212 protein-coding genes and 4 tRNA genes (1 of these 216 only partly in view) are annotated in these 223,173 nt (G+C 71.5%); 145 read left to right on the top strand and 71 right to left on the bottom strand.

Annotated features, from left to right (window positions below):
- The 7 genes from ACH4OW_RS20175 to ACH4OW_RS20145 form a co-directional block, all read right to left on the bottom strand.
- Positions 1–626, bottom strand: partial view of a M28 family peptidase gene (locus ACH4OW_RS20175; RefSeq protein ID WP_398029320.1) — the beginning only. It extends 700 nt beyond the left edge of the window; only the first 626 of its 1,326 coding nucleotides appear in the window; its start codon is at positions 624–626; its stop codon lies beyond the left edge, outside the window.
- Between the two features lie 203 nt (positions 627–829).
- Entirely contained in the window at positions 830–1,852 is a 1,023-nt protein-coding gene (gene rarD / locus ACH4OW_RS20170; RefSeq protein WP_398029318.1) for an EamA family transporter RarD, read from the bottom strand.
- 230 nt (positions 1,853–2,082) lie between these two features.
- Complete coding sequence (locus ACH4OW_RS20165) at positions 2,083–3,177, bottom strand: 2-oxoacid:ferredoxin oxidoreductase subunit beta (protein WP_360124651.1); 1,095 nt, start codon at positions 3,175–3,177, stop codon at positions 2,083–2,085.
- A complete protein-coding gene (locus ACH4OW_RS20160) occupies positions 3,170–5,125 on the bottom strand; it encodes a 2-oxoacid:acceptor oxidoreductase subunit alpha (RefSeq protein WP_360124648.1) in 1,956 nt (651 codons plus the stop codon). The genes ACH4OW_RS20165 and ACH4OW_RS20160 overlap by 8 nt, the downstream gene beginning before the upstream one ends.
- 275 nt (positions 5,126–5,400) lie before the next feature.
- Entirely contained in the window at positions 5,401–6,060 is a 660-nt protein-coding gene (locus tag ACH4OW_RS20155; protein ID WP_360125010.1) for a response regulator transcription factor, read from the bottom strand.
- 251 nt (positions 6,061–6,311) lie between these two features.
- Complete coding sequence (locus ACH4OW_RS20150; RefSeq protein ID WP_398029499.1) at positions 6,312–7,625, bottom strand: sensor histidine kinase; 1,314 nt, start codon at positions 7,623–7,625, stop codon at positions 6,312–6,314.
- Between the two features lie 170 nt (positions 7,626–7,795).
- Positions 7,796–9,103 (bottom strand): sensor histidine kinase, encoded by a 1,308-nt coding sequence (locus tag ACH4OW_RS20145; RefSeq protein WP_398029315.1) that lies wholly within the window; start codon positions 9,101–9,103, stop codon positions 7,796–7,798.
- A gap of 166 nt (positions 9,104–9,269) precedes the next feature.
- Here ACH4OW_RS20145 and ACH4OW_RS20140 point away from each other — a divergent pair, with 166 nt between their 5' ends.
- The 14 genes from ACH4OW_RS20140 (at position 9,270) to ACH4OW_RS20075 (ending at position 23,884) form a co-directional block, all read left to right on the top strand.
- Complete coding sequence (locus tag ACH4OW_RS20140; protein ID WP_398029313.1) at positions 9,270–10,334, top strand: secretion protein snm4; 1,065 nt, start codon at positions 9,270–9,272, stop codon at positions 10,332–10,334.
- A gap of 99 nt (positions 10,335–10,433) precedes the next feature.
- Complete coding sequence (locus ACH4OW_RS20135) at positions 10,434–11,636, top strand: hypothetical protein (protein WP_398029311.1); 1,203 nt, start codon at positions 10,434–10,436, stop codon at positions 11,634–11,636.
- Positions 11,637–11,805: 169 nt separating this feature from the next.
- Positions 11,806–12,207: an NADH-quinone oxidoreductase subunit A gene (locus ACH4OW_RS20130; protein ID WP_360124610.1), complete on the top strand. Its 402-nt coding sequence runs from the start codon at positions 11,806–11,808 to the stop codon at positions 12,205–12,207.
- The gene (locus ACH4OW_RS20125; protein ID WP_398029309.1) at positions 12,198–12,929 is read left to right on the top strand and encodes an NADH-quinone oxidoreductase subunit B; all 732 of its coding nucleotides are present in this window, start codon (positions 12,198–12,200) and stop codon (positions 12,927–12,929) included. The genes ACH4OW_RS20130 and ACH4OW_RS20125 overlap by 10 nt, the downstream gene beginning before the upstream one ends.
- Positions 12,926–14,245: an NADH-quinone oxidoreductase subunit C gene (locus ACH4OW_RS20120; protein ID WP_398029307.1), complete on the top strand. Its 1,320-nt coding sequence runs from the start codon at positions 12,926–12,928 to the stop codon at positions 14,243–14,245. The genes ACH4OW_RS20125 and ACH4OW_RS20120 overlap by 4 nt, the downstream gene beginning before the upstream one ends.
- Positions 14,242–15,207 (top strand): complex I subunit 1 family protein, encoded by a 966-nt coding sequence (locus tag ACH4OW_RS20115; RefSeq protein ID WP_360124605.1) that lies wholly within the window; start codon positions 14,242–14,244, stop codon positions 15,205–15,207. Before ACH4OW_RS20120 ends, ACH4OW_RS20115 begins: the two co-directional genes overlap by 4 nt.
- The gene (locus ACH4OW_RS20110; protein WP_360124602.1) at positions 15,207–15,836 is read left to right on the top strand and encodes an NADH-quinone oxidoreductase subunit I; all 630 of its coding nucleotides are present in this window, start codon (positions 15,207–15,209) and stop codon (positions 15,834–15,836) included. The genes ACH4OW_RS20115 and ACH4OW_RS20110 overlap by 1 nt, the downstream gene beginning before the upstream one ends.
- A complete protein-coding gene (locus ACH4OW_RS20105; RefSeq protein ID WP_398029302.1) occupies positions 15,833–16,525 on the top strand; it encodes an NADH-quinone oxidoreductase subunit J in 693 nt (230 codons plus the stop codon). The genes ACH4OW_RS20110 and ACH4OW_RS20105 overlap by 4 nt, the downstream gene beginning before the upstream one ends.
- Positions 16,525–16,926 carry an NADH-quinone oxidoreductase subunit NuoK gene (gene nuoK, locus ACH4OW_RS20100; protein WP_360124596.1) on the top strand — a complete coding sequence of 134 codons (402 nt, stop codon included), beginning with the start codon at positions 16,525–16,527 and terminating at the stop codon, positions 16,924–16,926. The genes ACH4OW_RS20105 and nuoK overlap by 1 nt, the downstream gene beginning before the upstream one ends.
- On the top strand, positions 16,923–18,956 hold the full coding sequence (locus ACH4OW_RS20095; protein ID WP_398029300.1) for an NADH-quinone oxidoreductase subunit L: 2,034 nt from the start codon (positions 16,923–16,925) through the stop codon (positions 18,954–18,956). Before nuoK ends, ACH4OW_RS20095 begins: the two co-directional genes overlap by 4 nt.
- 17 nt (positions 18,957–18,973) lie before the next feature.
- Positions 18,974–20,647 carry a NuoM family protein gene (locus ACH4OW_RS20090; protein ID WP_398029497.1) on the top strand — a complete coding sequence of 558 codons (1,674 nt, stop codon included), beginning with the start codon at positions 18,974–18,976 and terminating at the stop codon, positions 20,645–20,647.
- Entirely contained in the window at positions 20,647–22,203 is a 1,557-nt protein-coding gene (locus ACH4OW_RS20085) for an NADH-quinone oxidoreductase subunit N (protein ID WP_398029298.1), read from the top strand. The genes ACH4OW_RS20090 and ACH4OW_RS20085 overlap by 1 nt, the downstream gene beginning before the upstream one ends.
- A 317-nt stretch (positions 22,204–22,520) precedes the next feature.
- The gene (htpX, locus tag ACH4OW_RS20080) at positions 22,521–23,384 is read left to right on the top strand and encodes a zinc metalloprotease HtpX (protein ID WP_360124587.1); all 864 of its coding nucleotides are present in this window, start codon (positions 22,521–22,523) and stop codon (positions 23,382–23,384) included.
- Between the two features lie 107 nt (positions 23,385–23,491).
- Positions 23,492–23,884: a YccF domain-containing protein gene (locus ACH4OW_RS20075; RefSeq protein ID WP_360124584.1), complete on the top strand. Its 393-nt coding sequence runs from the start codon at positions 23,492–23,494 to the stop codon at positions 23,882–23,884.
- Positions 23,885–23,914: 30 nt separating this feature from the next.
- On the opposite strand, the gene ACH4OW_RS20070 is transcribed toward ACH4OW_RS20075, so the two are convergent.
- Positions 23,915–24,604, bottom strand: coding sequence for a hypothetical protein (locus tag ACH4OW_RS20070; RefSeq protein ID WP_398029296.1), 690 nt, complete (start codon positions 24,602–24,604; stop codon positions 23,915–23,917).
- Between the two features lie 147 nt (positions 24,605–24,751).
- Positions 24,752–25,240, bottom strand: coding sequence for a YajQ family cyclic di-GMP-binding protein (locus ACH4OW_RS20065; protein ID WP_398029294.1), 489 nt, complete (start codon positions 25,238–25,240; stop codon positions 24,752–24,754).
- A gap of 191 nt (positions 25,241–25,431) precedes the next feature.
- On the opposite strand from ACH4OW_RS20065, the gene ACH4OW_RS20060 reads away from it, so the two are divergent.
- Positions 25,432–25,513: transfer RNA gene (locus ACH4OW_RS20060), tRNA-Tyr, on the top strand.
- Positions 25,514–25,647: 134 nt separating this feature from the next.
- Here ACH4OW_RS20060 and ACH4OW_RS20055 read toward each other — a convergent pair.
- On the bottom strand, positions 25,648–26,307 hold the full coding sequence (locus ACH4OW_RS20055) for an NAD(P)H-binding protein (RefSeq protein ID WP_398029292.1): 660 nt from the start codon (positions 26,305–26,307) through the stop codon (positions 25,648–25,650).
- Between the two features lie 89 nt (positions 26,308–26,396).
- Positions 26,397–27,686, bottom strand: a complete 1,290-nt coding sequence (locus tag ACH4OW_RS20050) for an amidohydrolase family protein (RefSeq protein ID WP_398029290.1) — start codon at positions 27,684–27,686, stop codon at positions 26,397–26,399.
- A 182-nt stretch (positions 27,687–27,868) separates the two neighbouring features.
- Between ACH4OW_RS20050 and ACH4OW_RS20045 the strand changes: the two genes are divergently transcribed.
- From ACH4OW_RS20045 to ACH4OW_RS20020, 6 genes are all read left to right on the top strand, one after another.
- Positions 27,869–27,941 (top strand) — tRNA-Thr (locus tag ACH4OW_RS20045).
- A 47-nt stretch (positions 27,942–27,988) separates the two neighbouring features.
- Positions 27,989–28,061: transfer RNA gene (locus ACH4OW_RS20040), tRNA-Met, on the top strand.
- Between the two features lie 88 nt (positions 28,062–28,149).
- Positions 28,150–28,314, top strand: a complete 165-nt coding sequence (gene rpmG / locus ACH4OW_RS20035; protein ID WP_006604855.1) for a 50S ribosomal protein L33 — start codon at positions 28,150–28,152, stop codon at positions 28,312–28,314.
- A 163-nt stretch (positions 28,315–28,477) separates the two neighbouring features.
- Positions 28,478–28,933 carry a MaoC family dehydratase N-terminal domain-containing protein gene (locus ACH4OW_RS20030; protein WP_360124568.1) on the top strand — a complete coding sequence of 152 codons (456 nt, stop codon included), beginning with the start codon at positions 28,478–28,480 and terminating at the stop codon, positions 28,931–28,933.
- A gap of 4 nt (positions 28,934–28,937) precedes the next feature.
- Positions 28,938–29,372, top strand: a complete 435-nt coding sequence (locus tag ACH4OW_RS20025) for a MaoC family dehydratase (RefSeq protein ID WP_398029287.1) — start codon at positions 28,938–28,940, stop codon at positions 29,370–29,372.
- Positions 29,373–29,441: 69 nt separating this feature from the next.
- Positions 29,442–30,497 (top strand): UDP-N-acetylmuramate dehydrogenase, encoded by a 1,056-nt coding sequence (locus ACH4OW_RS20020; protein WP_360124562.1) that lies wholly within the window; start codon positions 29,442–29,444, stop codon positions 30,495–30,497.
- A 21-nt stretch (positions 30,498–30,518) separates the two neighbouring features.
- Here the strand turns inward: ACH4OW_RS20020 and ACH4OW_RS20015 are convergent, their stop codons facing one another.
- Together ACH4OW_RS20015 and ACH4OW_RS20010 are read right to left on the bottom strand one after the other, a co-directional pair.
- Complete coding sequence (locus ACH4OW_RS20015) at positions 30,519–31,541, bottom strand: adenosine deaminase (protein WP_360124559.1); 1,023 nt, start codon at positions 31,539–31,541, stop codon at positions 30,519–30,521.
- 120 nt (positions 31,542–31,661) lie between these two features.
- Positions 31,662–32,897, bottom strand: coding sequence for a pyridoxal phosphate-dependent aminotransferase (locus ACH4OW_RS20010; protein ID WP_360124556.1), 1,236 nt, complete (start codon positions 32,895–32,897; stop codon positions 31,662–31,664).
- A gap of 184 nt (positions 32,898–33,081) precedes the next feature.
- Between ACH4OW_RS20010 and ACH4OW_RS20005 the strand changes: the two genes are divergently transcribed.
- The 47 genes from ACH4OW_RS20005 to truA all read left to right on the top strand — a co-directional run bounded on the left by ACH4OW_RS20005 (position 33,082) and on the right by truA (position 70,342).
- Positions 33,082–33,154: transfer RNA gene (locus ACH4OW_RS20005), tRNA-Trp, on the top strand.
- 109 nt (positions 33,155–33,263) lie between these two features.
- Positions 33,264–33,557: a preprotein translocase subunit SecE gene (secE, locus tag ACH4OW_RS20000; RefSeq protein WP_360124553.1), complete on the top strand. Its 294-nt coding sequence runs from the start codon at positions 33,264–33,266 to the stop codon at positions 33,555–33,557.
- A 72-nt stretch (positions 33,558–33,629) separates the two neighbouring features.
- Positions 33,630–34,550 (top strand): transcription termination/antitermination protein NusG, encoded by a 921-nt coding sequence (gene nusG / locus ACH4OW_RS19995; RefSeq protein WP_398029284.1) that lies wholly within the window; start codon positions 33,630–33,632, stop codon positions 34,548–34,550.
- A 167-nt stretch (positions 34,551–34,717) separates the two neighbouring features.
- Complete coding sequence (rplK, locus tag ACH4OW_RS19990) at positions 34,718–35,152, top strand: 50S ribosomal protein L11 (protein WP_030262765.1); 435 nt, start codon at positions 34,718–34,720, stop codon at positions 35,150–35,152.
- 110 nt (positions 35,153–35,262) lie between these two features.
- On the top strand, positions 35,263–35,985 hold the full coding sequence (gene rplA / locus ACH4OW_RS19985; RefSeq protein WP_360124546.1) for a 50S ribosomal protein L1: 723 nt from the start codon (positions 35,263–35,265) through the stop codon (positions 35,983–35,985).
- A 182-nt stretch (positions 35,986–36,167) separates the two neighbouring features.
- Positions 36,168–37,046, top strand: a complete 879-nt coding sequence (locus ACH4OW_RS19980; protein WP_398029282.1) for a hypothetical protein — start codon at positions 36,168–36,170, stop codon at positions 37,044–37,046.
- Positions 37,047–37,330: 284 nt separating this feature from the next.
- Positions 37,331–37,882, top strand: a complete 552-nt coding sequence (gene rplJ / locus ACH4OW_RS19975; RefSeq protein WP_031003013.1) for a 50S ribosomal protein L10 — start codon at positions 37,331–37,333, stop codon at positions 37,880–37,882.
- 89 nt (positions 37,883–37,971) lie between these two features.
- Positions 37,972–38,361 (top strand): 50S ribosomal protein L7/L12, encoded by a 390-nt coding sequence (gene rplL / locus ACH4OW_RS19970; protein ID WP_360124540.1) that lies wholly within the window; start codon positions 37,972–37,974, stop codon positions 38,359–38,361.
- Positions 38,362–38,967: 606 nt separating this feature from the next.
- The gene (rpoB, locus tag ACH4OW_RS19965) at positions 38,968–42,450 is read left to right on the top strand and encodes a DNA-directed RNA polymerase subunit beta (RefSeq protein ID WP_360124537.1); all 3,483 of its coding nucleotides are present in this window, start codon (positions 38,968–38,970) and stop codon (positions 42,448–42,450) included.
- A gap of 123 nt (positions 42,451–42,573) precedes the next feature.
- Positions 42,574–46,473 carry a DNA-directed RNA polymerase subunit beta' gene (locus ACH4OW_RS19960; protein ID WP_360125002.1) on the top strand — a complete coding sequence of 1,300 codons (3,900 nt, stop codon included), beginning with the start codon at positions 42,574–42,576 and terminating at the stop codon, positions 46,471–46,473.
- Positions 46,474–46,757: 284 nt separating this feature from the next.
- The gene (locus ACH4OW_RS19955) at positions 46,758–47,237 is read left to right on the top strand and encodes a DUF1707 and DUF4190 domain-containing protein (protein ID WP_360124534.1); all 480 of its coding nucleotides are present in this window, start codon (positions 46,758–46,760) and stop codon (positions 47,235–47,237) included.
- A 393-nt stretch (positions 47,238–47,630) separates the two neighbouring features.
- Positions 47,631–48,002 carry a 30S ribosomal protein S12 gene (gene rpsL, locus ACH4OW_RS19950; RefSeq protein ID WP_003948652.1) on the top strand — a complete coding sequence of 124 codons (372 nt, stop codon included), beginning with the start codon at positions 47,631–47,633 and terminating at the stop codon, positions 48,000–48,002.
- A gap of 2 nt (positions 48,003–48,004) precedes the next feature.
- Positions 48,005–48,475: a 30S ribosomal protein S7 gene (gene rpsG / locus ACH4OW_RS19945; RefSeq protein WP_030017001.1), complete on the top strand. Its 471-nt coding sequence runs from the start codon at positions 48,005–48,007 to the stop codon at positions 48,473–48,475.
- A 39-nt stretch (positions 48,476–48,514) separates the two neighbouring features.
- The gene (gene fusA / locus ACH4OW_RS19940) at positions 48,515–50,635 is read left to right on the top strand and encodes an elongation factor G (protein WP_360124531.1); all 2,121 of its coding nucleotides are present in this window, start codon (positions 48,515–48,517) and stop codon (positions 50,633–50,635) included.
- Positions 50,636–50,795: 160 nt separating this feature from the next.
- Positions 50,796–51,989, top strand: a complete 1,194-nt coding sequence (tuf, locus tag ACH4OW_RS19935) for an elongation factor Tu (protein ID WP_360124528.1) — start codon at positions 50,796–50,798, stop codon at positions 51,987–51,989.
- Between the two features lie 225 nt (positions 51,990–52,214).
- Positions 52,215–52,637: an aspartate 1-decarboxylase gene (gene panD, locus ACH4OW_RS19930; RefSeq protein WP_360124526.1), complete on the top strand. Its 423-nt coding sequence runs from the start codon at positions 52,215–52,217 to the stop codon at positions 52,635–52,637.
- A gap of 461 nt (positions 52,638–53,098) precedes the next feature.
- The gene (rpsJ, locus tag ACH4OW_RS19925) at positions 53,099–53,407 is read left to right on the top strand and encodes a 30S ribosomal protein S10 (protein WP_004571821.1); all 309 of its coding nucleotides are present in this window, start codon (positions 53,099–53,101) and stop codon (positions 53,405–53,407) included.
- A 14-nt stretch (positions 53,408–53,421) separates the two neighbouring features.
- On the top strand, positions 53,422–54,066 hold the full coding sequence (gene rplC, locus ACH4OW_RS19920) for a 50S ribosomal protein L3 (protein ID WP_030016992.1): 645 nt from the start codon (positions 53,422–53,424) through the stop codon (positions 54,064–54,066).
- A gap of 8 nt (positions 54,067–54,074) precedes the next feature.
- Positions 54,075–54,725, top strand: coding sequence for a 50S ribosomal protein L4 (gene rplD, locus ACH4OW_RS19915; protein ID WP_360124521.1), 651 nt, complete (start codon positions 54,075–54,077; stop codon positions 54,723–54,725).
- A complete protein-coding gene (gene rplW / locus ACH4OW_RS19910) occupies positions 54,725–55,048 on the top strand; it encodes a 50S ribosomal protein L23 (RefSeq protein ID WP_030016990.1) in 324 nt (107 codons plus the stop codon). Before rplD ends, rplW begins: the two co-directional genes overlap by 1 nt.
- Positions 55,049–55,087: 39 nt before the next feature.
- The gene (gene rplB, locus ACH4OW_RS19905) at positions 55,088–55,924 is read left to right on the top strand and encodes a 50S ribosomal protein L2 (RefSeq protein WP_360124517.1); all 837 of its coding nucleotides are present in this window, start codon (positions 55,088–55,090) and stop codon (positions 55,922–55,924) included.
- A gap of 12 nt (positions 55,925–55,936) precedes the next feature.
- A complete protein-coding gene (gene rpsS, locus ACH4OW_RS19900) occupies positions 55,937–56,218 on the top strand; it encodes a 30S ribosomal protein S19 (protein WP_014054167.1) in 282 nt (93 codons plus the stop codon).
- A 44-nt stretch (positions 56,219–56,262) separates the two neighbouring features.
- Entirely contained in the window at positions 56,263–56,610 is a 348-nt protein-coding gene (gene rplV, locus ACH4OW_RS19895) for a 50S ribosomal protein L22 (RefSeq protein ID WP_032926743.1), read from the top strand.
- Positions 56,610–57,437 carry a 30S ribosomal protein S3 gene (gene rpsC / locus ACH4OW_RS19890; protein WP_004571828.1) on the top strand — a complete coding sequence of 276 codons (828 nt, stop codon included), beginning with the start codon at positions 56,610–56,612 and terminating at the stop codon, positions 57,435–57,437. The genes rplV and rpsC overlap by 1 nt, the downstream gene beginning before the upstream one ends.
- Positions 57,438–57,442: 5 nt before the next feature.
- Positions 57,443–57,862 carry a 50S ribosomal protein L16 gene (gene rplP, locus ACH4OW_RS19885; protein ID WP_004571829.1) on the top strand — a complete coding sequence of 140 codons (420 nt, stop codon included), beginning with the start codon at positions 57,443–57,445 and terminating at the stop codon, positions 57,860–57,862.
- A complete protein-coding gene (gene rpmC / locus ACH4OW_RS19880; protein ID WP_004950453.1) occupies positions 57,862–58,086 on the top strand; it encodes a 50S ribosomal protein L29 in 225 nt (74 codons plus the stop codon). The genes rplP and rpmC overlap by 1 nt, the downstream gene beginning before the upstream one ends.
- Positions 58,086–58,370: a 30S ribosomal protein S17 gene (gene rpsQ, locus ACH4OW_RS19875; protein WP_004571831.1), complete on the top strand. Its 285-nt coding sequence runs from the start codon at positions 58,086–58,088 to the stop codon at positions 58,368–58,370. The genes rpmC and rpsQ overlap by 1 nt, the downstream gene beginning before the upstream one ends.
- Before the next feature lie 131 nt (positions 58,371–58,501).
- The gene (gene rplN, locus ACH4OW_RS19870) at positions 58,502–58,870 is read left to right on the top strand and encodes a 50S ribosomal protein L14 (RefSeq protein ID WP_003974257.1); all 369 of its coding nucleotides are present in this window, start codon (positions 58,502–58,504) and stop codon (positions 58,868–58,870) included.
- A gap of 3 nt (positions 58,871–58,873) precedes the next feature.
- Entirely contained in the window at positions 58,874–59,197 is a 324-nt protein-coding gene (gene rplX, locus ACH4OW_RS19865) for a 50S ribosomal protein L24 (protein WP_360124509.1), read from the top strand.
- Positions 59,197–59,757 carry a 50S ribosomal protein L5 gene (gene rplE, locus ACH4OW_RS19860; RefSeq protein WP_030016984.1) on the top strand — a complete coding sequence of 187 codons (561 nt, stop codon included), beginning with the start codon at positions 59,197–59,199 and terminating at the stop codon, positions 59,755–59,757. The genes rplX and rplE overlap by 1 nt, the downstream gene beginning before the upstream one ends.
- A 2-nt stretch (positions 59,758–59,759) precedes the next feature.
- Positions 59,760–59,945, top strand: coding sequence for a type Z 30S ribosomal protein S14 (locus tag ACH4OW_RS19855; RefSeq protein WP_004571834.1), 186 nt, complete (start codon positions 59,760–59,762; stop codon positions 59,943–59,945).
- Between the two features lie 211 nt (positions 59,946–60,156).
- Positions 60,157–60,555 (top strand): 30S ribosomal protein S8, encoded by a 399-nt coding sequence (rpsH, locus tag ACH4OW_RS19850; protein WP_260639342.1) that lies wholly within the window; start codon positions 60,157–60,159, stop codon positions 60,553–60,555.
- A 22-nt stretch (positions 60,556–60,577) separates the two neighbouring features.
- Positions 60,578–61,117 carry a 50S ribosomal protein L6 gene (gene rplF / locus ACH4OW_RS19845; protein WP_360124504.1) on the top strand — a complete coding sequence of 180 codons (540 nt, stop codon included), beginning with the start codon at positions 60,578–60,580 and terminating at the stop codon, positions 61,115–61,117.
- A gap of 3 nt (positions 61,118–61,120) precedes the next feature.
- Entirely contained in the window at positions 61,121–61,504 is a 384-nt protein-coding gene (gene rplR / locus ACH4OW_RS19840; RefSeq protein ID WP_030375637.1) for a 50S ribosomal protein L18, read from the top strand.
- Between the two features lie 46 nt (positions 61,505–61,550).
- A complete protein-coding gene (rpsE, locus tag ACH4OW_RS19835) occupies positions 61,551–62,156 on the top strand; it encodes a 30S ribosomal protein S5 (RefSeq protein WP_004571838.1) in 606 nt (201 codons plus the stop codon).
- Positions 62,156–62,338 carry a 50S ribosomal protein L30 gene (rpmD, locus tag ACH4OW_RS19830; protein ID WP_360124500.1) on the top strand — a complete coding sequence of 61 codons (183 nt, stop codon included), beginning with the start codon at positions 62,156–62,158 and terminating at the stop codon, positions 62,336–62,338. The genes rpsE and rpmD overlap by 1 nt, the downstream gene beginning before the upstream one ends.
- A 1-nt stretch (position 62,339) precedes the next feature.
- Complete coding sequence (gene rplO, locus ACH4OW_RS19825; RefSeq protein WP_360124497.1) at positions 62,340–62,795, top strand: 50S ribosomal protein L15; 456 nt, start codon at positions 62,340–62,342, stop codon at positions 62,793–62,795.
- A 235-nt stretch (positions 62,796–63,030) separates the two neighbouring features.
- A complete protein-coding gene (gene secY / locus ACH4OW_RS19820; protein WP_360124494.1) occupies positions 63,031–64,344 on the top strand; it encodes a preprotein translocase subunit SecY in 1,314 nt (437 codons plus the stop codon).
- Complete coding sequence (locus ACH4OW_RS19815; RefSeq protein WP_360124491.1) at positions 64,344–64,997, top strand: adenylate kinase; 654 nt, start codon at positions 64,344–64,346, stop codon at positions 64,995–64,997. Before secY ends, ACH4OW_RS19815 begins: the two co-directional genes overlap by 1 nt.
- A gap of 126 nt (positions 64,998–65,123) precedes the next feature.
- Positions 65,124–65,960 carry a type I methionyl aminopeptidase gene (gene map, locus ACH4OW_RS19810; RefSeq protein WP_360124488.1) on the top strand — a complete coding sequence of 279 codons (837 nt, stop codon included), beginning with the start codon at positions 65,124–65,126 and terminating at the stop codon, positions 65,958–65,960.
- Positions 65,961–66,154: 194 nt separating this feature from the next.
- Entirely contained in the window at positions 66,155–66,376 is a 222-nt protein-coding gene (gene infA / locus ACH4OW_RS19805; protein WP_003956442.1) for a translation initiation factor IF-1, read from the top strand.
- 59 nt (positions 66,377–66,435) lie between these two features.
- Positions 66,436–66,549: a 50S ribosomal protein L36 gene (gene rpmJ, locus ACH4OW_RS19800; protein ID WP_003956441.1), complete on the top strand. Its 114-nt coding sequence runs from the start codon at positions 66,436–66,438 to the stop codon at positions 66,547–66,549.
- Positions 66,550–66,755: 206 nt separating this feature from the next.
- Positions 66,756–67,136: a 30S ribosomal protein S13 gene (rpsM, locus tag ACH4OW_RS19795; RefSeq protein WP_006604894.1), complete on the top strand. Its 381-nt coding sequence runs from the start codon at positions 66,756–66,758 to the stop codon at positions 67,134–67,136.
- A gap of 64 nt (positions 67,137–67,200) precedes the next feature.
- Positions 67,201–67,605: a 30S ribosomal protein S11 gene (rpsK, locus tag ACH4OW_RS19790; protein ID WP_004571845.1), complete on the top strand. Its 405-nt coding sequence runs from the start codon at positions 67,201–67,203 to the stop codon at positions 67,603–67,605.
- 198 nt (positions 67,606–67,803) lie between these two features.
- Positions 67,804–68,826, top strand: coding sequence for a DNA-directed RNA polymerase subunit alpha (locus ACH4OW_RS19785; RefSeq protein WP_003956430.1), 1,023 nt, complete (start codon positions 67,804–67,806; stop codon positions 68,824–68,826).
- 96 nt (positions 68,827–68,922) lie between these two features.
- Entirely contained in the window at positions 68,923–69,417 is a 495-nt protein-coding gene (gene rplQ / locus ACH4OW_RS19780) for a 50S ribosomal protein L17 (RefSeq protein WP_360124482.1), read from the top strand.
- 73 nt (positions 69,418–69,490) lie between these two features.
- Positions 69,491–70,342 (top strand): tRNA pseudouridine(38-40) synthase TruA, encoded by an 852-nt coding sequence (truA, locus tag ACH4OW_RS19775; protein ID WP_398029268.1) that lies wholly within the window; start codon positions 69,491–69,493, stop codon positions 70,340–70,342.
- Positions 70,343–70,369: 27 nt separating this feature from the next.
- Here truA and ACH4OW_RS19770 read toward each other — a convergent pair whose 3' ends face one another.
- The gene (locus ACH4OW_RS19770; protein WP_360124476.1) at positions 70,370–71,191 is read right to left on the bottom strand and encodes a hypothetical protein; all 822 of its coding nucleotides are present in this window, start codon (positions 71,189–71,191) and stop codon (positions 70,370–70,372) included.
- Between the two features lie 57 nt (positions 71,192–71,248).
- On the opposite strand from ACH4OW_RS19770, the gene ACH4OW_RS19765 reads away from it, so the two are divergent.
- From ACH4OW_RS19765 to glmM, 5 genes are all read left to right on the top strand, one after another.
- A complete protein-coding gene (locus ACH4OW_RS19765) occupies positions 71,249–72,868 on the top strand; it encodes an ATP-binding cassette domain-containing protein (RefSeq protein ID WP_360124473.1) in 1,620 nt (539 codons plus the stop codon).
- A gap of 65 nt (positions 72,869–72,933) precedes the next feature.
- Complete coding sequence (locus ACH4OW_RS19760) at positions 72,934–74,202, top strand: glycosyltransferase family 87 protein (RefSeq protein WP_398029266.1); 1,269 nt, start codon at positions 72,934–72,936, stop codon at positions 74,200–74,202.
- 205 nt (positions 74,203–74,407) lie between these two features.
- Entirely contained in the window at positions 74,408–74,851 is a 444-nt protein-coding gene (rplM, locus tag ACH4OW_RS19755) for a 50S ribosomal protein L13 (RefSeq protein WP_360124467.1), read from the top strand.
- Positions 74,852–74,892: 41 nt separating this feature from the next.
- Positions 74,893–75,399 carry a 30S ribosomal protein S9 gene (rpsI, locus tag ACH4OW_RS19750; RefSeq protein ID WP_030016969.1) on the top strand — a complete coding sequence of 169 codons (507 nt, stop codon included), beginning with the start codon at positions 74,893–74,895 and terminating at the stop codon, positions 75,397–75,399.
- A 142-nt stretch (positions 75,400–75,541) separates the two neighbouring features.
- Positions 75,542–76,900, top strand: coding sequence for a phosphoglucosamine mutase (glmM, locus tag ACH4OW_RS19745; RefSeq protein ID WP_360124463.1), 1,359 nt, complete (start codon positions 75,542–75,544; stop codon positions 76,898–76,900).
- 102 nt (positions 76,901–77,002) lie between these two features.
- Here the strand turns inward: glmM and coaA are convergent, their stop codons facing one another.
- Positions 77,003–78,001, bottom strand: a complete 999-nt coding sequence (gene coaA / locus ACH4OW_RS19740; protein ID WP_360124460.1) for a type I pantothenate kinase — start codon at positions 77,999–78,001, stop codon at positions 77,003–77,005.
- A 155-nt stretch (positions 78,002–78,156) separates the two neighbouring features.
- On the opposite strand from coaA, the gene glmS reads away from it, so the two are divergent.
- The 7 genes from glmS (at position 78,157) to ACH4OW_RS19705 (ending at position 85,336) form a co-directional block, all read left to right on the top strand.
- A complete protein-coding gene (gene glmS / locus ACH4OW_RS19735; protein ID WP_398029263.1) occupies positions 78,157–80,004 on the top strand; it encodes a glutamine--fructose-6-phosphate transaminase (isomerizing) in 1,848 nt (615 codons plus the stop codon).
- Positions 80,001–80,369: a holo-ACP synthase gene (locus ACH4OW_RS19730; RefSeq protein WP_398029261.1), complete on the top strand. Its 369-nt coding sequence runs from the start codon at positions 80,001–80,003 to the stop codon at positions 80,367–80,369. The genes glmS and ACH4OW_RS19730 overlap by 4 nt, the downstream gene beginning before the upstream one ends.
- Positions 80,370–80,436: 67 nt before the next feature.
- Positions 80,437–81,864, top strand: a complete 1,428-nt coding sequence (locus ACH4OW_RS19725; RefSeq protein ID WP_398029259.1) for an NAD(P)H-hydrate dehydratase — start codon at positions 80,437–80,439, stop codon at positions 81,862–81,864.
- Between the two features lie 105 nt (positions 81,865–81,969).
- Positions 81,970–83,130 (top strand): alanine racemase, encoded by a 1,161-nt coding sequence (gene alr / locus ACH4OW_RS19720; RefSeq protein WP_398029257.1) that lies wholly within the window; start codon positions 81,970–81,972, stop codon positions 83,128–83,130.
- A complete protein-coding gene (locus ACH4OW_RS19715) occupies positions 83,127–84,371 on the top strand; it encodes an alpha/beta fold hydrolase (protein ID WP_398029255.1) in 1,245 nt (414 codons plus the stop codon). The genes alr and ACH4OW_RS19715 overlap by 4 nt, the downstream gene beginning before the upstream one ends.
- Positions 84,372–84,436: 65 nt before the next feature.
- Positions 84,437–84,973, top strand: coding sequence for a tRNA (adenosine(37)-N6)-threonylcarbamoyltransferase complex ATPase subunit type 1 TsaE (gene tsaE / locus ACH4OW_RS19710; RefSeq protein WP_398029253.1), 537 nt, complete (start codon positions 84,437–84,439; stop codon positions 84,971–84,973).
- 150 nt (positions 84,974–85,123) lie between these two features.
- Positions 85,124–85,336: a hypothetical protein gene (locus ACH4OW_RS19705; RefSeq protein WP_360124438.1), complete on the top strand. Its 213-nt coding sequence runs from the start codon at positions 85,124–85,126 to the stop codon at positions 85,334–85,336.
- 36 nt (positions 85,337–85,372) lie between these two features.
- Here ACH4OW_RS19705 and ACH4OW_RS19700 read toward each other — a convergent pair whose 3' ends face one another.
- The gene (locus tag ACH4OW_RS19700; RefSeq protein WP_360124435.1) at positions 85,373–85,939 is read right to left on the bottom strand and encodes a hypothetical protein; all 567 of its coding nucleotides are present in this window, start codon (positions 85,937–85,939) and stop codon (positions 85,373–85,375) included.
- An 86-nt stretch (positions 85,940–86,025) separates the two neighbouring features.
- On the opposite strand from ACH4OW_RS19700, the gene tsaB reads away from it, so the two are divergent.
- The 6 genes from tsaB (at position 86,026) to ACH4OW_RS19670 (ending at position 89,592) form a co-directional block, all read left to right on the top strand.
- The gene (gene tsaB / locus ACH4OW_RS19695; RefSeq protein ID WP_360124432.1) at positions 86,026–86,685 is read left to right on the top strand and encodes a tRNA (adenosine(37)-N6)-threonylcarbamoyltransferase complex dimerization subunit type 1 TsaB; all 660 of its coding nucleotides are present in this window, start codon (positions 86,026–86,028) and stop codon (positions 86,683–86,685) included.
- Positions 86,686–86,738: 53 nt separating this feature from the next.
- Positions 86,739–87,260, top strand: a complete 522-nt coding sequence (gene rimI / locus ACH4OW_RS19690; RefSeq protein ID WP_398029494.1) for a ribosomal protein S18-alanine N-acetyltransferase — start codon at positions 86,739–86,741, stop codon at positions 87,258–87,260.
- Positions 87,253–88,395: a tRNA (adenosine(37)-N6)-threonylcarbamoyltransferase complex transferase subunit TsaD gene (gene tsaD / locus ACH4OW_RS19685; RefSeq protein WP_360124429.1), complete on the top strand. Its 1,143-nt coding sequence runs from the start codon at positions 87,253–87,255 to the stop codon at positions 88,393–88,395. The genes rimI and tsaD overlap by 8 nt, the downstream gene beginning before the upstream one ends.
- A 120-nt stretch (positions 88,396–88,515) precedes the next feature.
- Entirely contained in the window at positions 88,516–88,872 is a 357-nt protein-coding gene (locus ACH4OW_RS19680) for a hypothetical protein (protein WP_398029492.1), read from the top strand.
- Positions 88,869–89,141, top strand: coding sequence for a hypothetical protein (locus ACH4OW_RS19675; RefSeq protein ID WP_398029249.1), 273 nt, complete (start codon positions 88,869–88,871; stop codon positions 89,139–89,141). The genes ACH4OW_RS19680 and ACH4OW_RS19675 overlap by 4 nt, the downstream gene beginning before the upstream one ends.
- Positions 89,142–89,226: 85 nt before the next feature.
- Positions 89,227–89,592, top strand: a complete 366-nt coding sequence (locus tag ACH4OW_RS19670) for a hypothetical protein (protein ID WP_398029247.1) — start codon at positions 89,227–89,229, stop codon at positions 89,590–89,592.
- Positions 89,593–89,597: 5 nt separating this feature from the next.
- Here the strand turns inward: ACH4OW_RS19670 and ACH4OW_RS19665 are convergent, their stop codons facing one another.
- From ACH4OW_RS19665 to ACH4OW_RS19645, 5 genes are read right to left on the bottom strand one after another with little or no spacing between them, the layout of a single operon-like run.
- A complete protein-coding gene (locus tag ACH4OW_RS19665; protein ID WP_398029245.1) occupies positions 89,598–90,803 on the bottom strand; it encodes a methyltransferase domain-containing protein in 1,206 nt (401 codons plus the stop codon).
- 52 nt (positions 90,804–90,855) lie between these two features.
- On the bottom strand, positions 90,856–92,373 hold the full coding sequence (locus ACH4OW_RS19660; protein ID WP_398029490.1) for an FtsW/RodA/SpoVE family cell cycle protein: 1,518 nt from the start codon (positions 92,371–92,373) through the stop codon (positions 90,856–90,858).
- Between the two features lie 50 nt (positions 92,374–92,423).
- On the bottom strand, positions 92,424–93,707 hold the full coding sequence (locus ACH4OW_RS19655) for an LCP family protein (protein WP_360124420.1): 1,284 nt from the start codon (positions 93,705–93,707) through the stop codon (positions 92,424–92,426).
- Between the two features lie 55 nt (positions 93,708–93,762).
- Positions 93,763–95,148 (bottom strand): sensor histidine kinase, encoded by a 1,386-nt coding sequence (locus ACH4OW_RS19650; RefSeq protein ID WP_398029243.1) that lies wholly within the window; start codon positions 95,146–95,148, stop codon positions 93,763–93,765.
- A complete protein-coding gene (locus ACH4OW_RS19645; RefSeq protein ID WP_398029241.1) occupies positions 95,138–95,818 on the bottom strand; it encodes a response regulator transcription factor in 681 nt (226 codons plus the stop codon). The genes ACH4OW_RS19650 and ACH4OW_RS19645 overlap by 11 nt, the downstream gene beginning before the upstream one ends.
- Positions 95,819–96,388: 570 nt before the next feature.
- On the opposite strand from ACH4OW_RS19645, the gene groES reads away from it, so the two are divergent.
- Together groES and groL are read left to right on the top strand one after the other, a co-directional pair.
- Positions 96,389–96,697 carry a co-chaperone GroES gene (gene groES, locus ACH4OW_RS19640; RefSeq protein WP_019329594.1) on the top strand — a complete coding sequence of 103 codons (309 nt, stop codon included), beginning with the start codon at positions 96,389–96,391 and terminating at the stop codon, positions 96,695–96,697.
- Positions 96,698–96,800: 103 nt separating this feature from the next.
- Positions 96,801–98,423 carry a chaperonin GroEL gene (gene groL / locus ACH4OW_RS19635; protein WP_360124412.1) on the top strand — a complete coding sequence of 541 codons (1,623 nt, stop codon included), beginning with the start codon at positions 96,801–96,803 and terminating at the stop codon, positions 98,421–98,423.
- A gap of 71 nt (positions 98,424–98,494) precedes the next feature.
- Here the strand turns inward: groL and ACH4OW_RS19630 are convergent, their stop codons facing one another.
- The 5 genes from ACH4OW_RS19630 to ACH4OW_RS19610 all read right to left on the bottom strand — a co-directional run bounded on the left by ACH4OW_RS19630 (position 98,495) and on the right by ACH4OW_RS19610 (position 104,040).
- Positions 98,495–99,544 (bottom strand): hydroxyacid dehydrogenase, encoded by a 1,050-nt coding sequence (locus tag ACH4OW_RS19630; RefSeq protein WP_398029238.1) that lies wholly within the window; start codon positions 99,542–99,544, stop codon positions 98,495–98,497.
- Positions 99,545–99,573: 29 nt separating this feature from the next.
- Positions 99,574–100,509 (bottom strand): carbohydrate ABC transporter permease, encoded by a 936-nt coding sequence (locus tag ACH4OW_RS19625; protein ID WP_398029236.1) that lies wholly within the window; start codon positions 100,507–100,509, stop codon positions 99,574–99,576.
- Entirely contained in the window at positions 100,509–101,450 is a 942-nt protein-coding gene (locus ACH4OW_RS19620; protein ID WP_398029234.1) for a carbohydrate ABC transporter permease, read from the bottom strand. The genes ACH4OW_RS19625 and ACH4OW_RS19620 overlap by 1 nt, the downstream gene beginning before the upstream one ends.
- On the bottom strand, positions 101,447–102,763 hold the full coding sequence (locus ACH4OW_RS19615; RefSeq protein ID WP_398029232.1) for an ABC transporter substrate-binding protein: 1,317 nt from the start codon (positions 102,761–102,763) through the stop codon (positions 101,447–101,449). The genes ACH4OW_RS19620 and ACH4OW_RS19615 overlap by 4 nt, the downstream gene beginning before the upstream one ends.
- Before the next feature lie 152 nt (positions 102,764–102,915).
- The gene (locus ACH4OW_RS19610; protein ID WP_398029230.1) at positions 102,916–104,040 is read right to left on the bottom strand and encodes a substrate-binding domain-containing protein; all 1,125 of its coding nucleotides are present in this window, start codon (positions 104,038–104,040) and stop codon (positions 102,916–102,918) included.
- 197 nt (positions 104,041–104,237) lie between these two features.
- On the opposite strand from ACH4OW_RS19610, the gene ACH4OW_RS19605 reads away from it, so the two are divergent.
- Complete coding sequence (locus tag ACH4OW_RS19605) at positions 104,238–106,196, top strand: DUF2264 domain-containing protein (RefSeq protein WP_360124394.1); 1,959 nt, start codon at positions 104,238–104,240, stop codon at positions 106,194–106,196.
- A 103-nt stretch (positions 106,197–106,299) separates the two neighbouring features.
- Here the strand turns inward: ACH4OW_RS19605 and ACH4OW_RS19600 are convergent, their stop codons facing one another.
- Both ACH4OW_RS19600 and ACH4OW_RS19595 read right to left on the bottom strand, forming a co-directional pair.
- On the bottom strand, positions 106,300–107,073 hold the full coding sequence (locus ACH4OW_RS19600) for an SDR family oxidoreductase (RefSeq protein WP_360124391.1): 774 nt from the start codon (positions 107,071–107,073) through the stop codon (positions 106,300–106,302).
- An 85-nt stretch (positions 107,074–107,158) separates the two neighbouring features.
- A complete protein-coding gene (locus ACH4OW_RS19595) occupies positions 107,159–107,824 on the bottom strand; it encodes an MOSC domain-containing protein (protein ID WP_398029227.1) in 666 nt (221 codons plus the stop codon).
- 79 nt (positions 107,825–107,903) lie between these two features.
- On the opposite strand from ACH4OW_RS19595, the gene ACH4OW_RS19590 reads away from it, so the two are divergent.
- Positions 107,904–108,815, top strand: coding sequence for a LysR family transcriptional regulator (locus ACH4OW_RS19590; RefSeq protein WP_360124385.1), 912 nt, complete (start codon positions 107,904–107,906; stop codon positions 108,813–108,815).
- Between the two features lie 112 nt (positions 108,816–108,927).
- Here the strand turns inward: ACH4OW_RS19590 and ACH4OW_RS19585 are convergent, their stop codons facing one another.
- The gene (locus tag ACH4OW_RS19585; protein ID WP_360124383.1) at positions 108,928–109,260 is read right to left on the bottom strand and encodes a WhiB family transcriptional regulator; all 333 of its coding nucleotides are present in this window, start codon (positions 109,258–109,260) and stop codon (positions 108,928–108,930) included.
- Between the two features lie 379 nt (positions 109,261–109,639).
- Here ACH4OW_RS19585 and ACH4OW_RS19580 point away from each other — a divergent pair, with 379 nt between their 5' ends.
- The 4 genes from ACH4OW_RS19580 (at position 109,640) to ACH4OW_RS19565 (ending at position 114,049) form a co-directional block, all read left to right on the top strand.
- Positions 109,640–110,251, top strand: a complete 612-nt coding sequence (locus ACH4OW_RS19580) for a response regulator transcription factor (RefSeq protein ID WP_003948568.1) — start codon at positions 109,640–109,642, stop codon at positions 110,249–110,251.
- 280 nt (positions 110,252–110,531) lie between these two features.
- Entirely contained in the window at positions 110,532–111,107 is a 576-nt protein-coding gene (locus ACH4OW_RS19575; RefSeq protein ID WP_277994245.1) for a sigma-70 family RNA polymerase sigma factor, read from the top strand.
- A 209-nt stretch (positions 111,108–111,316) separates the two neighbouring features.
- Positions 111,317–112,819 (top strand): IMP dehydrogenase, encoded by a 1,503-nt coding sequence (gene guaB / locus ACH4OW_RS19570; protein ID WP_360124378.1) that lies wholly within the window; start codon positions 111,317–111,319, stop codon positions 112,817–112,819.
- Positions 112,820–112,921: 102 nt separating this feature from the next.
- Positions 112,922–114,049, top strand: a complete 1,128-nt coding sequence (locus ACH4OW_RS19565) for a GuaB3 family IMP dehydrogenase-related protein (RefSeq protein WP_360124376.1) — start codon at positions 112,922–112,924, stop codon at positions 114,047–114,049.
- Between the two features lie 76 nt (positions 114,050–114,125).
- Here the strand turns inward: ACH4OW_RS19565 and ACH4OW_RS19560 are convergent, their stop codons facing one another.
- Both ACH4OW_RS19560 and ACH4OW_RS19555 read right to left on the bottom strand, forming a co-directional pair.
- Positions 114,126–114,653 (bottom strand): hypothetical protein, encoded by a 528-nt coding sequence (locus ACH4OW_RS19560; protein ID WP_360124373.1) that lies wholly within the window; start codon positions 114,651–114,653, stop codon positions 114,126–114,128.
- A gap of 163 nt (positions 114,654–114,816) precedes the next feature.
- Positions 114,817–116,085 (bottom strand): nucleotide sugar dehydrogenase, encoded by a 1,269-nt coding sequence (locus tag ACH4OW_RS19555; RefSeq protein ID WP_360124370.1) that lies wholly within the window; start codon positions 116,083–116,085, stop codon positions 114,817–114,819.
- Between the two features lie 209 nt (positions 116,086–116,294).
- On the opposite strand from ACH4OW_RS19555, the gene ACH4OW_RS19550 reads away from it, so the two are divergent.
- Positions 116,295–118,001 carry a glycerol-3-phosphate dehydrogenase/oxidase gene (locus ACH4OW_RS19550; protein WP_360124367.1) on the top strand — a complete coding sequence of 569 codons (1,707 nt, stop codon included), beginning with the start codon at positions 116,295–116,297 and terminating at the stop codon, positions 117,999–118,001.
- A gap of 38 nt (positions 118,002–118,039) precedes the next feature.
- On the opposite strand, the gene ACH4OW_RS19545 is transcribed toward ACH4OW_RS19550, so the two are convergent.
- Positions 118,040–119,269: a serine hydrolase domain-containing protein gene (locus ACH4OW_RS19545; protein ID WP_398029222.1), complete on the bottom strand. Its 1,230-nt coding sequence runs from the start codon at positions 119,267–119,269 to the stop codon at positions 118,040–118,042.
- Between the two features lie 285 nt (positions 119,270–119,554).
- Between ACH4OW_RS19545 and ACH4OW_RS19540 the strand changes: the two genes are divergently transcribed.
- The 6 genes from ACH4OW_RS19540 to ACH4OW_RS19515 all read left to right on the top strand — a co-directional run bounded on the left by ACH4OW_RS19540 (position 119,555) and on the right by ACH4OW_RS19515 (position 129,022).
- The gene (locus ACH4OW_RS19540) at positions 119,555–121,714 is read left to right on the top strand and encodes a protein kinase (RefSeq protein ID WP_398029488.1); all 2,160 of its coding nucleotides are present in this window, start codon (positions 119,555–119,557) and stop codon (positions 121,712–121,714) included.
- A 268-nt stretch (positions 121,715–121,982) separates the two neighbouring features.
- Positions 121,983–124,592: a hypothetical protein gene (locus tag ACH4OW_RS19535; protein ID WP_398029220.1), complete on the top strand. Its 2,610-nt coding sequence runs from the start codon at positions 121,983–121,985 to the stop codon at positions 124,590–124,592.
- Positions 124,593–124,764: 172 nt separating this feature from the next.
- Positions 124,765–125,952, top strand: a complete 1,188-nt coding sequence (locus ACH4OW_RS19530; RefSeq protein ID WP_398029218.1) for an amidohydrolase family protein — start codon at positions 124,765–124,767, stop codon at positions 125,950–125,952.
- A 13-nt stretch (positions 125,953–125,965) separates the two neighbouring features.
- Positions 125,966–127,102 carry an acyl-CoA dehydrogenase family protein gene (locus tag ACH4OW_RS19525; protein ID WP_398029216.1) on the top strand — a complete coding sequence of 379 codons (1,137 nt, stop codon included), beginning with the start codon at positions 125,966–125,968 and terminating at the stop codon, positions 127,100–127,102.
- A gap of 9 nt (positions 127,103–127,111) precedes the next feature.
- Positions 127,112–128,134 (top strand): acyl-CoA dehydrogenase family protein, encoded by a 1,023-nt coding sequence (locus ACH4OW_RS19520; protein WP_398029214.1) that lies wholly within the window; start codon positions 127,112–127,114, stop codon positions 128,132–128,134.
- 414 nt (positions 128,135–128,548) lie between these two features.
- On the top strand, positions 128,549–129,022 hold the full coding sequence (locus tag ACH4OW_RS19515; RefSeq protein ID WP_360124346.1) for an ATP-binding protein: 474 nt from the start codon (positions 128,549–128,551) through the stop codon (positions 129,020–129,022).
- Between the two features lie 264 nt (positions 129,023–129,286).
- Here the strand turns inward: ACH4OW_RS19515 and ACH4OW_RS19510 are convergent, their stop codons facing one another.
- Positions 129,287–130,228 (bottom strand): cyclase family protein, encoded by a 942-nt coding sequence (locus ACH4OW_RS19510; protein ID WP_360124343.1) that lies wholly within the window; start codon positions 130,226–130,228, stop codon positions 129,287–129,289.
- A 114-nt stretch (positions 130,229–130,342) separates the two neighbouring features.
- Here ACH4OW_RS19510 and ACH4OW_RS19505 point away from each other — a divergent pair, with 114 nt between their 5' ends.
- The 3 genes from ACH4OW_RS19505 to ACH4OW_RS19495 all read left to right on the top strand — a co-directional run bounded on the left by ACH4OW_RS19505 (position 130,343) and on the right by ACH4OW_RS19495 (position 133,596).
- Entirely contained in the window at positions 130,343–131,254 is a 912-nt protein-coding gene (locus tag ACH4OW_RS19505) for an SDR family oxidoreductase (protein ID WP_360124340.1), read from the top strand.
- A gap of 99 nt (positions 131,255–131,353) precedes the next feature.
- Complete coding sequence (locus tag ACH4OW_RS19500; protein WP_398029211.1) at positions 131,354–132,529, top strand: acyl-CoA dehydrogenase family protein; 1,176 nt, start codon at positions 131,354–131,356, stop codon at positions 132,527–132,529.
- Positions 132,529–133,596 carry an alcohol dehydrogenase catalytic domain-containing protein gene (locus tag ACH4OW_RS19495; RefSeq protein WP_398029209.1) on the top strand — a complete coding sequence of 356 codons (1,068 nt, stop codon included), beginning with the start codon at positions 132,529–132,531 and terminating at the stop codon, positions 133,594–133,596. The genes ACH4OW_RS19500 and ACH4OW_RS19495 overlap by 1 nt, the downstream gene beginning before the upstream one ends.
- A gap of 57 nt (positions 133,597–133,653) precedes the next feature.
- On the opposite strand, the gene ACH4OW_RS19490 is transcribed toward ACH4OW_RS19495, so the two are convergent.
- The 5 genes from ACH4OW_RS19490 to ACH4OW_RS19470 form a co-directional block, all read right to left on the bottom strand.
- A complete protein-coding gene (locus ACH4OW_RS19490; protein WP_398029207.1) occupies positions 133,654–134,316 on the bottom strand; it encodes an HD domain-containing protein in 663 nt (220 codons plus the stop codon).
- Between the two features lie 157 nt (positions 134,317–134,473).
- Positions 134,474–135,127, bottom strand: coding sequence for a flavin reductase family protein (locus ACH4OW_RS19485; protein WP_398029205.1), 654 nt, complete (start codon positions 135,125–135,127; stop codon positions 134,474–134,476).
- A gap of 121 nt (positions 135,128–135,248) precedes the next feature.
- Positions 135,249–136,091, bottom strand: a complete 843-nt coding sequence (locus ACH4OW_RS19480) for an enoyl-CoA hydratase-related protein (RefSeq protein WP_360124325.1) — start codon at positions 136,089–136,091, stop codon at positions 135,249–135,251.
- 85 nt (positions 136,092–136,176) lie between these two features.
- Positions 136,177–138,393 carry an acetate--CoA ligase family protein gene (locus ACH4OW_RS19475; RefSeq protein ID WP_398029203.1) on the bottom strand — a complete coding sequence of 739 codons (2,217 nt, stop codon included), beginning with the start codon at positions 138,391–138,393 and terminating at the stop codon, positions 136,177–136,179.
- Positions 138,394–138,826: 433 nt separating this feature from the next.
- Complete coding sequence (locus tag ACH4OW_RS19470; protein WP_398029202.1) at positions 138,827–140,035, bottom strand: flavin-containing monooxygenase; 1,209 nt, start codon at positions 140,033–140,035, stop codon at positions 138,827–138,829.
- Between the two features lie 142 nt (positions 140,036–140,177).
- On the opposite strand from ACH4OW_RS19470, the gene ACH4OW_RS19465 reads away from it, so the two are divergent.
- On the top strand, positions 140,178–140,654 hold the full coding sequence (locus tag ACH4OW_RS19465) for a Zn-ribbon domain-containing OB-fold protein (RefSeq protein ID WP_398029200.1): 477 nt from the start codon (positions 140,178–140,180) through the stop codon (positions 140,652–140,654).
- Between the two features lie 30 nt (positions 140,655–140,684).
- On the opposite strand, the gene ACH4OW_RS19460 is transcribed toward ACH4OW_RS19465, so the two are convergent.
- Entirely contained in the window at positions 140,685–141,065 is a 381-nt protein-coding gene (locus ACH4OW_RS19460; protein ID WP_360124313.1) for a helix-turn-helix domain-containing protein, read from the bottom strand.
- A 118-nt stretch (positions 141,066–141,183) separates the two neighbouring features.
- Between ACH4OW_RS19460 and ACH4OW_RS19455 the strand changes: the two genes are divergently transcribed.
- On the top strand, positions 141,184–141,591 hold the full coding sequence (locus ACH4OW_RS19455; protein WP_360124310.1) for a RidA family protein: 408 nt from the start codon (positions 141,184–141,186) through the stop codon (positions 141,589–141,591).
- Positions 141,592–141,684: 93 nt separating this feature from the next.
- Complete coding sequence (locus ACH4OW_RS19450; protein WP_360124307.1) at positions 141,685–142,035, top strand: hypothetical protein; 351 nt, start codon at positions 141,685–141,687, stop codon at positions 142,033–142,035.
- A 72-nt stretch (positions 142,036–142,107) separates the two neighbouring features.
- Here ACH4OW_RS19450 and ACH4OW_RS19445 read toward each other — a convergent pair whose 3' ends face one another.
- The 3 genes from ACH4OW_RS19445 to ACH4OW_RS19435 form a co-directional block, all read right to left on the bottom strand.
- Positions 142,108–142,809, bottom strand: coding sequence for a pyridoxal 5'-phosphate synthase (locus ACH4OW_RS19445; RefSeq protein ID WP_398029197.1), 702 nt, complete (start codon positions 142,807–142,809; stop codon positions 142,108–142,110).
- A 41-nt stretch (positions 142,810–142,850) separates the two neighbouring features.
- Positions 142,851–144,107, bottom strand: coding sequence for an FAD-dependent monooxygenase (locus tag ACH4OW_RS19440; RefSeq protein ID WP_398029195.1), 1,257 nt, complete (start codon positions 144,105–144,107; stop codon positions 142,851–142,853).
- A 70-nt stretch (positions 144,108–144,177) separates the two neighbouring features.
- Positions 144,178–144,486, bottom strand: a complete 309-nt coding sequence (locus ACH4OW_RS19435) for a hypothetical protein (protein ID WP_398029193.1) — start codon at positions 144,484–144,486, stop codon at positions 144,178–144,180.
- 94 nt (positions 144,487–144,580) lie between these two features.
- Between ACH4OW_RS19435 and ACH4OW_RS19430 the strand changes: the two genes are divergently transcribed.
- A complete protein-coding gene (locus tag ACH4OW_RS19430) occupies positions 144,581–145,381 on the top strand; it encodes a helix-turn-helix transcriptional regulator (protein ID WP_360124994.1) in 801 nt (266 codons plus the stop codon).
- Positions 145,378–145,563, top strand: a complete 186-nt coding sequence (locus ACH4OW_RS19425; RefSeq protein WP_360124295.1) for a DUF397 domain-containing protein — start codon at positions 145,378–145,380, stop codon at positions 145,561–145,563. The genes ACH4OW_RS19430 and ACH4OW_RS19425 overlap by 4 nt, the downstream gene beginning before the upstream one ends.
- Here the strand turns inward: ACH4OW_RS19425 and ACH4OW_RS19420 are convergent.
- Positions 145,553–146,203 (bottom strand): hypothetical protein, encoded by a 651-nt coding sequence (locus ACH4OW_RS19420; RefSeq protein WP_398029191.1) that lies wholly within the window; start codon positions 146,201–146,203, stop codon positions 145,553–145,555. The genes ACH4OW_RS19425 and ACH4OW_RS19420 overlap by 11 nt on opposite strands.
- 223 nt (positions 146,204–146,426) lie before the next feature.
- On the opposite strand from ACH4OW_RS19420, the gene ACH4OW_RS19415 reads away from it, so the two are divergent.
- A complete protein-coding gene (locus ACH4OW_RS19415) occupies positions 146,427–147,203 on the top strand; it encodes a VOC family protein (protein ID WP_398029189.1) in 777 nt (258 codons plus the stop codon).
- 104 nt (positions 147,204–147,307) lie between these two features.
- Here ACH4OW_RS19415 and ACH4OW_RS19410 read toward each other — a convergent pair whose 3' ends face one another.
- The gene (locus ACH4OW_RS19410; RefSeq protein ID WP_360124286.1) at positions 147,308–147,994 is read right to left on the bottom strand and encodes an ALF repeat-containing protein; all 687 of its coding nucleotides are present in this window, start codon (positions 147,992–147,994) and stop codon (positions 147,308–147,310) included.
- Between the two features lie 140 nt (positions 147,995–148,134).
- Here ACH4OW_RS19410 and ACH4OW_RS19405 point away from each other — a divergent pair, with 140 nt between their 5' ends.
- From ACH4OW_RS19405 to ACH4OW_RS19395, 3 genes are all read left to right on the top strand, one after another.
- Positions 148,135–148,650 (top strand): alpha/beta fold hydrolase, encoded by a 516-nt coding sequence (locus ACH4OW_RS19405; RefSeq protein ID WP_398029187.1) that lies wholly within the window; start codon positions 148,135–148,137, stop codon positions 148,648–148,650.
- Positions 148,651–148,812: 162 nt separating this feature from the next.
- Positions 148,813–148,932: an alpha/beta fold hydrolase gene (locus ACH4OW_RS19400; protein ID WP_398029185.1), complete on the top strand. Its 120-nt coding sequence runs from the start codon at positions 148,813–148,815 to the stop codon at positions 148,930–148,932.
- 125 nt (positions 148,933–149,057) lie between these two features.
- Positions 149,058–149,627: a hypothetical protein gene (locus tag ACH4OW_RS19395; protein WP_398029183.1), complete on the top strand. Its 570-nt coding sequence runs from the start codon at positions 149,058–149,060 to the stop codon at positions 149,625–149,627.
- Positions 149,628–149,669: 42 nt separating this feature from the next.
- Here the strand turns inward: ACH4OW_RS19395 and ACH4OW_RS19390 are convergent, their stop codons facing one another.
- Entirely contained in the window at positions 149,670–150,851 is a 1,182-nt protein-coding gene (locus ACH4OW_RS19390) for a thiolase C-terminal domain-containing protein (RefSeq protein WP_398029181.1), read from the bottom strand.
- Between the two features lie 158 nt (positions 150,852–151,009).
- Here ACH4OW_RS19390 and ACH4OW_RS19385 point away from each other — a divergent pair, with 158 nt between their 5' ends.
- On the top strand, positions 151,010–152,248 hold the full coding sequence (locus ACH4OW_RS19385) for an acyl-CoA dehydrogenase family protein (RefSeq protein WP_398029179.1): 1,239 nt from the start codon (positions 151,010–151,012) through the stop codon (positions 152,246–152,248).
- Positions 152,248–152,718, top strand: coding sequence for a nitroreductase family deazaflavin-dependent oxidoreductase (locus tag ACH4OW_RS19380; protein ID WP_398029177.1), 471 nt, complete (start codon positions 152,248–152,250; stop codon positions 152,716–152,718). The genes ACH4OW_RS19385 and ACH4OW_RS19380 overlap by 1 nt, the downstream gene beginning before the upstream one ends.
- 102 nt (positions 152,719–152,820) lie before the next feature.
- On the opposite strand, the gene ACH4OW_RS19375 is transcribed toward ACH4OW_RS19380, so the two are convergent.
- Positions 152,821–153,468, bottom strand: coding sequence for a TetR family transcriptional regulator (locus ACH4OW_RS19375; protein WP_360124269.1), 648 nt, complete (start codon positions 153,466–153,468; stop codon positions 152,821–152,823).
- Positions 153,469–153,783: 315 nt separating this feature from the next.
- On the opposite strand from ACH4OW_RS19375, the gene ACH4OW_RS19370 reads away from it, so the two are divergent.
- The gene (locus ACH4OW_RS19370; RefSeq protein ID WP_398029175.1) at positions 153,784–154,548 is read left to right on the top strand and encodes a VOC family protein; all 765 of its coding nucleotides are present in this window, start codon (positions 153,784–153,786) and stop codon (positions 154,546–154,548) included.
- Between the two features lie 661 nt (positions 154,549–155,209).
- On the top strand, positions 155,210–157,858 hold the full coding sequence (locus ACH4OW_RS19365; protein ID WP_398029173.1) for a PQQ-binding-like beta-propeller repeat protein: 2,649 nt from the start codon (positions 155,210–155,212) through the stop codon (positions 157,856–157,858).
- A 10-nt stretch (positions 157,859–157,868) separates the two neighbouring features.
- On the opposite strand, the gene ACH4OW_RS19360 is transcribed toward ACH4OW_RS19365, so the two are convergent.
- Positions 157,869–158,723, bottom strand: a complete 855-nt coding sequence (locus tag ACH4OW_RS19360) for a hypothetical protein (RefSeq protein WP_398029171.1) — start codon at positions 158,721–158,723, stop codon at positions 157,869–157,871.
- Positions 158,724–158,950: 227 nt separating this feature from the next.
- On the opposite strand from ACH4OW_RS19360, the gene ACH4OW_RS19355 reads away from it, so the two are divergent.
- Together ACH4OW_RS19355 and ACH4OW_RS19350 are read left to right on the top strand one after the other, a co-directional pair.
- The gene (locus ACH4OW_RS19355) at positions 158,951–159,553 is read left to right on the top strand and encodes a hypothetical protein (protein WP_360124260.1); all 603 of its coding nucleotides are present in this window, start codon (positions 158,951–158,953) and stop codon (positions 159,551–159,553) included.
- Positions 159,553–160,083: a hypothetical protein gene (locus ACH4OW_RS19350; protein ID WP_398029169.1), complete on the top strand. Its 531-nt coding sequence runs from the start codon at positions 159,553–159,555 to the stop codon at positions 160,081–160,083. The genes ACH4OW_RS19355 and ACH4OW_RS19350 overlap by 1 nt, the downstream gene beginning before the upstream one ends.
- 37 nt (positions 160,084–160,120) lie before the next feature.
- On the opposite strand, the gene ACH4OW_RS19345 is transcribed toward ACH4OW_RS19350, so the two are convergent.
- The 3 genes from ACH4OW_RS19345 to ACH4OW_RS19335 are packed head-to-tail and all read right to left on the bottom strand — an operon-like array spanning position 160,121 to position 162,528.
- Entirely contained in the window at positions 160,121–160,897 is a 777-nt protein-coding gene (locus ACH4OW_RS19345; protein WP_398029167.1) for an enoyl-CoA hydratase/isomerase family protein, read from the bottom strand.
- On the bottom strand, positions 160,894–161,370 hold the full coding sequence (locus ACH4OW_RS19340; protein WP_360124251.1) for an OB-fold domain-containing protein: 477 nt from the start codon (positions 161,368–161,370) through the stop codon (positions 160,894–160,896). Before ACH4OW_RS19340 ends, ACH4OW_RS19345 begins: the two co-directional genes overlap by 4 nt.
- Before the next feature lie 6 nt (positions 161,371–161,376).
- Positions 161,377–162,528 carry a lipid-transfer protein gene (locus ACH4OW_RS19335; RefSeq protein ID WP_398029165.1) on the bottom strand — a complete coding sequence of 384 codons (1,152 nt, stop codon included), beginning with the start codon at positions 162,526–162,528 and terminating at the stop codon, positions 161,377–161,379.
- 103 nt (positions 162,529–162,631) lie between these two features.
- Here ACH4OW_RS19335 and ACH4OW_RS19330 point away from each other — a divergent pair, with 103 nt between their 5' ends.
- Positions 162,632–164,263, top strand: coding sequence for a FadD3 family acyl-CoA ligase (locus tag ACH4OW_RS19330; protein ID WP_398029163.1), 1,632 nt, complete (start codon positions 162,632–162,634; stop codon positions 164,261–164,263).
- Positions 164,264–164,813: 550 nt separating this feature from the next.
- Here ACH4OW_RS19330 and ACH4OW_RS19325 read toward each other — a convergent pair.
- On the bottom strand, positions 164,814–166,376 hold the full coding sequence (locus ACH4OW_RS19325; protein ID WP_398029161.1) for a class I adenylate-forming enzyme family protein: 1,563 nt from the start codon (positions 166,374–166,376) through the stop codon (positions 164,814–164,816).
- Between the two features lie 146 nt (positions 166,377–166,522).
- On the opposite strand from ACH4OW_RS19325, the gene ACH4OW_RS19320 reads away from it, so the two are divergent.
- The gene (locus ACH4OW_RS19320; RefSeq protein ID WP_398029159.1) at positions 166,523–166,954 is read left to right on the top strand and encodes a pyridoxamine 5'-phosphate oxidase family protein; all 432 of its coding nucleotides are present in this window, start codon (positions 166,523–166,525) and stop codon (positions 166,952–166,954) included.
- A gap of 82 nt (positions 166,955–167,036) precedes the next feature.
- On the opposite strand, the gene ACH4OW_RS19315 is transcribed toward ACH4OW_RS19320, so the two are convergent.
- The 3 genes from ACH4OW_RS19315 to ACH4OW_RS19305 form a co-directional block, all read right to left on the bottom strand.
- Positions 167,037–167,300: a hypothetical protein gene (locus tag ACH4OW_RS19315; RefSeq protein WP_360129718.1), complete on the bottom strand. Its 264-nt coding sequence runs from the start codon at positions 167,298–167,300 to the stop codon at positions 167,037–167,039.
- A gap of 348 nt (positions 167,301–167,648) precedes the next feature.
- On the bottom strand, positions 167,649–167,987 hold the full coding sequence (locus tag ACH4OW_RS19310) for a laminin G (RefSeq protein ID WP_398029157.1): 339 nt from the start codon (positions 167,985–167,987) through the stop codon (positions 167,649–167,651).
- 211 nt (positions 167,988–168,198) lie between these two features.
- A complete protein-coding gene (locus ACH4OW_RS19305; RefSeq protein WP_398029155.1) occupies positions 168,199–171,141 on the bottom strand; it encodes an AfsR/SARP family transcriptional regulator in 2,943 nt (980 codons plus the stop codon).
- Positions 171,142–171,495: 354 nt separating this feature from the next.
- Between ACH4OW_RS19305 and ACH4OW_RS19300 the strand changes: the two genes are divergently transcribed.
- The 8 genes from ACH4OW_RS19300 to ACH4OW_RS19265 all read left to right on the top strand — a co-directional run bounded on the left by ACH4OW_RS19300 (position 171,496) and on the right by ACH4OW_RS19265 (position 181,485).
- Positions 171,496–172,716, top strand: coding sequence for an amidohydrolase family protein (locus ACH4OW_RS19300; RefSeq protein ID WP_398029153.1), 1,221 nt, complete (start codon positions 171,496–171,498; stop codon positions 172,714–172,716).
- Between the two features lie 165 nt (positions 172,717–172,881).
- Positions 172,882–173,697 carry an alpha/beta fold hydrolase gene (locus ACH4OW_RS19295; protein WP_398029151.1) on the top strand — a complete coding sequence of 272 codons (816 nt, stop codon included), beginning with the start codon at positions 172,882–172,884 and terminating at the stop codon, positions 173,695–173,697.
- Positions 173,698–173,704: 7 nt separating this feature from the next.
- Entirely contained in the window at positions 173,705–174,088 is a 384-nt protein-coding gene (locus ACH4OW_RS19290; protein WP_398029149.1) for a thiol-disulfide oxidoreductase DCC family protein, read from the top strand.
- 91 nt (positions 174,089–174,179) lie between these two features.
- Positions 174,180–175,184 (top strand): LLM class F420-dependent oxidoreductase, encoded by a 1,005-nt coding sequence (locus ACH4OW_RS19285; protein WP_398029485.1) that lies wholly within the window; start codon positions 174,180–174,182, stop codon positions 175,182–175,184.
- Positions 175,185–175,290: 106 nt separating this feature from the next.
- Entirely contained in the window at positions 175,291–176,415 is a 1,125-nt protein-coding gene (locus ACH4OW_RS19280; RefSeq protein WP_398029147.1) for an LLM class flavin-dependent oxidoreductase, read from the top strand.
- A gap of 32 nt (positions 176,416–176,447) precedes the next feature.
- A complete protein-coding gene (locus ACH4OW_RS19275) occupies positions 176,448–178,178 on the top strand; it encodes an amidohydrolase family protein (RefSeq protein WP_398029145.1) in 1,731 nt (576 codons plus the stop codon).
- Complete coding sequence (locus tag ACH4OW_RS19270) at positions 178,175–179,659, top strand: aldehyde dehydrogenase family protein (RefSeq protein ID WP_398029143.1); 1,485 nt, start codon at positions 178,175–178,177, stop codon at positions 179,657–179,659. The genes ACH4OW_RS19275 and ACH4OW_RS19270 overlap by 4 nt, the downstream gene beginning before the upstream one ends.
- Before the next feature lie 248 nt (positions 179,660–179,907).
- Positions 179,908–181,485: an APC family permease gene (locus ACH4OW_RS19265; protein ID WP_398029141.1), complete on the top strand. Its 1,578-nt coding sequence runs from the start codon at positions 179,908–179,910 to the stop codon at positions 181,483–181,485.
- Positions 181,486–181,569: 84 nt separating this feature from the next.
- Here ACH4OW_RS19265 and ACH4OW_RS19260 read toward each other — a convergent pair whose 3' ends face one another.
- The 4 genes from ACH4OW_RS19260 to ACH4OW_RS19245 all read right to left on the bottom strand — a co-directional run bounded on the left by ACH4OW_RS19260 (position 181,570) and on the right by ACH4OW_RS19245 (position 186,175).
- Positions 181,570–182,727 (bottom strand): serine hydrolase domain-containing protein, encoded by a 1,158-nt coding sequence (locus ACH4OW_RS19260; RefSeq protein WP_398029139.1) that lies wholly within the window; start codon positions 182,725–182,727, stop codon positions 181,570–181,572.
- Between the two features lie 83 nt (positions 182,728–182,810).
- A complete protein-coding gene (locus tag ACH4OW_RS19255; protein ID WP_398029138.1) occupies positions 182,811–183,830 on the bottom strand; it encodes an NAD(P)/FAD-dependent oxidoreductase in 1,020 nt (339 codons plus the stop codon).
- Between the two features lie 111 nt (positions 183,831–183,941).
- Positions 183,942–184,766 carry a GntR family transcriptional regulator gene (locus ACH4OW_RS19250; RefSeq protein ID WP_398029136.1) on the bottom strand — a complete coding sequence of 275 codons (825 nt, stop codon included), beginning with the start codon at positions 184,764–184,766 and terminating at the stop codon, positions 183,942–183,944.
- A 62-nt stretch (positions 184,767–184,828) separates the two neighbouring features.
- On the bottom strand, positions 184,829–186,175 hold the full coding sequence (locus ACH4OW_RS19245; protein WP_398029134.1) for a hypothetical protein: 1,347 nt from the start codon (positions 186,173–186,175) through the stop codon (positions 184,829–184,831).
- A gap of 152 nt (positions 186,176–186,327) precedes the next feature.
- Between ACH4OW_RS19245 and ACH4OW_RS19240 the strand changes: the two genes are divergently transcribed.
- Positions 186,328–186,699 (top strand): hypothetical protein, encoded by a 372-nt coding sequence (locus ACH4OW_RS19240; RefSeq protein WP_398029132.1) that lies wholly within the window; start codon positions 186,328–186,330, stop codon positions 186,697–186,699.
- A gap of 50 nt (positions 186,700–186,749) precedes the next feature.
- Here the strand turns inward: ACH4OW_RS19240 and ACH4OW_RS19235 are convergent, their stop codons facing one another.
- A complete protein-coding gene (locus tag ACH4OW_RS19235) occupies positions 186,750–187,502 on the bottom strand; it encodes a type 1 glutamine amidotransferase (RefSeq protein ID WP_398029130.1) in 753 nt (250 codons plus the stop codon).
- An 87-nt stretch (positions 187,503–187,589) separates the two neighbouring features.
- The gene (locus tag ACH4OW_RS19230; protein ID WP_398029128.1) at positions 187,590–189,143 is read right to left on the bottom strand and encodes a CehA/McbA family metallohydrolase; all 1,554 of its coding nucleotides are present in this window, start codon (positions 189,141–189,143) and stop codon (positions 187,590–187,592) included.
- A gap of 201 nt (positions 189,144–189,344) precedes the next feature.
- On the opposite strand from ACH4OW_RS19230, the gene ACH4OW_RS19225 reads away from it, so the two are divergent.
- The 3 genes from ACH4OW_RS19225 to ACH4OW_RS19215 all read left to right on the top strand — a co-directional run bounded on the left by ACH4OW_RS19225 (position 189,345) and on the right by ACH4OW_RS19215 (position 195,886).
- The gene (locus ACH4OW_RS19225) at positions 189,345–190,169 is read left to right on the top strand and encodes an LLM class F420-dependent oxidoreductase (RefSeq protein ID WP_398029126.1); all 825 of its coding nucleotides are present in this window, start codon (positions 189,345–189,347) and stop codon (positions 190,167–190,169) included.
- A gap of 144 nt (positions 190,170–190,313) precedes the next feature.
- Positions 190,314–192,956, top strand: coding sequence for a bifunctional FO biosynthesis protein CofGH (locus ACH4OW_RS19220; RefSeq protein WP_398029124.1), 2,643 nt, complete (start codon positions 190,314–190,316; stop codon positions 192,954–192,956).
- 92 nt (positions 192,957–193,048) lie between these two features.
- Positions 193,049–195,886, top strand: a complete 2,838-nt coding sequence (locus ACH4OW_RS19215) for a tetratricopeptide repeat protein (protein WP_398029122.1) — start codon at positions 193,049–193,051, stop codon at positions 195,884–195,886.
- A gap of 12 nt (positions 195,887–195,898) precedes the next feature.
- Here the strand turns inward: ACH4OW_RS19215 and ACH4OW_RS19210 are convergent, their stop codons facing one another.
- Entirely contained in the window at positions 195,899–196,159 is a 261-nt protein-coding gene (locus tag ACH4OW_RS19210) for a hypothetical protein (RefSeq protein WP_360129658.1), read from the bottom strand.
- A gap of 218 nt (positions 196,160–196,377) precedes the next feature.
- Between ACH4OW_RS19210 and ACH4OW_RS19205 the strand changes: the two genes are divergently transcribed.
- The 5 genes from ACH4OW_RS19205 (at position 196,378) to ACH4OW_RS19185 (ending at position 203,512) form a co-directional block, all read left to right on the top strand.
- Positions 196,378–197,499 carry an ADP-ribosylglycohydrolase family protein gene (locus ACH4OW_RS19205; protein WP_398029120.1) on the top strand — a complete coding sequence of 374 codons (1,122 nt, stop codon included), beginning with the start codon at positions 196,378–196,380 and terminating at the stop codon, positions 197,497–197,499.
- A gap of 154 nt (positions 197,500–197,653) precedes the next feature.
- Positions 197,654–198,634, top strand: coding sequence for an ABC transporter permease (locus tag ACH4OW_RS19200; protein ID WP_360129652.1), 981 nt, complete (start codon positions 197,654–197,656; stop codon positions 198,632–198,634).
- On the top strand, positions 198,631–199,566 hold the full coding sequence (locus ACH4OW_RS19195) for an ABC transporter permease (RefSeq protein WP_398029119.1): 936 nt from the start codon (positions 198,631–198,633) through the stop codon (positions 199,564–199,566). Before ACH4OW_RS19200 ends, ACH4OW_RS19195 begins: the two co-directional genes overlap by 4 nt.
- A complete protein-coding gene (locus tag ACH4OW_RS19190) occupies positions 199,563–201,746 on the top strand; it encodes a dipeptide ABC transporter ATP-binding protein (RefSeq protein ID WP_398029117.1) in 2,184 nt (727 codons plus the stop codon). Before ACH4OW_RS19195 ends, ACH4OW_RS19190 begins: the two co-directional genes overlap by 4 nt.
- A 68-nt stretch (positions 201,747–201,814) precedes the next feature.
- Positions 201,815–203,512 (top strand): ABC transporter family substrate-binding protein, encoded by a 1,698-nt coding sequence (locus ACH4OW_RS19185; protein ID WP_360129643.1) that lies wholly within the window; start codon positions 201,815–201,817, stop codon positions 203,510–203,512.
- 1 nt (position 203,513) lies between these two features.
- Here ACH4OW_RS19185 and ACH4OW_RS19180 read toward each other — a convergent pair whose 3' ends face one another.
- The 3 genes from ACH4OW_RS19180 to ACH4OW_RS19170 all read right to left on the bottom strand — a co-directional run bounded on the left by ACH4OW_RS19180 (position 203,514) and on the right by ACH4OW_RS19170 (position 207,404).
- A complete protein-coding gene (locus ACH4OW_RS19180; protein ID WP_360129640.1) occupies positions 203,514–205,094 on the bottom strand; it encodes a sodium:solute symporter family protein in 1,581 nt (526 codons plus the stop codon).
- Positions 205,095–205,295: 201 nt separating this feature from the next.
- A complete protein-coding gene (locus ACH4OW_RS19175) occupies positions 205,296–206,081 on the bottom strand; it encodes an SDR family oxidoreductase (RefSeq protein WP_398029114.1) in 786 nt (261 codons plus the stop codon).
- Between the two features lie 120 nt (positions 206,082–206,201).
- Positions 206,202–207,404 (bottom strand): PLP-dependent aminotransferase family protein, encoded by a 1,203-nt coding sequence (locus tag ACH4OW_RS19170; protein WP_398029112.1) that lies wholly within the window; start codon positions 207,402–207,404, stop codon positions 206,202–206,204.
- 183 nt (positions 207,405–207,587) lie between these two features.
- On the opposite strand from ACH4OW_RS19170, the gene ACH4OW_RS19165 reads away from it, so the two are divergent.
- Complete coding sequence (locus tag ACH4OW_RS19165; protein ID WP_398029110.1) at positions 207,588–208,487, top strand: hypothetical protein; 900 nt, start codon at positions 207,588–207,590, stop codon at positions 208,485–208,487.
- Between the two features lie 155 nt (positions 208,488–208,642).
- Here the strand turns inward: ACH4OW_RS19165 and ACH4OW_RS19160 are convergent, their stop codons facing one another.
- From ACH4OW_RS19160 to ACH4OW_RS19150, 3 genes are all read right to left on the bottom strand, one after another.
- Positions 208,643–208,852 carry a DUF397 domain-containing protein gene (locus ACH4OW_RS19160; protein ID WP_360129629.1) on the bottom strand — a complete coding sequence of 70 codons (210 nt, stop codon included), beginning with the start codon at positions 208,850–208,852 and terminating at the stop codon, positions 208,643–208,645.
- 202 nt (positions 208,853–209,054) lie between these two features.
- A complete protein-coding gene (locus ACH4OW_RS19155; protein ID WP_360129626.1) occupies positions 209,055–209,921 on the bottom strand; it encodes a helix-turn-helix transcriptional regulator in 867 nt (288 codons plus the stop codon).
- A gap of 283 nt (positions 209,922–210,204) precedes the next feature.
- Positions 210,205–210,972, bottom strand: a complete 768-nt coding sequence (locus ACH4OW_RS19150) for a GPP34 family phosphoprotein (protein WP_360129623.1) — start codon at positions 210,970–210,972, stop codon at positions 210,205–210,207.
- A 247-nt stretch (positions 210,973–211,219) separates the two neighbouring features.
- Between ACH4OW_RS19150 and ACH4OW_RS19145 the strand changes: the two genes are divergently transcribed.
- Both ACH4OW_RS19145 and ACH4OW_RS19140 read left to right on the top strand, forming a co-directional pair.
- Positions 211,220–213,931: a serine hydrolase gene (locus ACH4OW_RS19145; protein ID WP_398029107.1), complete on the top strand. Its 2,712-nt coding sequence runs from the start codon at positions 211,220–211,222 to the stop codon at positions 213,929–213,931.
- Positions 213,932–214,037: 106 nt separating this feature from the next.
- The gene (locus tag ACH4OW_RS19140; RefSeq protein ID WP_398029483.1) at positions 214,038–215,429 is read left to right on the top strand and encodes a glycosyltransferase family 39 protein; all 1,392 of its coding nucleotides are present in this window, start codon (positions 214,038–214,040) and stop codon (positions 215,427–215,429) included.
- An 8-nt stretch (positions 215,430–215,437) separates the two neighbouring features.
- On the opposite strand, the gene ACH4OW_RS19135 is transcribed toward ACH4OW_RS19140, so the two are convergent.
- Positions 215,438–216,175 carry a winged helix-turn-helix domain-containing protein gene (locus ACH4OW_RS19135; protein WP_360129617.1) on the bottom strand — a complete coding sequence of 246 codons (738 nt, stop codon included), beginning with the start codon at positions 216,173–216,175 and terminating at the stop codon, positions 215,438–215,440.
- Between the two features lie 63 nt (positions 216,176–216,238).
- Between ACH4OW_RS19135 and ACH4OW_RS19130 the strand changes: the two genes are divergently transcribed.
- Both ACH4OW_RS19130 and ACH4OW_RS19125 read left to right on the top strand, forming a co-directional pair.
- On the top strand, positions 216,239–217,198 hold the full coding sequence (locus ACH4OW_RS19130; RefSeq protein ID WP_398029105.1) for a hypothetical protein: 960 nt from the start codon (positions 216,239–216,241) through the stop codon (positions 217,196–217,198).
- Positions 217,195–218,025 (top strand): isocitrate lyase/phosphoenolpyruvate mutase family protein, encoded by an 831-nt coding sequence (locus ACH4OW_RS19125; protein WP_398029103.1) that lies wholly within the window; start codon positions 217,195–217,197, stop codon positions 218,023–218,025. The genes ACH4OW_RS19130 and ACH4OW_RS19125 overlap by 4 nt, the downstream gene beginning before the upstream one ends.
- Before the next feature lie 14 nt (positions 218,026–218,039).
- On the opposite strand, the gene ACH4OW_RS19120 is transcribed toward ACH4OW_RS19125, so the two are convergent.
- Complete coding sequence (locus ACH4OW_RS19120; RefSeq protein ID WP_398029101.1) at positions 218,040–218,324, bottom strand: hypothetical protein; 285 nt, start codon at positions 218,322–218,324, stop codon at positions 218,040–218,042.
- 250 nt (positions 218,325–218,574) lie between these two features.
- Between ACH4OW_RS19120 and ACH4OW_RS19115 the strand changes: the two genes are divergently transcribed.
- Both ACH4OW_RS19115 and ACH4OW_RS19110 read left to right on the top strand, forming a co-directional pair.
- Positions 218,575–219,210, top strand: coding sequence for a hypothetical protein (locus tag ACH4OW_RS19115; protein ID WP_360129605.1), 636 nt, complete (start codon positions 218,575–218,577; stop codon positions 219,208–219,210).
- On the top strand, positions 219,207–220,571 hold the full coding sequence (locus ACH4OW_RS19110) for a sensor histidine kinase (RefSeq protein WP_398029099.1): 1,365 nt from the start codon (positions 219,207–219,209) through the stop codon (positions 220,569–220,571). Before ACH4OW_RS19115 ends, ACH4OW_RS19110 begins: the two co-directional genes overlap by 4 nt.
- On the opposite strand, the gene ACH4OW_RS19105 is transcribed toward ACH4OW_RS19110, so the two are convergent.
- Together ACH4OW_RS19105 and ACH4OW_RS19100 are read right to left on the bottom strand one after the other, a co-directional pair.
- A complete protein-coding gene (locus tag ACH4OW_RS19105; protein ID WP_398029097.1) occupies positions 220,522–222,621 on the bottom strand; it encodes an esterase-like activity of phytase family protein in 2,100 nt (699 codons plus the stop codon). The genes ACH4OW_RS19110 and ACH4OW_RS19105 overlap by 50 nt on opposite strands.
- Before the next feature lie 5 nt (positions 222,622–222,626).
- On the bottom strand, positions 222,627–223,019 hold the full coding sequence (locus tag ACH4OW_RS19100; protein WP_398029095.1) for a hypothetical protein: 393 nt from the start codon (positions 223,017–223,019) through the stop codon (positions 222,627–222,629).
- Between the last annotated feature and the right edge of the window lie 154 nt (positions 223,020–223,173).

Here is a 223,173-nt window from a genome sequence, read left to right as displayed (position 1 = left end):
GGGTTCGGCGAGCCCACCATGTCGAAGTTCAGGTAGCCGCTGAACTTCGCGCGGTCGGCGGCGGACAGCCGGCTCACGTAGTACTGGGAGCCGCGCATGCCCAGTTCCTCGGCGCCCCACCAGCCGAAGCGCAGGTGCTTGGTGGGTTTGGCGGCCTCGCGGGCCACCGCCAGCGCGGTTTCCAGCACCGCGGCGGAGCCGGAGCCGTTGTCGTTGATGCCGGGGCCCGCGCTGACGGAGTCGAGGTGGGCGCCGGTCATCAGGACCTGGTTCGGGTCGCCGCCGGGCCAGTCGGCGATCAGGTTGTAGCCGGTGGCGCCGCTCGCGGTGAACTGCTGCACGCTGGTGGTGAAGCCCGCCGCGTCCAGCTTGCCCTTGATGTAGTCGAGCGACGCCCGGTAACCGGCCCGGCCGTGGGCCCGGTTGCCGCCGTTGGCGGTGGCGATCGACTGGAGCTGGCCCAGGTGGGCCTTGACGTTGGCCACCGGGATGTCGGGGGCGGCGAGCGCGGTGGCGGCCGTGGGGGTGGGGGAGTGGCCGGCGGCGGGCGCGGCGGTGGCCGCACCGGCCGCCCCGGGTATCGCGACGATCAGGCCGATCGCGGCACCGGTGGCGGTGAGCCGCAAGCCGTCCGTGCCGGATCTTCGAAAACGAAGGGCCGCAGAGCGTATACCAGTGTTCCATGCCATGAGAGGGGTCTCCGGATTCCGAACGTGAGGTGAACGGACCGTGCGTGGCGCGAAGTTGATGCTGGGCGCGGCACGCCCCGCTGGCAAGGCGGAAACCGGACACCCCGCCCCGCATATCGCGCACGGCGGTGCGCGGCGGCCTACCGGGCCTGGGAAGCGCGCTGCGAGGCGGCCGTGGCGGCCTCAGGGGCCGCGGGAGCCGCCGGAGCCGTCGCGGGGACGGCTTCCGCGACGGACCGGCCGGCGGCCGCGGTACGCGCCGCGGCGAGGGCCGTGCGCGCCTTGCGGCCGGTACGGACCGCGTCGTACGTCAGGAGCACCAGCGCCAGCCAGACGAGGGCGAAGCCCGCCCAGCGCTCCGGCGGCATCTCCTCGTGGAAGACCAGCAGACCGAGGGCGAACTGGAAGGTCGGCGCCAGGTACTGGAGCATGCCGAGCACGGTCAGCGGCAGGCGCATCGCCGCCGCGCCGAAGGCGATCAGCGGCAGCGCGGTGGCCACGCCGCAGCCCATGAGCAGCAGCATCCGGCCCGCCCCGCCCGTCACGAACCCGGCGTCACCGCGCACGCCGAGATACACCAGGACGCCGAGCGCGGGCAGGAACTGCATCGCCGTCTCGGCGCTGAACCCCTCGATCCCGTCCATCTTCACGCCCTTCTTGACCAGGCCGTACGTGGCGAACGAGAACGCCAGCCCGAGCGAGATCCAGGGCACCTTGCCGTACGCCACGGCCATCACGACCACCGCCGCGCTGCCGACGCCCACGGCCGTCCACTGCAAAGGGCGCAGCCGCTCGCGCAGCACCAGCACGCCGAAAGCGATGCTGACCAGCGGGTTGATGAAGTAACCCAAGCTCGCTTCGAGTACGTGCCCGGTGTTGACCGCCCAGATGTACAGGAACCAGTTGACGGAGATGACGGTGGCGCAGACCAGGACCAGGCCGAGCCGCCTGGGCTGCCGCACCAGCTGCCGCATCCAGGACCAGCGGCGCAGCACGGCCAGGATGACGAGGGCGACCGGCAGCGACCACAGCATCCGGTGGGCCAGGATCTCGGCGGGGGCCAGGTCACCCAGCAGGTGCCAGTAGAGGGGGAGCACGCCCCACACCACGTAGGCGGCCGTGCCGTAGACGAGTCCTGTGCGCTGGTCCGACTGGGGTTGCAAGGGGCCCTCCGCTGAATGCCGCTCCATCCGCGCCGCCGTGGCTGCGGGTCGCGCTCTGAAAGTAACGCCAGATGGGCCGCCTGTCATGTCCGTACCGCAATACGGTCATGACTCCTGCTCGGGGCGGCGGAACCCGCGGAGGAGACGGGTACCGGCCGAAAACAGCGCGGTGCCCGTACGAGGCGCCGGATGACGTCTCGTACGGGCACCGGGCGGTGCTGTGGGTGGGGCTAGCCGACGACGGTCCAGGTGTCGTTGCCGGCGAGGAGGGTGGCGAGGTCGCCCTTGCCCTTTTGTTCGATGGCGGTGTCGAGCTGGTCGCCCATGAGGGTGTCGTAGACGGGGCGGTCGACGTTGCGCAGCACGCCGATGGGGGTGTGGTGCAGGGTGTCGGGGTCGGCCAGGCGGGAGAGGGCGAAGGCGGTGGTGGGTGAGGGGTGGTGCGCGTCATGGACGAGGACCGCGTCCGTGCCGTGCGTCGTGACGTCGATGACCTTGAGGTCGCCGGTGGCCGGGTCGCGGATGACGCCCTTGGCGCCGAGGCCGTCGGCGGCGGGCGCGCCGAAGCGGATCGGCTGCCCGTGCTCCAGGCGGATCACGGCCTCCTCGGCCTGCTGCTTGTCCTTGAGGACCTCGAAGGCGCCGTCGTTGAAGATGTTGCAGTTCTGGTAGATCTCCACCAGCGCCGTGCCCGGGTGGGCGGCGGCCGCGCGCAGCACGCTGGTCAGGTGCTTGCGGTCGGAGTCGACGGTGCGGGCCACGAAGGACGCCTCGGCGCCGATGGCCAGCGAGACCGGGTTGAAGGGCGCGTCCAGCGAGCCCATCGGCGTCGACTTGGTGATCTTTCCGACCTCGGAGGTGGGGCTGTACTGGCCCTTGGTCAGGCCGTAGATCCGGTTGTTGAACAGCAGGATCTTGAGGTTGACGTTGCGGCGCAGGGCGTGGATGAGGTGGTTGCCGCCGATGGACAGGGCGTCGCCGTCGCCGGTGACCACCCACACCGACAGGTCGCGGCGCGAGGAGGCCAGGCCGGTGGCGATGGCCGGGGCGCGGCCGTGGATGGAGTGCATCCCGTAGGTGTTCATGTAGTACGGGAAGCGGGAGGAGCAGCCGATGCCGGAGACGAAGACGATGTTCTCCTTGGCCAGGCCGAGTTCGGGCATGAAGCCCTGCACGGCGGCGAGCACGGCGTAGTCCCCGCAGCCGGGGCACCAGCGCACCTCCTGGTCGGACTTGAAGTCCTTCATGGACTGCCGGGCCTCGGCCTTGGGCACCAGGGAAAGCGCCTCGATCGCCTGCGTCCCCTCCGCGATCGTCTCAGTCATTGATGGCCTCCTTAAAGACCTCCGCGAGCTGTTCGGCCTTGAACGGCATGCCGCTGACCTGGGTGTGGGAGCGGGCGTCGACGAGGTACTTCGCCCGCAGCAAGGTGGCGAGCTGGCCGAGGTTCATCTCCGGCACCACGACCTTGCCGTAGCGGGCGAGGAGGGCGCCGAGGTTGTGCGGGAAGGGGTTGAGGTGGCGCAGGTGGGCCTGGGCGATGCGCCCGCCGTCGCGCCGGACGCGGCGTACCGCCGCGGTGATCGGGCCGTAGGTCGAGCCCCAGCCCAGGACCAGGGTGTCCGCGCCGCCGTCCGGGTCGTCGACGACCAGGTCGGGCACCGCGATGCCGTCGATCTTGGCTTGGCGGGTGCGGACCATGAAGTCGTGGTTGGCCGGATCGTAGGAGATGTTGCCGGTGCCGTCCTGCTTCTCGATCCCGCCGATGCGGTGCTCCAGGCCCGGCGTGCCGGGCACCGCCCACGGCCGCGCCAGGGTCTGCGGGTCCCGCTTGTAGGGCCAGAACGTTTCGGTGCCGTCGTCGAGGGTGTGGTTGGGCCCGGAGGCGAACTGCACCCGCAAGTCGGGCAGCTGGTCGACCTCGGGGATGCGCCACGGCTCGGAGCCGTTGGCCAGATAGCCGTCGGACAGCAAGAAGACCGGGGTGCGGTAGGCCAGCGCGATGCGGGCGGCCTCCAGCGCCGCGTCGAAGCAGTCGGCGGGCGTCTGCGGCGCCACGATCGGCACCGGCGCCTCCCCGTTGCGCCCGTACATCGCCTGCAGCAGGTCCGCCTGCTCGGTCTTGGTGGGCAGGCCGGTCGACGGGCCGCCGCGCTGGATGTCCACGATCACCAGCGGCAGCTCCAGGGAGACCGCCAGCCCGATCGTCTCCGACTTCAGCGCCACCCCGGGCCCGGAGGTGGTGGTCACCGCCAGCGCCCCGCCGAAGGCGGCGCCCAGCGCCGCGCCGATCCCGGCGATCTCGTCCTCGGCCTGGAAGGTGCGCACGCCGAAGTTCTTGTGCCGGCTCAGCTCGTGCAGGATGTCGGAGGCCGGGGTGATGGGGTAGGAGCCCAGGTACAGCGACAGGTCCGCCTGCCGGCTCGCGGCGATCAGCCCGTAGGACAGGGCCAGGTTGCCGGAGATGTTGCGGTAGGTGCCGGTCGGGAAGGCGGCGGTGGCCGGGGCGACCTGGTAGGAGACCGCGAAGTCCTCGGTGGTCTCCCCGAAGTTCCAGCCCGCCCGGAAAGCGGCCACATTCGCCGCCGCGATCGCCGGCTTCTTGGCGAACTTCCGGCGCAAAAACGCCTCGGTGCCCTCGGTCGGCCGGTGGTACATCCACGACAGCAGCCCCAGCGCGAACATGTTCTTGGACCGCTCGGCCTCCTTGCGGGAGAGCCCGAAGTCCTTGAGCGCCTCGATGGTCAGCGTCGTCAACGGCACCGGATGGACGTTGTAGGCATCCAGCGAGCCGTCCTCCAGCGGACTGACCGCATAGCCCACCTTCGCCATCGGACGCTTGGTGAACTCGTCGGTGTTGACGATGATGTCCGCACCCCGCGGCACATCCCCCAGATTCGCCTTCAACGCCGCCGGATTCATCGCCACCAGCACGTCGGGCGCATCGCCCGGCGTCAGGATGTCATGGTCGGCGAAGTGCAGCTGGAAACTGGAAACACCCGGCAACGTACCGGCCGGAGCCCGGATCTCGGCGGGAAAGTTCGGCAGCGTCGACAAGTCATTGCCGAAGGACGCCGTCTCCGAGGTGAACCGGTCCCCCGTAAGCTGCATACCGTCACCCGAATCGCCCGCAAACCGGATGATCACCCGGTCCAGGCGACGTACCTCTTTACCGCCGTCGTTCCCGCCGCCGGCGCCGGCCCCGGGAGCGTGCGGCTCCCCGGTGAGCGCTCCGTCGGCCTGCTCGGCTTGGCTGCTGACCTGGCTGGTCACTGCTTCGGACCTCCCTTGGGGCGGTGGCTCGGGACTCGTCGTGCCGACCGGTCGTCCCACGAACATCGTACGTGGGTAAGGGTCGCCTTCCCTGGGCCGATCACATGATGGACCTGGGCGTGAGACGCCGTTCTGTCAGAAATTGTCATGGAACAACCGCCCCCCGGCCCCCTTCTCCAAGACGCTTGCGTCTCGGCCATTGGTTCTACTCCTTTGGTCCCGGTACCGCCCCCCGGCCGTACCCGGACCTGCGCTGCTGACGGCGTGTCGGTGCCTCAGGAGTCGAGATAGGTGAGGACGGCCAGCACCCGCCGGTGATCCCCGTCACTCTGCGACAGGCCCAGCTTGAGGAAGATGTTGCTGACGTGCTTCTCCACCGCACCGTCGCTCACCACCAGCTGCCGTGCGATCGCCGAGTTCGTCCGCCCCTCGGCCATCAGCCCCAGGACCTCACGCTCCCGCGGCGTGAGATGCGCCAGCACGTCCTGCTTGCGGCTGCGGCCCAGAAGCTGCGCGACCACTTCGGGGTCCAGCGCGGTGCCCCCCTCGGCGACCCGGACCACCGCGTCGACGAACTCCCGCACTTCGGCTACCCGGTCCTTGAGGAGATAGCCGACCCCGTGACTGGATCCCGCCAGCAATTCCGTCGCGTACTGCTCCTCCACGTACTGCGACAGCACCAGCACCCCCAGCCCCGGGTGATCACGCCGCAGCCGCACCGCGGCCCGCACCCCCTCGTCCGTGTGCGTCGGCGGCATCCGTACGTCCGCCACGACCACGTCCGGCAGCGCGCCCTCAGCGGCCAGCTCCCCGATGACCTTGATCAGCGCCTCTGCGTCGCCCACCCCGGCCACGACATCGTGCCCCCGGTCGGTCAGCAACCGGGTCAGGCCCTCCCGGAGCAGCACCGAATCCTCGGCGATGACCACCCGCACCCTGTCCTCCACGACTTTCAAGCCCCCACGTTCCGGTGTTTTCCCGCCCCTGCGCCCCCAAGCATCCCAGCATCCGATCCCGCCCGCCCCCAGCCGCCCGGAATAAGAGGCGACACTCCAGAAGGGGGAACCGGTTACGGCAAACGGGGCCCCGGAACACGCCGAAGGGGCGAAGCCGGCCGGCCCTGGTGGGAAACCAGGCCGTACGGCTCGCCCCTCCGACGCCCCCCGGGCGGCGCGGCCGGCGGGTGTCAGTTCCGCCAGGGCAGCTCCGCCGTGATCGCCGTCGGCCCGCCCACCGGGGAGTCGACGACGAGCAGGCCGTCGACCGAGCCGAGCCGTTCCGCCAGGCCCGCCAGCCCGCTGCCCGATTCCGTGCTCGCGCCGCCCTGGCCGTCGTCCGTGACGAGGACCATGATCCGGTCACCCGCATGCCACACGTCCACGATGGCCGCGGACGCACCACTGTGCTTGGAGACGTTCTGTAGCAGCTCGGAGACGGTGAAGTACGCGATGCCCTCGATGGCGGCGGCGGGGCGGCGGTCCAGGTCGACGGAGACCTTGACCGGCACCGTGCAGCGGCCGGCCAGCGAGGTCAGGGCCGGGCCCAGCCCCCGGTCCGTGAGGATCGCCGGGTGGATGCCGCGGGCGAGGTCCCGCAGCTCCTGGAGGGCCACCTTCACCTCGCCGTGCGCCTCCTCCACCATCTTGGCCGCGGCCTGCGGGTCCTCCGCCAGCTTCTCCTTCGCGAGCCCCAGGTCCATGGCGAGCGCCACCAGCCGCGCCTGCGCGCCGTCGTGCAGGTCCCGCTCGATGCGCCGCAGGTCGGCGGCGGCGGTGTCCACGACCACCCCGCGGTCCGTCTCCAGTTCCGAGACGCGCGTGGCGAGCCGGGACGGGCCCAGCAGCCCGTACACCAGGACCCGGTCCACCTGCGTCAGCCCGTGGATCACCCACGGCCCGGCCAGCACCAGCACCAGCCCGAGCCCACTGGCCAGCGCCACCCCGCCGGGGGAGTCCAGGTAGAGGCCGTCACCCCGCCCGTTGCCCCACAGCTGGATGCCCGGCTGGTCGAGATAGGCGGGGAACGTCCACTGCCACAGCGGGTAGAGGAACAGCGACCAGGCCACCGTCCAGAACGTCACCGCCACGGAGAACGCGAACACGGCCCAGGGCATCTGGAGCACGCCGTACAGGAAGTGACGCCAGGAAGTGCCGCTCTTGAGGACCGCGGCGACCCAGCCCATCATCCCCGGCTTGCCGACCCGCAGCGGCTCCGGCGCGTCCACGTCCATGTGCAGCAGGGCGCGCGCACGGACGCGCTCCAGATGCCCCATCCCCCGGCAGCCGATCAGCCCGCCGGCGAGGACGGGTATGCCCAGGAAGGTGACCAGCAGGCCCGCGCCGGTCGCGATCATGGTGATGGCGTAGGTGAACATCACGACCGACACCGGGAGGCTGAGGACGAGGTAGAGGAACTCCCGCCAGGTGCGCCCCGAGAACGGGGCGCGCAGCGCGGCGGGCACGCGCGAGCGTGCGGAACGAGGTTCGTACGCGGTATCCATCATCTCGTCGTCCGTTCTGCCAAGTCCGGGCCGGCCCACTGCCGGCGCCTTCCCGCCCCTTCGGCCACATCCGGCCGAAGCCACTGCCGGCGTCGCCGCTTCCAGTACCTCAAGGCTCGGGGATCGGCGCGGCCCGCACCATGAGGGGCAGCGCAGTCTTCAACCTGGGGTTATCCCCACCCCTTGCCGCCGCCGGCACCCTTACGGCCTCCCCGCGCCCGCTCCCGGCCCGCGCCCTTCCCCTCCCCCTCCCCCTGCTCCCGGCTCCGCCACGGCAGTTCGGCCGTCACCCGCGTCGGCCCGCCGGCCGGCGAATCGAGGACGAACAGCCCGTCCACCGCCCCCAGCCGCTCCGCCAGCCCGGCCATCCCGCTGCCGCCGTCCAGCCGCGCACCGCCCCGCCCGTCATCTTGCACCTGGAGCAGCAGCCGGTCCTGCGCGCGCCAGACCTCCACCCGCGCGGACCGTGCGCCACTGTGCTTGGAGACGTTTTGCAGCAGCTCGGAGACGGTGAAGTACGCGATGCCCTCGATCGCCGGAGCGGGCCGCTCCGCCATGTCCACCTCGACCTCGACCGGCACCGTGCAGCGGCCGGCCAACGAGGACAGGGCCGGGCCCAGCCCCCGGTCCGTGAGGATCGCCGGATGGATGCCGCGGGCGAGGTCCCGCAGCTCCTGGAGGGCGAGTTTCACCTCGCCGTGCGCCTCGTCCACCATCTGCGCCGCCGCGTCCGGGTCCTCCAGCAGCTTCTCCTTCGCCAGCCCGAGCCCCATCGCCAGCGCGACGAGCCGCGCCTGCGCGCCGTCGTGCAGGTCGCGTTCGATCCGGCGCAGGTCGGCTGCGGCCGTGTCGGAAACCGTCGCCCGGTCCGTTTTCAGCTCGGCGATCCGCCGCTCCAACTCGTCCGAGGGCGACAGCAGGCCGCGGACCATCAACCGGTCGGCGTTGGCCAGCCCGCGCGCGATCCACGGCAGGACGGGCCAGGCCACGAAGAGCGAGAGGAGCACCACCGGAAAGGTCAGCAGCGACCAGGGCAGCCGGACGATCGTGTACAGCGCGTGCCGCCACCCGACCGGGTCCTTCAACCGCAGCCACACCCAGGAGAAGAACCCCTGGTCCAACGCCCGCAACGGACTGGGCTCCGCCACCCGTACACCCAGCAGGCGCCGCGCGCGGAACCGTTCCAGCTTCCCGTACTGCCGGCACACCAGCAGCCCCGACGCGAGCAGCGGCAGCCCGACCACGGTGACGGACAGCCCGATACCGGCCACCAGCCAGACCACCATGACGACGAAGGCGGTCACACCCAACGGGAAGTTGGTCAGCAAGTGCGCGATCTCCCGCCACGTCGCGGGGGCGAGCGCGGCACGCGGCGGCGGCAGGGGCTCGTCGGCGTGCCCGTTGACGGACGCCGCGGAACCCCCGCCCGAAGCCGGAGGGCGCCCCTGGCGCCAGTCATGAACGGAACGTGCGGTCATAACCCCCAGCTTGCCGGTCCCCACCCGACCTGACCATGGGGGATGCGGGGGAGGGGGGGTGGGGTTTGCCCTACCCACGAGCTTCGCGACGAGACGGACGCGGGCCGTTATCGTGTCGCGGTGCCACGAGGCGCGGTTCGGGAACTAGTACGGGGGCTTTGGCGGCATGGTGAGCGCTGAGGCTGGGCGGCGCGCGCTCGACGCGCGCGCCTGGCCGTGGGACGAGCGGAGCCGGGTGTGGTCGGCGGTCGGCGCGAGTGTGCTGCTGGCGGTCGTCGCCGGGGTGTTCGCCGGCGACCGGTATGGGACCGGGCAGGCCGGGCTGTGGTCCGGGGCGGCCGCGGTGGTCGCCGCAGCGGCCGGTGCGGCGGCCGGGCCGCTGGCCGGCAAAAAGACGCTGGGGACGGCGCTGTTGCTGGTCGGAGCGGCCCTGGGCACGCTTGCCTCCTGGGAGGCGACCTCGGGAAGTGCCGCACGGCTGGCCGCTGTCGGGCTGACGGTGGCGGCCGCGCTCGCGCTGCTCGGTCTCTGCACGGGGCTAGGGCGGGGCGGGCTCGTCGGCGCGGGAGCCGTCGCGGCCTCGGTCGGCGTGTGGGAGGCGGGGCTGGCGGTCGCGGGGCCGGCGCGTACCGGTGTCGTCGTGGGCCTGCTCTCGGTGCTGGTCCTGGGATACCTGCCGCGGCTCGCACTGATGTCGGCCGGGCTGACACGGCTGGACGACCGGCGCTCCGGCGGCACACCGGTCAGCAGCAACCGGGTTGCGGCGGCGCTGGGCGCCACGCACCGCGGACTCGCGCTCGCGACGGTGGTGGTGGCGGTGTCCGCAGGCGCGGCCGGACTGGTGGCCGCCGGCGGTGTCGCGGACGGACGCGGTACGGCCGACGGCTGGACGGTGGTGGCCGCGGTGCTGCTGTGCGTGGTGCTGTTCTCGCGGGCACGGGCCTACCCGCTGGTCCTGGAGGTCGTAGCGCTGCTGGTGGCCGGCGCGGCGGTGTGCGTACGGCTCGTACTGCTGTGGGCGTCCGGCGGCGGGAACCCGGCTGGTGCACTGACCGTCCTGTGTGCGCTGGTGGTGCTGCCGCTCGTGGCACTCGCGGTACGGCTGCCGGAGCACGTACGGGCGCGCGTGCGAGACCTGGCGAACCTGGTCGAGGCGGTCGGCGTGATGGCACTGATTCCGGTCGCTGTCGGTGCGTTCGGGGTGTACGGCCGCCTGTGGGAGATGTTCTGACCCGTCGGACGGCTGGAAGTGGTCGGTCAGAATGAGTGCCTGACTGGCCTGAGCGGTCGAGTGCCGGTCGGTCTGACGAGGACGGGTGGTGGAGGGGTCATGCCGGGAGAGCCGGGAGAGGCGCGGCGGCAGGTGCTGCCGGGACAGCCGGGTACGGACCGGACGGGCCCCGGGCAGCCCGGGCACGCCGTGCCGCCGATGCCCGGGTACCCGCCGGGAGCGGCGGCGGGTACGGCGATGCCCGCGCCGCAGCCGCCACCCATGGTGATGCCCGCGCCACCCGCGGCGGGCCCTGCGCCGGTGCCGGCGCCCCGGCCCGCCTCCGGCCTCGCCCCCACCCCCGTCTCGGTGCCCCTCCTCCCGCCCGGCCTGGACGGCGTGCAGGCCAAGCCGCGCCACGGCGAATCCGCCGCCCGGCGCGCGGGGCGGGCGTTGCGGCGCGTGTTCGCGTCGTCCGCAGCGGCCGAGACCGAGGCCGTCATGCGGGCCGCGCACGCCATCCAGCAGCCCGTGACCAGCGGGCGGCAGCTCGCCGTCTCCAGCATCCGCGGCGGCGCAGGCAAGTCGACCGTCGCCGCTCTGCTGGCCCTCACCTACGCGCACTACCGTTCGGACCCGGTGCTGGCGATGGAGGCCGACCCGGCACTCGGCACGCTGCCGTACCGCCTCGGTGTGCGCGAGGTGCGCTGGTCGAGCGCCGACCTGGCGCAGATCGTCGACCCGTCGATGCTGATCACCGACCTGACGGGCTATCTCCTGCCTTTCACGGGCGGCGGTTGGCTGCTGCCCGGCAGCCAGGGCGCCGTCGGTACGCGGCTGGACATCGAGACGTACCGGATCGTGATGACCTCACTGCGCCGCCACTTCGCGACCACGGTCGTGGACTGCGAGACGCTGCCGGCCGAGGTGGCGCGCACGGCGCTGGTCACCACGCAGGCGCGGGTCCTGGTGACGCCGGCGACGGTCGAAGGCGTACTGGCCACCGCATCCGTGCTGGAGTGGATGGCCGGGGTGCACCGCGGCCTCTTGCCGACCTGCGTCGTCGTGCTGAACCACACGTCACCCGACGGTGGCATCGACGTGCGGAAGGCCGCCGAGCACCTGGGAGGAGGCGGCGCGGCGGTGCTTCCGCTGCCGTACGACCGTCACCTTGCCGGCGGTGGAGCCGTACGCACCGAACTGCTGGGCGAGCGGACGCGGGAGGCGGCGGCGCGGCTCGCCGCGGAGGTGATGGAGCGCGCGGTGTCGCGCGGGCGGGCGAAGGGGCGCGCCGACGGGCGGCCCGCGCCCGGCGGTAGCTGACACGACCGCGCGGCGGGTTCCGGTCAAGGGGCCATGCGGGGGCGAAGTGGGGGCGTTGTGGTCCGTCATGTGACGCGGCTGGTCACGGGGGGCGGGCCAGGGCCTAGACTCCCGTCCGTACAGATCGTCGAAGTCGTTGAACAAGAGCAGTCAGGGAGCGAGGGCGGACGTGCCGGACGCGACCGTACGCACCAGCCTTGCCGCGGACTATTTCCAGGGGTACTCGGTCGTCGGCCTCATCGCCGTGATCGGTGTGCTCTTCGTGGCCGTGGCCTTCGGGGCCGGGCGGCTGCTGCGGCCCGTGGTGCCCACCCCGGAGAAACTGCTCACCTACGAATGCGGCGTGGACCCGGTGGGCGAGGGCTGGGCACACACCCAGGTCCGCTACTACGTCTACGCCTTCCTGTACGTGATCTTCGCCGTCGACTCGATCTTCCTGTTCCCCTGGGCGACGGTCTTCGCCGCTCCCGGCTTCGGCGGGATCACGCTGGTGGAGATGTTCATCTTCCTCGGCTTCCTCGCCGTCGGCCTGCTCTACGCATGGAAGAAGGGCGTCCTGGAATGGACGTGACGCATTCGAAGCCGGCCGCGGCGACGGGTACCCAGCTGCCTGTCGTGTCCGCCGGCGGTGCCGTCGAACAACGCCGGCTGGGCCCGCTCGCCCGCCTGGCCCCCGAACCGATGAAGGTGGTCCTGAACTGGGGCCGCCGCTACAGCCTGTGGGTCTTCAACTTCGGGCTGGCCTGTTGCGCGATCGAGTTCATCGCCGCGTCGATGGCCCGGCACGACTTCATCCGGCTGGGCGTGATCCCGTTCGCGCCGGGGCCGCGGCAGGCCGACCTCATGATCGTCTCGGGCACGGTCACGGACAAGATGGCCCCCGCGGTCAAGCGTCTGTACGAGCAGATGCCGGAGCCGAAGTACGTCATCTCCTTCGGCGCCTGTTCGAACTGCGGGGGCCCCTACTGGGACTCGTACGCGGTCACCAAGGGCGTCGACCAGATCATTCCCGTCGATGTGTACGTACCGGGCTGCCCGCCGCGGCCCGAGGCGTTGCTGCAGGGCATCCTCAAGCTCCAGGAGAAGATCGCCGCCGAGTCGCTGAGGGAGCGGTACGGGAGCGCGAACGGAGCCGGTGCCGGTCACGGTGCCGGCGCGTCCGGACCGTCGACCGGCGCTCTGCGCAGCGAGCTGGTCGCGCCGCCGGCGGCGTCGGATGCGGCGGGCTCGGCGGATGCCGCGGATGCCGCGGAGACCGATGACGGGGAGCCGAAGGGGGCGGGCGGCCGGTGAGCGACGAACAGCCTCTGGAACCGCAGGCCGCGGAGCCGTCGGACGCGGAGCCGTCGACCGGTGCGGCTGAGGGTGTCGCGGCGCCGCCCGTCGGGTGGCTGCCCGGTCCGGCCGAGGAGATCTTCGGGCCCGGCGCGGCGGCGGACGAGGCGTACGGGCTCCTCACCGTGGACGTGCCCGCGGAAGCCTGGCTCCCGGCCCTGACCGCCGCCCGCGACGACCTCGGGTGCAGCTACTTCGACTGGCTGAGCGCGGTCGACGAGCCCGGCACCGGCTTCCGCGTCTGCGCCCACCTCGCCGACGTGGCCAGGCCCGGCACCGTACGGCGGCTGGTCCTGCGCACCACCGTCCCGCACGAGAGTCCCGCCCTGCCCACCGCCATCGGCGTGTACGCGGGCGCGGGCTGGCACGAACGCGAGACGCACGAGATGTTCGGCGTGGACTTCACCGGCCACCCGCACCTCGTACCCCTGCTGCTTCCCGAGAACTTCGAGGGCCACCCGCTGCGCAAGGACTTCGTGCTCGCGGCGCGGGTTGCCAAGGCGTGGCCGGGGGCGAAGGAGCCGGGCGAGTCCGAGCACGGCGGGCCCAAGCGCCGCCAGATGCTGCCGCCCGGCGTGCCCGACCCGAACGAGTGGGGCCCGTTGAAGGGCCAGCTGCCGCCTGCCCCGGCCCGGCCGGCCCGCGGTGCGCGCGCGGCCGGTGGGACCCGTGCGGCCGGTGGGGCGGCAGGGGCCGCAGGAGCCGCGGGGGAGCGGCCGGTCCGGCGTACGCGTACGGCGAGCGCCGGGTCGGCGAGCCAGCAGCCGAGCGCTGCGGATGCGGCGCAGACACCGCCCGCGGACGTGCCGGCTGCCGCCGAGCCGTCGGCTCCGGCCGCCCGGCCGGAGCGCCCCGCCCGCCGGACGCGCAGCGCCAGTCAGGGGTCGGCCAGCCAACAGGCGGCCGGCACGGCGGATGCGGTCGGGCAGGAGCCCGGCCGGCCCAGTCAGCCCAGTCAGTCCGACCAGCCCAGCCAGGGGTCGGCTCAGGAAGCCGGTCAGGAAGCCGGTCAGGAACAGGCCGTTCGTAAGGCGCCCGCCACTCCGGCGTCCTCCGACGCCCCATGGCACCACGCCCGTCCCGCCTTCGAGGACGAGACGAAGCCCGAGCCCGAGACGAAGCCGGAGCCCGAGCCGGAGCCGGAGGATGAAACGGCCGCGGCCCCGGCCCCGGCTCCGGCCGAGAAACCCCGAGCCGCCGAAGGCGACGGCGACGGCACCGGCACCGGCAACGGCACCGGCAGCGCGACAGAAGAAGGCGGGACCAGACCATGAGCGACGCCCTCGACATCGCCCTGCGCCTGATCGCCGTCTTCGTCGCCTTCCTGGTCTTCCCCCTGGTCATCGGCCAGACCGAGCACAAGGTCATGGCCCATATGCAGGGCCGCCTCGGCCCCATGTACGCGGGCGGTTTCCACGGCTGGGCCCAGCTCGTCGCCGACGGTGTGAAGTTCGCGCAGAAGGAGGACGTCGTACCGGCCGGTGCCGACCGGCGCATCTTCCAGCTCGCGCCCGCCGTCGCGCTCCTGCCGTATCTGCTCGTGCTGGTCGCCATCCCGATCGGCCCGGACAACGCGGTCGGGCAGTCACTGGACGCGGGCGTCTTCTTCGTCCTCGCCGTCATGGGCGTGGGTGTGCTGGGCTCGCTGATGGCGGGCTGGGCTTCGGCCAACAAGTTCTCGCTGCTCGGCGGGTTGCGTACGGCCGCGCAGCTCCTCGCGTACGAGCTGCCGATGCTGCTCGCCGCCGCCTCGGTCGCGATGGCCGCCGGAACGCTCTCGCTGCCCGGCATCCTCGACGCCTTCCACTGGTGGTGGGTGCCGTGGCAGATCGTCGGCGGCCTGGTCTTCTTCACGGCGGGGCTGGCCGAGCTGCAACGGCCGCCGTTCGACATGCCGGTCGCCGACTCCGAGATCATCTTCGGCGCGTACACCGAGTACACCGGGCTGCGCTTCGCGCTGTTCCTGCTCGCCGAGTACGCCGGCATCGTCGTGCTCTGCGCCCTGACCTCCGTGCTCTTCCTCGGCGGCTGGCACGGGCCGTTCGGCGCCGACGGCCTCGGCTGGCTGTGGACGCTCCTCAAGACGGCGGTTCTCGCCTTCGGTGTGATCTGGCTGCGCGTCAGCTACCCGCGGCTGCGCGAGGACCAGCTGCAGAAGCTGGCCTGGACGGTGCTGATCCCGCTGGCCCTCGCCCAGATCGCCCTCACCGGCGTCGTCAAGGTGGTGATCTCGTAATGGCCCCGGAGACCTCGCAGAAGAAGTCCGGCTGGCCCGGCAGCGGCCTCGCCAAGGGCCTGGCCGTGACCCTGCGGACGATGACGAAGCGTTCCGTCACCGAGCAGTACCCGGACGTACAGCCCGACCTGGCTCCGCGCACCCGCGGCGTGATCGGGCTGTTCGAGGAGAACTGCACGGTCTGCATGCTGTGCGCGCGCGAATGCCCGGACTGGTGCATCTACATCGACTCCCACAAGGAGACGGTGCCGCCCGCCGCCCCCGGCGGACGCGAGCGCAGCCGTAACGTCCTGGACCGCTTCGCCATCGACTTCTCCCTCTGCATGTACTGCGGTATCTGCATCGAGGTGTGTCCTTTCGACGCGCTGTTCTGGTCGCCGGAGTTCGAGTACGCCGAGACCGACATCCACAACCTGACCCACGAGCGGGACAAACTCCGCGAATGGATGTGGACGGTCCCGGAACCGCCCGCCCTCGACCCCGCCGCCGAGGAGCCCAAGGAGATCGCCACGGCCCGCAAGGCCGCCGACAAACTCGCCGCGCAGGAAGCGGCCGAGCGGCAGGCGGCGCAGGAAGCAGCCCGGGGAGACGCCCCGGACACCGCCCAGGAACAGGAGGGAGGAGCGTGACGCTCGCCGCCGCCAGCCACGGCTTCCTCTCGCCGACCGGGGTGGAGATCGCCTTTCTCCTCGTCGGCCTCGTCACCCTGGGCGCCGCCGTGGTCACCGTCACCACCAAGCAGCTGGTGCACGCCGCCCTGTGGCTGGTCGTCGCCCTCGGCGGCATCGCCGTCGAGTACCTCCTGCTGACCGCCGAGTTCATCGCCTGGGTGCAGGTACTGATCTACGTCGGGTCCGTCGTCGTCCTCCTCCTCTTCGGGCTGATGCTCACCAAGGCGCCCATCGGCCGCTCCCCGGACGCCGACTCGGGCAACCGCTGGGCCGCGATCGCCGTGGCCGCCGCCTCCGCCGCCGCTCTGGTCTGGGTCGTCGTGGACGCGTTCCGTACGACCTGGATCGACCTGGACGGCGCGGTCCAAGGCTCGACAGAAGCCTCCGGGCGCAGCCTGTTCCAGTACTGGGTGCTGCCGTTCGAAGCGCTCTCCGTCCTCCTCCTCGCCGCCCTCGTCGGCGCGATCGTGCTCTCCCGCAAGAACGGCGACAGCGAGCAGGCCGACGGAGGTAAGCAGGCCGGCGGCGGCAAGCGGGCCGGCGCCCGCATGCAGGCCGGCGCCCGCATGCAGCCTGGCGCTCGCCAACAGCCCGGCTCGCGCGAACAGTCCGGTGACCGCGTACGTCTCAGAGAGGACCAAGGCTGATGCACCTCGCCTATCCCGCCGTCCTCGCCGTCCTCCTGTTCTGCGTCGGCCTGTACGGCGTCCTCGCCCGCCGCAACGCGATCCTGGTCCTGATGTCCGTCGAGCTGATGCTCAACGCCGTCAACCTCAACCTGGTGGCGTTCGACGTCTGGCTGCGCGACAAGCTGCACGCCGGCCAGGCGCTCACCCTCTTCACCATCGCCGTGGCCGCCGCCGAGATCGGCATCGGCCTGGCGATCGTCCTGCTCGTCTACCGCAACCGCGGCAGCTCGGACGTGGACCGCCTCCGCGACCTCGCCGAACGCCCGGACGGCACGGACCCGAACGATGACCTCACCGGCGGTACGGACGGTGCCGCCGGCCGGCCGCGGCCGGACCAGCAGGCGGAGGCCGCCGCGTGACGACCACGACCACCGCCGTACTCGTACCCCTCCTCCCCTTCCTCGGCGCCCTCGCGGGCATCCTCCTCGGCCGCCGGGCGCCCGGCTTCGTGCGCCCGCTGGCCATCCTGCCGACCCTCGCCGCGGCCGCCCTGGCCGTCGTCGTGGCCGTCGCCCAGGGCGGTGGCGCCGGTGCGGGGAAGGCCCCGGTGGAGGCCGCGACCCGGCTCACCCCCACCGGCTCGGTCCCCATCGACCTCGCCCTGCACATCGACGGCTTCGCCGCCCTCGTCGCCGTCCTCGTGGCCGTCGTCGCCTGCTGCGTACAGCTCTACTCCACCGGCTACCTGCGCGACGACCCGCGCTATCCCTCCTACGCCGCCCTGGTCTCCCTCTTCACCGCCGCGATGCTGCTGGTCGTCTACTCCGGCGACCTGATGGTGCTGCTGGTGGGCTGGGAGATCATGGGCATCTGCTCGTACTTCCTGGTCGGCCACTACTGGGAGACCGAAGCCGCCCGCGCCGCCTCCCTCAAGGCGTTCCTCGTCACCAAGCTGGGCGACGTCCCCTTCCTGTTCGGCCTCTTCGCGCTCGCCGCCGACGCCGGTACGTTCCGCATCACCGGCATCCTCAAGACCGTGGCCGTCGGCGGCCTGGACCACCCCACCCTCGTCGCGCTGCTGCTCCTGGCCGGTGTCGCGGGCAAGTCGGCCCAGTTCCCGCTGCACACCTGGCTGCCCGACGCGATGGCGGGCCCGACCCCGGTCTCGGCCCTCATCCACGCGGCCACCATGGTCGCCGCCGGCGTCTACTTCGTCGCCCGTCTCCTCCCCGTCTTCGCGGCCTCCGCCACCGCGATGGTCGTGCTCGCCGTCATGGCGGCGGTCACCATGGTCGGCTCCGGCCTGGCCGCCCTGGCGCAGGACGACATCAAGCGCGTACTGGCCTATTCGACGGTCGGCCAGCTCGGCTACATGACCGGCGCCCTGGCCGTCGGCGACCGCGGGGCCGCCGTCTTCCACCTCCTGTCGCACGGCGCCTTCAAGGCGCTCCTCTTCCTCGGCGCCGGCGTGATCATCCACGCCGCCGGCACCAACTCGCTGGCCGCCATGTCGCGGATGCGCGGCCTGGCCCGGCGCGTCCCCGACGCCTACTGGACGTTGACGGTGGCGCTGCTCGCCCTCGCCGCCATCCCCCCGTTCGCCGGCTTCTTCTCCAAGGAAGCCGTCCTGGGCGCCGCCGAACACGCCGCCACCGGCCACGCGACGGCCTCCGGCACGCTCACCGCCGTTCCCACGGCGGCCGGCTGGACCGTACTGGTCGCCGGCCTGCTCACCGCCCTCCTCACCGCCGGGTACGCGACCCGCCTGTGGCTGCTGGCCTTCCACGGCAAGGGCCCGGAACCCGCCCCCGACCACGGCAAGCAGCCGCTCGTGATGAACACCGTCCTGTGGGTGCTGTTCGTCCCCACCCTCGTGCTGGGCCTGGCCACCCCCGTCCTGCCCGACTGGTTCGACGGCCGGTCGCTGGCCCCGACCCTGGCCACCTCCGTCGTGGGCACCGGCATCGCCCTCGTCGGCGCCCTGGTCACCTACGGAGCCTGGCGGCACACCACGGCCCTCGCGGCCCGCGTCCCGCTCGGCGCGGTCGCCGTCGCCCCGGACGCCGCCCCCGCGGACTCCGAGGAGAAGGCCATCGCCACCCACGCCGCCGCGTACGGCGACAACGCCGGCGCCCCGGACCCCGCCGACCCCGGTCGCCTCCTCCTGGGCCCGCTGCACCGCCACGCCGCGCTCGGCTTCCGCCTGGACGCCGTCTACACCGCGCTGTTCGTCCGGCCGGTACGCGCCGGCGCGCGGCTCGTACGCTTCCTCGACCGCGAGGTCGTCGACACGTACGTACACGGCGCCGGCACCGCCCCCCGCTGGCTGGGCGCCGCCGTCCGCCGCGCCCAGACCGGCAATGTGCAGACCTACCTGGGCGCGCTGCTCGCGGGCTCGTTCGTCCTGGCCGTCGCCGTCGTCCTCGTCGCTACGGGCACGGGAGCCTGACCGTGAATCACACCGCTATGCAGCTTCTCCTCGCGGCCGTCGTCGTCCTCCCCCTGCTGGGCGCGGTCGCCGCACTGCTCCCGGCCCCGCCCGGTCTCAAGGGCCGCGACCCCGACCAGGCCGTACTGCGCCACGGCGTGACCGTCACCGGCGCCGTGCTGGCCGCGTCCATCGCACTGGCCGCCGGCTTCGACCACGACCACCCGGCCCGGATGCAGGCCACCACCGACATCAGCTGGATCCAGGCCCTCGGCATCCGCATCCACCTCGGCATCGACGGCATCTCGCTCCCCCTTCTCGTGATGACCGCGCTGCTGACCTTCCTCTGCGCGCTCTACAGCTACTTCCACATGCCCGCGGGCCCGTCTCCCAAGGCATTCGTGGCCCTGCTCCTGGTCCTGGAGGCCGGCACCCTCGCCACCTTCGCCGTCCTGGACCTCGTGCTGTTCTTCCTCGCCTTCGAGATGGTCCTCATCCCGATGTACTTCCTCATCGCCCGGTGGGGCGGTGCGCAACGGCAGTACGCGGCGTGGAAGTTCATCCTCTACACCCTCCTCGGCTCGGTCGTGATGCTGCTGGGCCTCCTGCTCATCGGCGTGAAGTCCGGCACGTTCGACATGGTGGCACTCGCCACTGACAACGGCCCGAAGTCCCAGCTCAGCCACACCGTCCAGCTGCTCGCGGTGCTCGCGATCGGCATCGGACTGGCCGTCAAGGCACCGATGTGGCCGCTGCACAGCTGGCTGCCGGACGCGCACACCGCGGCCCCCACCGTCGGCTCCGTGCTCCTGGCGGGCGTCCTGCTGAAAATGGGCACATACGGCTTCGTGCGCATCGCGCTGCCCATCGCGCCCGACGGCATGCACACCTTCGCCCCGTACCTCGCCGCGTTCGCCGCGGTCGGCATCGTCTACGGCTCGCTCGCCTGCCTCGCGCTCGCCCGGCGCGGCGCCAAGGGCGACCTCAAGCGCCTGATCGCGTACAGCTCGGTCGGCCACATGGGATTCGTGCTGCTCGGCATCGCGAGCATGACGCCGACCGGCGTCAACGGCGCCCTCTTCGCCAACATCGCGCACGGCCTGATCACCGGCCTCCTCTTCTTCCTGGTCGGCGCCCTCAAGGACCGCTACGGCAGCACCGACCTCGACCAGCTCGCGGGCCGCACGGGCGCCGCCCTGTACGGGCGTGCCCCGCGCTTCGGCGGCCTGCTGGCGTTCGGCGCCATCGCCTCCCTCGGCCTGCCCGGACTGGCCGGGTTCTGGGGCGAGATGCTCGCCATGTTCGGCGCCTTCAAGCCCGCCGACGGCCTCAGCAGGCCCGCGTTCCTGACGTTCATGGCGCTGGCCGGCCTCGGCACGCTCCTCACCGCCGCGTACCTGTTGGTCGTCGTACGGCGGGTGTGCATGGGAAGCAAGGAGACGGCCGAAAGCAACGTGACTGCCGAGAGCAACGTGACTGCCTTGACGGCCGGTTCGGAGGAGGCTGCCGCGACGGCCGGCTCGGAAGCGGCCGCCGTGACGGCCGGCTCCGGCGCCTCCCGTACCGCCCCCGTCATCCCCGACCTGGCCCGCTACGAATACGCGGCCTGGACGCCCCTCGCCGTCCTCACCGTCCTCGCCGGACTGTGGCCCGCGGCCCTCCTCGGCCTCACCGACCCGGCCGTCCAGCAGCTCCTCGGAGGCGGTAAGTGATGAGTTCCGTGACCTCCCTGGTCCAGTCCGTCGACTGGCTCGCCGTCGCGCCGCCCACCCTCACCGCGGTCGTCGCGCTGGCCGTCCTGGTCGCCGACCTCTTCGTCCCCGAGAGCCGCAAACCGCTCCTGGGGTGGGTCGCGACCGGCGGCCTCGCCCTGGCCGCGCTCTCGCTCCTCCCCCTGGTGGCGGGGGACCGCCGCACCTTCTGCCTGACCACGGACCCCGGCACGTGCAGTTACGCCGCCGACAACTTCGCCGTCGTCATCCAGTTCCTGGTGCTGGCCGGCGCGCTGGTCACCGCGCTGCTGTCCCTGAACACCGTCGAGGACCACCGGCTGCCCGCGGGCGAGTACTGGTTCCTGCTGCTGTCCTCCGCGGCCGGCGCGGCGCTGCTGCCCGCCTCCCGGGACCTGGCGACCCTCGTCATCGCCCTCGAAGTGGCCTCGCTGCCCGCCTTCGCCCTCGTGGGGCTCAAGCGCGCGGACCGCCTCTCCTCGGAGGCGGCCCTGAAGTTCTTCCTGTCCTCGGTGGCGGCCACCGCGGTCATGCTCATGGGCGTCAGCTTCGTCTACGCGGCGACCGGCAGCCTCCACCTGAACCGGGTCGCGGCCGCCCTCACCCGGCTGCCCGACCCCCAGCTGGCCACCCTGGCCACGGCGGGCGTCGCCCTCACCCTCGTCGGCTTCGCCTTCAAGACCGCCGCCGTGCCGTTCCACTTCTGGGTGCCCGACACGTACGTGGGCGCGCCGCTCCCGATCGCCGCGTACCTCTCCGTGATCGGCAAGGCGGTCGGCTTCTCCGGCCTGATCCTCGTGACGGTCCAGGGCTTCCCTTCGTACGCGGACGTCTGGGGTCCGGCGCTCGCCGTACTGGCCGCGCTGACCATGACCGTCGGCAACGTCGCCGCGCTGCGCCAGGACCCGGGCCGCGCGCACAGCGCCGTACGCCTGCTCGCCTGGTCCTCGGTGGGCCAGGCCGGCTACCTCCTGGTGCCGATCGCCGCCGCCGGGTACGCCGGCGACGCGGCCCACGCCATCGGCTCCACCGTCGCGTACGCCCTGATGTACGCGGCCGTGAACCTGGGTGCCTTCGCGGTCGCCGCGCTGGTGGCCCGTACGAGCCCCGCCAACCGCATCGGCGACTACCGCGGGCTCTACTCGCGCCGCCCCCTGGCCGCCCTCGCCCTCGGCTTCTTCCTGCTGTGCCTGGCGGGCCTGCCGCCCGGCATCATCGGCCTGTTCGCCAAGGTCACGGTCTTCTCGGCCGCGGTCGACGCGGGCCTGGCCTGGCTCGCCGTGGTGATGGCCGTCAATGTGGTGATCGCGCTGTACTACTACCTCCAGTGGACGGCGGTGCTCTTCCGTACGGCCGGCGACGAGGCCGGGGCCGGCGCTCCCGAGGGGGCCCGTACGCGGGCCTCCGGGGCCGCGGCCGCCGTGCCCGCCGTCCCCGCGCCGCTCGCGGCCGCCATCGCCCTCACCGCCGTACTCGGCATCGCCCTCTCCGGAGCGCCGCAGCTCGTACTCCGCTTCGCCTCCGGCGCGCTCCTGTAGGAGCCCGGCCCGCGACGCGACAGCCCGGACCCGGTCACCCCGGGTCCGGGCTTCGATCGTTCCCGGCCGCTTCCCGGCCACTTCCCGGCCGGTGCGGGACCGTCTTGTGGCCGGATTTCAGCTGGCTTCACACCCGCCTCGTGAGTGCCACGCGAGCACCCGTCCGGGGGCTCACCCGTACGGCTGTACGCCGTCTCGGGATGCACAAGGGAACTAGCGCCCTTCACCTGGCGTTGACCAGACAGAGAGGGTCCACTGAAAAGTGGAGGAAACGTCAGCAAAAGGGTTCCCCTGCCGCACCATTTGGAGGGCGTACCGTGCACCGCAGGCACAACGGGCTCAGGACCGCCGTACTCCTCGGGGGACTGTCCGCACTCATCATCGTCATCGGCAGTCTCTTCGGCCGTACGGGCCTGGTCATCGCGGTCCTCGTGGCCCTGGGCACCAACGCCTACGCCTACTGGAACAGCGACAAGCTGGCCCTGAGGGCCATGCGCGCCCGGCCGGTCAGCGAGTTCCAGGCACCACAGCTCTACCGCATGGTCAGGGAGCTCTCCACGGCCGCGCGCCAGCCCATGCCCCGTCTGTACATCTCGCCGACCCAGGCCCCGAACGCCTTCGCCACCGGCCGCAACCCGCGCAACGCCGCGGTCTGCTGCACGGACGGCATCCTGAACCTCCTGGACGAGCGCGAACTGCGCGGCGTCATCGGCCACGAGCTGAGCCACGTCCACAACCGCGACATCCTCATCTCCTCCGTGGCCGGCGCCCTGGCCTCGGTCGTGATGTTCCTGGTCAACTTCGCCTGGCTGATTCCCATAGGCCGGTCCGACGACGACGAGGGTCCCGGCATCCTGGGCATGCTCCTGATCATGATCCTGGGCCCGGTGGCCGCCTCCCTCATCCAGCTGGCCGTCAGCCGCTCCCGCGAGTACCAGGCCGACGCCTCCGGCGCCCAGCTCACCGGCGACCCGCTCGCCCTGGCCTCCGCGCTCCGCAAGCTGGAGGCGGGCACCCGGCAGCTGCCGCTGCCGGCCGAGCCGCGCCTGGAGACGGCCGGCCACATGATGATCGCGAACCCGTTCAGGCCCGGTGACGGCATGACCAAGCTGTTCTCGACCCACCCGCCGATGCGCGAGCGCATCGCCCGCCTCGAACAGATGGCGGGCCGCCACTCCTGACAGGCCGATGCGCGCGGCAGACCTGCAACGATTCCCGCAGCCGCTGCGTCTACGTGAGGGAAAGGTCCCGAACACCGCATGGCACAGCGCATGGAAGGCTGCCGCTCATGAAGCTCATCCTCAACGTCATATGGCTGGTTCTGAGCGGATTTTGGATGGCGGTCGGCTACGTCGTCGCGGGCATCATCTGCTGCATCCTGATCATCACGATCCCCTTCGGCATCGCCTCGTTCCGGATCGCCGGGTACGCGCTGTGGCCCTTCGGCCGTACGACGGTGGAGCGCCGCGACTCGGGCGCGGGGTCCGTCATCGGCAACGTCGTCTGGGTCGTCTTCGCGGGCTGGTGGCTGGCGCTGGGCCACATCGTGACGGGCGCGCTCCAGTGCGTGACGATCATCGGCATCCCGCTCGGCATCGCGAACTTCAAGATGGTGCCGCTCTCCCTGCTCCCGCTCGGCCGGGAGATCGTCCCCACGGACCAGCCGCTCGCCGCCCGCTGACGACGGCGCGCCCGGCGCTCCGGGCCGCCCTCACCGCCGTACGAGCCCCCGGGGCGCCACGTACCGCTTGAAACCGAGCGGCGTGACGCCCGGGATGCTCGCGATCAGCTTCATCACCGCGCCGCCCTCCTGGAGGGACGTCTCGACCACGCGCTGATGCGCGGCCTCGTCCGTCCACTCGCTGTAGTTGAAGACCCGGGTGCCGTCCTCGCTGATGTGGAAGTTCGAGGAGATCCCGCCGGAACGGTCGGGGGAAGCGCTCGCGGAGCCCGGCTGGGTGCCGCCCATCATGTCCACCAGGCCGTCGACCAGCTGCCGGGCGGCCTCGTGCCCCGTCGTCTCGAAGGAGACGGCCACGATGCACCCCGGCTCCGGCGGCTCGCCCTGGGGCAGCAGGCTGCGGTAGTAGCGGTAGGGCCGCGCCCCGCCCGCCCCCGCGGACCGCAGGGGCTCCCCGGCCGCCCCGGCTTCCCATTGCGCGAAGCCGAGCACGGTGCGGCCGTCCGTGCCGGACAGGAAGACCCGGGAGACCGGGCCGTCCGGCAGCGGCGTCTCCTGCCACGTCCGCACGGCGCTGTCGATCATGGCCTGCTGCCGTTCGGGGCTGCCCGCGTCCCATTCGCCGATCAGTACGGTGCCGACGCCGGCCCGCCGTACGTCGGGCAGCGCGTCCTCCAGGAACCGTGCGGTGGCCTGCGTGTTGTCCGTTTCCGAAGTCATGGCCACAGCCTCGGACCTGAACCAAACTTGAGGTCAAGCCCGCGTCTCGGAGCCGCTGACCCGGACCGGCCCCCGACGCACCGGTGGGGCGGTACGCACCCGCGTACCGCCCCACCGAACGGCCCTGCCCGTAGCCCGGAACCGTTCCTACCGGTAGTTCACGAACTGCAGCGCGAAGTCCAGGTCCTTGCCCTTGAGTAGCTGCTGCACGGCCTGGAGGTCGTCCCGGCTCTTCGAGCTGACGCGCAGCTCGTCGCCCTGCACCTGCGCCTTGACGCCCTTCGGGCCCTCATCGCGGATGATCTTGGCGACCTTCTTCGCGTTCTCCTGCGAGATCCCCTCCTCGATGGAGGCGGAGATCTTGTACTCCTTGCCGGAGGCCTGCGGCTCGCCCGCGTCCAGTGCCTTCAGCGAGATCCCGCGCTTGACCAGCTTGGACTGGAAGATGTCGAGGACTGCCTTCACCCGCTCCTCGGCGTTGGCGCGCATCTCGATCTTCTCGCCCGACCACTCGATCGACGCGCCCACGCCCTTGAAGTCGTAGCGCTGCGAGATCTCCTTGGCGGCCTGGTTGAGGGCGTTGTCGACCTCCTGCCGCTCGACCTTCGAGACGATGTCGAAACTGGAGTCGGCCATCTTGAGTTGGCTCCTCGTACGTAGATCCGTCAGGGTCGCGGCCCTATCCAGGCCGCCCCGCAAGCCTAGTCACCCCGCACATGATCGACCGGGGAAGAACCGGGTGGCGGACCACCCCCGGCCATCGGGTATGGTTTACGTCGTTGCCACGGAGCGACGCCACACCGGCGGATCTCCCGGCAGCAAACCCTGGCGGTGTGCCCGAGCGGCCAAAGGGAGCAGACTGTAAATCTGCCGGCTTCGCCTTCCCAGGTTCGAATCCTGGCGCCGCCACAGGTCTGAAAAGGCCCCGATTCGCGTAATGCGGTCGGGGCCTTTTCGCATGTACTCGTTCGTGTGGCCCCGCGGGGGCCGCCCGCGACAGCCCCGTGGTCGGGGCTGTCGCGGACGTCACACGTTCCTGCCGGTCAGCGTGCGACCGCCCGCACCGCCTCGTCGACCGGCGTGTCGCCGCCGATCAGCTCCAGCGTGCGGCCCGCCGTGCCGGGCTCCGCCAGGAGGGCGGCGAGTACGGCGGCCACGTCGTCGCGGGAGACCTCGCTGCGGCCGGTCGACTCGGCGAGGGAGACCAGGCCGGTGCCCGGGTCGTCCGTCAGGCGGCCGGGGCGCAGAATCGTCCAGTCGAGGCCCGCCCGGGCGCGTACGTCGGCGTCGGCGGCGCCCTTCGCCCGCAGGTACGCCGCGAACACCGGGTCGGTGCCCTCAGGGGGCTTCGTGTCGGCGCCCATCGACGACACGACGACGAAGCGCCGTACGCCGGCCGCCTCCGCCGCGTCCGCGAAGAGGGCGGCCGCGGCCCGGTCCACGGTCTCCTTGCGTTCGATGCCGCTGCCCGGTCCCGCGCCCGCCGCGAAGACCGCGGCGTCCGCCCCTTCCAGGTGCCGTGCGATGTCGCCGACCGAGGCCGACTCCAGGTCGCAGACGACCGGTTCGGCCCCGGCGGCCAGCAGGTCCCCGGCCTGTTCGGGCCGGCGGATGATGCCCGCCACCTCGTCCCCGCGCTCGTGGAGCAGCCGCTCCAGCCGCAGCGCGATCTGACCATGTCCACCCGCGATGACAATGCGCATGATCCCGACCGTACGCCTGTTGTCCCGCCGGAGCGCGATACCCGGCGTGCGCCGTCGCGGACGCGCCGCCGGAGGGAACCGGCCCCGCCCTACCGCTGCGACTGCCGCGGCAGCTCCAGGGCCACCACCGCCGCCGAGTCGCAGTACTCGCGCACCGCGCTCGTCCTGGCCACCACGCGCCCCCGGTGCACCACGATGCGGCTGTACGCCAGGGACAGCACCGCGGCGAGGCTTTCGCCGCGTACGGCCAGGAGTTCGGCGGGGAAGCCCGCTTCGACGCGAACCTCCGGCAGGCCGAGCGTGGCGCGGGCGGCCGAGCCGACCGCCTCGTACGCGGCCTCGGGGGAGGCTTCGCCGAGGGAGGCGAGCAGGTAGGCGGCTTCCAGGGGGTCGCCGCGCCCCACCGGGTTCGCCGCGTCGCGCAGGGCGCCGCTGCCCGCGGCGACCCGCACCCCGGCCGCGCGCAGCAGCCGTACGGGCGCCGGGCGGGCCACCCGGCCCACGGGACCGGCGCGGCCGGGCAGCCCGGCGCCGCGCCGTTCCAGGGCCGCGCAGTCGCCCTGCGGCAGGCAGACGACCGTCACCCCGGCCGCCGCCAGCTGCTCGGCGGTGCGCGCCGCCATCTCCCGCGGCAGCGCCGACAGGCCCGCGCACGGCCCGATCGCCACGCCGGGCCGCAGGCCGCCCGCCATCGCCGCGAACCGCGCCAGCCGCGCGGGGTCGTCACCGTCCGTGTGCAGGTCCACCGCGCAGCCGTGCTCGCCCGCCAGCTCCAGGACGGCTTCGGCGTACCCGGCCGGGTCGGGGTCGAGGTCCGGGCAGCCGCCGATGACCGAGGCGCCCATCTTGACGGCGTCCCGCAGCATCGCCAGCCCGTCGGCGCCGGCCAGCCCGGTGAGCATCCGCGGCACCGCGACCGCGGTCAGCTCGGCCAGTCCGCGCAGCGACCGGCCCGCCTGGAGGACCGCCTCCAGCGACCGCAGCCCCTGGACGTCGCCGATCCGTACGTGGCTGCGCAGCGCCGTCGCGCCGTGCCCGAGCTGGAGGAGGGCCGCCTCCGTGGTGCGCCGCTGCACGTCTTCGAGCGTCTCGCCCGCGGGCCCGCCGGCGTCCGCGGTCAGCGCGGTGTCGCAGTGCGCGTGCGGCTCGGCGGGGGCCGGGAGGAGCAGGTAGCCGCCGAGGTCGACGCGGGTGCCCTGGGGGGCGAGGCTGCCGGCCGTGCCGACCGCTTCGATGTGCCCGCCGCTGAGCCGTACGTCCACGACCCGGCCGTCGGCGAGCCGGGCGTCGCAGAGCACCAGGGTGCCCGCAGCGGCGCCGGTGCCGTCGCTGCCCGCGGCCTTCTCCGGCCCCGGCTGCGGCTGACTGCTGTCGGACATCGCGCTCCTCGAAGGACCGGGCGTGCAAGATCACGCAGCGTTCTCCGAGCCTAGGGGGCGCTCCGGGGAGCTTCACGGAGGCGCGAAATAGTCGTACCGGTGTGGTGCGAGGGGCGGCTGCGGCGGTGCTCCGGATACGGATTTCACCTTTGGCGGCAGGCCGTGTAATGTCTTCATCGCTCGCCCCAATAGCTCAGTCGGCAGAGCGTCTCCATGGTAAGGAGAAGGTCTACGGTTCGATTCCGTATTGGGGCTCTGATGTGTGAGGTATCCCGCCTTCGGGCGGGGTCCACTCGCATCACAGCGGTGTAGCTCAGTCGGTAGAGCAAGCGGCTCATAATCGCTGTGTCACCGGTTCAAGTCCGGTCACCGCTACTGACAGTAGCCGATTGTGGGGTCGGTCCTCCGATCGGCTACTCTTCTATGCGTTCATCCGTCCATCCGTCCGTCAAGGAGCACTCACGTGGCTGCCACCGACGTCCGCCCGAAGATCACGCTGGCCTGCGTGGAGTGCAAGGAGCGGAACTACATCACCAAGAAGAACCGGCGTAACGACCCGGACCGTCTTGAGATGAAGAAGCACTGCCCCCGTTGCAACTCGCACACTGCGCACCGCGAGACGCGATAACAACAGGCTCGTTCGCGAGGCCGTCCCCACTCGCTGGGGGCGGCCTCGCGGCGTTGTGGCGAGGCCGCCGGTACGCGGCGTGGCGTGCGGCCCCGTCCGCCGGTGCCCCGGTATGTCAGGTCAGGGACCCTTGCAGGGACCAGTTCAGGGAGGTTGCGAGCCCATGGCGCTCGACCAGTCCTTTGTCGGGCGGAGCTACCCGGCCACCGCTCCTTATGAGGTCGGCCGGGAGAAGATCCGCGAATTCGCCGAGGCGATCGGCGACCCCGCCCCGGCGTACACCGACGCCGAAGCCGCCAGGGCACTCGGGCATCCCGACGTGATCGCCCCGCCGACCTTTGTGTTCTCCATCACTTTCCGCGCCGCCGGCCAGGTCGTCGAAGATCCGCAGCTCGGTCTCGATTACAGCCGGGTGGTGCACGGCGACCAGAAATTCGCCTACACCCGGCCGGTGCGGGCCGGTGACCGGCTGACCGTCACCTCGACCATCGAGGCGATCAAATCCCTCGCGGGAAACGACATTCTCGATATCCGTGGCGAGGTGCACGACGAAGCGGGCGAACACGTGGTGACCGCTTTCACAAAGCTGGTGGCGCGCGCCGCCGGGCAGGAGGGCTGAGGCGATGGCGGCGAAGATCTCTTACGACGACGTCGAGGTCGGCACCGAACTCCCGGCGCAGACCTTTCCCGTGACCCGCGCCACACTCGTGCGGTACGCGGGCGCCTCCGGCGACTTCAACCCGATCCACTGGAACGAGAAGTTCGCCAAGGAGGTGGGCCTCCCCGACGTGATCGCGCACGGCATGTTCACCATGGCCGAGGCGGCCCGCGTGGTCACCGACTGGACCGGCGACCCGGGCGCCGTCGTGGAGTACGGCGTGCGCTTCACCAAGCCCGTCGTGGTGCCCAACGACGAGGTGGGCGCGGTCGTCGAGGTCAGCGCCAAGGTCGCGGCGAAGCTGGACGACCAGGCGCGTACCGTCCGCGTCGACCTGATCGCGACCAGCGCGGGGCAGAAGGTGCTGGGGATGTCGCGCGCGGTGGTCCGGCTCGCCTGACCAGCATGATCGTTACATCACGGGGGCGGACCGGCCGGGCGGCGGGACCGCCCCCGTACCCTTGAGCCCGTGCAGGAACTCCACGATGCCCCCCTCGCCCCGCTGACCACCTTCCGGCTCGGCGGACCGGCCACCCGGCTGCTCACCGCGACCACCGACGACGAGGTGGTCGCGGCCGTCCGCGAGGCCGACGCGACGGATACGCCGCTGCTCGTCATCGGCGGCGGCAGCAACCTGGTCATCGGCGACAAGGGCTTCGAGGGCACCGCGCTGCGCATCGCCACCACCGGTTTCACGCTGGACGGCACGGACCTGACGCTGGCCGCGGGCGAGAACTGGTCCGACGCGGTGGCCCGCACCGTCGAGGCCGGGCTCGCGGGCATCGAGTGCCTGGCCGGCATCCCCGGCTCGGCCGGTGCCACGCCCATCCAGAACGTGGGCGCGTACGGACAGGAAGTGTCCTCCACGATCACCGAGGTGGTCGCGTACGACCGCACAGCGGGCGAGACCGTGACCCTTTCGAACGCCGAGTGCGCGTTCTCGTACCGCCACAGCCGCTTCAAGGAGCACCCCGGGCGGTTCGTGGTGCTGCGCGTGCGCTTCGCCCTGGAGGACGCCGGCGGGCTGTCCGCGCCGATCAAGTACGCGGAGACCGCACGCACCCTCGGCGTCGAGGCGGGGGACCGGGTGCCGGCCGCCGACGCCCGCGAGACCGTGCTCAAGCTGCGGGCCGGCAAGGGCATGGTCCTGGACCCGGAAGACCACGACACCTGGTCGGCGGGCTCCTTCTTCACCAATCCGGTCCTCACCGAGGCCCAGCACGCGGACTTCCTCGCCCGCGTCCACGAGCGCCTCGGCCCGGACGCCACCCCGCCCGCCTTCCCGGCGGGAGAGGGCCGCGTGAAGACCTCCGCCGCCTGGCTCATCGACCGCGCGGGCTTCACCAAGGGCTACGGCGAAGGACCGGCCCGGATCTCCACCAAGCACACCCTCGCCCTCACCAACCGCGGCACGGCCACCACCGAGGACCTGCTCGCGCTGGCCCGCGAGGTCCGCGAGGGCGTCCGCGCGGCCTTCGGCGTCACGCTGGTCAACGAGCCGGTGACGGTCGGCGTCACCCTTTAGGGACGGCGCGGGGGCCGTCGCTCACTCCTCCCGGAGCCATGCGTCCACGCCCGCCAGCAGCTTCTGCCGTACGTCCTGCGGGGCCCGCGAGCCGCGCACCGACTGGCGGGCCACCTCCGCCAGTTCGGCGTCCGAGAAGCCGTGCGCGGTCCGGGCGATCTCGTACTGGGCCGCCAGCCGCGAGCCGAACAGCAGCGGGTCGTCGGCGCCCAGCGCCATCGGCACACCGGCGTCGTACAGCGTCCGCAGCGGTACGTCCTCCGGCTTCTCGTAGACGCCCAGGGCCACGTTCGACGCCGGGCAGACCTCGCAGGTCACCCCGCGGTCGGCCAGCCGCCGCAGCAGCGCGGGGTCCTCCGCCGCCCGCACGCCGTGGCCGATGCGCGCCGCGTGCAGGTCGTCCAGGCAGTCCCGCACGCTCGAAGGGCCCGACAGCTCGCCGCCGTGCGGCGCCGCCAGCAGACCGCCGTCGCGCGCGATGGCGAAGGCCCGGTCGAAGTCGCGGGCGAAACCCCGACGTTCGTCGTTGGAGAGCCCAAAACCGATCACGCCGCGGTCGGCGTACCGGACCGCGAGCCGGGCCAGCGTACGGGCGTCCAGGGGGTGCTTCATGCGGTTGGCGGCCACCAGGACGCGTATGCCCAGGCCGGTCTCCCGCGAGGCGGCGTCCACCGCGTCCAGAATGATCTCCAGCGCGGGGATCAGCCCGCCCAGCCGCGGCGCGTACGACGTCGGGTCGACCTGGATCTCCAGCCACCCCGAGCCGTCCCGTACGTCCTCCTCGGCGGCCTCCCTGACCAGCCGCCTGATGTCCTCCGGGGAGCGCAGGCAGGAGCGCGCGATGTCGTACAGCCGCTGGAAGCGGAACCAGCCGCGCTCGTCGGTGGCCCGCAGCTTCGGCGGCTCGCCGCCCTTAAGGGCCTCCGGCAGGTGCACGCCGTACTTGTCGGCGAGCTCCAGCAGGGTCGCGGGCCGCATCGACCCCGTGAAGTGCAGGTGCAGATGGGCCTTCGGGAGGGCCCGGACATCGCGTACACGTTCCATCCCAGGATCTTGCCGTACGGGGCCGACGCGCCGGTAGGGCCTTTCCCGAACGGGCGCCCGCCCGAAAGCAGATGCGGGCCCCGGGGAAGCCCCGGGGCCCGCGGCACGTGCCGTCAGGTGCTACTTCGCCTCGGCCAGCAGGTTCTGGACGCGGGTGATGCCCTCGACCAGGTCCTCGTCACCGAGCGCGTACGACAGGCGCAGGTAGCCCGGCGTGCCGAACGCCTCACCCGGCACGACCGCGACCTCGGCCTCCTCCAGGATCAGCTCGGCCAGCTCCACGCTGGTCTGCGGGCGCTTGCCCCGGATCTCCTTGCCGAGCAGGCCCTTGACCGACGGGTACGCGTAGAACGCGCCCTCCGGCTCGGGGCACAGCACGCCCTCGATCTCGTTGAGCATCCGCACCATCGTCTTGCGGCGCCGGTCGAAGGCGACCTTCATCTCCTCGACGGCGTCCAGGTCACCGGAGACCGCGGCGATGGCCGCCGCCTGCGCCACGTTCGAGACGTTGGAGGTGGCGTGCGACTGGAGGTTCGCCGCGGCCTTGATCACGTCCTTCGGGCCGATGGCCCAGCCCACCCGCCAGCCGGTCATCGCGTACGTCTTCGCCACGCCGTTGACGATGATGCACTTCTCGCGCAGCTCCGGCACGACCACCGGCAGCGAGGAGAACTCGGCGTCGCCGTAGACCAGGTGCTCGTAGATCTCGTCCGTCAGGACCCACAGGCCGTGCTCGGCGGCCCAGCGGCCCACCGCCTCGACCTGCTCGCGGGTGTAGACCGCGCCGGTCGGGTTCGACGGCGACACGAACAGCAGCACCTTCGTGCGGTCCGTACGGGCCGCCTCCAGCTGCTCCACGGTCACCCGGTAGCCGGTGGTCTCGTCGGCTACCACGTCCACCGGCACGCCGCCCGCCAGCCGGATCGACTCCGGGTAGGTGGTCCAGTAGGGGGCCGGCACGATGACCTCGTCGCCCGGGTCCAGGATCGCCGCGAACGCCTCGTAGATCGCCTGCTTGCCACCGTTGGTGACCAGCACGTTCGCCGCCTCGACCGCGTAGCCCGAGTCGCGCAGCGTCTTCGCGGCGATGGCGTCCTTCAGCTCGGGCAGGCCGCCGGCCGGGGTGTAGCGGTGGTACTTCGGGTTGCGGCACGCCTCGACGGCCGCCTCGACGATGTAGCCGGGCGTGGGGAAGTCGGGCTCGCCGGCGCCGAAGCCGATCACCGGGCGCCCGGCGGCCTTGAGGGCCTTGGCCTTGGCGTCCACGGCGAGGGTCGCGGACTCGGAGATGGCCCCGACGCGGGCCGACACCCGACGGTCGGCGGGGGACTGTGCGGGAGGAGTAGCAGCGCTCATGTACTGCATGGTCCCAGACCCGCCACGGGGCGGGCACACGGGTTTGAAGGCACCGCCTCGGGGCTTTCTGTTCGACGCCGGGACGGGAAGCACGTACACTCGCTGACCGTTGGCTCCCAACAGGGCGCAACCGGCCACGCACCTGGTGCACCGGTCGGCATGCGGTAGGTTGGGGGAACCACAAAGGGTCGTAGCTCAATTGGTAGAGCACTGGTCTCCAAAACCAGCGGTTGGGGGTTCAAGTCCCTCCGGCCCTGCTACACGCACTCATCACCGAGGCGCGTGCACGCGTACGTACTGAAATGCACCGCCGTGCGGCTCTACCGGGCGCGGCACGGCCAACGACCCGGATTCAGGTGAGGACGAGTGACGGACGCCCTGGGCTCCATCGACATGCCTGAGCGCGGTCGTTCCGAAGACGAGGCCACGGACTCGAAGAAGCCCCGCCGCGGCGGCAAGCGCGGCAAGAAGGGCCCGTTCGCGCGCCTCGCTCTCTTCTACCGGCAGATCATCGCCGAGCTCCGCAAGGTCGTCTGGCCCACCAGAGGCCAGCTTTCCACGTACACCACCGTGGTGATCGTCTTCGTCGTCATCGTCATCGGTCTCGTAACCGTGATTGACTTGGGATTCAACGAGGCCGTCAAGTACGTCTTCGGCTGATCCCGCGAAGGGCGCCTGAGCGGGCGCCCCTTTGCATGTTCAACCCCTTGAAGCCAGGAAGAAGCAGCCACCGTGTCTGACCCGAACCTGAACGACGCCGCCGACTCCGTCGAGACGGCAGCGGCCGACGTTGACGCGGCTGCCTCGGCCGAGGTCGAGGGCGACGCTGCGGCGCTTGCCGACGAAGAGGGCGCCCGCGAGATCGTCGAGGGCGCCGACGCGGCCGACGAGCTCGACACCGAGGACGCCGAGGCGGGCGAGCCCGCCGAAGAGGCCGCGGTGAACGTCGAGACCGACGACGAGGCTGCCGAGGCCGTCGAGGCCGAGGACGAGGCCGCCGGCGAGGCGGAGACCGACGAGGACGAGGCCGAGCCGGTCGACCCGATCGCCGCGCTCCGCGAGGAGCTGCGCACCCTGCCGGGCGAGTGGTACGTGATCCACACCTACGCGGGCTACGAGAAGCGCGTGAAGGCCAACCTGGAGCAGCGCGCCGTCTCGCTCAACGTCGAGGACTTCATCTACCAGGCCGAGGTCCCCGAGGAAGAGATCGTCCAGATCAAGAACGGCGAGCGCAAGAACGTCCGCCAGAACAAGCTCCCGGGCTACGTGCTCGTGCGCATGGACCTGACGAACGAGTCCTGGGGCGTCGTGCGCAACACGCCCGGCGTCACCGGCTTCGTGGGCAACGCCTACGACCCGTACCCGCTGACCCTGGACGAGATCGTCAAGATGCTCGCCCCGGAGGCCGAGGAGAAGGCCGCCAAGGAGGCCGCCGAGGCCGAGGGCAAGCCGGCTCCGTCCCGCAAGGTCGAGGTCCAGGTGCTGGACTTCGAGGTGGGCGACTCGGTCACCGTCACCGACGGCCCGTTCGCCACGCTGCAGGCCACGATCAACGAGATCAACGCCGACTCGAAGAAGGTCAAGGGCCTCGTCGAGATCTTCGGCCGCGAGACCCCGGTCGAGCTGAGCTTCGACCAGATCCAGAAGAACTGACACTTCTGGAACAACCGCTTCCGAACAGGTCAGGCGAGCCCCTCGGGGACCGTCTGACCTGCTCGGTTTTTGGCCGCACCTCCATACCCGTTATCGTTGTGCGGTATGCCTCCATCCGGATGACCGGATGGTCTGGCGAAAACCTCTCACTAGGACCCGGAGAGAGCATGCCTCCCAAGAAGAAGAAGGTCACGGGGCTCATCAAGCTCCAGATCCAGGCCGGTGCCGCAAACCCGGCCCCGCCGGTCGGCCCCGCGCTGGGCCAGCACGGCGTCAACATCATGGAGTTCTGCAAGGCCTACAACGCCGCGACCGAGTCGCAGCGCGGTTGGGTCATCCCGGTGGAGATCACGGTCTACGAAGACCGTTCCTTCACCTTCATCACCAAGACCCCGCCGGCCTCGAAGATGATCCTGAAGGCCGCGGGCGTGGAGAAGGGCTCCGGCGAGCCGCACAAGACCAAGGTCGCCAAGATCACGGCCGACCAGGTCCGCGAGATCGCCACCACCAAGATGCCCGACCTGAACGCCAACGACCTGGACGCCGCGTCGAAGATCATCGCCGGCACCGCCCGTTCCATGGGCATCACGGTCGAGGGCTGACAGCCACCCCGCAGTAGCCCCGCGGCACCCGCCGCATTCCGACAGGGGCACGTGGCAGGGCCAGGCGCTGGCCCGTACCACGACTCCATCGCCACCACTCAGGAGCAGCAGTGAAGCGCAGCAAGAATCTTCGCAACGCGGACGCGAAGATCGACCGGGAGCGTCAGTACGCCCCGCTCGAGGCCGTCCGTCTGGCCAAGGAGACCTCCCCGGCCAAGTTCGACGCGACCGTCGAGGTCGCCATGCGTCTGGGCGTCGACCCGCGCAAGGCCGACCAGATGGTCCGTGGCACCGTGAACCTTCCGCACGGCACCGGTAAGACCGCCCGGGTCCTGGTCTTCGCGACCGGCGACCGTGCTGCGGCCGCGGAAGCCGCGGGCGCCGACATCGTCGGCTCCGACGAACTGATCGACGAGGTCGCCAAGGGCCGCCTGGACTTCGACGCCGTCGTCGCCACGCCGGACCTCATGGGCAAGGTCGGCCGCCTCGGCCGCGTGCTCGGTCCCCGTGGTCTGATGCCGAACCCGAAGACCGGCACCGTCACCCCGGACGTCGCCAAGGCTGTCACCGACATCAAGGGCGGCAAGATCGAGTTCCGCGTGGACAAGCACGCGAACCTCCACTTCATCATCGGCAAGGTGTCCTTCGACGACGCCAAGCTGGTGGAGAACTACGCCGCGGCGCTCGAGGAGATCAACCGCCTCAAGCCGTCCGCCGCCAAGGGCCGCTACATCAAGAAGGCCACCATCAGCACCACGATGGGCCCCGGCGTTCCGGTCGACGCCAACCGCACCCGCAACCTCCTCGTCGAGGAGGACGTGCTCGCCGTCTGAGTCTGACGGCAGGCACGCGCGTACGCGTAGTCGGGCCCCGCACCTCACCGAGGTGCGGGGCCCTTCGCGTGCGCCCGGGCAGCCGGCCCCGGCGGTCCGCGCGGCCCCGCCAGGGCGCTGTCACCCCCCTGCACTACCCTCGCTTGCAGTCGTGAAGGTGATCTACAACGGGGGAGCAGCACATGCGTACGGCGCGCATCACCGCGGTCGTGGCCGGGATCGTCATGATGGCCGGCCTCACCGCCTGCGGTGACAAGGACGGTGGCGGCAAGGCGGGCGGCGACAAGGCGGCGGGCGGCAGATCGCCGGTCCAGGCGGCCGCCGCGGCCCTGCGGACGGCCGCCGAGAAGACCGGCGCGAAGACCTCGGCCAAGTTCGACGGGACGAACAGGCTGGGCAAGGTGACGATGTCCGTCAAGGGCGCGATGGACTGGTCCGAGGGCATCCGCGCGCAGGCCGAGATGTCCCCGCAGGGGGGCGCGGCGGGGCCGGGCGGCGGCAAGCCCGTCAAGACCGTGACGACTCCTGAGGCGGTGTACGTCAATTTCGGGCTCCGCGACAAGCCGTGGCTCAAGTACGACTACAACGCGATGGCCAAGCAGTCCGCGCTCGGCGCGCTGATGAAGGACCAGGCGCAGAACAACAACCCGACGCGCGCCATGGCCCTGGTCATCGCCTCGGGCAAGGCCGAGAAGGCCGGTACGGAGGACGTGCGCGGCGTCCGGGCGACCCATTACACCGCCACCTACGAGGTGGGCGAGCTGGCCCGCATGCAGGCGTCCCGGAACCTCAGCCAGAAGGACTTGAAGGCGCTGGAGGAGACGCTCAAGAAGAACGGTACGACGAGCCAGACGATCGACCTGTGGATCGGTCCGGACAACCTGCTCGTCAAGAAGACCGAGAAGTCCCAGAGCGACATGGGCGGCTCGGAGAGCACCGCCTTCTACTCCGACTACGGCACCAAGGTCACCGTCCAGGAGCCGCCGGCCTCGCAGACCACGGACGGCGGCAAGGCGGGCGCAGGCGCGGGCGCAGGTGCCGCCGGCGGCCTGGCGGGCTGACGCCGAGCACACCGGTGCCGGTGACCGGATTTGCCTGGCCTAGGCCGTTCGCGTACCGTAGCGGAGAAGCCAAAGACCGCTGGTTGTCTCTGCGCGCCTTTACGGGCGTGTGGTGGCCGAAGGATCCGCTAGCTGCGGACGGCCTGCGCAGGTGGACGAGGAAGAACTCCCGGAAGAACTCCGTTTCGCCCGGTTGAGCCATGCCCCGTGCGCTTGCGCCGGGGCGTTTGTTTTGCCCAGCCCCTTCTGCGCGGTCCTCATCACCCGGAAGGAGGCCGAGGCTCATGGCGAGGCCCGACAAGGTCGCAGCCGTCGAGGAGATCACGGAGAAGCTCCGTAACTCCAACGCCGCTGTTGTGACCGCGTACACCGGACTGTCCGTCGCTCAGCTCAAGCAGCTGCGCCGTTCGCTCGGTGACAACGCTCAGTACCGTGTGGTGAAGAACACGCTGACCAAGATTGCGGCCACTGAGGCCGGGATCACGCTGGACGAGCACCTCAAGGGCTCGACGGCTGTCGCCTTCGTGACCGGTGACCCGGTCGAGGCGGCGAAGGGTCTTCGTGACTTCGCCAAGGAGAACCCCTCTCTCGTCATCAAGGGCGGTGTCCTTGAAGGCAAGGCGCTGTCCGCCGACGAGATCAAGAAGCTTGCGGACCTCGAGTCCCGCGAGGTTCTGCTCGCCAAGCTGGCGGGTGGCATGAAGGCGTCCATGGCCAAGGCCGCGGCGACCTTCCAGGCCCCGCTCACGAAGATGGTCCGCACCGCGGAAGCTCTTCGCAGCAAGGTCGAGCAGGGCGGTGCCGGTGAGCCGGCTCCCGCCGAGGCGGCGGAGTAACCACTCCGCAGTCCAGCGGGCACGTCTGCTCAGCACGCCCGCCGCAATGTACATCCGGCACCAGCCGAATTAGTGGAAGGACCGCCACCATGGCGAAGCTCACCCAGGACGAACTGCTGGCCCAGTTCGAGGAGATGACCCTCATCGAGCTCTCCGACTTCGTGAAGAAGTTCGAGGAGAAGTTCGACGTCGAGGCTGCCGCCCCGGCCGCCATCGCCGTTGCCGGCCCGGCCCAGGGTGGCGGCGACGCTGCTGCCGCCGAGGAGCAGGACGAGTTCGACGTCATCCTCACCGGTGCCGGCGACAAGAAGATCCAGGTCATCAAGGTCGTGCGCGAGCTGACCTCCCTGGGTCTGAAGGAGGCCAAGGACCTCGTGGACGGCACCCCGAAGCCGGTCCTCGAGAAGGTCGCCAAGGACGCCGCGGAGAAGGCCGCCGAGGCCCTCAAGGGCGCCGGCGCCTCCGTCGAGGTCAAGTGACCTCGCGAGTCTGCTGACTCTTCACAAACCTGAAGGCGATCACCCATGCGGGTGGTCGCCTTCGGGCGTTCTGGCCGCGGCTGCGCCACCCCGCCCTTCCGTGCGAGTATGGTGATCTTCGTTGCCCGGCCCCGTGCACCCCGTGACGATCTTCCAGCGGGTGGGGGGCCTTGACGAACCGCACGCAGCGCGCAATTCTCAGGACGCGACGACAGAAGCGATCCGGGTTCGAGGCATGGATCGCCGTCGAAGAGGGAAGCATCGGTGTGCGCCTGTTGGCGCACGGCTTGCGGCAGGCATAAGACGTTGGGCGTTGAGAAGAACAACGAGGGGTTCCTCCGTCACGGAGGGTGCCACCTCCCGGAGGGAGAAGATCGGTATCACGGTGCTGGACCGGTCTCCGGAAACTCGCTCTGGACATCAGTGTGCCGAGTGGCTACACTGACCCTTTGCGCTGCCTGTTAGCTGCTCCCTGCCCGTCACCAGGGGCATACCCGAGCCCGAGCAATGCCGACTGATCCGCCCTGACCTGGGCCTTTCCTCCGGTGTGTTCGGTTCGGGACCGGTACGCGCGTAGTGAGTCCGAGCCCTCGGAAGGACCCCCTCTTGGCCGCCTCGCGCAACGCCTCGACTGCCAATACGAACAACGGCGACAGCACCGCCCCGCTGCGCATCTCTTTTGCGAAGATCAAGGAGCCCCTCGGGGTTCCGAACCTCCTTGCGCTGCAGACCGAAAGCTTCGACTGGCTGCTCGGCAATGCCGCATGGAAGGGTCGCGTCGAGGCTGCGCTGGAAAGTGGTCAGGACGTCCCCACCAAGTCCGGTCTGGAGGAGATCTTCGAAGAGATCTCCCCGATCGAGGACTTCTCCGGGTCGATGTCGCTGACGTTCCGCGACCACCGATTCGAGCCCCCGAAGAACTCCATCGACGAGTGCAAGGAGCGCGACTTCACGTACGCGGCCCCGCTCTTCGTCACGGCTGAGTTCACCAACAACGAGACCGGCGAGATCAAGTCCCAGACGGTCTTCATGGGCGACTTCCCGCTCATGACCAACAAGGGCACCTTCTGCATCAACGGCACCGAGCGTGTCGTCGTCTCGCAGCTGGTCCGCTCGCCGGGCGTCTACTTCGACAGCCAGATCGACAAGACGTCCGACAAGGACATCTTCACGGCCAAGATCATCCCGTCCCGGGGTGCCTGGCTCGAGATGGAGATCGACAAGCGCGACATGGTCGGCGTGCGCATCGACCGCAAGCGCAAGCAGTCCGTGACCGTCCTCCTCAAGGCCCTCGGCTGGACGACCGAGCAGATCCTCGAAGAGTTCGGCGAGTACGAGTCGATGCGCGCCACCCTGGAGAAGGACCACACCCAGGGCCAGGACGACGCGCTGCTCGACATCTACCGCAAGCTGCGTCCGGGCGAGCCGCCGACGCGCGAGGCCGCGCAGACGCTGCTGGAGAACCTCTACTTCAACCCGAAGCGCTACGACCTCGCGAAGGTCGGCCGCTACAAGGTCAACAAGAAGCTCGGCGGCGACGAGCCGCTGGACGCCGGCGTGCTGACCACCGACGACGTCATCGCCACGATCAAGTACCTGGTCAAGCTCCACGCGGGCGAGACCGAGACGATCGGCGAGAACGGCACGGAGATCGTCGTCGAGACCGACGACATCGACCACTTCGGCAACCGCCGTCTGCGCAACGTCGGCGAACTGATCCAGAACCAGGTCCGTACGGGTCTCGCCCGTATGGAGCGCGTCGTGCGCGAGCGCATGACCACCCAGGACGTCGAGGCGATCACGCCGCAGACCCTGATCAACATCCGGCCGGTCGTCGCCTCCATCAAGGAGTTCTTCGGCACCAGCCAGCTGTCCCAGTTCATGGACCAGACCAACCCGCTGTCGGGCCTGACCCACAAGCGCCGGCTGTCCGCGCTGGGCCCCGGTGGTCTGTCCCGTGAGCGGGCCGGCCTGGACGTCCGTGACGTGCACCCCTCGCACTACGGCCGCATGTGCCCGATCGAGACGCCCGAAGGCCCGAACATCGGTCTGATCGGTTCGCTCGCCTCGTACGGCCGCGTCAACGTCTTCGGCTTCATCGAGACGCCGTACCGCAAGGTCGTCGACGGCCGGGTCACCGAGCAGGTCGACTACCTGACCGCCGACGAGGAGGACCGCTTCCTCATCGCGCAGGCCAACGCGCCGCTCACCGACGACATGCAGTTCGCCGAGGGCCGCGTGATGTGCCGCCGCCGCGGTGGCGAGGTCGACCTCGCCGCCCGCGAGGACGTGGACTACATGGACGTCTCGCCGCGCCAGATGGTGTCGGCCGCGACCGCCATGATCCCCTTCCTGGAGCACGACGACGCCAACCGCGCGCTCATGGGATCGAACATGATGCGCCAGGCCGTGCCGCTGATCAAGGCGGAGGCCCCGCTGGTCGGCACCGGCATGGAGTACCGCTGCGCGGTCGACGCCGGCGACGTCATCAAGGCCGAGAAGGACGGTGTGGTCCAGGAGGTCTCCGCGGACTACATCACCGTCGCCAACGACGACGGCACGTACACCACGTACCGCGTCGCCAAGTTCACCCGCTCCAACCAGGGCACCTCCTTCAACCAGAAGGTCGTCGTGGACGAGGGCGCGCGCGTCGTCGTGGGCCAGGTGCTCGCCGACGGTCCCTCCACCGACGAGGGCGAGATGGCGCTGGGCAAGAACCTGCTCGTCGCCTTCATGCCCTGGGAGGGCCACAACTACGAGGACGCGATCATCCTGTCGCAGCGCCTCGTGCAGGACGACGTCCTGTCCTCGATCCACATCGAGGAGCACGAGGTCGACGCCCGGGACACCAAGCTGGGCCCCGAGGAGATCACCCGGGACATCCCGAACGTCTCCGAGGAGGTCCTCTCGGACCTCGACGAGCGCGGCATCATCCGTATCGGTGCCGAGGTCGTCGCCGGCGACATCCTCGTCGGCAAGGTCACGCCCAAGGGCGAGACCGAGCTGACCCCCGAGGAGCGCCTGCTGCGCGCCATCTTCGGCGAGAAGGCCCGTGAGGTCCGTGACACCTCGCTCAAGGTCCCGCACGGCGAGATCGGCAAGGTCATCGGCGTCCGCGTCTTCGACCGCGAAGAGGGCGACGAGCTGCCCCCGGGCGTGAACCAGCTGGTCCGCGTCTACGTGGCGCAGAAGCGCAAGATCACCGACGGTGACAAGCTCGCCGGCCGCCACGGCAACAAGGGCGTCATCTCCAAGATCCTGCCGGTCGAGGACATGCCGTTCCTGGAGGACGGCACCCCGGTCGACATCATCCTCAACCCGCTGGGTGTCCCGTCCCGAATGAACCCGGGACAGGTCCTGGAGATCCACCTCGGCTGGCTCGCCAGCCAGGGCTGGAAGGTCGAGGGCGACGCGGACTGGCAGAAGCGTCTCCAGGCGATCGGCGCCGACGAGGTCGCGCCCCGCACCAACGTCGCGACCCCGGTCTTCGACGGTGCGCGCGAGGACGAGCTCGCCGGTCTGTTCGACTCCACGCTGCCGAACCGCGACGGCGAGCGGATGGTCAAGGACACCGGCAAGGCCCGGATGTTCGACGGCCGTTCCGGTGAGCCGTTCCCGGACCCGATCTCGGTCGGGTACATGTACATCCTGAAGCTCCACCACCTGGTCGACGACAAGCTGCACGCGCGTTCGACCGGTCCGTACTCGATGATCACCCAGCAGCCGCTGGGTGGTAAGGCCCAGTTCGGTGGCCAGCGCTTCGGTGAGATGGAGGTGTGGGCGCTGGAGGCTTACGGCGCCGCGTACGCCCTCCAGGAGCTGCTGACGATCAAGTCCGACGACGTGACCGGCCGCGTGAAGGTCTACGAGGCCATCGTCAAGGGCGAGAACATCCCCGAGCCCGGCATTCCCGAGTCCTTCAAGGTGCTCATCAAGGAAATGCAGTCGCTCTGCCTGAACGTGGAGGTGCTGTCCTCGGACGGCATGTCCATCGAGATGCGCGACACGGACGAGGATGTCTTCCGCGCCGCGGAGGAGCTCGGTATCGACCTGTCCCGGCGCGAGCCGAGCAGCGTCGAAGAGGTCTGACGGGCCTGGCCGGGGCTCCTTTCCCGAGGAGCCCCGGTCGCCCCGGACCCGTACAGACCATGATGTAGAGCCCATTTTTTCGCTTACGCGAAGGGCACGACCCTGAAAGAGGGATTGACGACAGTGCTCGACGTCAACTTCTTCGACGAGCTGCGGATCGGCCTGGCGACCGCGGACGACATCCGACAGTGGTCCCACGGTGAGGTCAAGAAGCCGGAGACCATCAACTACCGCACCCTCAAGCCGGAAAAGGACGGGCTCTTCTGCGAGAAGATCTTCGGTCCGACCCGGGACTGGGAGTGCTACTGCGGCAAGTACAAGCGTGTCCGGTTCAAGGGCATCATCTGCGAGCGCTGTGGCGTCGAGGTCACTCGCGCCAAGGTGCGCCGTGAGCGGATGGGCCACATCGAGCTGGCCGCCCCCGTCACGCACATCTGGTACTTCAAGGGCGTTCCGTCGCGGCTGGGCTACCTGCTCGACCTCGCCCCGAAGGACCTGGAAAAGGTCATCTACTTCGCCGCCTACATGATCACGTGGGTGGACGAGGAGCGCCGTACGCGCGACCTGCCCTCGCTGGAGGCGCACGTCTCCGTCGAGCGCCAGCAGATCGAGCAGCGCCGCGACGCGGACCTCGAGGCCCGCGCCAAGAAGCTGGAGACCGACCTCGCCGAGCTGGAGGCCGAGGGCGCCAAGGCGGACGTGCGCCGCAAGGTGCGCGAGGGCGCCGAGCGTGAGATGAAGCAGCTGCGCGACCGCGCGCAGCGCGAGATCGACCGTCTCGACGAGGTGTGGAACCGCTTCAAGAACCTCAAGGTCCAGGACCTGGAGGGCGACGAGCTGCTCTACCGCGAGCTGCGTGACCGCTTCGGCACGTACTTCATGGGCGGCATGGGCGCGGCCGCGCTCCAGAAGCGCCTGGAGTCCTTCGACCTCGACGAAGAGGCCGAGAAGCTCCGCGAGATCATCCGTACCGGCAAGGGCCAGAAGAAGACCCGTGCGCTCAAGCGCCTCAAGGTCGTCTCCGCGTTCCTGCAGACCCGCAACAGCCCCAACGGCATGGTGCTGGACTGCATCCCGGTCATCCCGCCGGACCTGCGTCCGATGGTGCAGCTGGACGGTGGCCGCTTCGCGACCTCCGACCTGAACGACCTGTACCGCCGTGTGATCAACCGCAACAACCGCCTCAAGCGTCTCCTCGACCTCGGTGCCCCCGAGATCATCGTGAACAACGAGAAGCGGATGCTGCAGGAGGCCGTCGACGCGCTGTTCGACAACGGCCGCCGCGGCCGGCCGGTCACCGGCCCGGGCAACCGCCCGCTCAAGTCCCTGAGCGACATGCTCAAGGGCAAGCAGGGCCGTTTCCGTCAGAACCTGCTCGGCAAGCGTGTGGACTACTCCGCGCGTTCCGTGATCGTCGTCGGTCCGCAGCTCAAGCTGCACCAGTGCGGTCTGCCGAAGGCCATGGCGCTGGAGCTCTTCAAGCCGTTCGTGATGAAGCGCCTGGTCGACCTGAACCACGCGCAGAACATCAAGAGCGCCAAGCGGATGGTCGAGCGCGGCCGCACGGTCGTCTACGACGTCCTCGAAGAGGTCATCGCGGAGCACCCGGTCCTGCTGAACCGTGCGCCCACCCTGCACCGCCTCGGCATCCAGGCCTTCGAGCCGCAGCTGGTCGAGGGCAAGGCCATTCAGATTCACCCGCTCGTGTGCACCGCGTTCAACGCGGACTTCGACGGTGACCAGATGGCCGTGCACCTGCCGCTGTCCGCGGAGGCGCAGGCCGAGGCCCGCATCCTGATGCTGTCCTCGAACAACATCCTCAAGCCGGCCGACGGCCGTCCGGTCACCATGCCGACCCAGGACATGGTGCTGGGCCTGTTCTTCCTCACCACCGACGAGGCGGAGCGCAAGGTCATCGGCGAGGGCCGCTCCTTCGGCTCGGTCGCCGAGGCGATCATGGCCTTCGACAACCGGGAGCTCTCGCTCCAGGCGAAGGTCGACATCCGCTTCCCGATCGGCACCGTCCCGCCCCGCGGCTGGACCCCGCCGGCGCAGGAAGAGGGCGAGCCCGAGTGGCAGCAGGGTGACAGCTTCCGGCTGCGTACGACCCTGGGCCGCGCGCTCTTCAACGAGCTGCTGCCCGAGGACTACCCGTTCGTCGACTACTCGGTGGGCAAGAAGCAGCTCTCCGCGATCGTCAACGACCTGGCCGAGCGCTACCCGAAGGTCATCGTGGCGGCGACGCTCGACAACCTGAAGGCGGCCGGTTTCCACTGGGCGACCCGTTCCGGTGTCACCGTCGCGGTCTCGGACATCGTCGTGCCGGAGGCCAAGAAGGCCATCGTCGCGGGCTACGAGGCCCAGGACGAGAAGGTCCAGAAGCAGTACGAGCGCGGTCTGATCACCAAGGACGAGCGCACTCAGGAACTGATCAACATCTGGACCAAGGCGACCAACGAGGTCGCCGAGGCGATGAACGACAACTTCCCCAAGACGAACCCCATCTTCATGATGGTTGACTCGGGTGCCCGAGGAAACATGATGCAGATGCGGCAGATCGCCGGTATGCGTGGTCTGGTGTCGAACGCGAAGAACGAGACCATCCCGCGGCCCATCAAGGCGTCGTTCCGCGAGGGTCTGTCCGTGCTGGAGTACTTCATCTCCACCCACGGTGCCCGTAAGGGTCTCGCGGACACCGCCCTGCGTACCGCCGACTCGGGTTACCTCACCCGTCGTCTGGTCGACGTCTCCCAGGACGTCATCATCCGCGAGGAGGACTGCGGCACCGAGCGCGGTCTCAAGCTGCGGATCGCCAGCAAGGGCGCCGACGGTGTCCTGCGCAAGGCGGACGACGTCGAGTCCAGCGTGTACGCGCGCATGCTGGCCGAGGACGTCGTGGTGGACGGCAAGGTCATCGCGTCGGCGAACGTGGACCTCGGCGACGTGCTCATCGACCAGCTGGTCGCGCACGGCGTCGAGGAGGTCAAGACCCGCTCGGTCCTGACCTGTGAGTCCGCGGTCGGCACCTGCGCCTACTGCTACGGCCGCTCGCTGGCCACCGGCAAGCTGGTCGACATCGGTGAGGCGGTCGGCATCATCGCCGCCCAGTCCATCGGTGAGCCCGGCACCCAGCTGACGATGCGTACCTTCCACACCGGTGGTGTGGCCGGTGACGACATCACCCTGGGTCTGCCGCGTGTCGTCGAGCTCTTCGAGGCCCGTACGCCCAAGGGTGTCGCCCCGATCTCCGAGGCCGCCGGCCGCGTGCGGATCGAGGAGACCGAGAAGACCAAGAAGGTCATCGTCACGCCGGACGACGGCAGCGACGAGACGGCTTACGGCGTCTCCAAGCGTGCCCGTCTGCTGGTGGGCGAGGGTGACCACGTCGAGGTCGGCCAGGCGCTGACCGTGGGTGCCGTCAACCCGCACGACGTGCTGCGCATCCTGGGCCAGCGGGCCGTCCAGGTCCACCTGGTCGGCGAGGTCCAGAAGGTCTACAACAACCAGGGCGTGGCGATCCACGACAAGCACATCGAGATCATCATCCGGCAGATGCTGCGCCGTGTGACGATCATCGAGTCCGGCGACGCGGAGCTGCTGCCGGGCGAGCTGGTGGAGCGCACGAAGTTCGAGGGCGAGAACCGTCGCGTGGTCCAGGAGGGCGGTCACCCCGCCTCCGGCCGTCCGCAGCTGATGGGTATCACCAAGGCTTCGCTGGCCACCGAGTCCTGGCTGTCGGCGGCGTCCTTCCAGGAGACGACCCGGGTGCTCACCGACGCGGCGATCAACGCCAAGTCGGACTCCCTGATCGGCCTCAAGGAGAACGTCATCATCGGTAAGCTCATCCCGGCCGGTACGGGCCTGTCCCGCTACCGCAACATCCGGGTGGAGCCCACCGAGGAGGCCAAGGCCGCGATGTACTCGGCCGTCGGTTACGACGACATCGACTACTCGCCCTTCGGCACCGGCTCCGGCCAGGCGGTCCCGCTGGAGGACTACGACTACGGTCCGTACAACCAGTAATCCTGGTAGCGCGCTGTACGCAGGGCGGTCACCCCATCCGGGGTGGCCGCCCTGCGGCGTTTCGGGGAGGGCCGCCCGCCGGTTTCCGGGAGTCGGTGCCGCGCGGACGAGACGGGGCGGCGGCCGGAAATCGGCCTTCGGGGAACCGTGCGATCTCCTGGCGCGTACTGAATGATGGGTGTACTGCCTAACGTGGGGGAGGTGCTCAAGTGGCGTACCAGTCGTGGCAGCCTGTGCCGTGGCAGGGCGGGCAGCCGGCTCAGGCGTCGGGCCAGGCTCCGGCGATGCGTGCTTCGCACGCCGACCGTGAGCGTGCGGTCGACGTCTTGAAGGCCGGGTTCGCCGAGGGGCGGCTCGCGCAGCAGGAGTACGAGCAGCGGATCGGCCGCGCGTATCAGGCACAGACCCATGCCGAGCTGCAGATGCTGGTGGCGGACCTGCCGCAGGGCCCGGTTCCGCAAGCGCAGTTCACCCCCCGGCAGCCGCTGCCGGCGACGTTCATGCCGATGCAGATGCCGCCGCCCACGCGGACCAACGGCGCGGCGACCGGCTCGCTGGTGTGCGGCATCCTCACCCCGGTCACGTGGGGCCTGACGGCGATTCCCGCGGTGATCCTGGGGCACAAGGCGCGGGCCGAGGTCCGCCAGAGCGGGGAGCGCGGGGACGGCCAGGCGGTCGCCGGGCTGATCCTGGGGTGGCTGGGGATCGGTTTCTGGGTCGTGTTCCTGTGCTGCGTCGCCCTGGCGATGATCTCCCGTGCTTAGGGTGTGACGGACCTCTCAGGCGGCGGTCGGGTGGTTGTGCGGAAGTACCCGTTCGGCGGCGCTCGGCTTGCGCCGCGGGCGTGGAGCCTTCTTCCGTACGGCCCCTGATCGCACTACGGTGGCCGCAGCGCCGGGGGAGTCCGGCGTGTCCTTCGCGTGTGCATTTGTTTTGACCGCAGCCCATGCGGTAGGTACGCTCTGACCTTGTGCCTGGGGTGTCCTCGGGCTGTCGTGCGTGCACTTGTCCGCACGGAAGCCGGGTCTCGACACCGCAATCTGCCGCCGTCCTCGTTCCAGCGAGGGGTCTGCAGTATTCGACACACCCGACCGCGTGGGTCGGGGATTGTTCCAGGTTAGCTTTACCGAGACTGGCACACAGAAACCGGAGAAACGGTGCCTACGATCCAGCAGCTGGTCCGCAAGGGCCGGCAGGACAAGGTCGAGAAGAACAAGACGCCCGCACTGGAGGGTTCGCCCCAGCGCCGCGGCGTCTGCACGCGTGTTTTCACGACCACCCCGAAGAAGCCGAACTCGGCCCTGCGTAAGGTCGCGCGTGTGCGTCTGACCAGCGGCATCGAGGTCACCGCTTACATTCCGGGTGAGGGCCACAACCTGCAGGAGCACTCGATCGTGCTCGTGCGTGGCGGCCGTGTGAAGGACCTGCCGGGTGTTCGGTACAAGATCATCCGCGGCTCCCTCGACACGCAGGGCGTCAAGAACCGCAAGCAGGCTCGCAGCCGCTACGGCGCCAAGAAGGAGAAGTAAGAATGCCTCGTAAGGGCCCCGCCCCGAAGCGCCCGGTCATCATTGACCCGGTCTACAGCTCTCCTCTGGTGACCTCCCTCATCAACAAGGTCCTGCTGAACGGCAAGCGCTCCACCGCCGAGCGCATCGTTTACGGCGCCATGGAGGGTCTGCGTGAGAAGACCGGCAACGACCCGGTCATCACGCTGAAGCGCGCGCTGGAGAACATCAAGCCGACCCTTGAGGTCAAGTCCCGCCGTGTCGGTGGCGCGACCTACCAGGTCCCGGTCGAGGTCAAGCCCGGCCGCGCCGCCACGCTCTCGCTGCGCTGGCTCGTGGGCTACTCCCGCGCCCGCCGCGAGAAGACCATGACCGAGCGCCTCATGAACGAGCTGCTGGACGCCTCGAACGGCCTCGGCGCTTCGGTCAAGAAGCGTGAGGACACGCACAAGATGGCCGAGTCCAACAAGGCCTTCGCGCACTACCGCTGGTAGTCGCTACCCCCATCGAGACCGAGAGAAGATTGAGCCGATATGGCTACCACTTCGCTTGACCTGGCCAAGGTCCGCAACATTGGGATCATGGCCCACATCGACGCGGGCAAGACGACCACCACCGAGCGGATCCTGTTCTACACCGGTGTTTCTTACAAGATCGGTGAGGTCCACGACGGCGCTGCCACGATGGACTGGATGGAGCAGGAGCAGGAGCGCGGCATCACGATCACGTCTGCCGCGACGACCTGCCACTGGCCGCTGAACGACGTCGACCACACCATCAACATCATCGACACCCCGGGCCACGTCGACTTCACCGTCGAGGTGGAGCGTTCGCTGCGCGTGCTCGACGGTGCCGTGACGGTGTTCGACGGCGTTGCCGGTGTTGAGCCGCAGTCCGAGACCGTTTGGCGTCAGGCGGACCGCTACGGCGTGCCGCGTATCTGCTTCGTCAACAAGCTCGACCGCACCGGTGCGGAGTTCCACCGCTGCGTCGACATGATCGTGGACCGCCTCGGCGCGACCCCGATCGTGATGCAGCTGCCGATCGGCACCGAGGCGGACTTCAAGGGCGTCATCGACCTCGTCTCCATGAAGGCGCTGGTCTGGTCCGCCGAGGCCGCCAAGGGCGAGATGTACGACACCGTCGACATCCCGGCCACGCACACCGAGGCCGCCGACGAGTGGCGCGGCAAGCTCCTTGAGGCCGTCGCCGAGAACGACGAAGAGATGATGGAGCTGTACCTGGAGGGCCAGGAGCCCACCACGGACCAGCTGCACGCGGCGATCCGTCGCATCACCATCAACTCGGGCAAGGGCGGCGACACCACCGTCACCCCCGTGTTCTGCGGTACCGCGTTCAAGAACAAGGGCGTGCAGCCCCTGCTCGACGCGGTCGTGCGCTACCTCCCGTCGCCGCTGGACGTCGAGGCCATCGAGGGCCACGCCGTCAACGACGCGGACGAGGTCATCAAGCGCCGTCCCTCCGAGGACGAGCCGCTGGCCGCGCTGGCCTTCAAGATCGCGAGCGACCCCCACCTGGGCAAGCTCACCTTCATCCGGGTGTACTCGGGCCGCCTTGAGGCCGGCTCGCAGGTCACCAACTCGGTGAAGGGCAAGAAGGAGCGCATCGGCAAGATCTACCGGATGCACGCGAACAAGCGTGAGGAGATCGAGTCGGTGGGTGCCGGTGACATCGTCGCCGTCATGGGTCTGAAGCAGACCACCACCGGTGAGACCCTCTGCGACCCGTCGAACCAGGTCATCCTGGAGTCGATGGAGTTCCCGGCCCCGGTCATCCAGGTCGCGATCGAGCCCAAGTCCAAGGGCGACCAGGAGAAGCTGGGTGTCGCCATCCAGCGTCTCGCCGAGGAGGACCCGTCCTTCCAGGTCCACACGGACGAGGAGACCGGTCAGACCATCATCGCGGGTATGGGCGAGCTGCACCTCGACGTGCTGGTCGACCGCATGAAGCGCGAGTTCCGGGTCGAGGCCAACGTCGGCAAGCCGCAGGTCGCGTACCGCGAGACCCTGCGCAAGCCGGTCGAGCGCCTGGACTACACGCACAAGAAGCAGACTGGTGGTTCCGGCCAGTTCGCGAAGGTGCAGATCGCGCTCGCGCCGCTTGAGGGCGATGGGTACGAGTTCGAGAACAAGGTCACCGGTGGCCGTATCCCGCGGGAGTACATCCCGTCCGTGGACGCGGGCTGCCAGGAGGCCATGGAGTTCGGCGTGCTCGCCGGCTACCCGCTGACCGGCGTGAAGGTGACGCTGCTCGACGGTGCGTTCCACGAGGTCGACTCGTCCGAGATGGCCTTCAAGATCGCCGGTTCGATGGCCTTCAAGGAGGCCGCCCGCAAGGCCAGCCCGGCCCTGCTGGAGCCGATGATGAAGGTCGAGGTGACGACGCCCGAGGACTACATGGGTGACGTCATCGGCGACATCAACTCGCGTCGCGGTCAGATCCAGTCCATGGAGGACCGCCACGGCGCCAAGCTCGTCACGGGCCTGGTTCCGCTCTCGGAGATGTTCGGCTACGTCGGAGACCTCCGCAGCAAGACCTCGGGTCGCGCAAGCTACTCGATGCAGTTCGACTCCTACGCCGAGGTTCCGCGGAACGTCGCCGAGGAGATCATCGCGAAGGCCAAGGGCGAGTAGCTCCGGCTCCCACGAGTCGGAACACGCTTTAGGCTTGACACCGTCTGCCGGGGTCCGTCCCCGCCACCCGCGGGGTGGACCCCCGGCAGCCGGCACCCCAGCAAAGATCACCTGGCGCCGATGAGTAAGGCGTACAGAACCACTCCACAGGAGGACCCCAGTGGCGAAGGCGAAGTTCGAGCGGACTAAGCCGCACGTCAACATCGGCACCATCGGTCACATCGACCACGGTAAGACGACCCTCACGGCCGCCATTACCAAGGTGCTGCACGACGCGTACCCGGACCTGAACGAGGCCTCGGCCTTCGACCAGATCGACAAGGCTCCCGAAGAGCGCCAGCGCGGTATCACCATCTCGATCGCGCACGTCGAGTACCAGACGGAGAACCGTCACTACGCCCACGTTGACTGCCCCGGTCACGCGGACTACATCAAGAACATGATCACCGGTGCCGCCCAGATGGACGGCGCGATCCTCGTGGTCGCCGCGACCGACGGTCCGATGCCGCAGACCAAGGAGCACGTGCTCCTGGCCCGCCAGGTCGGCGTGCCCTACATCGTTGTCGCCCTGAACAAGGCCGACATGGTGGACGACGAGGAGATCCTGGAGCTCGTCGAGCTCGAGGTCCGCGAGCTCCTCTCGGAGTACGAGTTCCCGGGCGACGACGTTCCGGTCGTCAAGGTCTCGGCGCTCAAGGCGCTCGAGGGCGACGCCGAGTGGGGCAAGTCCGTCCTCGACCTGATGAAGGCCGTCGACGAGTCGATCCCGCAGCCCGAGCGTGACGTCGACAAGCCGTTCCTGATGCCGATCGAGGACGTCTTCACGATCACCGGCCGTGGCACCGTTGTCACCGGTCGTATCGAGCGTGGTGTCCTCAAGGTCAACGAGACCGTCGACATCATCGGCATCAAGACCGAGAAGACCACCACCACGGTCACCGGCATCGAGATGTTCCGGAAGCTGCTCGACGAGGGCCAGGCCGGTGAGAACGTCGGTCTGCTGCTCCGCGGCATCAAGCGCGAGGACGTCGAGCGCGGCCAGGTCATCATCAAGCCGGGCTCGGTCACCCCGCACACCGAGTTCGAGGCGCAGGCCTACATCCTGTCCAAGGACGAGGGTGGCCGCCACACGCCGTTCTTCAACAACTACCGTCCGCAGTTCTACTTCCGTACGACTGACGTGACCGGTGTTGTGACCCTCCCCGAGGGCACCGAGATGGTCATGCCGGGCGACAACACCGAGATGTCGGTCCAGCTGATCCAGCCGGTCGCCATGGAGGAGGGCCTGAAGTTCGCCATCCGTGAGGGTGGCCGGACCGTCGGCGCCGGCCAGGTCACCAAGATCGTCAAGTAGTTTGACGGTCGGGGAGACCCGGCAGCTCTTCTGAGCGCTCAGAGAAGCCCCGTCCACCTTCTTGGGTGGGCGGGGCTTCTCGCGTCTCCCGGGGCGCCTGGGCGGCCCCTGAGGGCCTCCTCGGCCCCGTAGGGCCTTCTGCTCCGGGGGGCCGGTTGCCTAGCATGGGCGGGCCGGCGCGTACCCCGCCCTGGGGACGCGACCCTTTTCACCAGGAGTGACGCCATGCTGCGCACCATGTTCAAGTCCAAGATCCACCGGGCCACCGTGACCCAGGCGGACCTGCACTACGTCGGCTCGGTGACGGTCGACGCCGACCTCCTGGACGCCGCCGACCTGCTCCCCGGCGAACTCGTCCACATCGTCGACATCACCAACGGCGCGCGCCTGGAGACGTACATCATCGAAGGCGAGCGCGGCTCGGGCGTTCTCGGCATCAACGGCGCCGCCGCGCACCTCGTGCACCCCGGGGACCTGGTGATCCTCATCAGCTACGCCCAGGTGGACGACGCCGAGGCCAGGACGCTGCGCCCGCGCGTCGTCCACGTGGACGCGGACAACCGCATCGTCGCCCTCGGCACGGACCCGTCGGAGCCGGCCCCGGGAGGCGACACGGTACGGGGGCCGGGGGCGGTGGCGCGGGCCTGAGCGGCCGGGGACGGCCCGGCGGGTGGGGGCGGCGGTGTGACGTCGCACACGTGCTGACCTGCCGCGGCGCGTCGTAGTGGGGGTCGTGCAGACGGGCGGGCGGGATGCGGTGTACGATCTCCCGCTTGATTGGCGGCGCCCGCCGGTCATGTGGCACACTGTCCAGGTTGCTCGGTTGAGTGCCGATGCTGCGCGCCTCCCGCCGGGGGGACTGGAAGCGAGTCCTAGGTATTCGTCACCTCTTATCAGGGGTGGAAGTACGGGAATCTTCCGGGAAGTGCAGCGGGGTGCCTCAGCCAGGCGCCCGGTGGGTGTTCATCCCCCACGTTTTCCTTCTCGAAGGATCGCCCTTGCGGGGATCTGCGGGAAGGAGCGCGACACGCCCGACCGCGTGGGTCGGTGGATGAACGGCAACGTACCGGGTCCCAGAGCGTTACGAGAGACAGGACTACGAAGTAGCCATGGCGGGACAGAAGATCCGCATCCGGCTCAAGGCCTACGACCACGAGGTCATCGACACGTCGGCGAAGAAGATCGTCGAGACGGTGACCCGTACTGGTGCGTCGGTCGCGGGCCCGGTGCCGCTCCCCACCGAGAAGAACGTGTACTGCGTCATCAAGTCGCCGCACAAGTACAAGGACTCGCGCGAGCACTTCGAGATGCGCACGCACAAGCGCCTGATCGACATCCTCGACCCGACGCCCAAGACCGTTGACTCGCTGATGCGCCTGGACCTTCCGGCCGGCGTTGACATCGAGATCAAGCTCTGAGAGGCGCAGTAGAGATGGCTAAGCAGATCAAGGGCATCCTGGGCGAGAAGCTCGGCATGACCCAGGTCTGGGACGAGAACAACCGTGTCGTCCCGGTCACTGTGGTCAAGGCCGGCCCCTGCGTCGTTACCCAGGTGCGCACCAATGACCAGGACGGCTACGACTCCGTCCAGATCGCCTTCGGCGAGATCGACCCGCGCAAGGTGAACAAGCCCCTCAAGGGCCACTTCGCGAAGGCCGACGTCACCCCCCGCCGTCACCTCGTCGAGGTCCGTACCACTGACGCCAGTGAGTACACCCTCGGCCAGGAGCTGACCGCCGAGACCTTCGAGTCCGGCGTCAAGGTGGACGTGACCGGCAAGAGCAAGGGCAAGGGCTTCGCCGGTGTCATGAAGCGTCACGGCTTCCACGGCGGCAAGGCTTCGCACGGTGCCCACCGCGTGCACCGCAAGCCGGGCTCCATCGGTGGCTGCGCCACCCCGGGCCGCGTGTTCAAGGGCATGCGGATGGCCGGCCGTATGGGCAACGAGCGGGTCACCACCCAGAACCTGACCGTCCATGCCGTTGACGCGGAGAAGGGCCTGCTGCTCATCAAGGGCGCAGTTCCTGGTCCGAACGGCGGCCTCGTCCTGGTCCGTACCGCGGCCAAGGGGGCCTGAGGTAACCGATGAGCACCATTGACATCCTTTCGCCGGCAGGCGACAAGGCCGGGACCGTCGAGCTCCCCACGGAGATCTTCGACGCGAAGGTCAGCATTCCGCTGATCCACCAGGTCGTCGTCGCGCAGCTGGCCGCGGCCCGTCAGGGCACGCACAAGACCAAGACCCGTGGCGAGGTCCGCGGCGGTGGCAAGAAGCCGTACCGCCAGAAGGGCACCGGCCGCGCGCGCCAGGGCTCGACCCGCGCGCCGCAGTTCGCCGGCGGTGGCGTCGTGCACGGCCCCGTGCCGCGTGACTACTCGCAGCGGACCCCGAAGAAGATGAAGGCCGCCGCCCTGCGCGGTGCCCTCACCGACCGGGCCCGCAACAGCCGCATCCACGTCGTCTCCGGCGTGGTCGAGGGCGAGGTCTCCACCAAGGCCGCCAAGGTTCTCCTCGGCAAGATCAGCGAGCGCAAGCACGTGCTGCTGGTCGCCGAGCGCGCCGACGAGGCCGCGTGGCTGTCCGCCCGCAACCTGCCCCAGGTCCACATCCTGGAGCCGGGCCAGCTGAACACGTACGACGTGCTCGTCTCCGACGACGTGGTCTTCACCAAGGCCGCCTTCGAGTCCTTCGTGGCTGGTCCCAAGGCCGCTGAGCTCGAAGGGAGCGCCGCCTGATGACTGAGGCGACCGTTACCAGCAAGTCCTTCTCGGACCCGCGCGACCTTCTGGTCAAGCCGGTCGTCTCCGAGAAGAGCTACGCGCTGCTGGACGAGAACAAGTACACGTTCATCGTCGACCCGCGTGCGAACAAGACCCAGATCAAGCAGGCCGTCGAGGCGGTCTTCTCGGTCAAGGTCACCGGGGTCAACACGATCAACCGCCAGGGCAAGCGCAAGCGCACCCGCACCGGTTTCGGAAAGCGCGCCAACACCAAGCGCGCCATCGTGACCCTTGCCGAGGGCGACCGTATCGACATCTTCGGCGGCCCGGTCTCCTAACGGAGTCCGAGTCGTCCGGAATCGGACGAGGACTGAGAAATGGGTATCCGCAAGTACAAGCCGACGACCCCGGGCCGTCGTGGCTCCAGCGTCGCCGACTTTGTCGAGATCACGCGGTCCACGCCGGAGAAGTCGCTGGTCCGCCCGCTGCACAGCAAGGGCGGCCGTAACAACGCCGGTCGTGTGACCGTTCGCCACCAGGGCGGTGGCCACAAGCGCGCCTACCGCGTGATCGACTTCCGTCGTCACGACAAGGACGGCGTGCCGGCCAAGGTCGCGCACATCGAGTACGACCCCAACCGCACCGCGCGCATCGCGCTGCTGCACTACGCAGACGGCGAGAAGCGCTACATCATCGCACCGCGTGGCCTGGTGCAGGGTGCTCGGATTGAGAACGGCCCTGGCGCCGACATCAAGCCGGGCAACAACCTGCCGCTGCGCCACATCCCGGTCGGTACGACGATCCACGCCATCGAGCTGCGGCCCGGCGGCGGCGCGAAGTTCGCCCGCTCCGCCGGTGCCTCCGTGCAGCTGCTGGCGAAGGAGGGCACGATGGCCCACCTTCGTATGCCGTCCGGTGAGATCCGCCTGGTCGACGTGCGCTGCCGCGCCACCGTCGGCGAGGTCGGCAACGCCGAGCAGTCGAACATCAACTGGGGCAAGGCCGGCCGTATGCGCTGGAAGGGCGTCCGCCCGACCGTGCGTGGTGTCGTGATGAACCCGGTCGACCACCCGCACGGTGGTGGTGAGGGCAAGACCTCCGGTGGTCGCCACCCGGTCTCGCCGTGGGGCCAGAAGGAGGGTCGTACGCGTTCGCCGAAGAAGGCTTCGAACAAGTACATCGTCCGCCGCCGCAAGACGAACAAGAAGCGCTAGGAGCGGGTTTAGATGCCGCGTAGTCTCAAGAAGGGGCCCTTCGTCGACGACCACCTTTCCAAGAAGGTGGATGTTCAGAACGAAGCCGGCACCAAGAACGTCATCAAGACCTGGTCCCGCCGCTCCATGATCGTCCCGGCCATGCTCGGCCACACGATCGCGGTGCACGACGGCCGTAAGCACGTCCCGGTGTTCGTCACCGAGTCGATGGTCGGCCACAAGCTCGGCGAGTTTGCGCCGACCCGCACCTTCCGCGGCCACGAGAAGGACGACCGCAAGTCGCGTCGTCGCTGATCGACCGGAGTGCGAAGACTATGACTGACACCGAAGGGACAACCATGGAAGCCAGGGCCCAGGCGCGGTACATCCGCGTCACGCCCATGAAGGCCCGCCGCGTGGTGGACCTTATCCGTGGCATGGATGCCACGGAGGCTCAGGCGGTCCTGCGTTTCGCCCCGCAGGCCGCGAGCGTGCCCGTCGGCAAGGTGCTGGACAGCGCCATTGCCAACGCGGCGCACAACTACGACCACACCGACGCCGGCAGCCTCTTCATTTCCGAGGCGTACGTCGACGAGGGTCCGACCCTGAAGCGGTTCCGGCCGCGTGCCCAGGGCCGTGCCTACCGGATCCGCAAGCGGACCAGCCACATCACCGTGGTCGTCAGCAGCAAGGAAGGAACCCGGTAATGGGCCAGAAGGTAAACCCGCACGGGTTCCGGCTCGGCATCACCACCGACTTCAAGTCGCGTTGGTACGCCGACAAGCTGTACAAGGACTACGTCAAGGAAGACGTCGCCATTCGTCGCATGATGACGAAGGGCATGGAGCGCGCCGGTATCTCGAAGGTGGAGATCGAGCGCACCCGTGAGCGCGTCCGCGTTGACATCCACACCGCTCGTCCGGGCATCGTCATCGGCCGCCGCGGCGCCGAGGCCGACCGCATCCGCGGCGAGCTGGAGAAGCTGACCGGCAAGCAGGTCCAGCTGAACATCCTCGAGGTCAAGAACCCCGAGACCGATGCTCAGCTCGTGGCCCAGGCCGTCGCCGAGCAGCTGTCCTCCCGCGTCTCCTTCCGTCGCGCCATGCGCAAGAGCATGCAGTCGACGATGAAGGCCGGTGCCAAGGGCATCAAGATCCAGTGTGGTGGCCGTCTCGGCGGCGCCGAGATGTCGCGCTCGGAGTTCTACCGCGAGGGCCGTGTGCCCCTGCACACGCTCCGCGCCAACGTCGACTACGGCTTCTTCGAGGCCAAGACCACCTTCGGCCGCATCGGCGTGAAGGTCTGGATCTACAAGGGCGACGTCAAGAACATCGCCGAGGTCCGCGCCGAGAACGCTGCCGCCCGTGCGGGCAACCGCCCGGCGCGTGGTGGCGGCAACGACCGCCCGCGCCGCGGTGGCGAGCGTGGCGGCCGTGGCGGCCGCAAGCCGCAGCAGAACGCCGCTGCCGAGGCCCCCAAGGCCGAGGCCGCTGCCGCTGCTCCGGCTGCTGAGAGCACCGGAACGGAGGGCTGACCGACATGCTGATCCCTCGCAGGGTCAAGCACCGCAAGCAGCACCACCCGAAGCGCAACGGTATGGCCAAGGGTGGCACCGAGCTTGCCTTCGGTGAGTACGGCATTCAGGCCGTGACCCCCGCCTACGTGACGAACCGGCAGATCGAGTCCGCTCGTATCGCCATGACCCGTCACATCAAGCGTGGCGGCAAGGTCTGGATCAACATTTACCCGGACCGCCCGCTGACGAAGAAGCCGGCCGAGACCCGCATGGGTTCCGGTAAGGGTTCTCCGGAGTGGTGGGTCGCGAACGTCAAGCCCGGTCGGGTGATGTTCGAGCTGTCCTTCCCGAACGAAAAGGTTGCGAAGGAGGCGCTGACCCGCGCCGCCCACAAGCTTCCGATGAAGTGCCGCATCGTGCGGCGCGAGGCAGGTGAGTCGTGATGGCGGCCGGTACCAAGGCGACCGAGCTGCGCGAGCTGAACAACGAGGACCTCGTTGCGAAGCTCCGCGAGGCCAAGGAGGAGCTGTTCAACCTCCGCTTCCAGGCGGCGACCGGACAGCTTGAGAACCACGGCCGGCTGAAGGCCGTCCGCAAGGACATCGCCCGGATCTACACCCTGATGCGGGAGCGCGAGCTCGGCATCGAGACGGTGGAGAGCGCCTGATGAGCGAGAAGAATGTGACTGAGACGAACGAGCAGCGCGGCTTCCGCAAGACCCGCGAGGGTCTCGTCGTCAGCGACAAGATGGACAAGACCGTCGTCGTCGCTGTCGAGGACCGTGTCAAGCACGCGCTGTACGGCAAGGTCATCCGCCGTACGAACAAGCTCAAGGCGCACGACGAGCAGAACGCTGCCGGTGTCGGCGACCGCGTCCTCCTGATGGAGACGCGTCCGCTGTCGGCGAGCAAGCGCTGGCGCATCGTCGAGATCCTCGAGAAGGCCAAGTAAGGAAATTCCCGTTCGGGAATTTTCATAGATACCGCCTGGGGGGTTTCCCCCAGGTCAGTTCCGCCAGGCTCGGCGGTGGGCCTCAGCGATGAGGCCCCCGCCGGGAACCGGCAGACGATCAGGAGATAGACGTGATCCAGCAGGAGTCGCGGCTTCGGGTCGCCGACAACACGGGTGCGAAGGAAATTCTCACCATCCGTGTTCTCGGTGGTTCGGGCCGCCGCTACGCGGGCATCGGTGACGTCATCGTCGCCACCGTCAAGGATGCGATCCCCGGTGGCAACGTGAAGAAGGGTGACGTCGTCAAGGCCGTCATCGTTCGCACCGTCAAGGAGCGCCGCCGTCCGGACGGCTCGTACATCCGCTTCGACGAGAACGCGGCCGTCATCCTCAAGAACGATGGCGACCCCCGCGGCACCCGCATCTTCGGCCCCGTGGGCCGGGAGCTGCGCGAGAAGAAGTTCATGAAGATCATCTCGCTCGCGCCGGAGGTGCTGTAACCGATGAAGATCAAGAAGGGCGACCTGGTCCAGATCATCACCGGCAAGGACAAGGGCAAGCAGGGCAAGGTCATCGCGGCCTTCCCCCGCGAGGACCGTGTCCTGGTCGAGGGTGTCAACCGGGTCAAGAAGCACACCAAGGCCGGTCAGACCGCTCGCGGCTCGAAGACCGGCGGCATCGTGACGACCGAGGCCCCGATCCACGTGAGCAACGTGCAGCTCGTTGTGGAGAAGGACGGCAACAAGGTCGTCACCCGCGTCGGGTACCGCTTCGACGACGAAGGCAACAAGATCCGCGTTGCCAAGCGGACCGGTGAGGACATCTGATGACTGCCACCACCAACGCGCCGCGCCTCAAGCAGCGCTACCGCGAAGAGATCGCCGGGAAGCTGAAGGACGAGTTCTCCTACGAGAACGTCATGCAGATCCCCGGTCTGACCAAGATCGTGGTCAACATGGGTGTGGGCGACGCCGCCCGCGACTCCAAGCTGATCGAGGGTGCCATCAAGGACCTCACCACGATCACCGGCCAGAAGCCGGCCGTCACCAAGGCCCGTAAGTCCATCGCGCAGTTCAAGCTGCGCGAGGGCCAGCCGATCGGTGCCCACGTCACCCTCCGCGGTGACCGCATGTGGGAGTTCCTGGACCGCCTGCTGTCGCTCGCGCTGCCGCGCATCCGCGACTTCCGTGGTCTGTCCCCGAAGCAGTTCGACGGTCGGGGCAACTACACCTTCGGTCTCACGGAGCAGGTCATGTTCCACGAGATCGACCAGGACAAGATCGACCGGCAGCGGGGCATGGACATCACCGTGGTCACCACGGCGTCCAACGACGATGAGGGCCGCGCCCTGCTTCGTCACCTCGGCTTCCCGTTCAAGGAGAACTGACCGTGGCGAAGAAGGCTCTGATCGCTAAGGCGGCCCGCAAGCCGAAGTTCGCTGTGCGCGCGTACACGCGTTGCCAGCGCTGCGGCCGGCCGCACTCCGTCTACCGCAAGTTCGGCCTGTGCCGCGTGTGCCTTCGTGAGATGGCTCACCGTGGCGAGCTGCCGGGCGTGACCAAGAGCTCCTGGTAACCACCTACTTGGTGGGATCCGGAGTCTCTCGGTAAGCATCTGTTCGGCGGGGGCCCGCCCTTTGATCCCGTAGGGTAGAAGGGTTGGGCGCCCGCCGCCCAGGAACGACTTACTACGCCGAAGGTCCCCGCGCCGCACCCGTCCCGACCCAGCTCGGGGAGAGGGATGGCGCATACAGGAAACCCCGGCGAGAGAGGCCGAAGGCCAATTCATGACCATGACTGACCCCATCGCAGACATGCTCACGCGTCTGCGGAACGCGAACTCGGCGTACCACGACACCGTCGTGATGCCGCACAGCAAGATCAAGTCGCACATCGCGGAGATCCTCCAGCAGGAGGGCTACATCACCGGCTGGAAGGTCGAGGACGCCGAGGTCGGCAAGAACCTCGTCCTGGAGCTGAAGTTCGGCCCGAACCGCGAGCGCTCGATCGCCGGCATCAAGCGCATCTCGAAGCCGGGCCTGCGGGTCTACGCAAAGTCCACCAACCTGCCGAAGGTGCTCGGCGGCCTGGGCGTGGCGATCATCTCCACGTCGCACGGTCTCCTCACCGGTCAGCAGGCCAGCAAGAAGGGCGTAGGCGGAGAAGTTCTCGCCTACGTCTGGTAATTCGGGAACGGAGGAATAGCTAATGTCGCGTATTGGCAAGCTGCCCATCCAGGTTCCCGCTGGTGTGGACGTCACCATCGACGGCCGCACGGTGTCGGTGAAGGGCCCCAAGGGTTCCCTTTCGCACACCGTTGCCGCGCCGATCGAGGTCGCCAAGGGTGAGGACGGCGTCATCGCCGTCACCCGCCCGAACGACGAGCGTCAGAACAAGGCCCTGCACGGCCTGTCCCGCACGCTGGTGGCGAACATGATCACCGGCGTGACCCAGGGATTCAGCAAGGCGCTCGAGATCAGCGGTGTCGGTTACCGCGTCCAGGCGAAGGGCTCCAACCTGGAGTTCTCGCTCGGTTACAGCCACCCGATCGTGGTCGAGGCGCCCGAGGGCATCTCGTTCAAGGTCGAGTCCCCGACCAAGCTGAGCGTCGAGGGCATCGACAAGCAGAAGGTCGGCGAGGTCGCCGCGAACATCCGCAAGCTGCGCAAGCCCGACCCGTACAAGGCCAAGGGCGTCAAGTACGCCGGCGAGGTCATCCGCCGCAAGGTCGGAAAGGCTGGTAAGTAAGCCATGGCATACGGTGTGAAGGTCGCGAAGGGCGACGCCTACAAGCGCGCCGCCGCAAAGCGTCGCCACATCCGCATCCGTAAGCGGATTTCGGGTACGCCGGAGCGTCCGCGTCTGGTCGTGACGCGGTCCAACCGTGGTATCACCGCCCAGGTCATCGACGACATCAAGGGTCACACCCTGGCGTCGGCCTCGACCCTGGACGCGTCGATCCGTGGCGGCGAGGGCAACAAGACGGACCTGGCCAAGCAGGTCGGTTCCCTGGTCGCCGAGCGCGCCAAGGCCGCCGGCGTCGAGGCCGTCGTGTTCGACCGTGGTGGCAAGCAGTACGCCGGGCGGATTGCCGCTCTGGCCGACGCCGCCCGCGAAGCCGGGCTGAAGTTCTAAGCCCCGGTTCCGTAGCTAGCGGACGTAACAGAGAGAGGTAATTCCAATGGCTGGACCCCAGCGCCGCGGGAGCGGTGCCGGTGGCGGCGAGCGGCGGGACCGTAAGGACCGGCGGGACGGCGGCGCAGCTGCCGAGAAGACCGCCTACGTCGAGCGTGTTGTCGCAATCAACCGCGTCGCCAAGGTTGTGAAGGGTGGTCGTCGCTTCAGCTTCACCGCGCTGGTCGTGGTGGGCGACGGTGACGGCACCGTGGGCGTCGGTTACGGCAAGGCCAAGGAGGTGCCGGCCGCCATCGCCAAGGGTGTTGAGGAGGCCAAGAAGCACTTCTTCAAGGTCCCCCGTATCGCCGGCACCATCCCGCACCCCATCCAGGGCGAAGAGGCTGCGGGCGTCGTCCTGCTCAAGCCGGCTTCCCCCGGTACCGGTGTGATCGCCGGTGGCCCGGTGCGCGCCGTGCTGGAGTGCGCGGGCATCCACGACGTGCTGAGCAAGTCGCTCGGTTCGTCGAACCCGATCAACATCGTGCACGCCACGGTGGCCGCTCTGCGGGGCCTGCAGCGCCCCGAGGAGATCGCCGCCCGCCGTGGCCTGCCGCTGGAGGACGTTGCTCCCGCCGCTCTGCTGCGGGCGCGTGCCGGGGTGAACGCGTAATGGCTTCGCTCAAGATCACGCAGACCAAGTCCATCATCGGCAGCAAGCAGAACCACCGTGACACCCTGCGTTCCCTTGGTCTCAAGGGCATCAACACGCAGGTCGTCAAGGAGGACCGCCCCGAGTTCCGCGGCATGGTGCACACCGTCCGCCACCTCGTGACGGTTGAGGAGGTCGACTGACATGGCGGAGCAGAACCCGCTGAAGGTCCACAACCTCCGGCCCGCCCCGGGCGCCAAGACCGCCAAGACCCGTGTGGGTCGTGGTGAGGCGTCCAAGGGTAAGACCGCTGGTCGTGGTACCAAGGGCACGAAGGCCCGCTACCAGGTTCCGGAGCGCTTCGAGGGTGGGCAGATGCCCCTCCACATGCGCCTCCCGAAGCTGAAGGGCTTCAAGAACCCCGCCCACAAGCAGTTCCAGGTCGTGAACCTGGACAAGCTGGCCGCGCTCTACCCGCAGGGTGGCGAGGTCACGGTGACCGACCTGGTCGCCAAGGGCGCGGTGCGCAAGAACGAGCTCGTCAAGGTCCTGGGCCAGGGCGAGATCTCCGTGGCGCTGACGGTGACGGTGGACTCCGTCTCCGGCTCCGCCAAGGAGAAGATTGTTGCTGCCGGCGGCAGCGTCACCGAGCTCATCTGAGCTCTGTGAATCAACTGACCGGGGATGCCCACGTATTGGGGCATCCCCGGTTGGTCGTTCCAAGGGGGGCATGGTCGCCGGTAAGGTGGCGTGCACTGTTGCTGTATTTTCCGGGGGTTCTTCCCCCGGGCCCCCGCCGCGTGGGCTAATGTCTGCGCGGTTTTGGCCGCTTTGTATTCGTCGATCCTCAAGACCGTCACCTCTCGCTCCAGAGGCGGGAGGCGCAGGAGGCACCGTGCTCACCGCGTTCGCCCGAGCGTTCAAGACGCCCGACCTGCGCAAGAAGCTGCTGTTCACATTGGGCATCGTGCTCGTCTACCGGCTCGGAGCGCACGTTCCGGTGCCCGGGGTGAACTACTCCAATGTCGACACCTGCATGAAGCAGGCCGGCGCCAACGGCGGCCTCTTCGGCCTGGTGAACATGTTCAGCGGTGGTGCGCTGCTCCAGATCACGATCTTCGCGCTGGGGATCATGCCGTACATCACGGCAAGCATCATCCTCCAGCTGCTGACCGTGGTGATCCCCCGTCTGGAGGCACTCAAGAAAGAGGGCCAGTCCGGACAGGCGAAGATCACCCAGTACACCCGGTACCTGACCGTCGCGCTGGCGATCCTCCAGGGCACCGGCCTGGTCGCCACCGCCAAGAGCGGCGCGCTCTTCCAGGGCTGCCCGGTGGCCAGCGAGATCGTGCCAAGCGACTCGATCTTCACCACGATCACCATGGTCATCACGATGACCGCCGGTACGGCCATGGTCATGTGGCTCGGTGAGCTGGTGACCGACCGCGGCATCGGCAACGGCATGTCGATCCTGATGTTCGTCGGCATCGCGGCCGGCTTCCCCGGCTCGCTGTGGCAGATCAAGATGTCCGGCAAGCTGGCCGACGGCTGGATCGAGTTCTTCGCCGTCATCGTCGTGGGCCTGGCGATGGTCGCCCTCGTGGTCTTCGTCGAGCAGGCCCAGCGCCGCATCCCGGTGCAGTACGCCAAGCGGATGATCGGACGTCGTTCGTACGGCGGTACCTCCACGTACATCCCGCTCAAGGTGAACCAGGCGGGTGTGATCCCCGTCATCTTCGCCTCGTCGCTGCTCTACATCCCGGCGCTGGTGGCCCAGTTCAGCGGGTCGAAGGCCGGCTGGGCGACCTGGATCGAAACCAACTTCACCAAGGGCAACCACCCCGTCTACATCGTCACGTACTTCCTGCTGATCGTCTTCTTCGCGTTCTTCTACGTCGCGATTTCCTTCAACCCCGAGGAAGTTGCCGACAACATGAAGAAGTATGGTGGGTTCATCCCGGGCATCCGGGCTGGTCGCCCCACGGCCGAGTACCTCAGCTACGTGCTCAACCGGATCACGTGGCCGGGCTCGCTGTACCTGGGTCTGATCGCGCTGGTGCCAACAGTGGCGTTGGTGCTGTTCAAGGCCAACCAGAACTTCCCGTTCGGCGGGACGAGCATCCTGATCATCGTGGGTGTGGGTCTGGAGACCGTGAAGCAGATCGAGAGCCAGCTCCAGCAGCGCAACTACGAAGGGTTCCTCCGCTGATGCGAATCGTCCTCGTCGGGCCTCCTGGGGCCGGCAAGGGTACGCAGGCTGCGTACCTTGCCAAGAACCTCGCGATCCCGCACATCTCCACGGGCGACCTCTTCCGCGCCAACATCAGCCAGGGCACCGACCTCGGCAAAGAGGCGAAGTCCTACATGGACGCGGGCAACCTGGTGCCGGACTCGGTGACGATCGCGATGGCCGAGGACCGGATGGACCAGCCGGACGCCGAGGGCGGCTTCCTGCTGGACGGCTTCCCGCGCAACATCGGCCAGGCCGAGGCGCTGGACGAGTACCTCAAGGGCAAGGGCGTGAAGCTGGACGCCGTCCTGGACCTGGAGGTCCCGGAGGACGAGGTGGTCAAGCGGATCGCCGGCCGCCGGATCTGCCGCAACGACAGCAGCCATGTCTTCCACGTGGACTACCACAAGCCGAAGACCGAGGGTGTCTGCGACGTCTGCGGCGGCGACCTCTACCAGCGCGAGGACGACCGCGAGGAGACCGTCCGCAAGCGGCTGGAGGTCTACCACACGGAGACCGAGCCGATCATCGACCACTACAAGGCGCAGGACCTGGTCGTCACGATCCCGGCCCTCGGCAAGGTGGACGAGGTCACCGAGCGCGCGATGGCCGCGCTCGACCAAGGCGAGTAGTTCCCCGAAGATCAGCGCTTACGGCCGCGGTGCCCGGGTACGGGACCGCGGCCGTATCGTGTAGAGAGGCGGCACCTGCCGCCGCAGCAGCGTCGTAGTAGTCGGTTCAGGAAGGCGTAAGCCGCAATGGTGGAGATCAAGACCCCCGAGCAGATCGCGAAGATGCGCGAGGCGGGGCTGGTGGTCGCCGCCATCCACGCGGCGACCCGTGAGGTGGCGGTGCCCGGCGCCACCACCAAGGACCTGGACGACGCCGCGCGCAAGGTGCTGGCCGAGCACGGCGCCAAGTCGAACTTCCTCGGGTACGGCGGCTTCCCCGCGACGATCTGCACGTCGGTCAACGACGTCGTCGTCCACGGCATCCCCGACACCGAGACCGTCCTCGCCGACGGCGACATCATCTCCATCGACTGCGGCGCGATCATCGACGGCTGGCACGGCGACGCGGCCTACACCGCCTTCGTGGGCTCCGGTCACGCTCCGGAGCTGGTCGAGCTGAGCCGGGTGACCGAGGAGTCCATGTGGGCCGGCATCGCGGCCGTACGCAAGGGCAACCGCCTGGTCGACATCTCCAAGGCCATCGAGGGCTACATCCGCCGGCAGCCGCGCCCGGCGAACGGCAAGTACGGCATCGTCGAGGACTACGGCGGCCACGGCATCGGCTCGCAGATGCACATGGACCCGCACCTGCTGAACTACGTCGACCGCAAGCGCGGCCGCGGCCCGAAGCTGGTCCCCGGCTTCTGCATCGCCATCGAGCCCATGGTGAACCTGGGCACGGCCAAGACCCACGTCCTGGAAGACGACTGGACGGTCAAGTCGAACGACGGCAGCTGGTCCTCGCACTGGGAGCACTCGGTCGCGCTGACCGAGGAGGGCCCGCTGGTGCTGACCGCCCCCGACGGCGGCAAGGCCAAGCTGGCCGAGCTGGGCATCGAGGCGGCGCCCGACCCGCTGGCCTGACCGGCTGGTACGGCCTTCGGCGCGTCCCCGCCCCCGAGGCGTAACGATCACTGTCGGTGGGCAATAATCGTGGATTCGTCTTTTCGGGAACGCTGACGTAGACTGACGCGTCGGCTGTCGTGCATCCGTGTGCCTGTTTGTCGGGTAAGCGGCCGCACGAAGTCGATCAAGGTAGCCGATTCGAAGGGCGAAGCGTGGCCAAGAAGCAAGGTGCCATCGAGATCGAGGGCACCGTGATCGAGTCCCTGCCGAACGCGATGTTCAAGGTGGAGCTCCAGAACGGTCACAAGGTCCTCGCGCACATCAGCGGCAAGATGCGGATGCACTACATCCGCATCCTCCCGGATGACCGGGTCGTCGTGGAGCTGTCTCCCTACGACCTGACGCGTGGCCGGATCGTCTACCGCTACAAGTAGATCTTGTCGACGCCCCCTCCCGTGGGGTGGCGGCACTGACCCGGAGAACCTCACATCCCATGAAGGTCAAGCCGAGCGTCAAGAAGATCTGCGACAAGTGCAAGGTGATCCGCCGTCACGGCCGGGTCATGGTGATCTGCGACAACCTGCGCCACAAGCAGCGCCAGGGCTGACGCACGCCGACCTCTCTGCATTTCGCAGTTATCTTCGCGCGACGCATACGCACGCAATACGTACATACGCAGACACCCGACTCCCCGTGATCACTCACGTGGAAACGACACCCCCGGCTCGGAGGCCGGGGACCCGGCTCGTAATGCTCAAGAGTCTTACGGGAACGGTGCTGCGGAAGACCTCCGAATACATCAGGAGCCAATAGATGGCACGCCTCGCAGGCGTTGATCTCCCGCGCGAAAAGCGCGTCGAGGTCGCCCTCACCTACGTCTTCGGCATCGGGCGCACCCTGTCGCAGCAGACCCTCGCCGCCACCGGCGTGAACCCGGACACCCGCGTTCGCGACCTGGCCGAGGAAGACCTGGTCAAGATCCGCGAGTACGTGGACAACAACCTCAAGACCGAGGGTGACCTCCGTCGCGAGATCCAGGCCGACATCCGCCGCAAGGTCGAGATCGGCTGCTACCAGGGTCTGCGTCACCGCCGCGGCCTGCCGGTGCACGGTCAGCGCACCAGCACGAACGCCCGTACCCGCAAGGGTCCGCGTCGCGCGATCGCCGGCAAGAAGAAGCCGGGCAAGAAGTAGTCCTCAGCGGACGCTCATCAGCGGTCTTCGCTGTAGGACCGACCACCTCCACCGGGAGTAATACATGCCTCCGAAGGGCCGTACGGCCGGCGCCAAGAAGGTGCGCCGCAAGGAGAAGAAGAACGTCGCCCACGGGCACGCTCACATCAAGAGCACGTTCAACAACACCATCGTTTCGATCACCGACCCCACGGGCAACGTGATCTCCTGGGCCTCGGCGGGCCACGTGGGCTTCAAGGGCTCGCGCAAGTCCACGCCGTTCGCCGCGCAGATGGCTGCCGAGTCGGCCGCCCGCCGCGCGCAGGAGCACGGCATGCGCAAGGTCGACGTCTTCGTCAAGGGTCCCGGCTCCGGCCGTGAGACCGCGATCCGCTCGCTCCAGGCCACCGGCCTGGAGGTCGGCTCGATCCAGGACGTCACCCCCACGCCGCACAACGGCTGCCGTCCCCCCAAGCGTCGTCGCGTCTGACGCCGCGCGGCCGCTCGACGGCCGCAGCCTGTCGGTCCGCGCTCCGGCGCGGCCCGGCACCGGGCACTTTTCGGGCGGTACGCCGCGACTCCTGGGAGCCGCGCCGTGCCGCCCGTACCCTTGTAGAAACCGCCGGGCCACCGTCCGGCGCAGCTGGCATCAAATAGCGGGTGCCACGACTGGAAGGCGAAACACCTCATGCTGATCGCTCAGCGTCCCTCGCTGACCGAAGAGGTCGTCGACGAATACCGCTCCCGGTTCGTGATCGAGCCGCTGGAGCCGGGCTTCGGCTACACCCTCGGCAACTCCCTGCGTCGTACGCTCCTCTCCTCGATCCCGGGTGCGGCGGTCACGTCCATCCGCATCGACGGTGTCCTGCACGAGTTCACCACCGTGCCGGGCGTCAAGGAGGACGTCACCGACCTCATCCTCAACATCAAGCAGCTGGTCGTCTCCTCGGAGCACGACGAGCCGGTCGTGATGTACCTGCGCAAGCAGGGCCCCGGCCTGGTCACCGCTGCCGACATCGCCCCGCCGGCCGGCGTCGAGGTCCACAACCCGGACCTGGTCCTGGCCACGCTCAACGGCAAGGGCAAGCTGGAGATGGAGCTGACCGTCGAGCGCGGTCGCGGCTACGTCTCCGCCGTGCAGAACAAGCAGGTGGGCCAGGAGATCGGCCGTATCCCGGTCGACTCCATCTACTCCCCGGTGCTCAAGGTCACCTACAAGGTCGAGGCGACCCGTGTCGAGCAGCGCACCGACTTCGACAAGCTGATCGTCGACGTCGAGACCAAGCAGGCCATGCGTCCCCGCGACGCCATGGCGTCCGCCGGCAAGACCCTGGTGGAGCTGTTCGGCCTGGCGCGCGAGCTCAACATCGACGCCGAGGGCATCGACATGGGCCCGTCCCCCACGGACGCCGCCCTGGCCGCCGACCTGGCGCTGCCGATCGAGGAGCTGGAGCTCACCGTCCGCTCCTACAACTGCCTCAAGCGCGAGGGCATCCACTCCGTGGGTGAGCTCGTCGCCCGCTCCGAGGCGGACCTGCTCGACATCCGCAACTTCGGTGCGAAGTCGATCGACGAGGTCAAGGCGAAGCTGGCCGGCATGGGCCTGGCCCTCAAGGACTCGCCCCCCGGCTTCGACCCGACCGCCGCGGCCGACGCCTTTGGCGCCGACGACGACGCGGATGCCGGGTTCGTGGAGACCGAGCAGTACTGAGCCCGCGGGCTCGCGCAATCTTCCGCGGGGCGGCCGCCTCGTGGGAACTGACATCGGTACCTGATACGGCCGGTGCAGCAATGAAGGAGAAATACCATGCCGAAGCCCGCCAAGGGTGCCCGTCTGGGCGGCAGCGCAGCGCACGAGCGTCTCATGCTGCGCAACCTGGCCACCGCGCTGTTCGAGCACGGCCGGATCACGACGACCGAGGCCAAGGCCCGTCGTCTGCGTCCGTACGCCGAGCGCCTGGTGACCAAGGCGAAGAAGGGTGACCTTCACAACCGCCGTCAGGTCATGCAGCTGGTGACCGACAAGAGCGTCGTGCACACGCTCTTCACGGAGATCGCGCCGCGCTTCGCGGAGCGTCCGGGTGGCTACACCCGCATCACCAAGATCGGCAACCGTCGTGGCGACAACGCCCCGATGGCCGTCATCGAGCTGGTCGAGGGCGAGATCGCCAAGAAGGCGACCGTCGCCGAGGCCGAGGCCGCGACGAAGCGCGCGGTGAAGGAGTCCGACGAGGCCGCCAAGGCCGAGGACACCAAGGGCGAGGCCGCCGAGGCCCCGGCCGAGGAGTCCAAGGACGCCTGAGCCTGACACAGGCCACCGGACGGGCCCGCTCCCCTCAGGGGGGCGGGCCCGTTCCGCTTGAGAGGATGCACGCGTGAGCGATGAAGTGGAGCCCGGGTTCGTACGGGTGCGGCTGGACCTTTCGTACGACGGGAAGGACTTCTCGGGCTGGGCGAAGCAGCGGGCGCGGCGCACGGTCCAGGAGGAGCTGGAGACCGCGCTGCGTACGGTGACGCGGTCGGCGGAGACGTACGAGCTGACCGTGGCGGGGCGGACGGACGCCGGGGTGCACGCGCGCGGGCAGGTGGCGCACGTGGACCTGCCGGCGGAGCTGTGGGCCGAGCACGCGGACAAGCTGCTGCGGCGGCTGGCGGGGCGGCTGCCGAAGGACGTGCGGGTGTGGCGGGCGGTCGAGGCGCCGTACGGGTTCAACGCGCGGTTCTCGGCGATCTGGCGGCGGTACGCCTACCGGGTGACGGATCACCCGGGCGGTGTGGACCCGCTGCTGCGCGGCCACGTGCTGTGGCACGACTGGGACCTGGACGTGGACGCGATGAACGCGGCGTCGCAGGCGTTGCTGGGGGAGCACGACTTCGCCGCCTACTGCAAGCGGCGTGAGGGGGCGACGACGATTCGTACGTTGCAGACCCTGAGCTGGGTGCGGGACGCGGACGGGATCATCACCGCGACGGTGCAGGCGGACGCCTTCTGCCACAACATGGTGCGTTCGCTGGTGGGCGCGCTGCTGTTCGTGGGGGACGGGCACCGGCCGGTGGAGTGGCCCGGGAAGGTGCTGGCGGCCGGGGTGCGCGACTCCGCCGTGCACGTCGTACGGCCGCACGGGCTGACGCTGGAGGAGGTCGGCTATCCGGCGGACGACCTGCTCATGGCCCGCAACAAGGAGGCGCGCAACAAGCGGACCCTGCCGGGGGGCGGCTGCTGCTGAGCCGCCCCGTGGCGGGGTGCGCGGGTGTCAGGACTGGGCCTGGGCGGCCTTGGCCGCCTGGTCCGTGCCGCGCTGCCAGATGCGCCCGTACGCGTACTGGCCGCCGTCGCGTGCGATCTGGAGGGCCTTGGCGGACGCCTTGGTGACGGCCGACCCGTCGAGGTTGCCGGCGATCGTGAAGTAGGCGTAGCGGCCGGTGGCGTTGGTGTACATGGTGCAGGGCGCGCCCTGGCAGAAGGAGCCGACGCCGCCGCCGGCCAGCGGGGCGAGGCTGGCCTTGTTGGCGTTCTTGACCTTGAAGGCGGCGTCCTTGGTGTCGAAGACCGCGACGCCGACGGTGACCGCGACGCCGTCCTTGGAGTAGGTGGCGCGCAGCAGTTTCCTGCAGCCGTTGTGGTTGAGCTCCGAGCCGAGTGCGCCCTGGGCGCCGGCGGTGCAGTCGTCGGTGGCGGCGGTGCTCGTGCGGGGGTAGGAGCGCTTGCCGACGACCATGGCCTGGTCCGGGAACAGGTTCTCGGGGGTGAGGGGCGCGGTGTCCTTCTTGGGGTCGGTGATGTAGTCGCGCGGGTTCGGCGGCGGCGGGACGGAGACCTCGGAGAAGGACGGCTTGGGGGCTGCGGACTCGGTCGGCAGCGTCACGGGGTGCGGCAGGTCGCCGCCCTTGTTGCTGGTGATCACGGCGGTGGCGACGATGCCCGCCACCGCGAGGGTCGCCAGCGCGCCGCCGCCGATGTACAGCCAGCGGCGGCGTTTGCTGCGTGCCTCGCTCTCGTCGGCGAGCGCGTCCCAGTCAGGAGTCGAGGAGTCCGGTCCCCCGGGGCCGAAGGGCCCGCCATTCCCAAAGCTCATGCCGCGCATCCTAAACCGGTTGGTGCAACGCGCGGCGGGCGGCGACAATCCGGGGCTATGGGACACGTGGAGGCCGGGCATCTGGAGTACTACCTGCCGGACGGGCGGGTGTTGTTGGGCGATGTGTCCTTCAGGGTCGGCGAGGGCGCCGCGGTGGCGCTGGTCGGCGCCAACGGGGCGGGCAAGACGACGCTGCTGCGGCTGATCTCGGGGGAGCTGCAGCCGCACGGCGGTGTGGTGAAGGTCAGCGGCGGGCTGGGTGTGATGCCGCAGTTCGTGGGTTCGGTGCGTGACGAGCGGACCGTGCGGGACCTGCTGGTCTCGGTGGCGCAGCCGCGGATCAGGGAAGCGGCGGCTGCTGTGGACGCGGCCGAGCACGCCGTGATGACGGTGGACGACGAGGCCGCGCAGATGGCGTACGCGCAGGCGCTCAGCGACTGGGCCGAGGCGCGCGGCTACGAGGCCGAGACGGTCTGGGACATGTGCACGATGGCCGCGCTGGGCGTCCCGTACGAGCAGGCGCAGTGGCGCCAGGTGCGCACGCTCAGCGGCGGCGAGCAGAAGCGGCTGGTCCTGGAGTCGCTGCTGCGCGGCACGGACGAGGTGCTGCTGCTGGACGAGCCGGACAACTATCTGGACGTGCCGGGCAAGCGCTGGCTGGAGGAGCGGCTGCGCGAGACGAAGAAGACGGTGCTGTTCGTCAGCCACGACCGGGAGCTGCTGGCCCGTTCCGCCGAGAAGATCGTCAGTGTCGAGCCGGGGCCGGGCGGCTCGGACGTGTGGGTGCACGGCGGCGGTTTCGCCACGTACCACGAGGCACGCAAGGAGCGCTTCGCCCGCTTCGAGGAGCTGCGGCGGCGCTGGGACGAGAAGCACGAGCAGTTGAAGAAGCTGGTGCGCAGTCTGCGGCAGGCCGCGGAGATCAGCCACGAGCTGGCCACCCGGTACCACGCCGCGCAGACGCGGCTGCGCAAGTTCGAGGAGGCCGGGCCGCCGCCGGAGCCGCCGCGCGAGCAGGAGATCACCATGCGGCTCAAGGGCGGCCGTACCGGCGTCCGGGCGGTGACCTGCGAGAACCTTGAGCTGACCGGGCTGATGAAGCCCTTCGACCTGGAGGTCTTCTACGGGGAGCGGGTCGCGGTGCTGGGGTCGAACGGCTCCGGCAAGTCGCACTTCCTGCGGTTGCTGGCGGGGGAGGACGTGGCGCACACGGGGGCCTGGAAGCTGGGCGCCCGCGTCGTACCCGGTCACTTCGCGCAAACGCACGCTCACCCGGAGCTGGAGGGCCGCACGCTTCTGGACATCCTGTGGACGGAACACGCCAAGGACCGGGGCAAGGCGATGAGCGCCCTGCGCAGGTACGAGCTGGAGCGCCAGGCCGAGCAGCGCTTCGACCGGCTGTCCGGCGGCCAGCAGGCGCGCTTCCAGATCCTGCTGCTGGAGCTGGCGGGGACCACCGCCCTGCTGCTGGACGAGCCGACCGACAACCTCGACCTGGAGAGCGCCGAGGCGTTGCAGGAGGGGCTGGAGGCGTACGAGGGGACGGTGCTGGCGGTGACGCACGACCGGTGGTTCGCGCGGTCCTTCGACCGGTTCCTGGTCTTCGGCTCGGACGGGCGGGTGCGGGAGACGGCGGAGCCGGTGTGGGACGAGCGCAGGGTGGAGCGGAAGCGGTAGCGGTCGGTCACCGCTTGGGGCACGTCCGGTGGTGGGCCGTGGGGTGGCGGCTCTTAGATTGAGCCATGAGTGCGGAGAAAACGGGCATCACGGGCGCGGGGGAGGCCGCCGGTTCCCCCGCCGCCGGTTTCCCGGCCGCCGGCTCCCCGGCCGTCGGGTGGCTGCTCGGGCGGGCGCCGTGGCCCCTGTGGGCGGCCGCCTCCGCGCTGATGGCGGCGGTGGTCTTCCACGTCCACCGGCACAGCCCCACCGTCGGCATGGACAACGACTTCGTCGTGAAGGCGGCGCGGGCGCTGCTGGGCGGTGACGCCCCGTACGCCGACAAGCGCTTCCTGTACCTGCCGAGCGCGGTGCTGGCCGCCGTACCCGAGGCGCTGCTGCCCGCCGGGGCGCTGCGGCTGCTGGTGCCGGTGGCGGGCGTGGGGCTGGTGCTGCTGGGCTGGCTTGTCTCGCTGCGGATCTTCCGGATTCCCGTACGGAGCCGGCTGGCGGTGCTCGGGGTGGCGGCCCTGGCGTTCTTCGAGCCGTTCCGCAACGTCGTGAACATCGGGAACTGGACGCTGGCCTCCGTGGTGGCGCTGCCCCTGATGCTGCTGCTGGCGCTGCGCTCCCGGTGGGTCGCCGCGGGCGCGGTCCTCGGCCTCGCGCTGGCCCTCAAGCCGCTGCTGGCGCCGCTGCTCCTGCTGCTGGTGCTCGCGCGGCGGTGGCGGGCCCTGGCGGTGGCGGTGGCCGTGCCGGCCGGGGCGTCCGTGCTGGCGGCGCTGGTGATGCCGCGGCCGGGCATGTTCTTCACCCGTACGCTGCCGTTCCTGCTGCACGGCCAGGACAGCTTCGCGCGCCCCTTCGACGCCTCGCCCGGCATGATCCTCACCCGGCTGGGCGTACCGGAGACCGCGGCGTACGGGGCGGCCGCGGTGGCGGCGGTGGCCGGGACCGGGTGCGCGTGGCTGCGGTGGCGGCGCGGCGACGAGGGCGCGCTGCGGCTCGTGGAGACCGCCGCGATGCTGATGCTCGCGGCCTTCCTGGTGTCCCGGCCGTCCTTCGACCACTACCTGCTGGTGGCGCTGCCGCCGCTGGCCGCCTCCGTGGTCCTGCCGGGCTCGGTGCCCCGTTCGGTGTGGTTCTGGGTCGCCCTGGTGCCGCAGGTCGGCGGGCTGCCCTGGCCGCATCTGGAGGGGCTGCACCGGCGGGCCTTCAAGGACACGGCGATGCTGTGCACCGTGGCGGTGGTGCTGGCGTGGACGTGTGTGCGGCCGCGTGTGCGGGAAGTGGTGGCTATCATGCCGAGGGGGCCCGAGGGCACGGATCGTACGCCGGTTCGGGACGTGTTTTGACCCGGCTGGGGGCGGCCCGGTATTCTGCCAGTTCGTTATGCGTATTGGCTTGCTCTATCTCACGTGAGGGGCCCTTACGCCGGTCCACCGGGCCGATGACCAGCGGCAGGAACCCGGGTTGCGTCACCCGTGGTGCAGCCAGTGCTGGAGATCGACCGAGGTGACCAGTACAGGACCCTATTCACTGAAGAAGCGAAGGCTAACCGTGCGTACGTTCAGCCCCAAGCCCGGCGATGTCCAGCGCCAGTGGCACATCATTGACGCGCAGGACGTTGTCCTGGGCCGTCTGGCCTCCCAGGCCGCGTCCCTCCTGAGGGGCAAGCACAAGCCGGTGTACGCGCCGCACGTCGACACCGGCGACTTCGTCGTCATCATCAACGCCGACAAGGTGCACCTGTCCGGCAACAAGCGCAGCCAGAAGATGGCCTACCGCCACTCCGGCTTCCCGGGCGGTCTGCGCTCGGTGCGCTACGACGAGCTCCTCGACAAGAACCCCGAGAAGGCCGTCGAGAAGGCCATCAAGGGCATGCTCCCCAAGAACACCCTGGGCCGTCAGATGCTCTCGAAGCTGAAGGTCTACGCGGGCGCCGAGCACCCGCACGCTGCTCAGCAGCCGGTCCCGTTCGAGATCACCCAGGTCGCGCAGTAAGTCCGGCCACCCCCTAAGACGAAGAGAATCTGAGGAGAATCGTGGCTGAGACCACCCCCGAGACCCCGCTGGACGAGGTCGAGGAGTACACCACCGAGACCGAGGTTCCGCTGGAGGGTGAGTACACCTCCGAGTCGCTCGCCTCGCGCTTCGGCGACCCGCAGCCGGCCGCCGGCCTGGGCCGTCGCAAGAACGCCATCGCCCGCGTGCGGATCATCCCCGGCTCCGGCCAGTGGAAGATCAACGGTCGTACTCTTGAGGGTTACTTCCCGAACAAGGTGCACCAGCAGGAAGTCAACGAGCCCTTCAAGGTGCTCGAGCTCGACAACCGCTACGACGTGGTGGCCCGCATCTCCGGCGGCGGCATCTCCGGCCAGGCCGGCGCGCTGCGCCTGGGCGTGGCCCGTGCGCTGAACGAGGCGGACGAGGACAACAACCGCGGCCCGCTCAAGAAGGCCGGCTTCCTCAAGCGCGACGACCGTGCGGTCGAGCGCAAGAAGGCCGGTCTCAAGAAGGCCCGCAAGGCGCCGCAGTACAGCAAGCGCTAATTGCCGCTTGGCTGCTCGCGCAGCTCTTGGCGAACGCCCCGGTGGCACCATCCGTGCTGCCGGGGCGTTCGGCTATCCGGGACCAGCGGCGTATACCTGGACGCAATGCCCTGGTCCACGTACATCAACTCGGAGGACACCAGTGGGACGACTCTTCGGCACGGACGGTGTGCGCGGTGTCGCCAACGCGGATCTCACGGCGGAGCTGGCGCTCGGTCTCTCGGTCGCGGCGGCGCATGTGCTCGCGGAAGCCGGCACCTTTGAGGGCCATCGGCCGGTGGCCGTGGTCGGCCGTGATCCGCGGGCGTCCGGGGAGTTCCTGGAGGCCGCGGTCGTCGCGGGCCTGGCCAGTGCGGGCGTGGACGTCCTGCGGGTCGGTGTGCTGCCCACCCCGGCCGTGGCGTACCTGACCGGCTCCCTCGGCGCGGACCTGGGCGTGATGCTCTCCGCCAGCCACAACCCGATGCCCGACAACGGCATCAAGTTCTTCGCCCGCGGCGGCCACAAGCTCGCCGACGAGCTGGAGGACCGCATCGAGCGCACGTACCGCTCGCACAGCTCCGGCGAGCCGTGGGACCGGCCCACCGGCGCCGGCGTGGGCCGGGTCAAGGACTACGACCAGGGCTTCGACAACTACGTGGCCCACCTGGTCGGCGTGCTGCCCAACCGCCTCGACGGCCTGAAGATCGTCATCGACGGCGCGCACGGCGCGGCGTCCCGCGTCTCCCCCGAGGCGTTCGCCCGGGCCGGCGCCGAGGTCGTCACCATCGGCACCGACCCCGACGGCCTGAACATCAACGACGACTGCGGCTCCACGCACATCGGCAACCTGCGCGACGCGGTGGTCGAGCACGGCGCCGACCTGGGTGTCGCGCACGACGGCGACGCGGACCGCTGCCTGGCGGTGGACCGCGAGGGCAACGAGATCGACGGCGACCAGATCCTCGCCGTACTGGCCCTGGGCATGCGCGAGGCGGGCACGCTGCGCAAGAACACCGTCGTGGCGACCGTCATGTCCAACCTGGGCTTCAAGCTGGCCATGGAGCGCGAGGGCCTGACCTTCGTCCAGACGGCGGTCGGCGACCGGTACGTCCTGGAGGAGATGAAGTCCGGCGGTTACGCGCTCGGCGGCGAGCAGTCCGGGCACGTGATCGCGCTGGACCACGCGACGACCGGCGACGGCACGCTCACCGGCCTCATGCTGGCCGCGCGCGTCGCGGCGACGGGCCGCCCGCTGGGCGAGCTGGTCCGCGTCATGGACCGCCTGCCGCAGGTGCTGGTCAACGTGCCGGACGTGGACAAGACCCGGGTCGCTACGTCGCCCGAGGTCACCTCGGCCGTCGCGGAGGCGGAGCGCGAGCTGGGCGCCACCGGGCGCGTGCTGCTGCGCCCCTCGGGCACCGAGCCGCTGGTGCGGGTCATGGTCGAGGCCGCCGACATCGAGCAGGCGGGGGCCGTGGCCGGCCGTCTGGCGGATGCGGTGAAGTCGGCGCTGGGCTAGCCGGTCCCGGAAGAGGTCCAAGGGGCGCCCGGGGTGCGGGCGCCCCGGGACGCCCCCTTGGGGGCGATCCCCGCCGCGGCCTTCAACCGCCGAGGCCCCGGCTCACAGCTTGCGCAGTGACAGCCGCTGCACCTTGTGGTCGGGGCCCTTGCGCAGGACGAGGTTGGCGCGGCCGCGGGTCGGGGCGACGTTCTGTTCCAGGTTGGGCTTGTTGACGGTGCGCCACATCATCCGCGCGTAGTCGAGGGCCTCGTCCTCGGAAACCTGGGTGTACTTGCGGAAGTACGAGAACGGGTTCTGGAAGGCGGTCTCGCGCAGCTTGCGGAACCGGCCCAGGTACCAGCGTTCGATGTCCTCGGTGCGGGCGTCGACGTACACCGAGAAGTCGAAGAAGTCGGCGAGGCCGAGGCGGGTGCGGCCGTCCTTGCCGGGCAGGGCGGGCTGGAGGACGTTGAGACCCTCGACGATGAGGATGTCGGGGCGGTGTACGGTCAGCCGCTCGCCGGGCACGATGTCGTAGATCAGGTGGGAGTAGACCGGGGCGCTGACCTCGGACTTTCCCGACTTCACATCGGCCACGAAACGGGTCAGGGCCCGGCGGTCGTACGACTCGGGGAAGCCCTTGCGCGACATCAGGCCGCGGCGGTGCAGCTCGGCGTTGGGGAACAGGAAGCCGTCGGTGGTGACCAGCTCGACGCGTGGGTGCTCCGGCCAGCGGGCCAGCAGCGCCTGGAGGAGCCGGGCGGTGGTGGACTTGCCGACCGCCACGCTGCCCGCGACCCCTATGACGAACGGGGTGCCGGGCTGCGCGCCGTGGCCGCCGCCCGCGTCGCCGAGGAAGGTGTTCAGGGCGCCGCGCAGGTTGCTGGACGCGCCCACGTACAGGTTGAGCAGGCGGGACAGCGGAAGGTAGACGTCGCGGACCTCGTCCAGGTCGATGACGTCGCCCAGGCCGCGCAGCCGCTCGACCTCCTCGGCGGTCAGCGGCAGCGGTGTCTTCTCCCGCAGGGCGCTCCACTCCGCGCGCGTCAGGTCGACGTACGGCGTGCGCTCGGCGCGGCGGCGGTGCTGCGACTCGGTCGGCTCTGTCGTGAGGGGCACGCGCCCATTGTCCGCAGGCGCGGCGGCCGGTTCATCCCGGGGTGGGGTCGTGGCCGCCGGGGCCGCGTGTCGCGCCGCCGCGCAGGCCCGGCGCGGCGGCGCCATTGACCGGATGGCGCGGCGGTATTGATCGGCCGGGCCCGTAGGCTGCCTCCATGTGCGGAATCGTGGGTTACGTGGGCGGCCGGTCCGCCCTGGACGTCGTTCTCGCCGGGCTGAAGCGGCTGGAGTACCGCGGCTACGACTCGGCCGGGGTGGCCGTACTGGCCGACGGGGGGCTGGCGGCGGCCAAGAAGGCGGGCAAACTCGCCAACCTGGAGAAGGAACTGGCCGACCGTCCGCTGCCGGCCGGCGCGACCGGGGTCGGGCACACGCGGTGGGCCACGCACGGCGGGCCGACCGATGCCAACGCCCACCCGCACCTGGACAACGCCGGGCGGGTCGCCGTCGTCCACAACGGCATCATCGAGAACTTCGCGGCCCTGCGCGCCGAACTGGCGGAGCGCGGGCACGCGTTGGCCTCCGAGACCGACACGGAGGTCGTCGGGCACCTGCTCGCGGAGGACTTCTCCTCCTGCGGGGATCTGGCCGAGGCGATGCGCCAGGTGTGCCGCCGGCTGGAGGGCGCGTTCACGCTGGTGGCGGTGCACGCGGACGCGCCTGATGTGGTGGTCGGCGCCCGCCGCAACTCCCCGCTGGTGGTGGGCGTGGGCGAGGACGAGGCGTTCCTCGCCTCGGACGTGGCGGCGTTCATCGCGTACACCCGGGAGGCCGTCGAACTGGGCCAGGACCAGGTCGTGGAGGTGCGCAGGGACGGGGTGACGGTCACCGGCTTCGACGGCGCGCCGGGCGAGGTGCGGCACTACCACGTGGACTGGGACGCGTCGGCCGCCGAGAAGGGCGGCTACGACTACTTCATGCTCAAGGAGATCGCCGAGCAGCCGAAGGCCGTCGCCGACACGCTGCTGGGCCGGGTGGACGCCTCCGGGGTGCTCTCGCTGGACGAGGTGCGCATCCCCGTATCGGTGCTGCGCGAGGCCACGAAGGTGGTGATAGTGGCCTGCGGCACGGCCTTCCACGCCGGGATGATCGCCAAGTACGCGATCGAGCACTGGACGCGCATCCCCTGCGAGGTGGAGCTGGCGAGCGAGTTCCGCTACCGGGACCCGATCCTGGACCCGCGCACGCTGGTCGTCGCCATCTCGCAGTCCGGCGAGACGATGGACACGCTGATGGCGGTGCGGCACGCCCGCGAGCAGGGCGCGAAGGTGCTCGCGGTCTGCAACACCAACGGCTCGACGATCCCGCGCGAGTCGGACGCCGTGCTGTACACCCACGCGGGCCCCGAGGTGGCGGTCGCCTCGACCAAGGCGTTCCTGACGCAGCTGGTGGCCTGTTACCTGCTCGCGCTGTACCTGGGCCAGGTGCGGGGCACCAAGTGGGGGGACGAGATCCGGGCCGTGGTGCGTGAGCTGGCCGAGATCGGCACGCAGGTCGAACAGGTCCTGGGCACGATGGAGCCGGTGCGGGAGCTGGCGCGCAGCCTCTCGGACCAGAACACGGTGCTGTTCCTGGGGCGGCACGTGGGCTACCCGGTCGCCCTGGAGGGCGCGCTGAAGCTCAAGGAGCTCGCGTACATGCACGCGGAGGGCTTCGCGGCGGGCGAGCTGAAGCACGGTCCGATCGCCCTGATCGAGGAGGGCGTGCCGGTCGTCGTGGTGGTGCCGTCGCCGCGCGGGCGGTCCGTGCTGCACGACAAGATCGTCTCGAACATCCAGGAGATCCGGGCCAGGGGAGCGCGCACGATCGTGATCGCGGAGGAGGGCGACGAGACGGTCGTCCCGTACGCGGACCACCTCGTACGCATCCCGCGCACGCCCACCCTGCTCCAGCCCCTGGTCTCCACGGTGCCGCTCCAGGTCTTCGCCTGCGAACTGGCCACCGCGCGCGGCAACGAGGTCGACCAGCCGCGCAACCTCGCCAAGTCGGTGACGGTCGAATGATCATCGGGGTGGGGATCGACGTCGCCGAGATCGACCGCTTCGCGGCGGCCTTGGAACGTACGCCGGAGCTGGCCGGCCGGCTGTTCGTCGAGGCGGAGCTGACGCTGCCGAGCGGCGAGCGGCGGGGCGCCGCGTCGCTCGCGGCGCGGTTCGCCGCCAAGGAGGCGGTGGCCAAGGCGCTGGGTGCGCCCGGCGGGCTGCGGTGGACGGACGCGGAGGTGGCGGTCCTGGAGACCGGGCAGCCGATACTCAGGATCAGCGGGACGGTCGCGGCCAGGGCGGCGGAACTCGGCGTCCGCTCGTGGCATGTGTCGCTCAGTCACGACGCGGGCGTGGCCTCGGCGGTGGTGATCGCGGAGGGGTGAGCGGTGCCCGTGGGGCGGCCGGGCGAGCCGGAGGAATGTTGTTGCCGCCCGGGGTGAGACTGGGGGCATGAGGACTGCATTCAGCGTGGATGTCGTGCGGGCTGCCGAGCGGGACCTGATGGCGCGGCTGCCCGAGGGAGCCCTGATGCAGCGGGCCGCCGCCGGACTGGCGGTGGCCTGCGCCGACCTGCTGGGACGGGTGTACGGGTCCCGGGTCGTGCTGCTCGTGGGCAGCGGCGACAACGGCGGCGACGCGCTGTACGCGGGCGCCAGGCTGGCCCGGCGCGGCGCGGGCGTACGCGCCGTCCTGCTGTCGCCCGACCGGGCCCACGCGGGCGGCCTGGCGGCGCTGCGGACGGCCGGTGGCCGGGTGTCGGGCGACGCCCTGGCCGACATCGCGCGCGCCGACCTGGTCGTGGACGGCATCGTCGGCATCGGCGGCAAGGGCGGGCTGCGCCCGGAGGCGGCCCGGCTGGCCGACGCGGCGCGGCAGTCCCTGGTGGTCTCCGTCGACCTGCCGAGCGGCGTGGACGCGGACACCGGGGAAGTGGCGGGCGACGCCGTACGGGCCGACGCGACGGTGACCTTCGGCGCGTACAAGCCGGGGCTGTTCATCGACCCGGCGCGTGAGTACGCGGGCGCGCTGCGCCTGGTGGACATCGGTCTGGAGCTGCCCGCCGAGGCCGAGGCCGAGGCGTTGCAGTACGCCGACGTGGCGGACCTGCTGCCCCGCCCCTCGGCGGAGAGCGACAAGTACCGGCGCGGCGTCGTGGGCGTGGTGGCGGGCTCCGCGCGCTATCCGGGCGCCGCGGTGCTGGCCGTGTCCGGGGCGCTGCGGGGCGGCGCCGGGGCCGTACGGTACGTGGGCCCGGCGGTCGACGCCGTCCTCGCGCAGTTCCCGGAGACGCTCGTGCACGCCGGCCCGCCCTCGAAGGCGGGCCGCGTCCAGGCGTGGGTCATCGGCCCCGGCATCGGCGACGACTCCGACGCCATGGCGGACGTCCTCGACTCCGATGTGCCGGTCCTGGTGGACGCCGACGGGCTGCGCTTCCTGGACCCCGCGCGGGTACGGGACCGGGGCGCGCCCACCCTGCTGACGCCGCACGCGGGAGAGGCCGCCGCACTGCTCGGCGCCGACCGTACGGAGGTCGAGGCGGCCCGCCTGCACTCCGTGCGGGAACTGGCCGGGCGGTACGGCGCCACGGCCCTCTTGAAGGGCTCCACGACCCTCGTCGCCGACGCGGCGGGCGGCCCCGTACGCGCCAACCCCACCGGCACGGGCTGGCTGGCCACGGCCGGCAGCGGCGACGTGCTGTCCGGCCTCACCGGCTCGCTCCTGGCCACCGGCCTGCCCGCGCGCGACGCGGCTGCCGCCGGCGCGTATCTGCACGGCCTCGCCGCCCGGCTGGCGGCCGCCCCGGACGGCGCGCCGATCCTGGCGACGGACGTGGCGGGGGCGCTGGGGGAGGCGTGGCGGGAAGTGCGCCGGCACTGAGGGGGCCCTGCCGCCGGGCGCCGGCCGGCACCCCGCCCACCTCGCCCGTAACAACCGGCGCACATACCCCGTCGGCCCGATCATCCGTCCTGAGACACTGGGCGGATGAACCAGACAGCCACGCGCGCCCGCGCGGCCATCGACCTCGCCGCGGTGCGCTCCAACGTGCGCGCGCTGCGGGCCCGCGCGCCCCGGGCCGAGCTGATGGCCGTGGTGAAGTCCGACGGCTACGGCCACGGTGCGGTGCGGTGCGGCCGCGCCGCGCGGGAGGCCGGGGCGACATGGCTGGGCACCGCCCTCCCCGAGGAGGCGTTCGCGCTGCGCGCCGCGGGCGACACCGGCCGGCTGATGTGCTGGCTGTGGACGCCGGGCGGGCCCTGGCGGCAGGCGGTCGAGGAGGACGTCGACGTGTCGGTCAGCGCCCTGTGGGCGCTGCGCGAGGTCTCGGACGCGGCGCGGGCGTGCGGCCGTACCGCCCGCGTCCAGCTCAAGGTGGACACCGGCCTGGGCCGCAGCGGCTGCCAGCCCGCCGACTGGCCCGAGCTGGTCGCCGCGGCTCGCGCGGCGGAGGCCGAGGGCGCGATCCGGGTCACCGGCGTCTGGTCGCACTTCGCCTGCGCCGACGAGCCGGGCCACCCCTCCATCGACGCCCAGCTCGCGGTCTTCGCCGAGGCGCGCGCGGTGGCCGAGCGCGCGGGCCTGGACCCGGAGGTGTACCACCACGCCAACACCCCGGCGCTGCTCAGCCTCCCCCAGGCGCACTTCGACCTGGTCCGCGCCGGGATCGGCGTCTACGGCGTCTCGCCCAGCCCCGAGATGGGCGTGCCGGAGGACTACGGGCTGCGGCCGGTGATGACGCTGGAGGCGTCGCTCGCGTCGGTCAAACAGGTGCCGGGCGGCCACGGCGTCTCGTACGGGCACCACTACACGACGTCCGGCGACACCACGCTCGCCCTCGTCCCGCTCGGCTACGCCGACGGCATCCCCCGGCATGCGTCGGGCAGCGGACCGGTCCTGGTTGCGGGCAAATGGCGCACGGTCGCCGGAAGAATCGCGATGGATCAGTTTGTGGTCGATCTTGGCGGGGACTCGGCCCAGGTGGGAGACGTGGCTGTGCTGTTCGGCCCGGGCGACCGGGGCGAGCCGACCGCCGAGGACTGGGCGCGTGCGACGGGCACCATCGGGTACGAAATCGTCACGCGGATCGGTACCCGGGTGCCACGCGTCTATGTTGACGAGCGCGCGGACACGGGGAGCGGTACATGAGCGACAGGACGGGGGCGGCCACCGACACCGCGATCGACGCGGTGGACGCGGCGGCGGAAGCGGCCACGGCGGTCGGCAGCTGGACACGGGCGGGACGGCACGCGGGCATCGCGGGCGCCGCCATCGGAGTGGTGGCGGCGGGCGCCGCGGCGGGCGTGGCCATCGAGCGGCTCACGGTCGGCCGGGGCATGCGGCGCAAGGCGCGGCTCGCGCTGGATTCGGCGGGCCCGTACGGGACGCTGCGCGGCACGCCGGGCACGGCGGTGGCCGAGGACGGCACCGAGCTGTACTACGAAATCGACGAGCCGGGGGACGGCAAGGGCGGCGGAGCGCGCCGCAAGCGGCTGCGGGGACTGCTGGGGCGCCGCTCCGAAGCGCCCACGGTCGTCTTCAGCCACGGCTACTGCCTGAACCAGGACTCCTGGCACTTCCAGCGCGCGGCCCTGCGCGGCGCGGTGCGCAGCGTCCACTGGGACCAGCGCAGCCACGGCCGCTCGGAGCGCGGCAGGGCCCAGCGCGACGGCTCCGAGCGGGTCACCATCGACCTGCTGGGCCGGGACCTCAAGGCGGTGCTGGACGCCACCGTGCCCGAAGGGCCGATCGTGCTGGTCGGGCACTCCATGGGCGGCATGACGGTGATGGCGCTGGCCGACCAGTTCCCCGAGTACGTGGCGGAGCGGGTCGTCGGCGTCGCGCTGATCGGCACCTCGGCAGGACGGCTGAGCGAGGTCGCCTTCGGGCTGCCGTCCCTGGGCGTCAAGGCGTTCCACAAGCTGGCGCCGGGCGTGCTCAAGGCGCTGGGCGCGCAGAGCGAGCTGGTCGAGAAGGGCCGGCGGGCGACGGCCGACCTCTTCGCCGGGCTGGTCAAGCGCTACTCGTTCGGTACGCCGAAAGAGGTGGACCCGGGGGTGGCGCGGTTCGCGGAACGGATGATCGAGGCGACGCCGATCGACGTGGTCGCCGAGTTCTTCCCGGCCTTCGCCGTGCACGACAAGACCGAGGCGCTGGCCGCCTTCGACCCCGTGCCGGCGCTGGTGCTGGCCGGCGACCGCGACCTGATCACCCCGTCCGACCACAGCGACGCCATCGCCGGGCTGCTGCCGGCCGCGGAGTCGGTGTGCGAGCCGGGCGCGGGCCACCTGGTGATGCTGGAGCGCCCCGAGGTGGTCACCGGCCACCTGGAGACGCTGATCGAACGGGCCGCGGCGACGGCGGCGGGGGCGCGCTCGGCGCGGGCGTAGCGGGCGGCTCCCGCGGCTCGCGGGCGGGTTCGGAATGCCGGCGGGGTGCGCCGTACCATCGGCGCATGAGCGCCACCGAGACATCCGTGCACGTAACCGTCAAGTCACCCGACCAGATGCGGGAGTTGGGCCGCAGGCTGGCCGGACTGCTGCGGCCGGGGGACCTGGTGCTGCTGACCGGGGAGCTGGGAGCGGGCAAGACGACGCTCACCCGCGGGCTGGGCGAGGGCCTCGGCGTGCGCGGCGCGGTCACCTCGCCGACGTTCGTGATCGCGCGGGTGCACCCGCCGCTGGCCGGCGGCCCGGCGCTGGTGCACGTGGACGCGTACCGGCTCGGCGGCGGGCTCGACGAGATGGAGGACCTGGACCTCGACGTGTCGCTGCCCGAGTCGGTGGTGGTCGTGGAGTGGGGCGACGGCAAGGTCGAGGAGCTGTCCGAGGACCGGCTGCACGTGGTCATCGAGCGCGCCGTGGGCGCGGACGCGCCGGGCCTGGCCGCCGGCGACGAGGTGGCGGACGCGGACGACGTGCGCGAGGTCGCGGTACGCGGCGTCGGCCCCCGCTGGACGGCCGCGGACCTGACGGCGCTGGCGGCGTCCTAGCTCCGGTCCCGCCGGCCGCCCCCGTAGTTTCCGACAAGCCGTCGGGAAGATGTTGCGCGCGCGGCGCCGAACGTGGTCACATGGGTGAAGAGAGAGCCGGTTAGGTCTGCCTAACTACGCCCGGTTGCCCAGGAGCCACGGGAGGCATCCATGTCGGCCCACCAGCCCGCCACCGCAGCGGTACGGCGCGACGGACGTGGTGCGTCCGAGCCGACGCCGACCATGAACCAGCTGCTGGCGGCGTGCGCCGCGGCCAGCGCGGTGTCCACGCCCCCCGAGCCGCCCGCCCGTGCGGAAGCGACGGAAGCGGACACGGAGGACGGCGCACCGAAGGACGGCGACGGCGCGCGCAACGCCGCGTAGAAACCCCGTTCAGGACCCGGCCACCGGGACAGCCCCTCAGGGAACGACGACGACCTTCGTCTCGCCCAGCGCGAAGTCCCACATCGCGGCGCCGTCCTCACGGGACTCCCGGATGCCGCCCGTCTTCTTCTTCGCGTTCGGGTCGGGCATCGAGCCGTCGACCGCCGCGCTGAAACCGATCACTACGCCGTCGGCGACCGTGAAACGCACCACGTGCTCGATGGGGATGCCGTCCGAGCCCTTGACCTTCAACGTCCGCCCCTTGACCTTGTACGTCCCCGGCGCGGGGGAGACGCTGCTCGGCGTGACCTCGTAGGTCCGCTTCACCTTGCCGTCCCCCGTGACCAGCCACACCCGCTTCGCGCCCAGCGCGTAGACGACCCGCTCGCCTTGGCCCGAATCGGCGGGCGGCGCGGCCTCGGGCTTCGGCTGCCGCGCGCCGTCCCCGCCCTTGCCCGGCTCCGGGCTCGCGGAGGACGACGGGTGCTTGCCGGCGGTGCTGTGGTCCGGGGCCGAGGCGGACGCCTGGTAGGCGAGGAACCCCACGGCGGCGAGCGCAACCGTGGTCAGAGCGGTGACGATCGAGCTGCTCTTTGCGGACACCGCCGTGCCACCTTTCGTACGCGCGTGACTACGGGTGACGGTAGCACCCGGCAAGGCATCCACCGCCGCGCCGTAGTCTTGAAGGCGTGCTGCTGCTTGCTCTGGACACCGCAACCCCCGCCGTCACCGTCGCCGTCCACGACGGCACGCGCGTCCTCGCCGAGGAACGCCAGGTGGACGCCCGCCGGCACGGCGAACTGCTGCTGCCCGCCGTCGACCGGGTGCTCGCCGAGGCCGGCGTGAAACTCGACGCGGTCAGCGACATCGTCGTCGGGGTCGGCCCCGGCCCCTACACGGGCCTGCGGGTCGGGCTCGTCACCGCCGCGACCTTCGGAGCCGCCCTCGGCGTACCGGTGCACGGCCTGTGCACGCTGGACGGCATCGCGTACGCCGCCGGCCTCGACGAGCCGTTCCTGGTGGCCACGGACGCCCGCCGCAAGGAGGTCTACTGGGCGCGCTACGCCGACGCCCGCACACGGCTCACCGAACCCGCCGTCGACCGCCCCGCGGACATCGCCGCCGAGGCCGGCGCGCTGCCGTCGGTGGGCGCCGGCGCGCTGCTGTACGCCGACACCTTCACCGGCGTACGCGACGGCGGCCCCGAGCACCAGTCCGCGGGCGCGCTCGCCGCGCTGGCCGCGGAGAAGCTGGCGCGCGGGGAGGAACTGCTGCCGCCGCAGCCGCTGTACCTGCGCCGCCCGGACGCACAGGTGCCCGCCAACTACAAGGTGGTCACCCCGAAGTGACGGCACGGGTGGCAGCCGCGGAGGGCACACGGGACGGCGCCGTACTCCGCGAGATGCGCTGGTGGGACATCGCGCCGGTCCTCGACCTGGAGCGCGAGCTGTTCCCCGAGGATGCCTGGTCGGCGGGGATGTTCTGGTCCGAGCTGGCGCACGCGCGCGGCCCCGCCGCCAACCGCCGCTACCTCGTCGCCGAACTGGACGGCCGCCTGGTCGGCTACGGCGGCCTCGCCGCCGTCGACGGCACCGGCGACATCCAGACCATCGCCACCGCCCGCGACCAGTGGGGCTCAGGACTCGGCGCGCGGCTGCTGACCGAGCTGCTGTCCGCCGCGACCGCCTTCGAATGCGCCGAGGTGCTGCTCGAAGTACGCGTCGACAACACGCGGGCACAGCGCCTGTACGAACGGTTCGGCTTCGAACCGATCGGATTCCGGCGCGGCTACTACCAACCGGGCAACGTGGACGCCCTGGTCATGCGCCGCACCACCGAGTCCCCCTCCGAAACTCCCTCCGAATCCCCGGACCACACCCCCTCCTCCCCGTCCCCCGCACAAGGAACCCGGACCCATGGCTGACGAACCCCTCGTCCTCGGCATCGAGACCTCCTGCGACGAGACCGGCGTCGGCATCGTGCGCGGCCACACGCTCCTCGCGGACGCCGTCGCCTCCAGCGTCGACGAGCACGCGCGCTTCGGCGGCGTCGTACCGGAAGTGGCCTCGCGCGCGCACCTGGAAGCGATGGTCCCCACCATCCAGCGCGCCCTCAAGGAGGCCGGCGTCGCGGCGTCCGACCTCGACGGCATCGCGGTCACCGCCGGCCCCGGCCTGGCGGGCGCCCTGCTCGTCGGCGTCTCGGCCGCCAAGGCGTACGCCTACGCCCTCGGCAAGCCGCTCTACGGCGTCAACCACCTCGCCTCCCACATCTGCGTCGACCAGCTCGAACACGGCGCGCTGCCCGAGCCGACGATGGCCCTGCTGGTCTCCGGCGGCCACTCCTCCCTCCTGCTCGCCCCCGACATCACCTCCGACGTACGCCCCCTCGGCTCGACCATCGACGACGCGGCGGGCGAGGCGTTCGACAAGGTCGCGCGCGTCCTGCACCTGGGCTTCCCCGGCGGCCCGGTCATCGACCGCTACGCACGCGAGGGCAACCCGGACGCGATCCGGTTCCCGCGCGGCCTGACCGGCTCGCGCGACCCGGTCTACGACTTCTCCTTCTCCGGCCTCAAGACCGCCGTCGCCCGCTGGATCGAGGCCAAGCGCGCCGCGGGCGAGGAGGTCCCCGTCGCGGACGTCGCGGCGTCCTTCCAGGAGGCGGTCGTCGACGTCCTGACCCGCAAGGCGGTACGCGCCTGCAAGGACAACGGCGTCGACCACCTGATGATCGGCGGCGGCGTCGCGGCCAACTCCCGCCTCCGCGCGCTGGCCCAGCACCGCTGCGAGAAGGCGGGCATCACCCTGCGCGTCCCCCGCCCCAAGCTCTGCACCGACAACGGCGCCATGGTCGCCGCCCTCGGCGCCGAAATGGTCGCCCGCAACCGCCCCGCCTCCGCCTGGGACCTCCCGGCGGACTCGTCCCTCCCGGTGACGGAACCACACGTACCGGCGCCGGACCACGACCACGGAAGCCACGGCCACACGCACACCCATGGCCACAACCACGACCACGACCACTTCCACGAGCTGAGCAAGGACAACCTGTACTCGTAGGGGCGCGAGCGCCGCGGCAGGTTCCATGACACCTGCCGCGCCACTCGTTCGCATGAAGCATCCCGGTTCCCGCTGGCTACTCTGGGCCCACGGCCCAGAATCCCGCCCATGGGAGAACCGATGACCGCCAGTGCCTCCGAGCGCCCCCTCATCCCCCAGCCGCCGGCGTCCATCACGCTGCTGCGCGAAGCCGTGGCGCAGATCGCCCCCGCCGCGCTGCCCGCGTTCGCCCGCGAGCTCTCCCGGGCCGCGGACCAGGCCCGGCAGGGCTCCGATCTCCTGCCGTTGCGGCGCTTCACGGCCCAGTGGGCCGTCTACGTGCACATTCAGCGTCATCCCAAGATCGCTGCCAGGTTCCGGGAGCTGGAGGACCTGGCCCAGGCCACCGACAACGCGGACGAGGCCCGGAGCGCCGCGGCCGAACTCGGCCGCATCCTTGACGCCGCCCACGCCGCCGTGGCGCAGGAAGCGTCTTGAAGGAAACCTGGGAGTGGGAGTACGACCCCGACTTCCAGCATGTGGCGGGAGGCTTGCCGGCCGAGGTGGTGGCCGAGGTCGAGCACTTGGCCGGCCAACTCGTCGAACTGGCCGATGTGGGGGTGGACATCACCGACATGGGCGACGGGCCTCGCCCCGGTGGGATGCGCCGGATGGATGCAGCCGGCGGGTACTTTTTCTTTCTCCCGGCTCCCCGGAGCAAGCTGCTGGTGGTCACGCGCATCGTTCCGCCATTCGGGAGCCTTTGAGGGAGCGCCCTGCCCTCCCCTTGCCCTGGCCCCACGTCATACCCTGGCCTAGAACAAATGCAGGCATACAGGGGGGCGGCAGGCCGTGAACTGGATCTGGTGGGTGTTCGCGTTTTTCATGGCGGGGGGTTTCGCCAAGGTCGCGGACGTCGGGCGGAAGGCGATGAGTACGCGGCACGCGCGCAAGATGGAGCGGCTGGAGGGCGCGCGGCAGGAGCGGCTGGAGCTGGAGGCGGCGCAGCGGCCGCCGGAGGCGGTGTGCGGGTGTACGCACCATCTCGCCAAGCACGACAAGCAGGGCAAGTGTCATGAGACGGTCCAGGTTCCGACGGCTTGGGACGCGGAGAAGAAGCCGGTCGCGTACGAGCCGGGGCAGTGCACCTGCCAGCAGTACGTCGGCCCGCAGCCGCTCTCGCAGGTGTACGCGGAGCAGCTGACGGACCTGGCGTAGCCGCGTCAGGCGGCGGGGGCTTCCCGGCCCAGCAGCATCGTGGGGGCGCCCGCGACCCGCGTCAGGAAGATGACGCAGGAGTGCGGTCCGGAGAGTTTCAGTTTCTTGCGCAGGTCGTCGGGTTCGACGGCCGAGCCGCGCTTCTTGATGACGGCGACGCCGATGCCGCGTTCGCGCAGCAGCGCCTTGAGCTTCTTGACGTTGAACGGCAGCGTGTCGGTGATCTCGTAGGCGCCGGCGTACGGGGTCGGCCGGTGCTCGTCCGCGGTGACGTAGGCGATGGTGGGGTCGATCAGGCGGCCGTCGACCTGCTGGGCGACCTCGGCGACGAGGTGGGCGCGGATGACGGCGCCGTCCGGTTCGTACAGCCAGCGGCCGACCGGGCCGGGTGCGGGGTCGGGCAGGCCGGTGCCGTGCAGGGTGTGTCCGGCGGGGAGCAGGGTGGCGCCGCGCGCGCCGGGGGTGGTGCCGAACCACAGGACGGCTTCCTTCACGTCGCCGCCGTCGGAGATCCATTCCGCCTCGGCCCCGTCCGGGATGATTTCGTGCGGGATGCCCGGCGCGATCTTGAGGGCCGCGTACGGGGCCGTACGGGCGGCCTCGACGGCCCAGGACAGCGGCGGCGAGTACGCCTCGGGGTCGAAGATCCGGCCGCCGCGGCCGCCCCGGCCGCCGCGCCGCGCCGGGTCGACGAAGACCGCGTCGTACCCGGCCGTGTCCACTTCGGTGACATCGGCGCAGCGCACCTCGATCCGGTCTGCGAGCCCCAGCGCTTCGGCGTTGGCGCGGGCCGCCGCGCAGGTCAGCGGGTCGCGGTCGACGGCGAGGACGTGGATGCCGGCGCGGGCGAGCGCGATCGCGTCGCCGCCGATGCCGGAGCACAGGTCGGTGAGGGAGCGGACGCCGAGGGCGGCGAGGCGGGCGGCCCGGTGGCGGGCGACGGTGCTGCGGGTGGACTGTTCGACGCCGTTGGGCGTGAAGTACATGCGTGCGGCGTCCGCGCCGAACTTCGCCGCGGCGCGCTGCCGTAGCCGCGCCTGGCCCAGCGCGGCGGAGACCAGCTGCGCGGGGTGGTCGCGCCGCAGCCGGGTCGCGGTCGCCAGCTCGTCGGCCGGGTCGTGGTCGCGCAGTTCGGCCAGCAGCGCCTGCCCTTCGGGCGTGTGCAGCGCGGAGAAGGAGTCGAGGTCGTTCGCCTGGTTCACCTGGCCCATTGTGGGCCAGGGGGCGGGGAGAGCGGCGGGGTGGTGGTCCGGGCGAAACGCCCTAGCCGCGTGTGCGGCGGGCGCGGCGTCCGTGGCCGGCGTCTGCCCGGCCCGCGGGCCCCGGCAGCGCCGCCTCCACGCGCGGCGTGGCCTGTGTCGCGTCCGGGTCGGCCACCCGCGCGCGCCGTCCACGCGCGCCGCCCCGCCCGCCCGGCAGCGCCGCCACCGGCTCGCGCCGCCGCTGCGCGCTGTCGCTGATACGGATGAGCAGCGCCACCATCACCCAGTTCGCGACCAGTGACGACCCGCCCTTGGCCAGGAACGGCAGCGCCTTGCCGGTCAGCGGTATGAGGCCGGTGACGCCGCCGGAGACGACGAAGACCTGGAGGAGCAGCGCGCCGGCCAGGCCCACGGCCAGCAGCTTGCCGAAGGGGTCGCGGGCGGTGAGGCCGACGCGCAGGCCGCGCTGTGCGAGCAGGACGTACAGGAGCAGTACGGCCATCACTCCGGCCAGGCCCAGTTCCTCGCCGACGGTGGTGAGGATGAAGTCGCTGTTGCCGGCGAAGCCGATCAGTTCGGGGTGGCCCTGGCCCAGGCCGGTGCCGCCGATGCCGCCGCTGCCGAAGCTGAACAGTGCCTGCGCGGCCTGGTCGGACTGGAGGCCCGGGGGTCGCTCGCTCTTGGGCAGGAAGATGTCCATGGGGTGCAGCCAGGCCATGACGCGGCCTTTGACGTGCGGTTCGGTCGTGCCGACGACGGCGGCGCCGACCACGGCCATGGCGAGGCCGCACAGCACCCAGCTGGTGCGTTCGGTGGCCATGTAGAGCGTGATCACGAAGAGGCCGAAGAAGATCAGCGAGGTGCCGAGGTCGCGTTCGAAGACCAGCACCAGGAGGCTGATGATCCAGATGGTGAAGATCGGCCCGAGTTGGCGGCCGGGCGGTAGCTGGACGCCCAGGAAGCGGCGTCCGGTGAGCGCGAGCGCGTCCCGGTTCGCGGTCAGGTAGCCGGCGAAGAACACCGCGATCATGATCTTCACGAACTCGCCGGGCTGGAGCGACAGCGGTCCGACGAAGATCCACCGCTTGGCGCCGTACGTGTCGCCGGGAAAGAACGCCGGGGCCATCAGCAGCACCAGCGCGACCGCCATCGTCAGATAGATGTAGCGCTGGAGGAAGCGGTGGTCGCGCAGCAGCATCAGCACGGCTATGCAGACCGCCACCCCGATCACCGTCCACACCAGCTGGCCGCCGGCGGCCGGGGCCATGTGCAGGCTGGGCTTGGCCGCGTACGTGTAGTCGAGGCGGTGCAGCAGCACCAGGCCGATGCCGGTGAGCAGGGTGGCGAGCGGCAGGATCAGCGGGTCGGCGCGCTGCGCGAAGCGGCGGATGACCAGGTGCGGGACGAGCGCCATGAAGAACATGGCGGCGGCGAAGCGGGGGAGTCCGGCCGGTAGCTGACCGTTCATCGACAGGCCGGTGTACGCGTACCCGAAGACCGTGATCAGGACCGCGAAGCCGAGCAGCCACATCTCCGTACGCCGCCGGTCGGGGGCCTGGGCCAGGGCGGCGAACGTCATCGTGCGCTCGGCGTCGCTCTCCGGCCCCTCGGGGGGCCGCAGCGAGCTCGTCAGTCCACGCACGGGATGCCTCCGCCATCGATCATGGGAGCCGTCTGCCCGGAACCTTGCGCCCCGGAACCGGACTCGGCCGTCGAGGAGGAAGACGAGGGGGCCGGTGACGGGGTTCCCGCAGGTGAGCGAGGTGTGACGGGTCCGGCACCCGGACCGGAAGAGGCATCGGGCGAGGTGGCGGCGCCTGCGCCGGGCCCGATCTGCCGGGCGACCAGCCGTCGAATCTTGTCCGGATCCACCCGGTTCACGTCCTCCCCGTGATGCTTGGCGAACCCCTCCACGGGCAGCGTGCTGAATCGTACGTTCCCGCCCGAAAGGTTCTTCGCCTGCCTGACAAACGACAGCAGGTCCCAGCCCTCGTCGATCACCAGGTCCTGCTTGGCGACGTCCATCAGTCTGACCAGCCGCAGCGGGTCGGTGAAGGTGCCGGCCGAATTCAGCTTGTGCGTGGCGGAGGCGAGGAACGCCTGCTGGCGGCGCGTACGGTCCAGGTCGCCCGCGGGCAGGCCGTGCCGCTGCCGTACGAAGGCCAGCGACTGCGGCCCGTCGAGCGTCTGCCGCCCGGCCGGGAAGTCGGCCCCCGAATACCGGTCCCGCACCGCGTGCTTCAGACACACCGGTACACCGTCGAGCGCGTCCGCGATGTGCAGGAACCCCACCAGGCCGACCTCGGCGAAGTGGTCGACCGGCACGCCGAGGAAGTTCCGTACCGTCTCGATCTCCGCCCGGCGGCCCGCCTCCCGCCCCTCGCGCTCCAGCCGGTGGCGGTCGGTGACGCCCTGCCGGGCGAGCCGTTCCTCCGCCGCGGCCTTGGCCAGCCCGTACGCCTTCTTGATCTTGTCCTTGCCGTGCCCTGGGATATCCACCAGGTCGTCCCGCGGAATCGAGAACGCGGTGGCCCGCCCCCCACCCCCGGGCACGTGCAGCAGGATCAGCGTGTTGGTGTTGTACCCGCCGACGTCGGACGAGGCGCCCGCGTGCAGCTTCTCCAGGACGTCCGCCGGCAGGTCGTCGCCGTTCTGGTCCCTGCGGCTGTCCAGCCCCATCAACAGGATGTTGACCGCCCCGCCGGACGACTTCGGCGCGCCGTCCCCGAGCGCCCGCGACGAGCCGATCCGCCCGGCCAGGTCCCGGTAGACGTACCAGCCAGCCCCGGCGGTGCACAGCAAGAGCACGGCGGACAGCAGCACCAGCACGCGCACGACGCGGCGCCGCGGTCTGCGCCGACGCCCCTGCGGGCGGAGTACGTCCGGGGCGGTGAACCTGCGACGTGGCCTCATCCGAACAGGCTGGCCGGGCGGCGCTGAAAGAAGTCTGAAAGTCCTGAAAGCGCGTTCAGGACCGCGCGGGCACGGGAAGGGCGGCCACGAAACGAGCGCCGGACCGGCCGTCCGCCCGGCCCCGCACGGTCAGGTCCCCGCCGTGCGCGCGGGCGATCTCTCGCGCGATCGCCAGGCCCAGCCCGGTACCGCCGCTCTCCCGGTCGCGCGCCGCGTCGAGGCGGGCGAAGCGTTCAAAAACCTGCTCCCGGCCCGCCTCGGGAACACCCGGCCCGTCGTCCTCGACCGCCAAGAACCCCGACCGGCCATCGGCCCACGCCACGACCCGCACCTCCGACGCCGCATAGCGCAGCGCATTGTCGACCAGATTGGTCAGCAGCCGCTCCAACTGCGCCGGATCACCCCGCACCGGCACCGGCTCGCCCGCCACGACCACCAGCCGCGGCCCGCGCGCCCCCGGCCGCCGCGCGGCCTCCTCGGCGGCGAGCAGCGCCAGGTCCACCGGTTCCGCGGCCCGCGGGGCATGCGCGTCGAGCCGGGCGAGCAGCAGCAGGTCCGCGGCGATCCGCTGAGCGGCGCGCACGGTATGCGGAAGCCCACCCGGCACAGCGGCCGCGAGAGCCACCTCCAAACGCGAACGCACCGCCGCGATCGGGTTCCGCAGCTCGTGCGAGGCGTCGGCGACGAACTGGCGCTGCCGGGTGACGGCCCGTTCCAGCCGGTCCAGGGTGGCGTTGACCGTACGGGCCATCAGCGCGATCTCGTCGGCGCCCGCCGGGTCCGGCACCCGCCGGTCCAGCTCGCTCTCGCTCACGGCGGCCAGTTCCCGCCGGATGGCGGTGACCGGGCGCAGCGCGAGCCCGGTGACCGCCCAGGCGATCACGGCGGCCAGCGCGATCAGCGGCGGGGCGCTGGCGAGCAGGGCGACGCCGATGGCGTGCGTGGCGTCGTCCACGTCCGAGAGCACCGTCACGGCGTACACGTACCGCTCCTGCCCGCTGCCGCCGGCCGGCGCGGCGCGCACCACGACCACGTCCGCGCGCGAGCCGCCCGCGGCGGCCGCCGGGGCGCCGGTGACGACACGGTCGGCGGAATCCTGCCCGTACGGCGGCCGGAAGCCCGCCAGCCCGGCGGCGAGCGGATCGGCGGAACGCAGACTCGTGGCGACGACCCGGCCCGTCGCGTCGAGGACCAGCACCAGGTCGACGCCGTCGGCCGGCGAGGACAGCGCCTCGGGGAGAGCGCCGGTGTCCGCCTGCGCCGCGACCTTGCGGGCGGCGACCTCGGTACGGCTGGTGGTGTTGTCCAGGAGGTTGGCGCGCAGCATCGCGTAGAGCCAGCCGCCGCCGACGGCCAGCACGCAGGCCATGGCCAGGGCGGCGGCCGCGGCGGCGCGCCCCCGCATGGAGCGGAACCCCGGCGCCCGGGGGTCAGTCGTCACCGGGCGCCATCCGGTACCCCCTGCCGTGCACGGTACGGATCGAACGGCGGCCGAACGGCGTGTCGATCTTCCTCCGCAGGGAGGAGACGTACACCTCGACGATATTGGGATCGATGTCGGCCGGCGAGTCCCAGACCTCGTCGAGCACGTCCCGCTTGGCGACCGCCTGCCCGTCGCCCGCCATGAGGCAGCGCAGTACGGCCAGTTCGCGGGCGGTCAGCTCGACGTCGGTGTCACCACGACGGCAGCGACGCGCGTCCGCGTCCAGGGTGAGATCGCCGCACTGGAGCGTACGGGGGCGCTCGGCGGCCCGGCCGCGCCGGGTGAGGGCACGCAACCTGGCAAGCAGCACGACGAAGGAAAACGGCTTGGCCAGGTAGTCGTCGGCCCCCGCGTCCAGGCCCTCGGCCACGTCGTACTCGCCGTCCTTGGCGGTCAGCATCAGTACGGGCGTCCAGTCGTCCTGCCGCCGCAGCCGCCCACAGATCTCGAACCCGCTGGGCCCGGGAAGCATGACGTCCAGCACGATCGCGTCATACGCCGCGGTAAGCGCGAGCTCCAGCCCACGATGACCGTCAAGGGCAACATCCACCCAGTGCCCGTCAGCCCCCAGCCCCCGCCGCAACGAGTCGGCCAGCCCTTCTTCATCCTCGACGACGAGTATGCGCATGGGCCCATTGTGGAGGTTTGCCCCACACCGACGGCGCCCTCACCACCTGGCTGCTGCGCTACTGGTGTCTTTCCCTCCCCCACCCCCACTCGCGCGGGGCTGCAAAACCGGCCGGAGGGGACGTGCAGGGGGGTGTCCCCGCAGCCGACAGCTCGCTACACCAGGTTCAGCGTTCAAGACATGGTTCGCGCGAGTGCGGTGAGGAGATACCCCCCTGCGCGGCCCCGACCCACAACGAAACCAGCGCAACCCCGCGCGAAGCGCGAACCGCAACCCCGCGCGACAGCGCAAAGCCGCGCGCAGCGCGTCAACGTTCTGACAAGAGGGTTGCGCCCCCAGGCACCTGGGCAAGGAGGCCAGGGGCCACCCACACACGCAACACGCGCCGCAAGGCACATTGGCACTCCGCTTGACCGAGTGCTAACCGCGTCATAGTCTCGGCTCTGGCACTCTCCACCGGGGAGTGCCAAACACAGCGACGGGCAGGTCCGGCACCCGCGACGACGGATCCACCTGGTCGCCACCTCAGACAGTTAACCCCGTGAGATCTCCGAAGGGGGAGGTCGGATCGTGACGACCGCCAGCTCCAAGGTTGCCATCAAGCCGCTTGAGGACCGCATCGTGGTCCAGCCGCTCGACGCCGAGCAGACCACGGCTTCGGGCCTGGTCATTCCGGACACTGCCAAGGAGAAGCCCCAGGAGGGCGTCGTCCTGGCCGTGGGCCCGGGCCGCTTCGAGGACGGCAACCGTCTTCCGCTCGACGTATCCGTCGGCGACGTCGTGCTCTACAGCAAGTACGGCGGCACCGAGGTGAAGTACAACGGCGAGGAGTACCTCGTTCTCTCGGCTCGCGACGTGCTCGCGATCGTCGAGAAGTAATTCACCGAAGATTGCCTTGATCTGCGCCCCTGGTTCCCGCGTCTAAACAACCGGTCGCCCGGGGCGCAGTTCGTTGGAGAGAACGACTAAGGACACGAAACTCATGGCGAAGATCCTGAAGTTCGACGAGGACGCCCGTCGCGCCCTTGAGCGCGGCGTCAACAAGCTGGCCGACACCGTGAAGGTGACGATCGGCCCCAAGGGCCGCAATGTCGTCATCGACAAGAAGTTCGGCGCCCCCACGATCACCAACGACGGTGTCACCATCGCCCGCGAGGTCGAGGTCGACGACCCGTACGAGAACCTCGGCGCGCAGCTGGTGAAGGAGGTGGCGACCAAGACCAACGACATCGCTGGTGACGGCACCACCACCGCCACCGTGCTGGCCCAGGCGCTGGTCCGCGAGGGTCTGCGCAACGTCGCCGCCGGTGCTTCCCCTGCCGCCCTGAAGAAGGGCATCGACGCCGCGGTCAAGGCCGTGTCCGAGGACCTCCTCGCGACCGCCCGCCCGATCGACGAGAAGTCCGACATCGCCGCCGTCGCCGGTCTGTCCGCCCAGGACAAGCAGGTCGGCGAGCTGATCGCCGAGGCGATGGACAAGGTCGGCAAGGACGGTGTCATCACCGTCGAGGAGTCCAACACCTTCGGTCTGGAGCTGGACTTCACCGAGGGCATGGCCTTCGACAAGGGCTACCTGTCGCCGTACATGGTCACCGACCAGGAGCGCATGGAAGCCGTCCTGGAGGACCCGTACATCCTCATCCACCAGGGCAAGATCGGTTCGATCCAGGACCTGCTGCCGCTGCTGGAGAAGGTCATCCAGGCCGGCTCCTCCAAGCCGCTGCTGATCATCGCCGAGGACGTCGAGGGCGAGGCCCTGTCGACGCTGGTCGTCAACAAGATCCGCGGCACCTTCAACGCCGTCGCCGTCAAGGCGCCCGGCTTCGGTGACCGCCGCAAGGCGATGCTGGGCGACATGGCCGCGCTGACCGGCGCGACCGTCATCGCCGAAGAGGTCGGCCTCAAGCTGGACCAGGCCGGTCTGGACGTGCTGGGCACCGCCCGCCGCGTGACCGTCACCAAGGACGACACCACCATCGTCGACGGTGGCGGCAAGTCCGAGGACGTCGAGGGCCGCGTCAACCAGATCAAGGCCGAGATCGAGTCCACCGACTCGGACTGGGACCGCGAGAAGCTCCAGGAGCGCCTGGCGAAGCTGGCCGGCGGCGTCTGCGTGATCCGCGTGGGTGCGGCCACCGAGGTCGAGCTCAAGGAGAAGAAGCACCGTCTGGAGGACGCCATCTCCGCGACCCGCGCCGCGGTCGAGGAGGGCATCGTCTCCGGTGGTGGCTCCGCTCTGGTGCACGCCGCCAAGGTGCTGGAGGGTTCGCTCGGCAAGGAGGGTGACGAGGCCACCGGTGTCGCCGTCGTCCGCCGCGCCGCCGTCGAGCCGCTGCGCTGGATCGCCGAGAACGCCGGTCTTGAGGGCTACGTCATCACCTCGAAGGTGGCGGAGCTGGACAAGAACCAGGGCTTCAACGCCGCGACCGGCGAGTACGGCGACCTGGTGAAGGCCGGCGTCATCGACCCGGTCAAGGTCACCCGTTCCGCGCTGGAGAACGCCGCGTCGATCGCGTCGCTGCTGCTCACGACCGAGACCCTGGTCGTCGAGAAGCCGGCCGAGGAGGAGCCCGAGGCCGGTCACGGTCACGGCCACGCCCACTGAGGCAGCTCACCGCCGTTCGAGGCCCGGTCCCCTTTCGAGGGGGCCGGGCCTCGTCCCGTTTCGGCCCGTTCTCACGCCGAGTGGCCGAGGTCCGCGGGGTGTACCGGTGTGGCGAACGGCAGCCCTTTGGCGTAGCGCTCGATTTCGTCCAGGGCGTGGTCGGCCATGCGGTGGAGTTCGCCGCCGAGGGAGCCGGCGATGTGCGGGGTGAGCAGGACGTTGGGGAGGTCGTACAGGGGGGAAGTGGCGGCCGGGACCGGCGGGTCGGTCACGTCCAGGACGGCGTTGAGGCGGCCGGAGACGAGTTCGGGCAGCAGCGCCGCCTCGTCCACCAGCGCACCTCGGGCGGTGTTGACCAGGGTGGCGCCGTCGGGCATGGCGCCCAACTGGCGTGCGCTGAGCAGGTGGCGGGTGGCGGGCAGTTCGGGTGCGTGCACGGTGACCACGTCGGAGGCGGCGCACAGGTCGTCGAGGGGGGCGAGGGTGACGCCGAGGCGGTCGGCTTCGGCTTCGTCCACGTACGGGTCGTGGAGGAGGACCCGCAGGTCGAAGGGGCGTAGGAGTGCGATGACGCGGCGGCCGATGTGGGAGGCGCCGATGACGCCCACGGTACGGCGGTGGTTTCCGGCGCCTGCGAGTTCTCGGTGCCAGTTGTGGGGGGCGCGCAGCGCGCGGTAGCGGTGCGCGGTGTGCAGGACGCGCTTGTTGGCGAAGAGGATCGCGGCGAGGGTGTATTCGGCGACGGGCAGCGCGTTGGCCGCCGCGGCTGAGGAAACGGCGATGCAGCGGTCCCAACACGCCCTGGTGACATGGGGTTTGACGCTCCCGCCGGCGTGGACGACGGCGCGCAGGCGCGGGGCGCGGTCGAGGACGGCGGCGGTCAGCGGGGTGGCTCCCCATGACGTCAGGAGGACTTCGGCGGTGGTGAGGGCGGCGGCCACGGGCGGGGGCGGGTCGGCCAAGTCGTGGGCCACCAGGCGGGGGTCGGTGCGGGCGAGCGCCGTCAGGCGGGTGCGGTGGTGGTCGGCGAGCAGGCGCCCGGCGAGGCCCGGTTCCATGACCAGGAGCAGCGCGGGGCGGGAACGTACCTGGTCGGCGGGATTGTCAGTGGTGTGGTGCATGGTGGAAGCGTGCTCCTGGTCCGGGGGCGTCATCGGACGCTTCCGGCGGCGAGTCCGGCCTTCCAGTGCCGCTGGAGGGCCACGAAGGCGACGATCAGGGGGAGGACGGCGAGGAGGGAGCCGGTGACGACGAGGGGGTAGAAGGACGGCTCGCCGTGGGCGTTGCCGTGCCAGGCGTAGAGGCCGAGGCTCACGGGGAAGAGCCGCTGGTCGGAGAGCATCACCAGGGGGAGGAAGAAGTTGTTCCAGATCGCGGTGAACTGGAAGAGGAAGACGGTCGTCAGGCCCGGCAGGACCATCCGCAGGCCGATGGACCAGAAGACGCGCAGCTCGCCCGCGCCGTCGATACGGGCCGCTTCGAGCGCCTCCTCGGGGATATGCCCGGCGCAGAAGACCCGCGCCAGGTAGACGCCGAACGGGTTGACGAGTACGGGCACCAGCACCGACCAGTAGGTGTTGACCACGCCGGTCCTGCTGGCCAGCAGGTAGAGGGGGAGCGCCAGCGCCGTGGTGGGGACCAGGACGCCGAGCAGGACGACGCCGAACAGCCGCTCCTTGCCGGGGAACGTGTAGGTGTCGAAGGCGTAGCCGGCGGCCACGCAGATCAGGGCGCACAGCGCGGCACCGGCGCCCGCGTACAGCAGGCTGTTGGCGTACCACCGGAAGTAGATGCCGTCGCCCTCCGCCGCGAGGCGGGAGAGGTTGCCGGCCAGGTCGAAGCCCTCGAAGGACAGGGCGTCGCCGGCCAGCAGGCCGCCTGCGTCCTTGGTGGCTGCGGTGACCAGCCAGACGAGGGGGAAGAGCGTGTAGAGGACGGCGAGGGCGAGCGCCGTGTTGACGGCGGCGGGCGAGAGCCAGCGGCTGCGGGAGCGGCGGGCGGTGGCGCGTACGGACGGGGTGCGGGCCGGGCGTACGGGCACGGGGGCCGCCGGGCCGGCGACGGCGGTGCGGGGCGGGGGCGTCATCAGGGCCTGCCCTTCGGGTGGGCGAGCGGGGGACGGGACGTGGCCAGGGGGCGGCGGCCGGGCCGGGGGGACCGGCGGGAGAGGCGGGTGACGAAGAAGGACAGCAGCGCGGCGGCGAGGGCGAGCAGGACGGACGAGGCGGCGGCGAGTCCGTAGTCGTTGCGGGCGAAGGCGGCGGTGTACGCGTACATGTTCGGCGTCCAGGAGGAGGTGACGGCGGAGCCGGAGCCCTGGTTGAGGATCAGCGGCTCGGTGAAGAGCTGGAGCGAACCGATGACGGTGAAGAGCGCCACCATGAGGAGGGAGGAGCGGATGAGGGGGATCTTGATACCGGTTGCGACGCGCCAGGCGCCCGCGCCGTCCACCGTCGCGGCCTCGATCACCGAGCGGTCGACGGCCTGGAGGGCGGCGTAGAAGATGACCATGTTGTAGCCGAGCCATTCCCACAGGGCGATGTTGACGACGGCGGGCAGGGCGCCGGACGGGGAGAGGAAGTCGAAGCCGAGACCGCCGGACTCCATCGCGTTCACGACCGGGCTGAGCCTGGGGGTGTAGAGGTACACCCAGATCAGCGCGGCGATGATGCCCGGCACGGCGTGCGGCAGGAACAGCGCGAGCTGGAAGAAGCGCCGGGCGCGGGCCAGCGCGGAGTCCAGCAGCAGGGCCAGCGTCAGCGCGCCGGCGAGCAGGAGGGGGATGTAGAGGGCGCAGTAGCCGAGGAGGACGAGGAAGCCGTCGCGGAAGGCGTGGTCGCCGAGCGCCGCCGTGTAGTTGCCGAGCCCGCTGAAAACCGTGTGCGTACCGCCGAAGCCGAGTCCGGACTGCTTCTCGGTGAAGAGGCTGAGCCAGACCGCGTAGCCGATCGGCACGACCATGACCACGGTGAACAGGACGAAGAAGGGGGCGAGCAGGACGGACACGGCGCGTGCTTTGGCGCTCACCGGCCCGTGACCTTCAGGCCGCGCTTTTTCAGCTCGCGCACCGTCGCGTCGCTGCCTGCCCGTACGGCCGCGGCGAGCGAGCCGCCACCGCCGCCCGCCACTTTGCCGAACTCGTCCTTGAGCGTGGTGTTCGTGGTGCTGGTCGCCGGGCCCCAGCCCCAGTTCCCGTTGACCGAGGCGGCCGCGTCGTCGAAGAGGGCGTAGACGTCTTGGCCGCCGTAGTAGCGGGTGTCGAAGGCGTTCCTGGCGACCGGGCGCAGGGCCGTGGCGGCCGGGTAGGGGCTGGACTGGCCGGTGGCGAGCCGCGCTTCGACGGCCTTGGGCGCGGTGGACATCCAGGCCGCGAACTTCACCGCGGCCTCGGCGTGGCGGCTGTTCTTGGTCACGGCCGTCGTGGAGCCGCCGAGCATGCCGCTGGCGGGTTTGCCGTCCCAGCTCGGTACGGGGGCGGCGGCCCACTTGCCGCTCTGGTCGGGCAGTGTTCCCTTGAGCACGCCCGCGCCCCAGGAGGCGCCGAGGTAGCCGACGGTGCCGCCGGATCTGAGCGAGTTGGTCCACTCGGGGCTGAACGAGACGTGGGTGTGCACGAGGTCGTCCTTGAGGAGGCCCTGCCAGTAGTCGGTGACCTTCCTGGTCGCCGGGTCGGTGGTGGTCAGCTTCCAGGAGTCGCCCTCGGTGGCGAACCAGTGGGCGCCGGCCTGCCAGGCCATCGCCTCGAAGGTGGTCGGGTCGTCGGGGAAGAAGGTGCCGAGGCGGGCCTTCGGGTCGGCCTTCTTCGCCGCGGCCGCGGCGGTGCGGAAGTCGTCCCAGGTCCGCGGCACCTTGATCTTGTGCTGGGTGAAGAAGTCCTTGCGGTAGTAGTAGACCTGCGGCGCGGCGTCGAAGGGCACGGCCCAGCTCATGCCGCCGAGAGTGGTCAGGTGTACGGCCTGCGGCAGCAGCTGCTTCTTGAGTCCGGGCGTCACGTACCGGCTGATGTCCTGGACGGCGCCCTGGCTGACGAACTCGGGGAGCGTCGGGTATTCGATGCTGACCAGGTCGGGCGCGTTGCCCGCCTTGACCGCGTTGGAGATCTTGGCGTAGCCGCCCGCGGTGCCGGAGGGGATCTCCTCGAACTTCACGGTGATGCCGCGGTGGGTGGCGTTGTACGCGTCCACGGCCTGCCGGGTGCCCTTGGTCCAGCCCCAGTACGTGAGGGTCACGGGGCCTTCGCTCCCTGCGGCGCCGCTGCTGCCGCCGCAGGCCGTCAGCAGGGTGAGGGCGGTGAGGCCGCCGGCGAGCGCGCGGGACGTTCTGCTCCAACTGAGGCTCATGACGAGGCTCCTGAGCGGGTGAAGGGGGCGGCGCGTAGGGGGTGGCCGCGATCCGCGATCCTTGGGCCGGCTTTGAGCGAAGTCAAGAGCGAAAGATTGATTGATCGAAAAAAGAACAGGATGGGGGGAGGCGGGACGGCGAACGGGGGGCATCAGCCGCCGGCGTCGCCACCGGCGGCGGCCCCCGCGCCGCACGAGGTCCGTACGCGCAGCGTCGGCAGCAGGGCGAGATGGCGCCGCGGCGCCGGTTCGGCGGCGGCTTCCGCCCCCTCCCGCAGCCGTTCCAGCAGCAAGCGCGCGGCCTGCCGCCCCACTTCGCGCTTCGGCGGCGCCACCGCCGTCAGCGGCGTGTCGGCCAGCGCCGCCACCTCGTCGTCGTAGGCGACCAGCGCCAGGTCGCGCGGTACCCGTACGCCCAGCTCGGCGAGCCGCTGCACCATCCGGATCGCGTCCACGTCGTTGTGCACCAGCGCCGCCGTCGCCGCCCCCGAGGACACCGCCGACCGCAGCTCCTGCACGGCCCGCTCGAACCCCTCCGGGTCCCGGTCGGCCGGCACCGAACCGATCACCGGCCGCGGCCGCCGCACCCCGAGGGCCCGCAGCGCCTCCGCGTACCCCTCGCGCACCGCCAGCGCCGTCGGGCTGTCGGCACGGGCCACCAGCAGCGGCGCCCCGTGCCCCTGCCCGGTCAGGTGGCGCAGCGCCAGCAGTACGCCGTGGGTGTGGTCGGAGCACACCCGGTCCAGCCCGGCCAGCGGTCCGCCCGGTGGCGCGCCGCGCTCCAACAAGACGACAGGAACGGAAAGTTCGGCGATCCAGTCGCTGTAGGCGGCCTGGTCCTCGGGGCCGCGCCAGCCCGGCGCGACGAGCAGGCCCTCGGCGCCGGCCGCCAGCAGGCCGTCGGCGCGCGCCGGGTCCTCCTCGGGGCGGTAGTCGCAGATCCGCAGGATCAGCCTGGCCCCGGCCAGCGCCGCGGCCTCGTGGGCGCCGCGGATCACGTCGGCGAAGTAGTACGTGGCCGAGGGGGCCAGCAGACCCAGCACCAGGTCCCCGGCGTCCGGGCCGCGCCCGCCGCCCGGCCGGTCGCGCTGCCGCGGCCAGGACACCGAGCCGTGCGCCCGGTCGAGCAGGCCCTTGCCGGTCAGCGCCTCGACGTCGCGCCGCACGGTCACGGGCGAGACGCCGAGCTGGTCGGCCAGGTCGGCGACGCGGGCCGAGCCCCGCCGCCGTACCAGGGACAGCAGACGGTCCTGACGTTGCACAGCACGCTCGCGCACGGCGGCAGCCCCCTCGCGGTGTGGTGGCCCGGTGGCGGCCGGGACGGCGGCCGCCACCGGGCCGGTCCTCAAGACGAAGACGCACCCTAGCCGAGGGTGATCGAACGACCCATCGATCGATCGTTCGATCTTGCCCTATTGACGATCGTTTCCGGCGAGTTCAGGATTTTCGCGACGCCGTCCGTAAGGAAAACACCATGTCCGTGCCGTCATTACCGCTCCACGCCGGCCTCGCGGCCGCCCGCCTTCCCGAGGACCGTGAGCGCAGTCCGTACACCGGCTGGACCCGCGCACACTGGGAAACCGCGGCCGACAGCCTCCTGGGAGCGGTCGCCCCGTACGCCTCGCCCCGCAACGGCCTGATCAACCTCCCCGGTGCCCGCCCCAGTTGGGCCGGGCCGCGCTCCGACGGCCTCGAAGGCTACGCCCGCACCTTCCTGGCGGCGGCGTTCCGGGTGGCCGGCGACGGCGGCCGGGACCCGCACGGCCACCTCGCCCGGTACGCCGAAGGGCTCGCCGCCGGCACCGAGCACCCGGTGACCGAGCCGGGCCTCGGCGGCCGCCACCCCGACGCGTGGCCGGTCGTGCCCGACACCCACCAGGCCATCGTCGAATCCGCCTCCGTCGCCCTCGGCCTGCGGCTGACCCGCCCCTGGCTGTGGGACACGCTGGACGACAAGGTCCGCGCACGGGCCGTGGACTGGCTGCTGCCCGCCCTCGACCCGCCGCCCATCGACAACAACTGGTGGCTGTTCGGCCTCACCGTCGGCGGCTTCCTCCTCGACGCGGGCATCGAGACGGAACGCGCGCAGGCGTCCGTCGACCGCGCGCTGGACCGGATCGAGGGCTGGTACCGGGGCGAGGGCTGGTACAGCGACGGCGACAACCAGGCGTTCGACCACTACAACGGCTGGGCGCTGCACTTCTATCCCGTCCTGCACGCCCACCTCTCCGGCGACCGCGCACTGCTGGACACCTACGGCAAGCGGCTGCGCGCGCACCTCGACGGATTCCGCCGCACGTTCGACGCCAACGGCGCGCCCATGCCCTTCGGCCGCTCGCTCACCTACCGCTTCGCCGCCCTCGCCGCCCCCTGGGCCGGCGCGCTCACCGGCCACACCCCGCTCAGCCCCGGCGCCACCCGCCGCCTGGCCTCCGGCACGCTCCGGCACTTCCTGGAGCGCGGTGCCGTCACCTCCGAGGGGCTGCTGCCGCTCGGCTGGTACGGCCCGTACGCGCCCTTCCTCCAGGGCTACTCCGGACCGGCCTCCCCCTACTGGGCGTCCAAGGGCCTCCTCGGCCTGCTGCTCCCCGCCGGCCACCCGGTGTGGACCGAGCGCGAGGAGCCGCTGCCCGCCGAGACCGCCGACGCCGTCACTACGCTGCGCGCGCCGGGCCTGCTCGTCCAGTCCACCAAGGCCGACGGGCTGGTCAGGCTGCACAACCACGGCAGCAGCTCGGTCTTCGGGCCGAACGACCCGCACTACGCGCGGTTCGCCTACTCGACGCGTACGGGCCCCTCGGCCGCGGAGAACGCCGGGACCACCGCGGACACGTCCGCCAACCCCGGCTCGGACACCACCCCCGCCGAGACCCCGGACAACCACTTCGCGCTGCTCGTGGACGGCGCGCCCACCGGTCGCGGGCCGGTGGAACCGCGCGGCAGCGGCCCCGGGTGGGCCGCCTCGGCGCACACCCCGCACCGCGCGGACGGCTCCGAACTGGCCGGCGTACGGGTGCTGTCCGCGACCCTGGCGCACGGCCGCGCCGAGGTGCGCGTCCACCTCGTCACCGGTGCCGCCCCCGGCACGGCCGTACGGCAGACCGGCTGGGCCGTCACGGACGACGGGCCGGCCGCCCAGCTCCACGCCGTGTACGGCTTCGCCAAGAACTCCGGGCAGGCCCGGACCGTGCCGACCGGCAGCACGCCGTTCGGGGAGCACTCCCGCACCGCCTGTCTCGACGGCACGGTGCCGGACGCTCCCGAAGGAGCCCTCTTCATCTCGCTCGCCTCGCTCACCGCCGAGCCCGCACCCGCGCCCGTGGACCAGCTGGCCGAGGTCCGGCTCACCGGGCCCTACGACATCCACGTGACCTGGGAGGACGGCACCACCAACGCCCTGTCCCTCACCGCGGACACCGCCACCGCGCCGTAAGTACCCGTTTCCGACGCCGGATTACGGGCCGTGACACCGGACCGCGTGCCGCGCGCGCCCCGCGCACGGCCCGTACCCCGGCCACGGCCCGTACCCCGGCGCGTCACTGCGGGCCGTACTTGCGCCCCGTCTTCGACGTGATGCCGCCGAGGAGGTTGCGCGGCGCCAGCTTCGCCGCGCCCATCAGCGCCTTGTAGCGCGGGTCGGGGACCGACAGCGACTTGCCGCGCGCCAGGTCCTTCATCGCCGCGGCCACCAGCTTGTCGGCGTCCAGCCACATCCAGTCGGGGATGTTGTCGGTCCCCATCCCGGCCCGCTCGTGGAACTCGGTCCGCACGAAGCCGGGGCACAGCGCCATCAGCCGTACGTTGCTGCCCGCCAGGTCGCGGGCGGCGCCCTGGGTGAACTGCACGACCCACGCCTTGCTCGCCCCGTACGTGCCGCGCGGCACGAACGCGGCCACCGAGGCGACGTTGACGACCCCGCCGCGGCGCCGCTCGCGCATCCCCTTGAGCGCCGCCGACGTCAGCCGCAGCACCGCCTCGCAGTGCACCTTGAGCATCGTGAGCTCGTCGGCCATCGGCACGTCCAGGAATTCACCCTTGTTGCCGAAGCCCGCGTTGTTGACCAGCAGGTCCACCGGATGGGTGCGGTCGGCGAGCCGCTCCTCGACCGTGGCGATACCGTCGTCCGTCGCCAGGTCGGCGACCAGGACGGACGCCTCCACGCCGTGCCGGTCGTGCAGTTCGGTGGCCTGCTCGCGCAGCCGCTTCTCGTTGCGTGCCACCAGCACCAGGTTGTGGCCGTCACCCGCCAGCCGGCGGGCGAAAGCGGCGCCGATGCCCGCCGTCGCTCCCGTAATCAATGCAGTCGTCATACGGGCACGCTATCCGCATACGGGCACGCCAACCGCCCCGGCCGGTACACCAGGACGGGCGGCCGCGTCCCCTGTTCGCCCGGGTTCAAGCCCCTTGGGTGCGGATGTACTTGTGTGCCAACTCGCGCAGCTCCGGGTGCAGCGCCTCGCCCGCCTCCAGGAGCCGCGGCAGCACCTCGCGCTGCGTGGTCATGCCACGGAACGCGAGCGCGATCGTCACGTCGTGGTCGGGCCGGTGCTCGACGGTGATGGTGTCCCCGGCCCGGATCTCGCCCGGCTCGACGACCCGCAGATACGCGCCGGGCACGCCGGCCTGCGTGAAGCGCTTGATCCAGCCCGGTTCGCCCAGCCGCCCCTGGAAGGTCATGCAGGGGATGCGCGCGGAGGTCACCTCCAGCAGCAGCCGGGGGCCGACCCGCCAGCGTTCGCCGATCCGCGCGTGGGTCACGTCCAGGCCGCTGGTGGTGAGGTTCTCGCCGAACATCCCGGCGGGCAGCGCGCGGCCCAGCTCCTTCTCCCAGGCGTCCAGGTCCTCGCGGGCGTACGCGTACACGGCCTGGTCGTCGCCGCCGTGGTGCTGGAGGTTGACCACCGCGTCCCCGGCCAGGCCGCTGCCGGCGACGCCCTTGGGGCCGGGTGCGGACACCGCCACCGGCCCGTCGACGGGCTGCTTGCCGATGCCCGTACTGCCCGTGGCACCGCGGTACTCCATGGGCCGCGGCCGCCCCACGTTCACAGACAGAAGCTCCATGCGGGCACGCTACGGGGAACCGGCCAAAGCCGCTACCGATTATTTCTTTCCTGCTCCAAGGCTCGCTTATGCTCTAAGCATGATCGAGGCCCGTCATCTCCGTGTGCTGCGCGCCGTCGCCCGGACCGGCTCCTTCTCCGCCGCCGCCCGCGAGCTGGGCTGCACCCAGCCCGCCGTCAGCCAGCAGATGAAGGCACTGGAACAGTCGGCGGGCACCCCGCTGCTGATCCGTACCGGCCGCGAGATGCGGCTGACGCAGGCGGGCGAGGCGCTGGTACGGCACGCCACCGGCATCCTGGCCGGGCTCACCGCCGCCGAGGAGGAAGTGGCCGCCATCGCGGGCCTGCGGGCCGGCCGGGTGCGGCTGGTCTCCTTCCCCTCCGGCAGCTCGACGCTGGTGCCCACCGCGCTGGCCGCGATGCGCGCCGCCCACCCCGGCACCCGGGTCTCCCTGGTCGAGGCCGAGCCGCCGCGCTCGATCGAGATGCTGCGCAACGGGGACTGCGAGATCGCGCTGGCCTTCCGCTACCCGGAGGTGCGCGGCGCCGACCCGGCGGCCGAGGCGGAGTGGGACGACCTGGTCGTGCGGCCGGTGCTGGTCGACCGGCTGGTCGGGCTGGTCCCGGACTCCCACCGGCTGGCCGGTGCCGGTACGGCGCGCTTCGCCGACCTGGCGGACGAGCCGTGGATCGCGGGCTGCCCGCGCTGCCGCCGGCATCTCGTCGAGGTCTGCGAGGGGGCGGGCTTCACGCCGCGCATCGACTTCGCGACGGACGACTACCCGGCGGTGATCGGCCTGGTGGGCGCGGGCCTCGGCGTCGCCGTGCTGCCGGAGCTGGCGCTGGCCTCGGTACGGCCCAAGGGGGCCCGTACGGTCACGATGGAGCCGTGCGTGCAGCGCGAGATCGTGGCGCTCACGCTGCCGGACCTGGCGCGGGTCCCGGCGGTGGAGGCGATGCTCGACCAGCTCGCGGGCGCGGTCCGCGGCTGAACCCCTCCCGCGGTTGAAGCCGTCCCGCAGCTGAACCCCCTCATGCGGTGCGGCCTGCGGGTTGGGCCTGCGGGTTGGGCCGATCGGGGGAAAACTCAGAGGAAACGTTTCTTCACGCGGTGTTGGCGCCCGGGTGCCCGACCGCGACCGCCGCCGGCACCAGCCGGTGCCGCGCCCGGCCCATCAGTTCTTCGCGCTCGTCCTCCGTCAGTCCGCCCCAGACCCCGTAGGGCTCGCGCACCGCCAGGGCGTGCGCCGCGCACTGGGCGCGTACCGGGCAGCGCATGCACACCTCTTTCGCCGAGGTCTCACGTGCGCTGCGGGCGGCGCCGCGCTCGCCCTCGGGGTGGAAGAAGAGCGAACTGTCGACGCCACGGCACGCGGCGAGCAACTGCCAGTCCCAGAGGTCTGCGTTCGGGCCCGGAAGGCGGGAGAAATCTGCCATTGCTAGTCCCCTCGAAGCGGTACCGGTTCGGGCTCGGCCCTCACGACCGTACATCTACTGTCTAAGTAGATGTAAATATGACTCATTGCGAATCTAGCCACAGACACCGTGAAAACGGAAGAAAAGCCACCAAATAGGGCATAGAGGCATGAAGAGGGGTGGTGGTTGGCGTTCCATCTTCTGCGTGTCCGGGCCCTCACGTAGAGTGTCGAAGGCGGCTGCCCAACCCGTAACTCTTTCGAGTGACCATCGTTGAGAGGGCGGAAGCGGTTGATGGAGGTAGTCCTCGGGCAGGTGTCCGAGGCGGTCGATCGCTCAGGTGACGATACGTACCAGCCTGGAGGCTCAAGGTGACGCGCATCAGCTGCGGAGGGCGGTCATGACATCCGTCCTCGTCTGTGACGACTCCCCGCTTGCCCGAGAGGCGCTCCGCCGCGCGGTCGCGACCGTGCCCGGTGTAGAGCGTGTGACGACGGCGGCCAACGGCGAGGAAGTCCTCCGCCGCTGGGGCGCCGATCGCTCCGACCTGATCTTGATGGACGTGAGGATGCCCGGGCTGGGCGGAGTCGAGACGGTGCGCCGGCTGCTCTCCGCCGACCCGGGCGCCCGCATCATCATGCTCACGGTCGCCGAGGATCTCGACGGGGTCGCGCTGGCGGTCGCCGCCGGCGCCCGCGGCTATCTGCACAAGGACGCCTCGCGCGCCGAGCTGCGCGCGACGGTCACCCAGGCCCTCGCCGACCCCACCTGGCGGCTCGCCCCGCGCCGGCTGCGGTCCGCCGAGATGGGTGCCGCGCCGACGCTCACCGCGCGCGAGATCCAGGTGCTGGAGGGCATGAGCCACGGCCGCTCCAACGCGGAGATCGGCCGTGAGCTGTTCCTCTCCGAGGACACGGTCAAAACGCACGCCCGGCGGCTGTTCAAGAAGCTCGGCGCCTCCGACCGGGCCCACGCGGTGGCGCTCGGTTTCCGCTGGGGTCTGGTCCGCTAGGACCCCGTGACGTGCAGTGTTGCGGGGGTGTGAGGGTCCCCGCCCGCCCTGTGGCGGGCGGGGCGGCGGGCGGCCTCGCGGGCGCCGGTCACCGAGCGGCATCTCGGTTCCGCGCGCGGTGCCGCATCCTTGAGGTATGGAGTTCCTCGGGGACGGGCCGATCCGGTGCGAGGGGAGGGCGCGGGAGATGACAGCCGGCGCACCTGCCGCTCATAACGCTTCGGTGCACAAGTACGGACCTGATGCCGCGGATCGCGCCGCGCCAAGGCACCATGGACCGATGCGCGATGACGGGATTCAGGAGATCGGCGATCTCGTCGCACGCGCAGTGGAGGGCGACCGCCGGGCCACGCACGACCTGCTGGCCCACGTGCACCCGCTCGCGCTGCGCTACTGCCGTACCCGGCTGTCCCGGCTGCCGGGTGACGCGCGCCACTTCGTCGAGGACCTGGCGCAGGAGGTCTGCGTCGCGGTCCTGTGCGCGCTGCCGCGCTACCGGGATACCGGAAAGCCCTTCGAGGCGTTCGTCTTCGCCATCGCCGCCCACAAGGTCGCCGACCTCCAGCGGGCCGCGATGCGGGGCCCCGGCAGCACGGCCGTGCCGTCCGACGAGATGCCCGAGCAGCCCGACGACTCGCTGGGCCCCGAGGAGCGCGCGCTGCTCAGCAGCGACGCCGAGTGGGCCAAGAAGCTGCTGGCCAACCTGCCGGAGAACCAGCGTGAGCTGGTGCTGCTGCGGGTCGCGGTCGGGCTGACGGCCGAGGAGACCGGGCAGATGCTGGGGATGTCGCCGGGCGCGGTGCGGGTCGCGCAGCACCGGGCGCTGAGCCGGCTGCGGGCCCTGGCCGAGCAGTGACCGTACGGGCCGTCCGGCGCGCCGCACACGGGCGCGCCGGGGGAACGTACAGTCGAGGGAACGTGCGGCCGTAGGAACGCACCGCCGAGGTGGTCCGCTTCCGTAGGAACCTCCAAGTGACGCGGTCGTCATCGACCGTGGAATGAGACGCCTGTGGTGGCCGTTAGCATGGGTGTCCGCGCTGAGGCAAGACCATTTGGGAAGGTGTCATGACTGACAACGTCGACGGAATGCCCGCCAAATTCGCGATGCTCGGTCTGACATATGACGACGTGCTGCTGCTGCCCGGCGCCTCCGAGGTGCTGCCCAACGCGGTCGACACCTCGTCCCGGGTCTCGCGCAACGTCCGGGTGAACATCCCGCTGCTCTCCGCCGCCATGGACAAGGTCACCGAGGCGCGGATGGCGATCGCCATGGCGCGGCAGGGCGGCGCCGGCGTGCTGCACCGCAACCTGTCCATCGAGGACCAGGCCAACCAGGTCGACCTGGTCAAGCGCTCCGAGTCCGGCATGGTCACCGACCCGATCACGGTCCGCCCGGACGCCACGCTCGCCGAGGCGGACGCGCTGTGCGCGAAGTTCCGCATCAGCGGCGTGCCGGTGACGGACCCGGCGGGCAAGCTGCTGGGCATCGTCACCAACCGCGACATGGCCTTCGAGCTGGACCGCAGCCGCCAGGTGCGCGAGGTCATGACCCCGATGCCGCTGGTCACCGGCAAGGTCGGCATCTCCGGCGAGGACGCCATCGAGCTGCTGCGCCGCCACAAGATCGAGAAGCTGCCGCTGGTCGACGACGCGGGCGTCCTCAAGGGCCTGATCACGGTCAAGGACTTCGTGAAGGCCGAGAAGTACCCGAACGCGGCCAAGGACGCCGAAGGCCGCCTGGTCGTCGGTGCCGCGGTGGGCGTCGGCGACGAGGCGTTCGACCGGGCCCAGGCGCTCGTCGAGGCCGGTGCCGACTTCCTGGTCGTGGACAGCGCGCACGGCCACAGCCGCGGCATCCTCGACATGATCGCCAAGGTGAAGTCCAACACCCGCGTCGACGTGGTCGGCGGCAACGTCGCCACCCGCGACGGCGCCCAGGCGCTGATCGACGCCGGCGCGGACGGCATCAAGGTCGGCGTGGGCCCCGGCTCCATCTGTACGACCCGCGTCGTCGCCGGTGTCGGCGTGCCGCAGGTCACCGCGATCTACGAGGCCGCGCAGGCCGCGAACGCGGCGGGCGTGCCGCTGATCGGCGACGGCGGCCTGCAGTTCTCCGGCGACATCGCCAAGGCCATCGCGGCGGGCGCCGACACGGTCATGCTGGGCTCGCTGCTGGCGGGCTGCGAGGAGTCGCCGGGCGAGATGGTCTTCATCAACGGCAAGCAGTTCAAGTCGTACCGCGGCATGGGCTCGCTGGGCGCCATGCAGTCCCGCGGCCAGGCGCGCTCCTTCTCCAAGGACCGCTACTTCCAGGACAACGTCCTCTCCGAGGACAAGCTCGTCCCCGAGGGCATCGAGGGCCAGGTCCCCTACCGCGGCCCGCTCGGCTCGGTGGCTCACCAGCTCGTCGGCGGCCTGCGCGCCTCCATGGGCTACGTCGGCTCCGCGAACATCGAGGAGCTCAAGGAGAAGGGCCGCTTCGTCCGCATCACGGCGGCGGGCCTCAAGGAGAGCCACCCGCACGACGTCCAGATGGTGACCGAGGCGCCGAACTACGCGCGGCGCTGACCCGTACCAGCGCGCACACGAGGGAGCCCGCGACCGTCAGGCCGCGGGCTTTCGCGTGTCGGGGATACTGGAACGGCATACGTAGAGGGAAAGGCCACACACGTGACTGAGATCGAGATCGGGCGCGGCAAGCGCGGCCGCCGGGCATACGCCTTCGACGACATCGCCGTCGTACCGAGTCGGCGCACCCGCGACCCGAAGGAGGTCTCGATCGCCTGGCAGATCGATGCCTACCGCTTCGAGCTGCCGTTCCTGGCGGCCCCGATGGACTCGGTCGTCTCGCCGCAGACCGCGATCCGCATCGGCGAGCTGGGCGGCCTGGGCGTACTGAACCTGGAAGGGCTCTGGACGCGCTACGAGGACCCGGAGCCGCTGCTCGCGGAGATCGCGGAGCTGGACGGGGACGCCGCCACCAAGCGACTCCAGGAGATCTACGCCGCGCCGATCAAGGAAGAGCTGATCGGGCAGCGCATCAAGGAGGTGCGCGACTCCGGTGTGGTGACCGCCGCCGCGCTCTCGCCGCAGCGGACGGCCCAGTTCTCCAAGGCCGTCGTGGACGCCGGCGTGGACATCTTCGTGATCCGCGGCACCACCGTCTCCGCCGAGCACGTCTCCTCGGCGGCCGAGCCGCTGAACTTGAAGCAGTTCATCTACGAGCTGGACGTGCCGGTGATCGTCGGCGGCTGCGCCACGTACACCGCGGCCCTGCACCTGATGCGCACCGGCGCGGCGGGCGTGCTGGTCGGCTTCGGCGGCGGCGCCGCGCACACCACCCGTAACGTGCTCGGCATCCAGGTGCCGATGGCGACCGCGGTGGCCGACGTGGCCGCGGCGCGCCGCGACTACATGGACGAGTCCGGCGGCCGGTACGTGCACGTGATCGCGGACGGCGGCGTGGGCTGGTCGGGCGACCTGCCCAAGGCCATCGCCTGCGGCGCGGACGCGGTGATGATGGGCTCGCCGCTGGCGCGCGCCACGGACGCGCCGGGCCGCGGCCACCACTGGGGCATGGAGGCCGTGCACGCGGACGTGCCGCGCGGCAAGCGGATGGACCTGGGCGCGGTGGGCACCACCGAGGAGATCCTGTGCGGTCCCTCGAACACGCCGGACGGTTCGATGAACTTCTTCGGCGCGCTGCGCCGGGCGATGGCGACCACCGGTTACTCCGAGTTGAAGGAGTTCCAGCGGGTCGAGGTGACGGTCGCGCCGTCGCAGCACGACAACCGCTGACGCGCCCGTAGACGCCGAAGGGCCCGGACCGCACTTCCCCGTGCGGTCCGGGCCCTTCGCGTCGTGCGTGCCGGTGTCAGGCGCCGAGCTTCTTGGCGACCTGGAAGCCGCCGGCCCCGGCCAGCAGGTAGAAGACGATGTCGATCGCGCCGAGGTACTCCTTCCACACCGCGTGGACCAGGTCGAAGTGGTCGAAGACGGTTTCGGTGAGCGTGGCGTGCGCGGCGTCGGCCGTGAGGAGGGCCATGCCGAAGACCTGGCCGAGGTAGAGGCCGAGCAGGCCCAGTACCGCGCCGACGACCGGCAGGGCGGCGTTGCGGCCGCCGGCCTTGCCGAGGACGGCGCCGATCAGCGCGCCGACGGCGAGCGCCGCGTAGCCGATCGAGGCGCCGTCGACGGCCTTGAGCACCGCGCCGTAGATCCCGGCCGCGACCAGCATGGCGACCACGCCGAGGACGACGGCGAGCCCGGCGTTGCCCGGGTTGGCGGCCGGCGGGGCCGTCGGCGGCGGGAAGCCGCCCGGTGCGGGAGCGCCGTACGGGGCCTGCGGCTGCTGGTAGGGCTGCTGCGGCTGCTGAGGCGCGGGCGGCCAGGACTGGCTCAAGGTGTTCCCCCGGGAGTGAAGACGGGCAGCGTGCGGCGCGCACGGGGCCGGTCGGTGAGATGGGCGCGCGGCGGTTCGGCGCGCGGACACAAATTAACAGACGGGCCTGACATGTCCACTATGGAATTATTGCCGTGAGCGGTCAGGGGGCTCCGGCCGCAGCTCAGAGCCGGTGTGCGGCGCCGGTAGGGGTCGCCCCCCGGGTGTCCAGGAGCAGCTGCGCCTTCACCGACAGGCCCTGGAGGTCGTACGTGCGGTGGTGCTGGAGGAGCAGGGTGAGGTCGGCCCCGGCGGCCGCCTCGTAGAGGGCGTCGGCGCGCGGGACGGGCCGGTCCAGGACCTGCCATTGGTGGACGTACGGGTCGTGGTAGGTGATGTGCGCGCCCAACTCCATGAGCCGGGAGGCGACTTCGCGGGCGGGGGAGCCTTCCTCGTCGCCGATGTCCGGCTTGTACGTGACGCCGAGGAGCAGGACGCGGGCGCCGCGCGCGGACTTGCCGTGCTCGTTGAGCAGGGTGGCGCAGCGCTGCACGACGTAGCGCGGCATCCGGGTGTTGACTTCCTGCGCCAGCTCCACCATGCGCAGCGGATAGCCCAGTGAACGCCCCTTGTACGAGTAGTAGTTGGGGTCGACGGGGGCCGCGTGGCCGCCGACGCCGGGGCCAGGGCGGAACGCCTGGTAGCCGAACGGCTTGGTCTCGGCGCAGCGGATCACGTCCCACAGGTCCACGCCGATGTCGTGGCAGAGCACCGCCATCTCGTTCATCAGGGCGATGTTGATGTGGCGGTAGTTGGTCTCCAGCAGCTTGGCGGTCTCGGCTTCGCGCGGGCCGCGGGCGCGCACCACCCGGTCGGTGAGCCGGTTGTAGAACGCGGCGGCCGCCTCGGTGCAGGCGGGTGTGAGGCCGCCGATGACTTTCGGGGTGTTGTTGTAGCGGTGGGCGCGGTTGCCGGGGTCGTGGCGCGCGGGGGAGTAGGCGAGGTGGAAGTCGCGTCCGGCGGTCAGTCCTGAGCCTTCCTCCAGGAGGGGGCGCAGGAATTCCTCGGTGGTGCCCGGGTAGACGGTGGATTCGAGCACGACCGTGGTGTGCGGGCGCAGTCGCGCCGCCAGTACGCGGGCGGCGTCGGCGACCGCGGTCAGGTCGAGGGCGCCGTCCTCGCCGAGTGGGGTGGGGGCGCAGATGACGGCGGTACGGACCCGGCCGAGGACGGCCGGGTCGTCGGTGGTGCGGAAGCCGGCGGACGCCAGCCGGCGGCGTTCGGGCGGGGTGAGCGAGCCGTGGGCGCACGGGCGCCCTTCGGGGGGTGCGGCGGTGGCCGGGGGTGGTGGTTCGGGGTCGTAGCCGATGGTGCCGACGCCGGCGGCGGTGGCGGCCTGGGCGAGGGGGAGACCGATGTGGCCTAGTCCGATGACGGCGAGGTCTGCGGGCATGGCTGGCTGCCGTCCTTCCCGAGCGGTTCCGGATGAGGCGTTGAAGCATAAGAGCATAAATAGACTAAGCGGACATTTGGCCCAGAATAGGGATTGGTGGATCGGGGCGGCGGGGTGTTGCCGCGTCCGCCCGAGGGTGGATACGGGCCGGTGGCGCGGCCAAAATCGACGGACGGGGAGTGTGGCCCCGACCACAGCGGGAGGCAGCGGTGAGGACAGCGACACTCGGACCGGCCCAGCGTGCCGAGGCACTCGCACGGATGGCGGAGCGGGAGCTGGACATTTTGGTGGTCGGCGGCGGGGTCGTCGGCGCCGGCACGGCACTGGACGCGGCGACCCGCGGCCTGGACACCGGGCTCGTCGAGGCCCGCGACTGGGCGTCGGGCACGTCGAGCCGGTCGAGCAAGCTCATCCACGGCGGGCTGCGCTACCTGGAGATGCTGGACTTCGCGCTCGTACGCGAAGCGCTGAAAGAGCGCGGGCTGCTCCTGGAGCGGCTGGCTCCGCACCTGGTCAAGCCGGTGCCGTTCCTGTACCCGCTGACCCACAAGGGCTGGGAGCGCTGGTACGCGGGCTCCGGCGTCGCGCTCTACGACGGCATGTCGATCTCCTCGGGACACGGCCGCGGCCTGCCCGTGCACCGGCACCTCTCGCACAAGAAGGCCCTCAGGGTGGCGCCCTGCCTGAAGAAGGACGCCCTGGTCGGCGCGTTGCAGTACTACGACGCCCAGGTGGACGACGCCCGCTTCGTGACGACCCTGGTGCGGACCGCCGCCGGGTACGGGGCGGAGGTCGCCAACCGGGCCAGGGTGGTCGGCTTCCTGCGCGAGGGCGAACGCGTTGTCGGTGCCCGGGTGCAGGATGTGGAGGCGGGGGGTGAGTACGAGGTACGGGCGCGCCAGGTGGTGAACGCGACCGGGGTGTGGACCGACGACACCCAGGGCCTGATCAACGAGCGCGGCCAGTTCCACGTGCGCGCCTCCAAGGGCATCCACCTCGTCGTGCCCAAGGACCGCATCCACTCCACGACCGGGCTGATCCTGCGCACCGAGAAGAGCGTGCTGTTCGTGATCCCGTGGGGCCGGCACTGGATCGTCGGCACGACGGACACGGACTGGGACCTGGACAAGGCGCACCCGGCGGCGTCCAGCGCCGACATCGACTACCTGCTGGAGCACGTGAACACGGTGCTCGCGGTGCCGCTCACGCGCGACGACGTCCAGGGCGTGTACGCGGGCCTGCGGCCCCTGCTGGCCGGGGAGTCGGACGCCACCAGCAAGCTGTCGCGCGAACACACGGTCGCGCACCCCGTGCCGGGGCTGGTCGTGGTCGCGGGCGGCAAGTACACGACGTACCGGGTGATGGCCAAGGACGCGGTCGATGAGGCCGTGCACGGGCTCGACCAGAGGGTCGCGGACTGCGTCACGGAGGACGTGCCGCTGGTGGGTGCCGAGGGCTACAAGGCGATGTGGAACGCCCGCGCGCACACCGCGGCGCGCACCGGGCTGCACGTGGTCCGCGTGGAGCACCTGCTGAACCGGTACGGCTCGATGGCGGAGGAACTGTTCGAACTGGTCGTCGCCGACCCGGCGCTCGGCGAACCGCTGGCCGCCGCCGACGACTACCTGCGGGCCGAGGTCGTGTACGCGGCCACCCACGAAGGGGCGCGCCACCTCGACGACGTCCTCACCCGGCGCACCCGCATCTCCATCGAGACCTTCGACCGCGGCACGCGCAGCGCGCGCGAGTGCGCCGAGCTGATGGCCCCGGTGCTGGGCTGGGACGCGGACCAGGTCGACCGCGAGGTGCAGCACTACGAGAAGCGGGTGGAGGCGGAGCGGGAGTCGCAGCGGCAGCCGGACGACCTGACGGCGGACGCGGCCAGGTTGGGCGCGCCGGACATCGTGCCCCTGTAGCCGGACATCGTGCCCCTGTAGGCGGTCGCGCCTTCCGGCTACGGCCGGGAGGCGCCGCCCCGCGGGCCGGGCCCGCAGAACTCCGCCGCGAGGACGGACGGGGCGAGCGCCGCCGTGCGCGGGCTGTCCGTGTTGACGTGGAAGCTCAGGGTGTGGCGGCCGTCGGTGGTGGTGGCGGTTTGGGAGTAAGAGCCGTTGATGTCGCCGTTGTGGCCCCAGACGGTGGTGCCGCAGGGCAGTTCGACGGCGTACAGGCCCAGGCCGTACGCGCCGCCCGTCCGTTGCGTGGTGCGCAGCTGCCGCGTCTCGCGCGGCGGCAGCAGCTTGCCGCCGAGGAGGGCGGCGAAGAACCGGTTGAGATCGCCGAGGGTGGTAACCATCTCGCCCGCGGCGCCGGCGCGGCTCGGGTCGATGCTGGTGGCGTCCACCCGGCGGCCGCCGGCGACGGTGTAGCCGCGCCCGTACGGCTCGGGCAGTGCGGGGTCGGAGCCGGGGAAGGACGTGCCGGAGAGCCGGGCGGGCCGGATGATGCGGCGCGTCACCTCTTCGGCGTACGGGTGTCCCGTGACGTGTTCGATGACCATGCCCAGAAGCAGGTAATTGGTGTTGGAGTACGCGTAACGGGTGCCGGGTGGCGCGGTCGGCGGGTGGCTCAGGGCGGTGCGCAGCAGCTCGGCGGGTGTGTGGTGGTCGTAGCGGTGGGCGCGGAAGCCGCTGCCGGACAGCTGCCGGGCCAGCCGTGGGTCCCGGGTGTAGTTGTACAAGCCACTCGTATGGTCCAGGAGTTGGCGGACCGTTACGCGCGAGAGCCCGGCGGCGCCCCGGACGGTGGTGCGGAGGCTGCCGGGCAGCAGGGCCGGCACCGGGTCGTTCAGACCGAGCCGGTGCTCGGCGGCCAGCTGGAGCACCACGGCCGCCACGAAGGGCTTGGTCAGGCTGCCCGCCCGGAAGTGGTCGGCGCGCCGCATGCGGCGGCCGCTGCGCAGATCGGCCACGCCGGCGGTGACGAACCTGGACGCCTGCGAGCGCGCGCCGACGGTGCTGAGTGACGCGGCGCCGGGCGCCCCGTCGCCGACCAGCCGGCGGAGCGCGGGCGCGGTCCGGTCCGGCGGGAGGGAGGCCGGGGCCGGGAGCGGGGCCCCGCGGTGCGGGGCCCCGTCGCCGGTGGGGGCCGTGGCGGTGAGGGCGGCGAGGGCGGCCAGGGTGAGAGCGACGACGAGAAGGCGGACGCAGGCGCGCCGGTGCGCGGCGAGAAGCGGGGAGCGCATCGTGGTTTCCGTCCTCGTTCCTGTCGTCGTTTCCGGCCCGGAGCCCGCCGTCACCGCGCCGACGATGCCCTCATGAGCAGGGATCACGCCAGTCCGGGCCATCATGGCGGGTGCGCAACAGGCGCCGAGTCGTGGACCCTGGCCTTCCCCACGGCCGCGGATGAGAGAGAATGAGTGCTCCGCCAGGGTGGGTTGTCCGAGTTGGGCCAGTTTGGTGATCGAGAAGTGTTCGAGATGCCAACTCGGCTGGATTGCGAAGGGGATTCAGTGGGCGACGAGGTCGAGATGGACGGCAAGGAGGGCAGGCTGCTCGCCGGCCGGTACCGGCTCGCCGAAGTCCTCGGCCGGGGCGGAATGGGTACGGTCTGGCGCGCACGGGACGAAGTGCTCGGCCGTACGGTCGCGGTCAAGGAACTGCGCTTCCCTGGCGGGGTCGAGGAGGACGAGAAGCGCCGCCTGATCACCCGCACGCTGCGGGAGGCCAAGGCGATCGCCCGGATCCGCAACAACAGCGCGGTGACGGTCTATGACGTGGTCGACGAGGACGACCGCCCGTGGATCGTCATGGAGCTGGTCGAGGGCCGCTCGCTCGCCGAGCTGATACGCGACGACGGCCCGCTGACGCCGCGTCGCGCCGCCGATGTCGGCCTCGCCGTGCTCGACGTGCTGCGCGCCGCCCACCGCGAGGGCATCCTGCACCGCGACGTGAAGCCTTCGAACGTGCTCATGTCCGACGACGGCCGGGTCGTGCTCACCGACTTCGGCATCGCCCAGGTCGAGGGCGACCCCTCCGTGACCTCGACCGGCATGCTGGTCGGCGCGCCGTCCTACATCTCGCCCGAGCGGGCGCGCGGCCAGAAGCCGGGCCCGCCGGCCGACCTGTGGTCGCTGGGCGGCCTGCTGTACGCCTGCGTCGAGGGCGTGCCCCCGTACGACAAGGGGTCGGCGATCGCCACGCTGACCGCCGTGATGACCGAGCCGGTGGAGCCGCCGAAGAGCGCCGGCGTACTGGAAGAGGTCATCTACGGGCTGCTGGTGAAGGACCCGGCGGCGCGGCTGGACGACCGGGCGGCGCGCGCGCTGCTGCTGGACGCGGCCAGCGCCCCGGAGGACACCGGCCCCGAGCCGCCCGCCGTGGACGCGACGCGGGCGATGGCCCTGCCGGTCGTCCCCGAGGAGCGGCCGGCGGACGAGCGTGGTGCGAAGGCCAGGGACCGCGGCAAGGAGAAGGACCGCGAGCGGGAGCAGGCGCGGTCCAAGCCGTCGGCGCCGCGCCCGCAGTGGAAGCCGAAGCCGCGCCCGAAGGACGACGGGAGACGCGCGCCGGAGAGCGGCGGCTCGTCGCGCCCAAGTGCGGCGGCGTCCCCGGCGCAGGGCGTGCGCGCGGCGTCGGCCGCCGGTACGCGCACGGGGCCGGGCGCCCGTACGGGCACGAGTGCGCCCTCCAGGCCCGCGGCCGGGCCCGTGGCGCGTGGCACGGCCGGGCAGTCGGCGAAGACCGGTGCCACGACCGGCTCCACGACCACTTCGACGAACGGCTCGACCAACGGGCCGAAGAACTGGCCGACGGCGGTCGGTTCGGCCGGCCGGACGGGCTTTGACTCGGAGAGCACCAAGGAGAAGCTGCGCAACGCGTTCCAGTCGGTGCGCAAGGCGGCCGTCGCCGCGGCCGCGGCCGCCCGCCCGGAGCCCAGGCCGGACGACGGGACGCGTCCGTCGGGGCCGCCGCGCGCGTCGGTCACCGACGTGGTGCCGCGCCGCACGCTCGTCATCATCGCGGTGGTCGTGGTGCTCGCCGTGCTGGGTACGGTGCTCGCGTTCGCGCTCGGCGGGAGCGACGAGAAGGGCGGCAAGGCGGCTGACGCCGGTACGGCCGCCACCGGACAGCCCGTATCGCCCCCGGCCACCGCCGAGGACGCCTCAAGCCATCCGTCGGACGGCAAGCAGAACGCCGGCAAGCCCGGCGCCGACGGTAAGGACAAGGGCGTACCGCAGGGCTACGGCGCGGTGTCGAACGCCGGGTTCCACTTCTCCGTGGCGCTGCCGGCCGGCTGGAAGCAGACGAGCACGGCGGGCCAGAACTCCGGCGCCATCTACAGCGCGGGGGGCGGCTTCCCGCGCGTCCAGATCGACTACAACGCCAAGCCGGGCAACGACGCGGCGGCCGCCTGGCGCGGCCTGGAGCCCGCCGTCAGCGGCAGCGTCCAGAACTACCACCGCATCGATATCAAGCCGGTCGAGTGGCGCGGCTACCCGACGGTCGCCGACTGGGCGTTCACGCGCAAGCAGAGCGGCCAGGACGTACGCGTGCTCAACCGCGGCTTCAAGGCGGACGACCAGCACGGCTACGCCATCATGATTACCTGCAAGGCGGACGCCTGGGACGCGGCGGAGTGCCGCCAACTGCGGGACACCGCCTTCGCGACGTTCCAGATGAAGGACTGACGTCCTGCGGCGTGCGTACCGCAGCGGTACGCAGGTCGGCGAGGCATGCGCGGTGGCAGCCGCAGGGCGCGAACGAAGTCCTGGGGCGCTGTTGGCCTGAGCGCTCCTCAACCCGCGCCCCCGCAACGTATCGTGAGACCCCGAAGACCGTACGCAGCCGCAATCGGAGGGAATGCGACCGGTTCTGACCACTGGGGGTAACCAGTGGTGCCGGGCGCTCCCGGACAAAGACGGGCAGGCGGCGCGAATCGCTTGCTGGGGAGGCGTCGTGGACGAGTACGCGGGAAGAGTGCTCGCCGAGCGCTACCGTCTGCCGGTGCCGCCGTCGGACGAGTACGAGTTCGCCGAGACCCGCGCCTTCGACACGTACAGCGGTCAGGAGGTCCTCGTACGCCAGGTGCCGCTGCCCGAGGTCGTGGAAGCGGAGCTGCTGGACGGCCACCAGGCCGGGCGGCCCGCACCGGGCGGACGCGGGCCCGGTGCGCCCGGCGCCGACCGGACACCCCACGAGCCCGCGGTACGGCGCGCCCTGGAGGCCGCGACCGCGGCGGCCCGGCTGCCCGACCACCCGCAACTGGACCAGGTCTTCGACGTCTTCGCGCAGGACGGCAGCCTGTGGATCGTCAGCGAGCGCGTCGCCGCCCGGCCGCTGGCGGCGCTGCTCGCCGAACGCCCCCTGTCGCCGCACCGGGCCGCCGAGGTCGCCGCCGACGTCCTCACCGCCCTGCGCGCCCTGCACGCGCACGGCTGGACCCACCGCAACATCACCGTCCGCACGGTCCTGATCTGCGACGACGGCCGCGCGATCCTGACCGGCCTGGCGGCGGGCGCGGCCCAGGAGGCGCTGTGCGGCTACGACCCCGTACCGGGGGAGGGCACGGAGCAGCGGGCGACGGTGCCGGCCCAGGCCCGGACCGCGGAACCCGCGCCGCCCCCGGCACCCGCCACGGACCCGGCCCCGGAGCCGGACGCACGCCGGGCGCGCGCGGGCGCCATCGCCGCCTACCAGGCGGGCACCCGGGCGGCAGCCGCCCGTACGGCCACCGAGGACACCCGCACGGCAGGCCAGGACACCGCCCCCGCGACCGAGCACCCCGCCGACGCCCGGTTCAGCCCCTACCGCGACCACATCGCCACGCCTCCGCCATCGGCCCCGGAGCGGCCGGGCAGTGCCACCTACGGCGGCAGCCTGCCGGGCCCCGGGCCGCGCACCGGCGGCGGCACGGTGCCCCACCCGCTCCCCGCGCAGCGGCCCGCGCCGGAGCCGGCACCCCGGCCCTCCCTCGCCAAGGAACCGGCACCTCCGGCCCCCTCCGTTGCGCCCGCCCGCCCGGGCGCGGCCCTCGCGGCCGAACGGGCGCGCCAGCTGCGGATCAGCGTGATCGGCCCGGTCACCGAGCGCTGGGCGCCGGAGCAGGCGGGGCCGGTGCACGCGAACTGGCAGCTCGCGCCGCCGGTCGGGCCCGCGACCGACCTGTGGGCGGTCGGCGCGCTGCTGTTCCGCATCGTGCAGGGGCACCCCGCGTACCCCGAGGACAGCGCCGCCGAGCTGGTGCAGCTGGTGTGCTCGGAGCCGCCGTCGTACGCCGAGGAGTGCGGCGCGCTGCGGCCCGTCGTCGAGTCGCTGATGCGGCAGGACCCGGCCGACCGCCCGGACTTCGAGGAGCTGCGCGGCTGGCTGCGGTCGCTGATCCGCACCGCGCCGGAGCCGGAGGCGGGCAGCCGGGTCGTGACCGTCCCGTCGGTCGAGGGCCCTGTCGACTCGCGGCGGCTGCCGATCCTGCGGCGCCGGGGAGAACTCGTCCGCAAGGGGCGTCACAAGAAGGCCCGGCAGTCCCGGCCGCCGCGCCCCGACAAGCCGCCGCGGCAGCCGAAGGGCAAGCGCCAGGCCGTCGCCCACGGGGAGACCGCCGTGCACGGTCACCCCGGCCTGGCGGAGGCTCCCGCCCCTCTCCGGCCCGAGCACCTCAAGAAGCCGCAGCGTTTCAGAGAGACGCACCCCATACCCACCCCGGACCCCACCGACCACATACAAACCCCCCATCACCACACCTCCCAGCACCACGCCGCACCACCGCCCCCGGACCACACCCCCGCCCGCCCGCCGGAACCCGGCCGCGCGCCCAGGCAACCCCGCCCCGCCAAGCAGCCCCGCCGCCTCCAGGGCACCCGGCCCCCCGGCGGACGCGGCCCGCGTCACCTCGGCCGGCTCCTGGTGGGCCTGGTCTTCCTGCTGCTGGTGGCCGCGATCCTGTACGCGGCCCTGTTCATGCCGAAGTCGGGCTCGGGCGGCGGCGCGAACAGCGTCCGGGAGCGTACGGGCGCGGTGGGCGCCCAGAGCCCGGCACCCGACGGCACGTCCGGCGACCGGCCCGGCAGCCAGGGGCCGAGCGTGCAGCAGCCGCAGACCACCGAACCCGCCGGCCTCGCCGAGGGCTTCGCCGTACGCAAGGATCCGGAGGGCTTCCAGGTCGCCGTGCGCAAAGGGTGGGAGCGCCGGGGCGAGAACGAGCGCGGCCAGGTCCGCTATCTGGGCAACGACTTCGAGCTGCTGATCGTGCCGGGCCGGGACACCACCTCCAGGTTCGGCGGCGACCCGATGGCATACATGCAGGACAAGGAGGCGGAGCTGGCCCCGTACCGCGAGTCCAGCTGGTCCGGCGCCTCCGGGCTGCGCCGCGTCGACGTCGGCAGGTCCGCGATGGCCGAGGGCACCTTCACCTGGCAGGACAGCAGCGGCCGCCAGGTCTACGTACGCAACCTCGTGATGATCCACAACGGCCGCTACCACGTCGTCCAGGTCATCGGCCCGGACAACGACCGCCGCGAGGTCGACCGCCTCTACGACCAGGCCACCGGCACCTACCGGCCCAACTAGGCGACGAACCTCCTCGGTTGACCCGCCCGCCGGTTCCGGTGGAGCCCCGTAACGGTCCTGCGTGACGGGGAGGCCGCGTGCCTTGTCGCCCTCGTGGCGCGCGGCTAGCCTCCTTTCTGACGGGCCATCAGAAACGCGTCACCGGTCACCGGGAACGGGTGAGGGGAACCAGATGGAGCTACCGCGCATCGTCAGCGTCGACGACCACGTCATCGAGCCCGCGCACCTCTTCGAGACCTGGCTGCCGGCCAAGTACCGGGAGCGCGGCCCGCAGCCGCTGACCGCCGGCATCGGCGAGCTGGCGTACACCGGCGGCAAGTACGTCATCACCATGGACCCGGCGGGCCCGGCCACCGACTGGTGGATCTACGAAGACCTCAAGTTCCCGTACAAGCGCAACATCGCGGCCGTCGGCTTCGACCGCGACGACATGACGCTGGAGGGCATCACCCGTGCCGAGATGCGCCCCGGCTGCTGGGACCCGGCCGAGCGCCTCAAGGACATGGACCTCAACCACGTCGAGGCGTCACTGTGCTTCCCGACCTTCCCCCGGTTCTGCGGGCAGACCTTCGCCGAGGCGCGGGACAAGGAGGTCGCCCTCGCCTGCGTGCGCGCGTACAACGACTGGATGGTGGAGGAGTGGTGCGGTGACAGCGGCGGGCGGCTGATCCCGCTGTGCATCGTCCCGCTGTGGGACATCGGCCTGGCCGTCGCCGAGGTGCGGCGGAACGCGGGGCGCGGGGTGCGGGCCGTGACGTTCAGCGAGATACCGACCCACCTGGGCCTCCCGTCGATCCACTCCGGCTACTGGGACCCGTTCTTCGCGGTGTGCGAGGAGACCGGGACGGTGGTCAACATGCACATCGGGTCCAGCTCGCAGATGCCCGCCGCCTCTCCCGACGCGCCGCCCGCCGTCCAGGCGTCGCTGAGCTTCAACAACGCCATGGCGTCGATGATGGACTTCCTGTTCAGCGGCGTGCTGGTGAAGTTCCCCGCCCTCAGACTCGCTTACAGCGAAGGCCAGATGGGGTGGATTCCGTACGCCTTGGAGCGGGCGGACGACGTGTGGGAGGAGCACCGCGCCTGGGGCGGGGTGCGCGACCTGATCCCCGAGCCGCCGTCCACGTACTACTACCGGCAGATCTTCTGCTGCTTCTTCCGCGACAAGCACGGCGTCGCCTCACTCGACGTGGTCGGCCGCGACAACGCCACCTTCGAGACCGACTACCCGCACGTGGACTCGACCTTCCCGCACACCAAGGAGGTCGCCCTCGACCACGTCGCGGGGCTGGACGACGAGACCGTCCACAAGCTGATGCGCGGCAACGCGATCCGCATGCTGGGCCTGGACCTCGCCTGATGGGCGCCCGCTGATGGACCTGGCGTACACGCCCGAGGAGGAGGAGTTCCGGGCGCGGCTGCGGGAGTGGCTCGCCAAGGCGCTGCCGGGGCTGCCGCCGCGGCCCGACCCGCTGGACTGGCCCGGCCGGCGCGCGTACGACCTCGGCTGGCAGCGGCGGCTGTACGACGCCGGGTACGGCGCCCTGCACTGGGACGCCTCGCCGACCCTGCGGCTGATCTTCCTGGAGGAGACCGAACGGGCCGGTGCGCCCTACGTGGGCGCCAACTTCGTCGGGCTGCTGCACGCCGGGCCGACCATCGCAGCGGAGGGCACGGCCGCGCAGCGCGAGCGCTGGCTGCCGCCCATCCTGCGCGGCGACGAGGTCTGGTGCCAGGGCTTCAGCGAGCCGGAAGCGGGCTCCGACCTCGCCTCCCTGCGGACGCGCGCGGTACGCGACGGCGACGACTACGTGATCACCGGGCAGAAGATCTGGACCTCGCACGCGCAGGTCGCCGACTGGTGCGAGTTGCTGGTGCGTACGGATCCGGAGGCGCCCAGGCACCGGGGGATCTCGTGGCTCGCGATGCCCATGGACGCCCCGGGGATCACCGTACGGCCGCTGCGCACCCTCGCCGGCACGGACGAGTTCGCCTCGGTCTTCCTCGACGAGGTGCGGGTGCCGGCCGCCAACCGGGTCGGCGCCGAGCACGACGGCTGGCGCGTCACCATGGTCACGCTGTCCTTCGAACGCGGCACCGCCTTCGCCGGCGAGGTCGTCGCCTGCCGCCGTACGCTCGGCGCGCTGGCGCGAACCGCACGGGCGAACGGGCGCTGGGACGACGCGGTGCTGCGCCGCCGGCTGGGCCGGCTGAACGCCGAGTTCACCGCGCTGTGGCGGCTCATCCAGTGGAACGTCGGCGCCGCGGGGCAGGCAGGCGGGGCACCCGGCGCGGGCGGCTCGGTGTTCAAGCTGCGCTACTCGCAGGCCCGCCAGGAGCTGTACGACGCGGCCGCCGGCGTGCTGGGCCCCGCGGGCGCGCTGGACGCGGACCGGGAGTGGACGGCGGACCGGCTGGCGTCCCTCTCGTACACGATCGCGGCCGGTACGTCGCAGATCCAGCGCGACATCATCGCCGAGCGGCTGCTCGGCCTCCCGAAGGGACGGTGAGCGGACGCCGTGGACCTGCGACCGACCGACGACCAACGGGCCTTGCGGGCGGGAACGCGCGAACTGCTGGCACGGCGCTTCGACCGCGACCGGCTGCGGGCGGCGGTGGCGGACCCGGCGCTCGACCGCGCGCTCTGGCGCGAGCTGGGCGCGGCCGGGTTCTTCGCGCTGCGGCTGCCGGAGGCGGCGGGCGGGGTGGGGCTCGGGCTGCCCGACGCGGTGCTGGTCTTCGAGGAGGCGGGTCGGGCGCTGCTGCCGGGCCCGCTGGTGGCGGGCCACCTGCTCGCGGGCACGGTGCCGGGGGCGGCCACCGGGGAGCGGGTGGTGGGGCTGTGCGATGTGGGGGCGGGTGGCGGGCGCTTGTGGGAACACCCGGGGGACTGCGACGAGTTGATCTTGGTTGAGGAAGCGGAGGGCGCGGCGGAGGGCATGGCGGACGAGGCGGCGGGGGGCGGCGCAGGGGCCGCCGGGCAGCCGGGCGCGTACTGGAACGACCCGGCCTGGCCCGTCCTGGAGCCCGTCCGCTCGGTCGACCCGCTGACGCCGCTCGCGCGCGTGGCCGCCTTCCCGCGCCGGGTGCCGCGCCCCCTCGACGTACCGAAGCTGCGCCGCGAGGCCGCCCTGCTCACCGCCGCGCTCCAGTTGGGCAGCGCGGCCCGTACGGTCGAGGCGGCCGTGGAGCACGCCGGGCGGCGGGTGCAGTTCGGCGCGCGGATCGGATCGTTCCAGGCGGTGAAACATCTGTGCGCCGAGATGCTGATACGAGTGGAGATAGCGCGATGTGCCGTATATGCGGCTTCGCTCACCGAACGGTCACGCGCAGTAATTGGCGCGAAATTGCTCGCCGACGAGGCCGCCGTGCGCAACGCCCGGGACTGCCTCCAGGTGCACGGCGGCATGGGGTTCACCTGGGAGGCCGATGTGCATCTGCATCTCAAACGAGCATGGTTGAGGGCTGAACAGTGGCAAAACGCCGCAAAGGCGGAGGAAGCGCTCGCGGCGGACCTTCTGGGTGACGATGTCGCCTCGTAGCGCAACTTGTGCGGAATGTCGGATTCCGCACACATAAGCGGTCACAGAGGGTCGATATCGGGTTGTGTCCTAGGCGTAACTCGTCACAGGGGGGAGTCGGCGCCGCGCTCGGGTACGCTCCGTTGGGTGCGAGTGGTTCTGAGGCGCAACTGTCCCGCTGGGGTCGTGGTGACGACTCCGGGATACCGAATGCGCTCCGCTCGTCCCCGAAGGAGGGCGGGAATGCCCTCTTGTTCGACTCCCGGCAAAGCGCGTCGCACAGTATGCACCATGCATACTCCCTTGCGCTGGAATATGCCCGAAGCGCTTGTTGGGGTGACTGAACGTCAACCATGCTGTGCTTCACCGGGGTCACGGAGTGTGACCTCGTGGAGGCGCGAGGCGATGTGTCCGCCGGTTCGGATGGTGTGAGCGGTGCAGGTGCTTCAGGTGCAGTTGGAAGTGCGGCCCGACCCCGCGGAGGTGGGGCGGGCCCGGAGGTGGGCCAGGTCGCGGCTGATCGGGTCGGGCATAGGGGTCGACGAGCCCCTGGCCGAGACGCTGATCCTGCTGATCTCCGAGCTGGTCACCAATGCGGTCGTGCATACCGGGACCCCCGCCGAGCTGCGGATGTACTTCTCCGGCGCCGGTGCGGTGGTGGCCACCGTACGGGTCGAGGTCGCGGACCGCAGTACCCGTGCGCCGCGCCAGCGGCACGCCGAGGGCGACGACACCAACGGCCGCGGCCTGGAACTGGTGGACGGGCTCGCGGACCGCTGGGGCTGGCGGCCGGAGGGGGCCGGCAAGAGCATCTGGTGCGAGGTGGACCGCGGCCAGTCGATGCTGCTGGCCGCGGGCGCGGAGCTGGGCGCGTACGAACCGCCCTGCGCCGTCACGAACCGCGCCTAACCGGGAGAAAAGTCCAGACCAGGTGTTGACGTGACGTGTTCACGTGATCACGCTGGGGTGGAGCGATCTGCCGCGAGGGGACGCCGAGGGTGCCGGGGTACCGGGCCTCGACGAGTGCGGGTCGCATCCGTAGCCGGGTGGCGGTCCGCGGTGCCACGCTCGGGGTGCGCACGGGCGCGCCGCCACCCGGCTGGATCCGAGCACTCGTGCGGTGCGGCTCGGAGCGCTCATGCTGTACGGCTCGGAGCACCTGTGCGGCACGGCTCAGAGAACCGCCACCGGAGCGACCGGGGCGCCGGTGCCGCCGACGAACGGCTCGGCCGTCGCGGCGAGCAGGAACGCATACCGGCCCTCCTCGGCGCAGACCGCCGCCAGCTCCTCCAGATTCCAGTTCTGGCCCTGGAGCATGCCCATCTCCACCAGGTGCAGCGCGTGGACGGGCATCCACAGGCCGTCGATCTCCGGCGGGAAGATCTCGAAGGTGAGGGTGTCGTTGGCGACGGCCGCGACATCGCGCGCGTGGAACCACTCGGGTGTACGGACCGACAGCCCCGGCGAGGGGAAGGCGTACGCGTCCCGGTCGCCCGCCAGGTAGTGCCGCACCTGCCCCGTTCGGACGAGCACGATGTCACCGGAGCGTACTGTCGTACCGGCCAACTCCTCCGCCGCGTCCAGGTCTTCGGGGGTCACGGCGTGATCGGCGGGCAGGCCGGCGGGGGTGGCGCGGTCGTCGCTCCGGGCCCGGGCCACGTCGAGCAGGACGCCGCGCGACACGATCGGGGGCGCCTTCTCGACGCCCAGGGCGGTGGCGCCGCCGTGCGCGGTGACGGAGCCGGCGGGGCGGTTGTTGTACAGCCGTCCCGAGTGCGAGACGTGGGTGAGGCCGTCCCAGTGGGTGGCCGCCTGGAGGCCCATGGTGACGGTGCTGTCGGAGACGGCGACCGTGCCAGGGCCGAAGATCTCCTGGTTGATGGCGGTCAGGGTGTGCAGCGGATTGATCCGGCCGGGGACCAGGCCGGTCTGCACGCCGTCCTGCCGCAGCGGCAGGGCGAGCGGCACCCGGCGGCCGGTGCGCACGGTGGCGGCGGCCTCCCGTACGACCTCGGGCGTCAGCAGGTTCAGCGTGCCGATCTCGTCGTCCGCGCCCCAGCGGCCCCAGTTGTTCACCCGCTTGGCCAGGGCGTGGAACGCGGCGGGCAGCGGCATGGGCCCTCCTCGGATCGGTGCGGGGTGCGCTCCGGGCTGCGCCGGGTCTTGTGCTCGGCCCGGGTCTGCCCAAAAATCTAACGGGCCGTCAGAAACTCCGGGAAGGGGCGCGGCATGGGGAACTTCTTGACCGGCAAGGCCGTCGCCGTTACGGGCGCCGGCCGCGGCATCGGGCGCGCGGTGGCCCTGGCCTGCGCCCAGCAGGGCGCCCGGGTGGTCGTCAACGACTACGGGGTGTCGATCGCGGGCGCCGAGCCCAGCAGCGAGGTCGCCGAGGCGGTCGCCAAGGAGATCGAACAGGCGGGTGGCGAGGCGGTCGCCGTCGCCGACGACATCTCCACGATGGCGGGCGGCCGGCGCGTCGTGGACACCGCGCTCACCCGGTACGGGCGCATCGACGGCGTGGTGTGCGTGGCCGGCATCCTGCGCGAACGGATGCTCTTCAACATGACCGAGGAGGAGTGGGACCCGGTCGTCGCCACCCACCTGAAAGGCACGTTCACCGTCTTCCGCGCGGCCTCGGCGGTGATGCGCCGGCAGCGGTCCGGCACCCTCGTCGGCTTCACCAGCGGCAACCACCAGGGCAGCGTCTCCCAGGCCAACTACGCGGCCGCGAAGGGCGGCGTCATCTCGCTGGTGCGCAGCGCCGCGCTCGGCCTGAGCCGGTACGGCGTGACCGCCAACGCGGTGGCGCCGGTGGCCCGTACCCGGATGTCCGCCAACGTGCCGACGGAGCTGACGGAGATCGGGGAACCGGAGGACGTGGCGGCCCTCGTCGTCTACCTGCTCAGCGACCGCGCCAAGCAGGAACGGATCACCGGGCAGGTCTACACGGTCGCCGGCCCGAAGATCGCGGTCTGGGCCCAGCCGCGGGAGCTGCGCTCCGGGTACGCGGAGGGCGGCTGGACGCCGGAGAAGATCGCCGACTTCCTGCCGGGGGCAGTGGGGGTGGACCCGATGCCGTTGCTGGAACGGGTGGAGGGGATGGCCGCTGACGCGGCCGGCGGCAAACGTCCCAACGCGTAGGGCTGCGCGGGCCGGGGCGGCCTGCCGCGCAGGCCCGCCCCCTCCCGTGGAGGGGGAATCCAAAGGTGAGCGGGGGTTGATCTCGGTGGGAGGCGGACCGTGGATTTCTCGGCCGATGCCGAAGACGGGCTGTTCCGGGAAGAGGCCCGTTGCTGGCTGGCGGAGCATCTGGGGGACGAGTGGGTGGCCGGGCGGGACGACCCTGCCGTACGGCGCGCCTGGGAGCGGGAGTTGGGGAGCGGCGGGTGGATCGGCATCGGCTGGGACCGTGCGTACGGCTCGTACGGAAACCGTGCGGCCTCGCTGACACGGCAAGTGGTGTGGGGCGAGGAGTACGCCAGGGCGCGCGCGCCGGAGCGGGTGGGGCACATCGGCGAGAACCTGCTGGCCCCGACGCTGATCGCGTACGGGGACGCGGCGCAGCGGGAGCGGTTCCTGCCGCCCGTCGCGCGCGGTGCGGAGCTGTGGTGCCAGGGCTACAGCGAGCCCGGTGCGGGTTCGGACCTGGCGGCGGTCCGCACGGTGGCGGTGCGGGACGGCGGTGTCTACCGGATCAGCGGGCAGAAGGTCTGGACCTCGCTGGCGCGGGAGGCCGACTGGTGTTTCGTGCTGGCCAGGACCGATACGGACGAGCGGCGGCACCGGGGGCTGTCCTTCCTGCTGGTGCCGATGGACCAGCCGGGGCGTGTCGAGGTGCGGCCGATCCGGCAGATGTCGGGGACGGCCGAGTTCAACGAGGTGTTCTTCGACGGCGCGGTCGCGCGGGCCGAGCACGTGGTGGGCGGCCCAGGGGCGGGGTGGCGGGTGGCCATGGGCCTGCTGGAGCTGGAGCGAGGAGTCTCGACCCTCACCCAACAGGTCGCCTTCGCCGCCGAGTTGCGTGACTTGGCCGACGCGGCGGTGGCCACGGGTGCGGCGCGGGACCCGGTGCTGCGGGAGCGGCTCGTACGGCTGTGGGCCGAGCTGAGGGTGATGCGGTGGAACGCGCTGCGCACGCTCGGGCCCGCGGCCGGTGATCCGGGCGCGGCCAGTGTGGCGAAGCTGCTGTGGGCCGGCTGGCACCAGCGGCTGGGCGAACTGGCGATGCGGGTACGGGGCGCGGAAGCGGCGGCCGGCCCGGGGGAGTGGTCGGCGGACGCCCCGTACGAGCTCGACGCGGCACAGCGCCGGTTCCTGTTCGGCCGCGCCGAGACGATTTACGGGGGTTCGGACGAGATCCAGCGCACCATCATTGCCGGGCGGGTGCTCGGCCTCGACGGAGGGCGGGAGCGGTGATGCGAGGCGTCATCTTCGACGGCGGGCAGCCTCAGATGGTGTCCGACCTGGAGGTTCGCGGTCCCGGGCCGGGGGAGGTGCTGGTTGGCGTCCGGGCGGCGGGGCTGTGCCACAGCGATATGTCAGTGGTCGATGGGACGATTCCTTATCCGGTGCCCGTGGTGCTGGGGCACGAGGGCGCGGGCGTGGTCGAGGAGGTGGGGGAGGGGGTCACCCATGTAGCGGCGGGAGATCATGTCGCGTTGTCCACGCTGGCCAACTGCGGTGCGTGCGCGGAGTGCGACCGGGGCAGGCCGACGATGTGCCGCAAGGCCATCGGCATGCCCCGCAAGCCGTTCTGGCACCGCGGCCGGGAGCTGTTCACCTTCGCGTCGAACTCGGCCTTCGCCGAGCGCACGGTCGTCAAGGCCGTGCAGGCGGTGCGGATCGACCGGGAGATCCCGCTGACGTCGGCGGCATTGATCGGCTGCGGCGTGCTGACCGGGGTCGGCGCCGTCCTGAACCGGGCGAAGGTGGGCCAGGGCGAGACGGTGGTGGTGCTCGGTACGGGCGGCGTCGGGCTGAACGTGCTCCAGGGCGCCCGGCTGGCCGGCGCTTCGGCGCGGGTCGCCGTGGACGTCAATCCGGAGAAGGAGGCGGTGGCCCGCCGCTTCGGGGCGACGCACTTCGTCGATGCGTCGGCGGTGCCGGACGCCGTCGCGGCCGTACGGTCCGTGCTGCCGACCGGTGCCGACCACACCTTCGAGTGCGTGGGCGACACGAAGCTGATCCGGCAGGCGGTGGACCTGCTCGACCGGCACGGGCAGGCGGTGCTGCTGGGCGTACCGCCGGCCACCGCGGAGGCGTCGTTCCTGGTCGCGTCGATGTATCTGGACAAGGCGATCCTGGGCTGCCGTTACGGCTCCTCCCGCCCCCAGCGGGACATCGCGCTGTACGCCAGGCTCTACCGGGAAGGCCGCCTGCTGCTCGACGAGTTGGTGACCCGCACGTACCCGGTGGAGGAGTTCCCGAAGGCGGTGGAGGACGCGCGGCGGGGGCGGGTGGCCAGGGCGGTGCTGGTCTTCTAGACGGTAGGAGGCGGCCCGGGCCGGATTCCGCGGTCATTTTCCGCGGTGATTACGCGGTCATTCGTCGAAAGGCGCGGCGAGCAGCAGGTCCTCCACGGTGGGTACCGGGAAGTCCGTGAGGTGACGGCGGCCGACTTCGGCGAACGGGTGCATAAGCACCGACATGGGCTTGTTGCGGCACAGCGCCATTATGTTGTCGAGGGCGCCCTGCTTGAAGCCTTCCCGGGGAAATGCGGTCAGTATTGCCGCGAGAGCGTCGGACGGGATCTGCTGGAGGTCGTTGCCCGCGAAGTCCATTCCGGAGCCGAGGGAAATCATGGCGATCTCCGGCCTTTTCCTGGTCGCGATGCCGACGCTCGTGTGCAGGGCGATCGCGTCCCAGACGACCTCCACCCGTTCGGCGGGCATGCGCTGTTCCCGCAGGAACCGTCGGGCGGCGTCGGCGCCGTCGACTTCGAAGCGTTCGTCCGGGGTCTGGTAGGTCTCGACCAGCCCGAGGTCGTGCAGGAGCGCGGCCACGAACGCCAATTCGCGGTCGTAGCGGACGCCCCGCCGGTCGAACAGCAGAGCGCCGTACAGATACGTCCGCATGACGTGGTTGAAGAGCGTGACGCCGGACACCTCCCGCGCCAACACCGCTGCCTTTCGGGCCACCTCGGTGTCGGGAATACGAATTCCGGCTACAGTCGTCGGCAGGGGTGCGGTACACGGGTCAGACATATGAGTCGCCTTTTCTTTCGTGGGCGATGCCGTGGGCGTTGCCGTGGGCGATGGCGTGGGCAATGTCAGAACCCTATGAACGGCACCACCCGGTCAACAGCGGCAAAAGTGCCGGAAGTCCGCTGGTTCCCGCCAGCGCCGGCGGCCTTCCCGACGGCTATGCGCTGAAGCGGCCGAAGGTGCCCCGGTGGAAGAGCAGGGGGCCGGCCTCGGCGGCGTCGGGGTCCGTACCGAGGGCGGCGACCCTGCCCACGACGATGAGGTGGTCGCCGCCGGTGTGCACGGCATGGACCGCGCAGTCGATCCAGGCGGGTACGCCGGCCAGCCGCGGCGAGCCGGTGACCGGCGCGGGCGTGTGCGTGACGCCCGCGAACTTGTCGGCGCCGCTGACCGCGAAGGCGCGGCACAGCTCCTCCTGCCCCGCGCCGAGGACGTTGACGCAGAAGACGCCGGCGCGGGCGATCCGCGGCCAGGTCGTGGACGTACGGGCCACCATGAACGCCACCAGCGGCGGATCCAGGGAGAGCGAGGCGAAGGACTGGCAGGCGAAGCCCGCCGGGGAGTCCGCCGGGCCTTGCGCGGGCGCGGTGACGACGGTGACACCGCTGGCGAAGTGGCCCAGCACGGCACGGAAGACGGCCGGGTCGAGCGGCGCCCGCTCGTCCTCCCGTACGGCCCTGAGGGCGGGGCGCGGCGTGGCGGCAGTGGCTGGCGTGGCGGTGGTCGGGGCGGCGGTGGTGGGCGCGCCGACCGATCGGAGGTAGCGCACCGCGGCAGCTGCCATGCCCGCGTGTCCCATCATGCCTTCCATTGAAGCTGACGCTCCGTCAGATGTGAAGCCTCGGACGGACGCCTGTAGTCCAATGCCGCCGGTGTACCGGGGCTCACCGGCCCCGGCGTACTCGGGTTCACCGTCCCCGGCGTACTCGGGTTCACCGTCCCCGGAACACCGGCCGTCGGCGCTCCACGAAGGACGCGACGCCCTCCCGCGCGTCCGCCGTCGTCATATTGATCTCCTGCGCCGTGGCCTCGGCGGCGAACGCCGTACCGCGGTCGGCGTCCAGGGAGGCGTTGACGAGCTGTTTGGTGAGGGCGAGGGCCCGGGTCGGCCCGGCGGCCAGCCGCTGCGCCCAGTCCCGCGCGGTCTCCTCCAGGTCGGCGTCCGGTACGACCCGGTTGACCAGGCCCATCCGTTCGGCGTCGGCCGCCGGTACGGCGTCGCCGAAGAAGAGCAGTTCCTTGGCGCGCTGCGGGCCGACGAGCCGGGGCAGGAGGTACGCGCCGCCGCCGTCCGGCACGAGGCCGCGGCGCGCGAACACCTCCGTGAACGTGGCGGACTCCGCCGCCAGCACCAGGTCACAGGCGAGGGCGAGGTGCGCGCCGAGCCCGGCGGCGGTGCCGTTGACGGCGGCGAGCACCGGCTTCTCGCAGTCCAGGACGGCGGAGACCAGGCGCTGGGCGCCGCACCGGATCATCCGGGCCACGTCGCCCGCGACGCGCTCGGCCGGCTGTGCCGCGGCTCCGCCGCGCAGATCGGCCCCCGCGCAGAAACCCCGGCCCGTCGCCGTGATCACAACGGCCCGTACGTCCGGGTCGGCGGAGGCTTCGCCGAGCCGGGTGATGAGGCGTTCGCGCTGGTCACGGGTGAGAGCGTTGAGCGAGGCTGGGCGGTTGAGAGTGATCCACAGCACGGCGTTGTCAGTGGTGTGGAGTATCAATGAGTCAGTGGTCGCGGCTTCGGCTTCGGCACCGGGGGAAACGGGGGTGGACGTCATGACGAAGCAGCTCCAAGCTGTGTGGTCGGTCGCACGGATGGCGGTGCGGTCGGTCGCACGGAGGGTCGCGGGGACGGTCGTACGGTCAGTGGCAGACGGCCAGCGCGTCGAGAGCGACCGCGCCCTGCCCGCTCGGCAGCACCAGCAGCGGATTGATCTCCAACTCGGCCAGCCGGCCGTCCAGTTCCAGCGCCATGCGCTGGACGCGCAGGACGACCTCGACCAGTGCGTCCACATCGGCCGGCGGCGCGCCGCGCACGCCGTCCAGCAGGGCGTGCCCGCGCAGCTCGCCGAGCATCGCGCGCGCCCGGTCCTCGCCGAAGGGCGGCACGCCGACGGCGGCGTCCCGCAGGACCTCGACGAGCACCCCGCCCAGCCCGACCGTCACGGTCGGGCCGAAGACGCGGTCCGGCGTGATGCCCACGACCATCTCCACGCCCCGGTCGACCAGCTGGCAGACGAGCACGCCGTCCGTTTCGATGCCCTCGTAACGGGCGGTGTCGGTCAGCTCGCGGTAGGCGTCCCTGACCTGGCTCGCGGAGGTCAGCCCGATCTTGACCAGGCCGAGTTCCGTCTTGTGGGCGAGCTGCGGCGCGGACGCCTTCATGACGACGGGGTAGCCGACCAGGCCGGCGGCGCGCACGGCCGCCGCCGCGCTGGTCACCAGCTGCTCGCGCGCCACCCGTATCCCGTACGCGCGCAGCAGCTGCTTCGCCGCGTGCTCGCTGAGCTGCCTGCCCGGTCGTATCAGCTCCTGCGCCTTGCGCGCGGAGGGGGACAGGGCACGCGGGGCTTCGTCGAAGGGAGAGCGGTAGGCGGCGGTGAAGCGGTGGTGGCCGAGGTAGGCGCGGACGGCCGTGACGCAGTTGGCGAAGGTGCGGAAGGTCGCCACGCGCGCGGAGCCCAGGAGGGTGCGCCGGTAGGCGTCCTCGGTGCCGACCGGCGAGCCCCACACCACGCACACCAGCTTGTCCGTCTCCTCCGCCGCGTCCACGAGGTCCTGCGCCAGCTTGTCGCTCATCGGCGGGAAGGGGCCGGTGATCGGGCAGATCAGTACGCCGACGGAGGGGTCGGCGAGGACCGCATCGATGATCTTCCGGCCGCGCTGGTCGCCGACCGGGTGGCCGCCGTTGTCGATGGGGTTGGCGACGTTCAGATAGTCCGGGATCCACTGGTGCAGCTCGTCCTGCTTCGCCCGGCCGAGCGCGGGCAGCCGAAGCCCGGCGGCCGTCGCCAGGTCCGCGAAGTGGGCGCCGGTGCCCCCGGATATCGAATAGACGGCGACGCCGTCGGCGGTGGGGGTGCGGGCGCGGGCGAGCAGGGCCGCGGTGTCCTGCAGCTCGTCCAGACCGTCCACCCGGATCACACCGAACTGCCGCATGGCCGCGTCCACCACCGCGTCGGCGCCGGTGAGCTTGCCGGTGTGCGAGGCGGCGGTACGGGCACCGGCCTCGGTGCGGCCGACCTTGACGGCGACGACCGGCACCTTGTTGCGGGCCGCGCGGTCGGCGGCGAGCAGGAAGCTGCGGCCGTCCTTGAGCCCTTCCACATACGCGGCGATGGCGCCGACCTCGGGACGGGAGGCGAAGTAGGAGAGGAAGTCGGCGGTCTCCAGATCGGCCTCGTTGCCGGTCGGTGCCCAGTGGGAAAGGCGGATACCCAGCTCCTGGAGGGCGAAGACGGGGCGGCCCTGGTGGCCTGACTGCGTGATCAGGGCGATCGCGGGCCCTTCGAGGTCCTCGCGGAACGACTCGAAGGCGTTGAGGTTGGTGTTCGGACCGAGCAGCCGGACGCCGGTACGGGCCACGGCCTCGGCGAGCCGGCCCTGGGCGGCGGCGCCGGCCGCCCCGGTCTCGGCGAAGCCGGAGGCGAAGGCGACCGCGAACCTGACCTTGGCGTCGCCGAGCTCCTCGATGACCGGTAGCGGATCGGCGACCAGCAGTACGGCGAGATCGACCTGCTCGGGCAGGTCGGAGACGGAGGTGTGACAGGGCAGGCCGAAGACGCTGCCGCGGCCCGGGTTGACCGGGTACAGGCGGGCACCGACGCGCTGGGCCCACGCCATGAGCTGCCGGGTGATGCCGGTGTTGGGGCGGCCCGCACGGTCGGACGCGCCGACGACCGCGACCGCCCCGGGCCGGAAGAACCGGTCCAGGTCGGGGACGGGGGCGTACAGCGGACGCCCGCTGACGTCGAGGTCGGCGGCCGTACCGTGAACGGTCAGCGGCGGAGTCTCCCCGCAGGCCACCGCGCGCGCCGGGCTGGAGTGAGTGGTAAGGGTGCCGTGAGTCGATCCAAGCATCGCTGACGCCCGCTCCCGTGTGACGGCGGATGTAACTGACGCACAGTCAGGTTAAGCGACCTGACGCCAAGTCAGGAACGGTCCGACAACCGAAACCTCAGCCGTCGGCAGCCGAGACCTCGATTGTCGGCAGCCGCAACCTCGGCCGTCGCCTAACGAAGCCTCGGCCCTCGTCTAAGGAAGCGTCGGTCGTCGGCTAGCGAAATCTCGGAGGTGGAGGGGGTGGGTGGGCGGGGGGGGGAGGGAGAGAAAGCCGCGCGCCGGCGGCCGTACCGTCACCCGGCGTGGGGTGCCGTCGCCCCGGCCTGGTTGCCGTCACCCCAGCGTGGGTCACCCCGGCATGGGTGCCGTCGCCCCGGCGCGGGGTGCCGTAACCCCAGCGTGGGTGTCGTCGCCCCGGCGCGGGATGCCGTCGCCCCGGCCTGGGGTGCCGTTACCCCGGTACCGTCGCCGCCTGTTCGGCGTGTGTGGCCGCGATGGTGCGGGCTATGCGGCGGGCGTCGCGGGCGAGTTCGCGGAACATGCCGCTGATCGGGTTGGTGTAGCCGGTGAAGTGCAGGCCGGGCGCGTAAGGCACGGTGCGGGGGCCGTGGACGCGCGGGCGGCCGCGGGTGTCGATCAGGTCCAGGTGCCCGACGAGGGCGTCCAGGCCGCGCCGGTAGCCCGTGGCGGCGATGACGACGTCCGGTTCGATCGCGTCGCCGTCCGCGAGGCGCACGATGCCGCCGTCGAAGGACGCCACCGCCGCGACCGGCCGGACCGCCCCGCGCCGTACGGCGTCGATCAGCCCCACGTCCTGGACGGGGATGGCTCCCTCCAGGACCCGGCTGTACAGCCCGGTGTCCGGCATGGGCAGGCCGTACGCCGACAGGTCCGGCACGGACAGGCGGCGCAGCACGTGCGCCGCCCGGTCCACCGCGCGTGGCGGCAGGCGGCGGACGAGGATGCCGGTGGCCTGGGACGGCCAGCCCGCCGTCGAGCGGCGCACGATGTGCGGAGCGGTGCGGACCGCCAGCCGTACCCGCGCCGCGCCGCCCTCCGCCAGGTCGACGGCGATCTCGGCCCCCGTGTTGCCGGTGCCGACGACCAGGACGTCCTTGCCCGCGTACGGGCCGGGGTTGCGGTAGTCGCCGGCGTGGAGGAGTTGGCCGGGGTAGCTGTCGCGGCCCGGCCAGGCGGGGAGGTGCGGGGTGTGGTTGTAGCCGGTGGCGATCACGACCGTACGGGCGGCGAGTTCGCGTCCGCCGTTGGCGTGCAGGACCCAGCCGCCGTCCGCCGTACGGTCGATGCGCCGCACCTCGACGCCCGTGGCGACTTCGAGTCGGTGGTGTTCGGCGTACTCCTCCAGGTAGCGCACCACGTCGTCGCGCGCGACCCACCGCCCGTACGCGCGTGGGATCGCGAGGCCCGGCAGGCCGGATAGGCGGCGCGTGGTGTGCAGTCGCAGACGGTCGTAGTGGCCGCGCCAGGAGGCGCCCACCGCGTCGGCCTTTTCCAGGATGACCGCGCGTACGCCGTACGCGCCCAGGGCGGCGGCGGTGGCGAGTCCGCCCGGCCCGCCCCCGACGACGTGGACGGGCGGGACGGCGGCGGGCGGTGTGCTGGATGCGGAGGAGCTGGCGTGCGCTGCGACGTCCGGCATGCCGGTGAGGGTAGCCGCGGCACCGTCGCGTGTCGCCGGTGGACGGCTCGTTACGCGCTCTGCTCTTGCGTATCCCGGCCAAGTTCGGTTGAACTGACTGCCCGTCAGCGAACGCCTTGACAATGGGGAGGGGTGGTTCGGTATGGGGCCGGAGCAGCGGGCTGCAGGTGTGCCGTACGCCGGGCCGGGGTTCGACGTGCCCGAGGCCGACGCGTTCAGCCGCGCCTACTGGGACGCGGCGGCGCGGGGGTGCCTGCTGGTGCGCCGCTGCCGTGCCGACGGCTGTGGTGTGGCGCATCACTACCCGCGCGAGTTCTGCCCGCGTTGCTGGAGCGAAGACGTGGTGTGGGAGCAGGCGAGCGGCCGGGCCGCGCTCTACACGTGGTCGGTGGTGCACCGTAACGACCTGCCGCCGTTCGGCGGGCGCGTGCCGTACGTCGCCGCGGTCGTGGACCTGGCCGAGGGACCGCGCATGATGACGGAGATCGTCGATTGCGCGGAGGGGGACCTGCGGATCGGGATGGCGTTACGGGTCCACTTCCGTAGGCGAGGGGGGCAAGGGGGCGGGCAGGAGCAGGATGCGTCTGCGTTCACCGTGCCGGTGTTCCGCCCCGCCTGAAGGGGGACGGCATGCCACGGACCTGGCCCCTCAGGCGTCGAAGGCCCGGCGGGAAGCCTCGATGTGGCCGAGGTGCCGGCGGGTCCATTCGCACATGCCGTGGGTCGTCTCCCGTAGAGCTTGGGCCGGTTCGGTGAGGGTGTACTCGACCCGCGGCGGCACGGTGGGGTGCACGGTGCGCACGACCAGGCCGTTGCGTTCCAGCATGCGCAGGTTCTGGGTGAGCATCTTGTGGCTGATGCCTTCGATCGCGTTCCGCAACTCGCCGAAGCGCAGCGTGCCGTCGCCCAGGGCCTCGACGATCAGAAGCGCCCACTTGTTGGCGATGTCCGAGAAGATCTCCCGTGTCAGGGAGTCCGCACGCGTCGGGTCCGTTTCCTCGGGCGATTCCTCGATCTGCTCGGTCACCATAAGGTTCCTCAGTCACTGAAAAGTGCGTTCTTCCACGTCAGCGGCCACTCTCCTACGGTTTCCGAGTAACCACAAGAGATCGAAGGCGCGGCTTCACGCGCCGTGGAAGGCGGGCAGCATGGCCATCACCTTGGTGAACTCCGACGGACTGCCGGAAGTCGGCGTCTACCACCAGGTGTCGATCGCATCCGGGTCGAAGCTGGTCTTCGTCGCCGGGCAGGTCGCCACCGACGCCGAGGGGGGCACGGTCGGCGAAGGCGACCTCACCGCCCAGGTCGAGCAGTGTTACCTGAACGTCGCCACCGCCCTTGCCGCGGCCGGAGGTTCCTTCGACGACGTGGCGAAACTGACCGTCTACGTCGTCGACTGGACCGCCGACAAGATGCCCGCGCTCCTGGAGGGGATCTCCCGGGCGGCCGCGAAGCTCGGAAGCACCCCGACACCGCCCGCCTCGCTGCTGGGCGTCGCGGCGCTGGCCGTCCCCCACCACCTGGTCGAGGTCGAAGCCACCGCGGTCCTGGACTGAACCACTACGGGGGCGTCGTCCCCGGCCGGGAAGCCGTAGATCCGAGCCCGCGCGGGCGGGAACTCAAGTGATCTGTCGGTACGTTCAACGGTCATGGCTACTGCTCTTGTCCTCGGCGTCGACCCGCACACCGTTCCCCAGCTGGACGGGGACTTCATCGGCGCGGCTCTCGACGCGGAGATGGCCCGGTTCGCCGAGCACGGCATCGAGGCTTCCGTGGCGTTGCTGGCGCTGGACGGGTCGGCGGAGGGAAAGATCGTCGCCGCGCTGGCCGAGCGCGACTGGGACGTGGTGGTCATCGGCGGCGGGATACGTAAGCCCGAGGCGCTGCTGACGTTCTTCGAGCAGGTCGTGAACCTGGTCCGGCAGCACGCGCCGAGGGCTGCGATCGCATTCAACTCCAAGGTCGGCGACAGCGTGGAGGCAGCCAAGCGGTGGTTGTAAGCAGGCGACGCGTTAAGCCCAGTGGGGCTACGGCCAGAAGGGCTACGCCCAGTGGGGCTACGCCCAGAGGGGCTACGGCCAGAGGAGTTCGCGCGCCCAAGCTCCGTCGTCCTCGCGGTAGCGGTAGTTGATGCGTACGTGGCGGCGCCGGGCGTCGCCCTGGAAGAACTCGACTTCGTCGGGGACCAGGACGTACAGGGTCCAGCTGGGGACCGGGGCGTCCGGTTCGCGCTGGGCGCGGGCCCAGGCCGCGGCCGAGGCGCGTTCCAGGTCCGCGTACGAGGCGAGTACCTCGCTCTGGTGGCCTACCAGGGCGGCGGCCAGGGCGCCGGGCGAGCGGCGGTGGAGGTCGCCCGCGCTCTCCTCGGGCCCGGCCTCGGTGACCCGGCCGCGGACGCGGACCTGGCGGCCGAGGGCGGGCCAGTAGAAGCCGAGGGCGGCGCGCGGGCGGGCGGCCAGGTCGCGGCCCTTGCGGCTGCCGCGGTGGGTGGCGAAGTGCCAGCCGTGCTCGTCGGCGTCGTGGAGCATCACGGTGCGTACGTTCGGGTCGCCGTCCGCGTCCGCCGTGGCGAGGGACATGGTGTGCGGCTCGGGTACGCCCGCCTCCGCGGCCTCCCGCAGCCACTGCCGGAAGAGGGGCAGCGGGTGGGCCGGGGCGTGTGCGGGGTCGGGGTCGATGGCGGGCAGTTCGGAGTCCCAGACGCGGAGGGAGCGGAGGAGGGAGCGGAAGCGTTCGCCGGAGGTGTCTGCCGGGTCCACTGGGTGATCGACCATGCCCGGCAGCCTAAACCGCGAGGGCGGCGGCGGAAGGCAGGTCAGGCCGGAATGCGGGCAGGGACGGCGTACGGCTTGAGCGTGATCGCCTTGGCGCAGCGCTGCACGTCCTCGGCGAGCTTCTTCACGACGTAGTTCTTCCACGGCATGTGCGGCAGCATCCGCATCATCACGTGCCGGAAGCGGATTGCCCCCCAACTGCCAGGCGTCATCTGCGGTACGAACTTCTCCGCCATCCGCTGGTTCACCGTGACGTACGGGCGCATCTCGGCCTCGTAGCGCGCGAAGGCCGTACGCGGATCGCCGCCCGCCGCGGCCAGTTCCCCGGCGAGTACGTACGCGCCCACCAGCGCCATCCCCGTACCCTGCCCGGACGCGGGTGACGCGCAGTGCGCGGCGTCGCCCAGCAGCACCACGCGCCCGTGCGACCAGCGGGCCATCTCGATCAGGTGCAGCCCGTCGAAGTAGAAGTCGTCGTCGGTGCGGGACGCGTCGAGGAGCCGGGGCACCTGCCAGCCGACGCCCTCGAACGCCTCCGCCAGCAGTTTTCGTTGTGCGGCCGCGTCGCGGTGGTCGAAGTCCAGCCTGGGCGAGCGGAAGCTGAGCCACGCCTTGGCGCCGGAGTCGCCGGCTGCCCTGTAGGCGCATACGAGCCTGCCGGGCGCCATGTGGTACAACTCCTCGCGCGCCGATGCCAGTTCGTCCGGCACGCTGAACGACGATATGTACGCGCCGATGTGGCGCAGATAGCGGGACTCGTCACCGAAGGCGAGGCGGCGGACGTTGGAGTGCAGGCCGTCCGCGCCGACGACGAGGTCGAAACGGCGCGGTGTCCCGCGTTCGAAGGTGACGTCGACCCCCGTGCCGTCGTCGGCGAGTGAGCTGATCGAGTCGCCGAAGACGTACTCCACGTCGCCGAGCGTGCGCTCGTACAGAATGCGGGTCAGGTCGCCGCGCATGATCTCGTCGTCGCCGTCCACGCGCGCGCCGAAGATGTCGGCGGGCAGCGTGGCGACACGCCGCCCGCCGCCGTTCACGTACGCACCGGTCCGCATGTCCGTACTGGCGCGCCGGATGTCCGCCAGTACGCCCATCCGCTCCGCGGCCTCGACCGCGACGCCCCGGATGTCCACCTTGTAGCCGCCGGTCCGCAGGGCGGGGGCCCGCTCGACCACGGTGACGGCATAGCCGTAGCGGTGCAGCCAGTACGCGAGGGCCGGGCCGCCGATGCCGGCGCCGGAGATGAGGGCACGGGGGTGGTGGGGGCGGTGGTGGGCGTGAGGCGTCGTCGAAGTCATGCCACGACTATACGAGTGTCTTATACGCTTGTCTATGACGCATGTATAAATCCGCGTCGGCTTGTCGTGTTCACGGTGCGTGAAGGGCCTGATCCAGCCTGCGGCCCCGGCTGTCGGCCACGCGTACGGCGTCGCTGAGCGACTCGGTGAGCCGGTTGGTGATGAAGAGCAGTTCGGTGGGGGCGGGCGGCTCGGGCCGGTTGAGGGCGGCGCGAGAGTGGTCCAAGAGCTGCACGGCCATGGACAGTTGCAACTCCTCCAACCCGTCGGCGAGGTCGGTCACGGGACCCCGATCATCGCCGATGAGGTAGCAGGGCTTGCCGTCCTGACTGGCCCAGGGGAGGAGGCGCGGCTCTTGGGGGTGGTTTTCGGTCGTCATGGCTTCAATGGTCGGCACGTGTGCGTAGCGTCACCAGAGAAGAGGGGTCCACAAGGCTGGTTGTAGGGAGGGGTTGGTCATCGTGGCTGTTTGGATGGAGCCGTCTCCGGCACGGGAGCACGTCGGAGGGCTCATCAAGCATTTCCGTCAGCGCGCAGGCATGACGCAGAAGCGGCTGGCCGGCGAGACGCACGTCTCCGAGTCGCTGGAGGGGGCGTACGAGCGAGGGGAGCGCATCCCGAGCGCCGGTTTCCTGATCGACGCCGACCGGCATATGGCGGCCGGCGGGGTGTTGGAGACGTGCGTGAAACTGATGGAGCAGGAATCCAGCCGTGCGCAGTACCTGGAGTGGCGACTGCTGGAAGCTGAGGCGCTGAGTCTCGGCGGGTACGTGGACACGGTGCTGCCTGGGCTGCTTCAGGCTCCCGACTACATGCGCGCGCTGTTCCGGTCACGGGTACCGGCCTTCAGCGACGACGAGGTCGAACGCTTGATGCGGAGGCGGCTGGACAGGCAGCCCGTGCTTCTCCGGGACCCGGCCCCTACTGTGAGTTTCGTGGTCGAGCAGGCGGCGTTGGAACGGCCGCTCGGAGGAAGGCAAGTCCTCAAGAGGGCTCTGCTCCACGTCCTGGAGACCGTCCGCGCCCTGAATCACGTCACGCTGCAAGTGATGCCCACGAACGTGGAGACGCACTCTGGGCTCGAAGGTTCGCTGCAGTTGCTGTCCTCCCCCGACGGGCGGAGGAGCGTCTACTTCGACTTGGAGGGGAAGGGTAAGTTGCTCACCAGGCCGGTCGAGTCCGTTCAGTACGTTGAGCAGTACGGTGCCATTCGTGCTCAGGCACTCTCGCCGGCGAAGTCCCTGGCCCTGATCGAAAGACTGGCAGGTGAATGATGAACGTCGCCCTGGCCTGGCGTAAGTCCAGTTACAGCAGCGAACAATCCGCCGACACCAACTGCGTCGAAGTCGCCGCGACCCCCACCACCATCCACATACGCGACTCCAAGAACGCGACCGGACCGGCCCTCGCCGTGCCCCCGGCCGCGTGGGCGGACTTCCTGCGGCTCATTTCTTAGGGTCGGACCCGGATTCCACGTACTCGGTGACCCTTTCGTTCAGGGCCTGTAGCCGCTCGTCCCAGGAGAAGACCCGGCGCAGGTCGTAGCCGCCCGTGTCGACCGGCTCCCACACGATCACGTCGCGGCCCGCCAACTCGACCGACCGCGCGCGCTCCGAGACGCCCAGGATCTGGGTAATCACTCCGTCCTTGACGGTGAAGGCCCACAGGGAGATCCAGCTGCCGCTCGTCTCGATGGCGAGCAGCAGCTCGTCCTTGCCGTCGCCGTTCAGGTCGCGGTAGTGCGGCGCCTGTACGGCGCACGCTTTCTGGCCGATGGCCCGGCACGCCTTGATGTTCTTCGCGGTTTCGTCGTCACCGCTCATCGGCTCCGCCGCCGCCCGGGCGATGGTGAGCGGCGCGACCTCGTGGATGTCGCCGGACGGTACGCGCGGCATCGACCGCAGCGGGGTCGGTCTGCCGGCGGAGTTCGGCGGCCCGAGGGGTTCCGGCGGCGTCTTACCGGTCCACACCCGCTCGGGAGCACTGACGGCCCGTGCGCTCCCGGCGCTCTTCGCCTCCCCCGTACCGTCGCAACCGCTCAGCAACGTGCACGTGGCGGCCATGGCGAGCGCTGCGACCCGCAGGGAACGGAGCATCGGTACGTCATTTCCGGTCGGGCCTGAAAGGCGAGGGCGGGCGGGGACCACACGGCACATGGTGTTGGCTGACTCATGATGTTGGCTGAATTTTGCCGGGGCAATTCGGCGGCGGTTCGATTGCGTCCCCCTCTAGGACACATCCTGTCCTCCACGGCGCCTAGCGTCCGGGGTACCGGCCCGCGCGGCCACCCCGGCCGCCCCGTACCGCGAGGAGCACGTCATGAGTCGTGTCACCGGAAACCAGCCTGAGGGAACGCCCACCTGGATCGAGCTGGCCGTTTCCGACCTCGACCGCGCCATGGACTTCTACGGGGCGCTGTTCGGGTGGACGTACGAGACGGAGACGACGGACGCGGGGGCGCGGTACGCGGTCGGGCTGGTGGGCGGGCGCCGCGCGGCGGGGCTCCGGGAGGTGCCGGACGCGTCGGGCGGCCCGTGGACGATGTACATGGCGACCGACGACTGTGACGGCACGGCCAAGCGGATCGCCGACGCGGGCGGCCGGGTGCTGTGGGGGCCGGCGGACATCCGGGACTACGGGCGGGCGGCGGTGGCCGTCGACACCGTGGGGGCGCAGTTCGGGCTCTGGCAGGGCCGCGCCCACGTCGGCTGCGAGGTCGTCAACGAGCCCGGCACTCTCGTACGCAACGACCTGGTGGCGCCGGACCCCGGTCCGGCCCGCGCGTTCTACGCGGCGGTGTTCGGCTACACGCTGGACGGCAACCCGGACATGCCGGACGTCGACTTCACCTTCCTGCGCCGCCCGGACGGGCACGAGATCGGCGGCATCATGGGCGACCCGGCCGCCGGGGACGCGGGCTGGGCGACGCTGTTCGAGGTCGCGGACACGGACGCGGCGGTGGCACGGGCGGTGGCGGCAGGGGGGACGGCGTCCGAGCCGGAGGACACGGTGTACGTGCGGCAGGCGCGGGTGACGGACCCGTTCGGTACGGAGATCGTGATCGGCGCGCGATGGGACGCTCGGCCGGCGACTTGATACGGCGACTTGATACGGCGGCTTGGTACGGCGGTTGTGCGTCCGGCCGCTGGTGTCGCAGCCGCCGGACGCACCGGTTGTCGCCGGGTTCGACCGTGCCGGGGTCAGCCGCGCTTGGCGGCGTGCGCCGAGGCGGCGTGCGCCGCCTGCTTCGCTCCCGCGGTCTTCTTGGCGGCCTCGTCCTTGGCGCGGGCCTCGTACTGGCCGACGTCGAGGAAGTGCTGGATCACCGCGTCGCTGTTGTCGATGAGCGCCGCGCGGGCGGCTGCCCGCACCGCGGGGCCGCCGGTACCGGCGATCTGCGTGACGCGGATACGGACGTCCGTGTAGTGCGCCTCGCGCCAACCGGTCTCAAGGAAGCGCACCCGGTCCTGCGGCGACCCGTCGAGCGCCTGGCGCGCCGCGTCCTTGACCATCGGGCCGACGTCCTTGGCGGTGCCGAGCCGGGTGATCGCGATGGAGTTGTCGGTATCGCGGGCCTGGTACTGACCCGTTTCCAGGAACCGGCGTACGTCCTGCGCGGTCCCCTCGAACGCCTTGCGGCCCTCCTGGCGGACGACGGAGCCGGTCTCGGCGGCGGAGATTATCCGGGAGAGCTCCATCCGGTCCTCTTCCTCGGATCGCGTCCCCGGCTTGTCGGCGGGTCGGTCCGGCGTGGCTTCCGCTGCCTGCTCCGACGCCGAGTTGGCGGAGGAGGGGGCTTCGGCGGCGACCGCGGGGGAGGAGAACAGCACGGCCGGCGCGATGGCGGCGGCGGCGACGAGGGCCGAGAGGCGGAACTGCTTCTTCATACGCTCACACCCGTATTTCCAGTTATTGCCACAAATAGCGCTTACAGAGTACGTCGGCGTGATCTTGCCGCTGCGCCCGGCGCCCCGGCAACAGCGAATACCGGAAGTCGCGCGGTATCACTGTGGCTAACGTGAACGGCATGGACACTTCGGGTACCCACCGTGCCGAACTCTCCCTGGCAGGACGCCGCCTGTCCTACCTCGACTTCGGGCCCGCCACCGGAAGGCCGCTGCTCGCGCTGCACGGCCACTTCTCCGAAGGGCTCGGGTTCGCCGCGCTGGCGGCCGAACTCGGGCCCGAGTGGCGGGTGATCGCACCCGACCAGCGGGGCCACGGCGAGTCCGGCCGCGCTTCCGACTACTCCCGCGAGGGGTACGTCGCCGACGCGGTCGCCCTGCTCGACCACCTCGGCGTCCCCTCCGCCGTGGTGCTCGGGCACTCCATGGGCGGCAAGAACGCGTACCACCTGGCCGCCCGGCACCCGGACCGGGTGAGCGCGCTCGTGAACGTCGACGACCCGGTCGTGATCCCGGACACCGGCCCCAGCGGCATCACCTTCTGCCTGGACTGGCCGCAGCGGGCGCCCACCCGCGAGGCCCTGCTCGCGGGACTCGGCGACGCGGCCCCGATGGTCGCCGACCTGCTGCGCGAATAACCGGACGGGGCCTGGCGGCTGCCGTTCGTACCGGCCGACGTCGTCGCGTCCGACCTGGGCGTACGCGGTGACCATTGGGCGGTCTGGCTGGGCAGCGACTGCCCGGCCCTGCTCGTACACGGCCGTACGAGCTTCCTGCTGACCCCGGAACTGGCCCGGGAGATGGCCGAGCGCCGCCCGCACACCCGCCGGGCCGAACTGGACGCCGGCCACTTCATCCCGACCGAGGACCCGGAAGGTCTGGCCAAGGCCGTACGGGACTTCCTCGGCACGCTCCGGTGAGACGGCGGTGAGACGGCAGTGAGCGGAGGACGGTGAGCGGACGGCGAGCGGACCGCGGCCCGGCCGGGATTGTCAGTGGTGGCCGCTAGCTTTGGGGTTACTGCTGATCCAGCCAAGGAGCCGTTGTGGCCGCTGCCTTCTCGCCCATCCCGGAGCTGAACCTGCTCAAGGACTTCGAAGTCGCCATGGATGGGGCGTGGTTCTCGGAGGGCTTCGAGCTGTACAAGTACAAGGGGCCCGACCCGGAGCTGCTCTCGGCCTGGCTGGGTCTGAAAGCCCCGCTCAGCCGCCGCGAGCAGGCCCGTGTCGACCGGATCATCCCCTTCGCCCAGGCCACCGGGACCGGGTCGTTCTACGCGCTGTGGCGGTGCGACGACCGTAAGGACCTGTCCACCCTGCCCGTCGTCTTCTTCGGTGACGAGGGCGATCTCGATGTCGTGGCGAACGGGCTGCGGGAGCTGTTCCAACTGCTCACCCTCGACAACGAGTGGCTGATCATCGACGACGATCGCGACGGTGACGACGAGGAGCCCTCCGAAGGCCGGGAGGAATACCTCGATTGGCTGGAGCGGACCTTCGGCCTGGGGGAGCCGGAGGACCCCGACGCCATCATGGACGCGGCAAGCGAGGCGTACGGCCAGGACTTCGCCGACTGGTTGCAGGAGATATCGCCGTACCCGGTGGAGCTTTCGTAGCGGGTGCCGGTTCGGCTGTGCCGCCGGCCGTGCCGGGGCGGCTCACCCCCGTCCCAGCACCAGCGTGCCCGACGAGCAGAACCAGCCGCCCGTGCCCGAAGCCACCGCCAGTTCGGGGAGCCGGTTGCCCGTACGGCGTACCTGGCGGCCCTCGCCTGCCTCGCCCCGCAGCTGCCGTACCGCCTCGACCAGGAGGAACAGCCCCCGCATGCCCGGATGACAGGCGGCCAGGCCGCCGCCGTCGGTGTTGACCGGCAGCTCGCCGTCCCGCAGCAGCCGGCCCTTCGCCACGTACGCGCCGCCCTCGCCCTTCGCGCAGAAGCCCAGGTCCTCCAGCGTCACGAGGGTCATATAGGTGAAGGCGTCGTAGATCTCGGCCACGTCGATCTCGGCGGGGCGCACCCCGGCGCGTTCGAAGGCGAGGCGGCCGGAGACGGCGGCGGGGGAGACGGTGAAGTCGTCCCACCCGGACATCGCGGAGTGCGAGACGGCGGTGCCCGCGCCCAGTACCCAGACGGGCCGCGCGGCGAGGTCGCGGACGTACTCCTCGGCGACGAGGAGGACCGCGCAGCCGCCGTCGGAGCGGATGCAGCAGTGCAGCTTGGTGAAGGGGTCGGCGATGACGGGTCCTGACAGGACCTCGGCGACGGTGACCGGGGTGCGGTACATGGCGTCCGGGTTCGTGGCAGCGTTGGCGCGCGCCTGTACGGCGACCTCGGCGAGCTGGTCGAGGGTGGTGCCGTACTGGTGCATGTGGCGGCGCGCGGACATCGCGTACTTGGCGACGAGCGTGTGGCCGTACGGAACCTCGTACTGGAGGGGGCCGCGGGCGCCGAAGGAAAGGTTGGCGGTACGGCGTCCGGCCTTGAGGTCGGCGCGCGCTGTGGACCCGTACACCAGCAGGACCGCGCGCGCCCGCCCGGCCGCGATGGCGTCGGCGGCATGCGCTGCCATGACCTCCCAGGTGGCGCCGCCGACGGAGGTGGAGTCGACCCAGGTGGGGCGCAGGCCCAGGTACTCGGCGACCTCAACGGGCGCGAGGGTGCCCAGCCCGGCCGAGGCGAAGCCGTCGACCAGCGACCGGTCCAGGCCGGAGTCGGCCAGTGCGCGGCGGGCGGCCTGGGCGTGGAGGGCGTACGGGGTGGCCTCGTCCACCCGTCCGCAGTCGGAGAGGGCGACACCGGCTATGGCGACCTTGCGGCGGGACGTGCTCCCTGGCGGCATGAAACTGACGGTACATCAGGTAAGCGGGCCCCGGGGTGGTACGTGAGGCTGGGAAATCGAGGCCAGCCTCCTTAGTATGACGGCCCGTCAGCTCGGGGATGCCGGTCCCGCGTGCTGCGCCGGGGCAAGGTCGCCGAGCGGTCGGGAGGAGCCCGCCGATGGATGCCGCGTTCACCGAGGAGCAGGAAGAGATCCGCCGCACGCTCCGCGAACTGCTCCACAAGCGCTGCGGCCCGGAGGAGGTCAGGGCCGCCGCCGGCACGCCCGAGGGGTACGACCCCGCACTGTGGCGGCGGCTCGCGCGGCAGCTCGACCTGCCGGGCCTGGCCCTGCCCGCCGCGTACGGCGGTGTCGGCTGCGGACCCACCGAGCTGGCGCTCGCCTGCGAGGAGACCGGGCGGGTGCTGCTTCCGTCGCCGCTGCTGCCCACCGCCGCCCTCGTCGCGCCGCTGGTCCTCGCTCTGGGCACGGAGCGGCAGCGCGCGGACCTGCTGCCCGCCCTCGCCGCCGGCGAGCTGACCGGCGCGCTCGCCGTGCCGGGCGGGCAACTGGCCACCGCCCTCGCGCTCACCGCGCCCAACGACGGCGACTGGGCGGGCGGCGGCCGGGCCGGCGGCATCCAGGCGCGGCGGGGCGGGGGAGAGGGCGAGTGGCGGCTGTACGGGGAGGCCGCGCAGGTGCTGGACGGCCACAGTGCCGGGCTGCTCCTGGTGGCCGCGCACGCGGGCGGCTACGCGCGCAGCCGGACGCTGGTCTTCGTCGTACGCGGGGACGCGCCCGGGGTCGTACGGGTCCGGCAGACGGCGATGGACGAGACGCGGCCGCTGGGGCGCGTGCAACTGCGCGAGGTGAGCGCCGCTTTGCTGGGGGAGGAAGAGGAAGGGGGCGGCGGGGCCCGGGTGGCGCGGGAGCTGGCGCGGGCGGGGGCCGGGGCCGCCGCGGCGCTGGCTGCCGAGGCGGTGGGAGCGGCCGACGCGGCGCTCGGGCGTACCGTCGAGTACGTCCGGACGCGTGAGCAGTTCGGGCGGCCCATCGGGTCCTTCCAGGCCGTACAACACCGGCTCGCGGACCTGTACGTGCAGGTACAGGCCGCCAGGTCGGCGGCCTACTACGCGGCGTGGGCGGTGGGCGCCGCGGGCGGAAGCGGCGAGCCCGGCGCCCCCGGGCTGGCGCTCGCACAGGCCCTTGAGGCACTGCGCGCGGTGGCCGGCGACGCCATCCAACTGCACGGCGGCATCGGCTTCACCTGGGAACACGACGCCCACCTGTACTTCAAGCGCGCGACCTGCGACGAACTGCTGCTGGGCCCCGTGCACCGGCTGCGCGCACACGCCGCACGGACGGCGGACCCCTTGGGCCTTTTCGGGACGCCAGGGCGGGCGGAGGTTCCCGCGTGATGGCGGCCGGCCGGCGGTTGGTGCAGAGGGTGTCCGTGACGCGCGCGTTCGCGCGGGTGGCGCCGCACGTCGTGCCCGCGCTGGACCGTACGGTGCACCGGCTCACCAAGGGCAAGGTGCTGCTGAGCGCGCGGATGCTGTCGGGGGTGATCCTGACGACTACGGGAGCCAGGACCGGGCAGTGGCGGCGGACGCCGCTGGCGTGCGTACCAGAGGACGCCGGGACCTGGCTGCTGGTCGGCAGCAACTTCGGCCGCCCCGGTCACCCGGCGTGGACGGCCAATCTGCTGAAGAACCCGGCGGCCGAGATCAGCCGGCGGGGCCGGGACATTCCGGTACGGGCCCGGCTCCTGACGGGCGCGGAGCGGGCCGACGCGTGGGCGGCGGCGCTCCGGTTCTGGCCGCCGTACGCCGCGTACCAGGCGCGCGTCACCCGCGAGATCCGCATCTTCCGGCTGGAGCCGCGCTGAACGGGCCGCCCCCGGACGCGCGCAGCGGGTGCCGCCCGCCAGGAAAGGCGGACAACACCCGCTGCGACGTACGGCTATGGCAGGACGAGCGGCGAACGCAGGTTATTTCGTGGGCTTTTTCCCGGTGATTCCCAGGTGCACCAGGAGAGCCAGATTCGGCTTCAGTTCCTGCTGCTTGACGCCCCAGCTCTGGAAACCCTTCTGATGGGCGGCGACCGCGGCCAGCATGGCGACGATCGAGCCCGCCATCGCGGCCGCGCTGACGTCCTTGTCGACCTTTCCCTTGCCCTGGAGCTGCTTGATGGAGTCCGTAAGGGAGTTGGTGACGGCATTGAGGATCTTCATGCGGATCTTGTAGAACCGCTTGTCGCCCTCGGCGGCACCGAGGTCGACGACGCGCAGGATCGCGTCGTTCCTGCGCCAGAAGGAGAGGAAGCCCTCGACGAGTTCCTCGGCCGCCTGCCAGCCGGACTTGCCCACCCAGGAGCGTCCGGCCACCAGGTCGGTCAGGTTCGCGCCTTCCTTGGCCATCTCCTCCGCGATTTCCAGTACCGCGCCCTCGACGTCGGGAAAGTACTGGTAGAACGTCGCGGGTGAAGTGCCCGCTTTGCGGGCCACATCAATGACCTTGACGTCTCTGTACGGGGACGAACTGAGCATGTCGCTGAGGCAGTCGAGCAGCTTCTGCCGGGTCGCCTGTCCGCGGCGCCCGGCGACTCTGCCGTCGACGGTTCGAACTTGTCCTGTCATGCCGTCAGCTTACCGAGGGGTGATCGGAGCGCGATTTGGCTGCCTGCAAATGGGGACGCGGGAGTTCGGCCGCGCGATACAAGGCCGATCCCGTGACCTAGGGGTCGCGGGCGGCTCATGAGGCGAGAGAGGCGGGTTTGGCCCGAACTGGTGAATCATCTTATCAACAGGCTGTGGACAACTTTTCGGTAAGCGGCGACCGGAGGTTCCGGCGGGCATTCAACAATGTCCGGTAATGGATATGATCGCAGAGAATTGGCTAAATGTTCGAATGATGTCCCGGCGGAATGCTTGATCCAGGGATAGTTTGTCCCCATGACTGCATTCGCGGCGGGCGCCCCCTGCTGGGCTGACGTGATGCTTCCCGACCTGGAAGCGGGCAAGCGGTTCTACGGAGAGCTGTTCGGCTGGACCTTCTCCGAGGGCGCGCCCGAGCACGGCGGCTACACGCAGGCATTCAAGGACGGCAAGGTGGCCGCGGGCCTGATGCCCAAGCGTGACGGCCGGATGCCCACCGTCTGGAACGTGTACTTCGCGACCCCCGACGCCGCCAGGACCAGCGCGGAGATCCTCCGGGCCGGCGGCCGGATCATCTCCGAGGCCATGCCCGTCGGCGACTTGGGCACCATGCTCGTCGCGGCCGACCCCGCCGGCGCCGTTTTCAGCGTCTGGCAGGCCGGCACCCACCAGGGCTTCGGGGTGCTGGGCGAGCCCGGCGCGTATGTGTGGACGAGCCTGCACACCCGCGACCCCGAGCGGGCCGACCCCTTCTACGAGCAGGTCTTCGGCTTCGAAGGCGTGACCGGCAGCCCGGTGGCGGACGAGCGCTTCCTGCCCTGGCGGCTCGCCGGGCAGGGGCGCGAGATCGGCGGCCGGGTCGTCATCGACAAGGACGCGCCCGCCGCGATGCCCCCGCACTTCACCGTCTGCTTCCTGGCCGCCGACATGTCCGACGCCGTGCGGACCACCACCCGGCTGGGCGGCAAGGTCGCCGTGGAGCCGGCCGGCACCCCGGGCGGCCCGTTCGCGGTGCTCGTCGACAACCAAGGCGCCGGCTTCGGCGTCATGGCCCCGAAATAGGCGGACGCGCAGCACAATTGGGCCGGTGACGACTCCCGCTGTCGGGCCGCGGACGGCGCGGCCCGGCAGCGGGCCTGTGAACGGGCCGGCCGCCGAGTTGTCCACAGGCGAGTTGTCCACAGGCGGGCGGGCGGGGCGGCGCGACGGCCGCGAGTACGGCACAGTGGGTACGGCCGCGCCGGTGCGCGGCCGCGCGAGGGTACGGGCACCGCGGGTCCCGCGCGCGGGGACGGGCAACGGGGACGGACAACGGGGACGGCAGACATGACCGGTACGGACGGCAGGCGCGGCGGACGACTCCCGCTGACCGCACGGCGGCACACGGCGCAGGGCATACCGGCGGTGTGACGGCCCGGTGCCGGGTGCCCGCGAGGCGCCCACGGCACCCTGCGGACGACTGTTCGACAGCTCGCGACGGCGTCCCGGTGCGTCCGTACGCAGGACTCCGTCACGACCCGTAACGGCTCCGGCGCGGACCGCAGAGGGCCACCGGGACACGACGGGAACGGCCCCGGGTTCGCAACCGTGGGCCCGGCCAGGAAGAATCAGCACGCGTACGGCCGAAACGGCCAGGCGGTGAGACGCTGCACGGGGCAGTGGCTCTCGGCGGCCACTGGCTATTGAGAGTCTCTTTTACGCCCCACGGGGAGGTGGCAGGCAAGTGGTGGAACAGCTGACGCAGCTGACGCAGCACGATCCCCGGCGGATCGGCCCGTTCGAGGTGCTCGGCCGTCTCGGGGCCGGCGGCATGGGGCTGGTCTACCTCGCGCGCTCGGCGTCCGGCCGGCGCGTCGCGATCAAGACGGTGCGTACGGAACTCGCCGAGGACCAGCTGTTCCGGGTCCGCTTCACCCGCGAGGTGGAGGCGGCCCGCGCGGTCAGCGGCTTCTACACCGCCGCCGTCGTGGACGCCGACCCCCGCGCCGCCGTGCCGTGGCTCGCGACCGCGTACGTGCCCGCGCCCTCCCTGGAGGAAATAGTCAATGAGTGCGGGCCGCTCCCGGCCCAGGCGGTGCGCTGGCTCGCGGCCGGCATCGCCGAGGCGCTGCAGTCCATCCACGGCGCGGGCCTGGTCCACCGCGACCTCAAGCCGTCCAACGTGCTGGTCGTCGAGGACGGCCCCCGGGTCATCGACTTCGGCATCGCGAGCGGCGTCTCCAACACCCGCCTGACCATGACCAACGTCGCCGTCGGCACGCCCGCGTACATGTCGCCCGAGCAGGCCCGCGACTCCCGCAGCGTCACCGGCGCCAGCGACGTCTTCTCGCTGGGCTCCACCCTGGTCTTCGCCGCCACCGGACACGCGCCCTTCCACGGCGCCAACCCGGTCGAGACGGTCTTCATGCTGCTGCGCGAGGGCCCCGACCTGGCCGGGCTGCCCGACGAACTGCGGCCGCTGATCGAGTCCTGCATGCAGATGGAGGCGCAGGGCCGCCCCACTCCCGCCGACCTCCAGTCCCAGCTCGCCCCGCACCTCTTCGGCTCCGGCAGCGACGACAGCGGTACGGCCTCGGCCTGGCTCCCGGCCAGCGCGGTCGGCCTCATCGAGGGGCGGCGCGGCGGCCGCACGGGTACGCCCAAGGCCACCGGGCGCGCTCCCTCCGGGCAGGCGCGCCCCGCCGCGCGGCAGCCCGTACCGCAGTCGCCGCCGCCCGCCCAGCCACCGCCGCGGCCGCGTAACGCCCCGGCGGCCGCCGCGGCGCAGGCCGGCGGCGCGATGGCCCCGGCGGCTCCCGCGCCCGCACCCGACTCCGGCTGGGCCGGCGGCGTCGGCCCCGGGGCCCGCCGCGGCGCCGATCCGCGCGGCGCCGCCCAGGTGCCGCAGGCCGCGCCCGCGGGCCCGGTGGCCGCCGTCCCGCCCGCGCCCCAGGCCCCGCCCGTGCCGGCCCGGCGGCCCGAGGGGGAGGGGCCGGACGGTTCCGTACGGCTCGCCGGCACCTCGGCGCCGATAGGGCCGGGACCCCGCGCGAGCGAGAGCGGCCAGCCGCAGCCGCGCGCCCAGGCGCCCGCCACGGACTGGGTGCGGCCGCCCGCCGGAGCGCCGGGGTCCACCGGCGCCCACGAAGGCGAGCCGGTCGCGGCGCTCCCGCAGCAGGGCGCGGGGCACGGCCCCGGCCACGCTCCTCCGGCGGGCAGCGGCCCCACCGGCTCCGGCGGCGCTTCCGGCGGTGCGGCTCCGGCCCGTTGGCGCCCCTGGCGCTTCCGTATGTCCAACGACGTGTGGGGCACGCCCACGGTCGCCGGCGACCTGCTCTACGTCACCTCCTTCGAGGTACACGCCCTGGATGTGGCCAGCGGGCGGCGGCAGTTCAAGACCCGCGACGTGGCCTGGACCATGGCGGTCGCGGACGGCCGTATCCACGCCTCCGACGGCCCGAGCCTGTACGCGCTGGGCGCGGCCGACGGCACCGAGCGCTGGCGCCTGGCCAGCGACGGCTGGGTGTACGCACTCCAGGCCGACCGCGGCACCGTCGTCACCGGCACCCGGGGCGGCGGAGTCCAGGCGTGGGAGGCCGCCACCGGCGAGCGGCTGTGGGAGACCGGCGGCGTCCAGACCGACTTCGAGACCGCCGACCTGGGCCCGGTCGTGCACGACGGCACGGTGTTCGTCTGGGCCGAGGGCCGCCTCAAGGCCCTGGAGGCGCGTACGGGCGCCGAGCGCTGGTCCTACCCGGTCGGCGACACGGCGTCCTGCGGCGGCGTCCCGGTGCGGCTGCTGCCGGCGCCCGACGGCGCGGTGTACGTCACCGCCGGGGCGCGGGTGCTGGCGATCGACATCGCGCGCGGCGAGGTGCGCTGGCACTTCGAGGCGCCCGCGGCGTTCCTCAGCCGCCCCGCGTACGCGCCGGGGCCCGCGGTCACCGGCGGCGGCCTCTACCTCGCCGACTACCTGGGCACGGTCTACGCCCTGGACGCGGCCGACGGCCGGGACCGCTGGCGCATCGCGACCGAGGCCCGGCAGTCCACCGAGCCGGTGCTCGTCGCGGACGGCGCGGTGCACCTGGGCAGCGGCAAGGCGCTCTACACGCTGGACGCCGTCACGGGCACGCCGCGCTGGCGCTTCCAGGCGGGCGGCGAGGTGATAGGCGCACCCGTCGTCGCCGACGGCCGGGTGCACTTCGGCTCCGCCGACCACTGCCTGTACACGCTGGACGCGACGGGCGGCCAGCTGCGCTGGAAGCTGGCCACGGGCGGCGAGATCACCGGCACCCCGGTGGCCGTGGGCGGCGTCGTCTACGCGTGCAGCAAGGACCGCTGCGTGTACGCGCTGGACGCGGCCAAGGGGACCGGGCTGGCGCGGCGCAGCTGAGCGCGGGCGGCTACCGGTCCTCGCCCCGGCGCGGGTCCTTGTCCCACTGCGGGCGGTCCGGCGGCCGTGTCCGGTCCGGCTCCTGCCCCTGCTCAGGCGGTGGTGTCGTCCTGATCGGCCGGGTCGCGTCGTCGGGCCTGGGCGGCGGCTGTTCCGGGTCCTCGGGGGCGGGCGGAGCCGGGACCGGCCGGGTCGACTGGTCGTCCGGGGGCGGCTGCTGCGCGGACCCGGGCGGCGGGTGCCCGGCTCCCGGCCACCGCACCGGCGGCTGGTGGTGGGGCGTGGCGCGCGGCGCCGCCCCGTACGCGGGCACGCCCTGCGGCGGTGTGTCACCGCCCCTGATCGGGCCGGGCTCCCACTCGGGGCCCGTGTTCACGAACGTTTCCGGCCCGTCGTACCGGTCCCGGCCCTCGTCGTCGAAGCGCGCGTCGCGGCGCCGTGAGCGCACGCCGCGGCGCCCGCTCATCACCAGCGCCGCCAGCCACAGCACCGCGCCGCCGCCGAGCGCGCAGGCCACGCCGATGCCCAGGTCCTGGTCGGGGTTGTCGCCCACCGTCAGGCTGCCCGCCGCCTGCCCCTGACGCACCATCCACAAAATCGTGAAGCCGAGTACCACCAGCCCCGCCAAGGCGACGAGCAGGCGGGACCGGAGCACGATGCCGACCAGGGTCAGCAGCGCCGCGAACGCCATCGGCAGAAAGACCGAACCCAGCAGTTCGGCCTTGGTCCCGCTGATGCCGTCGAAAAGGTCCTCGATGCGGAACTCACGCCCTTGACGGCCGTCGTACCAGGCACGGAAGGGGCTCCAGACGGCGGCCGCCGCTCCGACGAGGGCCAGTACGGATCCGAGTACGTTGCGCACCACAGGCGTCGCCTTTCCGGTCGCTGTTTCGTCCCGTTTCCCTCTGTAAACGACGCTACGCCCGACTGCACGCGCGCGCCAGAGCTACGCGTTTTACCTGGTCAGGAAGAGATTTTGGGTAATGCGAGGAGGTTGCTAGTCTGCCGTGCACTCGTCAAGAACGCATAAGGACGAGAGTGCGCCGCGTGTGCGGCGCGGTACTTCAACGGGGTCAACGGGGGCACAACATCATGAAGTTCCGTCATGTCCGCACGGTCGCCGCGGCCGGGGTGGTGCTGGTCGCGCTGACCGGTGCCCGTCACTCGCACGGCGGCGGTTGCGGCAGCAGTAGCAGCAGCCACGGCAGCGACGGCGGTTCCAGCACCAGCGGCAGCAGCACCAGCGGCGGCTACGAGGCCAGCACGGGCAGCAGCGGCTACAGCAGCAGTGGCGGCAGCTCCACCAGCGGCGGCTACGACGGCGGTACGAGCAGCAGCGGCAGCTCCACCAGCGGCAGCAGCACGTCCGGCTTCACCACCGGCGGCAGTAGCAGCAGCCGCAGCGCCATGAACGACATCAAGATCAACGGGTGCAAGTACAACGGCGCCGGGAGCCTCAAGACCACGGTCACGGCCACCAACAGCTCGTCGAGCACCAAGTACACCTACCTGCTGACGATGAAGTTCACCGCGCCCGGCGGCAAGGACCTCGGCACCCGCCACCCGAGCATCCCGTACGTGCAGCCGGGCCGTACCGAGTCCCTCGACGTGACCCAGTACGTGCCGTCGGCGGACGCCATCAGCGGCACCTACCGCTGCTCGGTCACCGACGTCCAGCGCACCCCGCTGTCCTGATGGCCGCCAGGGGACGGCGGCTCGGCCGGGCCGCCGTCGCGGCCGGGCTGGTGGCCGCCACGGGGCTCGGAGCGGCCGGCTGCGCGAACATGTTCCCGGGCGCCCACGCCCGCCGGATGACGCCGCCGCCCGGCTACAGCAGCGACTCGCCGTCTCCCGGCCCGCTGGAGACGCCGTCGTACGAACCCACGTACTCGCCCTCGCCGACGCCGGAGGAGACCTTCGACCCGGACGGGCGCTCCGACGCGCACGGCAACAACTGCCGCTACAACACGTCCACCGGGCGCCTGGAGTACACGGTCTCGGTGACCAACCCTTCGCTGACCAGCACCGCCTCGTACGAGATGGCGGTCAACTGGATGAAGGCGCGGCCCGCCGACGGCACCACGTACGGGCTGCACCAGCGCAGCATCATCGTCCGGCCGGGGCAGACCGAGACGTACACGGCCTCCTACAGCCTCACCAACACCACGGGGCACCAGCTGTGGTTCACGTGTGAGATCCGCAGGGCACGCAAGACGAAGCTCTGAAGCACCGCGCCCTTCGCCTCCCGGCCAGCGGATCCCATCAGCGGGTCCGGAAATCCCGCGCCCGGGAGGCGAAGAGGCCGGCCTGCCGCTCCGGCGGCAGATTGCCGAGCGCGATCAGCTGGGGCGCGTGGGCCAGCGCCTGCGCCCGTACGGCCTCCTTCGACGCCCACAGGGCCCGTACGGTGCCCTGCACCGCCTCGGTGGGCTGGGCGGCGAGCACGGCGGCGGCGCGCAGGGCCGCGGCCACGGCCCCGCCCGCAGGGGCCAGCTCCGACACGAGGCCGGTCTCGTAGGCACGGCGGGCGCCGAGCCGCTCCGCCGTGCCCATCAGGGCCAGCCGCGCGGCCTCGCCGTACGGCATCCGCTGCGCCATGAACACCGACTCGTACGCGCTGACCATCCCGTAGGTCGTGTGCGGATCGAAGAACGTCGCCTCATCGGAGGCGACCAGGAACTCGCACTCGCCGAGCAGATAGAACGCCCCGCCGCAGGCCATGCCCTCGACCGCCGCGACGACCGGCTTCCACAGGTCGTTCGCCTTCGGCCCGATGCGCAGCAGCGGGTCGTCGGCCGAGTAGGGGGACGACGGCTGCGGGACGTCCACGGAGCGGTCGATGCCGGTGCAGAACGCCGCGCTCCCCGCCCCCGTCAGCACGATGGCGCGTACGTCGTCGTCGAACCGGCAGCGGTGCCACACCGCGGCGAGCCGCCCTGCGGTCTCCAGGTCTAGGGCGTTGTGCCGCTCGGGCCGGTCGAGCGTCACCAGGGCGACGCCGTCCGCCGCCGTCTCGACACGTACCGGCTGCGGCGTCACGGCCGCTCCAGCAGCCAGCGGGGTACGAACACGCCCGGCGCCTGCTCGTGGAACGCCACCTTCACCGGGGCGCCGATCCGCAGCCGGGCCGGGTCGACGGAGTCCAGCGGGGCGTCCGGGGCGGCCACCAGGTTCCCGACCAGGCGGATGTCCGGGGCGTCGGCCAGCTCCACCACGACGGCGTTGTACGGGGCCTGCGCCGCGTAGGCGGGCAGCAGCGGCGGGTGCGGCAGGACGTACGACCAGATGCGTCCGCGACCGGTCATCCTCCGCCACCGATGCTCGAAAGACTGGCAGCGCGGACAGCAAGGCCGGGGCGGGAAGCGCAGTGCGCCGCACGCGGCACAGCCCTGGACGCGGAGTTCCCCACGGGCCGCGTACTCCCAAAAGGGGGCACCGTCCTCGTCGACGACGGGAAGCAGGAACCCTTCACCCGGGCCGTTGTCAGTGGTCCCCGTCATGCTGGTGGACATGAGCACTCAACTCCTCAGCAACAGGGCCGATGTGGGGACGCCTTCACCGGCCGTGACCAGGCAGGTAGCGGCGTCCGGCACCTGCGCGGTGCCGGTGCCGCGCAACTGCCGCACCCCTTCCGTGATGAGGTTGAAGCCGTGGACGTACGCCTCGCTCAGCCCGCCGCCCGCGGTGTTGAGCGGAAGCCGGCCGCCGATCTCCAGGGCGCCACCCTCGGTGAAGGCCGCGCCCTCGCCGCGCCCGCAGAAGCCGTAACCCTCCAGGGACAGCGGGATCAGCGGGGTGAACGCGTCGTAGATCTGCGCGACATCGACGTCACCAGGGCCAAAATCGGCCTGCTTCCACAACTGCCGGGCAGCGGTCCAGGCCGGACCGGTGAGCGGGTCGTCGGTCCAGTAGTTGACCATGCCGTGGTGCTGGGCGGGCAGGCCCTGCGCGACGGAATGGACGTACACCGGACGGTGGCGCAGGTCGCGGGCGCGCTCGGCGGAGACGACCACACAGGCCAGCGCGCCGTCGGTCTCCAGGCAGTTGTCGAAGAGACAGAGCGGCTCGCTGATCCAGCGCGCGGTCATATACATCTCGCGGGTCAGGGGGCGCTCGTACATGACCGCGGCCGGGTTCTGGTTGGCCCGGTTGCGACAGGCCAAGGCGACGTTGAAGAAGTGATCGCGGGTGGCGCCGTACTCGTGCATGTAGCGCCGGGCGAGCATGCCGATCTCGTCGGCCGGCCGCAGCAGACCGAAGGGGCGGGTCCATTGGGCGGGAGTGGGCAGTTGGACGGCGGTGTTCCGCCACGGGCGGGGCCCGGAACCGCGCTTGCGCGAACGCCAGGCGACACCGACGCTCGCCTGCCCGGTGGCGATGGCGGCGGCCAGGTGGGCGACGGTCGCGCACGAACCGCCGCCACCGAACCCCACCTTGGCGAAGAACGTGACGTCACCGGCCCCGATCGCCTTCGCCACCTCCACCTCGTCGGTCTCCTCCATCGTGTACGAGGCGAACGCGTCCACCTCGGACGGAGCGATCCCCGCATCGTCCAGCGCCGCGACGATCGCCCGGCAGGCCAGCGTGCGTTCCGACTCGGCGAGCCGCTTGGCGAACGCGGTCTGGCCAATCCCGGCTATCGCCGCCGCGTCCTTGAGGGTCGCCCCCATCGCCACCTCCGTGGTCGGCCGTCCATACGGGCATCCGTACTGACAGCCGAGGAGGCTACCGCTAACCTGACGCACAGTCAGCTCTTGCGCGGGAGGTAGTGCGATGCGCGGTGACCCGAACGCCCCCGACGCCACCGACCCACGCGCCGACCTGGAACACGGCAGCATCCCGCGCCTGGTACGCGCCGCGGCCACCCGGTACGGACCGGCCGAGGCCGTCACCGAAGGCCGCACCCGCCTCACCTACACCCAACTCGGCGAGCAGGTCGAACGCGCCGCGGCGGCCTGCATCGCCGCCGGCGTCCAGCCCGGCGACCGGGTAGCCGTCTGGGCTCCCAACACCACCACCTGGATCACCGCCGCACTCGGCGCGGTGACGGCGGGCGCCGTCCTGGTCCCCGTCAACACCCGCTTCAAAGGCGCCGAAACCGCCGACATCCTGCGGCGCACCCGCGCCCGCCTGCTCTTCGTCACCGGCACGTTCCTCGGCACGTCCTACGTGGCCTCCCTGCGACGCGCGGCCGGCGAGGGCGCCGGCCACGGCCCCCTCCCTGGCCTGCCCCACCTGGAACAAGCCGTCGTCCTCTCCGACGACGCCCCCGAGGCGTTCCTCACCTGGAAAGACTTCCTGTCCGCAGGCGAAGCCGTGCCCACGGCAACGGTCCGCGCACGGGCAGACGCAATCCACCCCCACTCCCCCTCCGACATCATCTTCACCTCCGGCACCACCGGGCTCCCCAAGGGCGCCGTGATCACCCACGCCCAGACGCTCCGCGCCTACGCCGTCTGGAGCGAACTCGCCGGGCTGACGGCAGACGACCGCTACCTGATCGTCAACCCGTTCTTCCACACCTTCGGCTACAAAGCCGGAATCATCGCGTGCCTGCTGCGCGGCGCGACGATGATTCCCCAACCCGTCTTCGACGTCCCCACGACACTGGCCAACATCACCGCCGAACGCGTCACCGTACTCCCCGGCCCACCCACCCTCCACCAGCAACTCCTGGACCACCCCGAAAGAACCCGCCACCACCTCGGCACCCTGCGCCTGGTCGTCACCGGCGCCGCCCTCGTCCCCCTGCAACTGGTCGAACGACTCCGCTGCGACCTGGGCGTCACCACCGTCCTCACCGCCTACGGCCTCTCGGAAAGCTCCGGCATCGTCACGATGTGCCGACGCGACGACCCGCCCGAAACCGTCGCGGCCACGTCCGGCCGCGCCATACCCGGCACGGAAGTCCGCGTCACGGACGCCACCGGCCGCGACGCGCCCGCCGGCACACCGGGCGAAGTACTGGTCCGCGGCTACCACGTCATGCCCGGCTACTACGAAGACCCCCAAGCGACCGCGGCCGTCCTGACGCCCGACGGCTGGCTGCACACCGGCGACGTCGGCACCCTGGACGCGAACGGCAACCTGCGCATCACCGACCGCCTGAAAGACATGTTCATCGTCGGCGGCTTCAACGCCTACCCCGCCGAAATCGAACAACTCCTGACCCGCCACCCCGACGTGACCGAGGCCGCCGTCATCGGCATCCCCGACCCCCGGCTCGGCGAGGTAGGCAAGGCATACGCGGTCCGCCGCCCGCACTCCACCCTCACGCCCGCCGAACTGATCACCTGGGCCCGCCGCGAAATGGCCAACTACAAGGTGCCACGCGAAATCGAGTTCGTACGAACCTTGCCACGCAATGCGAGCGGGAAGGTGGTGAAGGGGGAGTTGCGGCGGTGAGGTGGCGCGCTTCGCGCGCGGTTTTGCGCTTGCCTGGTTCGCGCTTGCGCGCGATTGCGCGTTCCGTCCGGTGGGTGGGGGGCCGGGGCCCCGCAGGGGGCACTCCTCACCGCAGTCGCGGAAGCCATGTCTGGAAAGCTGAACCTGGTGTTGCGACGTGTCGGCTGCGGGGAGCCCCCTGCGTGTCCCCGGCCCCGGGGACGGATAGCGACTATCCCGCCGTTGTGGCCGGGGCCCACTGGTGGCGGTCTTTGCCCGCCCACAGCCGGGTGGTCTGGCCTCCTGGTTGCTGCGCTGCTGGTGTCTTTTTCCTCCCCCACCCCCACTCGCGCGGGGGTGCCGAACCGGCCGGAGGGGGCGTGCAGGGGGGTGTCCCCGCAGCCGACAGCTCGCTACACCAGGTTCAGCTTTCAAGACATGGCGTCCGCGAGTGCGGTGAGGAGACACCCCCCTGCGCGGCCCCGACCCCACCACAACCAGCGCAACCCCGCGCGAAGCGCGCACCGCAACCCCGCGCGAAGCGCGAACCGCAACCGCGCGCGTAGCGCGCCTACATAAACCACGACCGCAACACCGACTTACGAACCTTGTTCAACGGCCCACCCCGCGGCAGCGAAGCGACAACCTCCAACTGCTCCGGCAGTTTTTGCGGCATCAGGCCCGCCCCGCGCAGGTACGCGGTCAACATGGCGAGCGTCGGGGGGCGAACGCCCCCCTCCGTGATTACGGCGCACACCCGCTCGCCGCGCAAGCGGTCCGGTAGGCCGATCACGGCGACGTCACCCACCGCCGGGTGCCCGCGCAGCATTTCTTCGATCTCCTGGGCGGAGATGTTCTCGCCTTTGCGGATGATGATGTCCTTGAGCCGTCCGGTCAGGACCAGGTGTCCGTCGGCCCGCACCAGGCCCAGGTCGCCGGTGCGGAAGTAGCCGTACGCGTCGAATGCCCCGGCCGTCAGTGCCGGATCCGTGTAGCCGCGGCAGACCATGGGGCCGGACACCGTGACTTCGCCCGGCTCGCCGGGCCCCGCCTCTGTGCCGTCGGGGCGGGTGATACGGATGCGGGCGCCGGTGACCGGCTTGCCGACGGTGTGGGCGAGTTGCTCGTCGCTGTCGTACGGCGTGCCCATGGCGATCATCGGGCATTCGGTCATCCCGTACCCGTGGATCACCGCGCACTCCAGTTCGCGGCCCGCCGCGTGGTACAGGTCCGGTGGCAGCGGGGCGCCGCCGCCCGACAGCAGGCGCAGGGTGGGGATCAGGCGCCCGGGGCGGCCCGATCGTCGTGATTCGTCCAGGAACGCCTGGTAGAAGGCCGTGCTGCCGCCGGCCATCGTGACCCCGTGGCGGCGGTACGCCGCAACCGCGGTGGCGGGGTCGAACACGTCGAGTACGACCGCGGGAAAGCCGCTGAGCAGCATGGCGATGACGTAGTCGGGGCCCGCGATGTGCGCGTAGGGGAAGGCGATGGAGCCGATGTCCGTGCTGGTCATGCCCAGTGCGGTGGCCAATCCGACGCCGCCGGCGAGGAGTGAGAGGTCGGTGTGTTCGACGCCCTTGGGGTCGGCGGTGGTGCCGGAGGTGTAGTAGATCCAGGTGGGGGCGGGGCCCGGGGGTGTGAAGGGCGGTAGTACGTCCGTATCGGCGTGGGGGAGGCCGTCGGCGAGGGAGAGTACGCGTGTGGCGCCGCCGCCCGCCTTCCGGGCCGTCGCCGCGTAGTCGTGGCCGCGCCACTCGCCCGGCACGATGGCGTACTCCGCTGCCGACTGCCGCAGCGCGAAGCCGACCTCGCGTTCCCGGTGGAGGTGCAGTACCGGTATCTGTACGGCGCCGAGCCGGGCGAGCGCGAGGGAGGTGACGACCGTCGCGGGCCAGGTGGGCAGCTGCCACAGGACGCGCGTGCCGGGCCGGATGCCCAGGCTGTGGAGTCCGGCGGCGAGGCGGAGGGCGCGGTCTCGTACCTCGCCGAAGGTGATGGAGGCGGCCCGCCCGGCGTCGTGGTCCGCGCCCGCGGCCACGGTGGTCTCGTCGAAGAACATCGGCGCGTCCCGTGAGGCGTCCGCCCGGTATTCGACCAGTTCCCAGAGTGACCGCACACGGTGGGGCTCGAACACGTCGCACCTCCTGAGGGGAGGGGAGAGGGCGCAGTGCCGGTGAGCGTAGCAAGGAGCTGACGGCGCGTCAGCCTGGGCGGAACATCGCGCCCGCACAGAACGTTGGACACAACGCACCGCATCGCACCCACACGCTTGGAGACGTCATGCCCTTGAGTATCGAAGAGCGCGAGAGGTTCCTGGCCGAGCCGCACGTCGGCGCGTTGTCCGTGGCGTCGGGGGAGGAGGACCGTGCGCCGGTCACCGTGCCGATCTGGTACGGGTACGAGCCGGGCGGAGAGTTGTGGATCACGACCGAGCGTGATTCGCGCAAGGCGCAGTTGATCGCGGCGGCCGGGCGGTTCTCGGTGATGGTGGACCGGGTCGCGCCGACGGTCCGCTATGTGTCGGTCGAGGGTGAGGTCGTGTCGGTGGAGCCGTCGACGGACACGGAGTTGAAAGACATGACCGAGCGCTATCTCGCCCCGGAGGCGGCGGCCGCGTACATGAAGGACGTCCTGCCGACGCTGGGGCCGTCGGTGACGATCCGGCTCCGGCCGAAGCGGTGGTTGTCGGCGGACATGGGGGTGGTCGGGTAGCCCGCCCTGTGCGGAAGGGGGGCCGGCCTCACCTGTCCCGGCCCCCCGGCGTACGTGGTGCGGCCCGGACGGGGCCGGCGGGTTACGGCCGGTTGGTGTCCAGGGGCACGGCGACGCTTCCGGTGTCCGGGCGGTTGGTGTCCAGGACCACGGCGCTGTCGCCGGTGTCCGGGCGGTTGGTGTCCGGGGTCACCGTGGCGGGTATCGGGCGGTTGGTGTCCGGTGCGCCGATGCGGGCGGGGCTGTTGGGGGTGTGGCCGTCGGATGCCACTGCCGGCACCGCTGCGGCGCCTGCGACGGCGGCGGTGAAGGCGAGTGTGACGAGGGTGCGCTTGATACAGCTCATGTCCAACTCCTCCGTGGGGGAATCCCGTGTTCTGTGACGCTAGCTTCTGGTGAGGCGTGTGTTCGATCCCCCCGGCTGGAAAACGCCGTAAAAATGGGGAGTTCGTGTGTGTCTGCGGGTATGCCGCGGGGACCGGCTTCGATGGCTCCCCCCTCGATGCCATCGAAACCGGCCCCCGCGATCCCCCGGATCCCCCCGGATCCCCCGATCCCCGGATTCGGCAATCCCCCCGGATCCCCCGATCCCCCGGATTGCCGGACCCACAGTGGGTCTTTGTTTTTCCCCCTGGCCGGGCGGGCCGTCGATTCCCCCGTGGCCCGCCCGGCCGGGTCTGTGCGCGGTGGCTCGTTACTTCGGGTCGGCGATGGGCCTGGTGCTGTCCATCATGACCACGCCGCCTTCACCCGGTGCGGGCCTGGTGCTGTCGTCGGCGACAGCCGGGCTCTCGGTGATGGGGCGATTGCTGTCCAGCGGCTGGATGGGCCGGTTGCTGTCCATGGGCTGGATAGGCCGGGTGCTGTCCATGGGCTGGATCGGACGATTGCTGTCCATCGGCTGGATGGGACGGTTACTGTCCATGGGCTGGATCGGACGGTTACTGTCCATCGGCTGAATGGGGCGATTGCTGTCCAGAGGTTTGACGATGTCCTTGTCGTCGCCTTTGCGAGCCTGGTTCTGAGAGCTCAAGGTGATCAACTCCGTTGGTTGGGCGCAATCGGTCCACCCGGCCGGCAACTCCCCCGTGGGTCGCCGGACGGGTGGACCAGGGCCGGACACCTTACGGTGGGGCCTTGGTCACCGAGCCGCTTGCCCCCCGAGGCGGCGGATCGGTAATTAGAGAGTGGCCCCTCGCGATGAACGATCGATAAACGCCCGAAGCCCGTGGTCGGAGCGGCCTTTACGCCACTGCGACAGGGGCGATGAGATTGTGTACCTCACTGTCGACGGGCAGGCCCATCTGCTCGTGGATGGACATCACTTCCTGCCAGCAGACCTTCGCGCGGCCGGTGTGTCCTATCTGGTTCAGGGCATGCCCCAGTGTGGTCAGGGCGTTGGCCCGCCAGCGTCCGCCGCCGATCCCCCGTAGTGCGGAGAGTGCCTGCTCGGCGTAGTTGGCCGCGCTGGCCGGGCGGTGCGCCGCGAGGTCGACCTCGGCGAGCCTGAGGTACGTCATGCCCTCCCAGAACCGCTGCCGGCTGTCGCGGAAGATGGCGAGCGCGTCGGTCAGCTGCTGGGTGGCCTCGTCGAGTCTGTTGGCGAGCGTCAAGGCCATGCCTAGCGCGTACATGCCATTGCCGAGCCGGCGCGTGGCGCCCGCCTCCCGGTAACAGGCGGTGCCCTGTTCGGCGAGCCGGACGGCACTTTCCACGCGGCCGGTGTCGAGGTGGAGGCGCGAGAGGTTGCACAGCGCGCTCGCCTCGGACTGCTTGTTGTTGTTCTCCCGGAAGGCGAACAGGGCCTGGGTCAGGTACCCTTCGGCCGCTTCGTGGTTGTGCTGGATGCTGGCGATGATGCCGCGGTCGTTCGGGCCGTTGGCGGCTACGTAGGAGTCGCCTGCCGCCAGCCCCAGCAAGGTGGCCAGCTTGGCGTGCTCGTCGGCCTCGTTGAGCCGGCCGGACTGGGTGTAGATGGGGGACAGCGCCCAGTGGGCGCGCCCCTCCGCGTGCTGGTCGCCGGCCCGGCGCGCGGCGGCCAGCAGGGTGAGGTTCGCCTGCTCGTACTGGTGGTTGTTGGCACCGGACTCGGCCATGTCCCGGGAGAGCAGCAGCAGGTCGACGGCGCGCCGCAGGGCCTTCTCGCCGGTGTGCTGGAGCGCGCAGGCGATCAGGCACCGGGTCTCGCTGAACAGCCAGCTCAGTGCCTCGGCGCGGTCGGTGAATTCCAGGCCGGGGTAGTGCGGGGTCTCCGTGTGGTCGGCCAGGCGGTCGCCGGGGCGCTCCAGCGTGTACATGTGGGCGGCGGTTGCCAGGTAAAAGTCGAGCAGCCGGGACAGTGCCGCCTCGCGTTCGGCCGGCGGCTGCTCGTCGCGTTCGGCGCAGGAGCGGGCGTAGAGGCGTACGAGGTCGTGGAAGCGGTAGCGGCCGGGGGCCGCGGACTCCAGGAGCGAGGTGTCGACGAGCGATTCGAGGAGCACCTCGGCGGAGTCGGTGTCCATGTCGAGCAGGGCGGCCGCGGCGGCGAGCGAGATGTCGGGCCCGTCGGCCAGCCCGAGGAGGCGGAAGGCGCGGGCCTGCCGCGGTTCGAGCTGCTTGTAGCCGAGTTCGAAGGTGGAGTTCACGGCGAGGTCGCCGGCGCGCAGCTCGTCGAGCCTGCGGCGTTCGTCGGCCAGTTTGCGCGCGAGGACGGACACGGTCCAGGTGCGGCGGGCCGCCAGCCGGGAGGCGGCGATGCGGATGGCCAGCGGCAGGAAGCCGCAGGCGCCGACCACGTCCATGGAGGCTTCGCGCTCGGCGTTGACGCGCTCTTCGCCGACGATGAGGGTGAAGAGGGTGAAGGCCTCGTCGGGGCTCATCACGTCGAGGTCGACCAGGTGCGCGCCGGCCAGGTCTATCATCCGGACCCGGCTGGTGATCAGGGCCGCGCAGCCTTCCGTGCCGGGCAGCAGCGGGCGGACCTGGGCGGCGTCGCGGGCGTTGTCCAGGAGGGCGAGCACCCGGCGGCCCGCGAGGGCGGAGCGGTAGAGGGCGGCGCGTTCCTCGACGCCGTTCGGGATGGCGGCGTCGGGTGTCCCCAGCGCGCGCAGGAACGCGCCGAGCACCGCTTCCGGGTCGGACGGGGAGTGCCCGGCGCCCTGGAGGTCGACGTAGAGCTGGCCGTCCGGGAAGTGGGAGTGGGCGGCGTGCGCGACGTGCACGGCGAGGGTGGTCTTGCCGACGCCGCCGATGCCGGTGAGCGCCGAGACGGCCATGACGCGGCCCTCGGCGGTGGCGAGCTGTTCGCTCAGTTCGGTGACGAAGGCGACGCGTCCGGTGAAGTCCGCTACGGTGGCCGGAAGTTGCTGTGGCCGGCGGAACACCGGCTCGGCCGGGTCCTGGGCCTCGGGCGGTGGTGTGGGCGCGTCCAGCTCGGCGTCCGCGCGCAGGATGCGCTGCTGGAGCTCGGAGAGGGACGCACAGGGGTCGACTCCCAGTTCGTCCGCGAGCAGACGGCGCGTATCGGCGTATACGGCGAGTGCCTCGGCCTGGCGGCCGCTGCGGTACAGCGCGAGCATGAGGAGTTCTCGCAGGCGCTCGCGCATGGGGTGGGTTGCGGTCAGCGCGGTCAGCTCCGAGACGGCCTCGGCGTGGCAGCCCAGTTCGAGTTCGAGCTCCAGGCGGGTCTCCATGAGGGAGAGCCGCCACTCCTCCAGGCGGGTGCGCTGGTTTTCCGCGTACGGCCCGGCGAGGTTGGCCAGCGGCTCGCCGTCCCACAGGGCCAGTGCGGCGTCCAGGAGGTCGCGGGCGCGGCAGCGGTCGCCGGACGCCTTGGCCTTCTCGGCCTCGGCCGCGTACTGCTCGGCGTGGTCCAGGTCCAGGTCCAGCGGGTGGCTGTCCACCGGCCGTACCGCGTAGCCGCCGGACTCGCTGACCAGGGTGTCCGCGTCCGCGCCGAGGGCTTTGCGGATGCGGGAGGCGTAGGTGCGCAGCGCCGCGAGGGCGGCGTGCGGCGGCTCGTCGCCCCACAGCGCGTCGACGAGTTCGGAGGCGGTGGCGGTGCGTCCGCCCCGCAGCAGAAGGGCGGCCAGCAGCGCGCGCTGCTGCGGGGAGCCGGCCGCCAGTGGCGTCTCGCCGCGCCAGGCCCGTACGGGACCGAGCACGGTGAAGCGGAGCCGCTCCTGGCCCTGCCCCGGACCGTCGTCCATGGTGTCCCCCTGCCCTGTGCACTTCGTTCGCATCGGCCAGTCTGCCTTGTCGCAGCCCCTTACGTCAGTAGGGGTCGGGTGTCGGCACCGTCTCTGCACGCCCGGTGTTTCGGGCTGGTGTTCGGCTTGGCGGCGGCTGTGGCTCCGGGGTGGGTGCCGGTGCGGATTCCCGTGCGGATGCGCGTGCACCTGCCCGTGCGCGGTCCGCGCGGGGGCGCGGTGCCGAGCGTCGCTGCTCAGCCGCCTGAGCGGCCGCGTGGCGATCGATTCCGGCGCAGACCCGTGCCACCTGCATGTATTCTCCCGCGTCACTTTTTTGCTGACGGGCCGTCAGCTCAGCGCTACGGTAAAAAGATGGAGAGTTTTCCGAAGATAATCTCGGTGGACGATCACACAGTGGAGCCCCCCACCGTCTGGCGGGACCGGCTCCCCGCGAAATATCACGACATCGGCCCGCGCATCGTGCGGGCCCCACTGACGGAAATGACCTTCGTCGGCGGCCGGTTCGCGCCGAAGATGGGCCGCCCCGGGGACGAAGGACCGGTCGCCGACTGGTGGGTCTACGAGGACCTGCACCGCCCCCTCACCCGCTTGGACACGGCCGTCGGCTACGCGCGCGACGACATCAAACTGGAAGGGATCACCTACGAGCAGATGCGCCCCGGCTCCTACAGCGTGCCGGAGCGGCTGGCCGACATGGACGTCAACCACGTCCAGTCCGCCCTGTGCTTCCCCACGTTCCCGCGCTTCTGCGGCCAGACCTTCACGGAGGCCAAGGACCGCGAACTGGGGCTGCTCGGCGTGCGCGCCTACAACGACTGGATGGTGGAGGAGTGGTGCGGGCCGGCCGCGGGCGGACGCCTCATACCGCTCACCCTGGTCCCGTTGTGGGACGCGGAGCTGGCCGCGCGTGAGGTGCGCCGGAACGCGGAACGGGGCGTACGGGCGGTCTGCTTCAGCGAAATCCCGCCACATCTGGGGCTGCCCAGCATCCACACCGGCGACTGGGACCCCTTCCTGCGGGCCTGTGACGAGACCGGCACCGTCATCGCCATGCACATCGGCTCCTCCAGCAGGATGCCCTCCACGTCGGCCGACGCGCCGCCCGCCGTCGGCTCCACCATCACCTTCGTGAACTGCTGTTTCTCGATGGTCGACTGGCTGATGAGCGGCGCCTTCGACCGCTTCCCCGGGCTGCGGATCATGTACGCGGAGGGGCAGATCGGCTGGATCCCGTACATCCTGGAGCGCGCGGACGTGGTCTGGGAGGAGAACCGCGCCTGGGGCGGCGTCGCCGACAAGGTCCTGCGGCCGCCCTCCGAGCTGTTCGCCGGGCACGTGTACGGCTGCTTCTTCGACGACGCCTTCGGCCTGCGCAACCTGGACGCGATCGGCGCCGGCAACGTCCTGTACGAGACCGACTACCCGCACTCGGACTCCACCTGGCCCCGGTCGAAGGAGGTCGGCGAGACCCAGATGGGGCATCTGGCGCCCGACGTGGTCGAGCGCATCGTGCGGGGCAACGCCATCGACCTCCTGGGGCTGACCCCGGACGGGCTGTGGGCGGGCGCGTAGGCACCCGCACGCCCCCGCGAGGCAGCGGCCCCGGGCGCCCCGGCGGCGCGCCGGATTCGTACGCCCGGATTCTCCCCGCGGGAGCGCATGTGCGGTCACGATGGGACGTGCGGGCGGCCGGCCGCCCGCACGGGCCGTGCCCCACGGGGGCTGGAGGTGGCGCACATGACGACGTTCGTGCTGGTGTCGGGCGGGTACACCGGAGGTTGGAGCTGGCAGGAGGTGGCGGACCACCTGCGCGCGGCGGGACACCGGGCGCATCCGGTGACACTGACCGGGATGGGGGACCGCCGCCACCTGTCAGGCCCCGGCACCGACCTGAACACCCACATCGAGGACGTGGTGCAGGTACTGGACCACGAGGACGCCGGCGAGCCGGGCGGGGCGGCGGAGACGGTCCTCGTCGCGCACTGCTACGGCGCCTACCCGGCGCTGGGCGCGGCGGACCGCGACCCGGGCCGCCTGGCCCGCCTCGTGTACGTCGACGCGGGCCTGCCCACCGACGGCGCGTCCGTCCTGGACGCGCTGCCCGACCCGGCCGTACGGGAACGGCTGCGGCGCCGCGCCCAGGAACACGGCGACGGCTGGCGGCTGCCGCCGCCGGCCTTCGAGGAGACCGACATCTGGGGCAGCCTGGACGGCATTTCGGAGGAGGGCCGGGAGCGGCTGGCCCGCCTCGCCGCGCCGCAGCCCCTGGCCACCCTCACCCAGCCGATCCGGCTGACCGGCGCCGCGGCCGCCCTGCCCGCCACCGGCATCTTCTGCACCAAGAACGTCACCAGCACCGCGGCCCTCCGCGCCCTGGTGGCGTCCGGCGACCCGCGCTTCGCGGCGTTCGCCGACCCGCGGTACGGCTTCTTCGACCTCGACACCGGGCACTGGCCCATGCTGTCCTGCCCCGGCGAGCTGGCCGACCTGCTGCTGCGGGCGGCGGCGGACGAGGGGGAGCGGATCGCCGTACCCGATCAGCCCCCGGCATGATGGGTGCATGAGGACACGACCCGTACTCGTCTACGACGGAGACTGCGGCTTCTGCACCACTTCCGTGCGGTTCGCCGAGCGCCGCATCCGCCCCCGCTGCACCGTCACGGCCTGGCAGTTCACCGACCTGGAAGCGCTCGGCGTCACCCAGGAGCAGGCCGAGCACGAGGTGCTGTGGATCACCCCGGCGGGCACCGTGTACGGCGGGGCGCAGGCGGTCGCCAAGCTGCTGATGAGCGCGCGCGGGGTCTGGTCCGTGCCCGGTGCGCTGCTGACCCTGCCGCCGCTCCGGCAGCTCGCCCACGTCGTCTACCGCCTGGTCGCCGACAACCGGCACCGCATGCCCGGCGGCACCGCGGCCTGCTCGCTGCCCGCTCACCTCAGGCCCTGACGCCCGTACCTCTTGTCTGCCGACGCCGTAGCCAACACCATGACCGACAATCGTCGGTGACGGGCCGTCAGGTCGGGGTGGGGGCGTGAACATGGGCAGTGGGACGGGAAGCGGTATACGGAACGACGCCGCCGGTGACGGGGTGCGGGTGCTGCCCGAAGGGCGGACCGCCTACGGCATGCAGCTCCCGGTGCAGTCGCAGAGCACCCTCTACGCGGAGTCCTGGGAGGCCGGGGCCGGGCCCGCCGACCTCGTCGAGATCGCCCGCACCGCCGACCGCCACGGCTTCGCCTACCTCGCCTGCTGCGAGCACGTCGCGATCCCGCGGCGGCTGGCCGCGGCGATGGGCACGGTCTGGTACGACCCGGTCGCCACCCTCTCCTACCTGGCGGCGGCCACCGTACGCGTACGGCTGCTGAGCCACGTCGCGGTGGTCGCCCTCAAGCACCCGCTGATCACCGCGAAGCAGTACGCGACCCTCGACCACCTCTCGGGCGGGCGGCTGATCCTCGGAGTCGGCGCCGGACACGTACGGGAGGAGTTCGACGCCCTCGGCGTGGACTTCACGCGGCGCGGCGCCCTGCTGGACGAGGCGATCGACGCCTTGAAGGCGGCCCTCGGGCCACAGGAGTTCCCTTCCTTCCAGGGGGAGCGGATCGCCTTCACGGGGCTGGGGCAGGCACCGCGCCCCGCGCAGGTGCCGCGCCCGCCGGTCTGGGTGGGCGGCTCCTCGCCCGCGGCCGTCCGCAGGGCCGCGGTACGCGGCGACGGCTGGCTGCCGCAGGGCGGCAGCAGGGACCGGCTCCCGGCGCAGCTGGCGAGGCTGCGGCAGCTGCGTGAGGAGGCCGGCATCAGGACGCCCGCCGAAACCGGCGCCATCACCGAGCCGCTGTACGTCGGTGAGCCGTCCTGGGAGGTCGGCAGGCGCACCCTCACCGGGCCGCCCGAGCGGCTGGCGGAGTCGCTGCGCGCGTACGGGGCGATGGGCGTACGGCAGATCCAGGTCCGGTTCCGCAGCCGGAGCCGTACGGAGCTGACCGACCAGATGGCGGCCTTCGCCACCGGGGTGGCCCCGCACCTGGACGCCGTTACCTGATGGGCCGTCAGCTATTGACGGTGCGGGCGCCCGGTGCGACAGTCGAGCCCGACCTGACGGTGCGTCAGGCGACGCTGCCGGAGCGGACGAGGGACGGTGAACCACCGTGGAGTTCGGGCTGTTCGTACAGGGATATGTGCCTGCCGCGCGCGCGAAGGTCGACCCCGAGGCGGAGCACCACGCGCTGATGGAGGAGACCGAGTACGTCATCCAGGCCGACCGGTCGGGGTTCAAGTACGCCTGGGCCTCCGAGCACCACTTCCTGGAGGAGTACTCGCACCTGTCCGCCAACGACGTCTACCTGGGCTACCTCGCCCACGCCACCGAGCGCATCCACCTCGGCTCCGGCATCTTCAACCCGCTCGCCCCGGTCAACCACCCGGTCAAGGTCGCCGAGAAGGCCGCCATGCTCGACCACCTCTCCGGAGGCCGCTTCGAGTTCGGCACCGGGCGCGGCGCGGGCAGCCACGAGATCCTCGGGTTCATGCCGGGCGTCACCGACATGAACCACACCAAGGAGCTGTGGGAAGAGACCATCGCCGAGTTCCCCAAGATGTGGCTCCAGGACGAATACCAGGGCTTCCGGGGCAAGCACTGGCAGCTGCCGCCGCGCAAGGTCCTGCCCAAGCCGTACGGGGCGTCGCACCCGCCGATGTGGTACGCGGCCGGCTCGCCCTCCTCGTACGCGATGGCGGGGAAGAAGGGCCTGGGCGTGCTGGGCTTCAGCGTGCAGAAGGTCGCCGACATGGAGTGGGTCGTCGAGTCGTACAAGACGGCCGTCGAGCGGGCCGAGCCGGTCGGCGCGTACGTCAACGACAACGTCATGGTCACCTCCACCGCCATCTGCGCCGAGACGCACCAAAAGGCCGTCGAGATCGCGGTGGGCGGCGGCCTGAACTACCTCCAGTCGCTGCTGTTCCGCTACCACGACACCTTCCCGCGCCCCGAGGGCATCCCGGAGTGGCCCGAGCTGCTGCCCGAGTACACCGAGGAGATCATCGAGCTGCTGATCGCCGAGGAGCTGATGATCTGCGGCGACCCGGACGAGGTCTTCCGCCAGTGCAAGCGCTGGGAACAGGCCGGCGCCGACCAGCTCTCCTTCGGCCTGCCCATCGGCGTCTCGCCCGAGGACACCCTCACCACCATCCGCCTCATCGGCGAGCACGTCATCCCGAAGATCGACACGGACCCGGTCCACCGGACCGCCCGCTTCCGGCAGGCCGCCGCCTGACCAGGCCGTTCCGAGCGAAAGGGCTTCCCGGGATGCTCGACCACCTGATCAAGGGCGCCACGGTCGCCGACGGCACCGGCGCCCCCGCGTACCAGGCCGACCTCGCCGTCCACCAGGGGCGCATCGCCGCCATCGGCCGCATCACCGACCCCGCGAGAACCACCGAGGACGCCCACGGCCTCGTCCTCGCGCCCGGCTTCGTCGACCCGCACACCCACTACGACGCCCAGCTCTTCTGGGACCCCTACGCGACCCCCTCCATGCACCACGGCGTCACCACCGTCGCCGGCGGCAACTGCGGCTTCACCCTCGCCCCGCTCAACCCCGGCCGCCCCGGCGACGCCGACTACACCCGCCGCATGATGAGCCGCGTCGAAGGCATGTCGCTGGCGGCACTGGAACAGGGCGCGCCGTGGAACTGGTCCACCTTCGGCGAGTACCTGGACGCCCTCGAAGGCAGGACCGCCGTCAACGCGGGCTTCATGGTCGGCCACTGCGCCCTGCGCCGCCACGTCATGGGCCCGGACGCCATCGGCGGACAGCCCACCGGGGCCCAGCTCGACGCGATGCTGCGGCTCCTCCACGACGCCATGGACGCGGGCGCCTGGGGCCTGTCCACCACCCAGTCCTCGACCCATGCCGACGGCGACGGCGAGCCGGTCGCCTCCCGGCACGCCCGCCCCGCCGAACTGCTCGCCCTGTCCCGCGCGGTCGCCGACCACGAGGGCACCCAGCTCGAAGCGATCGTCGCGGGCTGCCTCGACCGGTTCGCGGACGAGGAGATCGACCTGCTCGTCGAGATGTCGGCCGCCGCCGGGCGCCCCCTGAACTGGAACGTGCTGACCATCGACAGCGCCGTACCGGAACGGGTGCCCCGCCAACTGGAGGCGAGCGAACGCGCCCGCAAGGCGGGCGGCCGCATCGTCGCCCTCACCATGCCCATCCTCACCCCCATGAACATGTCGCTGGGCACCTTCTGCGCCCTCAACCTCATCCCCGGCTGGGGCGACGTCCTCGCCCTGCCCGTACCGGAGCGCATCGCCCGGCTGCGCGACCCGGCCGTACGGGAGGAACTGCTGCGGCGCGCGGCGAGCAAGGAGGCGGGCGTCTTCCGGCGGCTGACCGACTTCGCCCGGTACGTCATCGGCGACACGTACTCCGCCGCCAACCAGGGACTCTCCGGCCGGGTGGTCGGCGACATCGCCGCCGAACGCGGCCAGGACCCCTTCCGCACCCTGGTGGAGATCTGCGCCGAGGACGGGCTGCGCACCGTCCTGTGGCCGATGCCCACCGACAACGACCCGGCCAGCTGGGCGCTGCGGCAGCGCACCTGGCAGCACGAGGACGTCATACTGGGCGGCTCCGACGCGGGCGCCCACCTGGACCGGATGTGCGGCGCCCCGTACACGACGCGCTTCCTCGGCGACTGCCTGCGCGGCCGGAAACTGGTGGGGCTGGAGCAGGCCGTACGGATGCTGACCGACGACCCGGCCCGGCTCTTCGGCCTGCGCGACCGCGGCCGTATCGCCGTCGGCCACCACGCCGACCTCGTCCTCCTCGACCCGGAGCGGATCGACGCCGGCCCGGCCCGGCTGGTGCACGACCTGCCGGGGGACAGCCCGCGGCTGCACGCGGAGGCCGCCGGGATCGTGAGCGTACGGGTCAACGGCGTCGAGACGGTACGGGACGGCGCGGTGACCGGCGCGGTACCGGGAAAGGTGCTGCGGTCGGGCCGGGACACCGAGACGGTGGGTACACGGTGAGCGCGCCCGCCGACGTATCCCCCGAGCGCCTGCTGATCGGCGGCGAGTGGACGGCACCCGACCACGGCCACTACGAGGTGACCGACCCGGCGACCGAGGAGGCCGTCGGGCTGGCGGCGGAGGCGGGCCGCGACCAGGCGTACGCGGCGGCCCGCGCGGCGCGCGAGGCGTTCGGTCCCTGGTCGCGCACGGCGCCCGAGACCCGGGCGCGGGTGCTCGACCGCGCCGCCGGAATCCTGGCGCGCAACGTCGGCCCGTACACGCGGCTCGCGCGGGCGGAGACCGGGGCGACGACCGGCACTGCCCGCGCGATGCAGGTAGGCGTCGCCATCGCCCGCCTCAAGCGGTACGCGAGCGGAGCGCTGGAGCCGGTGGAGACCCCCTTGCCCCCGCAGATCAACGAGTCGGGCCCGTTCGGGAAGGCGGCGGTCCTCGGCGCGCTCGCGGTCCGCCGTCCCGTCGGCGTCGTCACCTGCATCACCTCGTACAACAACCCCTGGGCCAACCCGGCGGGCAAGATCGCGCCCGCCCTGGCCATGGGCAACACGGTGGTGGTCAAGCCCGCGCCGCAGGACCCGCTCTCCGTCCACCGCCTGGCCGAGGCGCTCCAGGAGGCGCTGGACGAGGCCGGCGCGCCACCAGGCGTCCTCAACCTCGTGACCGGCAGGGACCCGGAGATCGGCGAGGCCGCGGTGGACTCCCCGGACGTGGACATGGTCAGCTTCACCGGCTCCACGGCCGTCGGGCAGCGCATCGCGGAGGTGTGCGGACGCGGCATGAAACGCCAGCTGATGGAACTGGGCGGCAAGGGCGCCGCGCTGGTCTTCGACGACGCCGACCTGGACGCGGCCGTCGCCGGCATTGGCACCACGTACTCCTTCTACAGCGGCCAGATCTGTACGGCGCCGACGCGTGTGCTCGCCCAGCGCGGCATCCACGACCGGCTGGTGGAGAAGCTGGCCGCGTACGCGTCGCGGCTGGCGGTCGGCGACCCGGCTTCGGCGGACACGGTCGTCGGCCCGGTGATCTCCGCCGCGCACCGCGACCGCGTCGAGTCGTACATCGAACTGGGCCGGAAGGAAGGCGCCCGCCTGATCACGGGCGGCGACCGCCCACCCCTCCCACGCGGCTTCTACGTGGTCCCCGCCCTCTTCGCCGACTGCACCCCCACCATGCGGGTGGTCCGGGAGGAGATCTTCGGCCCGGTGGTCGTCGTCTTCCCCTTCGACGACGAGGAGGAGGCCGTAGCGCTCGCCAACGCCACCGACTACGGCCTGCTGGACTACGTATGGTCAGGGGACGTGGCGCGCGCGTTCCGGGTGGCGGGGAGGCTGCGGTCGGGCGGCGTCGGGGTCAACACGGTCGGCCGCAACATGGAGGCCCCGTTCGGCGGCTTCAAGCGCAGCGGGGTGGGGCGCGATGTCGGCTCGTACGCGCTGCACGCGTACAGCGAGACGCAGGCGGTGGTGTGGCCGGGGTGAGGCGGGCGTGCGGCCCCCGCGTGTCCGCACGGGAAAATTTTGAATCAGGACGAACCGGACAGGGCTGCGGTTCCCGCAGTCCGGAACTCGACTATTCCGCCTTCAAGTTACCGGCCGTAACGCGCAACCTGCCTTGCAAACCGCGATCAATAGCCGCCCAGCACCCCGAGAAGTGAAGTCCCCACCGCCCTTCGGGGGTGGATCTTCGGCCCCTCGATGCGGAAACAGCAGCCCTTAACGTCCTGTTCATGGTTCAGGTAGCCCCCCGGCCCCAGGCCGGAGACACGGTAACGAGCGCCGGCGGCACGGCCGGCGGCGGCACCGGGAAGACCCGCGACAAGGGCCTGAGCGGCAACTCCGTCGGCCTGCTCGGCAGCGCCGTCATCGGTGTCTCCACCGTCGCCCCCGTCTACTGCCTCACCTCGACGCTCGGCCCCACCGTCGGCGAGGTCGGCCTCCAGATGCCCGCCGTCTTCCTCGCGGGCTTCCTGCCGATGCTGCTGGTCGCCTTCGCCTACCGCGAGCTGAACAAGGCCGTTCCCGACTGCGGTACGTCCTTCACCTGGTCCGTGAAAGCCTTCGGGCCGCGCATCGGCTGGATGTGCGGCTGGGGCCTGGTGATCGCCACGATCATCGTGCTCTCCAACCTGGCGGGCGTCGCCACCTCCTTCTTCTGGCTCCTGCTCGGCGAACTCACCGGCAGCGACGCCATCGCCGCCCTGGACGGCAACAAGGCCGCCCACGTCCTGACGTGCCTGGCCTTCATCGCCCTGGCCACGGCCGTCAGCTACCGCGGCATGACCGCCACCAAAGGCGTCCAGTACGCCCTGGTCGGCCTCCAACTCGCGGTACTGGCCGTCTTCGTGGCCATGGCCCTCACCAAGGCCGCCTCGGGCGGCCTCCCCGGCTCCCTGCACTTCTCCCTCACCTGGCTCGACCCCTTCGCCGTCCAGTCCTTCTCCGCCTTCACCGCCGGCCTGTCCCTGTCGATCTTCATGTTCTGGGGCTGGGACGCCTGCCTCACCGTCAACGAGGAGACCGCCGGCAGCGCCAAGACCCCCGGCCGCGCCGCACTCCTCGCCATGGTCGTCCTCATCGGCTCGTACCTGCTGACCGCCGTCGCCGCCCAGATGTTCTCCGGCGTCGGCACGAAGGGGCACGGGCTGGGCAACCCGGACACCGCCGACAACGTCTTCGCGGCCCTCGCCACCCCGGTGATGGGCCCGGTCCTCGGCGTACTCCTCTTCGTCGCGGTCCTCGCCTCCGCCGCCGCCAGCCTCCAGACCACCTTCATCCCGGTGGCCCGCACCGTCCTGGCGATGAGCGCGTACGAGGCGCTGCCGCCGTCCTTCGCCCGCGTCCACCCGCGCTTCCGGTCCCCGGGCCGCGCCACCATCGCGGCAGGCGTCGCCACCGGCGTCTTCTACGCAGGAATGACGTTCCTCTCGCAGAACGTCCTCATCGACACCATCTACGCCCTCGGCCTCATGATCTGCTTCTACTACGCGATCACGGCCTTCGCCTGCGCCTGGTACTTCCGCCGCGAACTGCGCGCCTCGGCCCGCGACCTGCTCTTCAAGGGCGTCTTCCCGGTCCTCGGCGGCGTGCTCCTCACCGCCGTCTTCACCAAAACCCTCATCGACATGTGGAACCCGGCCTACGGCTCCGGCAGCTCCGTCTTCGGCGTCGGCTCGGTCTTCGTCATCGGCGTCGGCCTCCTGGCGACCGGCTTCGTCATCATGCTCGTCATGCAGCGGCGCAGCCCGGCGTTCTTCCGGGGCGAGATCCTTACGCGGTCCACGCCGGCGCTGGTGGTGGAGGAGTAGCGGGGAGTGGGGGGAGTAGTGGGGAGACGGCCGGGCAGCAGTGCCTGTGCCCAGCCGCCCACCACGGTGATGGCCCCGGAGGCTCTATCGGAGCCGATCGGCCGCCGCATACAGCGCGCGGATCAGGCGCTCATTCTCCGGGGCAGGGCCCCCAGGAAACGGAGACCGCCGACGGTTGTAGCCGTAAGCCAGCCCGTTACGAGGATCGGCGAACGCCTGCTGGCCACCCGCGCCACTGTGCCCGAACGCGCCCTGGCCCAGCACCGGATACACCTCGGAAGTGGCCTGGAAACCGACCGCGAACGCCTTCTGCTCGCGGGCGACCAGATCCTGGCCGAAGGAGTGGATCTGCGCGAACTGTGCCGCGGTGTCCGGCGTCAGCAGCGGCTCCCTGCCGTCCAGCGGGCTGATCGCGGCCGCGTACATCCGGGCCATGCCGCGCGCCGACGCCACACCGCCGAACGACGCCGGACCGCGGGACCGTACGGACCGGAAGTTCGGCAGCTCCCACAGCTCCGGATTTTGCGGGTGGTTGCGGTTGTAGGCAATGCCGGACAAGGAGTTCGCACCGGTCGCCTCCGCCGCCAGCGCGGCGAGCCGCTCAGGCGTCTCCAGCACCGGCTGCGTACTCAGCACGCGGAATTCCTGCTCCTCCTCAAGCCCGAGGTGGAAGTCCACCGCGTAGGCATCGCGCACCCGCTCGGCGAAATGCTCCTGGAGCGTCCGGCCGGTGGCCCGGCATACGACCTCGCCGCTCAGAGCGCCGATGGTCAGCGCGTGGTAGCCGAACGCGCTCCCCGGCCGCCAGTACGGGCGCTGCGCGGCGAGCCGTTCGGCGACGGCCCGGTCGTCGGCGAGTTCGTCGACCGTGAACCCGTCATCCGCACCGGCCAGCCCGGCCCGGTGGGACAACAGCTCGCGCAAGAGGACGTCCCGCTTGCCCGCCACCCCGAACTCCGGCCAGTAGTGGCTGACCTTCCGGTCCAGGTCCAGCGTGCCTTCCTGGACGAGCAGGGCGACGACCAGATGCGCGGCGCCCTTGCTCGCGGAATACACGCCGATCAGGGAATCGCCGGTGATCTCCGGACCGGTCCACAGGTCCACGACCCGCTCGCCGTGCCGGTACGCCACCACCTGCGCGGCGAAGTCGCCCCCTTCCCCGGCCGCGGCCGCGGCGAACTCGTCCCGTACCGCCTCGAACCCGTCGGCGACGGTGCCGCGGGGTGCGTCATTCGTGGTCATCGCTACCTCCCGTACCTCGTCGGGTGGCCATCCGGCCGCGCCGGACACCGCCCGAGCCTAAGAGCGCTGCGCAACTCAACCCATCAAGCGGCGGCCCGCTCCCGCACTGCCACCGCCCGTCGCGTCTCCTCCTCGACCAGGTCGAAGTTGATCGCCACCCCCGCCTGTACGCCCATGGCGGCGGCGCCGGCGACCTTGGCCATCGGGTCGGCGACATTGCCCGCGGCCCACACGCCCGGAACCGCCGTCGCGCCACCGGGCTCCGTGACCACGTAATTACCCAGCACGGCCCCGCCCTCCGCGGCCTTCTCCGCCACCGCCAGCCCCAAGCTGTCGATCACCTTGGCCCGTACGTCGAAACGCGGCGCGACCACCAGAGCCTCGCAGCCGACCACCGTCCCGCCGGCCAGCTCCACCCCGGCCAGCCGGCCGTCACCGGCCACCGCCAGCCCGGTCACCTCGCCGTCCACCACGGCGATGCCCCGCGCGGCGAGCTGCTCGTACTGCTCGTCCGACGGCTCGGGCCCGGAGTGCAGGAACAGCCGCACATCCGCGCTCCACTGCCGCCACAGCAGCGCCTGCCGCACGGCCATCGGCCCGGTGGACAGCACCCCGATCGCCTGATCGCGCACCTCGTACCCGTGGCAGTACGGGCAGTGCAGCACGTCCCGCCCCCACCGCCCGGCGAGCCCCGGCACGTCCGGCAGCTCGTCCACGAGCCCGGTGGTCACCAACAGCCGCCGCGCGCGCACCGCCGACCCGTCACCCAGCACGACCCGAAAACCCAACCCCCCTCCCGCCACCGCCCCGGCCGCGACCACTTCCCCTTCCACCACCTCACCGCCATACCGAGCCACCTCGGCACGCCCGGCGGCCAGCAACTCGGCGGGCGGCACACCGTCCCGGGTCAGGTAGTCGTGCGAAGCCGCAGCCGGCGCGTTCCGGGGCCGCCCGGCATCCACCACCAGCACCGACCGCCGCGCCCGCCCCAACACCAGCGCCCCGGCCAGCCCCGCGGCCCCGCCGCCGATCACGACGACGTCGTAGGACGGCTCCTCCGGCCCGCGGACGGCCTGGGCGCTCCGGATCTCTTCCACAGTCATGGCACTACCTCCTCGGTATGGGGAGGAGAGTGCGCCCGGAGTGGCCTCAACGGCAAACATCGTTGCCAAGGCGGCAAAGGTGGTGCGTGGCGCGGCCTTCTCCACCTCCCGCTACTCGGACTCCGGCTCCGACCCGGGCTCCGACTCGGCCGAGAATTCATACTGCAACTCGTACAAATGCCCGGCCTTCGCCATGACCGTGACCTCGATGGGGCGGACCTCATCGCCCCACACCCCGTACACCACACGGAGCGTGCGCAGCACGGGAAGATCACCCGGCAGCCGCAGCACCTCGTACTGTTCCCGTGTGGGGACGCGCGCGGACACCCGGTCCACGCTGCGCACAGGCCGGTGCCCCAGCTCGGCGAGCAGCGCCGGCGTACCACCCCTGATCTTGCGGAACTCCGTCATCGCCGTACCGCGCGCGATCTCCACCGGGTAGTACGACGCGACGAGCTCCACCGGCTCGTCATCGATGCACAGCACCTGCCGCCGCAACACGGCACCACCCCCGTCCGCCAGCCCCATCGCCTCGGCCACATCGGCAGGCGGCACCACCTCCCCCACCTCCAGCAACCGACTGTGCGCCCGCCCTCCGAACCCGGCCGCCTCGGTCAGCCACCGATACGGCCGCCCTTCCTCCGCCGGAGCCATGTACGCCGCAGGCCGCACCGTGCGCTGGCGTCGGTCGCGCACGGTCACGGCGGCACCCGCGCGCCCGACGACCAGACGCTCGTCCTTCAGGAGCTGCAACGCCTTCTGCACCGTGGCGTTCGACGCGTCGAACCGCTCCTTGAGCCGCGCGGTGGAGGGCAACTTCGCACCGGGCGCGAGATCGCCGCTCATGATCTCGTCGCGGAGATCGGCGGCGACGCGTTCGTGCAGTGAGCGCCGGTCGAAGGAGTCGGATTCGGATTCGGTCCTGGGCACGGTCATCCGTATGGTCCTGACTCTGGGCGCGCAGCCGTGGACTGTGCGGTGGGGGAGGGGTGCGGCGTTCAGACCTTCATCGCTGCCACGTTCCGGGCTCGTTCGCTCAGGGTGCGTACGGACCTGGCGCGGTGATGCGGGCGGATACGGGTGCGCATGGTTGCGAAGTGGGCGTCGCCTCTGGCGGAGGAGATTTCCGTGTAGTCGTCCAGGAAGCGGTGCCACGTCGCGCACGCCGCGTCGAGGTGACCCAGTTCGAACTGGCGCTGTGCGAGCAGGGCGTGGAAGTGGACGCGGCCCTGGCGTTCCTGGCGGGGCTGGGCTTTCAACGAGCTGTGCAACGCGTTGACCGAACCGGGCAAGTCCTTGAACTCGTACAGCACGTGCGCGACGTGGAAGAGGTAAGCGGAGGCGTCGTAACCGCCGATCGACTCGCGCCGGGAATCCGCCTTGGAGAGCGCCGTCTCCGCCTCCCGCAGCCGGGTGATGGCCGTGTGACGGTCGCCGGTCATCGAAGCGGCGTGTGCCTGCTGGCCGCGGAGGAATGCCACCAGGCGCGGCCCGGCCGCGGGGGCGGCGGTCGCCGCCGAGTCGGCCAGTTCCAGGGCCTTCGCGCCGTAGCCGAGGCTGGACGCTTGCAGGGACATGCCGCGCAGCGTGCGGCAGTACGTGAGGTGGTCCCCGGCCTCGCCGGCCAGGTGCAGGGCTTTGACGTAGTAGCGCTGCCCGAGACCGTGTGCCCGCTCGTACATCGCCATCCAGCCGGTGAGATAGGTCAGGTCCGCAGCGGCCGCGAGCAGGTCGTGGCGCACTCGCTCCGTCGCGGGCGCCGTCAGCCAGGGGCCGACCGAATTCACCAGGAACGCCGCCGCCATCGGCCGCGCGTGGCCGCCCCCGAACTCGTCGAGGACATCGGCGACCCGGTCGGTCACCGCCCGCACCGTTTCGACCTGCGGCGGGCCCACGCGGCCGGCCCTGCCCGGCCGCGCCGCCGCCCCGGCCCGCCCCGCGAGATCCGAGAAGAGCGGCACGGCAAGGGCGGCTGAATACAGGCCGGCTTGCAGGACGCCCCTGCGGGACGGATCCATGTCGTCGCGGCTCATGTCGAGCAACTCTTCGACGGCCGAGTGGCTGGCGGGTTCCGCTCCGGCCTGCGGAGGGGGAAAGCCGGACTCGACGTGGGTGACCGGGCGCCCGAGGCGTCTGGCCAGTGCCTCCAGGATGATGGGCCGGACCTGCGGCTTCGGCATGGTGCCGGAGAGCCAGTGGGCGATGGCCGACTGTCCGTAGCGGAGGGGGAGCCCCGCCTCCGCTCCCGCGCGGTTCACTGCGTTGGCGAACTGCTGCTCGGTCCACGCGGCCTGCCGGAGCAGGCGGGTGAGGCTCGTGTTCGGTGTGCGCCCACTGGTCGCCATGGTCAACTCCCGGCAGCTTTCATGGCTTTCATCTTCACGCCCGCCTCCCACGGTACCCGCGAGGTCACCACACAGGGTTACCTCTGTGGACGGACGGGCCACCACGACCAGGTGGCGCGGTACTCGGGTAACGAGAGAGCTGTGGTGAGGGCATGGATGCGCAGGATTGCGGGAGTTCGACGCCGCAGGGTGTCGACTTCGAGGCGGCGCGCCGCACCGTGAGCGTGATCAAGGAACAGGTAAGGGTCTGTTCGGCCAAGGAGGACACGGAGCACCTGATGGGCGAGGCGCGCGCGATCCTGTCGGCGCTGATCCCGTTGGTTGAGGAGTATGTGCGACGGCTGCCGTGCGCGTCGCTGGAATGGGGGCGGGGCTGCGACACGGTCGCGCGTGCCCGGTCAGCTCTGACCTGGACGCATACGGGTAGCAGCCTTACGTACCTCGGTTATGTCGCCCATGTCGCCGATCACCTTCTGGGGTACTTCCCGGATCGGATTCCGGAGACGGGGAGGGCGAGGGGGTGAGGCGATGAGGAGTGAGGGGCCGGACGAAGGCTGCGTGCCTTGGCCTTCCCCTAGAGGCCCGCGTGTTCCAGGAAGAGGGTGCGTAGGTGGGTCAGGCTTTGGAGGGCCAGGGGGTGTAGGGGTGCGGCGGCGGCCCGGGCGGTGGCTTGTAGGTGGGGTACTGCGTTGGGGCCCAGGGCTTCCTCGGCTTCGGTGGTGAAGGACGGGTCGGCGAGCCATTCGTCCAGGAGGGCGGGGGTGACTTCCAGGTGGAACTGGAGGCCCCAGGCGGCCGGGCCGGCGCGGAAGGCCTGGCATTCGGTGGTGGCGGTGCGGGCCAGGACGCGGGTGCCGGGGGCGGGCTCGATGCGGTCGCCGTGCCAGTGGAGTACGGCGGGGGCGTCGGCCAGCGGGCCGACGACCGGGTCGTCGCGGTCCACGTCGTGCAGGGGGGCCCAGCCGATCTCGTTGGCCAGGCCGTGTTGGGCGCTGGTGCGCACGGCCATGCCCTGGACGCGGGCGAGGAGCTGGGCGCCCAGGCATATGCCCAGGATCGGGGTTCCGGACCGCAGCGCCTCGGTCAGGAGGTCGAGCTCCAGCTTCAGTGCGGGGTGGCCTGCCAGGTCGTCGGCGTTCATGGGGCCGCCCATGACGACGAGCCCCGCGAGGTCGGAGACCGGCGGGAGGTCGCCCGCCGCCGCGCCCGGGGTGTCGATCAGGTTGCGGATGTCGACGTCGAGGCCGCTGCCGTCCAGCGCGTCCAGGATCAGGCCGGGCCTCTCGACCTCGACGTGCTGGAGGATCAGGACGGTGCGCGGCGGCATGGGGCGGGCTCCTCGGTGGGGGGAATGGTGCCATTTTACGTGGCGGTGTTGAGGGGCGGATGCGCGTGGCGGCGTTGAGTGGGGGCTTTACGTGGGACGGCCCAGGAAGATCGGGTTGGTCATGGCGGCCATTGGGCCGGGGACGCCGGGGGTGGTGGCCGGGTGGCGGACCTCGGCGCGTACGTAGGTGGCGTTGGCCGGGGTGGTGTGCCAGGTGACCGTGCCGGAGGCGGGGAGGGGGGCCGTGAAGAGCTGGCCCTGGTCGGTGAGGATGCGGGCTGTGCAGCCGGCGGGGGCGCCGGTTGCATCGAGGCGGACGGTGACGGGGGTGGAGTCGCGTACGGGGAGGCGGTCGCCGATGGTGGCGTGTTCGCCCTTGGGGCCGGTGGCGGTGAAGGTGAGGGTGAGGGAGGAGGCTTCGGCGAGGTAGGCACGGCCGGCTCGGATGCCGGTGAGGATCGCTTCGCGGGAGAGGTCGTCGGCGAGGACGACGGTCTGGGGGAGGCCGATCACGTCCGGGTCGCGGTGGGCGTCGCTGTGGCCGACGGCGGGGAGGAAGGGGCCCCGGCCGTGGGTGTGTGCGGCGAGGGCGTTGTCCCATTCGGCGATGGCCACCTCGTCGTCGAGGGTGAAGGGGCCGTTCCAGACTTCGACCGCGTCCGCTTCTTCGTAGCCGAACTTCCAGTTGCAGCCGATGCAGGTGGCGTGCGGGTGGGCGGGGACGACGAGGCCGCCCGCGCGGCGGATGCGGTGGGCGAAGCGGGGGAAGGCGTCGTCGCGGGCGCGGTAGCGCCAGTCGATGAAGACGCCGGGGTCGGTGCCCATGGCGACCACGTGGCCGTTGCGGGTGGTGACTTCCTCGCCGGTGAGGATGAGGAGGTCGTCGCCCCAGAGCCCTTCCCACGCCCGGTGCGAGGCGGTGGTGTTGTGCTCGGTGGTGGTGATGAAGTCCAGGCCGGCGGCGCGGGCGAGGGCGGCGATCCGGGCGGGGGTGCGCTTGCCGTCGGAGTAGACGGAGTGGAGGTGGTTGTCGCCTCGGTACCAGGCTCGGCCGCGGCCCTTGGCGCGGTGGGGCGGGTAGGCAGGGGGGCGGGGCTCGGCGCCGGGGCCGTAGTGGAGGGTGATGGTGACTTCGTAGGCGAGGCCCTGGGGGGCGACGGTGTACGGGCCGAGGGCGATGTGCCAGGTGCCCGCGTTGACCGGGCCGGGGAGGTAGCCGGGGGTGGCGTCGTCGGCGCGCAGGAAGAACTCCGTGCGCGCGCCGCCCGACCAGCCGCGGAAGCCGCGCCCGCCGAGTTCCGTACCGCGCTCGTCGAAGATGCCGATGTCACAGGCGTTGCCCGCGGTGCCGGGCGGGGTGGCGGGGCGGTCGTAGGTGTAGGAGACGGCGATCTCGCGTACGCCGTGGGGGATTTCGACGGGGAGGTAGACGTAGTCGGGTGCGCCGAGGGGCAGCCGTCCGGCGACCTTCCGGGTCTCCGTGTGCCGGTCCTCGCCGGTCCGGCCGCCGTCCCGGCCTGTCCCGCCGCCTGCGTCGGCCGCCGCGAAGCTCACACCGTTCAACGTAAGCGCGGCGGCGGCTCCCGTCACCAGGAGCGCACGGCGTCCGGGCGGGCCGCTGGTTCTGTCGTCGTCGCACATGGGTCACCGCTTCCGGGGTCGGCGGGGAGGGACCTGCGTGGTGGCACCCTCGTATTGAGGCGTGAACGGGCGGACAAGGGAAGACGGCGGGGCGGAGACGCTCTCGTGTGGCGTGTTCCGGCCGTCCCCCCGGCGCCTCGTGGACGCTGCCCGCCCCCGGGGGTAGGAAGGGTGCACTGCCGACGCGGAGGTACGCCCAGCATGCGGATCTCGATCACCATTTTCCTGACCGACGAGACGATCCGGCCGGACCGGCTGGCGCGGGAGCTGGAGCAGCGCGGTTTCGCCGGGCTGTATCTCCCGGAGCACACCCACATCCCGGTCAGCCGGGACACGCCCGCGCCGATGGGCGGGCCGCTGCCGCGGGAGTACGGGCGCGCCCTTGACCCGTTCGTGGCGCTGGGCCAGGCGGCCGCCGTGACCGAGCGGCTGACGGTCGCCACCGGCGTCACGCTCGTCGCGCAGCACGACCCGATCGCGCTGGCCAAGCAGGTGGCGACGCTGGACTTCCTCTCCGGCGGGCGTTTCACGCTCGGGGTCGGCTACGGCTGGAACGTGGAGGAGGCCGCGGATCACGGGGTGGAGTGGTCGACGCGGCGCGCGCTGGTCCGGGAGCGGATGTTGGTGATGCGCGCGCTGTGGGCGGAGGAGCCGACCGCGTACGAGGGGCGGTTCGCCTCGGTACGGGCCAGCCTGGCGCACCCGAAGCCGGTCAAGGGCGCGCCGCGCACGCTGCTCGGCGGCTCGGCCGGGCCCCGGCTCTTCGCGAGTGTCGCGGAGTTCGCGGACGGCTGGCTGCCGATCGGCGGGGCGGGGCTGGGCGAGTCGCTGGAGGCGCTGCGGCGGGCGTGGGCGGCGGCGGGCCGGGACGGTGAGCCGGTCGTGGTGCCGTACGCGGTGCAGCCGTCGGCCGGGAAGCTGGCCCGGCTGCGGGACTTGGGGGTGACGGAGGTGGTGGCGGGTGTGCCGTCGGCGGGGGAGGCGGAGGTGCTGCGGACGCTGGACGAGTACGCGCAGTACCTGTGACGGGGGGCCGGGGCGGGCGCACCCGTCCCGCACCGTCTGCCCGCGCTGCCTCCGGAGGGAACCTCCGAATGACGTGATCAGTGGCACACCGCACCGGGGCGATCGGTCTGCGGCGCTGTCGGTGGACGCTCGTATGCTCGTTGGATGACTAGCAGCGCGCAGGTACCCGGGCAGGGGACGGACCGGGTGGCGGTCCCCACCAACACCCCCTCTTCCGCCACCGCCCCCACCGCCAACGCCATGCGCCGCGCCCTCAAGCGCGCCCGCGACGGCGTCGCGCTCGACGTCGGGGAGGCCGCGGTGCTGCTCCAGGCGCGCGGCGACGACCTGCGGGACCTGTGCGCCTCCGCGGCCCGGGTGCGCGACGCCGGCCTGGAGGCCGCCGGGCGTCCCGGTGTCATCACGTACTCCAAAAGCGTGTTCATCCCGTTGACGCGCCTGTGCCGCGACAAGTGCCACTACTGCACGTTCGTGACCGTCCCCGGCAAGCTGCGCCGCGCCGGCCACGGCATGTTCATGTCTCCCGACGAGGTGCTGGACATCGCCCGCCGCGGCGCCGAACTGGGCTGCAAGGAAGCGCTGATCACGCTCGGCGACAAGCCGGAGGACCGCTGGCCCGAGGCCCGCGAGTGGCTGGAGGCCGAGGGGTACGACTCCACCATCGCCTACGTACGGTCGATCGCCATCCGCATCCTGGAGGAGACAGGCCTGCTGCCCCACCTGAACCCGGGCGTGCTGTCGTGGACGGACTTCCAGACGCTCAAGCCGGTCGCCCCGTCGATGGGCATGATGCTGGAGACCACCGCCGAGCGCCTGTGGAGCGAGCCCGGCGGCCCGCACTACGGCTCGCCCGACAAGGAGCCTGCCGTGCGGCTGCGCGTCCTGGAGGACGCCGGGCGCTCCAACGTGCCGTTCACCAGCGGCCTGCTCATCGGCATCGGCGAGACCTACGAGGAGCGCGCCGAGTCGCTGTTCGCGCTCCGCAAGGTGCAGCGCGCCTACCACGGCATCCAGGAAGTCATCGTGCAGAACTTCCGCGCCAAGCCGGACACGGCGATGCGCGGCATGCCGGACGCCGAGCTGGAGGACCTGGCCGCCACCGTCGCCGTCGCCCGGCACATCCTCGGCCCGTCCGGCTGCCTCCAGGCGCCGCCCAACCTCGTCGACTCCGAGTACGCGCTGCTCATCGACGCGGGCATCGACGACTGGGGCGGCGTCTCCCCGGTGACGCCCGACCACGTCAACCCCGAGCGGCCGTGGCCCATGATCGAGGAGCTGGCCGAGAAGTCCGCCGCCGCGGGCTTCGTGCTGCGCGAGCGGCTGGCCGTCTACCCGGAGTACGTCGAGCGCGGCGAGCCGTGGCTCGACCCGCGCCTGCTGCCGCACGTCCGCGCGCTGGCCGACCCGGAGACCGGCCTCGCCCGCGAGGACGCCGTGGTCGAGGGCCGCCCCTGGCAGGAGCCCGACGAGGGCTTCTCGATGAGCGCGGCGGGCCGTACGGACCTGCACCGCACCATCGACACGGACGGCCGCACCGCCGACCGGCGCGACGACTTCGACGAGGTGTACGGCGACTGGGACGCGCTGCGCGAGGCCGCGGCGCCCGGCATGGCGCCCGAGCGGATCGACACGGATGTCCGCGCCGCCCTGGCGCAGGCCGCCGACGACCCGACCAAGCTCACCGACGACCAGGCGCTGGCCCTCCTGCACGCCGACGGCCCGGCGCTGGACGCGCTGTGCGGCATCGCCGACGACCTGCGCCGCGCCACGGTCGGCGACGACGTCACGTACATCGTCACCCGCAACATCAACTTCACCAACGTCTGCTACACCGGCTGCCGTTTCTGCGCCTTCGCCCAGCGCCGCACGGACGCCGACGCCTACACCCTCTCCCTCTCCCAGGTCGCCGACCGCGCCCAGCAGGCATGGGACGTCGGCGCGGTGGAGGTCTGCATGCAGGGCGGCATCCACCCCGACCTGCCCGGCACCGCGTACTTCGACATCGCGCGCGCCGTCAAGGAACGCGTCCCCGGCATGCACGTCCACGCCTTCTCGCCGATGGAGGTCGTCAACGGCGCGACACGCACCGGCCTGTCCATCCGCGAGTGGCTGAGCGAGGCCAAGGCAGCCGGCCTGGACACCATCCCCGGCACCGCCGCCGAGATCCTCGACGACGAGGTCCGCTGGGTGCTCACCAAGGGCAAGCTGCCCACCGCCACCTGGGTCGAGGTCGTCAAGACCGCCCACGAGCTGGGCATCCGCTCGTCCTCGACGATGATGTACGGCCATGTCGACCAGCCCCGGCACTGGCTCGGCCACCTGCGGCTGCTCGCGGAGATCCAGCAGGAGACCGGCGGGTTCACGGAGTTCGTGACGCTGCCGTTCATCCACACCAACGCGCCCGTCTACCTGGCCGGCATCGCCCGCCCCGGCCCCACCACCCGCGACAACCGCGCCGTGACGGCCATGGCCCGCGTCCTGCTCCACCCGCACATCCCCAACATCCAGACCAGCTGGGTGAAGCTGGGTACGGAAGGCGCCGCCGAGATGCTCCGCTCGGGAGCCAACGACCTCGGCGGCACGCTGATGGAGGAGACCATCTCCCGTATGGCGGGCTCCGGTTACGGGTCGTACCGCTCCATCCAGGACCTGGTCGCCATCGCGGACGCCGCGGGCCGCCCGTCGCGCGCCCGCACGACGACGTACGGGCCGGTCCCCGCCGAGCGCGAGGCGGCGGCGCACGCCTCGGACGGGCACCTGCCGGAGCTGCTGCCGGTGGTGGAGTAGCGCGGGCGTAGCGGCCGGGCCCCTCGCCCGGCCGCCTCCGCTACGGTTACGCCCGGAGCCCGCCGGGGGAGCGCGGCCCCGGGAGGTGAGCGGTGGACCGCAGGCGGCTCTCGCGCCAGGAGCTGATCCGCGCCCGGCACCAGGACGGCTTCGTCGGCCGGGACGGCGAACTCGCCGCGTTCCGCGCCAACCTCGCCCGTGACCCGGACGAACCGGGCTTCCGGTTCCTGCACCACCTGCACGGCCAGGGCGGCGTCGGAAAGACCTCCCTGGCCCGGCGCTTCGAGCAGATGGCACGCGAGCACGGCGCGCTGACCGTATACACGGACGAGTCGGTGCACAGCGTCCCGGAGGCGATGGCCGAGATCAGCGCCCGGCTGGGCCGCCAGGGCAGCCCCCTGAAGGCCTTCGACAAGCTGCTGGCCACCTACCGGGAGCGGCGGCACGAGGCCGAGGCGGCCTTCGCCGGACCCGACGAACCGGGCGACGAGGCGGCGCCCTCGCCCGGCAGCACGTTCCTCGCCAGGGCCGGTGTGACCGGCATCGGCCTGCTCCCCGGCATCGGGCCCCTCGCCGGCGCGGTGGACACCACCCAGCTCGCCCGCGGCACCGACCGGCTCCGCAGCCGGATCGGCGCCCGGCTGCGCAACCACGACGACGTACGGCTGGTCCTCTCGCCGGTCGAGGTGCTGACCCCGGTCTTCGTACGGGAACTGGGCGACGCCGCCGACGCCGTGCCCGTACTGGCCCTCTTCTTCGACACGTACGAGCGGACCGGGCCGCTGCTGGACACCTGGCTGCGCGACATCCTTTTCAGCGACCGCCACGGGCCGCTCGCGCCGAACGTCATGGTCACGCTCTCCGGCCGCGACGCGCTGGACCGGCGCTGCTGGGCCGACCACCTCGACCACGTCGCCGACCTGCCACTGGACACCTTCACGGAAGCCGAGGCACGGCAGTTCCTGGCAGCCAAGGACGTCACGGACGCGGACACCGTGGACGCCATCCTGCGGCTCTCCGGCCGCCTCCCGGTGCTCGTCTCCACCCTCGCCGGGAGCCGCCCGCACGCCGCGGAGGCCGTGGACGACCCCAGCGACACCGCCGTCGAACGCTTCCTCAAGTGGGAGACCGACCCGGTGCGCAGAGACGCGGCGCTGGCCGCCGCCCTGCCGCGCACCCTGGACGAGGACGTGTACCGGGAAGCGGTGGACGCGGCCGCCGCTGACCACTTCGACCGGCTGTGCGCGCTGCCGTTCGTCACCGGCCGCGGTGGCCGGTGGCAGTACCACGAGGTGGTCCGTACGGCGATGCTGCGCCTCCAGCGGCGCCGGTCCCCGCGCGCCTGGGCCGAACGGCACGGGCGGCTGGCGGAGGCGGCGCGGCGGGCGCAGGAGCAGTGCGCGGGCGGCCGGGACGCGCGCGCCTGCCACCGGGACGAGAGATGGCGGGAGCTGCGGCTACGCGAGGTCTATCACCTGCTCTGTACCGATTTCCGGGCCGCTCTGCCGATCGCCCTCTCCGAGGTCCTCGCCACGGCACACCACGAACCGCCCGCCGTACGCCTGGTCGCGGAAACCGTTCGGCAGGCCGGCGAGGACGGGGACGCACCGGAGGTACGCGACTGGGGCGACCGGCTGACGGACGCCCTGGACGGGCCGGGCGGGCTGGTACGAGCCCTGACGGCGCTGCTGGCCCGGCCCGGCCTCGACGGGCCGCAGCAGGCGCTCGTCCACCGCCTCCGCGGCCGTGAACACCGTAAGGCGGAGTCCTGGGAGCGGGCGTTCGCCGACTACGACCGGAGCCTCGAACTGGCCCCGGACGACACCCACGCGCTGGTCGGCCGCGGCCTGACCCACCGCTACCTGCGTGACTTCGAGCGTGCGGCCGAGGACTTCGCCCGCGCCAGAGACCTCGACCCCGGACTGGTGACCGCCGCCTTCCAACTCGGCGAGGCCCACCGGCTCATGGGCCGGCACGAGCACGCCATCACCGTGTTCGACCAGGCACTGGAACTGGACCCGCGGCACGCCCAGACCCACGGCAGCCGCGCCGTCTGCCTGCGGCGGCTGGGCCGCCCCGAGGAAGCGCTGGCGGGCCTGGCACACGCCATAGAGCTGCGCCCCGACTACGCCTGGGCGATGGCCGAGCGGGGCATGGCCTACTGGGCGATGGACCGGCACACCGAGGCACTGGCGGAATTCGACCGGGCGCTGGTCGTCAACCCGGGGTACGCGTGGGCGTACGGGGCCCGGGGAAGCCTCCGCCTGGTGACGGGGCGGCTCGATGCGGCGTTGGCCGACTTGGACCGGGCCGTCGGCCACGGGACGGCGACCACGTGGACGTTCTCCCGCCGCGCCGAGGCCCACCTCCTGAACGGGACGGAGGACGCGGCGCTTGCCGACTGCGACCGGGCGCTCGCCGTCGTCGACCGCACCGTGGCACCGGACGCCTTCCGGGCCGTCGTTCTGGCGAAGAAGGCCGGGTGCCTGCGCCGCGCGCACCGGATGGACGCAGCACGGGACGCTGTCGGTACGGCCGCGGCTCTGGCGCCGGACCGGCTGGTGGTGCGACACGAGACCGCGCTGCTCACGAGCGCGGTCGCAGGTCTACGGGGCGCGGCGTCCGCCTGGGAGGCGCTGCGGGACGCAACCGAGGGGATCCGGCCGCCGTACGGCATCGATCCCACGAAGACCGCCGGGGTCGCCGTCGTCAGCAGATGCGCGCTCGGCGATTGGGGCGGGGCGCGGGCGGCAGCCGCCGCATTGCTGGGCGACGGTACGGCGTGGGAGGACATAGCCGAGGCGGAGTTCGGGGTGCGGGAACTCGCGGAGCTGATGCCGGAGCCGGACGCTGCGACTGCCGGACGGCTGGCGGCCCTCCGCCAGGCACTCCTGCGGAGGATGGCCGAGGTGGCCCCCGCCCCACCGTGACCGGCCCCGCCCTCACCCGTCCCCGAACTCCGCCTCCGCCTCGTGCTGGAGGATGCACTGCTGCCACTGGGCCAGCGCTTCGGCGCGGTCGCCGCCGGTGTCCTCGGCCGCGGAGATGAGCGCGTCGGCGGCCATCGCGGCCAACCGGACGGTGACCTGGCACACGTCGCGCTGGGAGAGCGGCCGGAGGAGCTCCACGGCACCGTCGCTGTCGCCGGCCAGGGCGCAGGCGACGACGGCCATGGCGGTGCGGTCCCACTCGTACTCGGGCATGGGGGGAGCATGCCCAGGGAGCGCGGGTCGCATGACCTCGGTACGCAGGGGGCACGCGTGTGCTGATCGGAACCGGTGTGATCAAAAGCCTCCGCCGAGGTGACTGATCACATAGCGTTCCGTGCTCAAAGTTGACCCTTCTTGGTCGATTACAGTGCTGCGACGGGGGAGAGTAAGGGCCCCGTAAGGAAAGTTGCGGTGCACGGGGAGGGGACGACGTGAGCACAGCGACAGGCGGCGCCGCCATTTGGGGCCGGGCCGAACAGCAGGACTTCCGCAGCCGGGTACGGGGCTGCCTGCTGGGCGGGGCGATCGGCGACGCGCTCGGCGCGGGCATCGAGTTCGACTCGCTGGACGCGATCCGCGAGGCCCACGGCCAGGAGGGCGTGACGGACTACGTACCGGCCTACGGGCGGCGCGGCACCGTCACCGACGACACCCAGCTGACCCTGTTCACCGTCGACGGCCTGATCCGCGCCCAGGTACGCCGCGACACCGGCGCCTGGCACCCGCCCACCGACGTGCACCGCGCGTACCTGCGCTGGGCCGCCACCCAGCGCGACTGGGGCCCCGACGAGCGCAAGAAGGACGACGGCTGGCTGGCGCGCGAGGAGTGGCTGTACGCGCAGCGGGCCCCCGGACGGGCCTGCCTGACCGGGCTCGGCGACGACGTGATGGGCACCCTGGAGCAGCCCAAGAACCCGCAGTCCAAGGGCTGCGGCGCGGTGATGCGGTCGGCGCCGTTCGGGTTGCTGGTCGGCTGGGAACCGCAGCTGGTCTTCCAGCTCGCCGTCGAGTGCGCCGCCCAGACGCACGGCCACCCCACCGGCTACCTCGCCGCCGGCGCCATGGCGGTGATCACCCACTCGCTGGCCCGCGGCGAGGACCTGGACGGCGCCGTGCAGAAGTCGCTCGCCCACCTGGCCACCCGGCCCGGCCACGAGGAGACCAGCGACGCGCTCAAGGAGGCGCTGGGCGCCGTACGGCAGGGCATGCCGACGCCCGCCCGCGTGGAGTCGCTGGGCGAGGGGTGGACGGCCGAGGAGGCGCTCGCGATCGGCGTGTATTGCGCGCTGGTCGCCGAGGACATCCGGCACGGGCTGCTGCTGGCGGTCAACCACGGCGGCGACAGCGACTCGACCGGCGCGATCTGCGGCAACCTGCTGGGCACGCTGCACGGCGAGACGGCGCTGCCGCCAGTCTGGCTGGCCGAACTGGAGGGCCGGGCGACCATCCTCCAGCTCGCCGACGACTTCGCCATGGAGATGACGCAGGGCCCGGCCCTGCACGGCCCGGGGAACTCGGCACCGGGCTGGCTGGAGCGCTACCCCCGCGCGTGAAGGGCGTGCGCGGCGAAGCGCCGAGTGCCCAACGCCGCGCCCAATGCCCCGCTTTGGGGGTGTCTTGGTCGACAAACCCGCCCTCCGCATGCGAGAACAGCGTGGGGGCCGCGGGGGGCGGCCCGTGCCGAGGCGTACGAGGGGGAGACAGACCATGGGCCGCTACCTGCTGCGCAGGCTGGCCGGGTACCTGGTCCTGGTGGTCGTGGCGGCGTCCCTGACGTACTTCCTGGCGGCGCTCGCCCTGAACCCGCGGGCCAAGTTCGACGGCCGCAACCCGCCGCTGCCGGAAGCCGCCGTCACCAGGACCCTCGACGACTACAACATGAACCCGGACACGCCCGTGGTGGTCCGCTTCGCGCACTGGGCGGGCGACGTCGTACACGGCGACCTCGGCCGGACCCTCGACGGCGACTCGGTCAACGACGACTTCGGCCGCCGGGTCGGCGTCAGTGCCCGGCTGCTGTTCCTGGCGACCCTGGTCGGCTCGGCCCTCGGCGTGGCCGTCGGCGCGTACGGCGCGGTCCGCCAGTACCGGTTCTCCGACCGGTTCACCACCCTCGCCTCGTTCTTCGTGCTGGCCATGCCGGTCTTCGTCATCGGCGTGGCGCTCAAGATCGGCGCCACGGCGCTCAACGACGGCACCCAGACGATCAAAGTGCTGGGCGAGTACGACGCGCAGTACGCCGGCCGCTGGGACCCCGCAGCCCTCCTCAACCGCGCCCAGCACCTGCTGCTGCCCGCACTGACCCTGATCGTCGTGCAGGTCGCCCTCTACAGCCGCTACCAGCGCAGCACCATGCTGGACGTGCTCGGCGCCGACTTCCTGCGCACCGCGCGCGCCAAGGGCCTGCGCCGCCGCACGGCGCTGCTCCGGCACGGGCTGCGCACCGCGGTCCTGCCGGTCGTACCGCTGCTGGTCTACAACATCGTGCTGCTGTTCGCCGGCGCCACCTTCGTGGAGAAGACCTTCGGCTGGCACGGCATGGGCGAACTGCTCGTCGACTCGGTCACCCGGCAGGACGTCAACTCGGTTGCCGCCGTCGGCCTGTTCACCGCCGCCCTGGTACTGGTCGCGGGGCTGTTCTCGGACCTCCTGTACGCGGCCCTCGACCCCCGGGTACGCGTCCGGTGACCCGCGCCGCCGCCCCCCGCCGTACGTCGCGGGCCCGCCTCACCGCCCGCCGCTTCGCGCGCAACCGGCTCGCCCTGTGCGGCCTCGCGCTGCTGGTCCTGCTCTTCCTCGCCGCATACGCGGGCCCGCTGCTGAGCCCCTGGGATTACCGCACCCACGACTTCCTCAACTTCCTGTCCGGGCCGTCCGCCGAACACTGGTGGGGCACCACGCAAAGCGGCCTCGACCTGTACGCGCTCACCCTGCGCGGCCTCCAGAAGTCCCTGGTCATCGGCGTTCTCGTCGGCGTACTCTCCACCTTCCTGTCGGCCGTGGCCGGCGCCTTCGCCGGCTACTTCGGCGGCTGGACCGACCGCGTCCTGACGGGATGCGTCGACCTGCTGCTCGTCATGCCCGCCTTCCTGATCGTCGCCGTACTGTCGCCGCTCGTACGCGGCTCCGGCTGGCCGGTCTTCGTCGTCCTGCTGGCCGCCTTCAGCTGGATGATCACCGGCCGGGTGGTGCGCAGCGTGACGCTCACCCTCAGGGAACGCGAGTACGTCAAGGCCGCCCGGTACATGGGCGTACCCGCGCCGGTCGTCATCTTCCGGCACATCCTCCCCAACCTGTCCTCGCTGCTGATCGTCGAGGCGGTCATCCAGGCCGGGGCCGCGGTCATCGGCGAGAGCGGCCTGTCGTACTTCGGGTTCGGCGTGCAGCCGCCCGACGTGTCCCTGGGCACGGTCATCGCCGACAACACCAACATGGCCGCGAGCTACCCGTGGCTGTTCTTCTTCCCCGCCGGCTGCCTGGTGCTCATCGGCGTCTCCCTCGCCTTCATCGGCGACGGGCTGCGCGACGCGCTGGACCCCGACGCGGCGGGCGCACAGGCCCGCGCCAAGCGGCGTACGCCCCGTACAGCGGGCGGCGCGGCCACGAAAGGCCACCGGTGACCGAACCGCACACCGACCCCACCGTCACGGCCGCACGCCCCGCCCTCCGGGTCACCGACCTGCACGTCACCTTCCCCGGCGAGAGCGGCCCGGTGCACGCCGTACGCGGCCTGGGCTTCGTCGTACGGCCCGGCGAGGTCCTCGGCATCGTCGGGGAGTCCGGCGCGGGCAAGTCCGCCACCGCGCAGGCCGTCCTCGGGCTGCTGCCGGACGGCGCCCGGGTACGGGGTTCCGTCGAACTGGACGGCCGGGAACTGCTCGGCCTCGGCGACGCCGCGCTCTCCGAGGTACGCGGCAACGGCATCGGCATGGTCTTCCAGGACCCGCTGTCCGCCCTCACGCCCGTCTACAGCATCGGCACCCAGCTGGTCGAGGCGCTCCGCGTCCACCAGGACCTCAGCCGCAAGGCCGCCCGTGCGCGCGCCGTCGAACTCCTGGACCTCGTCGGCATCCCCGACCCGCACCGCCGCGCCGACGCCTTCCCGCACGAGTTCTCCGGCGGGATGCGGCAGCGCGCCGTCATCGCCATGGCCATCGCCAACGAACCGCGGGTCATCGTCGCGGACGAGCCGACCACCGCCCTGGACGTCACCGTCCAGGCGCAGATCCTGCACGTGCTCAGGACGGCCAGGGAGGCGACCGGCGCCGCGATCGTCCTGATCACCCACGACCTGGGGGTGGTCGCCGGGTTCGCGGACCGGGTGCAGGTCGTGTACGCGGGGCGGCCGGTGGAGTCCGGGACCGTGGACGAGATCTACTACCGGCCCCGGATGCCGTACACGATCGGCCTGCTGGGCGCCACGCCGCGCCTGGACGGCCCCGTGGGCGAGCCGCTGGTGCCGATCCCCGGCGCACCGCCGTCGCTGTCCGCCCTGCCGCCCGGCTGCCCCTTCGCGCCGCGCTGCCCCGTCGCCGTGGACCGCTGCCGGGAGACCGAGCCCGCGCCGGCCCCCGCCGTGGGCGGCGGGCACACCGTCGCCTGCCACCGGAGCGAGGAGATCGGCGCGGGGACGCTGCCGCGGGCGGGCCTCTTCGCGGGGCGCGCGCCTACGGGGGCGAATCGAACGCACGCATCCCCCCACCGGGGGATTACCCAGGCGCACCCGCCAACAACCGCCCCACCCCCACCCCCACCCCCACCCCCACTCCCGCCCTCACCCCCGCCCCCCACCCCGCGAGTCGTGCTCGAAGTCGACGGCCTCGTCAAACACTTCCCGCTGACCCGTGGCACGTTCGTCAAGCGGACCGTCGGGGCCGTGCGGGCCGTGGACGGCATCAGTTTCGCCGTACGGGAAGGGGAGGCGCTCGCCCTGGTCGGCGAGTCCGGGTGCGGCAAGACCACCACCCTGATGGAGATCATGGACCTGGCGGCCGGGCAGGCGGGCACCGTCCGGCTCTTCGGCCAGGACGTACGGGACCTGGACCGGGCCGGCCGCAGGAGCCTGCGCCGCGACCTCCAGATCGTCTTCCAGGACCCGACGGCCGCCCTCGACCCGCGGATGCCCGCCGGCGACATCCTCGCCGAGCCGCTGCGCACCCACCGCTGGCCCAAGGACCGGATCGCCGCCCGCGTCCCCGAACTCCTGGAGACGGTCGGCCTCGACGCCGGGCACGCCGACCGCTACCCGCGGGAGTTCTCCGGCGGCCAGCGCCAGCGCATCGCCATCGCCCGCGCCCTCGCCCTGGAACCCCGGCTGCTCGTCCTCGACGAGCCGGTCTCCGCCCTCGACGTCTCCGTACAGGCCGGTGTCCTCAACCTCCTGGACACCCTGCGCGCCCGGCTGGGCCTGAGCTATCTCCTCGTCGCCCACGACCTGTCCGTCGTGCGGCACACCGCCGACCGGATCGCGGTGATGTACCTGGGCCGCATCGTGGAGTCGGGGGACAGCGCGGCGGTCTTCGCGGCGCCGTCGCACCCGTACACGCAGGCCCTGCTGTCCGCCGTACCGCTGCCCGACCCGCGCAAGGAGCGGGCCCGCACCCGCGTCCTGCTCGGCGGGGACCTGCCGAGCCCGGCCGACGTGCCGTCCGGCTGCCGCTTCCGGGGCCGCTGCCCGCTGTACGCGGCGCTCGGCGCGCCGGAGCGGCGGCGCTGCCGGGAGCAGGATCCGCCGCCGCGGCCCGTGGCGGACGGGCACGAGGCGGCCTGCCACTACGCGAAGCCGCCGGGAGGAGGCTGAAGAACCCCTCCTGTGCCGCGCGTCCCTGTGCTTTCGTCAGTCCAGTCGAGAAAGGGAATGTCTCCGCAATGAAGCCCAACAGAGTTCCGCTCGCCCTCGTCGCCACCGTCGCGGTGTCGTCATTAGCGCTGACCGCCTGCGGCGGTTCGGGCGGCGAGGACGGTGGCGGCAAGGCGACGAAAGCGCCGAAGACCACCGCACTGGACATCAACAAGACCGACCCGGCGCAGCTCACGCAGGGCGGCACGCTGAACTGGGCGATCGACCAGTTCCCCGTGCAGTTCAACGAGATGGAGACGGACGGCAACCAGGCCGCCACCAACGTTGTCATCGAGGCCCTGATGCCGTCGCTGTGGCACTCGGCGCCCAACGGCGAGCAGGTGCCCAACAAGGCGTTCCTGCTGGACGCCGACGCCCGTACGGAGGGCGGCAAGCAGGTCGTCACGTACCACCTGAACCCCAAGGCGAAGTGGTCCGACGGCACTCCGGTCACCTACCGGGACCTGGAGGCCAACGTACGGGCCATGAGCAGCAAGGACGCGGCGTTCAAGGTCGGGTCACCGGCCGGGTACGAGGACGTGTCGTCCGTGCGCAAGGGCAAGGACGACTACGAGGCCGTCCTGACCTTCGACAAGCCGTACGCGGACTGGCGCGCCCTGTTCGCCGCGCCCAACAACACCCCGCTCTACCCGGCGAAGTACATGGCCGACGCCAAGGGCTTCACCACCGGCTACCTCAACCAGGTCCCGGTCACCGCCAACGCGTACAAGCTCGCCGGCATCGACAAGACCGCGCAGACCGTCACCGTGGTGCCCGACCCGGCGTGGTGGGGCGACAAGCCCAAACTGGACAAGATCGTCTTCCATGCGATGACGACCGAGTCGATGCCCGCCGCCTACGCCAACGGCGAGATCGACTACTTCGACCTGAACGCCGGCGCCGCCGCCTACAAGCAGGCGTCGGGGGTCACGTCGGGTGAGATACGGGAAGCCGGCGGGCCCAACTACCGGCATCTGACGTTCAACGGCAAGAGCCCCAGGCTCAGCGACCCGAACGTGCGCAAGGCGCTGTTCAAGGCCACCGACCGCGCCACGCTCGTGAAGTCCGGCGTCAAGGGCCTGAACTGGGAGGCCAAGCCGCTGAACAACCACTTCCTCGTGCCCAACCAGAAGGGCTACCGGGACAACGCGGGCGACCTCGGCGCGTACGACCCCGAGGCCGCGGGCCGCATGCTGGACGCCGCGGGGTGGAAACTCGACGGGAAGATCCGCAAGAAGGGCGGCGAGGAGCTGAAGCTGCGCTTCGTCATCCCCACCGGCCAGCCCGCGTCGAAGAACGAGGCCACCATCCTGACCCAGATGTGGGCCCAGGTCGGCGTACAGCTGGACATCAGGACGGTGCCCGTCAACGAGTTCTTCGACAAGTACGTGACCCCGGGCGACTTCGACGTGGCGCCCTACAGCTTCTCCCGTACGCCGTTCTCCGCGACCGGGTCCAGCAACATCTACGCCAGCGACGGCGGCAGCAACAACTCCAAGGTCGGCAGCGCCAAGCTGGACGGGCTGCTGGCGAAGGCCGGCAGCAGCACCGACCCGGCCGCGGCCCTGGAGGCCGTGAACGAGGCGGACGCGGAGGCGTGGCGGCTCGCGGGCGTGCTGCCCACCTACCAGCTCCCCGAGATCACCGCGGCCAAGAAGAACCTGGCCAACCTCGGGGCGCAGGGCATGGCGGACATCACGTACGAGCACATCGGCTACACGAAGTAGCTCACGGCCGTGCCGCACGGTGGCCGGGCCCGCCGACCGGCCCGGCCGCCGTGCGGGCGGCGCCCGCGCCACCGGCGGCGCCGTCCTCGTCCCCGTCGTCGCCGGAGTTGATGCGGGCCAGCACCGCGTCCCGCTCCGGCGTGTCCTCCGGTTTGAGGAAGCCGACGAGAACGTACAGGACCAGCGAGGTCGCCACCGGTGCGACGATCTGGGCCTGGAGGCGGACACCGGACAGGCCGTAGTTGGCGAGCCAGAAGGCGAACAGGCCCGCCGCCCACGACACCAGCGCCGCGGTCGGCCCCGACCGCCGGAACCGCGGCACCATGCCCAGCAGGAACGGGATCGAGATCGGCCCCACCAGCCCCGCCACCCACTTGATGACGACGGTGATGATGTCCTTGAACGTGGGGGAGTCGACCTGGGTGGCGACGGCCATCGACAGGGCGAGGAAGGCGACGGTCGACAGGCGCGCGGCCAGCAGGCCCGCCCGGTGCGACCAGGCGGCCGCCTTCGCGCCCAGCTTCGGCAGCGCGGGGGCGATGTCGCGGGTGAAGACGGCGGAGATCGCGTTGGCGTCGGAGGAGCACATGGCCATCGTGTGCGAGAAGAAGCCGACGACCACCAGACCCAGCAGGCCGTGCGGCAGGAGGTGCTTGGTGAGCAGCGCGTAGGAGTCCGACGCGTCCGGCTTCCGCGCCTTCACCAGCAGCGGCGCCACCCACATGGGGAAGAAGAGCACCGCAGGCCACACGAACCACAGGGCCGCTGACAGCCGTGCCGAGCGCCGCGCTTCGCGGGCGCTGCGGGTGGCCATGTAGCGCTGCGCCTGGTTCCACATCCCGCCGCTGTACTCGAACGTCTTGATGAAGAGGTACGCGAGCAGGAACGTCAGCGTGTACGGGCCGGCCGTCGGCTGCGCGTGGCTGTCCGGCAGCCGGTCCCACACCGTCCACAGCGCGCTGACGCCGCCCAGCTCGGCCAGCACGGTGACCAGCATCGCGACGCCCGCCAGCAACTGGATGACGAACTGTCCCAGTTCGGTGAGCGCGTCCGCCCACAGGCCGCCGACCGTGCAGTAGACGCCGGTGACGACTCCGGTGATCAGGATGCCCTGGTTCAGGGTGAGGCCGGTGAAGACGGACAGCAGGGTGGCGATCGCCGCCCACTTCGCGCCCACGTCCACGATCTTCAGCAGCACGCCCGACCAGGCGAGCGCCTGCTGCGTGGGCAGGTTGTAGCGGCTCTTGAGGTACTCCAGCGGCGAGGCGACGTGCAGGCGCGAGCGCAGCCGGTTCAGGCGTCCGGCGAAGAGCCGGGCACCGATGGCGATGCCGACCGCGATGGGGAAGGACCAGGTGACGTAGGACGTGACGCCGTACTGGTAGGCGATGCCCGCGTAACCGGTGAACATCACCGCGCTGTAGCCCGACATGTGGTGCGAGATGCCGGACAGCCACCAGGGCATCCGGCCGCCCGCGGTGAAGAAGTCGGAGACGTCGTCCACGCGCTTGTGGGACCACACGCCGATCGCGACCATCACGCCGAAGTAGCCGACGAGCACGGCCCAGTCGAGACTGTCCATGTCCCCTCCAGGGGTCCGCCTTGTGAACGGGGAGACACGTCGGCGTACGGTCCGCGGGGCGGGTTCCCCTGCGTGAGCGGGGACTTCGGGGATTGAACCGCTCGTGAGGAGGGACGGTCAAGGGTGCGGGCGGTCAAGGATGTGAACGGCTGTCAGCGCGGCGAACGACTACGGGTGGCGTCGGCAGGGCCTGGCCGGCCGCTAGCGCATGACCTCACCGGCGTTCACCAGCAGCGACTGGCCGGTGATCGCCCGCGCCCGGTCGGAGGCCAGGAAGACCGCGCTCTGCGCGACGTCGGCGTCCGTCGCCATCTCGGGGAGCGCCATCCGCGCGGTGAGCCGGCCCAGCACCTCGGACTCCGGTACGCCCTCGGCGTCCGCCGCGTACCGGACGTACGCCTCGACCGGCGGGCCCCACATCCAGCCCGGCTGCACGGTGTTCACCCGGATGCGGCGCGGCCCCAGCTCGCGCGCGAGCGAGTACATCGCCGAGACCAGCGCGCCCTTGGAAGCCGCGTACGCGGCCTGCCGCACCTCGGACGGCGCGGCGACCGAGGACTGCGTCCCGACGAACACCACCGACCCGCCGCCGCGCTCCGTCATCGACGGCAGGCAGGCGCGCGTCATGCGCAGGGTGCCGAAGAGGTTGACGTCCACGACCCGGCGCCAGGTCTCGAAGTCGGCGTCCGCCAGCCCGCCGAAGTGCGAGTCCAGCGCGGCCACGTGGACGACGGCGTCGATGCCGCCGAACCGCTCGGCGGCGAGCGCGGCCAGCGCCGCGCACTGGTCCTCGTCCGCGATGTCCGTCACCCGCCAGGCGACGCGCTCACCCGACGGGTCGGCCAGCGCCGCCGTCTCGGCAAGGCGGGACTCCGTACGGGCGCCGAGCACCACCGAAGCGCCGTCCCGCGCGCATGCCAGCGCCACCTGGTGGCCGAGTCCGGCGCCGACGCCCGACACCACGACGGTCTTGTCCCGCAGCAGCATGCGCGCCTCCCCGGCCGGGTCCCTCGCCGCCGTACATGACGGGCCGTCAGGTTACGGCCGAGGGCGCGTCATGGCTACGGCCGGGAGCCTGCCATCGCTACGGCCGGGAGCCTGCCATCGCTACGAGCTCGGCGCCCGCAGCGTCTTCGCCAGCCGCCGCAGCCCCTCCCGGATCTCCTCCGGGGGATGCGTCACGAACGACAGCCGCATGGTGCCCGGATCCGCCGGGCCCGCGTAGAAGGGTGCCCCCGGCACGTACGCGACGTCGTGCCGTACGACCTCGGCCAGCAGCGCCGTCGCGTCGTGACCGGCGGGCATCGTCGCCCACACGAACATCCCGCCCTCCGGGCGGTTCCAGCGCGAACCCTCCGGCAGTGCCGCCCCCAGCCCGTCCACCAGGGCGTCCCGCCGCGCGCGGTAGGCGCCGCGCACCCGCTCCAAGTGGGCTTCCAGGCCAGGACCCGCCAGGTACCGGGCGGCCGCCGCCTGGTCGACCGTGGAGGTGTGCAGGTCCGCCGCCTGCTTGGCGATCACGCAGGCGCGGCGCAACCCGGCCGGCGCGCGCAGCCAGCCCAGCCGCAGCCCCGGCGCCACGATCTTGGAGAAGGACCCGAGCAGCGCCGTACGGTCCTCGGCACCCGGGAACCCGGCGAGGTACGGCACCGGCTCGCCCTCGAAGCGCAGCTCGCCGTACGGGTCGTCCTCGACGATCCACAGCCCGCGCCGGGCCGCGACCCGGGCCACCGCGGCGCGCCGCCCGGCGGGCAGCGTCCGGCCCGTCGGGTTCTGGAACGTCGGCACGAGATAGAGCAGCTTCGGCCGCTCGCGCGCCGCGACCGCATCCAGCGCGTCCGGGTCCACGCTCGCGTCGTCCGCCGGCACCGGCACCACCCGCGCCCCGGCGAGGGAGAAGACCTGGAGCGCCGCCAGATAGCAGGGGTCCTCCACCAGCACCGTGTCGCCGGGCTCCAGCAGCGCCGTGGCCAGCAGCGACAAGCCCTGCTGCGAGCCGGTGGTGACCAGGAGGTCGTCCGGCGCGGTGGCGAGCCCGCGCGCGCTCACCCGGGCCGCCACCGCCGCGCGGAGCGCCGGGTCGCCCTCGGTCGTCGAGTACTGGAGCGCGCGCCGCGGTTCCTCTTCCAGTACGTGCCGGAAGGCGGCGGCGATGCCCTCGGTGTCGAACAGCTCGCCCGCCGGCAGCCCGCCGGCGAAGGACACGACCTCGGGCCTGGCGGTCAGGGCCAAAATTTCGCGTACGGGGGAACCGCCGGTCTGCGCCGTGCGCGGCGCGAGCGCGGGGGTGGGTCGGATGTCGTCCGGCATGGCGTTCTCCCGTCGTCGTACCGCCTGCGTCGCAGGGCGCACGAAGGCTCACCCCGCCCCTTCGTTGCAGGGTGCATGGAGTTTAGGCGGGTGCGCCACGGCCGCGCGGGAATGCCCGCATGGTGAACCGGCGCCCTCCGCACCCCTCCTCAACTGACGCCGCGTCAGCTACACCTGGGTGTCATGACCCACGACCCCGGCACGGACGGGCGCACGGACACCACGGACGTCACGGGTGCCGCGGACTCCGCGGACACCCGGAGCGAGACCTACGCCGAACTGGCCGCCGTCGGCCCGTACGGCGTGCACCCCGGGCACGCGCTGATCACCATGGTCGAGCCGCACCCCGGCCACGAGCGCGCCTACAACCGCTGGTACGAGGACGACCACTACATCGCCGGCGCGATGGCCATGCCGTGGATCTTCGCGGGCCGCCGCTGGGTCGCCACCCGCGACCTGCGACGCCTGCGCTACCCGGCGCGGTCCGCCGTCGCCCGCCCGGTCACGGCGGGCTGCTACCTCGCCACCTACTGGATCACCGAAGGCCGCTACGACGACCACCTGCGCTGGACCGTCGCCGTCAACCGGCGGCTGAACCGCGACGGCCGGGTCCACCACGACCGTACGCACGTCTTCACGGCCTTCCAGGACCACGCGGCCACGGTCTACCGGGACGGGGCGCGCGGCCCGCGCGACTTCCACGCGCTGGACCACCCGTACGCCGGACTGGTCCTCGAAGTGGTCGACGCGCCGGACCCCGGGGGCCTGGCCGCCCTTCTGGAGTGGCTGCGCGACGAACGGCTGCCGCGCCGCCTGGCGGGCTCGCTCGCGGCCATGGTGACGGCCTTCACGCCCGTGCCGCTGCCCGGCGACCGGATGCCGTACGTGCGGCAGGTCGAGGGCGCCGGCACCCGGCTGACACTGCTGTGGTTCCTCCAGGAGGACCCGCGCGCCTGCTGGGAACCGTGGTTCACAGGGCTGGACGGGGAGGTCACGGCGGCGGGCCTGGGGCGGGTGGAGCTGGTCGCGCCGTTCCTGCCCACCGTGCCGGGCACCGACCGATACGTGGACGAACTGCGCTGAGGCGGGGGGAGGAGGGGCGGGGCCCGGGCGGATCCGTCCGGGCCCCGAACGAGGCCGAGCCCCCTCGGCCGGGACGGCGATCCAGTCGAGAGGGCTCTGGGTGGTGCTCCTCATGCGGTGTGGCACGAGCGGCTCGTGCCATGCGGTCGACCGGATCAGGTCAGGTCGTGCGCGCCTTTGCCCACACCCGCCACGAAGGTGCTCCATGCGGAGGTGCCGAACGTGAGGCGGGGGCCGTCGGGGTCCTTGGAGTCACGGACCGCGATGGCGGCGGGCGCCGGTACGGCGATCTCGACGCACGCGCCATTGCCACCGGAGTACGAGGACTTCGTCCAGGAGAATGCGGAATTGGGCTTGATGGCCATGTTCACTCCGACTCGCTCTGAGTTGCACCGCGTTGCCGCGGATTCGGTACTGCCGACGCTACGCGCCAACATCACGGAGGGCAGGAGCAGTTCACCCATTCGAATGGCATATTTCTTGATCTCTTTTCAAGCGGCCGGGCCCCGGTGTACGGTGCCGAACCGCTCGACGGAATCCTGGATTCAGCCGGAATCCAGGCCGGAATCAGCTCATGCTGTCCGCGTGCTTCTTCGCCGCCGAGGCGATGAACTCCCGGCTCTGGTCCGCGCTCAGCGCCTGGGCCCGCAGATGCTCGTACATGATCGTGTACTTGTGCACGTCGTTGGTCTTCTCCAGGTACAGGTCACTGGTGACGCCCTCGATGTAGACCACGCTCGAATCGGCCGCGTCGTCGAACTCCAGGATCGAGAACGTCCCCGACATGCCCGCGTGCGCGCCCGTGTCGTACGGCAGCACCTGCACCGTCACATGGGGCAGATTGCTCACCTCCACGAGGTGGTCCAGCTGCTCGCGCATGATCAGGTGGCTGCCCACGACCCGGCGCAGCGCGCTCTCGTCCAGCACCACCCACAGCCGCAGCGGGCTGTCGGGGTGGTTGACCCGGTCCTGGCGCCGCATCCGCACCTGGATGCGCTTGTCGAGCTGCTCCTGGGTCAGCTCGGGAACCGTGCCGGGAATGACGGCCTCGGCGTACCCGGGCGTCTGGAGCAGGCCTGGCACGAGCAGCGACTCGTACACCCGCAGCGAGGCGGCCTCGGTCTCCAGACCGATGTAGACGCTGTACGGAATGTCGCCAAACGCGTGCCACCAGCCCTGCTGACGGGAGTCCTTGGCCATCTGCATCAGCGAATCGACGACACGGTGGTCCTCGACCTCGTAGACCCCGCACAGGTCACGGACGTCCCGCTGGCTGATGCTGCGGCGCCCGTTCTCCAAGCGGCTGATCTTCGACTGCGACACGAGCAGGCGCTCGGCTACCTCTTCCGCCGTCATGCCTTTGAGCTCGCGGAGCCTGCGCAGCTCCTGGCCCAACCGACGCCGCCTGACGGTGGGATTGATATTGGACGCCACGGGACGTGCACCTCCGGCTCCGTACTGCTGCTTTCTCCTGCTCAGCAGATTGCCATCCCAGGTCCGCGCAGCGCAGTGGAATGGACACACAAGGCGAGCGGACGTGCGCACGGGGTGGCGGCCCGGCCGTCGTCCGGAACGGCCGGCCCGCCACCCCGCGCTTGCTGCGGCTCCCGGAACGGGACGATGGGGACGGTGGTGCGTGGTGTACCTGCTTAGCGTGAACTGCTTGTGCCACCTGAACTGCTTGTGTCATCCGAACTGCTTGTGCCACCCGAACTGGTCAGCGGGCACCGACGCGGGCCATGGACCCGTGCCGTGGCTGGACCGGTACGCCCGCCGGCTCCGCCGCGACGCGGGTCGCGGGCTGCCGGCCCGCTCCCGGGCCCGGCCCGGACGCCGCCACCGGTGCACGCCTCGGCTGCGCCGCGACGCCGTTCTGCACATCCATGACGGCATGTGCGACCAGCCCGCCCATCGGGTCGTGCCGGATCAGGTCCCGGAGGCGGGAGCGCGAGGAGCGCCCCTCGTTGCCGGGATACAGGTGCTTGCCGAGCCCGACCGCGTGGGCCAGCGCGGCGAGCGCCGCGGTCCGCGGGTCCGGCGGTACGCCGGTGCGGATCGCGTTGTCCAGCCGGTTCTTGATCTCCCGGCTGATCGCCGTGTCCGTCGCCTGGTAGCGAGTCGTCGGCAGCACCCCGCACATCTGGCCCGCCACGGCATGCACCATGCCGCACCGCTCCAAATGCGTGAGATACGTCTGGCGCAGCCCCAGCCGGGGCCCGCCGATCCAGTGGACGGCGCGCACCGGGCTGCCGCGGCGTCGCAGCAATTCGAGCGCGGAGTCCAAAGTCGGATCTCCGGTCGGCCGTGGCAGCACCACGGCGATACGATCCCCGTCAGGGGCTATCCGTCCGGCCAGAGCCAGCTCTACTAGCTGGGCCCCGGCCAGACCGAGGTCGAGCGACTGCGGCTGCGCTGTGGTTCCCGTTGCCGGGTCCAAAGCGAGCAGCAGAAGCTCCTCCGGAATTGTTCTGCGGCTCCTGCCCATCCATGCCTCCCCGCGTGGATGAATGACAGGGTGACCCCTCTCACATTCATCTGTCGAGAGTGCGTGGTGGGTTAGGCAGGGAACCTGTAGGTATGTCGTTCTCGTCTATCACCTTGGCGACGCCTTCTGTGGGGCGGGGCGCCCATCGTTTCGCGTGGCGGTCAGGGCGCGCCCCGCGAACACAGGACACTTGGGAACACTGGGCCAGACAGAGCGCGACGTATCGCGACGTGTGAAGGAGACATAGGTGGCGGGCGAGTCCCCCGGCAAGCCGGAGCAGAAGCAGTCGTCGGGGGAGACGGCGGGGAGCGAACGCGATCCGCGACTTGCGGTCTTCCGCGAACCGAAGGCCGCGGACGAGGGCACGGACAAGGCGAAGAAGACCGACAAGACCGATAAGGCCGATAAGGCCGGCAAGGTCGGCAAGGCCGGCAAGGTCGGCAAGGCCGACGGGGCGGAGAAGTCCGCTGCGGAGCCGGAGCCGGAGCCGGAGTCGGAGCCCGCGGCGGCGTCCGGTGGCGAGGGCCGTGACGAGCGGCTGCGGGAGGCGGTCGCCGCTTGGGTGGCGACCACGGACGACGAGGACGCTTCCGACAAGGACGCTTCCGGAGTCGACGCTTCCGACGAGGACGCATCCGGTGGCGACGCCTCCGGTGGCGGGGCCGGGACGGAAGCGCGTGCGAAGGCTGAGGCGGACGAGGCCCCGGTGACGAAGGCACCGAAGGGCGACGCCGAGAAGAAGTCCGGGGACGCCCCCAAGGCGGCCCCCGCGGAGGCCCTTGCGGAGGCTCCCAAGGGTGCCGCTAAGGACGCCTCGAAGGCTGCTGAGGGCGCGGACAAGGGCGAGTCCGAGGCCGAGCCCAAGGACGCGTCCAAGGGCGCGCCCAAGGAGGCTTCCAAGGGCACTCAGGCCGCGGCGAAGAGCCCCTCCGGTGCGGCGGCCGAGGACGAGCCGAAGCCGGCCGGCGACAAGCCGAAGGCGGTGGACCAGCCGACGGCGATCTTCAAGGTGCCGAGCGCGGAGGAGCCCGCCGACGACGCGACCCGGGCGTTCTCGATCGCAAAGCAGAAGGGCTCGGACGCCGAGACCGACGCGAAGGCCGCCCCCAAGAGCGACGCCAAGTCCGACCCCAAGGCCGAGTCCAAGGCCGAGTCCAAGACCGACGCCCCCAAGACCGACGCTGCCAAGGCCGAGAAGCCCGGCGGCAAGTCGGCGGGCAAGCCGGCGGCCGACCAGCCGACCACGGCGATCAAGGCCGTACGACCGGCCGGCGCCGCGGAGTCGGAGGGCGAGCGGACCAGCCAGTTCGTGGCCCTCAAGTCCACCGACCCGCAGCCGATCAAGCCGCCGCGGCCCGTCACGGGCGACAAGCCGGGCAAGGCCGGCAAGTCCGCGGCCAAGGACGCCGCGAAGGCCGGGGGCAAGCCCGCCACCGAGACCGGCGCCAAGCCCGACGCCAAGGCGGGTACGAAGGCGGGCGCGAAGCCCGCTGCCGAGGCGGACGTCGCACCGGGCACGAAGTGGGGCGCGAAGGCCGCCGCCCAGACCGAGGCGAAGGCCACCGAGCCCGAGGCGCCCGCCGCCGCGGCGTCCACCGGCGCCACCGCGCAGCCCGGCGCGCTGCCCGACTCCGAGCGGACCAAGCAGCAGCCGCTGCCCCCGCTGGACCTGCTGGCGCAGCTGACCAACACGCCGCCGCCGCCCGAGACGCCGATGCGTACGGTCGCCCGACGGTTCAAGATCTGGACCCCGCTGGTACTTCTGCTGCTGGTCGTCTTCGTGGTCGTGCAGCAGGTGCGGCCGCTGCCGGGCCCGACGCTGGCGCTGAACGGGAAGACCTCGTTCACGTTCGAGGGCGGCTCGTTCCAGATGCCGTGGCCGAAGGAGGGCCAGGCCGCGGCGAAGGTCGTGGGCGCGGGCAGCCTGGGCACGTACGGCGATGAGAAGCCGGTGCCGACGGCGAGCGTCGCCAAGATCATGACCGCGTACGTGATCCTGAAGAACCACCCTCTCAAGGTCAAGGAAGAGGGCCCGAAGATCACGATCGACGCGAAGGCGGTCCAGGAGGGGAACGCCCCGGGCGAGTCGACGATCCCGGGGCTCAAGGAGGGTCAGCAGTACAGCGAGGCGAAGATGCTCCAGATGCTGATGATCCACTCGGCCAACAACGTCGCCCGTGCGCTGGCCCGCTGGGACGCCGGTTCGGAGCAGGAGTTCGCCAAGAAGATGAATGCCGCGGCCCAGGACCTCGGCATGAAGAACACCACGTACACCGACCCCAGCGGCCTGACCAAGACCACCGTCAGCACCGCCGTCGACCAGCTCAAGCTGGCCGAGGAGGTCATGAAGCTGGACGCGTTCCGGCCGATCGTCGCGATGCCCGACGCCAAGGACGGGCTGCCCACGCGGATCTTCAACTCCAACGGCCTGATCGCGCGGAACCCCGAGCTGAGCGTCAAGGGCATCAAGACCGGCTCCAGCACGGCGGCCGGCGGGGCGCTGGTGTGGGCGTCCTACAAGGGTGTGGACGGCAAGGACCAGCTGATCCTCGGCGCGACGATGGCGCAGCACGCCAAGGGCCTGGACCCCAACGGCACCAGCAGCCTCGCGCTGGTCCAGGACCGCACCAAGCCCATGATCGAGGCCATCCGCAACGCCCTCACCTCCGCCACCACGGTGAAGAAGGGCCAGGTCGTCGGCTATGTGGACGATGGTGTGGGCGGGCAGACGCCCGTCGTCGCGACGAAGGACCTGAAGGCGATCGGCGTCCCCGGCCAGAAGATCGACTTCAAGATCGGCGCCGCAGCGGGCCAGTCCGTCCCGCACGAGGCGAAGGCCGGCACGGTGGTCGGCGAGCTGACCGTCGGCACCGGCTCCAGCGCGGCGAAGGTGCCGGTGGCCCTGCAGAAGGACCTCGCCGAGCCGACGTTCGGCGCGAAGCTGACCCGGGTCGGCTGAGGCGGAGTCCGTCATCGAGGTAGTGCAGACCGCGTACGCGTCCCCCGCGCGCGCCAGAGGAATCTGGGCGTCGCGGGGGGCCGTCGCGTTGTACCCCGCCACTTTGATGCTGGTGCTGGGCCTGTGGGGCATCCGCCGTCAGGGCAGCATGTGGCGGGACGAGGCGGTCACGTACGACATGGCGCACCGCACCTTGGCGGAGCTGTGGCCGACGCTCCAGACCGTCGACGCGGTGCACGGCCTCTACTACGTGCTCATGCGCGGCTGGTTCCTCGTCTTCGATGGTGGTGTGGTGGCCCTGCGGCTGCCGTCCGTGTGCGCTATGGCGGTGGCCGCCGCCGGTGTCACGCTGCTGGGCAGGGAGCTGGCGGGGCGGCGCGCGGGTCTCTTTGCGGGCTTCGTCTTCGTACTGCTGCCGATGGTGCAGCAGTACGCGCAGGAAGGGCGTAGCTACGCGCTGGTCTGCGCTCTGGTGGTGTGGTCCACCTACCTCTTGGTGCGGGTCGCCGCCCGGCCGTCCAGGCGGCTCTGGGCGGGCTACGCGGCGCTGTCGCTAGCCGCCTGCCTGATGCACGAGTTCGCCGTGCTGGTACTGCCCGCGCACGGCGCCGCGGTCGTCCTGTCCGGCCTGCCGCGCCCGGTCCGGCGCGCCTGGTGCCTGGTGGCCGGCGCGGTGATCGTGGCGCTGGTTCCGCTGGCCCTGTTCAGCATGGGGCAGAGCGAGCAGCTCAGCTGGTTGCAGTGGCCGAACCCGGTCCAGCTGGTCACCTTCACCGTCCTGGTGCTGGGCGGCCTGCTGTGTTCCCGCGTCCCGGTCGGCCGGGCGGGCCGGCGGCGGCTGCGGCTGCGGCCGGTCGCGCTTCCGCTGCTGATCCTGCCCACGGCACTGCTGGTGCTGCTCTCGCAGCTCAAGCCGATGTACGTGGACCGTTACGTCCTGTATTACGTCACCGGGTTCGCGCTCCTGGCGGGCGCCGCCCTCGACTGGGTGCTGCGGCCGGCCGGGCACCGCGGCCAGACCCGGCGCCGGCTGCTGTTCAGGTCGACGGCGCTCGCCCTGGCCGTGACGCTGCTCGTACCCGTCAACGTCTTCCTGCGCAGCCCGCAGAGCCGTACCGACGACGCCATCGCGGTGACCGGGGCGGTCAAGGAGCTGTCGTCCCCGGGTGACGGGCTGCTGTTCCAGCCGGCCAGGCGGCGGGTGTGGGCGGCGGCCGCGCCGCACGAGTTCCTCCGTCTGAGCGACCTGGCGCTGGACCAAAGCCCCGTCGCCTCGCACACCCTGTACGGCACGGAGCTGTCCGGCGACCGGATCCACGCCCGGATGCTGGCGGCGCGCCGCATCGTCGCGGTCGGCGACGCGAAGGGGCAGCCGGCCGACCAGACCGATCAGGAGATCGCCAAGCGGGCGACCCTGAGCGCTTCGTTCCAGGTCTGCAAGACCCTGAACACCAGGGGCGCGCAGGTGACGCTGTACGCCCGTCCCGGCCACTGCTGACGGCCGCTTCAGACGAGCCCGGCTCCCTCCGCGTCGAGCCCGAGCAGCCCGCGCAGCGCGTCCGCGCCCGCTGTCGTCAGCCGTACCGCCCGCCCGCTGCCGACGCGCCGTACCCACGCGCGCTCCATCAGCCCCGCGCACAGCCGGGCGCCGGCCGTGCCCGCCAGGTGCTGCCGTCGCTCGGTCCAGTCCAGGCAGCCGCGGGCCGTCGGCCGGCGGCCCGCGCCGAGCCCGGCGGCGTCGACGCCGAGGGCCTCGGCGAACCAGCCCGCGCCCGCGGCGGTGAGCGCGAAGCCGCCGGCCTGGTCGATCAGGCCGCGTTCCGTCATCGCGTCGGTGACGGCCACTCCGAGGCGCCCGGCCAGGTGGTCGTAACAGGTACGGCCGCGGGCCAGCGCCGCCGACGCGTTGACGGCCCGCAGACCGCGCGGCCGCTCGGCGGGCGGGTCGAGGTGCGCGGTGAGCCCTTCGAGGAGTTCCGCGACCCGCGGGCTCGCGAGCTGCACGTACCGGTGGCGCCCCTGCCGCCGTTCCACGAGCAGCCCGCCCTCGGTCAGCCGGGACAGGTGCTCGCTGGCGCTGGACGGCGCGACTCCCGCGTACGCCGCCAGCTCGCCCGCGGTCCAGGCCCGCCCGTCCAGCAGGGCCAGGCAGAACGCGGCCCTGGTGCGGTCCGCGAGCAGCCCCGCCAGCCGTGCGAGCCCCTCGCCGTGCCCTGGCACCGGTTCCGCTGCGCGCGTGGTCATGCGTCCATTGTGCGCAGCCACGTTTCGGCCGGCCCCGAAGTGTCCCGGCCGTACGGTCCTGCCATGCGGACCAGGGACGACAGTCGAGGCGACACGCGAGACGACATGCGAGGCGACACGCAAGGCGACACGCGAGACGGCACAGGTAACGGCGCATGCAACGGCACGCCGGCGGACGCGGGCCCGGGCGTCCTCTCGGACCCGGCCTGGGTGGTGCCGCCGGTGCCTCAGGACGTACCGGCAGGCTCGATGGCCTGGCTGCGGGCGCACGTCGCCCGTTTCAGCAGCGGGGACGCGCATGCGCGGCGCCGGGCCGCGGCCGCCGCCCGGCTCGGCGGGCCGGAGGCGGCCGGTGCGCTGCGCGACGCCGCGCGCACGCGGGCCGAGGCGTTGCTGCGCGGCCCGGGCCCGGTGGAGGTGATGGCGGAGGTGGCGCGCGTCGTGCCCGTCGAAGTGCTCGCGGCGGGCCTTGCGTTGCTGCCGGTCACGGCGGACACGGCCGGGCTGGTGGGCGAGGTGGCCCGCGCGTACCACGCGCACGGCGAGACCGTACCGGCCGCCGACGAAGCGCTTGCCCGGCTCGTCGCGGCCTGCGGCGGCGCCTGGGACGAGGACACGGCGGCCCGGGTCGGCCTCCTGGTACAGGCGTACGACGCGACGGCGGGGCTCATCGGCAACGCGGCGCGCCTGATGCTGACGCACGCTGCCGCGGCCCAGGCGGGCGACCCGGCCGCGAACTTTCTGGACCGTGCGTTGCGCGTCGATCCGCCGGTGCGGGGCACGCTCCGGGCCCCGGCGGGCGGTGGCGCTCCCGTCCGGGCCGGCCTGGTCACCGCCGACGGCGCGCTGCCCTTCGGAGCCGGGGCGCACGCCTGCCCGGGGCGCGAGCACGCACGGGCCCTCGCGGCCGGGGTGCTGGACGCGCTGTGCGCCCGCGGCTGCCGGCTCGCCCGGCCGGATCTCGTGTACATACCGTCCGCGAACCTGCGGATCCTGGACTCGCTGGAGGTGACGTGCGCATGAGCACGGACCGGAACCGAATCTTCCACGCCCTGCACCACGGCGACGAGCCGCTGCTGCTCCCCAACGCCTGGGACGCGGCCTCCGCCACCGCGCTCGCCGCGGCCGGACACGCCGCGGTCGGCACCACGAGCCTGGGCGTCGCGGCCGCGCTCGGCGAGCCCGACGGTCAGGGTTCGGCCCTCGTACGCGAGGCGACGGTCGCCCTGGCGCGGCGCCTGGGCAGCCGCCTGACCTGCCCGTACACGGTGGACATCGAGGGCGGCTTCGGTGGCGGGCCGGAGGAAGTGGGGCGCTTGGCGCGGGAGTTGGCGGGCGCGGGAGCCTCCGGCGTCAACCTGGAGGACGGGCTGCCGGGCCGGGCGGGCGACGAGCCTCTGGCCCCCGCCGGCCGGCAGGCGGAGCTGATCCGTGCCGTGAAGGAGTACGCGCCGGACCTCTTCCTCAATGCCCGTATCGACACCCACTGGCTCGTGGACGACCCCGCCGCGCGGCCGCTGGACGAGACGCTCGCCCGCGCCGAAACGTATCTGGCGGCCGGGGCGGACGGCATCTTCGTGCCGGGAGTCGCCGGCGAAGAGGCCGTCGCCACTCTCGTCGGGGCCGTCCCGGCGCCGCTGAACGTCCTGTACGCGCCGGGCCGGCTGAGCCTTGCCCGGCTGGCGGAGCTGGGCGTACGGCGCGTCAGTACGGGTTCGCTGCTGTTCCGTTCGGCACTGCACACGGCCGTCACGCTCGCCGGTGCCATCCGCGAGGGCGGACCGGAAGACGGCGCCGCCGTGCCCGGCTACGGGGAGATCCAGCGGCTGGCGGCGCGTCAGGAGGTGTAGCCGGTCACGGGCCCTCAGCCCTGCTGCGACTCGCGGCGCCGGTGCAGCGAGACACCCAGGCCGGCGCCCAGCACGGCGGCCGCGCCCGCGAGTCCGCCCGTGGGAAGGTGGCCGATCTTCTCGGCGACCCCGGCGAGGCCGTCCTCCGGCAGGACGGCGGACTTGCGGCCCATGGCGTGCGAGGCGGTGGCGTCCGAGGCGTCGGCGGCGAACGCGCCGCCCGCCGGGAGGAGGAGAACAGCGGCGACGCCGGTCGCGACGGCGGCGGTACGGATCACGGAGCGGCGCTTTGCCCGCATGGAACTTCTCCTCGTCGTGGCGGTCCCGACCGCCGTAAGTCTGCTGATACGTCGTACTGGCAGAGAAGAATGTACGAGGTGTGCTTCACGACGATCCGTAGGTTGTGTAACAGCCTGGACCCGCTCTGCGGGCAGTGATGTCACGGCATGCGCGCGACCAACCGTCTTCGCGCCACCACTATGGGTAACTTTGTCTCGTTACGTACGCGTGTGACGTACCCCTGCGTCCGTTACGGGAAGGTGGTGGGCCATGCGGCACCAGGCGCTCCTCGCGGCCGCGCCGCTCGCCCTGCTGGCCGGCTGCGCGGGCGTCGCCGGCCTGCACGACGACGGCCGGGCGCGGGACGTGCAGGCACCGCTCGCCCTGTGGGCGGACCGTACGCCCGCGCCCCGCGTCCGCGACGAGGACCCCGGCGACCAGCGGGCCGTACCGGGCGTCCCCGAGGTGCCCTCCGGCGACATGAAGGACACCGACCCGGCCGCCGTCGTCAGCGCGGACCTCGCGGCCGGTGACGGCCGGCCGCCCGACCCGCGGTCCGTGCGCAGCCCCGTGTTCCACGACCTCACCGACGACGGCAAACCCGACCTCATCAGCGCCGTCGACCTGGACAAGCGCACCAGCGAACTCCGCGTCTACAGCGTCAGGGAAAACGTCGTCACCCGCGTGCTGGGGCTCCGCGCGGTCATCGCGGGCGTCGAACTCGCCGCCGGACACCTCTCCGTACGCGAGCCCACCAAGGACCCGCGCTACGTCAGCGTCACCGACTACGTGTGGGACGGCAGCCGGATGGGCCTGTGGGACCTCACCCTGGACGACTACCGGACACCGCAGAACCCGCTGCCCACACCCGCGTCGAGCCCGCCGTCCCCCGGGGCTCCCGCATGAACCGCCCGGCGCTCTCCCTCCGCTGGAAGATCGCGCTCACCGTCACGGCGGTGTGCTGCGCCGTCGCCGCCGTACTGGGCGTGCTCGTCCACAACGCCGTCGCCCGCCAAACCGTCGGCCAGGTACGGAAGGAGACCCTCGCCGACCTCGACGAAGCACTGGACCTGTACGAGTACGGCACCTCCCGCGAGGGGCTCAACTCCGTCCTCGACCCCACGGAACTCCCTCCGCGGCTCCGCACATTGGTGCATCACGGCCGGCGCGGCAGCATGGTCGGCACGTACCACGGGCAGCGCGTCATGTGGACGGCGGCGCCGGCCGGCGACCAGGTCATGGCGGTCTGGTCCCCGTACGAGAACACCCGCCGCTCCCTGGAGAACCTGGACACGGCCATCTTCGGCTCCGCCGTCCTCGCCGCCACCGCCGTCGCCCTCGCCGGACTGTTCCTCGCCCACCGCATCAGCCGCCGGCTCGGCACCACGGCCGCCGTCGCCCGCCGCATCACCGCCGGGGACCTGGACGCGCGGGTCGGCACCGAGGGGCAGCGCCGCGCCGGGCCGGGTGCGAAGGACGAGGTGGCGGCGGTGGCCGCGGCGCTGGACTCGGTGGCGGGCTCCCTCCAGGGCCGCCTCCAGGCCGAGCAGCGTTTCACCGCCGACGTCGCCCACGAACTGCGCACCCCGCTGACCGGCATCCTCGCCTCGGCCGAACTGCTCCCCGAGGGACGCCCCAAGGAGATGATCAACGACCGGCTGCGGGCCCTGCACCGGCTCACCGAGGACCTGCTGGAGATCTCCCGGATCGACTCGGGCGCCGAACGCCCCGACCTGGCCTCCTACGAACTGGGCCCGCTGGTCCGGCAATCCGTGCGCGCCCTGGGACACGACACCGAGGTACGGGTCGTCCGGGACGCGGTCGTCCGCACGGACCGGCGCCGGCTGGAACGGATCCTGTGCAACCTGGTGCTCAACGCGCACCGGCACGGGCAGCCCCCGGTCGTGGTGACCGTGGACGTACCGGACGGCGGCCGCCCCGCCCCCGGCGACACGCCGAACGGCAGGCGCGAGGAACCCAACGGAAGCCGCACCGCAGGCCCCTCAACCGCCCCCGTCGTGGAAGTACGCGACCACGGCCCGGGGTTCCCCGACGAATTGCTGCGGCACGGCCCCCAGCGCTTCCGTACCGACGCGCCCGGCCGCGGCATGGGACACGGACTCGGCCTGACCATCGCCGTCGGCCAAGCGGCCGTCCTGGGCAACGACCTGACCTTCACCAACGCCCCGGACGGCGGCGCCAGAGCCGTCCTGCGCCTCAATCCGCCGCCCGGTCCAGCCGTACGGCAAGGGCATACACCCGAGTGATCTGATGCGGGCTGTTGTTGTTGTCCGAGACGAGAAACAGCGGCATACGGCCCTTGTACGGGCCCGAGGACAGCGGCGCCGCCCCCAGCGCCATCCCCTCGACGTTCTCCAGCAACGGGTTCAACTGCGGCTGCGCCGCGGCCGCACCACCCCTCGGACACGTCACGAGATCGACGGGCTCCCACTTCCTCGCGAACGCGTCCACCGGCTCGCCCTGCAACGACGCGACCCCCGAGACGTCCTTCGCGCGGCTCAGATCCGCGCCGAAGACCCGCACCGCGTTGCCCTGGCCCTCCGCGTGGTTGGTCTCCAGCACGAGCAGCCGGTCGCCGCCCAGCGCCACCAGCTCCGACACCCGCAACCCGGCCGCCGACTGGTACGCGTACTGCTTGTCCGCCACGTACGCGCCGCCGGGCCTCCCCTTGAAACGCTGGATACGCAGCAGACCGCGGCCGCGCGCCTTGCCGTCACGGAAGAGCGGCGCCTCCAGACCCGCGTACAGATACCGGCCGTCCGGCGACGCGCCCAGCGCCTCCAGATTCTCCGGCCCCGACCACTCGACCAGATTGCGCGGCAGCTCCACACGCCCCGTCTCCACACCGTCCGACACCCGGAACCTACGGATCGAAGGACCCGCCTCCGAAGCGACCAGTACCGTACGGCCGCCCTTCTCCAGCACCAGCCCCTCGCCGTCGAAGCGCCCGCCGCCCGTGGGATGCAGCGTCCGCATGTCCACGGCGCGGGCGGCCGGCGCGGACGCGCCCGAAGTACCGAGGTCGAGGTCGAAGATCCGCCCCGGCGGGTTGTCGGCCAGCGCCCACGCCCGCGAGGGCCCCGCCAACGCCAGGCCGGACAGCCCGTCGACCGGTACGGCGGCCCCGTACTCCACGCCGTTGAGCGCGTCACTGTGCCCGATCAGCGCCACATCGTCCGAACAGGGCCCGGAGGACGGCTCATCGCCGCGCGACTGCCACCACCACGCGGACGGGACCGCCACCGCCGCCACACACAGCGCGGAGACCAGCACCCGGCGCCGGCCCCTCCGCACGGCCTGCGCTTGCGCTTGCTCCTCCGTCGCTCTGTCGCCGGGCTCCGGCGGCGCGACATTCGCGGCCTGCTCACCCTGAGGCCCTACGCGCCCTTGGGGAACGGGCCGCACCGCCCGGTTCCGTACGAACGGCAACTTCTCGATGCCGTTCTGGCTCTGCTGCTGGGGCAGCGGCCGGTTCTTCTCCCACAGCGACCGGCGCACCTCACGGTAAATCTCCTCCAGACTGAGGTGCCGCGCCGGATCGCCGCCCGACGGCGGCGCGGCGGACGCTGCGGGCCCGGCTTCCGCCACCCCCTCCGCGGGGGCCGGCCGCGGAACCGGAATCCCCTCCCGCAACACCCGCAAGAACTCCCCGGTGAACGCGGTGTACTCCTCGCCCTCAGGAGCCAGCGCCTCGACGTTCCACGGCGTCGAAGTCAGCAGGTACGAGACGCCCTCCATGCCGTCCATGCCCGCGAACAGGGCCTCACCCAGCCGGCTGGACGCCTGCTGGGTCGCCGACGCGGTCGACATGGCACCGGACATGGACCCGGCGGACATGCCCTTGATCACGCTGCCGCTGTAACAGCAGTCCAGAATCACGATCCGGCGCCTCGGCGGCGTACGAGTGCCCAGCACACTGCGCAGCCAGGCATACGGGATGCCGCTGTGCACCTTCCCGGCCTCGGTGCCGGGCAGCGTGAGATACAGGCCCTCCTGCCGCGAATCGAGAAACCCGTGCCCCGCGTAGTAGACGATCAACGTGTCCCGCGCGGCCTGCACCGCCTGCTCGACGGGGCGCAACGCCGCCGTGACGGTGCGAGGATTGAGCACGACCCGGCAGTTCCGCCTCGGCATCCCGCCGATCGTCCGGTCGGTCAGCGCCGCCTTGAGCGCCTTGAGGTTGTTCCGCACCGCGGGCAGCGGCGTCAGACTCGCGTACGTATCGACCCCGACGATCACACAAGCGGACTCCGCGGGATCGAACGCGGCCCCCGGCACCACCCCGACTTCACCCATACGTGTCAGCTCCCGTCGCCTTGTCCGGCGTCACCCTCCGCGTCGCCGGGCCCAGCCGCCCGCTCCAACTCCTCCAACGCGCGAAGGATGCTCCGGGCACCGTCCGTATCCGCCGTGGCGAACGTGACACGCACCCCACCGCGTTCGACGGTCATCTTGGGACGCGCCGCGTACGCCCTGCGCCAGCCGTCAATGGCGATGGCGAGACTGCTCAGCTGGAACGCGCTGTCGACGATGAGCTGCACGGCGTCGAACGCCAGCCCCATACGGTCGGCGCGGGGCGCGGCGGCACGCAACGAGACGTCCGCGCGCAGGGTGGGGGTGTCCGCCAGCCACTCACACAGGGACCGCGTTTCGCGGTCGCTGTCTGCGTTGTCCAGTGTGATCGTGAGGTTCATGGGTCTCCTTGGGGCGTTGATGCGGTGCGCGCTTCGCGCGGGTGCGCTTGTTTCGTTTGGGGTCGGGGCCGCGCAGGGGGGTGACTCCTCACCGCACTCGCGGACGCCATGTCTTGAAAGCTGAACCTGGTGTAGCGAGCTGTCGGCTGCGGGG

Source organism: Streptomyces sp. NPDC017056 (assembly GCF_044332485.1).
GTDB lineage: Bacteria > Actinomycetota > Actinomycetes > Streptomycetales > Streptomycetaceae > Streptomyces.
This window is presented reverse-complemented; position numbering and strand designations above follow the sequence as displayed.

Excerpts from the sequence above, each read along its gene's own strand:
- rpsQ (WP_004571831.1), top strand. The coding sequence starts at position 58,086 with ATGAGCGAGAAGAATGTGACTGAGACGAACGAGCAGCGCGGCTTCCGC.
- ACH4OW_RS19440 (WP_398029195.1), bottom strand. The coding sequence starts at position 144,107 with ATGACTTCGACGACGCCTCACGCCCACCACCGCCCCCACCACCCCCGT.
- ACH4OW_RS19130 (WP_398029105.1), top strand. The coding sequence starts at position 216,239 with ATGCGGACCAGGGACGACAGTCGAGGCGACACGCGAGACGACATGCGA.
- rpsH (WP_260639342.1), top strand. The coding sequence starts at position 60,157 with ATGACCATGACTGACCCCATCGCAGACATGCTCACGCGTCTGCGGAAC.
- ACH4OW_RS19665 (WP_398029245.1), bottom strand. The coding sequence starts at position 90,803 with ATGGGCCAGGTGAACCAGGCGAACGACCTCGACTCCTTCTCCGCGCTG.
- ACH4OW_RS19480 (WP_360124325.1), bottom strand. The coding sequence starts at position 136,091 with ATGACGTCCACCCCCGTTTCCCCCGGTGCCGAAGCCGAAGCCGCGACC.
- rplK (WP_030262765.1), top strand. The coding sequence starts at position 34,718 with ATGCCTCCCAAGAAGAAGAAGGTCACGGGGCTCATCAAGCTCCAGATC.
- ACH4OW_RS20055 (WP_398029292.1), bottom strand. The coding sequence starts at position 26,307 with ATGCGCATTGTCATCGCGGGTGGACATGGTCAGATCGCGCTGCGGCTG.
- ACH4OW_RS19315 (WP_360129718.1), bottom strand. The coding sequence starts at position 167,300 with ATGAGCTGTATCAAGCGCACCCTCGTCACACTCGCCTTCACCGCCGCC.
- ACH4OW_RS19140 (WP_398029483.1), top strand. The coding sequence starts at position 214,038 with ATGCTGGTGCTGGGCCTGTGGGGCATCCGCCGTCAGGGCAGCATGTGG.
- ACH4OW_RS19645 (WP_398029241.1), bottom strand. The coding sequence starts at position 95,818 with ATGCGCATACTCGTCGTCGAGGATGAAGAAGGGCTGGCCGACTCGTTG.
- ACH4OW_RS19765 (WP_360124473.1), top strand. The coding sequence starts at position 71,249 with ATGGGACACGTGGAGGCCGGGCATCTGGAGTACTACCTGCCGGACGGG.
- rpsJ (WP_004571821.1), top strand. The coding sequence starts at position 53,099 with ATGGCGGGACAGAAGATCCGCATCCGGCTCAAGGCCTACGACCACGAG.
- ACH4OW_RS19380 (WP_398029177.1), top strand. The coding sequence starts at position 152,248 with ATGGCGGCCGGCCGGCGGTTGGTGCAGAGGGTGTCCGTGACGCGCGCG.
- ACH4OW_RS19135 (WP_360129617.1), bottom strand. The coding sequence starts at position 216,175 with ATGACCACGCGCGCAGCGGAACCGGTGCCAGGGCACGGCGAGGGGCTC.
- ACH4OW_RS19485 (WP_398029205.1), bottom strand. The coding sequence starts at position 135,127 with ATGGAAGGCATGATGGGACACGCGGGCATGGCAGCTGCCGCGGTGCGC.
- ACH4OW_RS19100 (WP_398029095.1), bottom strand. The coding sequence starts at position 223,019 with ATGAACCTCACGATCACACTGGACAACGCAGACAGCGACCGCGAAACG.
- ACH4OW_RS20140 (WP_398029313.1), top strand. The coding sequence starts at position 9,270 with ATGGTGAGCGCTGAGGCTGGGCGGCGCGCGCTCGACGCGCGCGCCTGG.
- ACH4OW_RS20065 (WP_398029294.1), bottom strand. The coding sequence starts at position 25,240 with ATGGCCGACTCCAGTTTCGACATCGTCTCGAAGGTCGAGCGGCAGGAG.
- ACH4OW_RS19505 (WP_360124340.1), top strand. The coding sequence starts at position 130,343 with ATGGGGAACTTCTTGACCGGCAAGGCCGTCGCCGTTACGGGCGCCGGC.
- ACH4OW_RS19495 (WP_398029209.1), top strand. The coding sequence starts at position 132,529 with ATGCGAGGCGTCATCTTCGACGGCGGGCAGCCTCAGATGGTGTCCGAC.
- ACH4OW_RS19160 (WP_360129629.1), bottom strand. The coding sequence starts at position 208,852 with ATGGCCATCAAGCCCAATTCCGCATTCTCCTGGACGAAGTCCTCGTAC.
- ACH4OW_RS19630 (WP_398029238.1), bottom strand. The coding sequence starts at position 99,544 with ATGCACCACACCACTGACAATCCCGCCGACCAGGTACGTTCCCGCCCC.
- ACH4OW_RS19510 (WP_360124343.1), bottom strand. The coding sequence starts at position 130,228 with ATGCCGCTGCCCGCCGCGTTCCACGCCCTGGCCAAGCGGGTGAACAAC.
- ACH4OW_RS19525 (WP_398029216.1), top strand. The coding sequence starts at position 125,966 with ATGGACCTGGCGTACACGCCCGAGGAGGAGGAGTTCCGGGCGCGGCTG.
- ACH4OW_RS19625 (WP_398029236.1), bottom strand. The coding sequence starts at position 100,509 with ATGACGCCCCCGCCCCGCACCGCCGTCGCCGGCCCGGCGGCCCCCGTG.
- ACH4OW_RS19110 (WP_398029099.1), top strand. The coding sequence starts at position 219,207 with ATGAACCGCCCGGCGCTCTCCCTCCGCTGGAAGATCGCGCTCACCGTC.
- rplF (WP_360124504.1), top strand. The coding sequence starts at position 60,578 with ATGTCGCGTATTGGCAAGCTGCCCATCCAGGTTCCCGCTGGTGTGGAC.
- ACH4OW_RS19340 (WP_360124251.1), bottom strand. The coding sequence starts at position 161,370 with ATGTCCACCAGCATGACGGGGACCACTGACAACGGCCCGGGTGAAGGG.
- ACH4OW_RS19545 (WP_398029222.1), bottom strand. The coding sequence starts at position 119,269 with ATGCGCTCCCCGCTTCTCGCCGCGCACCGGCGCGCCTGCGTCCGCCTT.
- rpmD (WP_360124500.1), top strand. The coding sequence starts at position 62,156 with ATGGCTTCGCTCAAGATCACGCAGACCAAGTCCATCATCGGCAGCAAG.
- ACH4OW_RS20025 (WP_398029287.1), top strand. The coding sequence starts at position 28,938 with ATGGCGGCGAAGATCTCTTACGACGACGTCGAGGTCGGCACCGAACTC.
- ACH4OW_RS19255 (WP_398029138.1), bottom strand. The coding sequence starts at position 183,830 with ATGACTGTGGAAGAGATCCGGAGCGCCCAGGCCGTCCGCGGGCCGGAG.
- ACH4OW_RS20115 (WP_360124605.1), top strand. The coding sequence starts at position 14,242 with ATGAGCGACGCCCTCGACATCGCCCTGCGCCTGATCGCCGTCTTCGTC.
- ACH4OW_RS20135 (WP_398029311.1), top strand. The coding sequence starts at position 10,434 with ATGCCGGGAGAGCCGGGAGAGGCGCGGCGGCAGGTGCTGCCGGGACAG.
- rimI (WP_398029494.1), top strand. The coding sequence starts at position 86,739 with ATGCGCTGGTGGGACATCGCGCCGGTCCTCGACCTGGAGCGCGAGCTG.
- ACH4OW_RS19370 (WP_398029175.1), top strand. The coding sequence starts at position 153,784 with ATGACTGCATTCGCGGCGGGCGCCCCCTGCTGGGCTGACGTGATGCTT.
- ACH4OW_RS19355 (WP_360124260.1), top strand. The coding sequence starts at position 158,951 with ATGAAGTTCCGTCATGTCCGCACGGTCGCCGCGGCCGGGGTGGTGCTG.
- ACH4OW_RS19200 (WP_360129652.1), top strand. The coding sequence starts at position 197,654 with ATGGGCCGCTACCTGCTGCGCAGGCTGGCCGGGTACCTGGTCCTGGTG.
- rplR (WP_030375637.1), top strand. The coding sequence starts at position 61,121 with ATGGCATACGGTGTGAAGGTCGCGAAGGGCGACGCCTACAAGCGCGCC.
- ACH4OW_RS19120 (WP_398029101.1), bottom strand. The coding sequence starts at position 218,324 with ATGCGGGCAAAGCGCCGCTCCGTGATCCGTACCGCCGCCGTCGCGACC.
- ACH4OW_RS20075 (WP_360124584.1), top strand. The coding sequence starts at position 23,492 with ATGAAGCTCATCCTCAACGTCATATGGCTGGTTCTGAGCGGATTTTGG.
- ACH4OW_RS19430 (WP_360124994.1), top strand. The coding sequence starts at position 144,581 with ATGGAGCCGTCTCCGGCACGGGAGCACGTCGGAGGGCTCATCAAGCAT.
- panD (WP_360124526.1), top strand. The coding sequence starts at position 52,215 with ATGCTGCGCACCATGTTCAAGTCCAAGATCCACCGGGCCACCGTGACC.
- ACH4OW_RS19435 (WP_398029193.1), bottom strand. The coding sequence starts at position 144,486 with ATGACGACCGAAAACCACCCCCAAGAGCCGCGCCTCCTCCCCTGGGCC.
- ACH4OW_RS19815 (WP_360124491.1), top strand. The coding sequence starts at position 64,344 with ATGCGAATCGTCCTCGTCGGGCCTCCTGGGGCCGGCAAGGGTACGCAG.
- rplB (WP_360124517.1), top strand. The coding sequence starts at position 55,088 with ATGGGTATCCGCAAGTACAAGCCGACGACCCCGGGCCGTCGTGGCTCC.
- ACH4OW_RS19455 (WP_360124310.1), top strand. The coding sequence starts at position 141,184 with ATGGCCATCACCTTGGTGAACTCCGACGGACTGCCGGAAGTCGGCGTC.
- rplE (WP_030016984.1), top strand. The coding sequence starts at position 59,197 with ATGACTGCCACCACCAACGCGCCGCGCCTCAAGCAGCGCTACCGCGAA.
- ACH4OW_RS19290 (WP_398029149.1), top strand. The coding sequence starts at position 173,705 with ATGAGGACACGACCCGTACTCGTCTACGACGGAGACTGCGGCTTCTGC.
- tsaD (WP_360124429.1), top strand. The coding sequence starts at position 87,253 with ATGGCTGACGAACCCCTCGTCCTCGGCATCGAGACCTCCTGCGACGAG.
- rplL (WP_360124540.1), top strand. The coding sequence starts at position 37,972 with ATGGCGAAGCTCACCCAGGACGAACTGCTGGCCCAGTTCGAGGAGATG.
- ACH4OW_RS19150 (WP_360129623.1), bottom strand. The coding sequence starts at position 210,972 with ATGGGCAGGAGCCGCAGAACAATTCCGGAGGAGCTTCTGCTGCTCGCT.
- ACH4OW_RS19260 (WP_398029139.1), bottom strand. The coding sequence starts at position 182,727 with ATGACCACGAATGACGCACCCCGCGGCACCGTCGCCGACGGGTTCGAG.
- ACH4OW_RS19230 (WP_398029128.1), bottom strand. The coding sequence starts at position 189,143 with ATGTGCGACGACGACAGAACCAGCGGCCCGCCCGGACGCCGTGCGCTC.
- ACH4OW_RS19295 (WP_398029151.1), top strand. The coding sequence starts at position 172,882 with ATGACGACGTTCGTGCTGGTGTCGGGCGGGTACACCGGAGGTTGGAGC.
- ACH4OW_RS19555 (WP_360124370.1), bottom strand. The coding sequence starts at position 116,085 with ATGCCCGCAGACCTCGCCGTCATCGGACTAGGCCACATCGGTCTCCCC.
- ACH4OW_RS20085 (WP_398029298.1), top strand. The coding sequence starts at position 20,647 with ATGAGTTCCGTGACCTCCCTGGTCCAGTCCGTCGACTGGCTCGCCGTC.
- ACH4OW_RS19305 (WP_398029155.1), bottom strand. The coding sequence starts at position 171,141 with ATGGACGACGGTCCGGGGCAGGGCCAGGAGCGGCTCCGCTTCACCGTG.
- groL (WP_360124412.1), top strand. The coding sequence starts at position 96,801 with ATGGCGAAGATCCTGAAGTTCGACGAGGACGCCCGTCGCGCCCTTGAG.
- ACH4OW_RS19240 (WP_398029132.1), top strand. The coding sequence starts at position 186,328 with ATGGATGCGCAGGATTGCGGGAGTTCGACGCCGCAGGGTGTCGACTTC.
- ACH4OW_RS19450 (WP_360124307.1), top strand. The coding sequence starts at position 141,685 with ATGGCTACTGCTCTTGTCCTCGGCGTCGACCCGCACACCGTTCCCCAG.
- ACH4OW_RS19715 (WP_398029255.1), top strand. The coding sequence starts at position 83,127 with ATGAGCGACAGGACGGGGGCGGCCACCGACACCGCGATCGACGCGGTG.
- ACH4OW_RS19655 (WP_360124420.1), bottom strand. The coding sequence starts at position 93,707 with ATGAGGCCACGTCGCAGGTTCACCGCCCCGGACGTACTCCGCCCGCAG.
- ACH4OW_RS19785 (WP_003956430.1), top strand. The coding sequence starts at position 67,804 with ATGCTGATCGCTCAGCGTCCCTCGCTGACCGAAGAGGTCGTCGACGAA.
- ACH4OW_RS19575 (WP_277994245.1), top strand. The coding sequence starts at position 110,532 with ATGCGCGATGACGGGATTCAGGAGATCGGCGATCTCGTCGCACGCGCA.
- ACH4OW_RS20125 (WP_398029309.1), top strand. The coding sequence starts at position 12,198 with ATGGACGTGACGCATTCGAAGCCGGCCGCGGCGACGGGTACCCAGCTG.
- ACH4OW_RS19600 (WP_360124391.1), bottom strand. The coding sequence starts at position 107,073 with ATGACGACTGCATTGATTACGGGAGCGACGGCGGGCATCGGCGCCGCT.
- ACH4OW_RS19465 (WP_398029200.1), top strand. The coding sequence starts at position 140,178 with ATGGGGCCGGAGCAGCGGGCTGCAGGTGTGCCGTACGCCGGGCCGGGG.
- rpsE (WP_004571838.1), top strand. The coding sequence starts at position 61,551 with ATGGCTGGACCCCAGCGCCGCGGGAGCGGTGCCGGTGGCGGCGAGCGG.
- ACH4OW_RS19105 (WP_398029097.1), bottom strand. The coding sequence starts at position 222,621 with ATGGGTGAAGTCGGGGTGGTGCCGGGGGCCGCGTTCGATCCCGCGGAG.
- rplO (WP_360124497.1), top strand. The coding sequence starts at position 62,340 with ATGGCGGAGCAGAACCCGCTGAAGGTCCACAACCTCCGGCCCGCCCCG.
- fusA (WP_360124531.1), top strand. The coding sequence starts at position 48,515 with ATGGCTACCACTTCGCTTGACCTGGCCAAGGTCCGCAACATTGGGATC.
- ACH4OW_RS19405 (WP_398029187.1), top strand. The coding sequence starts at position 148,135 with ATGGACACTTCGGGTACCCACCGTGCCGAACTCTCCCTGGCAGGACGC.
- alr (WP_398029257.1), top strand. The coding sequence starts at position 81,970 with ATGAACCAGACAGCCACGCGCGCCCGCGCGGCCATCGACCTCGCCGCG.
- rpmJ (WP_003956441.1), top strand. The coding sequence starts at position 66,436 with ATGAAGGTCAAGCCGAGCGTCAAGAAGATCTGCGACAAGTGCAAGGTG.
- ACH4OW_RS19245 (WP_398029134.1), bottom strand. The coding sequence starts at position 186,175 with ATGGCGACCAGTGGGCGCACACCGAACACGAGCCTCACCCGCCTGCTC.
- ACH4OW_RS19445 (WP_398029197.1), bottom strand. The coding sequence starts at position 142,809 with ATGGTCGATCACCCAGTGGACCCGGCAGACACCTCCGGCGAACGCTTC.
- rplJ (WP_031003013.1), top strand. The coding sequence starts at position 37,331 with ATGGCGAGGCCCGACAAGGTCGCAGCCGTCGAGGAGATCACGGAGAAG.
- ACH4OW_RS19385 (WP_398029179.1), top strand. The coding sequence starts at position 151,010 with ATGGATGCCGCGTTCACCGAGGAGCAGGAAGAGATCCGCCGCACGCTC.
- ACH4OW_RS19980 (WP_398029282.1), top strand. The coding sequence starts at position 36,168 with ATGCGTACGGCGCGCATCACCGCGGTCGTGGCCGGGATCGTCATGATG.
- guaB (WP_360124378.1), top strand. The coding sequence starts at position 111,317 with ATGACTGACAACGTCGACGGAATGCCCGCCAAATTCGCGATGCTCGGT.
- rpsG (WP_030017001.1), top strand. The coding sequence starts at position 48,005 with ATGCCTCGTAAGGGCCCCGCCCCGAAGCGCCCGGTCATCATTGACCCG.
- ACH4OW_RS19320 (WP_398029159.1), top strand. The coding sequence starts at position 166,523 with ATGCCCTTGAGTATCGAAGAGCGCGAGAGGTTCCTGGCCGAGCCGCAC.
- tsaE (WP_398029253.1), top strand. The coding sequence starts at position 84,437 with ATGAGCGCCACCGAGACATCCGTGCACGTAACCGTCAAGTCACCCGAC.
- ACH4OW_RS19210 (WP_360129658.1), bottom strand. The coding sequence starts at position 196,159 with ATGCCCGAGTACGAGTGGGACCGCACCGCCATGGCCGTCGTCGCCTGC.
- ACH4OW_RS19415 (WP_398029189.1), top strand. The coding sequence starts at position 146,427 with ATGAGTCGTGTCACCGGAAACCAGCCTGAGGGAACGCCCACCTGGATC.
- rplW (WP_030016990.1), top strand. The coding sequence starts at position 54,725 with ATGACTGAGGCGACCGTTACCAGCAAGTCCTTCTCGGACCCGCGCGAC.
- ACH4OW_RS19470 (WP_398029202.1), bottom strand. The coding sequence starts at position 140,035 with ATGCCGGACGTCGCAGCGCACGCCAGCTCCTCCGCATCCAGCACACCG.
- ACH4OW_RS20050 (WP_398029290.1), bottom strand. The coding sequence starts at position 27,686 with ATGTCCGACAGCAGTCAGCCGCAGCCGGGGCCGGAGAAGGCCGCGGGC.
- ACH4OW_RS20090 (WP_398029497.1), top strand. The coding sequence starts at position 18,974 with ATGCAGCTTCTCCTCGCGGCCGTCGTCGTCCTCCCCCTGCTGGGCGCG.
- rplQ (WP_360124482.1), top strand. The coding sequence starts at position 68,923 with ATGCCGAAGCCCGCCAAGGGTGCCCGTCTGGGCGGCAGCGCAGCGCAC.
- ACH4OW_RS19265 (WP_398029141.1), top strand. The coding sequence starts at position 179,908 with ATGGTTCAGGTAGCCCCCCGGCCCCAGGCCGGAGACACGGTAACGAGC.
- ACH4OW_RS19375 (WP_360124269.1), bottom strand. The coding sequence starts at position 153,468 with ATGACAGGACAAGTTCGAACCGTCGACGGCAGAGTCGCCGGGCGCCGC.
- ACH4OW_RS20030 (WP_360124568.1), top strand. The coding sequence starts at position 28,478 with ATGGCGCTCGACCAGTCCTTTGTCGGGCGGAGCTACCCGGCCACCGCT.
- ACH4OW_RS20150 (WP_398029499.1), bottom strand. The coding sequence starts at position 7,625 with ATGGATACCGCGTACGAACCTCGTTCCGCACGCTCGCGCGTGCCCGCC.
- ACH4OW_RS19115 (WP_360129605.1), top strand. The coding sequence starts at position 218,575 with ATGCGGCACCAGGCGCTCCTCGCGGCCGCGCCGCTCGCCCTGCTGGCC.
- ACH4OW_RS20145 (WP_398029315.1), bottom strand. The coding sequence starts at position 9,103 with ATGACCGCACGTTCCGTTCATGACTGGCGCCAGGGGCGCCCTCCGGCT.
- rplP (WP_004571829.1), top strand. The coding sequence starts at position 57,443 with ATGCTGATCCCTCGCAGGGTCAAGCACCGCAAGCAGCACCACCCGAAG.
- ACH4OW_RS19580 (WP_003948568.1), top strand. The coding sequence starts at position 109,640 with ATGACATCCGTCCTCGTCTGTGACGACTCCCCGCTTGCCCGAGAGGCG.
- ACH4OW_RS19605 (WP_360124394.1), top strand. The coding sequence starts at position 104,238 with ATGTCCGTGCCGTCATTACCGCTCCACGCCGGCCTCGCGGCCGCCCGC.
- ACH4OW_RS19275 (WP_398029145.1), top strand. The coding sequence starts at position 176,448 with ATGCTCGACCACCTGATCAAGGGCGCCACGGTCGCCGACGGCACCGGC.
- ACH4OW_RS19460 (WP_360124313.1), bottom strand. The coding sequence starts at position 141,065 with ATGGTGACCGAGCAGATCGAGGAATCGCCCGAGGAAACGGACCCGACG.
- ACH4OW_RS19725 (WP_398029259.1), top strand. The coding sequence starts at position 80,437 with ATGAGGACTGCATTCAGCGTGGATGTCGTGCGGGCTGCCGAGCGGGAC.
- ACH4OW_RS20110 (WP_360124602.1), top strand. The coding sequence starts at position 15,207 with ATGGCCCCGGAGACCTCGCAGAAGAAGTCCGGCTGGCCCGGCAGCGGC.
- ACH4OW_RS19530 (WP_398029218.1), top strand. The coding sequence starts at position 124,765 with ATGGAGCTACCGCGCATCGTCAGCGTCGACGACCACGTCATCGAGCCC.
- rpsS (WP_014054167.1), top strand. The coding sequence starts at position 55,937 with ATGCCGCGTAGTCTCAAGAAGGGGCCCTTCGTCGACGACCACCTTTCC.
- nuoK (WP_360124596.1), top strand. The coding sequence starts at position 16,525 with ATGCACCTCGCCTATCCCGCCGTCCTCGCCGTCCTCCTGTTCTGCGTC.
- ACH4OW_RS20165 (WP_360124651.1), bottom strand. The coding sequence starts at position 3,177 with ATGACTGAGACGATCGCGGAGGGGACGCAGGCGATCGAGGCGCTTTCC.
- ACH4OW_RS19760 (WP_398029266.1), top strand. The coding sequence starts at position 72,934 with ATGAGTGCGGAGAAAACGGGCATCACGGGCGCGGGGGAGGCCGCCGGT.
- ACH4OW_RS19350 (WP_398029169.1), top strand. The coding sequence starts at position 159,553 with ATGGCCGCCAGGGGACGGCGGCTCGGCCGGGCCGCCGTCGCGGCCGGG.
- ACH4OW_RS19770 (WP_360124476.1), bottom strand. The coding sequence starts at position 71,191 with ATGAGCTTTGGGAATGGCGGGCCCTTCGGCCCCGGGGGACCGGACTCC.
- ACH4OW_RS20015 (WP_360124559.1), bottom strand. The coding sequence starts at position 31,541 with ATGGAACGTGTACGCGATGTCCGGGCCCTCCCGAAGGCCCATCTGCAC.
- ACH4OW_RS19595 (WP_398029227.1), bottom strand. The coding sequence starts at position 107,824 with ATGGAGCTTCTGTCTGTGAACGTGGGGCGGCCGCGGCCCATGGAGTAC.
- rplD (WP_360124521.1), top strand. The coding sequence starts at position 54,075 with ATGAGCACCATTGACATCCTTTCGCCGGCAGGCGACAAGGCCGGGACC.
- ACH4OW_RS19730 (WP_398029261.1), top strand. The coding sequence starts at position 80,001 with ATGATCATCGGGGTGGGGATCGACGTCGCCGAGATCGACCGCTTCGCG.
- ACH4OW_RS19425 (WP_360124295.1), top strand. The coding sequence starts at position 145,378 with ATGATGAACGTCGCCCTGGCCTGGCGTAAGTCCAGTTACAGCAGCGAA.
- ACH4OW_RS20070 (WP_398029296.1), bottom strand. The coding sequence starts at position 24,604 with ATGACTTCGGAAACGGACAACACGCAGGCCACCGCACGGTTCCTGGAG.
- ACH4OW_RS19330 (WP_398029163.1), top strand. The coding sequence starts at position 162,632 with ATGCGCGGTGACCCGAACGCCCCCGACGCCACCGACCCACGCGCCGAC.
- ACH4OW_RS19335 (WP_398029165.1), bottom strand. The coding sequence starts at position 162,528 with ATGGGGGCGACCCTCAAGGACGCGGCGGCGATAGCCGGGATTGGCCAG.
- ACH4OW_RS19705 (WP_360124438.1), top strand. The coding sequence starts at position 85,124 with ATGTCGGCCCACCAGCCCGCCACCGCAGCGGTACGGCGCGACGGACGT.
- ACH4OW_RS19410 (WP_360124286.1), bottom strand. The coding sequence starts at position 147,994 with ATGAAGAAGCAGTTCCGCCTCTCGGCCCTCGTCGCCGCCGCCGCCATC.
- ACH4OW_RS19615 (WP_398029232.1), bottom strand. The coding sequence starts at position 102,763 with ATGAGCCTCAGTTGGAGCAGAACGTCCCGCGCGCTCGCCGGCGGCCTC.
- ACH4OW_RS19185 (WP_360129643.1), top strand. The coding sequence starts at position 201,815 with ATGAAGCCCAACAGAGTTCCGCTCGCCCTCGTCGCCACCGTCGCGGTG.
- ACH4OW_RS19175 (WP_398029114.1), bottom strand. The coding sequence starts at position 206,081 with ATGCTGCTGCGGGACAAGACCGTCGTGGTGTCGGGCGTCGGCGCCGGA.
- ACH4OW_RS19400 (WP_398029185.1), top strand. The coding sequence starts at position 148,813 with ATGGCCGAGCGCCGCCCGCACACCCGCCGGGCCGAACTGGACGCCGGC.
- ACH4OW_RS19225 (WP_398029126.1), top strand. The coding sequence starts at position 189,345 with ATGCGGATCTCGATCACCATTTTCCTGACCGACGAGACGATCCGGCCG.
- rpsM (WP_006604894.1), top strand. The coding sequence starts at position 66,756 with ATGGCACGCCTCGCAGGCGTTGATCTCCCGCGCGAAAAGCGCGTCGAG.
- ACH4OW_RS19660 (WP_398029490.1), bottom strand. The coding sequence starts at position 92,373 with ATGACGTTCGCCGCCCTGGCCCAGGCCCCCGACCGGCGGCGTACGGAG.
- ACH4OW_RS20010 (WP_360124556.1), bottom strand. The coding sequence starts at position 32,897 with ATGAGCGCTGCTACTCCTCCCGCACAGTCCCCCGCCGACCGTCGGGTG.
- ACH4OW_RS19250 (WP_398029136.1), bottom strand. The coding sequence starts at position 184,766 with ATGACCGTGCCCAGGACCGAATCCGAATCCGACTCCTTCGACCGGCGC.
- ACH4OW_RS19680 (WP_398029492.1), top strand. The coding sequence starts at position 88,516 with ATGACCGCCAGTGCCTCCGAGCGCCCCCTCATCCCCCAGCCGCCGGCG.
- ACH4OW_RS19220 (WP_398029124.1), top strand. The coding sequence starts at position 190,314 with ATGACTAGCAGCGCGCAGGTACCCGGGCAGGGGACGGACCGGGTGGCG.
- ACH4OW_RS19390 (WP_398029181.1), bottom strand. The coding sequence starts at position 150,851 with ATGCCGCCAGGGAGCACGTCCCGCCGCAAGGTCGCCATAGCCGGTGTC.
- ACH4OW_RS19285 (WP_398029485.1), top strand. The coding sequence starts at position 174,180 with ATGGGCAGTGGGACGGGAAGCGGTATACGGAACGACGCCGCCGGTGAC.
- ACH4OW_RS19300 (WP_398029153.1), top strand. The coding sequence starts at position 171,496 with ATGGAGAGTTTTCCGAAGATAATCTCGGTGGACGATCACACAGTGGAG.
- ACH4OW_RS19235 (WP_398029130.1), bottom strand. The coding sequence starts at position 187,502 with ATGCCGCCGCGCACCGTCCTGATCCTCCAGCACGTCGAGGTCGAGAGG.
- ACH4OW_RS19585 (WP_360124383.1), bottom strand. The coding sequence starts at position 109,260 with ATGGCAGATTTCTCCCGCCTTCCGGGCCCGAACGCAGACCTCTGGGAC.
- rplX (WP_360124509.1), top strand. The coding sequence starts at position 58,874 with ATGAAGATCAAGAAGGGCGACCTGGTCCAGATCATCACCGGCAAGGAC.
- map (WP_360124488.1), top strand. The coding sequence starts at position 65,124 with ATGGTGGAGATCAAGACCCCCGAGCAGATCGCGAAGATGCGCGAGGCG.
- glmS (WP_398029263.1), top strand. The coding sequence starts at position 78,157 with ATGTGCGGAATCGTGGGTTACGTGGGCGGCCGGTCCGCCCTGGACGTC.
- rpsC (WP_004571828.1), top strand. The coding sequence starts at position 56,610 with ATGGGCCAGAAGGTAAACCCGCACGGGTTCCGGCTCGGCATCACCACC.
- ACH4OW_RS19955 (WP_360124534.1), top strand. The coding sequence starts at position 46,758 with ATGCGTGCTTCGCACGCCGACCGTGAGCGTGCGGTCGACGTCTTGAAG.
- ACH4OW_RS19420 (WP_398029191.1), bottom strand. The coding sequence starts at position 146,203 with ATGCTCCGTTCCCTGCGGGTCGCAGCGCTCGCCATGGCCGCCACGTGC.
- ACH4OW_RS19475 (WP_398029203.1), bottom strand. The coding sequence starts at position 138,393 with ATGCTTGGATCGACTCACGGCACCCTTACCACTCACTCCAGCCCGGCG.
- ACH4OW_RS19125 (WP_398029103.1), top strand. The coding sequence starts at position 217,195 with ATGAGCACGGACCGGAACCGAATCTTCCACGCCCTGCACCACGGCGAC.
- ACH4OW_RS19170 (WP_398029112.1), bottom strand. The coding sequence starts at position 207,404 with ATGCCGGACGACATCCGACCCACCCCCGCGCTCGCGCCGCGCACGGCG.
- ACH4OW_RS19490 (WP_398029207.1), bottom strand. The coding sequence starts at position 134,316 with ATGTCTGACCCGTGTACCGCACCCCTGCCGACGACTGTAGCCGGAATT.
- rplC (WP_030016992.1), top strand. The coding sequence starts at position 53,422 with ATGGCTAAGCAGATCAAGGGCATCCTGGGCGAGAAGCTCGGCATGACC.
- ACH4OW_RS19165 (WP_398029110.1), top strand. The coding sequence starts at position 207,588 with ATGACCCACGACCCCGGCACGGACGGGCGCACGGACACCACGGACGTC.
- rplV (WP_032926743.1), top strand. The coding sequence starts at position 56,263 with ATGGAAGCCAGGGCCCAGGCGCGGTACATCCGCGTCACGCCCATGAAG.
- ACH4OW_RS19180 (WP_360129640.1), bottom strand. The coding sequence starts at position 205,094 with ATGGACAGTCTCGACTGGGCCGTGCTCGTCGGCTACTTCGGCGTGATG.
- rpsK (WP_004571845.1), top strand. The coding sequence starts at position 67,201 with ATGCCTCCGAAGGGCCGTACGGCCGGCGCCAAGAAGGTGCGCCGCAAG.
- ACH4OW_RS19590 (WP_360124385.1), top strand. The coding sequence starts at position 107,904 with ATGATCGAGGCCCGTCATCTCCGTGTGCTGCGCGCCGTCGCCCGGACC.
- ACH4OW_RS19540 (WP_398029488.1), top strand. The coding sequence starts at position 119,555 with ATGGACGGCAAGGAGGGCAGGCTGCTCGCCGGCCGGTACCGGCTCGCC.
- rpmC (WP_004950453.1), top strand. The coding sequence starts at position 57,862 with ATGGCGGCCGGTACCAAGGCGACCGAGCTGCGCGAGCTGAACAACGAG.